This window comes from Psychrobacter sp. SZ93C1 (assembly GCF_015864635.1).
Taxonomy (GTDB): domain Bacteria; phylum Pseudomonadota; class Gammaproteobacteria; order Pseudomonadales; family Moraxellaceae; genus Psychrobacter; species Psychrobacter fozii.
Window position 1 is genome coordinate 1 of sequence record NZ_JADYWY010000006.1, and the last position, 227038, is coordinate 227038.

The window sequence follows — 227038 nt, forward strand, 5'->3', positions numbered from 1 at the left end:
CTCAGTAGAATCGGATCCTGCGAGTGCCCCTGACAGCACGGCACCAACGGCGCCGATTATCGCCCCTGTTATCACTGATAACGTCGCGAATGATGGCAGCGGTGATGAGCTTGCCCCTGCAGAAACTATTACTGATGGCAGCGTCACTAACGACAATACTCCAAGTGTGACGGTCCCTGCTGATCAAGTAACTAACGGCACCCCGCAATTGGTCATTGATGGAGCGGTTGTACCTTCAACTCCTGTGATCAACGGCGATGGTAGTGTGACCTTAACGCCAACCACGCCATTGACTGATGGTGAGCATGACCTAAGCTACAACCTCATAGATGCTGCAAATAACGTGAGTGCTGATGCGCCCGCTGTTAGCGTGACGGTTGATACCACCGTCATCATCGCTCAAGATGACTCCAATGATATCGATTTAGGTGAATTACAAGTAACTACTTATCCTTCAGTAAATAATGATAGCGTCACTGTACTTGGTGTCGCCGAAAGCGATAGCGGTGCAGATGGTACGCTTGACTTTACGGTAAGTGAAGGCGCTAGTGGTACTGTTAGTATTGAAGTTAGTCAGACAGCGCTAGTCGCAGTAGCGGATGCAGTCAATATCGAGGTCTACAATAGTAATGGCGACCGTGTTTATGTCGGTACTACTGGTGGTGATCCACTAGTGGGTGATGTAATAGGTCTAGAATTATTGGGATTGACTGGTAATGACACATTAACAGCAGTCGTATCTGGTTTAGAGCCAGGAGATTACACAGTGGTGGTGCGCAAAAGTGAGAGCGCATTAGCCACTTTAGTACAAGATGTTGAGTTGGCAGAGTTGGGTGACTCAGGCATTGTTTTAGGTCCAGATAACCAAGAGGCTGTCTTAAATGCAGTGGAAGCCTCACTCAATACTGATTATCCTATCTTGCAATTGGGTACTACTGTTAAAGGCATCCTCACAGTTGCATTGGGTGAAACAAATGAACTGGGTGTCGATGACTTGATTGATGTACTCCAACAAAATGCACTAGTAGGTGGTCTACTTGCAGGTTTGCTTGACCCAGTATTGGATGCGGTTGCAGAAGCATTGCTCAGCAATACCTTAACGCTGCTTGAAACCACCGATGTCACTGCCACACTAACGGAATATGATTTTGATTCAAGTATAGCCATCACAGGTAACGTGATTGACCCTGATGGGTTAGTAACAGGTGAGTTGGGTGAGGATACGGTTACGGTCAACACTAAGCTGACGGACGTAAGCAGTGATAATACGGTTTCAGAGCTAACATCTCAGCTTGTCGACGGTGTCAATGTATTTACCATACAGGGGCAATACGGTGTACTAGTGATTGACGAAAATGGTGACTATACTTACACGGCCAATGGTGATTATGCTTCGTCAGGTGAAACAGAGGTGTTTGAATACACCATCTCTAATGGTGCAGCAGGTAACAGCGATACCGCAAAACTTGTGATCAATCTCAGCTCTACGGCACCTGCTGCGCCAATCGCAGCGGCAACTATCACAGACAATGTAGCCAATGACGGCAGCGGTGGTGTACTAACACCTTCAGAAGTCATTGCAGATGATGGCACCACAAATGACAATACACCAAGTCTGGAAATTGCTGCCAATGTTATTAGTGACGGTGAAACACTGCAGTTAGTGGTAAATGGTATCGTAGTTGATTCAGTGATCACTGAAAACACTGATGGCAGCTATACTTTAACGCCGCAAACGCCTTTAGATGATGCTAAGTATGAGCTAAGCTACAACATCAAAGATGCTGTGGACAATGTGAGCGGTAACGCACCTGCTGTGACAGTCACAGTAGATACGACAATACCAGATGCTATTGATGATCAGGCCTCCGCTGGACTTGCTATAACACCTGTTATAGCAAGTACTACAGGCAGCGAGACTGGAACCGTTAGTAGCTTGGTTAGCCTTGGGGCCGTCGGTGACTTGGTTAATGTAGCGTTGCTTGGCTCAAGTACTGCTTTTACAGTAGATGTTGCAACCAATACCACACAAGACCTTACGATATCTGGTAGTGGAAGCCAAGCATTAGGATTATCACTTGGTAGCGATAAGGACTTTGATGTCCTAGTGTATCGTCAAGAAGTAGGTAGTACGCAAGCTGAATTGGTTCAATCCGTACCAAACTGGCTTGATTACACAGCTGGTATAGCTGGTGTTATCGGCGGCACTTGGAAAGGAGATGCTTTAGAACTGGATACTTTCTCTGGTGGTGCGAAATATTATATTGTGGTTGCCAATGGAAGCGGAGTATTGAATCTTGGTGTAGGAACATCTGTCACTGTCAAGACTGACTCAATTATAACCACAAATCTTAATATCGATTTAGTACCAGCTACTGGTAATGTGCTTGATAATGATACCGATACAGGGTTAGCGACAATCGTAACTAATATTAATGGTGATACGATCAGTGGACTCACCACCATCGTAGGTAACTATGGTAGTTTGGCAATTGACACTAACGGTGAATATACTTATACACCAAACGAAAATGTCAATGTGATTGGTCAAACAGATGAGTTTGAATATACGATCGATAACGGTAATGGCAATATTGATACGGCTATGCTGACCATCACCATCAATGGTGATGGGCAAGCTACAACTAGCGACTCAAGTGCAGCTGCAGGTCGTGTAAGTGCCAGTAGCTTCACACTTGCTGATGATGCAGCTTCTATTGATATTCCTGATACGTCATTGACTGTCTCAAGCGAAGGGCTTGATGTTCTAAGCTTTGAAAGCGAAGATCAAACCATCAGCTTATCTGATATCTTTGAAGTTGATGTGATAGATATAAGTGGCATTGGTGCGAATACGTTGACCGTACAAGCAGCAGATATTACAACCTCCGATCCTATCTATATCAAAGGCGATAGCGATGATACCGTAGACTTAGGTAATATTGGCGCTGATCTCAGTGATACAGATGGATCTGGTAATGCGGCAACGTGGGTAAATACCCAAACCATGACGTCAGATGCTGATGGGCAACAATATAATGTGTGGGCGCTGAGCACTGACTCGGCTACACAGGTCAATATTGATGTTGATATCACCAATGTTATTTAATTGATATCAGGTGTCTGAGTTATTTAAGCCATATAAGTTATTTATTATCGGCTAATCGTAATGTAAACGTTAAAACGCTCCCAAACTGGGGGCGTTTTTTACAGGGTATACATAACCGTTTTGAGCTATAGTTAATAAGCCTTAAGGGTCTATAGGATAGTGCCCAAAATACTAAAAATAGTGAATAATAAAGGACAATAAAACATGAGTGAAAATACAACCATTGATGGCTTGATTGCTCACTTAAAAAATAACTTACCAGCCATCTATGAACACTGGGTACAAACACATATTACCCAAATAAATAATGAAAATAGTACTGGGAATTTTCAAGATGCTGCAGTAGATACACTGCCTACTACCTTCATCTTGTCAGTCTCTGATGGCCAGAAAAAAGCCAAAGTAATCACTTTTATTATTAATGATTTATTGAAACTAAAGGAAGCAGATAACACTAGTAACGTCTCTAATTTTGAAAAAATATTGCCAGTGATAATGGCAAAGGTCGATAAGTTATCAGAAAAATTTGATGCTCCTATTGCTTGGTTAAGGCTTGAGTGGCTCAATCAAGCCTCACTCACTACTTGGTCAAATTTTCAGCAAAGCCTAAAGGGCTTTAAGCGTAATTATTACCGATCAGGCATTGCATTTGAAGGTGTGCGAGAGCCATGGTTATTGCTCACCGAAATGGAGTTGAATGCTAATGCCTGCCTCTATATGGGTAACACGGTCTCTCATGCAGGGGTTAATGATAATAACCTGAATGTGTATCTAAAAGCGCGCCATGGCAGTAGCCAAATCCCAGATTTTAGCGATGACTTGCCCATTATTAGTTTTAATACGGCGGGTATGTTTATTGATGAGCATACAGGTGAGTGTCATACCCTTGATACACAGCCACGCTTTAAGGGTCACCGCAAGTTGTTGCCACTATCGGCAAATACGACTCAGCCTATCATTGAGATGTCTACAAATTACTTAGCCAGACAGGTACAGCCTTTTGGCCAGTATATCTATGGGTATTTTCCTTGTTTTGGCCGCACGATAAATACTTATAATAGCTTGCGTCATGCCAGTAGTGCCTATGCACTGATAGAAGGCTATGAAGCTTGTCATAGTTTTGACGCCTACCGTAACGATGAGGCTAAGCTTGCTTTGGCTAATATGAAAGTTAGTATTGATAATGCCATGAGCTACCTAATTGAGGAACTTATTCAGCTCTATGATGACAAAGCATATGTGATTGATACTGGCGGAGAGATCAAGCTGGGCGCAAATGCTGTTGCGATATTAGCAATCGTTAAATATTTGCAAGTCTTTAGAGACACACCAAAAGCAGATGATTATCATGCGTTGGCAGAGCAATTAGCGCTAGGCATCATCGCGATGCAACAAGATGATGGTAGCTTTGTACATGTCCTACATAGCAAAGACTTAACGCTAAAGGCCAAAAACCGAATCATTTATTATGATGGTGAGGCAGCATTTGCAATGATGCGTTTATATGGCTTGACCAAAGATGCACGTTGGCTTGACTGTGTCACTCGTGCTTTTGACTATTTCATTGAAGCCAAGCATCATCAAGCACATGACCATTGGTTGTCTTATTGCTCAAACGAGCTGATCATTTATAAACCTGAAAAAAAGTATTTTCAGTTTGCGGTCAATAATATTGCAGGCTATACCGATTTTATCAAAAACCGTATCACTACTTTTCCGACATTGCTTGAGCTATCCATGGCATTTCATAAAATGCTATTAAAACTAGATGAACATCCGGAGTTTCATGATGTGTTAGCAGGTTTTGATGTTCAAGGGTTTTATCAGGCATTGCATGCACGTGCTAATCATCTTATAAATGGTTTTTTCTTTCCAGAAATGGCCATGTTTTACAAATCCCCGCAAACTATTTTGCATGGGTTTTTTATTCGCCATCACTCGTTCAGAGTACGGATTGATGATGTAGAGCACTATCTATCAGGGCTTATTGGTTACTTTGATTTTTTAAAAATAGCCAATTACCCCAAGCTCGCTGCAAAGAAGTATCAACTAACTCATAATGTAATCCATACAGGTAACGAAGACAAAAACCAGCCAGTAGCATCCGATAGTCAAGATATGAAATCTGTCTTAACAGCCAATTCGCTGGTCCTTGCCACTAAGGGGAGGTGGCTAGTCACACCGCCAGTAGATTGGTCTGCAACAGGATTATGCATTTGGCCACCCAGTTTTGAGTCAGGTCAGTTAATCGTGGCTCGAAGAAAAAATATGGCGGTAGGCTACTTATCTGAAAAGTCGATTGAGTCTTTAGTGAAAAAAGGCGCTTCTGCCATCATCACCGATGATGTTATAGCATACGAAAACTCAAGTATTCCTGTGCTGTACGTGCACGATATACGTCAAGCGACTATTGCGATTGGACGATATGCTCGTCAAGTCTTTGATGGTCAGGTTATCGGTATTACCGGTAGCGCTGGGAAGACTACAACAGTACATATGCTGGCACATGTACTGAATGGTTTCGGCGGTGCGAGCTACACTCAATCTAGTGCAAATCTACCAGTGGGTATTGCATGGAATTTGGCTTCTATGCCTTATTCTATAAACTATTGGGTATTAGAGATGGCGATTGGCTCTATGTCTGCCAATACCAATTTAGTCCGCCCTGATATAGCGCTCATTACCAATATTGCTCCCGCACATCTTGAGTATCATCATAATGTTGAGACTATTGCTCTCAAAAAATCACGTATTTTTGAAGGTATGGCACCAGGTTCTCTTGCCATTGTTTGCCGAGATATCGAGCAGTATGATTTGATTGAGCGTTTAGCAACCACATGGGGTATTCACGTTGTCAGCTATGGTAAACATGACGATGCGACAATTAAGCTACTTAGTTATAATCAGAAAGAGGCACAAGCACAGATAGCAGTTGATGGTCAGACTTATCTGCTGAATTTACAGGCCCGTGGTCAGCACATGGTGCTAAATGCGATGGCTATTTTGGCCGTGGTCAACCATAATAATTTACCTATCCGTGCGGCCATTACTCGATTAGAGAGTTTTAAAGCCGTGACTGGGCGAGGGCAAGTACTTGAAACGACTTATCAAAACCGACCAATTACGCTTTATGATGAAGCTTACAATGCCAACCCATTATCCATGCAGGCAGCACTCGAAACCTTTGAACAGTTACAGGCATCTACCCATAAAAAAGTATTAATTTTGGGTGATATGTTAGAGCTAGGTGGTGACAGTAGTAGGTACCATTTACAGTTGGCTCCTATCATTGAGAATATGAATTTCAGAGCTTTGATTTTAGTCGGTAGTCAAAGCAAAGTATTGCTTGATAAGCTCAAAAGTCTAGATATAACACTTTATCACTTTGAAGACGTACAAGCCGTAAGCTTGAAACTACATGAGTTCCTTAAAGATTATGACCATGTTTTTATTAAAGCCTCTAATGGTATTGGGCTCAACAAGCTATTTATAGAGGGTTAAAATATTCTGAATATAATTAGAAGTCAGAGCTAACAATATAGGAGGCACTGCCATGGAAAACTTTGAGACGGACGCCGCTATATTGGTTGAGAGTTTTAAACTAAACGATAATGAGATAACCGATCAGCCTCTTATCATAGAAAACAAGTCAGCAGTACCAAAAATGATGGCATCATTGGCTAAATTAATGACGGTTATGTTGGTCTGGGATAAAGTGATGCAGGATAAAACCGATCCTGTTACAACTACGGTAGAGATACCGGTTAGTTTGTTAAGGGGTAGTAGTGAGTACTATCAGTTTTATAGAAAGGGCGAACAGATACCGTTAATAGTACTTATTGAGTCTGCTTTAGTCGCTAGCTCTAATGAAGCAGCATTTGCCTTAGCCTGTTGGCACTCTGGTACTGAACAGACTTTCGTAACACAAATGGTTCGTCAGTCATATTTTCTTGGTTTAAGAGGCAGTCATTGGACCAGTTGTTCAGGTCTTGAGAAAAGTGCTTATACAACGGCTCAAGACATGAGTAAGCTTGCCAAAGTGTTTATCAGTCAGTATCGGGCAATAGCTGCTTTTTGTTCTCTAAAATATTTTGAATTTAATGGAAAAAGAGTTTTTAATACCAATAAGCTTATGCGTTCTTATCCTCATATTCTAGGATTGAAGACAGGTAACTTGGTCGGTATAGGCTCTAATCTAATCAACTATTGGATAGCTGGTAATGTGCATTATCTAAGTATTGTGCTAGAGGCTGAGAGTCGAGAGGTATGCTATGAGCTGTCTGAGAAAATCATGAATCAATGTGTGCAATCTACGTTATAAACGCTAAATTAATAAAGGTTAATTAATAAAATTGTTATGATTTCTCTAGCATAATATTTCACCTTGTACTCGAGGAAGTGTCTTTCGGACACTTCTTCTTCCTCATATTTATTATGCCTATACAGTGTCAATAGGATATTAAGCTCACTTGTTCATAAGCTTATTTATAATCCTGATTAAAAGTCACGGCTAGCTCCAAAGCGGCCTCACGCATCAGAGGTACGTACTCCAGCAATTCTTCCAAAGTTTTTCTCACGGTCGGGCCGTGGGTAAACACTGTCGCAAACGCTTTATTTTCATCATTAGGAATGAGTACAGCACAGGCGACCATGCCTGGAATAAACTCTTCATTATCTATGCCTATTCTAGTATCTCGAGTCTCAGCGATGGTCTGCATCAAACGCTTTTTATCCGTCTGAGTATTGGTGGTTAATGCATGTATAGATATTTTATCGATGATACGTTCGCATTTTGCATTGGATAGTTGTGATAAGAATAATTTACCGCTGGCACTTGCCCAGATGGGCACATGAGTCCCAACGGGTAGGTATATTTGAAGCGGCCAATCAGACAAAACCCTATCGATATAGACGATGTCTAGGTCTTGCATAATGGCAATACCGACAGTTTCCCCTATTTGTGATGATAGTTGCTGCAATATCGCAAGTCTTTCGATCTTGAAATGATTATTCTGCAACAAATCCATCGCGAGCTTATAGGTTCTTTTTCCAGACGTTACCTTTCCGGGTAAGTCGAGTTGTACGAACCCAATATTTTGTAGTTGATCTAATAATCTATACATACTAGGTATAGGCACATCCAATGTGTCCGCTAAGTCGCTCACACTCATCGGTCTTTGCGATCTTGCTAGAATTTCTACAATCTGCAAAACCCGCTCAACACTAGAGCCCTTCTTTTTAGTATTAACCATGGCTCTGTAGCCTCCTAACCAGATGACATCAAATCTTTCTAGACATTATAACGATAATATTTGTCCGTTTGAGGCTTGTTATTATAAAAATATTCTGTTATTTTTATAAAACGATAAATATTCTATCGTTATGTGATTTTTTAACAAATGGATTTGATGTAGTTATCGCACAAGGAGTGCACATGATAAGTTTATTCCCCATTTTGCTGTCGCTAGGGTTGCTGATGTATTTGGCTTACCGTGGTCATAGCGTCATTTTGTTAGCCCCGTTATTAGCAATGCTAGCTGTGCTGTTGAGTGGTGAGGCCAGTACGATGCTAGGCGTCTATACCCAAGTATTTATGAAAGGGTTGGGCGGATATATCATCAGTTTTTTCCCGCTTTTTCTATTAGGGGCTATATTCGGTAAATTGATGGATGATTCAGGATCGGCATTGAGCATATCCGAATCATTGGTCGCCAAACTTGGCAAAAAACAAGCGGTTCTGTCTATTGTCATGGCTTGTGCCATTTTGACGTACGGTGGGGTATCGTTGTTTGTAGTAGGTTTTGCGGTATACCCAATCGCTGCTGCTCTATTTCGTGAATTAAATATTCCAAAAAGACTGATTCCTGGTGCAATTGCGCTAGGTGCTTTGACTTTTACGATGACGGCGTTACCAGGCACGCCTGCCATTCAAAACGCTATTCCCATGCCATTTTTCAAAACGAATTCTTTTGCAGCCCCTGGTCTTGGTGCTATCGCTGGCTTGATTATGCTAGTAGGTGGCATGGTTTGGCTTAACTATCGTGCTAAAAAAGCTTTCAATGCAGGGGAGGGTTATGGTGAGCACCATAACGATAAGTTAGTTGTCACCGATAGTAGCGCTAAGCCTTCATTACTGGTGGCATTATTACCCATTATCTTGGTCATATTGATTAACTTTATTTGTACGAAATGGCTATTACCTAGCATGGATAACAGCTATTTGGCGAGTGAAGCGTTCGGTGCTGTGCCACTGGCTAAAGTACTCGGTATTTGGGCTATCGTCATTGCTTTAGTTGTATCTTGTGGGTCAATGATTTTGCTGAATTGGAAACGTTGGAAAAACTTAAAAGAATCCCTTAGCGAAGGTGCGCTTGGTTCACTACTGCCTATCTTTAATACAGCCTCTGAAGTTGGTTATGGATCAGTAATCGCTACTTTGACAGGGTTTATCATTGTAAAAGAATTTTTATTAGGCTTATCTCCAGGCAATCCACTGATTTCAGAAGCTGTGTTCGTCAATGTGATGGCAGGTATTACTGGCTCTGCATCAGGTGGACTAAGTATCGCCCTCAATACTATGGGAGACAATTATCTTCAATTGGCCTCTCAATTTGGCATCAATCCTGAGTTAATGCATCGTGTAGCGTCTATCGCATCAGGTGGTTTGGATGCGCTTCCTCATAATGGCGCAGTGATAACGCTATTGGTGATTTGTCAGCTTACGCACAAAGAATCTTATAAAGATATTTTTGTGGTGGCTGTTGCCGTACCTGTGCTGGCACTTATAGCTGTCATAACTTTAGGCACGTTAATGGGTTCGTTTTAGCACAGTATTCAACACAAAATATTAAACACACAGTATGAAAAATATCGTGATCAACACAAGGATAGGTAAATATGTCACATAGTATTCTTCTCCCAAGAATAATGGAGGTCGGGCGTAATGCATGTCAAAAGCTACCGACAATATTAGATAGCTTGGGTATAAAAAAGCCACTCATTATCACAGATGAAATGATGGTGAAACTCGGCTATGTAGAGAAACTACAAGCCATTTTAAAAGAGGTTGATATCACGGCTGATGTATTCTCGGATACTATGCCAGAACCAACTGAAAGCTCTATTGAATCAGGTGTGCAGCAAGTACGACATCAAGAATATGATGGGTTAATTGCTTTGGGCGGCGGCAGTCCTATAGATAGTGCAAAAGCCATTTCAATTTTGGGTAAATTCGGTGGTGTCATTAATGACTATAAATTTCCTCGTCAAGTGAATGAAGCTGGCTTGCCTATTGTTGCCATTCCTACTACCGCAGGAACAGGGTCAGAGGTTACCAAGTTTACTATCATCACTGATGAGGCCAATAACGAAAAGTTATTGTGTGTCGGTATGGGGTTCATGCCAGTCGCAGCGATTATTGACTATAGTCTCACGATGACCGTCCCCCCTCGCACGACTGCCGATACGGGCATTGATGCAATGACACATGCTATCGAGGCTTACGTTAGTCAAAAACGTAATGCTTATAGTGACCAGCAAGCTTTAGCGGCATTACGTTTGATTGGACCCAATCTACAAAAAGCCTATCACGATGGTAAGGACGAAACGGCACGTGAAGCGATGATGTTGGGCTCTACGTTAGCGGGCATTGCATTTAACAACTCATCAGTGGCCTTAGTACATGGTATGAGTCGGCCAATTGGGGCGTTCTTTCATGTACCACACGGTTTATCAAATGCGATGTTATTACCAACGATTACCGAGTTTGGTATATCAAGTACTCCGGATCGCTATGCAGACTGTGCCCGTGCACTAGGTATTGCTGAACTCAACGATACAGACGACCAAGCAAATATAAAGCTGATTGCTTACTTAAAAGATTTGAATACGGAGCTTAAGGTGCCTACATTAGCGCAATTTGGGGTTCAAAAAACAGAGTTTGATGAGCTGGTCAATACGATGTGTGACCAAGCGTTTGGCTCAGGCTCGCCTAACAACAATCCTCGGATACCTAATTTAGAAGAAATGCTGCAACTTTATGCGTTGCTATGGACAGAAAGCGCCTCAGATGGTGTTTTACCAAGCTAATAAACGGAAATTTTACTTTTAATCCAATTACCAACTCAATGCTATAAAAGGAATATATTATGCAAACTATCGGACATTTTATTAACGGTCATACGATTACTGAAGACGGTCAAACTCAGCCTATTTATAACCCTTCTACGGGTGAAGTCAGCAAGCAGGTTGCGTTAGGTGGTGCTAAAACGATTGATGAAGCCGTCGTTGCAGCAAAGGCCGCTTTTCCGGCATGGCGTAAAACTCCGCCGATGAAACGCGCTAGAGTGATGTTCAAATTCAAAGAATTACTAGAAAAAAATGCTGATGAAATCTGTCGACTAATTGGGGAAGAGCATGGAAAAATTTCACATGATGCCGCTGGTGAACTACAGCGCGGTATCGAAAATGTTGAATATGCTTGCGGTGCACCAGAGTTATTAAAAGGTGAGCACAGTCGTAATGCTGGCCCAGATATTGACTCTTGGAGTGAGTTCCATCCTCTTGGAGTCGTGGCTGGGATTACCCCGTTTAACTTTCCTGTGATGGTGCCTCTTTGGATGTTCCCTATGGCTATCGTCTGCGGAAACACGTTTATTCTAAAGCCATCTGAACGTGATCCTAGTGCCGCCATGTTTATTGCAAAATTGATGAAAGAAGCAGGATTGCCTGATGGTGTGTTGAACGTCGTCAATGGTGGCAAAGAGGCCGTTGATGCGCTTTTGCATCATTCAGATGTTGAAGCCATAAGTTTCGTGGGCTCTACACCAATTGCAGAGTATATTTATACGACAGCCACCGCTCAAGGTAAAAGGTGTCAAGCATTAGGCGGCGCAAAAAACCATGCAATCGTGATGCCAGATGCAGACTTAGACAATGTGGTTATTTCGCTACTAGGCGCGGCATTTGGTTCGTCAGGTGAGCGCTGTATGGCGCTATCTGTTGCGGTCGCAGTCGGTGATGATATAGCTGATAAAATGGTTGAAGCATTACAGCCTGCCATACAGCAGTTGAAATTAGGTGCTTATTCTGACAAAGAAAATGATTTTGGTCCTGTCATTACTGGTGCGCACAAAGCTAAAATTTTAGAGCATATCAAAAGTGCTACTGACCAAGGAGCCAACGTCATCATTGATGGCTCTTGTGCAGCACCGACAGGTCATGAGCAAGGTTTCTTTGTGGGTCCAACTCTAATAGATAATGTGACAAAAGAGATGGACAGTTACGAAGCAGAGATTTTTGGACCAGTGCTTCAGGTGATGCGTGTGCAGACAATGGAAGAGGCGATACAGCTCATAAATCAACATGAATACGGCAATGGCACGTGTATCTATACCCGAGATGGGGAGGCGGCACGTTACTTCGTTGATAATATTCAGGTGGGTATGGTTGGCGTTAATATTCCATTACCAGTGCCTGTCGCTTCTCAAAGCTTTGGTGGTTGGAAGCGCTCATTATTTGGAGATTTATTTATGTACGGACCAGATGGCGTTAGATTTTTTACTCGCCGAAAAACGATTACTCAACGCTGGCCTAGCGCAGCAATACGAGAAGATAAGCAGTTTTCGATGCCAACTTTAGGTTAGCGTCTATAGCTTGTCTGCAGTACAAATAACACTCTCAACAAAAAAGCCACTTAGCTACTAAGTGGCTTTTTTGTGGTTTTTGGGCCATATGGGTCATGGTAAAGATAGAGCTCTAGTCTCTCGAAATAGATGTCACTCTATAATTTTCCTAAGACAGTTGCGTGAAAGTTATGATGATTATGTAGGTATAGCACTAAACCCTAAAGAAAGAATACGCCTAGTCGCTGACCTTGGAGATGCCAGTTTTATGATACTGCAGGGCAGTAGCGATAGTTTAAACGTATCGACATATAAGTAATGCTTTAATTTATCTTTGCTGATACACATGAAAAACAGGCTTATTACTTAGCAGTAGTAAGCCTGTTTTTCATGTAATGACTCTCGTAGATGCTCAACAAGCAGTTTCAACTTTTGATCCGGTTGCTTTGCTTTAGGATAAACCGCATACATTCCCATTCTTTTTCGTGTAAAGCGTTGCAAAATCTGTGTGAGCGTATTTTGCTGCAGCTCCTTATAAACAAGTGCTTGTGGTAAAAAAGCGATGCCTAAATCGCTAAGGGTCGCTTGTTTAATCGCATCAAGATGGTTGCTATAAAACCGGCCTTCTATAGGAAGCAATTGCTCTGTGCCATCTATATATAGTGGCCATATATCGTTAGCCGCATTATCAAACTTATAGACCAAGCATTTATGATCCTGTAATTGTTCAGGTGTCTGAGGTATACCATATTTCCCTAAATAGTCCGGTGTTGCACATATCACCCACTGGCTATCTATAAGACGCCTCGCAATGAGAGATGAGTCTTCAAGCTCTGCGGTTCTTATGGCCAGATCAAACCCTTCTTCTATCAAATCAACCAATCGATTGGTAATTTGCAAATCCACCGATATTTCAGGGTGTTGTTTGCAAAATTCAGCAATCGATTCGCTCAATACTAGATTGGCAGAGACCACTGGCATGGTGATACGTATGTTGCCTTTCATATCCTCACCGTAACCCGTCACTGCATTTTCGGCTTCTTGAAAGGCAAATTTAGCAATTTTTGCTTTGTTATAAAGGGTCTTTCCTGCATCAGTTAAGCTCAACTTTCGGGTGGTTCTATAAAGTAGCTGTGCATTTAGGTTTTCTTCTAATCTTGCAATGCGTTTGCTTACGACTGAATTCGTTAATGACAGTTTTTCAGCGACCCTAGAAAATGAACCTTCATCAACCACTTGAACGAATAAAACCATATCATCAGCTTTGGCCATACTTGTTCTCCAATTGCTTTAATTCGTCTTGGATTATAGCAAAAAAAGAAAATAATATTGTCCTTTGATGCAATATATCAATGTATGGACAAGGCGTAGAATATTTTAGGGCGTTTTGAGCATTTGGTCATGGCACTGATAGAGATTGTTTTCGGTGTCATCTGACAGACGTCTTTAACAAATCAACTGTGATTAGCAGTACCTATTTATAAATGCTCAATACCTCAGTCGTCACTAAGTTATGAAAAATTAAGTCATAAAAATAAATACTGACATGGCTTTACTCAAGGAAGGTCACACAATCAAAAGGATATGATTTTGAATCAGACAATATATGGACTCCTGGCACTATTGCCAATTGTTCTCTGTGGTATTTTGCTTATTGGCTTACAGTGGTCAGCCAAAAAAACCATGCCAATTATTTTAGCCGTTACTGCTGGGCTTGCGCTTTTCATCTGGGATATGACGCTTAATCGCGTGTCCTCATCGATCATTCAAGGAATGGTCATTACCGTCTCAGTATTGTGGATCGTCTTTGGTGCTATTTTCTTACTGAATACGTTAAAACACACTGGTGCCATCGCCGTTATCCGTGCTGGGTTTACCAATGTATCGCCAGATAGACGTGTTCAAGCCATTATTATTGCCTGGTGCTTTGGGACATTTCTTGAGGGTGCCGCTGGTTTCGGTACTCCTGCAGCTATTGCCGCACCTTTACTGGTAGCGATAGGATTTCCAGCACTGGGCGCAGTTTTAATGGGAATGATGATACAAAGTACGCCTGTATCATTTGGTGCGGTCGGTACACCTATTGTTATTGGGGTAAATAAAGGATTAGATACAGCGGCCATTAGCGCTCAACTGGCACAAGAAGGACTAGAGTGGGCTGACTTTTTACAACTGATTACCAGTCAAGTGGCTATTATTCATGGTGTCATTGGTACGTTCATGCCACTTATCATGGTGATGATGCTTACTCGCTTCTTTGGTAAAAACAAAAGCTGGAAAGAAGGCTTTGCGATTTGGCCATTTGCTATATTCGCAGGCTTGGCATTTACGATTCCTTATACCCTAACAGGTGTCTTTTTAGGGCCAGAGTTTCCGTCATTGGTCGGTGGTTTGGTCAGTGTCGCCATTGTGGTTAACGCGGCAAAACGTGGATTTTTAGTGCCAAAAACCACATGGGATTTTGAGCCGCAAAAGAACTGGCCAAGCGAATGGATGGGCAAGTTAGTAGTCAGCAAGGATGATTTGACGCCGAATTTAGATGGCAAAAACATGTCTACTGTCATGGCATGGTTCCCTTATTTGCTGGTTGCCCTTTTACTGGTTTGTTCAAGAGTGTTTGAGGGGTTTAAATCTTTTCTCAATGGTGCGACGTTAGACTTTGCCTCCTTATTAGGCGAGGCAGATATCAGTGCCAGCTTTAGTCCTTTATACTTACCAGGTGGACTATTATTAATCAGTGCCTTGGTTGCCGCCGCTTTTCAAACCAAAAAATCAGGCAGTGCACTAAACAGTGCATTCAAAGAGTCGGGAAAGACTGTATTAGGGGCTGGATTCGTCCTTATTTTTACGATTCCAATGGTTAGGATTTTTATCAATTCAGGCATAAACTTATCAGATGTGTCAAGTATGCCAGTCGCCAGTGCAGAGTTATTTGCGGGTACTTTTGGCAGTGCTTTTCCATTGATTAGTGCAACCATTGGGGCATTAGGTGCCTTTATCGCCGGCTCTAACACCGTATCTAACATGATGTTCAGTCAGTTTCAATTTGAAGCCGCCATGAGTTTACATATTTCACCTTCTTTAGTCATCGCAGCTCAAGCAGTTGGTGCTGCAGCTGGTAATATGATTGCCATACATAACGTGGTGGCTGCATCAGCAACGGTGGGTCTACTCGGTATGGAGGGTGCCACACTTAGGCGTACTATTTTACCTACCCTCTATTATGTGCTGTTCTGTGGCATCATCGTCATGGCTGCCATTTACCTCTTTGGTTTTCAAGGGCCTTTAGCATAATGAGTGACACACAATCACAAGTTAAGGAGCATTATATGGCTTCATCAAACCTTTTCTCATCAAACATAACGTATCCGGACACACTCCGTCCTGATCTAGTGTTAGAGAAGCTAACGCATTTACTGGGAGCCAGTAATGTACAGGCTGATCCAGAGAAAAACGAGCACTATAGAATGGGGTGGCGCTCTGGTGGCGGCAATGCTTTGGCTGTTTTGTTTCCGCAAACACTGCTGGAGATTTGGCGCAGCTTAGAAGTGTGTGTAGAAGGCGACTGCATCATTATCATGCAAGCGGCAAAAACAGGACTGACTGAAGGTTCAACCCCGAGCGGTAATGACTACGATAGACCAGTTGTTGTGATTAACACGCTTGCAATGAACCAGTTGTATTTGGTGAATGACAATGAGCAAGTGATTAGCTTGCCTGGGGCGACATTACATCAGTTGCAAAGTGAGCTTAATACCGTAAATAGGGCGCCTCACTCCGTCATCGGGTCCTCGACATTAGGTGCGTCTATTATTGGTGGTATTTCTAACAACTCCGGCGGCGCGCTGGTTAAAAGAGGCCCTGCCTATACCGAGCTTGCACTGTTTGCCCAAATAAACCAACACGGTCAACTGGTGCTAGTCAATCATCTAGACGTAGAATTGGGCGACACTCCGGAAGAAATACTCACTAATTTACAAACAGGTAATTTTGATAAAAGAGAACTGCCTGACACTGGCAAGCTAGCATCTGACAAAGAGTACATCGCTAGAGTAAAAGATGTTGATGCAAGCACACCAAGCCGCTTTAATGCGGATAAGCGAAGACTGTATGAAGCCAGTGGCTGCGCTGGCAAGCTTGCCGTGTTTGCAGTACGTCTTGACACTTATCCAATAGCGGCAAAAGAGAAAACCTTTTATATAGGCACCAACAGTGTGGGTGAGCTTGCACAGTTGCGACGGCAGATACTATCAAACTTCAAAAATATTCCTGAAGTTGGTGAGTATATGCACCGTGATATATTTGATGTATCTGCTAAGTATGGCAAGGACACATTCCTGAGTATTAAGCATCTCGGTACAAATGCCTTACCTAGATTGTTTTCTATCAAAGGCGCTATGGATGCAAAGTTCCATAAATGGTCATGGATGCCAAAGCATTTTACTGACAAAGTCATGCAGTTCATCGCCAATATATTTCCAAAGCATCTACCGAAGCGCATGATTGAGTATCGCGATCAATATGAACATCATCTCATCATAAAAATGAGTGATGAGGGTATAGCAGAGGCTCAAGACTTTCTGAAGACGTTCTTTGCTGCGTCAGACACAGGTAACTATTTTGAATGTAGTCAGGAAGAGTCAGAAAGCGCGCTTTTAAATCGTTTTGCCGCAGCTGGTGCCGCATTACGCTATGAAGTCATGCATGAAAAAGAAGTCGGCGATATATTGGCATTGGATATTGCCATACCACGTAACGAATTAGAATGGCTTGAAACCCTACCTGAAGAAATTGAAAAGCACTTAGAGATGAAGCTGTATTACGGGCACTTCTTTTGTTATGTGTTTCATCAAGACTATATTTTGAAGAAGGGCAGTGATGCACACCTTGTTAAAAAGATGATGTTAGCTCTATTGAGCGCCCGCGGGGCAAAATATCCTGCTGAGCATAATGTAGGGCATCTATACGAAGCAGAACCTGATTTGCAAAACTTCTATAAAAGTCTAGACCCAACCAATACCTTTAATCCGGGTATTGGCAAAATGTCGAAAACCAAACGTAACTGCTCGTGTTGTTTATAAGCGACACCTAGAACTGGTATTGGCCTGATTATTTATGAGTGGTTAAGTAGTTAAGCCACTAAGTGGCTAAATAGTTCAGTGTTTGTCTATTATAAATGTTCAATACGCACTAGGAAGCACTGCCGATGGGTAGTGCTTTTTAATGTCTAAAATCAGAAAATTCCATCATTCTTAACAAATGATGGAATTTTCTAACTGTATTGGCATAATCAAATTGGAAAGCTACCAAGAGCGTATAACCACTGCTTCATGTATCTTAGCCGCCCTCGCCATTTTTACTGGCAGGGTTTGACGCTATTTCAACTGTTTTAATAAGTTCTCTAAAAACAAGTCACACTTATTCATTTCAGAGATTTCTACATACTCATTAGGTTTATGACCTTGCTCCATGGAACCTGGCCCACAAACAAAAATAGGGCTATCAAAGGTCTGAGAAAACAAACCACCTTCTGTCCCAAAGGATATCTTCCCAACGGTAGTGTCATCTGAAAGTAAGGATTTCAAAAACTGTAATTCAGGATGCTCATGGCTGGTACTTAACCCTGGATAAGCATTCATAAAGTGGATATCAGCATATTGACTGTGAGAGTGTTTTTGCAGGTTTGCATTGATGATATCGGTAATCGTGTCAATACTGTCTTCTGCTATGTGCCGTATCTCATAATCTATAGTACAGCTGTCTGAAACCACGTTTAACGCGGTGCCACCTTGAATTTTCCCAACATGAATAGTGGTGTAAGGAATATCATACTCTTCATCACGTTGTCCGCTTTGAGCCAATTCATTCTGACTGTCTACCAATGACGTCACTACTTGTGTGGCAACATGAATCGCATTGCGGTAATTGGGCGCCATAGAAGAATGCCCATTCTCTCCACTACAACGCGCCTGATAAACTGCTTTACCTTTATGCCCTAACGCTATTTGCATCGAGGTAGGCTCACCAATCACGCAAAACCGTGGCGCCTTAATCAACGTTGGCAATTGAGGCAAGATATTTCTAACACCCAAGCAACCAATCTCTTCATCAAAAGATAGGCATACATGCAGCGGGATAGCCAGTTTCTGCTGGCTGGCCTGGCACATTATTCTAATCACACAAGCGATAAAGCCTTTCATATCCGTCGAACCGCGCCCGTAAATTTTATCATCACGTTCATCAGCAATGAAAGGATCACTCTCCCAGTGGTCTTTATTAGCAGGAACCACATCGGTATGTCCTGATAATAAGACACCGTGTTCCTCTACTGGACCAGTTGTAGCAAATAAGTTGGCTTTGTTGCCTTCTTCGTTATAATCGACAACCACAGAAATGCCATAGCTGTCGAATAGGGATTTGATGGCTTCGATTAAAGATAGGTTGCTTTTATAAGAAGTCGTGTCAAAACCAATCAGTGTTTTTAATATTTCTATGCTGCTGTCTTTCTTTATTAATGACATAAATAACCTCTTAAATTTGAATGTTATTGGTCGTTGTTATAAGGCGCTCATTCCGGGGATATTGCCATCTGCAAAGCAACGCTGACAGTGTTGAATAAAGGATTTAACCAATAGTGTGTTGTGTGCATTAATTGGCGTCATGATACCTATTTTCATTGGTCTCAGATTTCCTTGGATTGGTATGCGTACTAACTCTTTGCCATCCATAGCAGTATTGACCCTAGGTCTTGTATTAAAAATACTGTATCCCAATTCATTGGCGACCATTGTTTTGACAATCTCAACATAGTGACTTTGGGTATGAATATTCGGTGTTAGTCCTTGCTGCTCAAAAAGCGATAAAAAGTACTCGTAACTGTAGGGGATATCCAACAGAACCATGGGCAGTTTGGATAAGGTTTTTAGAGAAACGGATTTTTCTGATGCTAAAGGGTGGTTGGCAGCCACTAAAGCATAAGGTGGTAAGCTCGCTAGTGGTTGAAAGTTAACTTGCTTCTCATCAATTTGTAAATCGAAGGTCAGTGCCAAATCCAACTTATTAGAGAGTAGAGACATCATCAGCATACGAGGCGTATCTAAGTTTAAATCGATCTCGACTTGTTCAAAGGTTTGCGAATAATGTTGAATCACTTCGGAGTACAACGTTGGTGCAGCACCAATATAACAACCCAGCTTTAGCTTACCTTTTACCTCACTAGAGATCTCAGCAGCCCAAGCATATAAATCTGACGTTTCATCTAGAATTCTTTGGCACTTCTTTTTGAGCAACTCGCCTACTGGGGTTAGCTGTAGACCTTTTGCGTGTTGCCGAATAAAAAGCTGCACCTCTAATTCTTTTTCAATATGAGCAATAGCAGCCGAAATCGATGGCGACGAGATATGCACTTCTTCTGAAGCGGCTAGGATGCTGCCATGTTTGGCAGCACCAACGAAATATTCCATCTGACGTAAAGAGATTCGGCGGTTCATGTATATACTCATATATTTAATAAAAGGGTACTGTCACTGTACCCTCAATTATTAAACATAATGCGTCGTATTACACTATTTTATTCACAAATCGCCAGGCACGCCGTAACTTGGTGCAGTCGTTGGATCAACAGCTCTTGCTATATAGTCATTCATTTGTGGCTCATAAACTTGCCAAGCAGTCGCTAAATCATCAATTGGGTTCTCTGACCAGTCTAACCGTAAGTCGACGATAGGCCACTGTATGTCTTTAGCCATAACCATCAAGCCAACTGAATGAACAGGTCCAGCTTCACCGCCAGCAGACAAACCTGCTTTCATAGCAACCAACAGTCGCTCTGCTAGGGATCCATCAGTCTGCTCAAATGCCTCAACAATCGCTTGTGGCACCGCATCGTTATCGAGCAAGTTTCCGGCACTAACCACATCTGTTCTGATGAAATGTCCATGAACGCCTAACGTCTGCTCGCCACTGAATACCGCGCCTTCGTCTTCATTATTCAAAGCAACCAATTGGCGATATTGTATAAAGTCTTCAGTTTCAACCAAACGTTTAATAGCGTTCTCTGGCGTGTCGCCTTGCTCTAAAGCGTCGAGAATTTTGGTACCCAGCATAGGATCAGTAATGTTTTGACTCATTACCATGCCAACCCCAGCACGACCATGCAAACATCGTGACGCAACTGCAGGTGAAGAAGATGACACGGCACCTCCAATTTGTCCTGTTTTTTTACAGCGAGCAATAATAGAAAAGGTCATGTTAATCTCCAAATGCAATAGTGTTTACCTGATGGTTTAGATCTAGGTCTGCGTTAGTCAGGAATGACAGCAGTGGCGTCTACTTCTACTAGCCACTCAGGTCTGGCTAATGCCGTGACTACAATACCGGTAGAGACCGGATATACGCCTTTCAGCCACTTGCCGACGACACGGTAAACGTCTTCACGATAGCGTGGATCAACGATATAAATCGTGATTTTGCAGATATCTTCTAATTCACCACCTGCTTCTTTTAATAGCATATCAATGTTGTACATCGCTCTTTCCGTCTGTCCTGCCACATCGGCAAGGCAAACACTTTCTGTGGTTTCGAGATTCTGTCCAATTTGACCTCGAAGAAAAACAGTACGCCCTCTAGCAACGACTGCCTGACACAGATCATTGTCTATACTTTGTTCGGGGTAAGTTTCTTTGGTATTGAAGCAGCGAATCCTTTCATGTTTCATGTTCTGTACCCTTTAGTTAAATAAATGAAGAAAATTTAGTATAGGTAAACTCTGAAACCTTATCTATTCTGATTTTTTGTACTTCTGATTCAGAAATAGTAAACCAGAGAAGCGAGATGATTTTAAGCATCATTACTTACTTGTGAGTTTTCTATTGATTTTGTTTTTCTGAAGCAATAGTTATTAAAAGAGTTATTTAAATTGTTGTTGTTTCACATAGGATGTAGATAGACATTAATTTACTGGAGAAAATAATGCAGACGACGGATACGTTAGTAATTGGCGGTGGACAAGCTGGTATTGCAATGAGTGAGCACCTGTCCAAGGAAGGCATTGAGCACATTGTCTTAGAAAAGAATCGTATTGCAGAAGCATGGCGTACTCGCCGCTGGGACTCTTTAGTTGCCAACGGACCTTGCTGGCATGATCGCTTTCCTAGCATGCTGTTTGAGGATGACCAAGAAGGGTTTATTCATCATGACAAGGTTGCAGATTACTTCCAAAAATATGCCGAACACATCAATGCCCCTGTTCAAATAGGTGTTGCGGTTACTAAGGTTACGCCTTTAAAGGGCAGACAAGGCTATCACGTCACTACCTCAGAGGGCGAGTTAGAAGTCAAACGAATCGTGGTAGCAACTGGGGCGTTCCAAGTACCTTCTATTCCACCGATTATTGCTTCAACCGCCAACGTGCAACAAATCCACTCGGATAGTTATAAGAATCCTGAACAGTTACCAGAGGGTGCTGTATTAGTGATTGGTAGTGGCTCATCAGGCGTACAGATTGCTAAAGAATTAAACGCCGCTGGCAAAAAAGTTTATTTGTCTGTTGGTGCGCATGAACGTCCACCAAGACGCTATAGAGGTCGTGACAATGTCTGGTGGTTAGGCGTATTAGGCGGTTGGGACAGAGAAAAACCAAATGATGGACCATTAAAAGGCTTTGCTGTTAGCGGTATGAATGGCGGAGAAACAGTTGATTTCCGTAAGCTGGCTCATGATGGTATTCATTTATTAGGCTTAACGAAATCATTTTCAGGCGACACGCTAACATTCAATGATGATTTATTCGAAAACGTCAATGAAGCAGAGCAAAACTATTTGGCGCTTTTAGATGTGGCAGATAAATATGTTGAAGACAACGGTTTAGATCTACCTGAAGAGCCAGAAGCCCGTGAGTTCTTAGCGTTACCTGAATCTATCAGCAATCCGAGTTTATCGATAAATTTCAGTGAAAGTAACATCACTACCGTGATTTGGGCAACTGGTTTTAAATATGACTACAGTTGGTTAGAAGTTGATGTGTTGGATGAAGTCGGTCGCCCGCTACATAATCGCGGTGTCACTTCAGCAACTGGTATTTATTTTGTCGGCTTGCCTTTCTTGTCAGGGCAGGGGTCATCCTTTATTTGGGGTGTTTGGCATGATGCTGGGCGTATCGCTGAACATATCGCTATTAAGAAAAAATATCACGAGTATAGTTAAGGACGCTAAATACGCCAACAAACCAAATTTCTATAGGAATAATTGATGAACACATACAACGAACTCTATATTGACGGCAAATGGGTGACACCATCAACCGGAGCCACTATCGCTAATATCGACCCTAGTAATGAAAGTGTGATTACTGACATTGCTAACGCGTCTGTCGAAGATGCAGAAGCAGCTATTAAAGCCGCTAGAGAAGCATTCGATAACGGTAGTTGGTCTGGACTCACAGGCTCACAGCGTGCGAAGTATCTGCGCGCTATTGCCAAAGAGATCAGAGATAATTTGGATTTTTTGGCGCAGTTAGAAGTACAAGACAACGGCAAGCCTTTTACAGAAGCTCAGTTGGATATGAACGGTGTAATCGATTGTTTTGAGTTTTATGCCAACCTAGCAGAAGATTTTGATAACAATCAAGAGTCTGAAATAGAGATTCATAGTGAGGGTTATAGTTGCCTAGTTCGTAAAGAGCCATTAGGGGTAGTCAGTGCCATTATTCCATGGAATTTTCCACTAGATATGGCAGCGTGGAAAGTCGCTCCTGCTTTAGCAGCGGGTTGTACGATGGTATTAAAACCTGCAGAAGTTACCTCCATGACTGCCATAGAGCTGGGTCGTATCTGTCAAAAAGTTGGGTTACCTAATGGCGTATTAAACATCGTCACGGGTCATGGCTCAAAAATAGGGCCGATCTTATGCGAGCATCCTGCTGTGGACAAAGTTGCCTTTACTGGTAGTGGCCCAGTCGGCAAGCAGATCATGCGATCAGCTGCAAATACGGTGAAGAAAATCAGCCTTGAGCTTGGCGGAAAATCACCACTCATTATTTTTGATGATGTCGATATTGAGACAGCAGTCGAATGGATTATGTTTGGTATTTTTTGGAACCAAGGCCAAGTCTGTTCTGCAACCTCAAGAGTATTAGTTCAAGACGGCATCTATGATGAATTGACAGCGCGCTTAGTACAAGAAGCTGAAAAAATCGTCATTGGTAATGGTATGGATAAAGGGGTTCAGTTGGGGCCTGTCGTCAATAAAAAACAGTATGACGCTGTTATGACGACGCTTGAAAAAGGTAAGTCTGATGGTGTTAATGTCTTAACTGGTGGCAAACGAGCCAGCGGATTTGATAAAGGCTATTTTATTGAGCCGACCGTTTTTGGCGATGTTCCTGAAGACCATCCTATCTGGACAGATGAGATTTTTGGGCCTGTCGTTGCTCTTCGTCGTTTTACAGATGAAGCAGAAGCAGTTGCAAGTGCCAATAACTCAGAGCTGGGTCTGGCCGCTGGCGTTATTTCTAAAGACATTGACAGAGCCAATCGTGTCGCTCGAAATCTACAAGCAGGTATTATCTGGGTCAATTGCTCACAGCCGCTATTTTTACAAGCGCCTTGGGGTGGTTACAAACAGAGTGGTATAGGACGAGAGTTGGGCACTTGGGGTCTTGATAATTATTTAGAAACCAAACAAATCACGACATACCATAGTGAAGCGCCTTTGGGCTGGTACTTGAAATAAAGGTCAATGGTTATTTTTATTTGGCATAGCAGTCATATTCAGAAAAATTTACGTTGATTGATGGCATGGATGTTATCAATCAATAAAAGTTGCTAATAATTTATTCGCTCTGATTCATAACGTAGAGCGAATAAATTACTTTTAAATTTTAATACTACTTATCTTATATTTCACATTGGCTATTAATCATATTAAGGGATTTTATGAATATGACTCTAAACCCACCCACGCCAAATTTTCTATTAAAACGGGCTCTGCCCACACTCGTTATTATAGTAGCGCTCTATCTTTTATCGCTATTACTTGGTATTCACATTAATGCCGTCGCCCTGACCATTATATTAATGGTTACGTTTTGTTTAATAAAAATGCCAGTCCCCATTGCCCTTATTATGGCTGCTTTATTAGGTGGTTTACAATCGGGGCTTTCTTTTGGGGATTCATTAGCCGCTTTTAATGAAAATTTGCTTTCAGGTGCTCAAATTGGTATTACCTATATCATGATTGGTGCCTTTGCAGTAGCGTTGGCTCGTAGCGGATTACTAGAGCTATTGGCAGCTAAAATCACCAAAAAAATGGATAGTAATACGGTTACGGCACATAAAAGTATTAAGTGGACACTGTTTATTATATTTGCGGTCGCCGCTTTGATGTCACAAAACTTGGTTCCTGTACATATCGCTTTTATTCCTATTCTCATACCACCACTGATTCATATTATGAATGAGTTGAAAATGGATCGCCGTGCCGTTGCTTGTATTTTAGCCTCTTGTATCAGTGTCGCTTACTTACTGATACCGTATGGCTTTGGTGACGTGTATCTCAAACAAATATTATTGGCAAGTGCCAATGACGTTGGTGCAAGCTTAGGCTTTGTTGCGACATCCAGTATGGCACCCAAAGCGATGTTTTTTCCAGTGATGGGTATTATTGCCGGCATGTTGTTTGCGGTATTTATCACTTATCGCAAACAACGTGAGTATAAAGACCTTCCTGTATTAACCTCTAAAGTTAAATCAGACAAACCCATCAATAAATTTCAGATTGCTATTACGCTTATCTCGATTGGTGTCGCTTTAACCTTACAGATTATGTATGACTCATTATTAGTAGGAGCTTTAATCGGTTTTGTCATCCTATCGTTTTCTCGTATTTTCCGTTGGAATGAGCAAGATGGTGTCTTTACTCAAGGTGTTGCATTGATGGCAGAAATCAGTGTCGTCATTACACTGGCGACTGGTTTTGCAGGTGTGATTACTGCGACTGGTGAAGTAAACTCATTGATTGAGATTTTTATGAGTTACATTGGCGACAATAGAGTGATGGGTGCCACTGTCATGATATTGATGGGTCTCTTTATCACCATCGGCTTTGGGGATTCATTTGCCTCAGTTGCAATTCTTGCGCCTATCTATTTGCCTTTAGCGTTATTACTCGGTTTTTCGCCATTAGCCAGTTTGGCAATATTGGGGGCATCAGCAGCGTTAGGTGATGCAGGCTCGCCTGCGTCTAGTATTACACTGGGCGTCACAGCAGGTTTGAATGCGGATGGACAGCATGATCATATGATAGACAGTGTGATTCCTACCTTTACACACATTAATATAGGAATGGTGCTATTCACTTGGGTTGCTGTAGTGTATATACTTTAATGACTCATAGAATGGTGACTAACAGCTATTTTGGTCGCCATTCCCAGCCTTTTATACCTATTACTATTCGTCAGGGAGGCTCATGAACACTCAATTAATCAGTCCAATTCAGCCGTATTTTATATTGGATGCGCAAAACAGCTACCAAAAAAAAGAGATCAATCGTGATGGTATTGCCCACTTTTATTGCTTTACTTTAGACAAAGAAGGGGATGCAGTCAGTGTGGTGCCCGATGCCAGTATCGATATTATTTTTAAATTGCACAAAGACAAACCTGAAGCATGGGCTTGCGGCAGTTGGCGAAAGCTTGGAAAAACGGTATTTGAGCACGGCTGCTCATACTTTGGCATACGCTATCAAATTGGTATAGTGCCGAGTTTTTTGTCCATCAAACCAGGAGATATTATTGATCAAAGCATTCCTTTACAGGATATTTCTGTATTAGGCGCTTCTTTGGTCGATAGGCTATCTGACTGTCAAAGCTTTGAACAACAAATCAGCGTCTTCCAACAAACTTGTAGTCAAAAAACAGATTTGTTAGAGTCCTCCAAGCTATACCATGTACTGATTAAGCTTATGTTAAAACATCACGGTAATATCAGTATCACCGAGCTATGTCATCAAAGCGGCTATTCTGCCCGAACCATCGGTAACTCTTTTAACGATTATTATGGTTTTTCTCCGAAAGCCTGCAATCTAATTTTGAGATATCAGCACGTATTAGATAGGTTGATGCAAAATGACTGCAAGCGCCTAACCGATCTTGCAATCGACACTGGTTACTCAGATCAAGCACATTTCTTTCGACAATTTAAACAATACAATGGACAAGGTCCAAGAGAGTTCCAGCATATGCTGAATAAGTATATTCACAGGACTTAATTCTAGGGCTTCGCTCTATAGATCCGTTATCGTTATAAAATCGAAATTTTATGGCATCTGTATTTTAATTATCTGCTATTTTTAAGCGTTCTATTCTCATGGAACGGCATCAAGCTATTGATGACCGCATATTTCTGCATTATCTCTCCTAAAGTAATCTATCTCCTTAGCTTTGATCGCTTCTTTGATATCGCTTGATTCATTTCAATTCATCAATTCCAACACCTCATAATTTTATTATTAACTTGCTTATAAAAAGTCAGGTTTTAGGTTTTCTATTGCCGATTTATTCTATTTATAGGATTTGTAGTGTGTGACTATTAAGTGACAGCAAGCAACGTAAACCAATAAGGAAGTGAGAATAAAATGACAACGGAATATGCCAATACGAAGATTGATTTTATTTATTTATCAGAGCCAGACATGATTGCGGCTGGCGTGACTGACATGGCGCAGTGCGTAGATACCATGGACGATATGTTCAAACTGCTATACAGCGGTGACTATCGTATGGCTGGACCTAATAATGATTCTCATGGCGCCATGATGATGTTCCCTGACGAATCTCCATTTCCTAATATGCCAAAAAATACGGCTGATCGACGGTTTATGGCGATGCCTGCTTACTTAGGCGGTAGCTTTCAAACAACGGGTGTCAAATGGTACGGCTCAAACACAGAAAATAGAGGTAAAGGTCTGCCACGCTCTATTCTCACCTTTATGCTAAATGATACTGACACTGGCGCGCCTTTGGCTTTGATGTCAGCAAACTTATTATCAGCGCATCGTACAGGGGCTATCTCTGGTGTAGGTGCGAGATACTTAGCTAAGAAAGACAGCAAAGTGGTCGGAATCTTAGGACCTGGAGTCATGGCTAGAACGGCACTAAGTGCGTTGGTTGTGACGTGTCCTCAAATTGACACCTTAAAAATTAAGGGCCGAGGCCAAAAAAGTTTAAACAAGTTTATAGACTGGGTGACTGCAGCGCATCCACAGATCGACGTGCAAATCGTCGATGAATTAGAGGACTTAGTTCGTGGCTCGGATATCGTGACTTATTGTGCTTCAAGTGTCGTTGGTGATGCGGCAACTTATCCCATTATTAAAAAGGAATGGTTAAAGCCTGGCGCATTCATGGCGATGCCAGCGGCTTGTAATATTGATGATGCGCTTGCTACCTCTGATGTCAGAAAAGTTTTAGATTGTACTGGATTATACGAAGCTTGGTTTGAGGAGTCAGACCATAAGCCTGCTCATAATTATGTGCCAATCATTGGCGTAAAGTTCATGGATATGGTTGATGAAGGTGCTCTAAAAAAAGAAGACATCGAAGATTTAGCCAAAATCATCAGTGGTGATGCACCTGCACGCCAAAATGACGATGAGATTATTATCTTGTCTGTTGGTGGCTTGCCTATCGAAGATGTGGCGTGGGCGACCGTCGTATATCGCAACGCGATTGAAAAAGGTATTGGTGTGAAGCTTAACTTATGGGACACCCCAGTTCTATGTTAAGTAGTGCTATCTAGCCCAGCTTATTTATTTCAGGCTATTAACTTATTTACGTAGCCTGACAGCGTTATAACTTTTGATAAGTTATAAATTGTGTTTTAACTACATTCAACTGAGAGAATGACAATGACGAAAATTACTAAATTAAAGACAGGTTCAGCGCTAGAAGAGCACAGCAGTTATTCACGCCTAGTATGTGTAGATAATTGGATTTTTGTTTCTAACACAGCGGGACGTTGTCCTGAGACCAAAGAAATTCCAGACGATTTGAAGGAACAAACTCTGCAAGTATTTGCCAATATTGAACGGGCGCTAAAAGCAGTGGATGCGTCATTGGCAGATGTGGTGATGTCTCGTGTTTTCATTCAAGATCCAAAAAATACGATGGACATTATGGAAATAGTCGGCGAGAAGTTTAGAGGTGTTGATCCTGCTACTACCGTTAGCTGCCCACCGCTGGGTTCTGATATCTACAAAGTAGAGATAGAAGTGACTGCGTTTAAAGGCGCCTCAAGTGCAGAAACAGTTACCATCAATATTGGCCAATCATAAGCCATAAGGAGTACGGTTCCAATGGCACCTATCATAAAACCGATTATCAATCCTGCGACCAATTTACCGCATGCTACTACTGTGGTCATCATTGGTGGCGGTATTGTTGGATTAACCGCCGCCTTAACACTTGCTGAACGCAATGTACCTGTCGTGGTACTAGAAAAAGGAAGAATCGCGGGTGAGCAGTCCTCTCGTAATTTGGGATGGATTCGAAAAACCAATCGTCTTTCTGATGATGTGCCTTTGGCGCTAGCCTCTGACAAGTTGTGGGCAGAGATGTCCAAAAGAGTAGGCGCTGATGTGGGATATAGTCAGTCTGGTATCTTGTTTATTGGCAGAACACCTGCCGAAATAGCAGGGTATGAGAGTTGGCATAACTCTACACAGTCATTAAATCTTGATTCGCGTATGGTCACGGCCAAGCAGATTGACCAGCTCGTGCCAAACGGTCGCGGCAAATGGGCGGGCGGGATTTATACGGCATCTGATGGGCGTGCAGAGCCGACATTGGCATCGAGTGCTATTGCCAATGCCGCCATTGCCAAAGGCGCTGTCATTATCGAAAACTGTGCTGTCAGAACGCTGGCCACCAAAGGCGGGCGTGTGTCTGGCGTCATTACTGAACAAGGTGAGATTCTTTGCCAAGAAGTGTTGTTGGCGGGCGGGATTTGGTCGCGTAGATTCTTAGGAAATTTGGGCGTCAATTTGCCGACATTACCAACGATATGCTCGGTGTTGAAAACCAAGCCAATGGATATTAAATTTGACCCCTCTGTAGGCGCCCCAGATTTTTCATTCAGAAAGCATAGAGATGGTGGTTATATTATTTCGCAAAGAGGGAAGTTAGATGCGCCATTAACCATAGACCATTTGTTGCTAGGGTTAAAGTTTTTACCTGCGCTCAAGGGACAGCATAAATTCTTAAAAATTGGCTTAGGTAAATACTTTTGGGATGATTTACGTCTAGCACGAAAATGGAAAGAGGACAGTGTATCGCCCTTTGAAAAAGTTCGAGCCATGAATCCATTGTCAAATGAAGTACTGACGGGCAATGCCTTAGAAAATCTACGTGCATCTTGGTCAGGTTTTGAGCATGCAGAGATTGAAACACAATGGGCTGGTGTGATTGATATAACGCCAGATTCTAACCCTGTGATAGATCGTATTGATAAAATACCAGGTTTGACTATTGCGACTGGATTTTCAGGTCATGGGTTTGGTACTTCGCCTGCTGCAGGTCAACTTGCTGCCGATATGGTCATGCAAAGTGACACACCTTTAATTGACCCAACACCTTACCGATTTTCACGTTTTTAAAGTATTTTTATTTATGTCACACATGGATGAGACATAAGCAACATAGATTGATTTGCCGCAGGGCTCGTTATGCTGATAGCAGTATAAAAAGCAATATCGTCTCTGCCGCAACGATTTCTTTAACCAAGTAACGCTATCAATTGCCATTCCAACAGGAATGACAACATAAGCACATTATCATTAATCAGGGTTCTATAAAAAGGAGTTTTACCCGATGAATACTGCTACTCGCCAAGAGCATGATCTAATTGGCTATCGTGACGTTCCAGCCGATGCCTACTATGGTATCCAAACTTTACGTGCTTTCGAAAACTTCACCGTTAGTGGTGTACGCTTGCATCAGTTTTCTACGTTTGTTAGAGCGCTGGCTACCGTAAAAAAAGCCGCGGCAATCGCTAATAATAAAGTTGATGTGCTCGATGAACGTATCAAAGACGCTATCGTCGCTGCCTGTGATGATGTGATCGATAACAAATATCATGACCAGTTTATCGTCGATATGTTTCAAGGCGGTGCAGGTACTTCAACCAATATGAATGCCAATGAAGTCATCGCCAATAGAGCGTTGGAAATCTTAGGCTATCAGAAAGGCGACTATCAGCACGTCCACCCAAATAATAATGTCAATCTTTCACAATCGACTAACGATGTCTATCCTACGGCGATGAAAGTCGCTTTGGATGATTACTGTACGCGCTTGTTACAAAAAATGAAGGTGCTACACGACAGCTTCATAAATAAAAGTATTGAGCTTGCTGATGAATTAAAAATGGGTCGGACACATCTACAAGATGCAGTGCCTATGACTGCCGGTCAAGAATTCAATGCTTTTGCAACGATGATCAAAAAAGAGATGGCTCGTATAGAATCTAGTCGTGTGTTATTTCACGAAATTAATATGGGTGGTACAGCGATTGGTACAGGATTAAACGCACCCGTTGGCTATTCAGAGCTCTGTGCACAAACACTAGAAGAGCTTACAGGCAGACCTTATTACATCGCCGAAGATTTGATTGAAGCCACGCAAGACACAAGTCCTTATGTGGCGTTGTCCGGCAACTTACGCTTACTCGCTGCACGCTTATCGAAAATCGCCAATGATTTGCGCTTACAGACGTCTGGCCCGCGGGCAGGTCTGGCTCAATACCGTCTGCCAGAAATGCAGCCTGGTAGCTCGATTATGCCGGGTAAGGTAAATCCAGTAATCCCAGAAGTTGTGAATCAAGCTTGCTTTCATGTGATGGGGGTAGACAATGCTATCGCTATGGCCTCTGAAAGTGGTCAGTTACAGCTGAACGTATTCGAACCCGTTATGGCATTCAATTTATTTACGGGCATGAGCATGTTGTCAAATGTCTGTGAGGTTTTTGCGACTCGTTGTATTGATGGTCTTATGATGAATAATGAGGCTTGCCGTGTTGAGGTATTTAATAATATAGGCTTGGTCACCGCACTGAATCCACACCTAGGTTATGAGTCTTCTTCTTATGTGGCTAAAAAAGCACAAGAAACGGGCGGCAGTGTTTACGACATTGTTTTAGGTGAAAAGCTAATGAATAAAGAGACTTTGGACTTTGTCTTATCTCCTGCCAATATGGTTTATCCAAAAGTGAAGCTGATGCCTTAGTGTCAGTTTTACTTTGAGTTAACAGAAAGGTCGTATTCGCATTTGCTAATACGGCTTTTCGTTGTCTGATGATCGAGTCGTTAGAGTAGGTCGAAAGTTACTACATCTTTTACGCTCAAAGTGATTTAAATAGAGGTTAGACACCAAAGAGAATCTATCAGTCTAGTTTAATTTTTTAGAGCTGAGGTCGTTTTGTTCAATCAGTTATCAACATCAATTACAAATATTAAGGATTAGACTTATGCGCCAGTTAAGTACCCAAGACACAGATTTTGAGCAGCAGCTAGCTACTTTGCTTGCCTTCGAAACTGTCAACGATGCCAACTTACTAAAGACAGTAGATGACATCATTGCTCAAGTTAGACTCGATGGTGATAGCATCGTACTGGCACTAACTCAGAAGTTCGATCAACATCCAACCACATCAATCCATGAGCTTGAGTTGTCTAAAGAATCTTTGGCTGAAGCGTTTGCTACATTAGACGATGAAGCAAAGACTGCATTGACCACGGCGACAACAAGAGTAAAAGACTTTCATCAACGCCAAGTACAAGAAACGTGGCAATATGAGGATGAGCTGGGCAATCGACTAGGGCAAAAGGTCACACCACTTGATCGAGTTGGTATTTACGTACCGGGTGGTCTGGCTTCTTATCCCTCATCAGTCTTGATGAATGCTATACCTGCGAAGGTAGCTGGTGTCAAAGAAGTGATTATGGTGGTACCAGCACCCAAGGGTGTACTCAATCAACTGGTTTTAGCAGCGGCTCATTTAGCAGAAGTCGATCGAGTATTTACGATAGGCGGAGCGCAAGCAGTTGCAGCATTGGCGTATGGTACAGAGACTATCCCGCAAGTAGATAAAATTACGGGTCCTGGGAATAAGTTTGTGGCCGCTGCAAAGCGTGCAGTATTCGGGCAAGTTGGTATCGATATGATTGCTGGGCCATCAGAAGTGCTCGTGTATGCGGAAGGTGAAGCAGATGACTGTGCTGATTGGTTAGCGATGGATTTATTGTCGCAAGCGGAGCATGACCGTGTGGCTCAAGCTATCTTTGTGACAACCTGCCCTAAGCAGCTTGCAGCAGTGGCAATCGAGATTGAAAAAGCGTTAAATAATCTGCCAAAAGCCGATATTGCCCGAGACTCTCTAAAACATCGTGGCGCACTAGTGTTAGTGAAAGACCGTAGTGAGGGCATGGCTGTTATCAATCGTGTGGCACCTGAGCATTTAGAGTTGTCTGTTAATGATCCAGATGCACTACTCAATGACATTCGTCATGCGGGTGCTATCTTTATGGGTCGTCATACACCTGAGGCTATTGGTGACTACTGTGCAGGTCCTAACCATGTGTTGCCAACATCAGGAACGGCAAGATTTTCTTCACCGCTTGGTGTCTACGACTTCCAGAAGAAATCATCTATTATTTACTGTAGTGAAAGTGGTAGTAAGCCGTTAGCTAAAACTGCTGATATATTAGCTCAACGAGAGGATTTAGATGCGCATGCGCGTTCTGCACGCTATCGGTATCAGTAGGGTTTTTAAAAGGTTAAGAGTGCATGAGCAATATCTATCAATAGTTAGCAATAATAGATAAATGTTCAGTTCAAAGCATCAAGAAAGCCAGCCGCTCGCTGGCTTTCTTTTTTATGTGGTTTAAATTAAGTCTGTCTTAGATAGTTAAGCTTATATAAGGCGCGACCTACATATAGAAACCATTACCATGCCATATGCTCTGTTTAGATGGAATTTTTTTTCATATGCTTTGTTATTGTTGACTTGGCATTTGACTTCTTTCATGCAAATCCATAGAAAACGATATTATTTCTCGGTAAATGTATCAGTGTTATCAAGCTTAGAGCCACACTTATTCAAAATGATTTTGTTATCTATTGTTAAATACCAGTCGATGCTATGTATAATGCAGCACTAGCATAGCTTTCACTTAGTATGGCTTTCACTCATATGCCTTTAATAAGAAGATTACATTATGTCAAACAAGCGTCCTTTATATATTCCCGTTGCTGGCCCTGCTCTTTTAGAAACTCCTTTACTGAATAAAGGGAGTGCTTTTTCATCAGAAGAACGTAGTAGCTTTAATTTAACTGGATTATTACCTCATAATATTGAAACGATTGAGGAGCAATCATTACGTGCTTATCATCAACTGAGCTCATTCACTGACGCTATGGATAAGCATATTTACTTGCGTAATATACAAGATACCAATGAAACCTTATTTCATCATCTCATTGAGCAGCATATCGAGGAAGTCATGCCGCTCATTTATACCCCAACCGTTGGTCAGGCGTGTGAAAAATTCTCGCAAATTTATCGTCGTAAACGTGGTTTGTTTATCTCATATCCTGAGCGTCACAAAATCGATGATATGCTACAAAACGCCACCAAACAAAATGTCAAAGTGATCGTTGTTACTGACGGTGAACGTATATTGGGCCTAGGGGATCAGGGTATTGGCGGTATGGGCATTCCAATCGGTAAGTTGTCTTTATACACGGCTTGTGGTGGTATTAGCCCAGCTTACTGTCTACCTATTTTGCTGGATGTCGGTACCAATAACCAACAGTTGCTTGACGATCCTATGTATATGGGCTGGAGAAATCCGCGCATTTCTGGCGATGAATATAATGAATTTGTGGACTTATTTATTCAAGCCGTTAAGCGCCGTTGGCCAGAAGTGTTATTGCAATTTGAAGATTTTGCTCAGGAAAACGCGACCCCATTATTGAATAAATATCGTGATCAGCTATGCTGCTTTAATGATGATATTCAAGGGACTGCTGCGGTATCAGTTGGTACTTTGATTGCAGCGTGTCTAAATAAAGGTCAAAAACTTAGCCAACAGAATATCGCATTTTTAGGCGCAGGATCTGCTGGTTGTGGTATTGCTGAGCATATTATTCGCCAAATGCAGCGTGAAGGATTGACTGAAGAGCAAGCTCGTAGTCAAGTATTTATGGTTGATCGCTATGGTTTATTGACAGATGGTATGACAGAGCTACAAAAATTCCAAGAACCGTTAGTACAAAAAGAATCAGCTGTTGCAAGCTGGGATAAAAGTAAGAAACTCGGCTTAGCGCAAGTGGTTAAACAAGCAAAAATCACCGTATTATTCGGTGTTAGCGGACAAAAAGGTCTGTTCACCCAAGAGGTAATCGAATCGCTATGTGCTAATACTGAACACCCAATTGTACTACCACTTTCAAATCCAACTTCTCGTGTTGAAGCGACGCCGCAAGAAGTCATGAATTGGAGTAAAGGTAAGGCAATTGTTGCAACGGGTAGTCCGTTTCCTCATACCACTTATAACGGTCAGTCTTTTGAGGTTTCTCAGTGTAATAACAGCTATATTTTCCCCGGTATTGGTCTAGGTGTTTTGGCAGCACGTGCGACAGGTATCAGCGATAATATGCTAACGGCGGCAAGCCAAGCCCTTGCAGATATATCTATGGAATACGAAAAAGCACCTGGTGCGATCCTACCTCCGATTAGAGTTATTAGAGAGATCAGTGAAAAAATAGCGTATGCAGTGGCATTGCAGGCGGCTCAAGATAAGCTGGCACTACCTATCACATCGGAGAACTTACAACGCCGGTTAAAAGCGAATTTTTGGTTACCTGAATACCGTAACTATCGTCGTACTTCTTTCTAGTGTTATAAATTAGATATAACAAACCCTAATATCAGGCATATTATCTAAGTACAATACTGAATAAAAAAGGGAGTTGATGAGCCTGTTATGCCGGAGAAGGTAGCTGGCTTTGCAAAACAATTCTTGTCAGTAGCCTGATGTTAATAGCAAAAAACCACCTTAATAGGTGGTTTTTTTTGCTGATTTTTTTCAGGATTGGTGAGTCTGGCTTTCAGAAAACCCTCTTGCAAAGCAAAAATTGCAATTTAATATTATTAAAAAATCATGTGCGCACATAATGCAATAATCGGTAATGAGATGATGGTTCTTAATAGAAAGATTATCAATAACTGAAAAAAGCTCACTGGAATTTTGGTTCCTAGAATCAATCCACCCACTTCCGACATATAGATCAATTGAGAGACTGACAAGCAAGCGATGACAAACCGAGTTAACTCTGATTCTATTGAAGATCCGATAATCGCAGGCAAAAACATATCGGCAAAACCTACCATAATGGTTTTTGACATTTCTGCTGCAAAAGGTATATTTAATAACTCTAAGAACGGGATAAACGGCATACCTAAATAATCAAATACAGGGGTTTCTTCTGCAACGATTAAGCCCATCGTCCCGATTGCCATAACGACGGGTAATATTCCGATCCACATATCTAAAATATTCTTTAACCCATCATTTAAGAAAGTAGAAAAGCTTGGACTCTTTTCTGCTTTGTGAACCGCTTTATGTAAGCTGTGGGTAAATAACGTTTTCCCTTCAGGGATGGTTTCATGATCTCTATCACTATTTTCTACTACATACGTATCTTCAATTCTAGATAAAGGTAATAGTCTTGGTACGATTAAAGCACAAACAATCCCGCATAAAGCAACCACCCCAATCATATTAAGAAAATAGCTTTCTAGTTTAACTTGAGAGATGACAACCAAACAGAATGTAATCGAGACTGCTGAAAAGCTTGTCGCAATAACGGCTGCTTCTTTTTTGGTATAAAATCCGCCTTCCAATTGTTTATCAGTTAATAATACGCCAATAGTGCCATCACCCAACCATGATGTCAGACAATCTACAGAGGACCTACCGGGCAAACCAAATAAAGGTCTCATCACTTTACTTAATAAAACACCAAAGAACTCTAATAAGCCAAAATCAAGCAGTAGTGGTAGCAATAATCCAGCTAAGAAAAACACGATAAAAAGTATTGGCATTAACTCATATAATATCAATCCCCCGATACTATCTGAATATATTGCCTCAAACCCAAATTTAAAATAAGTAACGACAACAAAAAATGCACCAAGCATTCTAATAATAAGCCAAGGTGTTGTGACGTTCAGTAAGTTGTTTAAAAATGCATTGTTTAGAATCAATGAAGGCTTCATGACCTTAGTATATAGCGTACAGCACAGTGTAATCATAATAGAGATTACAACAAACAGTGGCAAAAGGCTGCCCATATAACCCTGTATATAATCCTTTAACACAGAGATAGGAATGGTAAATCCTTCTGCATATGACACAAATTTACCATCTACATAGGGAATTGGAAATACGAATAGCAACAGACCTATTATAGAGGGTATAAAGAATTTTAAAAACTGTCTGATACTAATATTGCTAACATCTTGACTTGAAGAACTAGATTTAATAATGTCCATATTATTGTTACTCGCAGTCCATTTTATAACTAACCTAAAAAATATTTTCAATAAATATATTTAGGCTAGATGCTTTAACTCATTTTAAATATTTAATATTAGTAATTCTTTAAAAGAGACTGCGTCACTTTTTCTAAAATTTTAAATATTCTAGTTGAGTCATCTTTTGAATTGTTGTACAAAGGATTGATTTCTGCCATCTCCCAACAGCATACTTTCTTATTCTTGATTAACTCTATGTTAAGTTGCATTGCTTGTTCGTATGACAGACCATTCATTGCAGGCGTACCGGTTCCTGGTACATACAAAGGGTCAACGCTATCAACATCAAATGAGACATAAATATGATCACAATATTCTAGCTTCTTAAAGATTTCCTCTACTGTGGAACTGATACCTTTTTGAGTTATCTCAGCAACGCTATATAAAGGGATTTTATGTCTTCTAATTAAATCCATCTCTTCTTCTTGATAATCTCTGACAGCACAAAAGACCACATTTTCTGGTTTGATTGAGGGTTCATCAGATGCCATAAATTTCAATTTTTCCCAATACTCTTTTTCTTTTTCAGAGAGCTCATTGCGCTGGCATTCTAGATTGTCAATGGCACACGCCATGGCCAAAGGCATGCCATGCATATTGCCTGATCCACTGGTATAGGGTGAATGAAAATCAGCATGTGCATCTATATAGACCACACCAATTTCAGCATCAGGATGCGCCATTTTTAGGCCATGCATCGTTCCTGCACAGCTAGAATGATCTCCAGCTAAGACAATGGGGAATTTATTCTCATTTCTTATATCTTTTATTTTATGTGCTAACTTAGAGATAATCGGTTCAATCACATCAGCGTATTTTGCATGCGCAAATTGTGATTCCCCCTCACTGTTGCTATCATCCTCAATACTATCGAATTGCAATTTTTCAAAATAATCTGCATTGAGTTCTTTTGATGACGCTTTTAATGCATCAATGCCTAGAGAAGCCCCTTTTTTATAGCCTGCAATATCTGAATAAACTTCTACTATTCTTATGTTTTTCATCATATCAGTCATGATTTTGTCTCTATTAGATAAAATAATTTTTACATCATTTAAATTAAATTCATTTTTATATAGTAAAGCTCTTGAAAATTAGCAGGTACATTTAAAAAATAAACATATCCATAACTGTTCAAGAGCCATACTAAATATAGAAAAAACTTAAAAAATAATGTTAGTTTTAAACACTACACAAAATGAGAGATACTTATCGTTTTGTAGTATCAATTACTTACGACATAGCCACAGGTTCGGCTTCATTCGTCACTAGGCTATGATCTTTGCTATGGTCCTTCACTACCGAATATAAGTTTTTAGGGTCAGCTTGCTGAGGTATCAGATCTAAAATCTCATACCCGCCCTGCTTTTTGATCAAGTCGCGTAAAAAGACCAATGCCGTAAAGTCTTCTGATGCAAAACCAACGCCATCAAATACGATGAGATCATCCGCTGAGGTTCGAGCCTGCACTTCACCTTTCAGGATGCGATGAAACTCAGTAACAGGGAAGTCGCTTGATAGATTTTGAATCTCTCCCTCAACGCGTGTCTGAGGCTCAAACTCTACAATCACATGATCTGCTCGCATCAATATATTGCTATCCAGTTCTGTTTTACCAGGACAATCACCGCCTATCGCATTGATATAAACACCTTTTGTGATTATATCGTCCCGTAAAATAGTGGCATTGGTTTTGTCAGCCGTACAGGTGGTAATGATCTCTGCACCTAAAACAGCTTCTTCTAACGTGCGACAAACAATGATTTTCAAACCTGAGTCTGCAAGATTATCAGCCGTTTTCTGTGATGCCGCTGGATCAATATCATACAAACGAACTTCTGAGATACCCATGATGGCTTTCATACCCAAGGCTTGAAACTCAGACTGAGCACCGTTTCCTATTAGCGCCAGTTTTGTAACGCCTTTTGGCGCACAATGTTTGGCCAACATAGCTGATGTGGCAGCCGTACGTAATGCCGTCAGGATACACATCTCTGTCAGTAAAATAGGATAGCCATTTTCGACATCAGACAAGATACCCATCGCCGCTACGGTCTGTAGATTTCGTGTGGTATTAATCGGATGACCATTGACATATTTGCAAGCAAACATCTCTCCATCGCTGACTGGCATCAACTCGATGACACCGTCTTTTGAATGCGAAGCAAAGCGAGAAGATTTTTCAAATTGATCCCAACGAAGATAATCTTGCTCTAAAGCATCCACTAGATCTGTAATGCATTGCTCAACGCCATAATCATGAATCATTTTAGCCATCGCTTGTACACTAACGAATGGCACGCCTTCCTTGGGTGATACGATAAATTTAGACATTAATGCTGTTCCTTTTCATGAATATTGTTTGTTGAACCGACAATTAATATGCTACCAATTATAATTGTCAGTTAAAATGTCAATAACTTACTAAATATGGACGTATTTTTGACATATTGTTAAGTGTTACTTAGCATAATGTCAAAATTCAATGAAGGAAGCATTTTTATGGCGTATTACACTTATGACTCTTTAGATAGCGAACTGATATCTGAACTGCGACAAGATGGTCGAGCAACCATCTCAAACCTTGCCAAAAAACTCAAAGTCTCTCGTGCCACTGTCCAAAACAGATTGGACAGACTGATGCATAACGGCGCTATTTTAGGATTTACGATTCGAGTGCATGAAGCACTAGATAAAGAAACCGTCAAAGCGATGATGATGATTGAAGTGACCGGAAAATCTACGTCACAAGTGATTAGGAAGTTACGAGGTATACCGCAACTGATTAAGCTACATACGACCAATGGGGCGTGGGATTTGGTTGGAGAGATACACACGACGAGCTTAAGAGAATTTGATGAAGTACTGCGTGAAGTCAGAGAGATTGACGGCATTCTTAATAGCGAAACAAGTGTTCTGCTTTCGAGTTTGTAAGGTAATTATATTCAGAAAAATATATTCAGCACTATTTAGAAAAATACGTTCAGCACTGTCGAAGAGGCCAAGCCAGAGACATGTGCGTAAATATAATGACATGCTAAAAGAGCATTTCCATCTATTTTTAAAGGAATGTGAATGGCGTTTTAACGACAGTAATCCAAAACGTCAATTACATCAGCCAAAACGGTGGGTTAAAAAGGAACTGAACAGTTTATCTAGGATAGTCCATAGATAAATAGCCCCTAGATAAATTGTTATCTGACATGAGCTGTATCGATTTTATATTTTTATGAATTCTAGACAATAAAAAACCCTCACAAGTCAATGACTGTAAGGGTTTGAATTTGGTGGGCCCAGTAGGACTTGAACCTACGACCAAAGGATTATGAGTCCTCTGCTCTAACCAACTGAGCTATGGGCCCTAACGCTAGACGGACAATGATACCTGATTTTTTGAATTTTTCAAGCAAAAAATAGGCCATTATCAAGATATTTTTCATGAAGTGCCATTTTCTATTAAACTTGACCACCAGCTAGGGTTAGACTGCGACCACCATCAACAGTAATAATCTCACCAGTGAGGTAATGAGCCTGCACAAGATATAGCACGCTATGGGCAATTTCATCAGGTCGACCTATGCGCTGCATAGGGATTGAGCCGATGATACTTCGTTGCTGATCATGATCCAATGCTTGGTCGCTATTAGCGTCAGGTAAGATATTGACGCCAGGTGCGACGCCATTGACCCGTACCTCTGGTGCCATCTCAAGTGCTAAAGACTGTACCATCATACGATGAGCCGCTTTTGCCATATTGTAGACAGTATAATTGCTAAACGGTTTATCATGCGCGTGAATATCCAGAAGGCTGATAATACAACCTTGCTGATTTTTAAGATAAGGAAATAGTGCTTGGCTCAATAATAAAGGCGCTTTGGCATTGGTCAAAAATAGCTCGTCCCACTGTGCGTGATTAATACTGCCAAGTGGGCTAGGGTAAAAGCGTGAAGCATTGTGTACCAATACATCGAGCTGGCCAAAGGTCTCTACAATATTTTTGACGAGTGTACTCAAAGCGTTGTTATCATCGACGACGGCTAAATCGGCGATGATAAGCGCTGCGCTATCCGCACGCAGACTATTCAGCTGTGTGGCCAATATTTGGGCTTCTGATTCACTATGATGACAATGAATAATGACTCGGTAGCCTTGGCTGTGAGCGGCTTTAATAATCGCTGCGCCAATACGCTTAGCACTTCCTGTGACGAGCATCACTGGCGCTTTGGCATTGATATTTTCTGATTGGAGGGCGTTGATGGTTTGATTCATAGTGAAGATACTATCTGCTCTCTAATGTTTTTTATGTGAGTTCTGTACTTGCAAGTGCTCAATTCTGGCTTGTCGCAATGCCGCACCAATAGCTGGGCCTTTGAGGTCTGGTGCTATATCTGTCATGCCGATAGCATGAAAGCTATTTAACGCTATCATCATCTGACGGTGTTGCGCTGCCAGTTGTAGGACATGACTGCATACGAGTAATTGCGAGAGTTTATCAGGCTCTTTATGAGCACCGCAAGTTTGTATGAGGTCGATTTTTTCAGCAGCACTAAGACTATTTATAGCACTTATTTTCTCTGCTTGTTGCACGAATAAGTTGGCAAATTGGGTATGTGCTTTTGGTACTTTAGCGATATTACCTATGTTATTAATTTCTTTTAGATTAGCTGCTGCGTTAGCGTTTTCATCTGTAGGCTCTGAGGTAAATAGAGATGGATTAAGGCTGCTCATTAGCAGTGCCCAACGCTGTGACAAATTAAGCTGCATTTGCCCTGCGAAATATAGCGCCGTCTGCACCGTTTCTCGTATATGAGCATTGTCCCAAGCATGATGCAAAGGCGCAAAATACTCTGTGAGTGCGCCGATTTCGAATAGCTGCTGCCAGTAGACTTGAGGCGATAGCTGCATAGTCGCACGGCTGGACTCTTGCCAAATGCGTTCGCTACTTAGATGACTGAGCTCTCCAGAGCCAACCAATTGGCGCATTAAGTTCAAGGTATCCTCTGCGATACTGAACCCTAAATCATAGTAACGACTATAGAAACGAGCCGTTCGCAGCACCCGTAGTGGGTCTTCACTGAATGCACCTGATACATGGCGCAAGGTCTTGCTTTTTATATCAGCCAGTCCACCATAATAGTCAATGACGTTACCATTGATAGGGGTGTCATCATTTAGACTGGTAACCTCTATCGCCATGGCATTGATTGTCAAATCACGACGTTGCAAATCGTCTTCTAAGCTCACATCAGGAGTGGCATGTACGCTGAAGCCTTGATAGCCTAATCCTTGCTTTCGTTCCGTACGTGCCAGTGCGTACTCTTCATGACTGCTAGGATGCAAAAACACAGGGAAATCAGCGCCTACTTGTTGAAACCCTGCATCGATCATCTCTGCAACGGTTGCACCAACGACCACAAAGTCTTTGTCTTTGATAGGACGCTTTAGGAGTCGATCGCGAACCGCTCCGCCCACAAGGTATATTTGCATAAAAGCCTCTGTTTATTTAGCAAAATGTCATTGTACTTATCATCGCTGTATTGATTAAAGCACCATCAGCTCAGTTTTTATTGATCAAAAAAAACAGCCAATGCTTTATAAGTCGCATTGACTGGTTTTAGTATAGCAGACGGGTTCTGTCAGTGGATGATAGAACCCGTCTTAATCATATTGCATATCATATATGACTATTTTTCGCTTTCTAAGTCTTGAGCTTCAGTCACTGTCAGTGCAGTCATGTTGACGATACCACGTGCAGTCGCTGATGGTGTCATGATGTGTACTGGCTTATTGGTACCTAATAAAATAGGGCCAATAGAAGCACTGCCAGTTGCTGTTTTGAGCAGGTTGAAGGCAATATTCGACGCATCAAGTGTTGGTAAGATGAGCAAGTTCGCTGCACCTTTTAACGGACTTGATGGCATATCGTTTAGACGAATATGCTCATTTAGAGCCGCATCACCTTGCATCTCGCCATCAAACTCAAAGTCTACATTCATATCTGTCAGTATCTGGTATACCTTACGCATTTTGACAGCGCTGGTACGGTTTGATGCACCAAAGTTAGAATGAGACACTAGCGCGACACGTGGTGTAATACCAAAACGACGTAATTGGTCAACTGCCAAGACAGTCATTTCAGCCAACTGTTCAGCCGTTGGATCTTCGTGGATATAGGTATCCGCGATGAAAATATTACGATCTTGCATGAGTACCGCATTCATAGCATAGAAATCGTTCATGCCTTCTTTTTTGCCAATGACGCTTTCAACGTATTTTAGATGCAACTGGTAATGGCCAAACGTACCGCATACCATGCCATCTGCCGCACCGTTTTCAACCAATAATGAGCCAATCAATGTGGTCTTGCGACGAACGTCACGGCGCGCAAGCTCAATACTGACACCGCGACGTTTGTTTTGCTCGTAGTAGCCCTGCCAGTAGTCTTTGTAGCGAGGATCATCATCAACGTTGACGATCGTAATGTTCTCGCCATCTTTTAGACGCAAGCCCAGTTTTTCGATATTGGCTGCAATGACTGAAGGACGACCAACCAAAATAGGCTTGGCCAGTTTCTCATCAACAACCACTTGCACAGCGAGCAAGATATTGTTGTCTTCACCTTCACAGTAAACAATACGTTTTGGATCAGATTTGGCACGAGCAAAGATTGGCTTCATCACGAATGCAGAGTTATAGACAAACTCAGACAGACGCTGACGATAGGCTTGCATGTCATCGATAGGTAGCGTGGCAACGCCTGAATCCATCGCAGCTTGAGCAACCGCAGAAGCAATTTCAATGATTAGATTTGGCTCTAGAGGTCCTGGAATTAAGTAATCGCGACCAAAGCTTTGCATTTTTTCGATGTTTCTAACGCTTGCAGTTGGCGTTGCTTCAACGTGTGCCATCGCAGCGATTGCTTTTACGCAAGCCACTTTCATCTCTTCGTTGACAGTGGTCGCACCAACATCTAGTGCACCACGGAAGATATACGGGAAGCATAGCGCGTTGTTTACTTGGTTTGGATAGTCTGAACGACCAGTTGCCATGATGACGTCTGGACGTACCGCATGTGCCAATTCTGGCATGATTTCAGGTGTTGGGTTGGCAAGTGCAAAGACGATAGGGTCTTTGGCCATACGGCGAACCATATCTTCAGACAATGTACCAGGCATAGATAAGCCCAAGAACATATCGACATCGTCCATGACTTCTTCGATAGTGGTCGCAGTCGTCTCACGTGCATAGCGCTGTTTGGTTTCGTCAAGATTTTCACGAATGGTGGTGATGATACCGCGTGAATCTGAAACAAAGATATTGTTTTTATTCACACCAAGTGCGCAAATGATGTCTAAACAAGAAATAGCAGCAGCACCGGCACCCGAACAAACCACTTTAATTTCTTCGATTTTTTTGCCAGTAATCAACAATGCGTTGAGCATCGCTGCAGCAACAATGATTGATGTACCATGTTGGTCATCATGGAATACCGGAATGTTCATGCGCTTACGCAATTCACGCTCAATTTTGAAACATTCTGGTGCTTTGATGTCTTCTAGGTTAATACCACCAAAAGTAGGCTCAAGAGAGGCGACTGCTTCGATGAATTTATCTGGATCGTTTTGTGCAATTTCGAGATCAAAAACATCGATACCTGCGAATTTTTTGAATAAAACGCCTTTACCTTCCATAACAGGTTTTGATGCCAATGGACCAATATTACCTAGACCCAGTACCGCAGTACCGTTAGTGATGACACCGACCAAGTTGCTACGAGCCGTATATTTAGCTGCTAGCGTCGGGTCTCTTTCAATTTCAAGACAAGGAACCGCTACACCAGGTGAGTAGGCAAGCGCTAAATCACGCTGGTTAGCCAGCTGCTTAATAGGCGTAACTGAGATTTTACCCGGGCGTGGGAATTCATGGTAATGCAAGGCAGCTTGTTCAAACTGCTCTTTTTCTGTCGTAAGGTGATCCGTATTCAAATGGGTATCGTCATTCATAATAATTGCCATGGTTGGAATAAATTGGAATAAAGTAAATGGAGATAAAAAATAACGTTTTACCCTCAAAAAATCATGGAATGATCATAATCTAAGGGTACATTGACATTAAAAACTAATGATTACAGACATAGTAACCAACGATTAAAGACAAGCTTAAAAATGTAATTTAGTAAAACCATCATTCTAGCACTATTGACAATTCACGCCTAGTCAACAGCCGTGAATTGTCGGAACAATATAATAAAATGATATTCATTATTTATCTCATTGATGATGCCAAAAAACAGAGCCAAATACCAACCTTAATCCCATAATGTTTCAAAATATTACAGAATGATAGACCATGTTAAGATGAGCAACTAATCGGCTCTTGCGGGGTATGAGGAAGAGGGGGTGCAATATCCAAATCGGTGGCGATATCTTGTACATGATAAGGCTTGGCCAATAACTCAAACACTCGATTGACTTCTTCAAACTGACCTTGCTCTGCCGCTGTGATGGCACGCTGCGCCATACTATTACGCAATATATAAACAGGATTATTGGTTGTCATCTCGTTGATGACTTGCTCAAGTGGCAGTTGCTGTATTTGAGCCACATAACGTGTCGACCACGCTTGCCATACTTGTGTTGCCTCATCGTTAAGCTCAGCAGTCATGGTCGCCAGTAGCTGCTGCTCATATGGATGAGCGCTTGGCGCGACTAATCCCAGTAGCGCGCGAAAGCTATTGGTATAATCGAGCAAGTTATCTTCTAATAACGTTAACCACTCAAAAGCCAACCTCAGACTGTCAGACTCGTGCGGCAACCCAAGTTTACGGCACAGTCCTTGCTGATAATGCTGCATAAAGGTTGCTTCATAAGGCGCTAAACAATCGGCTAATGCTTCGCGAGTGACGCCTTCTAAGCGCATAAAGTGTGGTAACCAAGCATTGAGATTCCAATGACCGATAGCAGGCTGATTTTGATAAGCGTATCGACCTGTGTGGTCAGAGTGGTTATTGATCCAAGCAGGGTTGAATCGTTCCATAAAGCCAAACGGCCCAAAGTCTAAGGTGCTACCCGTAATAGATAAGTTGTCTGTATTCATAACACCATGAGCAAAGCCAATCAATTGCCAGTCAGCGATCATCTGTGCGGTACGCTCAACCACAGCGGTCAAAAATGCCAATACAGGTTTTTCACTATCGCGGCACTCTGGATAATAAGTGTCAATCATATAATCGGTAAATTCAGCAAGTAAGTCAGGGGCAAAACTGGCGATCCATTCGATATGACCGAGTCGAATATGACTATCAGCCACACGCATCAATGCCGCACCAGCTTCTATGCGCTCACGGCGTACTCTCGTATCGGAGACCACAAATCCTAAAGCGTTAGAGGAGGGAATACCCAATTGCGTAAGCGCATGACCACATAAATATTCACGAATGGTACTGCGCAGTACAGCGCGTCCATCGCCCATTCGTGAGTAAGGCGTGAGACCAGCGCCTTTTAGATGCAAATCTTGCGGTTGATTATTACTATCGAGTACTTGCGCCATCAATAGGCCACGTCCATCACCCAATTGTCCTGCCCACTGTCCAAACTGGTGACCGGCATACGCCATAGCCAATGGTTGAAACTCAGCTGGCACGTATTGACCACCGAGTATTTCAACCCAGCGTACCATCAAGTCGTCATCTTCTGACCAGCCCAATTGCTGTGCAACTTGTGTGTTGAAATGACCCGCACGTGGATTGTCTAATGCCGTTGGCAGTTGCTCATGATAGAGGCGTGTGTCTAGGTTGACATAGGTGTTTTGATAACGCATATGAGCCGTTCCCATTTGAATTTAGAGTAAAGAGATTACTATAACATAGCCGTCATATGACATCGTGTCGCTCTGTCCATCTCTTGTAATACTAAAGAAAAAAATCCCCCTATCCATGACGGATAGAGGGAAGGAGAAGCTTTACAGTCATAAGGATAAACTAGCGCTTTGTTATAAGTAATTAAGCCGCTTTTTTGTTTAACCCAATAGAGCGAAACGCCGTTTTTAGATTGCTATTATGCTCAAGTATTTTTTGCTCAATCTTGGCATAGTCATGCTTTAGCTTATCATCAACTTCATGCAATCGATCAGCATATTCTGTCTTTTTCAACTCAATGGTTTGAGCTTTCAGTGCTTGCCATTCTTCGACAGTCTGTATAAATGCATCGTATTCAAACTTAATACGATCTTGGAAGCTCTTCATCGCATGAGGAAGGTCAAGACCAGTACTGGCTGCCGTATCAATCTGCTGTTGGGCTGCTTTAAACTGCATTTGCACTTCAGCATGCTTGATAGTGGTGTCATCAACAGTACGTAGCTCACTGGTTAAGCCCAGCTTTGATAGGCCAGCAATCAACCATTTAGTTGGATCATACTGCCACCATTTTACGCCATTACGATAATCGTATTGGAAGAAGTGATGGTAGTTATGATAACCCTCACCCCACGTAAAGATAGCTAAGAAGAAGTTATCACGAGCAGTATTGGTATCAGTATAAGGACGGCTACCAAACATATGACATAACGAGTTGATGAAGAAGGTAAAGTGGTGCGTCAGTACCAGACGTAGTAAGCCTACGATGACCAAAGTACCCCAAACATCACCCAATAACCAACCGATCGCGGCGACTGCACCGATGTTCAATGCCGCAACCCATAAACCGTAATATTTATGCTGAATTTGCAGCGTTCTATCTTTGGTTAGGTCAGGGATATTTTTATAGTCAAATTTACCACTAGGATAATTGCGTAGCATCCAGCCCATGTGGCTAAAGAAAAAGCCACGCTTTGCTGAGTACGGGTCTTCTAAGCGATCATCGACATGACGATGATGCGTACGGTGACCAGAAACCCAATCAAACGCTGAACCTTGTACGGCAAAGGTAGAACCTAGCAATAAAAAGTTTTTGACAATCGGGTGTGCTTTATAAGCACGATGCGACAATAGGCGATGATAACCAGCAGTAATACTGATACCTGTCCATACCATAAAGGCACCAAATACACCCCAAACTGGCGCGCTAACTTCATGAGTCAACAGATACCATGGCGTAATGATAGCAGCAGCAATAGGCGTGGCTACCAATATAGACGCTGGAATCCAATTGATTGGCGCTTTTGTAAACTCAAACTCACGCATATCGATGCTGCTATCTTCAGGAGCATCAATTTGAACGGCAGTGTCAGCATAGTTGCGCTTTGCAACTGGCTGCTCATTAAGCGAGTTACTCTCATCAAAACGCGTTTTAAAACGTGTGACTTGAGTGCTGGCAGCTTTTACAAGCGTATCACCAGATTTGATAGCGAAACGTAAGCCTTTCAGCGGTAAGCCAAGTGCTTTTTTTGCAATCATATAATATCCCTAACGGTATTAATTTAAGTCTCTATAGTACCTTAAAAACCTAACAAAGTGAACACTTATACACTATAAAAATATTGCTAAATAACAACAACTTGTATGGATTATGGAATGTATTGGTAGAAATAACCTGTGACTTATCAGGCATTAAGGAGAAGTGTAAGCAACACTAAAAATATGTAGGTTTTTTGGATGAACGAAATAAGAAATAGATTTATGAGTTTAGTAATAAATGGCTTGGAAAATCAGTAATAATGACATCGGTTTGCCATTTTATCAGCTGTTCAATCATATCCGTGTCATTGACCGTCCAAGCGCTTACGGGTAGGCCGTAACGGTGGCTACGTTCAATGACAGATTGGTTAATTAGAGGATAGTAAATACCTAACTGGCCACAGCCAAGTTGTAGCGCAGTATTGGTTGCGGTTGTCAGCGCTTTAGGTGTGTCAATTAACAGGCCGCGCGGTATATGCATTAATAGCTTGCTGCGTTGCAGTCGAGCATGCAATTCCATATCAAAACTGGTTAGTGCAATAGGGAGATTGGCAAATGGGCTATCGATTAAATTGTGTGTCAAAGCCCTCATTAATTTGGTGTAATCAGTGCGGCTATGGGTCTTAATCTCAAGCTCAATGTGCGTAAAGCTACTCAGCAAAGGCGCCATACTGACTAATGGGATGATTTGATGTTCAAACTGTCGTTGGCGTTGAATCTCTACCATACTTAACTGATCAATACGTGACTGCTGACGACACATCCGTGCCAAGTCATCATCGTGAAACACGACTAAATGACCATCAGCGCTCAGTTGCACATCAAACTCGACCCCTGTTAAACCATGAGCATTTAGACGTTGAGCATGCTGAAATCCCATAAAGGTGTTTTCTAATGCTTCGCCACGAGCGCCTCGATGACCGAGTAAGCGGGTGTTCTTTATATTTATCATTATTTATATGATCAGCTGTTTTTATGAGCAATCATATAGCCTCATATAAGCAGCGTCTAATAAAATTTGTAAAACAGACAATTGGTAGAATTTTTTCTCTTTTGTTTGCCAGTGATAATAATTTAAAAAAGGACTTACATTGAGTTCATGGGCATGTATTTGTTATGTTTTTGCAACCAAGTGTAGGTTTTACCCATTATGAAGGACGTTATTTGTATATCCATGGGCTACACTAATGACCATTTCATCCAAACACCGTATAATAATCTGGTTTTCAGACCTATGGCAGCTAGAGTTGCGGTTTGAACATCAATCACTGTCCTTCAGTGGCGGTACGAATTAGTAAATTGGGAGCAGAATCAATATGAGCGTAGCAAATAAGAGTTTAAGCAAGTGGCAGAAAGTCGCTGGAATCGGTATCGTATGTAGTTTGGCGCTTGCAGGCTGTGATCGCTCAGAGAAAGAAGACAGCACTGAGGCAGCAGAGCTCACAGAACAGGATTCGACCGCTACTGAAAACACATCAGCCGCTGCCGTTAGCTGTGATGATCCAATGGTACAAGATCGTCTTAAATCGGCTCTAAAAAATACGCTCAATCAGCAAGCGCAAACGCTGGCTGCCAACTACGCAAACGATGCTCAGATCAATCTTGCTAGCGGTGCTATCACGGATAAAATGAGCGGTATTGTGATTGATGTACAGAATACAGCGGTATTGCAACAAGCAAATGCAAATGGTATGACGACTTGTCAGGCAAGCGTTAGCATGACGCTACCAAGTGCAGATTTGTATCAGGCTAGTCAAGTACAAGCGGCCAATAATCAGCCAAGCTTGCAGTCACGTTTAGCACAAAACAACATTCGTATTAATAACAACATGCTCGTTGATGACGCTTTCACTTATGTCGTAGGCACTCAAGGTGGCCAGGTACGTACACGTATCGCCGGACAACCAGCATTAATGACCATCGTTGCTGATGTAATGGCAGGCTCTGTGTTCCAGTCAGCAGTGGAAAGCCAACGCGCCCAACGTGCTGCTACTCAGGAAAATAACAGTCAGCCAGCACAGATTCGTGAGCCTAGAGCAGTCACGCCTGTTGAGCCGACTCGTCCTGCTGAGCCTGCGACGCCGCCAACCATCAATAAGCCAGCAGAAAGTCAGCCTAGCCCAGCAGCGAACAATCAAACGGCGTCGTCTGAGCCTAAAACGCCAGCAAAACCAAAAGAAGTACCTAAAGATGAATCTATTGATATGATAATCATCGAAGACAGCACTGCTACTTACTAAGCTATTTACTAATTAGTCAGCTAGCCTAAATAAATGATTAGATGATAAGCACAAAGAAAAGCCCGCAGCGTTAACGTTGCGGGCTTTTCTTTATATTTTAATAATCACGTACCGCTATTTTTTCTCAGCGAAATCTTTTAATACCTGACTGTCCCATAGTACTTCAGAGACTTGCTTAGGATCGGTGCAAAAACGAGCAGCGACAAACAGCCAGTCAGACAAGCGATTGATAAAGCTTACTGCGGTGCGGCGAATGGCTTCTGGACGTTGTTGCTGTAATAGTACAGCTTGACGCTCAGCACGGCGACACACACTACGCGCGACATGTAATTGGCTAACCAATACGGAACCTGTCGGTAAGATAAAATCTTTTAGCGGTGGCAAGGTGGTATTCATGGCATCGATCTGTTGCTCTAACCATTCAATATGAGTGGCATTGACCCCTTCATATTCTGGCATGGCAAGTTCACCACCGATATTGAATAGTAAGTGCTGAATAATGATTAAGCCTTCAGAAAATTCCTTTGCGATAGATTGGCCTTTATTGCGTTGTAACTGGGCGCGCACCAGACCAATGTGTGAGTTAAGCTCGTCAATATCACCCATGACGTTGAATATGTCGTCAGCTTTACTGAGACGGCTACCATCTGCCATACCTGTGCTGCCGTCATCTCCAGTACGTGTGTATATTTTACTCAAGCGATTGCCCATATCTAAATCCTTAATCATTTTTGTGATGGAATAGTGTTAGTTGCGCGCTCATTGTAGTATTTTATGGCTGTTTTCGCTAAGATAATGGGTTAAGTTTTATATCACGGTCGTTATATTTATGACGACAGTAGTTTATATTGCTTGTTAATCAAAAGCAGGCAATGTTTTTACTTTTTATTTAGGGCATGTTGAACATTCAACCATGGCACTGACAGAGACTATTTTTTAGACAGTTCGACGTTAAAAATAGTAAGTTTAGTTATTCTAAGCGTCTATTTTTAACTATGAAATGGCAAAAAAGAGTCATGTCTCTTCGAGCTGATGCTAAAACGGCTCCATACTGTGTTATAAATCTTGTTAAGGCACGAGCATTACCGTCGTTTTATGCCTTGTCTGGAACCGTTTTATTAATCAGCAGTGCCTATTTGTGAATATTCAACACGCCCTAATCAATTTTATTTATATTAAAAGGCTTTTTTACTATGACCACACCACTTGCCGATGCGATGTCTCAGCTTGCGATTTATGACTCATTGACTGGCGGAAAACGCCAGTTCGTACCACTCAAAGCAGGGCAAGTAGGCATGTATGTGTGCGGTATGACCGTTTATGATTATTGTCACATTGGTCATGCGCGGGTGATGGTTGGCTTTGATATGGCTGTCCGCTGGCTAGCACAGTTGGGTTATAACGTTAATTATGTGCGTAACATTACAGATATCGATGACAAAATTATCGCGCGTGCGAGCGAAAATGGTGAAGAAATTGGCACGTTGACGCAGCGTTTTATCGAAGCCATGCATGAAGATGCGACTGCGCTTGGTTGCCAGATGCCAGATGCTGAACCGCGTGCGACGGATCATATCGATGAGATGCAGCAAATGATCGAGACGTTGGTCACAGGCAACTATGCCTATGCGGGCGACAATGGTGATGTTTACTATGCCGTCGATAATTTTGCAGACTATGGCAAACTGTCTAAGCGTAATCTCGACGATATGCAGGCAGGCTCGCGAGTTGATGTCGAAAATGACAAGCGCAATCCATTTGATTTTGTACTATGGAAATCCGCAAAGCCTAATGAGCCGCAGTGGGCGTCACCATGGGGACAAGGACGACCAGGCTGGCATATTGAATGCTCTGCGATGTCGACTAAATGCCTAGGTAGCACCTTTGATATTCATGGCGGTGGTCACGACTTACAGTTCCCGCATCACGAAAACGAAATCGCTCAGTCTGAAGCTGCGACTGGCTGCGAGTATGCACGCAACTGGATGCATGTTGGATTTATTAACGTCGATGGCGAAAAAATGTCCAAATCATTGGGCAACTTTTTTACCATTCGTGATGTGATGGCAAAATACCTTCCGGAAACAGTGCGGTTTTTCTTATTATCAAGTCATTATCGCAGCCAAGTCAATTTCTCAGATAGTGCCTTAGATGAGGCACATAATAGCCTAAGCAGGCTCTATAACGTTCTAAAATTGGCAGAACAGTTAAAGGGTGAGACGCTCATAATTGATGAAGCGTTGACTACTGAAGCCTACAGCAGCGCCGCTGGACAAGATTTTATCAAAGCGATGAATGATGATTTTAATAGCTCAACCGCAATCAGTGTCTTGTTTGGGCTGGCACGTGACATCACCAAAGCCATTAAAGCTGAAGAGATAGACACCGCATGGCAGTCAGCTCAGCAATTAAAGGCATTGGCGCAAGTGCTTAATATCTTGCAGCAGCCAGTACAGCAATTTTTACAAGCTGTGATTGGTGAACAGGCAGATGATGGTTTAACGGATACGGCTATCGATGGTTTAATTATTGAACGTGCAGAGTCTAAAGCCAACAAAAAATTTGCCCGTGCTGATGAGATACGTGAACAGTTAAAAAACGCTGGTATTGAGCTCGAAGACAGCCGTGCTGGTACGACATGGCGTCGCGCTTGAGGTAATTCTGTTACAGAATACCCATACAGATAGTCATAAACTAAGTCAGCTTTACGCTGGCTTTTTTTGTAGACTTAATAAAATATAAGAATCATCTTCATGAAGGACAGCCTTTGTATGCGACTCACACATAAATTACTGGCCGTTAATCTATGAATACCCTCAAAAATCGAGCTGCTAGTAGCCATAGTATAGCCACTGATGTGTTTGCCAATGTCGATGCCAGTATGGATGGTAATGAACATCCTATCACCATGTCTGACCTGTCGTTTTATAACCTGTGGTCATTGCTACTCGCTTTTTTTATTCTTGTGATTAGCGCTGTTTGCCTACCTGTTAAGGCAGCAATTAATGACAATGGGCAGGCTGCAAGCGAACAAGGCGCAAGTAAGCAAGATAGCGCCCAGTCATCTAGCACACCTGACAATTTTGCTGAATATGCTGCTCAAAAAGTCAGTGACATGAGAGAGGATAGTATTGGTCTCTCTGGTGTAGTAGAAGAGATATTTGATCCTACTGAGCGTAGCGCCGTCGAGCAGGCAGGTAGATTGCAAGGGGACTCAGCACTGACAGGAGAGTATAGTGAGAGCTACTACATACTCGATAAGCTCAATGCCGGACTGCCACCATTGTCTGAGCCGCCCAATTTAGAAACGCCGCTTGCAGCCTTAGAGTTTTTTCAATCAGCAGTAATGAAGCAGCAATATGACTTGGCCGCTTATGCACTAAATATGAACCTGATTGATGAGAAAAGCCAACGTGGCCGTGCGCTTGATCTGACAAAGCGACTGGATTTTTTATTATCTGAAAAAGAGCTGTATGTATTCGACGACATGCCAGATCGCCCCGACGGTCTGATTGAGCCACCACTTGGTAATGCTAGCAGTGTCATGGGCATTGCTAGACGCTCTCTTCAGCTTGGATACATTGATTATCGAGAGCGCCGTGTTCCTATCTATTTGCAGCGAGTGCGAGTAGGTGAAGGAGCCCCTGTTTGGGTATTTTCTGCGCAGACCGTTGGCAATATTGATAATCTCTATGAGCAATATCATCCTGCTGAGTTTGAACGTTATTTACCCACTTGGTTAAAAATAAAGATATTCGGGATTGCGCTATGGGAGTTTTCAGCGCTCATACTGTTTTTCTTATTAACCATGGGTGTGGGCTGGCTACTCAGTAAAGGCACTGAAAAAATTATCAATCATTATATCGATGATGAAAAGTACAGCATGTATGTTGGTAGCACCAATGGCGTAGCAGATTTGGTTAGTAAGCTGACGGTACCTTTGACTTTTACGATCAGTTTTTCGCTTGTTTTCACCTTAGTTTCTGGCGGTTTTCCTTACTTGGATGCAGTTGCTTCATCCACTCGTCCCCTTATTTGGATTGGACTGGTATTCAGTACCATGTGGTTAGGTATTCGCATCATTAACTTCTTTGCCAACCGTTATCAAGACATGCAGATTGAGAATTTGGCTGAAGAGCATTTCGATAAGGAGCGTCGCCGCCGTACTTATGTCTCGATATTCCGCCGTGTCTTTATCTTTGTTATGATTTTGGGGAGCTTTTGGATAGGACTTAGTGAGTTTGCCAATATGGAAGGCCTTGGTAAGACCTTATTGACTTCAGCAGGCATCGCAGGTGTGGTCATTGGTATCGCCGCCCAGCCAATATTGGGTAATATTATCGCAGGGGTACAAGTGGCAGTAACTCAGCCAGTACGGATTGGCGATAGTGTGATAATGGATGGCAATTTTAGCACCGTTGAAGACTTGCGTTACACTTATGCGGTACTAAAAACATGGGATGAGCGTCGATTAATTGTGCCAATGCGTGAATTGATCACTGATAGGGTGGAGAACTGGTCACATACAGAAGTACATCAGACCTGTCCTGTTTTCTTATATATTGATTATGGTGCAGATATTGACGCTATTCGTCAGCAGTTTATCTCGATGGTCAAAGACAACAAGCTTTGGGATAACAAAACGGAGCCTGAAATATTTGTCGTGGAGGTGACAGAAAACACCATTCAACTGCGCGGTGCTGTTTCAGCGGTAGGTCCTATAGAAGCATGGACGTTAGCCTGTGAGATACGTGAGCAGATGCTAGGTTACTTGTATAAGCAGCAAAATAAGTATCTACCGACAGAGCGTTTTACTTTAACAGAAAGCCAATCTAGTCAATCCTCTGTAAAAGAGTGACCACGTTAACCTTGTTTGAAGTATCACATATATATCTTCACTGGGTTTCCTTGATTCTCTTTTGAACTAAATCAATTATAGTTACAAAAGAGAGCTATAAGCCGTAAAAGAAAGTTATTGGTATCAAAATAGAGCCACTAACCATGCAAAGCATGACCGTCATCGACATAGACTTACTTGTGTAAAACAAACTGACAAATATAGCATGCGATTTGTCTCATTATTTGTTATAATATGGCGTTATTTTTAAGGGATAAATAAGTGGTTAAGCGTAAGACTGCACTATATTTGTGCAAACTTATGATCCGTCAATCACTTGCAGTTTTCGAGCGTTTTGTTTCGCTGGTTTATTGCTAAAATCCCACCCATCAAAATAACCACCACTAGGGGTCTGTATGTTGCGAATTGTCGATGAAGCCTTAACCTTTGATGACGTTTTATTGTTGCCAGCCTATTCTGAAGTCTTGCCAAAAACTGCCGATCTTTCTACCCGTTTGACCAAAAACATTACGCTAAATCTACCGCTAATCTCTGCGGCTATGGATACGGTCACTGAGTCTGAAATGGCCATCACTATGGCACAGCTTGGTGGCATGGGTATCTTGCACAAGAGCATGGATATCGCCAAGCAAGCCACACAAGTACGCCGCGTCAAAAAGTTTGAAGCGGGTACAGTCGTTGATCCTATCACTGTGCATCCAGAGATGACCATCGGTGAATTACTACGCTTGACTCAAGACAATAATATCTCAGGTGTACCTGTCGTAGAGAAAGGTACGGATAAAGTTGTTGGTATTGTCACGCATCGTGACTGGCGTTTTGAAACAAATCTGTCACTGCCAGTTAGCCAAATCATGACACCAAAAGGTCAGCTAGTCACGGTACATGAAGGTGAGAGCAACGAAAATATCAAACGTTTGCTACATGAACACCGTATCGAAAAAGTGATCGTTATTGATGATGATTTCCGCCTAAAAGGTCTTATCACCGTTAATGATTTTGCAAAAGCTGAAAACAATCCAAATGCTTGTAAAGATGAGCAAGGCCGTCTTCGTGTTGGCGCTGCTGTTGGTACTGGTGCAGATACTCAAGCGCGTGTTGAAGCATTGGTTGCAGCAGACGTCGATATTATCGTTGTTGATACCGCACATGGTCACTCAAAAGGCGTGATTGATAAAGTTGCTTGGATCAAAAAGCACTATCCAAATGTACAAGTCATCGGTGGCAATATTGCAACAGGCGATGCAGCACTTGCGTTACGTGACGCAGGCGCCGATGCCGTGAAAGTAGGTATTGGCCCTGGTTCTATCTGTACCACGCGTATCATTGCAGGTATTGGTGTGCCACAAATCTCAGCGATTGATAACGTCGCTAGTGCATTAAAAGACAGCATTCCATTGATTGCTGATGGTGGTATTCGCTATTCAGGTGATATGGCCAAAGCCATCGCCGCTGGTGCCTCGTGTATCATGGTAGGCTCGTTGATGGCTGGTACAGAAGAAGCGCCAGGTGAAGTTGAACTGTTCCAAGGTCGCTACTACAAAGCCTACCGCGGTATGGGTAGTCTTGGGGCGATGTCAGGGTCAAATGGCTCATCAGACCGTTACTTCCAAGATGCTAAAGATGGTGTGGAAAAACTGGTACCAGAAGGTATCGAAGGCCGTGTTCCTTATAAAGGTCCAGTCGCTGGTATCGTTAATCAGTTGGTTGGCGGTTTGCGCTCATCAATGGGTTACACGGGCTCTGCAACTATCGAAGATATGCGTACCAATCCACAGTTCATTAAAGTGACGTCGGCAGGTATGAAAGAATCGCACGTTCATGATGTTCAAATCACTAAAGAAGCACCAAACTATCGAGTAAGTTAGAAGGTTTTTGACAGTTTTGTGTTACGTTAGCGAAAGCTGGTTTGCAGAGCTGCCTTGACTTTGAGATTGAAACAGCCAACAATACCTTGTTATTGTTGGCTGTTTTTTTTGTAAAATACATAAACAGATTATTATAATAGTATTATCGCCTGCGTATACGTTGGGCCTTTAATTTTTAGACTTGGAGAGCATATATAATGAGCTACTTTGGCACCGATGGTATCCGTGGAAAGTTTGGTGAGTTGCCGATTACGCCTGATTTTATTTTGAAGTTAGGCTATGTCACTGGTCAGGTATTGATAGAGAACAATGACAATCCTGCGCGTAGACCTAGTGTGGTCATCGGTAAAGATACTCGTCTTTCAGGCTACGTTATCGAAGGGGCGTTGCAAGCAGGATTTAACGCCGCTGGTGTCGATGTTCATATGCTTGGCCCATTACCAACGCCTGCCATTGCTCATTTAACTCGTAGTTTTAACGCTGATGCGGGCGTAGTGATTTCTGCATCACACAATCCTTATTATGATAACGGTATCAAACTGTTTTCAGGGGATGGCAAAAAGCTGACTGATGAGATGCAAAATGCTATTAACGATAAGCTAAAAATTATTATGAGTATCGGTGGCAATGTTAGTGATAATAACAATGATTTGGTCATGCCTATTCTTGATCCAGCACAGTTGGGTAAAAATAATCGAATCAACGATGCCAAAGGTCGCTATATCGAATTCTGTAAAGGCAGCTTTCCTTATCAGTATGATTTGAGCCATCTGACAGTTGTCGTAGATTGTGCCAATGGTGCAGGCTACAGTGTGGCACCAAGAGTTATGCGTGAATTGGGCGCTAACGTGATTGCCATCAACAATACACCAGACGGACTCAACATCAATGCTGATTGTGGTTCTACTCATCCTGAGGGCTTACAAAAAGCAGTAGTTGAGCACGAGGCAGATGTTGGTATCGCATTAGACGGTGATGGTGATCGTATTGTGATGGTCGATGAGGCTGGTAATCTGGTCGACGGTGATGGCATCTTATATGTGCTTGCTACCCAAGGTCAGTCCAAGGCTAAAGGCGTGGTTGGTACACTCATGAGTAACATGGGCTTAGAGCTAGCACTAAAAGCAGATGGCATTGCATTTACGCGTGCCAAAGTGGGCGATCGCTACGTGATGCATGAGCTTGAAGCGAATGGTTGGATATTGGGTGGTGAGCCATCTGGCCACATTTTATGCTTAGATAAGAGCCGTACTGGCGATGCTATCATTGCAGGCTTACAAGTACTGGCTGTGATGCAAGCACGTGGGCGCGCGCTCAGTGATCTCGTCGAGGGGTTTGAAGTGTTGCCACAAAAACTGGTCAACGTGCGTCTGTCGCAAATGCAAGATCCGTTTGAGCATGAGGAGTTGGTTACCGCTTTTGAGAAAGCGCAGGCTACTTTAGAAGGTAGAGGCCGTCTACTGATTCGTCAGTCAGGAACTGAGCCTATGATTCGAGTGATGGTCGAATCAGATGATGAAATAGAATGTGATGTGCTCGCAAATGACTTGGCTGATCATATCAAAGCCGTATTGGGCTAAGATCAGTTCATATAATAAGGCAACAATATTAAAATAAGGAATGACCATGAGTATGGATTTTACCGATCAACGTCTGTCATATGAAAAGGGCGCGCTTGATCAACAGTCAGTACCTACATCACCATTTGAGTTGTTAAATACTTGGATGAATGAAGCGATAGAGCAGAAAGTGCAAGAGCCGTATGCGATGAGTTTGGCTACTTGCGGTGCTGATAATAAACCTAGTGTACGTATCGTGCTCATGCGTGAAATTACAGATACTGGTATTGTCTTTTATACCAATTACGAAAGTGCTAAGGGACAAGATATTGCCGAGAATCCTAATGCTGAGGTGCTGTTTTTTTGGCATGAGCTTGAGCGTCAAATCCGTATCAGTGGCAGCATTGCTAAGATAGATGCTCAAAAATCTGCAGCATATTTCCAAAAGCGTCCACACGATAGTCAGGTGGGTGCATGGGTTAGCCAGCCACAGAGTGGTGAAGTTGCTGATCGTGCCGTTATGGAGCAAACGTTTGAGCAGCTACAAGCAGATTATCCAGAAGACACTCAAGTGCCAACGCCAGTCTTTTGGGGTGGCTATGAGATTACGGTCAATGAGATTGAGTTTTGGCAAGGTCGCGCCAATCGTATGCATGACCGCATTGTATATACTCAAGAAAATGGCGATAGTTGGAATACCAAACGCTTATTACCATAAGTAATTTGACGATAATAAAAAGCCCCGCTAGCAGTTGTTATAAACAATTTGCTAGCGGGGCTTTTTCGCACTTATAGTAAGTGTCGAATAGTAAATGCGGGAATTTATTTTGCTTCAGTATCCACGTCGACAGAAACTGACATACCAGGTCGCAGTTTGGCCAGTTCCGGTTGGTTTTCATCTAAATCGATACGTACCGGAATCCGCTGAGCAATTTTAATATAGTTGCCAGTAGTCGGGTTTGCTGCTGATGAACTAAACTCACTGCCCGTTGCTGGCGAGATATTATTGATACGTCCATAAAACTTAGCACCACCCAGTGCATCCACATGGATGGTCGCAGGTTCGTCTATTGTCATATTCGCGATTTGTGTTTCTTTGAAGTTGGCAATAATCCACACGCCCTTCGGTACGATATACATGAGCTGTGTACCAGCACTAACGTATTGTCCTGATTTTACACTGACTTGGCTTAACTGACCTGACTCGGGAGCTGTGATAATAGTATTGTCCAAATTGATTTTGGCTTGCTTGGCACCGGCCTCAGCATTTTGGATATTGGCATCAAGTGATGAACGGCTACCGCTGGTTTTTTTGCTAGCTTGCTGTGCAGCTTGTAGATTGGCTTCAGCCTGTTGTACGCCTGCCTGCGCTTGGGCAAGTTCTGCTTTGGTATGTGCCACCTCCGCTTTTGACACTGCACCAATCGCATCCAGTCCTTGATAGCGTTTGACATCTTCGCGTGCACTATCAACACTGACTTTTGCACTGTATAAATCGGCTTCACGCGCTTCTATCTGAGCTTGGCTAGACTGGGTGTCTTGCGCATTACTGGATCGATTGGTTAACGCCACTTCGATATTGGCCTGCGCTTGTTCAAGCTGCTGCTGAAAAGTGCGATCGTCTATTTTTACCAGTAAGTCACCAGCTTTCACATTAGCAAAATCCTCTACGGCGACATCGGTCACGTAGCCAGATACTTGTGAGCTGATAATGGTTGTTTGACCTTTTACAAAGGCATTGTTGGTTTGCTGCACCGTTGGGGTAAAGGGTGGCAGTTTCCAAGCATAAAGAATCAGAAATACACCAATTATGATGAGGATAATAAAAAGCCCTATATTAAAGAACGTTTTTTTCTTAGGGTTCCATCCTGAAGCGGAAGGAATAGGTTCGGTTGGTGGCATGGGTGTTTCATTATCAGCGTCACTCTCCATTACCTTTTCTGCAACTTGGGTCTCATTGTCTTCAGCACTTGCTATCTCAACGGTATTAGAAGACAAGTCATTAGAAGATAGGTTGTTAGAAGACAGGATGTCGGCTGGCGTCTGAGTTTTTTGGTCAGGGTCATTGGATTTTTCTTGGCTCATGACGCGCTCCTAAAGGGTTAGATCAATATAATAGATAATTTGATATGGGTACAAAAACGTGTTGTTTATATTTTAGCGATGTTAAAAATATCTTATTTTGGTTCACGCATTTTGGCGATAACGGCCAGCTCTTTAGCCAATGGGTTACGTTTATGATAACGATAGTAGAAATAATTGAGCAGTAAAATAACGGTAGCACCAGTCGATAGAAGAGCCATGATGAAAAACAAATCACCATAAGCAGACACAGTGGCTTGGCGCTGAATACCTTGCAGTACTTGCAACACAGCAGCCGTATTGGTTTGAGTGGCATCCGTCATTTGTGTAGATATAGTACTGCGTGCAGCAGCTATCTGTCCGACTAGCTCAGGATCACCAAAATTGAGTGAGCTGACCATATCTGCATAATAAACCTGCGTACGAACCGTGGTAAATGCTTGAATAGCGGCTGCACCCGCCAATCCGCCTACCGTTTGTGAAATGCCAAAAATAACGGAAAAACTAATAATATAGGCAGGGCCGCTGGCAATAGCACGCAAAAACCCTTCAAAAACCAAAGGCCCCATGAAATACACGGCGGCAAATGCAATCAAAAACTGGCTGATATAAAACATATAAGGTGCTGAATTAATAGACACGCTAGTGTCCATCCAAGAACCTAAGGCAATCAACGCCACCGCAAAAATAACGGGTCGGCGTAAATCTATCGGATTGGTACTAAAAATACTAATGACCAAGGCCAATACACTGGCGGCTAATATGACAGCATAAAAAGTAATCAGCTGATCGCCACCATAGCCTAAGTTGGCAAGTAATCCTGCCGCACCGACATTTTGCTCAGATAGCAAAATTCGCATGATAGCGCCGGTAATCATAAAGGCAATAATATTGCGGCTACGCATCCAGCGCACTTGTAGCATTGGATTTTTGCGATGGGTTTCAATCCATAGCGCGATGCTAATCCCGACGATAGCAATCATGAGTGGATAGATAAGCCAAGGTGTCGTCCACCATAAAATCCTACCTTGTACTAAAACGACAGACAATGCAGCCAGACCACTTGCAAAAAATCCAAAGCTTAAAAAATCCAGTTTTTCAAATACTTTCTCTGTATTACCTGGTGGTAGCTCTAATATATTAATCAATCCAAAACAAATCAGTGCCAAACCAAATTGAAATAGAAATAAGCTTTCAAGCTGACCATCGATGGTGAGGTAGGGCGAGATGATTCGTGACAATGGAATACCAAACTGCACCAAGCCAAACCCCAAAATTAGACCGCTAGTACGCTTGACGGTTGGCATGCCTTGTAAACAATAGAACAATCCTAAGATGGTCATACCGCTGGCCACCATACCGCTTAAACCACGCGCTATAATCTCTAAATAATACGGGTCAAGCCACATACCATCAGCAGCCGTCATCAAGCCACTGCTTACAAACCATTGCATGCTGGTTGCTAGTAGCAAAAAAAACAGGGTAATTTTACTGAATAATGCCATGCCAAATTGCTGACGAATCTTATATAACAATACGGTGATACAAGCATTGGTCATATTGTAGGCAACCGATATCCATCCGCCTTCCATAGGCGTTAGGCTAAGGTCACCTTGAATTTGAGTCAGGTTCGCGACCAGCAAACCATTTTGAAAACTGGCAGTCACCCCAATAATAATACCAATAATCAGGTAAAAAACCTTGCGGCGTGCAGGATGATCAGGATTGGCTGGAGAGCCCACCATCATTGGCTGTTCGTGGGGCTTGAATTGATACTCAGTACTCATGGATGAATGACTGTCTTTGAGGGTGGACGGTTGATTGTATAGGCTGCTTAGATTAACAAAGCCTGTCAACGGTATAGTCGTACAATAGAATATGTTTTATAGGTATAGTCATTCCACTACCAAAGTATGACAGCGTTAACCTCGCTTGAAGTATCACATATACATCTATACTCGGTTGCCTTGTACTACTTTTAAATTGAATCGACTATAGTAACAAACAACAAAAATAGCCCAAGATAGACTTGAGCTATTTTATCATGTTTTTTATAAAATATTTACTATGGCGTGCGTTTAGGCTTGTTTTGATTCGTCATATTCAGCTTCAAGGCGCATGGCACGCTGATAGCTATCAAGGCTCGCCAACTGCTCTGCATATTGCTTAATATGCGGATAATCGTCTAGTTTCTGACGTTGAGCAAGAATAATTAAATCGAACGATAGCATAAAGTCTGCACCACTGAGTTGGTCACCCACGATGAACGACTTACCCTCGACCGACGTATCTAGATACTTAAACAATCTGGTCTTTTCTATCTCGATATAACCGTTCAAAAACTCGTTATCCTCGATGCCTGCTTTTTTGGTAAACAATTCAAGCATAAGTGGCAACATGAGCGAGCTTTCAGCAAAGTCGATCCACTGCAAGTAATGACCATAGTCAGTACTGTCGGGTGCAGGACGCAAGCGATCTGGCGCAAAGCGTTCGATCAATAGCTCAGTAATGGCACCGGACTCTGAGTATGTCTGACCATCCATTTCGATGACCGGTGACTTACCAAGAGGGTGTACCGCTTTTAAGCTATCAGGCGCCAAATGCGTCTTAGCATCACGTTGATGACTCACGATCTCATAAGGTTCGCCTAATTCTTCTAGGAGCCATAAAATACGCAATGAACGTGATTGGTTAAGATGATGCAAACGAATCATAGTATTAACCTTTAACCTTTAAGCTTAGCGAGTAAGCGTTTAGCGGCTTCTTCTGAAGAGGCTGGGTTTTGACCGGTGATTAATAGACCATCTTCTACCACAAATGATTCCCAATCAGCTGCTTTCTCATAATGTCCGCCATTGGCGATCATTGCATCTTCTACTAAGAATGGCACGACATCGGTAAGACCAACAGCGTCTTCTTCTGAGTTGGTAAAACCAGTCACTTTTTTGCCTTTAACCAAGTATTCGCCATCAATTTTCACGTTTTTGAGCGCTGCTGGAGAATGACAAACAAACGCAACAGGTTTGTCTTGTTTAACAAATGTCTCAATAAGATTGATAGAGTTTTCATCTACTGCCAAATCCCATAATGGGCCGTGACCACCAGGATAGAATACTGAATCAAAGTCTTCTGCTTTCATGTCAGCGAGCTTTTTAGTAGTAGCAAGATGCTCTTGAGCATCAGTATCATCTTTGAAACGCAATGTGTCTTTGGTTTGCGTGTCTTCATTGTCACTACTAGGATCGAGTGGTGGCTGACCGCCAGCAGGAGAGGCTAGCGTGACATTCACACCTGCATCAATAAATGCATAGTAAGGTGCTGCGAATTCTTCTAGCCAAAAACCTGTTTTTTTACCAGTGTCACCTAGACGGTCATGTGACGTTAGTACCATTAAAATATTCATAGTTATCCTTATTTATTATTCATTAGTGTTAAAAATTAGTGTGGATAGAGAAAAAATTCTGTTATCAGATAAGTAGCAACCATCTTAAAATTGTAATAGCAAATGATGACTGCTAACAGTATCTATGTTTGAGACTTAATAGTCAGTTGTTAAAGTCAGTATTTATGTTGTTAAGTAGTTATAGCGATTATGATTCACCATAAACTATTTAACGTCAGCAACCTTAACGACTGTTTTACCAAAGTTCTTGCCTTCTAGCATATCAAAGAACGCTTGCGGTGCTTGTGCTAAGCCATCTGCTTGATGCTCTTTGGTTTTGATATCGCCTGACTCAACCCATTGACCCATGGTTTTTAAGAATTCAGGGTAGTGGTCGCCATACTCTTCAAAGATAATGAAACCTTTAACCGTCAGACGGTTGGCCAATACTTGACCCATTAGCATACCTAAACGGTCTTTGCCGTCAGGTAAGTCAGTGGCGTTGTATTGTGATACTAGACCACATACTGGGATACGGGCATGCGCGTTCAATAGAGGTAATACTGCATCGAACACTTTACCGCCAACGTTTTCGTAATAGATATCGATACCATCTGGACATGCATTGCTTAGTTGTTCGGCGAAGTCTTCGGCATGATGATCGATACAAGCATCAAAACCCAATTCATTGACGGCATAAGCACATTTCTCAGCACCACCTGCTACGCCAACTGCGCGTACACCAAGTTTTTTACCCACTTGTCCGACTGTTGCACCGACAGGACCAGTTGCTGCGGCTACTACTAAAGTTTCGCCTTCTTGTGGTTTACCGATATCAGTTAGGCCCATGTAGCCAGTAAAACCAGGCATACCAAGTACACCAAGACCATAAGAAGGATGTGGCATATCTTTATCTAGTTTTAGGACACCCTCGCCATCGCTGACGCTATAGTCCTGCCAGCCAGAATTTGATACAACCAAGTCACCTTCAGCAAAGCCATCGACATTAGATTCGACCACTTGTGCCACTGTACCGCCCGTCATGACGTCACCAATTTGTAGTGGATCGGTGTAGCTCTTTGCATCACTCATGCGGCCACGCATGTAAGGGTCAAGTGATAGGTAAACGGTACGTAGGAGCATTTGCTTGTCGTTAGGGGTAGGGGTATCGCTAGTAGCAAGCTCAAAGTTGTCGCTGGTTGGTGTGCCATGAGGACGACTTGCCAGTTTGATTTGACGATTTTGTTGTTGGTTTTGAGTATTATCAAAGCTCATATTATTATCCTTTTTAATTATTAATTTTAAATGTCTATCTTTATACTCTTTGCACCTTTCGATGAAAGGTTTTTCTTGTACAAAATTCTTTGTTTAAAGATTTTTATCTTTGATGTGATGTCTAATCTGATATTGAATCTGATGTTGAATGTAGTAACTACCCATTGCTGAGTAGCTACTATAAATAGCATAACTATATGTATTTCTTATTACGGCGATGTTACTTATTAAGACGCTTTGCTAGTAACGGCACGTTGTAGGATACGACGTGATACTTCTAAGTCGTTTGTGCCGTGCTCACCAAGTTTGACCATACCATGCACTTCAAGCTGCTTGATGATTGGATCAATCGCTGCTTCAGTCAAATCGGCATCTTCTAGGCTAACAGGCAAGCCCAAGTCGCGGAAGAAGTTTTCAGTGTAAACAATCGCGGTCTCAATGATGGCGTCGTCGTCTTGATCAGTATCAGTGATATTCCATACGTTACGTGCATACTGGAGCAATTTTTCTTTTTTGCTTTCTTTTAGCTCACGCATCACTGATGGCAATAAGATAGTTAAGGTACGTGCATGATCGATCGCGTGTAGCGATGTCAGCTCATGACCAACCATATGAGTTGTCCAGTCTTGTGGTACACCAGTACCGATCAGACCATTCAATGCCATTGTCGCCGTCCACATAATGTTTTTACGGGTTTCTAGGTTCTCTGGATCTTGCTTAACAACCAAGCCTTCATCGATAAGGATTTTGAGCAGGCTTTCAGCAAAAGCGTCTTGGACTTTAGCATTCACAGGATAGGTTAGATACTGTTCTATCACATGAACGAATGCATCAGCCACACCATTCATTACTTGACGTTCAGGCAATGTAAGTGTTTTGATTGGGTCTAGAATTGAGAATTTAGGGAAGGCAAGTGCATTACCAAACGGTAGTTTTGCTTGACGTTCACTATAGTTAATAACGCCGCCCGAGTTCATCTCAGAACCAGTTGCTGGAATGGTTAGTACCGCACCCAAATCAACCGCAGAATCGATGTCTCTACAATAGCTAGTCAATGCATCCCACGCTTGTTCACGTGACACAGTGCCATCTTCTTCAGTCAGTGACGATACCAATGCAACAAATTTGCTGCCATCAATCACTGAACCACCGCCAACAGCTAGTAAGAAGTCGATGTTGTGCTCATTTACCATGTCGGCTGCTTTTAGCAACGTGGTAAATTCTGGATTGGCTTCAATACCACCGAATTCAAATACGGTACGATTACCGTTTGCTGCCAAGGCGTTTTTTACTTCGTCCAATGTACCATTACGTTGCGCTGAGCCACCACCATAGGTGATAAGGACGCGGGCATCAGTAGGGACTAGATCTGATAATTGCTCGATTTGACCTTCACCGAAAACGATACGTACTGGGTTGTAATATTGGAAGTTGTTCATAATATTCCTAAACTTTGTTAAATATTGATTGGGTGTGCGAGCTGCAAATTTATTTATTGGCGAGTTCGTTTATTACATTTGCGTGCATTGTACATCAATTAGACCAGTCGTCTAGTGTTTTTTACAAAAGTCTCTCATAACTTGATTATTAAGTAGGGGTTTAAGAGTTATGAGGATTGTGTATTAGAACGTGAATCGTTCTTAGACCCTTGATAGCTTGAGGCAGTCAAGAAACCAGTCAAAAGACTAGAATGACAAGAGACTAAGAGTGATTCATTGCTGGCGATTATCATTGGTGTGCTTTTTAAGACACCAATGATTTATCTAACGTAGAGTTTTAATGCAGTAATAACCATTTAAGAATGGAGAATACGCGTCTAGAGCATTAGCGTCCGAGTTGTGACGTCGTCATCTGCCAAACTTCTGCGAGTGGGGTATTGGTTTGGCTGATTTTGGCAATTAAACTGGCACCCAACCAAGCAAAGTACCAGCGTTTTGCGATGCTCTCAGCAGCGATGTTATCAGGCTGTGGTACAGAGCCATCTATCCAACCAGCTTTGATTTGATCACCAAGCCAGTTGACGGTTTGTTGGTAGCCTGCATTTAGCGCGATGCGCATAGGCTCTGACATATCCGCTACTTCAGCACTGAGCTTAACCACCAAGCATTTTTCATGATCGCAGCCGTTTTGCTGAGTGTCGTACCAGTTTTGAAAATAGTTATATAGCTTTTGCTGTGCACTAACATTCTGCGCACCGATGATGTCTAGGCGTGTCTTATATAGGCTGAAGTAATGATGAATAATCGCTTCACCAAACGCTTCTTTGGACGCAAAGTAATGGTAAAAAGAGCCTTTAGGTACACCTGCTGTGTCTAGTATTTGCTTAAGACCAACGGCAGTAAAGCCTTTTTTAGCGATGAGTTGATAGCCAGTTTCGAGCAAGTGAGCTCTAGTATCTGATGTAGCAATAGGTACGGGTGGTGCATTTGTAATAGTAGACATAGAGGTGATGTTCTCCTTGGAACTTCATAGTAATAGAGTGATTAATATTCATTTAAGCGTCATATTGAGGACGTATTCTAATAGTATTTATTTATATGCGTTACGTTTCATCAACAATATTTACGGGTAAAGTAGTCTTGTTTTATTAATAGCTATGGTAGCATTAGACCAGTCGTCTATCAAGGTACGTTTTAGGCTCGCTAGTCATTAGGACGTTTATTAGTCAAATCGTTAGACTGATATATCGCTTAACAATGAGTTTAGAGGCACTTCTTGCAAGAGACTGTTTACAAGAAGCTGTTTATAAGCGATTTTTTATAAATAAGCTTTTATAAGTAAGTTTCTCATTCAATATTTCGATAATAATTTTAAAACTATCTTTAAAACCAAATTTTAAACATAACTAAGTAAAAATAAGGATCATTATGTCAGCGAATAATACCAACACCAGTGCTTACAGTGACTTTCATTTGCAATATATCGCAGGTGAATGGCAAAAAGGTAAAGACGATAGCGTCAATACCAATACAAACCCATACAACGGCGACGAGCTTGTAAAAATTCAACAAGCGACGGAAGAGCAGCTCAATGAAGCCTATGAAGCTGCTAGTCAGGCGCAGCAAGAGTGGGCCAAGCAAACACCAGCGGCACGTGCTGCTGTACTGTACAACGCTGTTAACATATTAGACCAGCGTCAAGAAGAAATTGTTAATTGGCTAATCAAAGAGTCGGGCAGCACCCGTATCAAAGCCATGGTCGAGTTTGGTGCAACGCGGGCGATTACCCTTGAAGCTGCGACTTTCCCTAACCGTGTGCATGGTGAGATTCGTCCATCTAATACCCCTGATAAAGAAAACTTCATTTACCGTGAGCCAATTGGTGTTGTTGCAGTCATCAGCCCGTGGAACTTCCCATTGCATTTGACCCAGCGCTCTATTGCGCCTGCATTAGCACTTGGTAATGCAGTGGTGCTCAAACCTGCTAGCGACACGCCTGTGACAGGTGGTTTGCTACTGGCAAAAGTATTTGAAGAAGCAGGTCTGCCAAAAGGTCTGCTCAACGTAGTCGTCGGTTCAGGTAGCGAGATAGGTGATGCGATTGTTGAACACAAAACGCCAAGCCTAGTATCATTCACTGGGTCAACCTCAGTCGGTAAGCACATCGGCGAGCTGGCCAATGGCGGCGATTATATCAAAAAAGTTGCCCTTGAATTGGGTGGTAATAGCCCATTTGTCGTACTAAAAGATGCTGATATCGATCAAGCAGTAAAAGCAGCTGCCTTTGGTAAGTTTCTGCACCAAGGTCAGATCTGTATTGCGATTAACCGCATTATTGTCGAAGACGCACTATATGATGACTTCGTGACGCGTTTCCTTGAGCATGTCAAAACCTTGCAAGTCGGCGACCCTGACAAAATGGAAACAGCAGTCGGTCCAATCATTAACGAAAAACAAGTCAAGTCACTAAAAGATAAAATCGCCAAAGCGCAAGAAGAAGGCGCAAAAATGATCTTAAGTGGTGAGATAGACGGTCAAGTAGTGCCACCACATATCTTCACCGACGTCACGCGTGAGATGGATTTGTCACGTAACGAAGTATTTGGCCCGTTGGTTGGTATCATTCGTGCCAAAGATGAAGACGATGCGTTGTCTATTGCTAATGATTCTATGTATGGCCTATCGAGTGCGGTATTTACGCAAGATTTAGCTAAAGGCATGCGTTTCGCTCGCGGTATCAAAGCAGGTATGACGCATATCAACGATATCTCAGTGAATGATGACAGTAATGCGCCGTTCGGTGGTGAGAAAAACTCAGGTATCGGTCGTTTCAATGGCGAGTGGGTACTAGAAGAGTTCACCAGATTGCATTGGATATCTGTACAGCATCAGCCACGCGAATATCCATTCTAAAAGCTTAACTTTTAAATGTTGTAAACTGATATTTGAACCATAAAAAAACCGCTTATATAGCGGTCTTTTTTATGGGTGTACTGTCTAAAAATTAGCAGGTATTAATGTTTATGTTATTGAGACACCACGCGTTTCTTTAAATTTTCTGTTTATGATGAAAACCAAGTAGGGCCTCAATCTCTTCAATCGTGATGCGTCTGACAAGTGCTTGCTCTTCTACAGATAGGCGATTGGTATGCTCTTTTATCATGGTATGTATGCTGCGAGAGATTTCGGATGTCGTGGCGTAATACATCTGTGGTTGATCTTTCGTTAGTCTCATCAAAAACTTGTTGATGAGCTTACGTTTTTCTTCTGGTGCGTTTTCTTCAGTCATATTATTCTCCTAGGAATAAATCATGTAGGCAGTCAGGCTTATGGTTAGAATAACGCAGATAAGTATCGTCAATCTACAGTGATATTGATACGTTAATATAGCTGGCGCGGTCAACGATATAGCGGACTTATATGAATTTGACTATAACAAACATTTAAGTGAGATATTTAACATACCTTGTACCGTATATCATATTCTAAAATATTATAGTTCAGACTGAGCTAATAAGTGTATGAGTACAATTAGGGAGTCGTAAACATGTTAAATCCGCAATTAGATAGTTTAACAAAGATGCCAATAGATAAAGAAGCGGTGTTGGTACTATTTTATAATGATTTGCGTATAGATGATAATGCAACATTGGCAAAAGCAGCAATGCTGGCCCAAGAAAACCATAGGCAGTTGTTACTTGTTTATGCGGATGCTTTAGCAGATGGCATCGGTCAGGCACACAAAGATCAAGCTTACGACTTCGATCGAATAGGCGATGCTCGTCAGCAGTTCTTATCTGAGAGTCTGTTTGATTTGAATGAATCGCTACAACGTCTTGGCAATAGATTATTGCATCTAACGCCGCATACATCATCGGCTCCATTGGATACCTTTACGCAGCTGTGTCAGCTTATCGAGCAGCAACAGGTCACTGATATCTGTGTCAGTCAAACGGCAGATTATAACCAAAACCAAGCTTATGGTTTCTTGCAACGTAAGTACCCACAGGTACGCTGGCATGAGCAAGTAACCAATACGTTGTTTGCGTCTTTACCGATGGAAGAATTGCCTAAAAGTTTCACGCAGTTTCGTAAACAAGTCGAATCAGATCATGATTTACTAAATGCCGAAACAGACGTAGTTATTAGTCCAGCGCCAAAATCTCTGCCACCCATGCCAGACAATTTGATAAATGGTACAGCAGATAACCATTCGTTATTCTTCAACGAACATCATCTTGATGTGCAACTACCCTCTGAGTTTAAAGGTGGAGAGACTAATGCTATCAGCCATTTGAACAATTATTTCAATTCTGATGCGCCTAGTACGTATAAAACCACGCGCAATGCTTTGGATGACTGGACACACTCTACTAAATTTTCAGCGTGGCTCGCAAATGGCACACTCTCGGTCAAGGTGCTGTTGAACCGCTTGCGTCATTATGAGCGTGAAGTGGTGGCCAATGAGTCTACTTACTGGATATGGTTTGAGCTACTGTGGCGTGAGTATTTTTATTGGTATGCCATGACCCATCAGCAAAAGCTGTTTTGGTTCAAAGGCATTGCTGAACAATCACCAACGACAGAGTTTGATAAAGAGCGTCTGGAGCAGTGGAAAGAGGGTACTACGCCATATCCTATCATCAATGCCTGCATGAATCAGCTAAAGCAAACGGGCTATATGTCCAATCGTGGCAGACAAATAGTTGCCAGCTGTTTCATCCATGAGTTGGGTTTGGACTGGCGTTATGGGGCGACTCATTTCGAGCAGCACCTTATCGATTATGATGTCGCTAGCAATTGGGGTAATTGGCAGTATCTGGCGGGAGTGGGTGCTGATCCAAGAGGCTGCCGACAGTTTAATTTGGCCAAACAAACCCAGCAATATGATCCGAGTGGTAGCTTTATTCATAAATGGCAAGGTGATAATACTGATGATTATGTACTGAGCTCACCTTAAATTCACTGATGAATTTGAGTCATTTTGTCATAGCCTTTCTCGCTCAGTATATCCTAAGTATTCCAAAAATAAGAAGCGACCATATGGGTGGCTTTTTTATTTCTGAAAACTATTTTTCAACAGACCCTAGTCAAAGAACTCTAACATGGGTACAAGGCAGCCGACTGCAGAGTGTACAAGTAGTACATCTAAGAAGGGTAACGCCGTAGCGGTTTAGTAGTTCGCCGACTATAGCTGGCTAAGTACGTTGCTTAACACATAACATTCATATAAAATGAATCTTTAAGGTCGGTTTTATTAATATTCTCTAAGAAGATCACTATGCAATCTATTAACCTACCCAGTCAGCCGCCAAGCTCGCCACACCCAATTCTTAATTTGAGCTTCCGTCTGTTTTTCAGTGCTGCTGCATTATTCGCGGTAGTCACGATGGTGTTATGGGCCTTTGTGTTCACTGGGCATACAGATATAGACGCGCAGGTATTAAATCCCTTGTATTGGCACGGCCATGAGATGATTTATGGTTATGCATTGGCAGTGGTCGCAGGGTTTTTACTGACAGCGGTCAAGACTTGGACAGGGGTGATGATGCCGCACGGCTACAAACTGTTAGGTATCTTTGTCTGTTGGTTGTTAGCACGTCTCAGCTGGATTGCTTTTGGGATGGGCATAGTGGTGGCGGGCAATAGCACATTGTTGTTATACGTCGCCGCAGTGTTTGATTTTTTGTTTATTGCATCGATGGCCTTCGCTATTTTCCGAGCAGTATGGCAAGTAAAGCAATATAAGCAGATGGGCATCTTAGCAAAGTTGGTGTTATTAATGCTAGGTAATGGACTGTGCTATTGGGGCATTATCAATGCAGACATGAGCATCATGAAGATAGGCATGTATCTGGGATTTTATTTAATCATTGGCTTAGTATTGACCATTGGTCGCCGCGTGGTACCATTCTTTATTGAGCGAGGTCTTAGTACGACTAACGCTAAAGGCGTTGCGGAAACCATTACCTTGTATAATAGTAAAGTACAAGATATCGCAAGCTTATTATTATTTTTAGCCTTTTTTATCGTTGATCTGCTTTATCCTCATCCATATTTACTGACTATAACGGCGCTCGGTGTGGCAATCGTTAACATCATTCGTCTAGTCGGTTGGTATCATCGTGGCATTTGGCAAAAGCCGTTGCTTTGGTCATTGTATATTGCGTTTTTAGGCATGTGTTTGAGTTTTATGCTGTACGCATTGCAACCGTGGTTGGGTTATTCTCATAGTTTGGCGGTACATGGGCTCGCGATTTCGGGTATTGGCATGATGACGGTAGCGATGATGACACGGGTATCGCTTGGGCATACTGGCCGCAGTATTCATAGTCCGCCTAAAACGACAACTTTGATGTATGGTTTGATGGTGCTAGTGTTTGCCAGTCGCGTGCTATTGCCTTTGGTAGATATGAGCCATTACTTATTATGGATTATGATTGCTCAAGGTGCATGGATTGCCTGCTTTATGTTATTTTGCATCAGCTACGTACCGATGCTGGCACGCCCTAGACCGGATGGCCTGTTTGGTTAAGTAAATAGTGGTTAAGCAGCTAGTGGTTAAATGATTAATAATGAGAATTAGAATGGGAGTGTTCGTAAATGCGATTGACCAATTATAGTGATTATGCACTGCGCTCATTGATTTATCTGGCGGTCAAACCGGAGCCGCACACGCTCGCTAATATCAGTGACATTGCCAATAGCTATGACATTTCCAAAAGCCATTTGACCAAAGTTATTCATCAGCTGGGTCAGTTAGGATATATAGAAAGTGTGCGTGGCAAAAATGGAGGCATACGACTGGCACGTGCACCTAAAGAGATTAATTTGGGTGTATTGATTAAACAAATAGAGCCTGATTTTGATTTGGTAGAGTGCTTTGCCGTACCAGTGAGTAAGGATAAAGGCTCTCAATCAAAAGATTTGCCAGTTACCTTTATCGAAGAAAAGACAGATAAACCGATAGGCTGCGTGATTACGCCAGTATGCCAACTAAAAAGTGTATTCTCTGAAGCATTAAGGGCTTTTATTACCGTCCTTGAGCGCTATACATTGGCAGATATCATTAATAATGAAGACGAGCTGAAAGATTTGTTGTTTAGATAATCGTTTCGATAGTGCTGTTAATAACAGTGTCAGGTCAAAATAAAAGAGGGCTACTATTACGGTAGTCCTCTTTTGTGTTTTTACTTTCTTAAAGTATGTGGTCGACTAAGCATTTTCTAACTTAGGACGTGCTTTATTAATCGCTTTTAGTAGTGCTTTTTCAAACTGGCCTTCTTTGAATTGGACCAAATATGAATGCGCCGCGCAAAAGTTCTGAGTGTCACGCCATTCATGGGCGAGATTGGTAGCCCAGTCACAATATTCCTTGCCAGCACTGGGTTCGTTTTTCAATGCTTTTTTGGTCGTAGGATGTAGTATCAGCTCAGGCAATATCGCCTCTAGTAATTTAGTTGGTGGACTCATAAAGGTATCATCGACGTGCAAGCTCTTGCTGGCAGGATGGTAGGCCAATAATGAACCGGCATGAATCATCTCATTAGGCGAGATATAGTAGACGCCTTCTGACATAGAGAACTCAAGCTCAGGATAGCGTTCAGCGACCGCATCACTCTCGACCAAGTCATCTGCCCATTGTACTTCTGATATTTTTTTATGATGTCGGCTACTGCCGTAAAAAGTTGCTTTTGGGAAGTCTTTTGCCATCTGTGCACAATGTACCGTGTGGAATGGGTGTACGTTCAGTACAGCCTCGACATTTTCCCCATTATTGGTCAATGCCATCACTTCGTCTCGAACGTCACCTGTTAAGGCATAACTGTCCAAAAAGATAAAGCGTCCTGATGCTAGCTTTATTAGTGAGCATTGCGTACCGATATTTAGTACACCACCAATGCGAAATGATCCGCGTATGTTCCAAAAACCCGACCCTAAATCATGAATTTTATCGCTCATCGATATACTTCCTTAAATGATTAGTTTTTAAATTTATAAGATTATTGTTATACAGCTACTTTATATAGCGCTTTATGATTATGGCAATTTGCTCACTCAAAGTCTGTTACAAAGGTGAAACTTTGATTAGGGTGTGTCCTGATTTCAAAAATGGAGATAAAAATGAGATAAATTGCCGTCAAACGAGAAAAATAGTGTAGATAATATCGAGATATTGACTAACTATTTGACGATGTTTGGCAAAATTTAGACATTTTTAGCCCAGTTAGATGAATGTCGTTTGAATTGAGGACATGCCCTAACGTTGTTATTAATGGCGTTTTTTGTTTGTATTAGGTTTTGATATCAGCACGCGTGATTGGCTGTGATACCATAACGTGCTTGCCGTTACAAACCTAAAGCAATTATCATTGCTGACGTTTATATGGTTAATTCAATTTAACAGTGGTACAAGGCAACCGAGCGCAGAGGTAGTTTTCATACATCAAGCTAAGTTGACGCTGTAACCTGTTTATAATGAATTGACTCTATTTTAATTCTATCACTCACGTCAGCCATATGACGCCTAATATAGTCAGCATCCTTGTGAACAATACTGTCAGTCAGACTCAAAATAACGCCCCATTGCTATCTCCTCAAACCAATTCGCCATCGTGGGTGCTAAAGCTCACAATTGGCCTAATTGGTATGTTTGCTTTTCTGCAGGTGTACTCTATTCAAGCCGTGCTACCTGTGCTAATGGTGGACTTTTCGGCGACCGAAGTGCAAGCAGGTATGATCGTTGGCGCGACGATAATGGCGATTGCTATTATGTCACCGTTTTTAGGCATGCTCTCTGATGCAGTGGGGCGTAAGCCATTTATCGTTGGGGCGCTGTTGTTTTTGGCGATACCTACGGCGTTAATCGCGCAGAGTCCGAGTATTGGTTGGCTAGGGCTCTGGCGATTCATGCAAGGATTGTCAGTGCCAGGTATTACAGTCGTGACGATTGCTTATATCGGTGAGGAGTTTGAAGGGCGAGCAGTGACGGACCTGATGTCATTCTATGTGTCAGGCTGTGTATTAGGCGGGTTCCTTGGTCGGTTTTTGCTCGGGCATTTACACGAGCTCATTGGCTGGCGTGCTGGGTATTATGTGATGGCAGCGATGACGCTAGTCGGCGCGATGTGGGTTGGAAAAATGCTACCGTCCTCACGGCAATTTGTGGCCAATCCCAATTTTCGAGCAGCGATACAGACGCTTGGAGAGCATTTGACTAACCGCTATGTCGTGACGGCCTGTCTGCTTGGGGCGTGTGTGTTGTTCTCGCTAGTGGGCTGTTTTACCTTTATTAATCTACATCTGGCCAATACACCTTATGAGCTGAGTACGGGGGCACTGGCCAATATTTTTGCAGTCTATCTGATAGGGGTCGTTATTACACCGTTATCGACCAACCTGTTACGCCGATTCGGGTCAGCACGTACCGTTCGAGTCGCTATTTTCATCTCTATGATAGGCGTGTTGTTGACACTCGTGACACCATTATGGGGGGTGGTGGTAGGGCTTGCTATTATGTCCTCCGGTGTATTCGTTACCCAAGCGGCTACTATTAGCTATATTGCGGTCAATGTGAAGAAAGGTCGCTCACTCGCATCGGGTTTGTATTATCTAGGCTATTATACGGGTGGGACTTTAGGGGCATGGCTATGCGGCATCGTCTATGCGCGTGGGCAGTGGTCGCTAACGGTATGGCTGCTAGTGTTTGTACAGATTTTAGCCTTGCTCGTTGCCAGTTTTGGTATGGTAAAGACCAAATCACGTGTCGCTTAATATAAAGGCTGATAATCTAAGGGCTACTAACCTAAAGGCTCGCTAACATAACGTGATAAGGCGTGAAACCAGAATAAACGAACGCTCAATGTCATGGTGTTTATGCGTGTATACTTTACATGGTGTGGGTTTTTTCTTACTATCGATGATGGCATTTTTTAAATACTATTAGTAATAGTAATGGAGCAACAGTAATGGCTGCTCATAAAAATATAATTTGTTAGAAGATTTTAACAACGAGAGTCGTTAACGCTTTATCTCTGATCAACAAGGAAGTCAATTTTATGTCAAATATCTATAATAGTGCACCGTCCGCTTACGATTATCCACTATTGGTAAAGCAACTATTAAACCGTGCGAAGACGGTATCGCTAGATCAAGAAATCGTTTATGCAGATAAAAAACGCTTCACTTATAAAGAGCTGTTTAGCCGTATCAATCGCTTAGCCAACGTTTTAGCTGATTTAAAGCTTGACGCTGGTGATGTGGTGGCAGTGATGGATTGGGACAGTCATCGTTATCTGGAGTCGTACTTTGCGGTACCGATGTCAGAGTATATTTTGCAAACCGTTAATATTCGCCTTTCACCAGATAAAATCCTTTACACCATCAATCATGCCAAGCCTAAAGTACTGATGCTGAACTCTGAGTTTGCGCCGTTGGTTAAAGACTATCAGTTTGAGAACTCTAGCATCGAGCACATCATTTGGCTCGATGATGATGGGGTATCGTATGAAGGTGTTTTTGGTGGTAGTCAAAATCGTGTAAAAGGTGAGTATGAGACATTATTAGAAGCCGCCAATAGTGAGTTTGAGTTTCCTGACTTTGATGAAAATACTATTGCGACGACTTTTTATACGTCAGGGACGACAGGCGATCCAAAGGGCGTGTTCTTTAGCCATCGTCAATTGGTATTGCACAGTTTGGCAGAAGCCGCAACCTTAGGTATGCTTCCTGATAAGCAGGGCGTTAGCTATGGTGATGTCTATATGCCTATGACGCCGATGTTCCATGTCCATGCGTGGGGTTTTCCGTTCACCGCAACGATGGTAGGTCTAAAACAAGTGTATCCAGGACGTTATGCCCCTGATAGTTTGCTCGATTTGATTATTAATGAAAAAGTCAGTATCACCCACTGCGTACCAACAATTTTACAAATGGTGCTTAAAGAAGCACAGGATCGTGGTGCGAGCTTTAACGGTTTAAAGATGATCATTGGTGGTTCACGATTGACAGAAGGTTTGGCAAAAGTAGCCATGGATCAAGGTATCGAAGTTTATACTGGTTATGGCATGTCAGAGACCGCGCCGCTTATTAGCTTGACCGAATTTAGTCTTAATGAGCCTGAAATGTCTGATGATGAAGATATCGCGCGCCGTTGTATGACTGGTAAGCCTGTGCTGATGGTCGATGCCCAAGTTTGGGGCACAGACAATAAATCAGTTGGCACCGGTAAAGAAAATACAGGCGAGTTGGTATTGCGGGCACCTTGGCTGACCCAAAGCTACTTGAAAAATGAGGATGCGGGTAAGGAGCTATGGGAAAATGGCTACATGCATACCCAAGATATCGCTTACATACGCCCTGATGGTTGCATTGGTATTACCGATCGCCTAAAAGATGTGATCAAATCAGGTGGTGAATGGATATCATCATTAGAGATTGAGACCATTTTATCACTGCATCCAGCCGTGGCGGATGTATCAGTCATTGGTGTTCGTGATAAACAGTGGGGCGAGCGCCCATTGGCCTTGATTGTCTTAAAACCTGATGCGCAAGACACGAATGTTGATGATATCAAAGCCATTGCTGAAAAAGCGGTTGAGCGAGGTATGATTCCTAAGTATGGCGTGCCCAGTCAGTTTAAGTTTGTGGATGACCTGCCCAAAACCTCTGTCGGTAAACATGATAAAAAAGTCATGCGTAAGATGTATGCTGATCAGACTGAAGTATAATTTTATGTAGTTGACCTTTATCATTAGCTCTGATACATTTTAAACCGATACGTAATGTATCGGTTTTTTAGTTTTGGCAAGGACAGCCAGTATTGTATTATGAGAATATGCAATATAAGAGCTTATACTAATTCCAAAAACTGCGATTCAAAAAAGCAGAATTAGCGGTGTCAAACTGGTTTAGTCTACGACAGGTAGTACTTGCACTCGTTTTTCTTACTACTCTAATTTTTGTGAATGGTATTATATTATAAAGCAGTATCTTATTACTCATCGTTTACGCTAAGGACAGCCATTATGAGCGAGCAAGCCACCAATAAAAATACTAATCAAAGCAGCAATCACGTCTCTATTCAAAACTCTCAAGCGCCATCTGATACCACTCAGAATTTTGCTGATATCTATCACGACTCCATTAATAATCGTGAGCAGTTTTGGGCTGAGCAAGCCAAGCGTATCTACTGGCATAAAGAGCCTGAGCAAATCCTCGATGACAGTAATCTGCCATTCGCTAAGTGGTTCGTCGGCGGTGAGACCAATCTTTGTTATAACTGTGTAGATCGCCACCTCGAAGAGCGCGCAGAGCAGGACGCATTCATTTGGTTGTCATCAGAGATTAATCAAGAGTTGATCGAAACCTTTCCCGCCGTCGTTGATTCGTTTAAAGATCTGGGCAACAACGTCGAGTTTTATACAGACTATACCAAGCGCCGTTTGACGTACAATGACTTATATAAAGAAGTCAATTATTTTGCGGATGTATTGCAACGTCATGGTATCGGCAAGGGCGATCGCGTCATTATTTATATGCCGATGATTCTGGAAGCGGCTTACGCCATGTTGGCCTGTGCTCGTATCGGTGCGGTGCATTCGGTCGTGTTTGGTGGGTTTGCGGCACATAACTTGGCGATCCGTATGGATGATGCCGAAGCTAAAATGGTCATCACGGTGGATGCAGGTTTGCGCGGTGGTAAGGTCATTAACTATAAAAGCCTCGTCAATCAAGGGGTTGAGCAAGCAACAACAAAGCCGGAGCATGTGTTGGTCGTCAACCGAGGCGTATTGCCATTTGCACCACAGGATATCGATGTGGACTATGCAACCGAGCGCCGTGTCAGTTGTGAAGCCAATGCGATTGTTGAGCCTGTTTGGCTTGAGTCCAATACGCCATCGTATCTTCTCTATACTTCTGGAACGACGGGTACGCCAAAAGGTGTGCAACGTGATACAGGCGGTCATGCCGTAGCACTGACGACATCGATGGATTATATTTATGACGGTAAGGCAGGTGAAACGTTTTGGGCGATATCTGATATTGGCTGGGCCGTTGGACACTCTTATACGATCTATGCGCCATTGCTAGCTGGCATGACCAGTGTCATGTATGAAGGATTACCACATCGACCAAATCCAGGTATCTGGTGGCGGATTGTCGAAGCCAATAAGGTCAATATTTTGTTCACCGCACCGACGGGTGTGCGCATGCTCAAAAAACAAGATGAAGCTTGGATGACACGCTACGATGTCTCAAGCGTTAAGTCGTTCTTTTTGGCAGGTGAGCCACTCGATGAATCAACAGCCAATTGGCTAACTAAGCATCTGGGTGTCCCTATTTTAGATCACTATTGGCAGACAGAATCTGGCTGGCCTATTCTAAGTAATACGCCAAAGTTCAATCATAAACCGCATAAGCAAGGCTCGCCTGGTTATCCAATGTATGGCTATGATGCGCAAGTTATCAATGAAGAAACGGGCCAGCCTTGTGCTGCGGGCGAAAAAGGCCTGCTTGCAATCAAGGCGCCTCTACCACCGGGTTGTCTCACTACCGTATGGCGCAATGACGAGCGCTTCATCAGTAGTTATTTTGGCTTGTTTGATGGACAACAATACTCAACGTCCGACTATGCGGTGACTGATAAGGAGGGGTATTTTTATATCTTAGGGCGCACAGATGATGTGATTAACGTCGCTGGTCATCGCATTGGTACGCAAGAGATTGAAGAGGCGATCAGCATGCATCCAGAGATGGCAGAATGTGCGGTGGTGGGTATTCAGGATGAGTTAAAAGGAGAGTTGCCCATTGCATTCTGTGTGCTGAGAGATCATGAACAGGTGGCAACAACTGAAAATCGGTTCCGTATTGAGCAGCAAATCATCGGTGCCGTGGTCAAGTCCCTTGGCGGTATTGCAAGACCGGCGGCCATTTATTTCCCGCAAGCGTTGCCAAAGACCCGCTCTGGAAAAATATTACGCCGTGCCATTCGTGCATTAGCAGAAGGCAAGGAAACAGGGGATATGTCGACACTCGATAATCCACCCGCGATTGATGCGATCAAGCAGTCTATGAAAGATTATTAATCAATGCGGAATGTGACTTTATTGATTGCTGACCAATAACGACACTCGATTTTGTAAAAAGCTCATGAATCATCATGGGCTTTTTTAGTTTTAAATTTTTATAATATTTACTGGTGAATTTAACCTAACATAAAAGTTTAATAAAGCGCTTGACCCTAAAATTGATTTATTGTTATAGTCAATAACGATACATAATAAATCATTTTAAAATTATCCATGTTTGGTAGTTATTGATGAATATTTAATTTTTTATCAATACAAAATATAGTTTATTCAATATAATTTGGATACAAGGAAGCCGAGTGAAAGTACTACAAATAGTAGACTAAGCGAGGCTGACACCGTATCTAATTTATAGAGGATTAACTATACCGATATATGGTAGTTTTGCAAAAAAGATAAGGATATCTTATGCACCACGTTCAGCAGCTCATCAATGGTCAATTCGTCGATTCAAATACCAGCGAATGGATTGATATCACGGATCCCGCCACGCAAGAAGTTATCGCAAAAGTCCCGCAAACGACCGATGATGAAATTAACCAAGCAGTGGCCGCTGCCCAGACCGCCTTTCAAACATGGCGCAAAACACCCATCACCACACGTGCCCGTATCTTTTTAAAGTATCAAGCATTGATACGCGAGCATATGGACGAGCTGGCAGGGATTTTGACCGCTGAACAAGGCAAAACCATTGCAGATGCTCGCGGTGACGTATTCCGTGGTCTAGAAGTGGTCGAGCATGCAGCAGGCATTGCAAATTTGCAGATTGGTGACTTCGTTGAAAACGTCGCATCAGGCGTTGATACCTATAGTATCTGGCAGCCGCTAGGGGTTTGTGCAGGTATCACACCGTTCAACTTCCCAGCAATGATTCCACTATGGATGTTCCCAATGGCGATTGCTACGGGTAACACCTTTATTCTTAAGCCGTCGGAGCAAGACCCGATGGTCACCATGCGTTTGGTTGAACTAGCGATTGAAGCGGGTGTACCTGAAGGCGTGCTAAACGTTGTACATGGCGGAAAAGCTACCGTCGATGCTATTTGTGATCACCCTGATATCAAAGCCGTTTCTTTCGTAGGTTCTACCGCTGTTGGCAAACACGTCTATGAGCGTGCCAGTCAATCTGGTAAGCGTGCCCAGTGCATGATGGGTGCAAAAAATCACGGTGTTATCTTGCCGGATGCTAACAAAGAACAAACGCTTAATCAGCTAGCAGGCGCAGCCTTTGGTGCTGCCGGTCAGCGTTGTATGGCGCTGTCAGTGGTGGTATTGGTCGGTGCTGCAGGTGAGTGGATTGATGACATTAAAGCCAAAGCAGAAAAATTGGTCGTATCAGCAGGTAAGCATGATAAAGATCTAGGCCCACTGATTTCTCCTGCCGCAAAAGCCCGTGTCGAGCACTTGATTGGTACTGGGGTAGAAGAGGGCGCCAGTTTAATTCTAGATGGTCGCGGCATTACTGTTGAAGGGTATGAGAAAGGTAACTTTGTCGGCCCGACTATCTTTGATAATGTCACAAGCGATATGCAGATTTACCAACAAGAAATCTTTGGTCCAGTACTGTGTATCATGCGTGCCGCCGACCTTGATGAAGCGATTGAGATGCTCAATGCCAATCCACATGGTAATGGCACGGCGATTTTTACTCAGTCAGGCGCCGCCGCACATAAATTCCAACAAGATATTCAAGTTGGTCAGATTGGCATTAACTTACCGATTCCTGTGCCACTACCAATGTTCTCATTCTCAGGTTCACGTGCCAGTAAGCTTGGTGATCTTGGTCCTTATGGTAAGCAAGCCGTGCAGTTCTATACTCAGACGAAGACAGTGACGGCACGTTGGTTTGATGATGAGGCGAGCCGCGGCGTCAATACCACCATTTCAATTTAATCGTTCGTTCGACATGTTTGCGGTATAGCGATAATTCTGTTTAGGGCATATTTCAACAAAGCCTGATCTTATGATTGTCGTTATGCCGCTGCTATACTGTATAGCCAATACTATATGAACAATATTAGACTGACGATTTATAAAATTTTCTACACCATATTTGCTATGCACGCATAAGGATGACCTCATGGATTTTTCACTGACCGAAGACCAAATTGCCTTCCGCCAAACTGCTCGGCAGTTTGCCCAAAAAGAGCTAAAGCCACACGCAGCAGAATGGGATCGCACCTCGCATTTTCCAGTCGATGTCATCAAAAAATCAGGCGAGCTCGGATTTTTAGGGTTGTATACCAATCCAGAATATGATGGCTTGGGATTACCACGCTTAGACTCTGCCATGGTGTTTGAAGAGCTTGCATGGGGTGATACTGCCGTTGCTGCTTATATGAGTATTCATAACATGACTGCTTGGATGATCGGTGAGTATGGTAGCGATGCTTTGTGCAAAAAGTATCTACCCAATATGGTGAGTGGAGAGTGGTTGGGTAGTTATTGCTTAACTGAACCCAATGCTGGCTCTGATGCAGCTTCTCTGCGTACCAAAGCGGATAAGCAAGGCGAGCATTATTTGCTAACTGGAGAGAAAACATTCATCTCAGGCGCGGGGTCTACCGATGTCTTAGTCGTCATGGCGCGTACAGGCGGCGCAGGCGCAAAGGGCGTTTCGGCTTTTGTGGTAGATGCGAATAGTGCTGGTATCGAATATGGTAAAAACGAGCATAAAATGGGCTGGAAAGCGCAGCCAACACGCACGATTAGCTTTAAAGATGTGAAAGTTCCAGTAGAGAATTTGATAGGTGATGAAGGTCAAGGCTTTCGCATTGCGATGAAGGGTTTAGATGGCGGGCGTATCAACATCGGTATCTGTGCGGTTGGTACGGCGCAGTCAGCACTAGAGACAGCGACTAATTACGTGCAAGAGCGTAGCCAATTCGGCAGCCAGATTGCTAATTTACAATCAGTACAGTTTAAACTTGCCGATATGCTGACCCAAACCATTAGCGCGCGACAAATGCTTTATTTAGCAGCGAGCAAAGTCGATAACAATGACGGTCAAGCGTCTACCTATTGCGCAATGGCAAAGCGTCTCTCCACTGACCTGTGCTTCGATGTCGCCAATGAAGCCTTACAGCTACACGGTGGTTATGGCTACCTAAATGAGTATCCACTTGAGCGTCATGTACGAGATTTGCGTGTGCATCAGATTTTGGAAGGCACCAATGAGATTATGCGAGTGATCGTCTCGCGTCAGCTATTACAGGACGATGCGTTGGATCAATTACGTTAATTGTATTAGGATATTTCTCAATCTAATTGAAGACATGCCCTAACGGCTAACCATTTAACCATACCCAATTCAGATAAAATAAAGGATTATTTATGACGGATTATACCAATCTTAAGTTATCGATTGATGGCCATACCGCTACCGTGACATTGAATAACCCACCAGCCCATACATGGACGATGGAGAGTCTACCTGCACTCAAACAGCTGGTGACTGACCTCAATGCCAATGATGATATTTATGCTTTGATTATTCATGGTGATGGCGAGAAGTTCTTTTCAGCGGGTGCTGATTTAAACAATTTTTCAGATGGTGATAAAGGTCGTGCAATCAGCATGGCGATTGCTTTTGGCGAAGCGTTTGAGGCGCTATCAGCGTATCGTGGTGTCAGTATTGCTGTCATCAACGGCTATGCGATGGGCGGCGGACTTGAGTGTGCGTTGGCCTGTGACATTCGTATCGCAGAAGCGCATGCACAGATGGCATTGCCGGAGACTGGTGTGGGGTTACTGCCATGCGCGGGTGGTACACAGAATTTACCTTGGCTCGTTGGCGAAGGCTGGGCAAAGCGTATGATTTTATGCGGTGAGCGCGTTGATGCAGAGACAGCGTTACGTATTGGTCTGGTCGAAGAAGTTGCTGCCAAAGGAGAAGGGTTAAAAGTGGCGCAAGCACTAGCGCAAAAAGTTGCTAAACAGTCTCCTGTTGCTGTCAGCTATTCTAAAACGCTTATCCAAGCTGCGAGAAATACCCCGCCTGCACAAAACCTTATCCATGAGCGCGAAGCGTTTGTGAAGTTGTTCGATACCAACGATCAGCGCGAAGGCGTGCAAGCATTTTTAGAGAAGCGCAAACCGAATTGGCAAAATAAATAGGCCGTAGGTAGGATGTCCTAACAGTCACTTTATTCATTTTAATTTTTGCAGGTACCTTTTATGACAGCAGCTATAACAGCAACGGATAATAATCAAAAAGTTACAGAAAGCACAGAGCAAGAAGCGCCAGTATTGTTCAACACTGAACCGACAAATTGTGGTCATCTGATTGGCGTCATGACGCTCAATACGCCCAAATCTCTCAATGCGCTGAGTGTTGATATGTGCAAACTATTAGCACAGCAGTTAGATGCGTGGGCAAGTGATGCACAGATAGTCGCTTTGGTGTTGAAAGGCGCAGGCGACAAGGCTTTTTGTGCGGGTGGTGATATTCGTAAGCTGTATGACAGTATGTTGACCAGTGCACCGTTACCGAACCCTTATGCGACAGAGTTCTTCAGTCATGAATATAGCCTCTATCGGCAGATGCATTTTTACGCTAAGCCGCTAATACTTTGGGGTGACGGTATCATCATGGGCGGAGGTATGGGATTGATGGCAGGTTGTAGCCATCGTTTGGTCACTGAGCGTACCCGCTTTGCAATGCCAGAAGTGACTATCGGGCTATTCCCTGATGCCTCTGGCAGTTGGTTTTTGCAAAATATGCCTGCCAAAACAGGTTTGTTCTTAGGGCTAACCGGTGCTATGTGCAATGGTAGTGATGCGCTATTGGCCAATCTAGCAGAGTATGCCGTCGCCAGTAGTGACTATGATGCTGTCATACAAAGTTTAAAACAGAGCGATTGGCAACCAGCTGCCAGCAGTAAGGATAAATGCGATAACAATAGTGCGCATAGTATCGTTAGCCGTGCACTCGCCGCGCAATCAGTTGCTGAGTTGTCTGCCAGCAATTTAGCAAAATATTGGCAACCTATCCAGCAGTTGATGAATAGTGGTGGCTTGGGTGATATCGATGCCATATTGCAAAATGATGAGTCATTAGCAACCTTACATTCAGACTTTGCAGCAGACAGTTGGACGCAGCGAGCAGTCGCCACTTATCGACATGGTTGTCCCGTTACCGTCGCTTTGACCTATGCGCTTTATCACAAAGTTGCTGACCTGTCGCTAGAGCAAGTTTTATATCTAGAAACCAATGTGGCGGTACATTGTGCAGCCAACCCCGACTTTAAAGAAGGCGTACGCGCGCTGTTGATTGATAAAGATAGAAATCCTCAGTGGTCGCGTTCATTAGCCGATTGTCTCAATACAGAGGGGCAGGCATATATCCAACAGCATTTTGTGAACCCTTATGCGACAGGCGAGCACCCATTAGATGATTGGTTGGGTACTGAAGCAGCAGGCAACCAGTTTGTGCGCTAACAATTTGAATTATCCATTTGATTAGTATTTGAACTAGACATACCACACTGAACGACATAATGGCATAACGTACACAAAACACAAGCGTGCGTCATGCTGACTATATAACCATCAAGGAATGATGAGATGAATACAAAGGATGTAAATACTGCGGATAATGGCAGTGCGAAGCCAAACATTGCTTTTATCGGGCTGGGTAATATGGGCGCGCCAATGGCGGAGAACTTGTTAAAAGCAGGTTATGCATTGTCTGTCTATGATTTGTCTGAGGATGCGACCCAGCGTCTACAGCAAGCAGGTGCTAGGGTGGCAGACAGTCCTAAAGCTGCTGCAAGCAATGCACAAGTCGTCATCAGCATGCTGCCTGCTGGCAAGCACGTTCACTCTGTCTATTTGGGTGAAGATGGAACTAATGGTCTACTGGCAGAGTTACCACAGGGCACATTGGTGATTGACAGCAGTACCATCGCTGCTGCTGATGCAAGAACCGTGGCAGAGGCAGCAAGCAAGCTGGGTATAGAATTCTTAGATGCGCCAGTCTCCGGTGGTACGGGCGGTGCTATCGCAGGCAGTTTGACTTTCATCGTGGGTGGCAGTGCTGATGCATTTGCAACAGCGGAGCCAATACTAGCGGTCATGGGCAAAAACATCTTTCATGCTGGCGAGCATGGTGCCGGACAAGTCGCAAAAATCTGCAATAATATGCTGTTAGGTATTCTCATGGCTGGGACAGCAGAGGCGATTAATTTGGGCGTCAAAAATGGCTTAGATCCTAAAGTACTATCAGATATTATGCTACAAAGCTCAGGCCGTAACTGGACATTAGAAGTGTACAATCCTTACCCGCAAGTAATGGAGAACGTACCATCGAGCAATGGTTATCAAGGTGGCTTTATGAGTAAGCTGATGCAAAAAGACCTCAATCTGGCCTTGCAAACCGCTCAGAATACAAATGTCGATACGCCGATGGGTGCTAAAGCTGCGGAGTTATATGAAGCGCATACAGTTGAAAATGGCGATAGAGATTTTTCTAGTATCATGGCGCGTCATGACAGTTCGGTACTCTCTTAGCTCCAAAATAGTATGTTTAATATAGAGTCAAAGAACTACTAAACGGCTATACATTATAAGAGATGTGTTCAACTATATAAAAAGGCCTGCGCTAATATCTTAGCGCAGGCCTTTTTATAGTTATTCGATTATAGCCATTTAATGATAGTCATTTAACGGTCAATGTTGTTAGCTTTGTAGCTCATATACCAGCGATTGAATATCTTGTGCCGCTGCTTGTAGTCGTGGCACATGTGTCAATAGCTCATCCAAAGATAGACGTACGGTTGGCGCATGAATATATAGTGAGGCCAGATAGCGCGACTTTTTATCTAGTATAGGTACAGACACAGCTACCATTTCAGAGATAAACTCTTCATTGTCGATACCAACACCAGTCTCAGCAATATGATCTAGCTCTTTATTTAACGCATCGATATCGGTGATGGTGTTTTTCGTGAACTTATCTAGTGGCAGACTTTGCAGTATCTTGTTGCGACTGGTGGCAGATAACTGACTCAAATACAGCTTACCTGTAGCGGTACACCACATTGGTGACTTGGCACCTACGGGCAGATAAATCTGTAGCGGTAGAGCGGTCTGTGCACGGTTGGTATAGAGCATGTCCATATAATAGGGAATAGCAATCCCGCACGTTTCTTTTACTTCCTCTACTAATTTGTGCAAAACCATTTGTCGTTCATTAAAGAACTGGCGCTGCTGCCACAGCTCAACACTTAAGTTGCGTACTCGTTTTCCAGGAATGATGCCACCTCCAATATCGACGGTCACAAAACCCTCATCAACCAAATTCTGGATCAATCTATGCATGGTTGGTTTAGGAATGTCTAATTCCTGTGATAGCTCAAGTGGAGAGAGAGGCTTAGAAGCATAAGACACCGCCTCGATAATCTCTAACACACGGGTAATCGACGATACTTTAGGCATATGGATGGCTCAATAATAAAAATAATACAGTAGGAAATATCACAATGTTTTAATCAATCAGATAGGTAGCCGTGAATACGCAGACTTGTCACACATTCTTAACTACTTCTAATTTAGCACAATATCAAGCTTAGACAAGTCTTAGGCACGCTATCTGCTCATACTATATAGAAACAATTGTATGATAAACACATGTGTCTAAAAACCTATTTAAAGCAACAGTGGCTACAACAACTCACAAAGTACAACAAACCGTAGTAATAAGCTATATAACCGCCACTGAGTTTAATGGAAAGGTCGTTCACTATAATGACATATTTTGTAATACCCTTACATAAACATTAAGCTGTCCAATATCAATGTTTGCGCTATTCAGTAGCTGTAAGAGTGTTGTGTAACAGAAACTCGGAGTTTTACGGATTGGTGTAGTAATTATTACAATATCTATGCAATCTTTACATAATGGCAAATAAAAAGCGCATCTATAGGGATGACTTTTAAAGCCAAAATTGTTTTAATCTCCTCAACAAAAATGATAGATATCAAAATCTGAATTATCATTTTTTTACGGGCGAGTTATCCCATTCTTTAGGAGAATATTGATGAAATTTATTAAATTAACGGCTATCTCTGCTGCTGTCATGGCATCAACTGCTGCTTTCGCTGCTGAACCAGTTATCGTTGTTGATGAAGCTGATGCAATGGTATATGAAGCAGAGCCAGCTGCTGTTGCTTATGAAGCTGAGCCAGTTGCTGTCGCCTATGAAGCAGAACCTACTAACACTGGTGTTATCGGTAAAACTGCTGGTGCTGTCCGTAATACTACTGGCGCTGTCGTTGGTGGCACTAAAACGCTATTCAACACCGCTATTAACCCAGCATCTGTAAGTGCTGAAGCTGGTACTTTAGGTTATGGTGCTAACATCGGTTGGTCACTAAATGAGAACACTGAATTGCAAGCTGGTTGGGCAGGTGGCGATGTCGCTGACCTATTCGGCGGTGATTTCGATGCTGGCGATGTTAACTATGATGTTGACGCAGACTTCAGCAACCCTTACCTAGGCGTACAATTACGTCCTACTGGTAACTGGTTCACAGTTGGTGCTGGTATCATCGTACCTGATAACGATATTGATGTAACTGCTAATGCAGATGGTGGTTTCTTTAAAGTTGACGGCCAGCAATACAATGCTGCTCAAACTGGTACTCTTGAAGGTACTATCGAGCACCGTAACAAGCTAGCGCCTTATGGTACTATCGGTTTCCGTCCTAACATCACAAATAACTTCGGTCTATTTGGTGAAATCGGCGCAGCTTACATGGGTAAAACTGACGCAACTGTTCGAGCTGTGAATGCAGACAGTGTAGTTAGCTATACAGATTCAAATGGTGATACTCAAACAACTACTGCAGGCGATGTTGCTAAAAAAGCTGAGCAAGAGCTTGAAGATAAAGATTGGTTAGAGTGGTTACCAATTGTTAAAGTTGGTGCAACTTACCGTTTCTAATCTAATCACAGTTTAAATACTGTCATTAGAAGAAAAGTAAGCACAAAAAAACGACCCTTTTTAGGGTCGTTTTTTTGTCTAAAATAAAGTAGCAGTCGTTGTTTAAAACAGTAATCGCCATCTAAATTAATATAATTATCACTTATCTAAAAAATAACGACCGTCTGTTGTATAGATAAAATGGCAATTTGATAAGGTGACTTATGGTCAGTTATGACGGTTAAAGCTGACGGCTCTCTACTGGCATCTATTAAGTCATCAATAAGATAGGAATAATCTATTCCTAGACCTTGAGCCAGTTTGTATTGATGGATTTTAATAAAACTTTCTTTTATCTGCCATAGCAACTTGGTGATCGTGTCACGTTGAATCACGGGTAATGATTGCAAGATCATAATCTCATTGTCTGAGTAAAATCGCTTTGCCACATGCCATGCAACATTATTGACCTCTACGTCCACACCTATAGGGCGATGAGGACTAATCACCACGGTGACGATACTGCTTAACAGTTTATTGACTGCCTTGCTTTTGCCACCTGTATGACTGAAGCATACGTAATGTCCACTTTTGACAAGGCGATACGGGAATGCGGATTCATCTAACGTATCGCTGAGCGCTAGCTTATCCAGAAACTGCTGTAACAACAGACGCACGCCTTGACGCTGTCGCTGACGTTGGGCACGAGCGATATCACGCACTGATAAATCATCTGGTGGTATGCGGTATTGCCAACTACGTTTGTACCATTCATCAGTACCTATACATGTAGCGTGATCAATGGGTCTCCCCAACGACTTGCCCCATAAATCTTGATGTTTGAGGCGTGGATACTCACTCACCTGTGCGGTGGCACACCACGTCATAGGCTGTAGCTGAGTAAATTGAATATGCGTCAGGCGTAAGGTTGGCATCATGAGTTATATCGATTGATGTGAGTTTTTTGGTTTAGTAATACGTAAAAAGCCCAGCAATATCAATATTACTGGGCTTTTATGAATCAAGTTAAGCTTGTCTGATTCTGATTGGTTGTACGACTTTTAGTAAGACAGCTCAGCACGACGGTTTTGTGCATAATCAGCTTCAGTGTTACCAGCAGCAGCAGCGCGTTCTTCGCCATAGCTGATGACACGGATGTTATTTGTAGACACACCTTGGGCCGCAAGATAGTTACGCGCTGCTTGAGCACGGCGCTCACCCAATGCGATGTTGTATTCACGGCTACCGCGTTCATCAGTGTGACCAGCGATAACAACACCCGCTGATGGGTTTGAGCTAAGTAGGCTTGCATGCTGATTCAAAACACTGGCTGATTGTGCAGTGATTTCGCTGCTATCATAGCCGAAGTATACAACGGCTTGTAGGTTCTCAGCACCAGCAATAACTGCGCTAGAGTTATTCATAGAAACAGAGCCATTATATCCAGCTTGACCACCTGGGATACCTAGTGGGGCAACCACAACTTCAGAGTTTGTGCGTTTGGTAGCACAACCTGTAGTAATGGCGATTGCGCTTGCTAATACAGTTAGAACGGCGATCTTAGAAAAGTTAGTTGACATGCTGAGCTCCTAAAATTTTAATTAAATTGTTTTTTTAAACTGCTTAGGATAAAACTTGGGCAATTGCTATCTATAATATACTAAATGTTACTTTATGTAATTAGTTTTACTGTAAATAATTCTAGAATTTACATATAGATATGAGGCTTACTACCACCGATGCTTACCCCAGTTTTCAGGGTTAGCCCAGTAGTCAGCATTGAGCCAATTCGGTAGCTGTTTATAGTCATATAAATTAAACTGCCAGAGAGTGGCGGCTGTTGATACGAGCGAGTTTTTTTGATTCATTAAGCCAATCTCTAAAGATTGCTCATTCAAAATATCAAATGGCGTAAAGCCATAAGCTTGCAAGCTTATGCTGCTCTCAAGTGCGATGAGCAGATGCGCAGCATACAGATCACGATAGCGCATCAGTAGTGGAGTATATTGCTGTAGTAGCTCGGATGACAATGCAGGTAACCAAAAACAGGCGAGCTCATACCGTTCAGGCAGTTGCTGCTGTGTAAGCTCTGATAACGTTACTATCTGTAGCGCTTCAACCTGTTCCATTTCATTATTGCTGTCTTTATTACTGAGATATTCTTTTAGTTCTGTCTTTAATGCCATGCGTGCATTTTTGTCTTGTACCACCCATAATAACTCAGTGATATCATTGAGCTGTTCAATCATTTCCGGTGTGTCTTCTTGCGTCACTAACGATGGTAGTAGGGCATCAACGTAATCTATAAGTAATGGTAAAGTAATGTCTGAACGACGGGCAGTATGCTTTGTCATATAATAGGCCGTTAATTAAATAGTGATCAGTAGTGAATCTATTAAATCATTTTAAGCATTATTATCCAATGATTGATTAACACAAGTTGTCTTAACCTAGCTTGAAGTACCACATATACATCTGCATTTCTTCTGGATGCTATAATCTTTAGACCTGCACTTGAAATTTGGTCGTTCAGGTCAATTTAGTTATAAGTCTAACAAGCTCTTGTACCAACATCATATTTATATCATAAAAAATAATAGGAATTTATATGTCTACTGCTGAAACTGATGCTCAAATCATCAATGCTGATATGCCAGACGTGCCACCGCAAGCACCGAGTAAAATTAACTTGAAGGACTATAAAAAACCAAGCTTTGATGTCGAAACGGTTGATTTGAATATAAAGTTGTTTGAAGAGTTTGCGCAGGTAGACAGTACGCTAAAAATGGTACGTCAAACGGCAGGAGATATCGTATTATTTGGTGAAGCGTTAGAGCTGCTTGCTATTAGTATGAATGGCGAGACACTAACTGCTGAGCATTATCAGCAAGACGCTGACAAACTGACAATATCGAATGCACCTGATGAAGTTGTTTTAGAGATTCAAGTACGTATCTGCCCGCAGACCAATACTGCCCTTGAAGGTCTATATATGGCAGGTAGTGGTGACGATACGATGTTTGTCACCCAATGTGAGCCTGAAGGCTTCCGCAAAATTACCTTTTATCCAGACCGTCCCGATGTACTAGCGATATTTACCACGCGTCTGGAAGCAGATAAGCGCTACCCAACGCTATTGGCCAATGGTAATTTGGTGGAGTCTGGTGAATTGGTAGATGCGCCAGACCGCCACTATGCGATCTGGCATGATCCGACTAATAAACCAAGCTATCTGTTTGCCTGTGTCGTCGCCGATTTAGATGTATTGACAGACTCTTATACGACGAGCGAAGGCCGAGATGTCAAGCTTGAAGTGTATGCTAAGTCTGCTGATATCGATAAATGCGATGTCGGTATGCAAGCGCTAAAAGATGCCATGAAGTGGGATGAGGTCAATTATGGCCGACCATACGATTTAGACCGTTATATGATCGTTGCTGTCAGCCAATTTAATATGGGCGCGATGGAAAACAAAGGTCTAAATATTTTTAATACGTCCTGCGTATTGTCTAGCCCAGAGACAACGACTGACTCACGTAGCTTCAGTGTGAAAGCCATCATCGCTCATGAGTATTTTCATAACTGGACAGGAAATCGCATCACCTGCCGTGACTGGTTCCAGCTGTGTCTAAAAGAAGGCTTTACCGTTTACCGTGACCAATCGTTCTCAGCGGATCAGCAGTCGCGCGCTGTACAGCGTATCGACGATGTCGCGACATTGCGCGCGCATCAGTTTGCAGAAGATGCAGGGCCGCTTGCACATCCTGTGCGCCCTGAGAGTTTCGTTGAGATCAATAACTTTTATACGACGACTGTCTATGAAAAAGGCGCTGAAATTGTCCGTATGATTGCGAATACGTTAGGGCCTGATGATTTCCGCAAGGGCACTGATGAGTATTTCCGCCGTTATGATGGGCAAGCTGTGACCGTTGAAGACTTCTTGTCTGCGCTGAGTATCACTGATAGTAAGATTGAAAACTTCATAGATTGGTATCGTCAGCCAGGCACGCCAGTGGTCTCTGGCCATCAAAGCTATGACAGCGCTGCGCAGACATTAACCATTACGCTTAGTCAGCAAACTCGCCATGTCAGTGGTTTTTCTGCACCAAAACCATTGCCTATTCCGGTAGCGACTGCACTGTTTGATCAAGACTCCGGTGATATCATCGCTGAGCGTATGTTATTGCTCGATCAAGCAACACAGTCATTTACCTTTGAAAATGTGACTAGTGAGCCAGTCGTCTCGTTGCTGCGTGATTTCAGTGCGCCAGTACAGCTTAATTATGATTATCAAGATGAAGACTTGGCATTTTTGCTCAAACATGAAACCAATGGTTTTAATCGCTGGCAAGTAACACAGATGCTCGTCAATCGTATCCTGCTACAAGGCCAAGTGTCAAAAAGCAGTCCTGACGTCTATCTAAGCGCACTGGCTCAGACATTGCCTGAGTTGGCAGCTGAAGATGCGATGTTGGCAGTACGTTTGCTCGATATTCCATCAGCACAAGAGTTGGCGTCTGCGATTCACAAAGATTACGATCCAGCGTTGGTGAAAGCGCAGCATGAAGGCTTGTACCAACTGGTAGCAGATACCTTAAAAGATCAGTGGGCAGTGCTTTATAAACAGCTACCGATGCAGTCTTATGAAGATAGCCCTGAGGCACGTGGTACTCGTGCGCTACGTAATGTGGTGTTAGACATGGCATTAACGGCCAAAATTGAAGATGCAGCAGTATGGGCGCAGCAGCAGTATGACAATGCCAGCTGTATGACCGAGCGTTTCGGTGCGCTAAAAGTGATGGTCAATCATCAAGTGGCAAGTGCTGATGCTTATTTAGCCGATTTTTATGAGCGCTTTAACAGCAATGATTTGGTTATCGACTTATGGTTTAGTGTGCAAGCGTCCGCTGATACGGTCACGGCTGATACTATCAAGTCGTTGATTGCTCATACTGATTTTGATTGGAATACGCCCAATCGCGTACGCTCAGTTATTAGCGCCTTTACGTCACAGCCAACAGCGTTGTGGACAGCAGAAGGGCTGAGCCTTTATACAGGCGTGATCAAAAAGCTAGATGATGCCAATCCTGTTTTGGCCTCGCGTTTGCTGCAAGTGCTGGCACGTTGGAATACGTTGGCTGAATCACATCGCCAGATGGCGCATGATCAGTTGCTTGAGTTGCAGCAGCAAGTTTCATCTAAGCATGTGCTTGAGAGTTTAAATAGTGTGTTAGGTGCAGCAAGCGAGTAGGGTAAATGACCTTGTGATTGAATTGAAAGCATAAAAAAATCCCGTCCAACATTACTATGTCGGACGGGATTTTTTATGCTTGGCTTATAGCAATTGACTATAAGACAATGACGACTAGCGGTTAGGCAATACGTCTTTTACCATGTCACGTAAGTTGTGTAGCGCAACGACGGTACTGTCCCAATCTAAACAACCATCAGTAATAGATTTGCCATATTCAAGCTGGCTCAAATCAGCAGTCAGTTTTTGATTGCCGCCTTTTAGGTGACTCTCAATCATCATACCGATGATAGATTTGTTGCCGTTCTGAATTTGTTCAGCGACGTTTTTGATGACCATCGGCTGTAGATATGGGTCTTTACCTGAGTTGGCATGACTTGAGTCAATCATAATCTTGCTACTGGTTTTGCCTGCCGCCAGCGCATCTTCAACTTCAGAGACAGCTGTTTGATCATAGTTAGGTTTGCCATTACCGCCACGCAATACCACGTGCGCGTAAGGGTTGCCCTTAGATTTGATGATGGAGACTTTGCCATCTGATGATAGACCTAAGAAGCTATGACCTGCTTTTACTGCTTGCATAGCGTTGACTGCGACGGTCATACCGCCATCGGTACCATTTTTAAAACCAACTGGGCATGATAGACCAGAGCTCATCTCGCGGTGAGTTTGGCTCTCAGTGGTACGTGCGCCAATCGCTGACCAGCTAATCAAATCCTGCATGTACTGCGGCGTGTTTGGATCCAATGCTTCAGTGGCACAAGGTAAGCCTTTTTCGTTCAGATCAATCAGTAGTTTACGGGCCGTACGTAGACCTTTTTCAATATCGAAGCTGTCGTTCATATCAGGGTCATTAATCATACCTTTCCAGCCGACAGTGGTACGCGGCTTTTCAAAATACACGCGCATCACAACGAAAACGCTGTCTTCGATTTCTTTTGCCAATATGGCTAAGCGATCGGCATATTCGTGAGCGGCTTTGATATCATGGATAGAGCAAGGGCCGATGACCACAAATAAGCGTTTGTCTTTACCATCCAAGATGTCTTGGATAGTATTACGGCCTTTTAAAACCGTGTCATACGCTTTCTCTGACAAAGGCAGCTCAGTTTTGAGCTCGTTTGGAGTGATTAGGGGGATGAATTGTTCAATGTTCACGTCATCAATATCTGCATTATGGGTAGCTGGTGTCGTCATGATTATATCGTCTAGCTAATTTATAGGAATAATCATTATGCGGACAAAACGGGCTGTTGACAAGGGTAGTCGGCGAGTTTATTGACTCATAACTGGAATGATAAAAACAAAACTTAGTTATACTTGTTTATTATCAGTCTTGTGTTGAGTGTAATAGACGTAAGATTTCTGCTTAATATTCTTATCCATAATGAAAAATTGACCGAAATTTTAAGTCATTTTTCATAGGTATATCACGCTACTTTTATCAGCTAACTTAGCTATTTATATCATCGTCACGTATGATGACAACATAAACGATAGGACGCTAAAATAGTGCGTGTTGAGAATACTCATTAATCATCGTATTTTAGTGTAGATTTCCCAAGTATTATTTCATAATAATTATTTTTTATTCTTTATAACATTGTGTTTTTTAATATCGAGAGCTTGTCATGACAGATTTTTCTACGCCTGATAAACATACTGAACTCACAGAGCAGACGCCTGAGTTAAAATCGACGCCATTAGTGATAGGTATCGTCGCAGGTGAAGTATCAGGTGACAGTTTGGGTGCAGATTTTATGCAACAAATGAACAACTTGCGTGATGATATTGTTTGGGTAGGTGTGGGCGGTAGCATGATGGAGGCGCAGGGGCTACAAAGTATTTTTCCTTTGTCGCGTCTGGCAGTCATGGGGTTGGTAGAGGTGATGGGCCAACTGCCTGATTTACTCAAAGCCCGTCGTGAGCTGTTGAGCGCATTCAAAGCCGCTAATATTGATTGGTTCATCGGTATTGATGCCCCTGATTTCAACCTTAGAGTCTCTAAAAAGCTAAAGCCAAAAGGCGTGTTTTGTGTACAGTATGTCAGTCCGTCTATTTGGGCATGGCGTGAGTCACGGATTCATAATATTAAAGCGGCGACCAATCTGGTGCTGTGCTTATTTCCTTTTGAGCTACCTGTTTATGAACGCCATAATCACCCGGCGATATGTGTCGGTCATCCGCTCTTACGCACCATTGATCAGACATTACTAGAGACACCGATTAATCAGCGCCGCAGCGAATTAGTTTGGCACAACGATGGTTTGCAGCAGTTCTTTATTGAGCGATTTGATGACGTCAGCCAACTTATTTGTGTGATGCCAGGTTCTAGACGCGGAGAGATAACCGCTATTTTACCGTTGATGCTAGACGGTATTCAAAGGCTAATACTATTAGATCCAAAGCTGTGTTTTATCATTCCAACAGTAGATCAGAATCATCAATATATCGTGCAAGATGTGATTGATCAACGCTCAGAGCAGCTGCGCGCCGCGATAGTCGTGGTATATGATGACAGCCAACCGACATTTAGCCAGCAGGCCATGGCTGCATCTGACATCGTTATGTTAGCATCGGGTACGGCAACGTTAGAGGCGATGCTACTAGAGCGCCCGATGGTCGTGGTTTATCAATTAAACAAGCTCACCTATCAGATAGCCAAACGCTTGGTAAAAGTGCCGTATGTGGCGCTGCCTAATATTTTGGCGGGTACGGCCATCGTCCCTGAGCTGATTCAAGAGCAGGCAAGCGGGGATAATATTTGCCGTACGCTCATGCGATTACTGCAACCGCGGGCCTATGCTGAGCAGTTAAAAGACCTCGTCGCCACCAAACGGTCATTAGAACAGCAAAGTAACCATGACCCAGCCAATAGTGTGGTTGAGCAATGGTTTATTCAAAAAGACCATAAAGCATAATACTGCGGATTAACGCACGCTACATTTCCACTATTTTGATAAAAAGACACCGCATCGCTATGAGTAAACAGCACAGTACCGACAGCTCAATGACACCAATTAAAGTGAGTATCGAGAGCATTGATATTAAAGGTCAATATATCCAATTGGCAGCCCCCATTCATTTGTCCGGGCGACTCAATGTCTCTGAGCTTCTCACTCAATATTCAGTAGATAGACAGCAAGATTTAACACAGCCAATGCTACAGATTGGCATCGATGAAGCAGGGCGTGGGCCTTTGCTCGGTAGCGTCAATGTTGCCGCTGCGATATTGCCTGCCGCTTGGTCAGGACTGATTGAGGAACAACCACTCACAGGTACGCCGCTATCTATATTGACAGACTCTAAGCAGTTGAGTGAAAAAAAACGCGACATTCTTTATCCGTTAGTGAAGCAATATGCAATCGGCTATGTCATCGCTGACATACCCGCAGCAGTGATTGATCAGGTCAATATATTGCAAGCGACCATGCTAGGGATGCGCCTATGTACCGAAACATTGATAGAAGTAGTTGCTCAACAGTTTGCCATGGCCTGTGAAATGACAGCAGATGCTGTTAAACCGTTACAAGTTGAAGTATTGTTCGATGGCAATCGTTGTCCAGAGTTGGACTTTGCTAAGCTTGCTAAATGTGGGGTCGAACAGGCTAATATCGACTGCCAAGCATGGGTGAAGGGCGACGCTCGTCATACTAGTATTGCCGCGGGCAGTATCTTAGCAAAAGTAAGCCGTGATGAAGCCATGTATGCGCTTGATACACAGCACCCAGAATACGGAATTGCCAAACATAAAGGCTATCCAACGCGTGCACATATGGAAGCGATTGACACCTATGGCGTATTATCTGAGCACAGGCGTAGCTTTGCACCTGTTAGAAAGGCGCTAGAAAGCTAAAACATGTCCCTAATGAGGTTGAAAAAATCTAATAACTAATTTGTAAAAAAGTAATTTAAACTAAACATTTGTTATATTGACATAATGCTTTATAGTTGAAAGTTTTACATTTTAGGTGGTGATAATGAATGATTTAAAATCAAAGATACTGTCAGTGTGTGCTTGGTTTTTTGGAATTTTCTTTATAGCAACGGCACTAGGAATGATGGCACAAGGAGCTATTGTCACTAGTGTATTAATGCTAATCGGATCGGTTCTGTTGTTACCACCTATCAAGCGTTTAATCTTAGATAAGAAACCTAAAATAGGTAGGGGTAAAGTAACATTAGCAGGCTCTACTCTAATATTTATATCAATGTTATTTATCCCAACAGATGACCAGACAGCAACCAATGAACCAGTAACTACAGAAACAGAGGTCGATACTGCAAAGTCTGAACCCACTCCAGAACCTGAAGTTGAGAAACTGCCTGAATATAAAATTGTAGAAGATACAGTTAAGGGCGATATTAAACGTACTGTAGAAGTGGAGCTATCGTCACGGATGGATGAGGAATCTCTTATTGCTTTAGCAGAAAAGATTTATGCTCTGTCAGATGCAAAAGTTGAGCGCACTTTTATCACGTATCGGCTTGCTAGTGGAGGTGATGGGAGTGCTTGGGCAACGACTCACTATAATCCTGAGTTTGAGGTAAATATAGTTGGGGCAACCGCATCGGATTACGAAAGAATAAAAAACACCAATATATCTAAAGGTGAATTAATAGGGAGCTGGATGGCCAGTCGTGGAATGGACTCAAAGGTGACTGCATATAAGAAAGATGGTCAGATTTATATTCAAGAATTATATGATTTCGGTCCACTCTCAAAAGAAGACACAGTCTATGAGTCAACTCAATTAGATAAGGGATTAAGGCTTCAAGATGAGAGCGGAAAAGATCACAATGAATACTTCATTATTAATAAAAATGGTGATCTAGAGTTTTGGAGTGAAAACGGTAATTACTATACGGCTCCGAAAGTCTCCGATGCCAAACTTGAACAAACACAAGTAAAAAGTGAAAAAGTCACACTAGAAAAGCCAAAAGGCCTATCTCAGCCACAAAAGAATGCTGTTAGATCAGCAAAACAGTATATTGGTATGACGGGCTTCTCACGAGATGGACTTATCAATCAGCTTTCATCAGAATATGGTGATGGCTATGAAGTAGCTGATGCTACCGTTGCTGTAGACAGCTTAAATATCAATTGGAATGAGCAAGCCGTGAGATCGGCAAACCAGTATCTTGATATGACAGGTTTCTCTTGTAATGGATTAATCGAACAACTTTCATCGAGTGCAGGTGACAAGTACACTGCAAATGAAGCAGCTTATGGAGCACAACAAGCAGGTGCTTGTTCATAATTATCCATAAAATTTGAAGAAATTTATCCTACAACTTATCAGTACGTTAATATTTTTTAGGTTCTATAGAAAGGGCAGTAGATTTGACCGACATACTGTCCTTATAAAATAGCCTAAGCATAAAATATATTACCGTTGGAATGCAAAAAGCCACCTACTTATTTACAAGCAGGTGGCTTTTTGCTTTTATAATTTAACCACTATAAAGTTTAAATGGTCAAAAATACTTAGAACGATGAATTCGGCTGCTGCAGAAATACTTCTTCCTCGTAAGTTGACTCACGATCTAACGTGTTATTGCGATGAGGGTAGCGGCCAAACTGCTCAATAATGTTTTTATGGCGATATTCAAAGTCTAAAGTATAGGTATCATCCAGTTGTTCAAATAATGGCAGATAGCGCTCGTGGATGACTGCCGATTCAGAGTGCATAAACGGCATGATAATGAACTTACGCCATGCCATTGGTAGCGTATCAAAATACGGTTGCTGGCTGGCTTCTTGTGCTAAAGCGACTGCCATACCATCTTGAGAAAAAGCGCCGACTTGCCCGCGGCATAAGTTACGTGAGAATTGATCCAATACGATAATTTCTGCCAAGCGTCCAGCCAAAGCCGTGATTGAGCTATTACTGTCTAATGATGACTCTGAAAGTCGCCAAGTCGCACATTCACCCTGTTTAGCTGCTTGCCAGATATCGCCAAATTTATTTTTTATTTGTCTATCAAAGTTATCATTTTGTGCAAACCAATATTGCTCATTGTTTGGGTCAAACCAAAAGTCCAATACAGCACGTGCATTAGGATTTAGATGGGCCAAATCAATGTTTTTTGGATCCAATTGAGCCGAGTTGGCTTGACTGGACGAGGTTGAGTAGTCGGTTGAAAGTGCCATAAGCTATTCTAATAATGATAAATTTAGTCTACTATATCGAAAAATATTATTCGCTACTGTTATCAAATGCTATCGGGTGCACCATTATGAATACATCGTCTACCAATCCAACTTTTACCAAATCTACTAGCCAGTCTATCACCGTACCAACGCCATACTATTTGCTTGATGAAGCGGCGATAGTGAACAACATGAAAATCATTGCACGACTGTGTGAGCTGTCAGGTGCAAAGGCATTATTAGCACTGAAATGCTTTGCGACATGGGGCGTGTTTGACATTATGCAGCCTTATTTGCATGGTACTACCTCATCATCACTCAACGAAGTCAGACTGGGCTATGAGACTTTTGGTAACAACGATGATGCTAATAGCAACGATGCGGGCAGCAAAGACAAAAAAGAAACGCATGCCTACTGCGTGGCCTATAGTGCAGATGAAATCCCTGAGGTATTAAAATACGCGGATAAAATCATCTTTAACTCTATCTCGCAGCTCAATACTTTTGGCGAGCAGGCACGTGCGCAAGACATTCCTGTCGGGCTGCGTCTAAACCCAAAAACCAGTAATTCGTCGTTTATTATCGCCGATCCAGCTCGTCCTTTTAGCCGTTTGGGTGAGCATGATAAAGCTAAGATTGCGGCAGTATTGGGTGATATTACAGGCGTCATGATTCATAACAACTGTGAAAACGATAGCTTTGAAGCGTTTAGTGAAAGTCTGGCGGATATTGAAAACAGGTTTGGAGATATTCTGGCGCAATTAGAATGGGTAAGCTTGGGCGGTGGTATTCATTTTATCGCGCCTGATTATCCACTGGAAAATCTCGCTACTCGTTTAAAAGTATTTAGCGAACAATATGGTGTACAAGTCTATCTTGAGCCAGGTGAAGCGAGTATCCATGGCGCTGGCTCGTTAGTCACGACTGTACTAGACACCATGCATAATGAAAAGCATCTTGCCGTGGTTGATTCGTCTATCGAAGCACACATGCTTGATCTACTGATTTATCGCGAGTCAGCACCCATTGCCGCTATCAATAATACAGTAATGGATGTCGCTCCTATCGGTCATTCAGTGATTGAGACGTCAGAACCTATTCTCGACAGTGAGGTAGACAGTACGCTCATTTATGGTCGTTCTTGTTTGGCAGGGGATATTTTTGGTGAGTATGACTTGCCAAGTAATTTACAGATAGGCGATCAGATTACTTTTGGCAATGCCGCAGGTTATACCATGGTTAAGAAAAATTGGTTCAATGGTGTCAACATGCCAGCTATCGTCATTCGCCGTCTTGATGGCTCGATTGATGTACAGCGTGAGTTTGATTATCAGGAATATAAGGCGAGCTTGTCTTAACATTCAGAACTGATTGTTAGCCAGCGTTATGCTTACATTGTTAATAAGATTCATATTTATTCATGAATTTTTGTCAAAAAGAGCGTAAAAAATTGCTATAATCGCCTCGGGCAAACAGTCATTGGCAGAAAATGATGCTTGCCCGACGGGTGCGTGGGTTTTCCTCGGTCTTCCTTTTTAATTCACGCATATCATTCACTCGTTTCTGTTTTGCATAGCCGCTATCAATGGTATCGACAGGGACACAAAGGAGGATTGTTCATTGAACACAAACCAACAAGCTACAACCAACAAAAAAGACGTGCTCATCATTGGAGCAGGCGGTGTCGCTCAAGTGGTTGCGCATAAATGTGCAATGCATAATGACGTGCTTGGCAATATTCATATTGCGTCGCGCACGGTAGATAAATGTGATGCCATCGCCCAAAGTGTGCAAGAGAAAGGCAGCTTTAAGCAGCCAGCGACTTTGCATACGCACCAAATCGATGCCATGGATATCCCTGCGCTGATACAGCTGATAAAAGACACAGGCATCCAAATCGTCATCAACGTTGGCTCACCTTTTTTGAATATGAGTGTGCTAGAAGCTTGTATCGAAACGGAAGTTGCTTATATTGATACGGCTATTCACGAAGATCCTCGTAAGATCTGTGAGACGCCGCCATGGTATAGCAACTATGAGTGGCAGCGTAAGCAGCGCTGTGCCGACAATAAGATCACAGCTATCTTAGGTGCAGGATTCGATCCCGGTATGGTCAACGCTTATGCGCGTCTTGGCTATGACATGATGGATGCAGGCTCAGTCACAGACATCGATATTATCGATATCAATGCTGGTAGCCATGGCAAGTATTTTGCCACTAATTTTGACCCTGAGATTAACTTCCGCGAATTTACGGGTACGGTTTACTCTTGGCAAGATCGTAAGTGGCAGTCAAACAAAATGTTTGAAGTAAAGCGTACGGATGATCTGCCTGTCGTAGGGATGCAAAACAGCTATCTGAGCGGCCATGATGAGATTCATTCGTTATCAGCTAACTTGGATGTGCCAAACATTCGCTTTTGGATGGGTTTTGGTGAGCATTATATCAATGTCTTTACCGTGCTTCAGAGCTTAGGTCTATTGTCTGAGCAGCCTGTCATGACCGCTGAAGGGCAAGAAGTTATCCCTCTAAAAGTGGTGAAAGCTGTACTACCAGATCCAAGTTCTTTAGCAGCAGAATATACTGGCAAGACTTGTATCGGTGACAAGGTTAAAGGCAAGATAGATGGCGTGGATAGCGAAGTATTTATCTACAACGTCTCTGACCATAAAGACGCATATGAGGCCATGGGTAGCCAAGGTATTTCTTATACTGCGGGCGTCCCACCTGTCGCGGCTGCTATGCTTATTGCTACCGGTGAATGGGATGCAGGCAAGATGGTCAACGTCGAAGAGCTTGATGCCAAGCCACTTATCAATCTATTGAATAAGATTGGTTTGCCAACTCGTATCAAAGACGAGAATGGTGATAGAGCGCTTGAGTTTGATATCTAGTTAGTCGTAATTTGTATCACCAAGCCCCTTTGACTCAATAGTGAGTCAGAGGGGCTTTTTTTTGTTTTTACAAAATTTTAGGTTCAAGAGTTTGCAAAAATATTAAGCCGTTATAGGCATTCAATTTACAAAACTTAAATGATAATGATTTTTAATATCATTAATAATGAAAATAAGGTAGTATTTCAGCTTTGTATCATTTGCTAGGGTGTGTCTTCATTTTAAAAATGATGATCAAAATAAGATAAATTGCAGTCAAACGAGGAAAATAGCACAGATAATATCGGGATATTAACCAGATATTTGACGATGTTTGGCAAAATTTAGCTATTTTTAGCCCATTTAGAGGGCACTCGTTTGAATTGATGACACGCCCTAACATCTTGTAACGGCGGAGGTTAGATGTTTGTCAGTGAATAGAATAAGGAGCAATGAATGACATACACACGTTTTTTCTCTAATAAATGGGCTATAGCAGGATTTACTTGTTTGTTATATTCGAAATCATTTTCGGCATTTGGTTCGGAGATACCAGTGTTAAAAGTGGGAAATCCTTTGAAGGGTGAGCTAAGCCATCTCAACAGTGAAAATAGTAATGCTAAGTCACAGTCACAGCATAAGTCATTGGATATCCGTATTCCCTGTGAAAAAGGCGATTATCTAACTGGGTATGTGGAAAGTGGTAAAAATATGGTGACGATGGATATCATCGATGCCACAGGAAAATTATCGCGCCGTTTGATTGACCATAAAACTGGCAAACAAAAATTCTATTCAGTAGCCGAAAACTGCCCAGAGACGTGGCGACTGTCTGGCACAGGTGCATATCAGATAGTGCTCGAACAACGTATCAGTCTGGCTGAGCAAGATTTAGAAGGTTCTTTAGAAAGTAATTCAGAAAGTTCTGATACGTTACTCAGCCCAAAAGTATCGGCATTACGTGAATCACTGCAAAAGGGTGAGAGTACTGACAGTTTTTGGGCAGATGTAGAAGCATTAGGCACGCCGCTGCTCGAAGAGACGCCTTCGGGCACCTTGATGACGTTTTTAGCGCGAGGCGACTATCGTAATATCAAGCTAATGGGTGGCCCGTCCAATAATCATGATGCATTGCAACGATTGGCGGACTCTGATACGTGGTACAAAAGTTTTATTGTGCCAAACAACACGCATTTATCTTATCAAATCGCTCCAAATGTACCTCAACCACCATTGTCTGGGCGTGCCCGTAGAATTGCCATAAAATCTGTGGCTCAGGCCGATCCTTATAACCATCATCCATGGCCTGATTCAGCAATCGACAAGTACACAACCAAATCTACTGTTACGTTAAAAGATGCGCCAAAAAGGCCTTGGGTAGATGTGCAAAAAGAAACCCCCAAAGGCGAGCTTTCTACTTTTAAATTTACCAGCAGTACGTTAGACAATACCCGTGACATTACTATCTATTCTCCTGCTATTGATGACAGCCAGAATAATAGAGACGATGGGGTGTTGTTGTATATCTTTGATGCGGAAGCCTATATCGATACGGTTGGATTGCCAACGATATTAGATAATTTAATCGCAGAAGGTGAGATTCCACCGGTGACGGCAGTGTTTATCAGTAATCCTGATGGGGATGCCCGTGCGCGCGAATTGCCTGCCAATCCTGTATTTGCAGATGTATTGGCCAATGAGCTGGTGCCGCAAGTAAATAAACGGTTGCCAGTAGCGATATCAAAGGATAGAACGGTCATTGCAGGGTCGAGCTATGGCGGATTGGCTGCCATGACGATCGCACTACGTCATCCTGATATATTTGGCAATGTTATCTCTATGTCTGGTTCTTTTTGGTGGAAGCCAGAAGATCAGACAGCAGATGATAAGCATTTTGTAGCGTCTGAAGTCATAAGAATGGATAAGGCACCCGTTCGTTTCTTTATGAGTGCTGGCGTGTTTGAAACAGCTCGTGGGGAAAGTAGTAGCAATGGTATATTGGGAACCAATCGTCATCTGCGTGATGTGTTATTGGCAAAAGGGTATGACACTCGTTATGAAGAGTATGGTGCAGGGCATGACTATTTTTCTTGGCGAGGAATAATAGGGGATGGTTTGATATCGCTTTTTCCGTCTAAGTAAAAGAAATAACTAAAGCGTGTTTTCAAATAACCAAATCCTCATGCATGATTAGGGTCGTAGATACGCAAAATTTCAATAATATAGTCATCAAGCATCGATTATGATGAATGAGGTTTGATCTTATATTTGAATAATGGGAATAAGTATGGATATGGATGAGGTGTTTGCTGCTATAGCAGGTGAAACATTAGAAGTTCATCAGGAAAAATATAAGTTAAGCTCAAGAATATCAAGTGAAGCAAGTCAGTATATGGAAACAGATTCTTCAGATTGGCCACCCATTACCTTTAATTGGGATTTATCAGAAAAAGGTCAACGTTTCTCTTTAGATGGTGACAATGAATTAAGTTTTAAAACTCAATATCCAGAAGGTTTTATATTGGGAACAGTGGAATTAGATGCTCTAGATAAAAAACTATGCCATTTTAGCCGTAGAGATAAAGGCGAGCTGTGGTCAGTAGGACATAAAAGTAGTTTGGCATATTTGATTGTTTATTTATCTGAAAAAAGACCTATATCACCGCCACTGGTAAAACCTCACCTTATCGGCGAGGTTATGTTGAAGGGTGGCCATCACCGGTATGCTATCGCAAAAGAAATAGGGGAGAAATATATTCCTATTTATGTCGAGCCAAAATATAGAAAAGAAATCGATAAACTTATGGAAATAGATTGGCTTAGCTAGAGTAGTGAAATACGCACTGTACGCTATATAAGCGTTTTGATGACAGCGTCATTATGTTTTCTTCATCACCCCTCACTAGGATTATATTCTCTCAACGCCGCAATACGGTCATCAAGCGTTGGGTGTGAGCGGAATAGATTTGCAATACTAAAACCTTGAGTTTGCCCAGACGAGATTGCAAACGCTTTCATACTCTCTGGCATTTGGTCGGGACGCTGTGCAGAAGGACGCAACGCATCAAGCGCACTGATCATTTTTTCACGGCTGGCAAGTTTTGCACCCATTTGATCCGCACGGAATTCACGTAATCGTGAAAACCACATGACGATGGCAGACGCCAAAAACCCAAGCAGAATATCCATCACGATACTGGTAATGAAATAACCAACACCTGGGCGGCCACTGGTATTTTTAAACACAGTGCGGTCAACGAAACTGCCGATAATACGTGCAAAGAACATCACAAAAGCGTTCACCACGCCTTGAATGAGAGCAAGCGTGATCATATCGCCATTGGCCACATGACCAATCTCATGCGCCAATACCGCTTCGACTTCATCTTGATTCATATTCTGTAGTAGACCAGATGACACTGCCACCAGCGCCTTGTTTTTATTCCAGCCAGTCGCAAACGCATTTGGTTGCGAATTATTAAAAATACCGACCTCAGGCATACCGATTTTTACTGCTTTGGCTTGTTTGGCGACCGTATCGACTAGCCATTGCTCGGTAGCATTGCGTGGAGATTCTATCACCACCGTACCCGTTGATCTTTTGGCCATCCACTTTGATATAAACAGGGATACCATCGAGCCAACCATACCGTAGATACCACACATAATGGCAAGGCTAACATAATTAAGACCGCCTGCGCCGTGGACACCGCCAATCCCAAAAAACCTCGACAATATACCAAACACAATGCTAAATACCACAATCACTGCTAAGTTGGTCAATAAGAATAATCCAATGCGCATCATGATGCTAACTTCCTATGTAAAGTGTCGGTACGACCTCGATAGAGCGCTCTCTAAGAGGTTTGTCTGCTATAGTCAAGTCCATATAAATCCGCTACATCGTCATCCTCGCTAAGCATACTAATGTATCACTTGCACTCGGCTTCCTTGTATCGAAATTATTTGAATTCAACTATATGATGGATTTTACGGTAATTCTGACTGTCATGTCATTTTAATCAGGGTATATTGGATAATGACAATGGTGCTCACATCGACTATCGAATAGGTGGTCTTACATACTATTGTAAACAAAAGCATGTATGGCGATTGATTTAATTATTATAAATTGGAGTGATTATTATGGCGAACCGTAGTTATCTGTATTCGACCAACACTATCCCCGAACCAAATCAAGATGATAGCAGCCGTGTGCTAACTGGTATTTCAGAATATAATTATGATATTCCAATCGTCTTTAAAATTTTACTCTCTGGTAATCCGCAAGCCTGTCTATCAGTAATTTGGGACAACCCTGAAAAGATTGCTCTCATTGGGGATTATGCAAGCGGTGTGCAAAACCTTGAAGCATTCTTAGCAGGTATCACGTTACCTGCTGCTCAAGCTCCAATTGCAGAGGCGCTTGAATTTTTAAAAATGCCTAAGAACCAAAGTCAGTATTTTATTTTGGAGTGTGGCGAGATTTTTGAGATGAGTGAGACGCCAGTAGAAGCGCAAAATCTGGCACTTCTCAATCAAGTGCAGAACCTTCAGCCTGAGATAGAGGCCGCATATCAGTCACTGTTATTGCCTGCGCCAGTAGTGAGCGACCAGCCTAAACCTATTGGCTTCTGGGCAAAACTGTTCGGTCGTCGTCCAACACGGCCAAAAGCATTGTCCTCGAATAACTCAGAACAAGCTATCTACGATCTCGGCCTTGGACTTTGGTCAAATATTCTGTATTTTGACTTCTCTGGAGAGGATGAAGGCAAAGATTAATCTTTAAACACTTATAAAATTGAGAATATAACATGCAGCTAGAAATAAATGTCATCGATGCTTTCACTGATAGCGTTTTTAAGGGTAATTCCGCAGCGGTTATTATCACAGAAAATTGGTTGTCCGATGCGCTGATGCAATCTATTGCGATGGAAAACAACTTATCCGAGACCGCATTTTTAGTTTTAGATAAAACGGATGATGCAGGTATCTACCATATCCGTTGGTTTTCACCATTTACTGAGATTGCTTTTTGCGGGCATGCAACCTTGGCATCTGCCTTTGTGTTATTTAAGAAAAATCCTACTCTAACGTCTATCAAACTCTCAGCCAAAGCCGTTGGTATTTTGACCGTTGTGCAAACAGACACTGGTAAAATACAAATGGACTTCCCAAACAGAAAGCCTGAAAAGATTACCGACATTCCTCAGGAGTTGTTGGCAGGTCTTTCAGTCGTTCCTGTTGACGTTTATCGTAATGAGCAAGCGTATTTCGTGATTTATAATTCTGAAGCTGATGTGCTAAATGTAGAACGTGATAATGAAAAGTTAAAGCAGCTAGCGCCTTTAGATGTGGTGGTGACATGTCAATCTGAATCAGACGACTATAAAAATTACGATTTTATTTCGAGATATTTTTGGCCTGCCAATGGTGGCGATGAAGACCCTGTGACAGGATCGGTGCATACAGGTTTAGCGCCATTATGGGCTGAGCGTTTGGAGAAAAATGAATTGGTTGCTTATCAAGCCTCCAGTCGCGGTGGGGTACTCGATTGCATGGTTGTCGAGGATAGGGTGCTAGTCTCTGGCAATGCTGTACAGTATCTGACTGGTTTTATTACCATTGAGTAGTAATGGGTGAGGAGTAGTAAGTTTTGACAGAATTAAAGACCGTTGGGCTATTTGGGCTTACTGCATTAGCAGAAATTATCGGTTGCTACCTGCCTTATCTATGGCTGCGAGAAGGTAAGTCAATCTGGCTTTTGATTCCTGCTGTACTGAGTTTAGCAGCCTTTGTTTGGTTGCTGACATTGCATCCAACAGCAGTAGGCAGAGTCTATGCCGCTTACGGTGGGGTATATGTTGTGATGGCCATTTTGTGGTTGTGGACAGTGAATGGTATACGACCAACCACTTGGGATGTTGTAGGTTCTATTGTCGCGCTATTAGGAATGGCGATTATTATGTTTGCACCGCGCAGTGGCTAGGGCGTGTCCTCAATTCAATCGATAGTTATCTAAATGGGTTAAAAGTGGCTAAATCTTGTCAAATAGCTGACTAATATCTCGATATTATCTGCGCTATTTTCCTTGTTTGACTGCGATTTATCTCATTTTTATCATCATTTTTAAAATGAGGACACGCCCTAATTAAAAATTAGTAGCTCACTCAAAAAAAATGCCAATCAAACCGTTAAGTTTGATTGGCATATTGAGACACTTACTATTAATGCTTACCTAAGATACTGCCGCTGTCTTCTTTCTTAGCTTGTTTTGCCGCTTTCTTTTCTTTTGCCGTCAAAAGCGGCTTCTTTTTTACATTCTTTTTACTGTCTTGACCTTTGCTCATGGTAGTTTCCTTTTTAGATAACACATGCCATTCTCTAAGCCAAAGTGAGCTGGTTTGAGGCAGTGCCGTTATAATGACGGCCAACATAGCCGTTTACTGGGTTGAGTATAGGCTTAAGCACTAGTAATAGATAGTATTCGCACAATTCGTCTACGATTAAATGGATTGCTCCTATTAACTAAAATTGCGTCATGTCAATTCGTATAATAAATATGAGTATTCATAAGTGCTTACTTACGGATACATGGCGATTTGCTATAATGAGCGACAAGCCGATGAATAGACGCGGCAAACTCTTATTTATTAACATTTAGCACCATCGTGCTTACTGTTTTGGTCAAATTATTATGCGTATTCGTAAACTTTTTAAATTTGAAAATGCTCATATCGTTCGTAATTGTAGTTCTGAACGTTGCAAGCATTCTATCCATGGTCACAGCTATCAGATTGAGCTGATTCTAGAAGCCAAGCGCTTAGATCACGGTCAGATGGTCTATGATTTTGGTCTGTTAAAGTCTTCGATCAAAGACATCATCGACAGCTTTGATCATGCTATCTGTTTTTGGAATAAAGACGATCCTGAGTATATCGATGCCTGTAAGAAGTTCAGTGCGCGCTGGATAAGCTTGCCAGTATCACCGTCAGCAGAGCAATTCTCACGCGTTATCTTCTTTTGGGCACAAGAGATTTTGCGCCAGACTCAAATGCAAAATGGCGAGTCAGATGTCAGTGTTTATTCAGTGATTGCCCACGAAACAGCAACGGGTTATGCGCAGTGTTTCGCTGATGATGTGGCCAATGATCAAATGGGCAAACTGGTTTTGGAAGAATTTGCATTTAGTGACCAAGTTTCTAAAGAATGGCATGACCCTGAACTGTATGCCAAACTGATTCGCGGTGAGAGTTTTATCAACCCATCAGTGACCATGCAAGTACAGACAGAGCAGGTACAAACAGAGCAAGTACAGGCAGGTTCAGACTGATGCACACTGATGAATCTATAAAAGACGACACATACTCTCAAACATTGATACTGAACTCTGAGCAAGATACTCAATCATTGGCGCAGCAGTTAGCTGATTTGCCATTGACAGGCAGTGTGTGGCTGGCAGGTGACTTGGGTGCAGGTAAAACCACGTTGACTCGTTATTGGCTGCAAGCGCTTGGTCATGCAGGCGCAGTCAAAAGCCCAACGTATACCTTGGTTGAGCCTTACAGTATTCAGAAAAGTGATGGCTCGATTAAGCCAGTTTATCATGCAGATTTATATCGTCTGCAAGATCCAGAAGAACTGTCTTTCATTGGGTTTGATGAGTATCTCGATGAGCCTGAAGCATTAGTTATCATCGAATGGGCTAGCCGTGCGGATGGCTATTTACCACCGCCGACTTTGTTTATTGATATGACCCAAGGTGATGGTGATCATCATGGTAAAGAATCTCGTTTGGTGGAGTTGCGACTATCGAAAGCAGGACAAGCGCTAGATTTAGATCTATCAACGCTCAAAATTGAATGTTGTACCAAACGCCTGTAGCCCAAAATATATGATGCTTATTCATGTCTGATAATTACGCTAATACACGTATCAAAAAACTGTCGCCATTGTTAATCAATCAATTAGCAGCGGGTGAGGTAGTGACGCGTCCGGCAGCTGTGGTCAAAGAGCTGCTGGAAAATGCCATCGATGCAGGCGCGACCAATATTGAGGTTCGCATCACTCAAGGCGGTATGGGCTTGATTGAAGTGGTCGATAATGGCGTTGGTATCCATCCCGATGATATGGTCATGGCCATTACCCGTCACGCAACCAGTAAGGTTGCTGATGTCGCTAATCTACACGGAATTACTACTTTGGGGTTTCGCGGTGAGGCATTAGCAGCAACGGCTGCAGTGTCCCGTTTGACTCTGACGAGTAGCCATGATGATAGCGGTGTTGGTCGTCAGTTACAGGTCGCTGGTGTCTTGGCTGATACACCAAAATTAATACCTGTCGTACACAATTGTGGAACGACGATTACCGTCAAAGATTTATATTTTAATGTACCAGCCCGTCGCGGTAATTTGAAATCTATTGCGACTGAGTTTGGGCATATTGAGACTATCGTGCGAGAAGTTGCTTTGGCACGAGCAGATGTGTCGCTGACGCTGTTTCACGACAATAAAAAACGGCTGTCATTATCCGCAAGTACTACGGGTATGAATAATCACGATGACAGTCGTTTGCCATTGCCGCGTCTAGAACAAGCGACTGGCATGGCATTGACGGATAATGCGTTAGCAATATCGATAGATTTAACGAATCTTATACAGCCGTCTGTAGAGTACGGTAATAGCAATATTAGTCAGGCAGCGATTAGTGGCTGGCTATGGCCGCTGCATCATGAAAAATCTGACTTGCCAAAGCTAATCTATGTGAATGGTCGACTGGTCAAAGAAGCATTGATTAGTAATCAGATGCGTCAATTGGCTCAGAGTGCGCAATTAAATGGTATGGGTTACGCACTTTATTTTGACCTACCAACCCAATGGCTCAATATCAATGTGCATCCATCGAAGCAGCGCATTAAGATTAGCCCACTAAATAATATCATGGCGCACTTAAATCACACGATTCAGTCTCAACTGAAAACAATCAGTGTGCCCACCTCTGTACCAACGTCAAAGGTTACTAGCTCGAAAATATCGGATTTATCAGACAGTGATATTTCAAACAGTGATATGTCTAAAGGCAATCTATCAGAGCTGTCTGTGTCAAATGCTCTGTCTACAAATGGCTCAAGCTACAACGGGCAAGTACAAGCGCCTAGGCAGCCTTATCAACCCGATTCAAGTCAATCGTTTTCAGCCAAACCATCGTCTTCAAGCAATGCATCTTTAAGCAATATATTTCCAAGCAAGCCGTTATCTCAAGAGTCAACGCACGCTTATATTGATGAGCGATCAGGCCAAGCTAGCAGTAGCTCTTCACTTTGTTCCGCTGGAATGCTTGCATCTGTATCCTTACCAGTTTGCTTAGATATTATTGACGATGTAGAGGCTATTGGTATTGACTCAAACGCAGAGGACAAACAGCTACCTTGGCTGTTATTTTATCACCAAGAGCAGTGTGTATTGATAAACGCTAAAGGTTGGCAGTTTAAAGTAAGTCAGTTATTTGAGTCACTTGCATCTGGTCATCAAATATTCAAAAAAGCTAGATTGCCAGACAGTGCGAATGAGCTTAATCAGCAACTTATTGAAATAAATATGCAAATGTCTGCACAGGATTCAATGGTTTTTGCGAACGATCTTACTGAAATAATTATGAACAATGCTATTAAAGCAATAGATAGCCACTACTTAGTAAGGCTAATGCTATCCTGAATACTTAAAAATAACCGTTATCCATACATTATGAAAGGCCACCTTATGCAACATTCGTCTGATAGCCTCCCTCACAAGCTAGCGGATAATAGCGTAGTCTGTCTTATGGCGCCAACCGCAAGTGGCAAAACTGCATTGGCATATGAGCTATATGATACAGGGCGCTACGAGCTAATTTCAGTAGATTCAGCATTGATATACTGTGATATGACTATCGGTACAGCAAAGCCGTCAGCTGATGAGCTGGCACGTTATCCACATCATCTGGTTGATATCATTGATCCGACACAGAGCTATAGTGTTGCTGAGTTTGTTGCAGATGTTGCTAATTTGATTGATAACTGTCATAAGAATGGCAAGATACCATTGCTAGTGGGTGGTACCATGATGTATTACATGGCGCTACTTGATGGACTATCACCTGTGCCTGATAGTGATGATAGCGTGCGCGCTCGTGTGGATCAGTGGCGGCAAGAGGAAGGTATTGAAGCACTGCATGATTACCTTGGTCAAGTTGACCCGATAAGTCATGAGCGTCTTAATGCAACTGATACTCAGCGCATTACCCGAGCGATTGAAGTTTATCTGCAAACAAACATCCCAATTAGTGACTGGCAACGTCAACCTAAACAAGCACTGGCACATAATCCAAAGCAGCAATGGCATGCACTATCAGTGATGCCAAATCGTCCATGGCTGCATGCGCGTATTGCTCAGCGTTTAGATATAATGTGGGATGAAGGGCTGGTAGCTGAAGTGATTGGCTTACTTGAGCAATATACATTAACACCTAATTTGCCTGCTATGCGCTGTGTTGGCTATCGACAGGTATTAGAGTATTTGGTACATATTGATCATCCAATATTTGAGTTACCGCATTTGGACAAAGCGCAGTTTTATGCTGCTTTTGGAGAATATTCAGAATCAGTAGATGGACAAGCAACATCAAATAATACCGCTGAGCTGTCAGCGCAATCATTGCTATCCAGTGCAGAGACCGAGTCACTTGCTTGTCAGCAAATGCAAAATAAGGCATTATATGCTACAAGACAACTGGCAAAACGGCAGTACACTTGGTTGCGTAAAGTAATGCAATTGCCTCATGCCACGACAGATGTGGTAAAGATGCCTGATTTATCTAACGATGAGAATAGCTCTATAAACACGGGTATGATTATAAAGTCATTTACAACGATGGTGCAGGCAAGAGAGTATCTATACTAAAAATTGCTCGTATGAGTAGACTATCAGCTCAAGGGTAAGTTGCGCGTAAAGCGTAATGTACTGAAAATTTGGTATAGAAACAGACGCTACACAGCCATCAGAAAGTAGTGACAATTAGTTTCAAATTATAACGTAGATAACTGCTATAATTTAAATCTATGAAAGTAACGGCTTTAACACTACTTTCCTAATTGCTAGTTACTGATGCTTGTTGAAAATAATCATCAATGATACAAGTAGTTACTTAATTATTTACAATAATAATGTATTCACGATAAAGTGGAATCACTTGACAACAATTAGGGTTTATTTAGATACGTTTTATAAAGATAGCTTATTATTGTATCTACCTTCAGCCATTATAATTAAATCAACACTTAAAATAATTGGCGCTCAAAACATAACTATATAATATTTAGGAGAGATTTCATGTCAAAAGGACAAACTTTACAAGATCCGTTCTTGAATTCGCTGCGCAAAGACCGCATTCCTGTTTCTATTTTTTTGGTCAACGGCATCAAACTGCAAGGCCAAATTGAGTCATTTGATCAATATGTTGTTTTGCTTAAGAATACTGTGAGTCAAATGGTGTACAAACATGCTATCTCGACCGTAGTACCAGCTCGAAATCCTCGTAGTAGTACGACGACTGGCACTAGTACCCAACAACCTCAAAGCGCAGCGCCAACGGCCTATCAAGGTGGCGGTTTCGAGCGTGGCAGTAACCCTGCTAGCACGGGTGGTTTTGAAGAGCGTGGTTTTGCTTCTAACCGTAGTGGTTTTAATCGTGGCGGATTTAGCCAAGGCCAAGAGCGCGGATTTGAACGCGGTAGCTTTGGTCAAGGTCAAGAGCGCGGTTTTGAGCGTGGTGGATTTGGTCAGGACCGTGGTTTTGAGAATCCAGCAGACAACGCAGGCTTTGAAGATAAGCCAAATGATGGATCTAATGATAACAACGGTTAAATATCTCAGTGCATTGCCTCAACTGTATCGTTAAGATATGACTTATTCGATTAAGACCTGCTACTATAGTGGGTTTTTTTTGTATAAACAAACACACAATAATGATTCAATAGATAGTTCGTAATGGCTATCGATAGGTTTTGCCTGATGCTATTAACAGCCTAATATTATTAATATTAGTCATAGTGTAGTAAAATACCTGATTGATTCATTATAAAAATAGAGCGTTTTTATGGATAATACCCAAGCCAATTTGACCCATAATCAGTTTATCAATAGAGCTATTGAGGCGATTAATACCGAAATATCTGCGCTAACATTATTGACAGAACAGATAGATGATAGATTTGCACAAGCTTGCGATACTATCTTGGCCTGTCAGGGTCGAGTGGTAGTGACCGGTATGGGTAAGTCAGGATTGATTGGCCGTAAAATCGCGGCAACATTTGCCTCTACTGGTACTCCATCATTTTTTATGCATCCTGGTGAAGCGGGACATGGTGACTTGGGTATGTTAGTAAAGGGTGATGTGCTACTGGCTATCTCTAACTCGGGTGAGTCTGATGAAATCAAGATGCTACTGCCTGTTGTTAAACGTTTAAATATTCCATTGATTAGCATTAGCCGTGATAAGCGTGGCATGCTGCCTCGTGCCGCTGATATTGTCTTGACACTTGGTCAGTTTCAGGAAGCTTGTCCTCTTAATCTGGCACCTACCTCGAGCACCACGGCCACGTTGGCCCTTGGCGATGCACTGGCAGTTGCTTTAGTACATGCTCGCAATTTTACCTCAGAAGATTTTGCATTGTCGCATCCAGCCGGTGCATTAGGTCGTCAGCTGCTAACGCGAGTTGAAGATTTGATGCATACTCAGTCTGAAAGTTTGCCACTTATTCATCAGAACGCTCCACTGCAAGAAGCTTTGTTTACGATGTCTGCTGGGCGTTTGGGTATGACAGTGGTGACTGATGAGAGTGATAAAGTCATTGGTGTGTTTACAGATGGTGACCTGCGCCGTGGCCTAGAAAAAGGCATTGATCTACAAACGCCAATGGGTGAATTGATGATTAGTAATCCACGCCGTATTAGTAAATCTATGCGTGCCTCAGATGCACTTAGCGTGATGAATGAAAACAGTATCAGTCAGTTATTAATTATTGATGACGAAGATCGTTTAGAAGCGATTATTACGGTACATGACTTGTTGCAAGCGGGTGTAAAGTAAGTAGACTGGTGGTATCGGCGTATCATAATAAAATCTAATAAACGGCTTTAAGCAAGAGGTAGATGATGCAGGACTTAATCAAAAAAGCTGGACAAGTAAAATTACTGGTAATGGATGTTGATGGTATATTATCAAATGGTCAAATCATCTATGACGCCAATGGTATCGAGACCAAAACATTTTCAGTTCATGATGGCGTTGGTGTTAAGTCTTTAGCGCGTTATGGTATCTTAACGGCTATTATTACTGGCCGTAGCAGTGCTATGGTTGATAAACGTGCCCTCGAGATGGGTGTTGGCTATGTGGTACAAGGACGTGATGATAAGCTCATTGCGCTAAATGAGCTGCTATCAACCCTTGATCCAGCACTCAATATTACGGCCGCTGATTGTGCTTATATGGGTGATGATTTACCAGATATTAAAGCGATGCAAACAGTCGGGTTTGCTGCAACAGTCCCTAATGCGCATGCGGAAGTAATCAATCGAAGCGATATGGTCACAACTCGTGCAGGTGGCACTGGTGCTGTACGCGAAATATGTGATCTCATCTTAAAGGGTCATGGACACTATCAAGACTTTATTGCGCACTATACGCTTGATGAAGTAAAAACTCAGGATGATTTGTCGTGAATACTCGTGTTTTAGTAATTATTGCATTAATTATTGCTGGTATTGCAGGTTGGTTTTTTCAGCAGCAGGGTGATATTGCGCCACCAGTTAGTATGGCGCCCACTGATGTCGATTATGAGGCATCAGAAATTAAGGCGGTACAGACTAACGATGAAGGTGAGACTGAGTATGAGCTGACGGCTGAGTCCTTGACGCATAATCCAGAGACCAATCTGGACGAAATGTCAGGTATCACTATGAATTGGGAGCCGTCCGCTGAACAGCGCTATCGTATTGAAGCGGGTACGGCTGCTATCAGTCAAGAGACAGGTGAGCTTAGTTTGTCAGGTGGCTTCTCACTTGTTAGCGAAGGCAAAAAAGGTACGTCTGAGGTTGAGCCGATAAAAGTGACAGGTAGTATCCTTAAAGGTAATACTAAGTCAGGCAAAGTATATAGTGACGAGCCTGTTCAGGTCGAGCAAGGAATGAACCGGTTTGAAGCCTCTAGTATGACTGCCAATCTTGAAACAGGTGAGTATGAGTTTGGCCACGTCGCTGTTGCTTTTACCCCTTCTGAACGTCAAGATAAAGCATTGTTCTAATGATAACGGTGCTTATTGCTTATATAAAAAGACAGCAGCTAGCATAAAGTTTGCAAATTCTACTACCCATTATAAAACGAGTGATTTTATGAAATCTAAATTTTTGCCTACTTTGCGCTCAAATGCAAAAACACATAGCTTGCGTCAACTGCGCAAGTTACCAATGGTCATGCTGCTAGCATTACCACTTTATAGCCATGCGCTACCATCAGATTCCAATCAAGAAATAAAACTGCTGGCTGACAAAGCGACTTATAGTGAGCGTACAGGCGTGACCAGTTACTCAGGCAATGTTAGTATTACCCAAGGTACATTTAAGATGACAGCGGACAATATCACTGTCAATTTATCGCAACAGCGTAGTATTAACTCCGCCGTAGCGACTGGGCGTCCAGCGACTATGCAGCAGGTAGTGACTCAAGAAAAAGGCTTAGCAAAAGGCCAAGCCAGCAAGATCGATTATAATGCAGTCACTGGCATCATCACTCTAACGGGTAATGCCAAGTTGGTTCAGAATGGTGCAAGTTTTGCTGGTAATGTCATTCGTTATAGCTTAAAAGCAGGTGATGTTGAGGCAACTGCTGGTGGTAATCAACGAGTAGAGTTGGTGTTTCCACCCAGTAATAGCAGCAGCCAAAGTGGCGTACGCTAAGACGTTAAATCGTCTATGTATCAATATTCAAACCAGCCTGCACCAGTGCTTAGATTTTTCAACAGTATGAGTAAGTTATGAGTGATAGTAAAAATATAGACTCTCCAGCCACAGGTAATAGTACAGTACCTGCTGAGCGATTATCGATGCAAAATCTAGGTAAGCGCTATGGTAAACGCTGGGTCGTAAAAGATGTCTCGTTCTCTGTTGAACAAGGACAAGTCGTTGGGTTGTTAGGACCCAATGGTGCGGGTAAGACGACCAGTTTTTATATGGTGGTGGGTCTGGTTAACATGGATAAAGGCCGTGTGACGTTAGGAAAAATGGACCTATCTAAATATGCAATGCATGAGCGTGCTCGTGCAGGTATTGGGTATTTACCGCAAGAAGCTTCTATTTTCCGTAAGTTGTCTATCGAAGACAACATTCTGGCTATTTTGCAAACTCATAAAGAGTTAAGTAAAAGTGAGCAAAAGCAAGAGCTTGAAAAATTAATTGGTGAATTCCATTTAGAGCATGTACGAAAATCTTTGGGGATGAGTGTGTCAGGTGGTGAGCGTCGTCGCTGTGAGATTGCGCGCGCATTAGCAGCCGACCCAAAATTCATCTTATTAGATGAGCCTTTTGCAGGTGTTGATCCTATCTCTGTAGGCGATATTAAAGACGTTATTCTGTCTCTAAAGAATCGTGGCATCGGGGTTTTAATTACGGATCATAATGTACGCGATACATTGGCCATTTGTGAAAAAGCTTATATCGTTTCAGAGGGCGCCATCATTGCGGAAGGTACTTCGGCTGAAGTTTTAGATAATGAATTGGTGAAGTCTGTCTATTTAGGTAAGGATTTTCAGGTATAAACCGATACTTTTTCATATATACCACGCTAATATTTAAGCTGGTTGCTAGAGTCAAAAGGTTTAACTGATGCCTTCAGCCAGCTACTGCTATCGCTACTTTTCTTATTTTTAGAACGTCACCTCATTTGATACCGTCCCTTCTATCGGTCACAGCCTATTATGGCTATGGCTGATTAATCTCTAAGTCATTCTTAAACTTAAACTTATAGTTACACTAGCACTCATACAAGTGTCACGATATTTTCTCAGTTATTTTTGATTGAACACCTGAATAAGGCTCATAAATTATGGCAAAAAATAAGAGCAGTTATGTCTGTCAGCATTGTGGTGCACATTTTGGCAAGTGGGCAGGTCAGTGTACCGATTGTGGCGAATGGAATAGCTTGGTCGAAGCGCCTAATGTCAGCATGCCACATCATAATAAAAACACAGCCAAACCTAATGCCAGTCGTGCCGCTTCTCGTAGTACTGGTGCACCTGCGGGTAATTATTCAGGTACGCATAGCGCGGTCATGCCACTCAATGCAGTCAGCGTAACATTAGACACGCGCCTACCAACGGGCATTGGTGAGTTTGATCGAGTGCTTGGTGGTGGATTGGTTGCTGGTTCTGTGGTGCTCATAGGTGGTGATCCTGGTATTGGTAAGTCGACTATCTTGTTGCAAACAGCGACTAATATGGCACGTGCTGACTCACTCGCAGGTAGTGCACTGTATGTGACGGGTGAAGAATCACTTGCGCAGGTAGCCATGCGCGCCAAACGTTTAGACTTGCCCGCAGATAGGCTTCGCGTACTCGCTGAAACCAATGTGGAAACAATTTGTGCAGCTTTGACACAAGAGCAGCCAGCGATTGCTATTATTGACTCTATTCAGACGATTTATACAGATGCGATTAACTCTGCACCGGGCGGTGTCAGTCAGATTCGAGAGTCTGCGGCGATTTTGACCCGCTATGCTAAGCAAACGGGCACCGCACTATTCTTAGTGGGTCATGTGACGAAAGAGGGCACGCTAGCAGGACCTCGTGTACTCGAGCATATGGTAGATACAGTGTTGTACTTCGAAGGTCAGTCAGACTCCAAGTTTCGCATGATTCGTGCCGTCAAAAACCGTTTCGGTGCGGTTAATGAGTTGGGTATCTTTGGTATGACTGACATGGGTCTTAAAGAAGTCGCCAATCCATCAGCGATATTTTTGAGTCGTTATGACAAACCTGTGGCTGGGTCTGTTGTTATGGTCAGCCGCGAAGGCACAAGACCTCTATTGGTAGAAGTACAGGCCTTAGTTGATGATTCGCAAGGTTCACCTAGGCGGATGGCATTGGGGTTAGATTTTCAGCGTCTATCTATGTTGCTAGCTGTCATGCACCGTCATGGTGGCATTCATACCAGTGGGCAAGATGTATATGTCAATGTGGTCGGCGGTGTCAAAGTCATCGAGACAGGTTCTGATTTAGCAGTGCTATTGGCCTGTGCCTCAAGTATTAAGGAACGGGCATTACCATCGTCATTAGCAGTTTTTGGCGAAGTAGGACTCTCTGGTGAAATTCGCCCTGTACCTAATGGGCAAGAGCGTCTCAAAGAAGCGATGAAGCATGGATTCAAGCATGCCATTATTCCGAAGGCCAATGCGCCTGCTAAGAATGCACCTCAGTTTAAAGGTATTAATGTCATTGCGGTAGAGCGGCTTGATGATGCGATTGAGAGCGCATTTGAATTGTAAGGTCTTATGTCTTTGATTCTGATATAGTCAATTTAAGCTAAATAAAAAAGCGCCTAACTCATCATGGTTAGGCGCTTTTTATTGTTTGATATAGCTATCAGATAAAGGTTGCGGCAGAACTATGGTCCTGAAACACGCTCAATAGAAACGTTGCCGACCCCTTTGTTCGTAATACCTAGGCGTTTAGCAGCGCCATAAGATAGATCTAATACGCGGTTGCCATGGAATGGACCACGGTCATTCACTTTTACCACGACGCTTTTACCGTTTGTCTTATTGGTAACTTTAACATAACAGTTCAATGGTAATGAGCGATGTGCCGCCGTCAATGCGTTCATGTCAAAGGTTTCGCCACTGGCTGTTTTACGGCCATGAAATTTACGACCATACCAAGACGCTAGGCCAGTCTGCTTAAATTTGCTGACTGAATTAGAGGCAACGGCTGTCAGACGCTCTAGTACGTCTTCATCATTGCTTACTTGGGTTGAGTCATTAGCCAACAGTGAACTGCTAAGTGCTAAAGAAGTAGGTTGACGTGCTGACTTAACCAAACTTGATGCACCATCATGTTGACGGCTAAGCTCACCAAGCACACGATCGATATGGGAGGCGTTATCTTGTGAAATCATCGCAAGGGAGGTTTTGGAGTCTGCAGCATTGGCATTAGTAACGGCTGTAGAGCCAGCAAACAATACTGCTGATACGGTAAGTAAACCAGATAAACGCTTATTCATAGATACCTCTATAACATGTACATTAAAACCTAACTCTAATCATGTTAGATAGAGTGTCACAGTATCCGTTCGAATTAACTGTGTCATACACTCTAAAGCCGCATTATTAATCTAGTTTTATATAATAATTGATACTAGATAGGACTTTTATAGATTTTAATATAGGGTAATTTTTCATCATCATAAGTCGGTTACAGTCACTTAACTGAAGGTACTTATGACACGCTCAAATGATAGTCAACGATATTCATAAAGCACATTACTTAAATAGGAAAGTTAAGTACTAAACCTATTATCTAATAAATGACTTTACGTATAACTTTGTGGCTAAACCGTTAATTAAGTAGTGTATTTGAAAGCTCAAAATCTACAAGCTGCTTACTATACGGCTGGGCTACAACTAGAATATAATTGAATGAAAACTTTTTTAGTAGCTCTGTACGGGTTATGTATCAAAGTACATTTGAACGAGGTTAACGCAATTATTTGTAAAAAACAAGGATTAAAATCTATCAGTACTATTTGTGGAGGTGTATTCTTTGAGGAAGAAACGAAAGGCAGGATTGATGTTTATATGATATATATCAACTATTTATAATTGTTTTTTATAGCGTGTATGAGTGATTTTTTGACGGCCATTATATTTTCTATTGAAATAGTCAGATACTAAAAATCATTAGTTGGGTCTAATATTTGATTGCTTAATATTCATGCTCAGCTGTTTTTAAATTTACTGCTGTCTAAACCCACTACTTTAATCCGTTAATTTAATGGTTAAAAGATTGGCTAGGAGGAGTGACATTCTATTTTACTCATCCCAGTTATCTTTAAGTATTTTTTGACAAATCAGCGTTAACCTGATTTATGGGTGTGAATAGACATTAGCAGCCCAAAGCCTGCCATTAGCGTTACGATAGCAGTACCACCATAGCTGATAAAAGGTAGAGGGACACCAACCACAGGTAAAATACCACCAACCATACCGACATTGACGAATACATAAACAAAGAAGGACATGGCAATAGCACCTGCTAACAATCTGCTATAGGCATCAGGATGGGTAAAGGCAATGTACAAGGCGCGCATGAGGATACAAGAGTAAATAAACATCAATAGCAATACACCTAGCAAGCCAAATTCTTCAGAAAAAGCGGCAATAATAAAATCCGTATGACCCTCTGGTAAGAAGTGTAGGTGCGACTGCGTACCCTCTAAGTAGCCCTTTCCTGTGAGGCCACCAGACCCAATAGCGGTTTTGGATTGAATAATATTCCAACCAGCCCCTTGAACATCGGCTTCAGGGTTTAGCAATGTCATGACGCGTGTTCGCTGATAGTCGTGTAATAGAAAGTTCCAAGCGAAGGCGATAAGAGGTACGGCTAGAATGGCTGCTGCTGAAATCAGTCGCCAAGATAGCCCTGCTAAAAACAACACAAAAATACCGCTGGCTGCTACCAATATCGAGGTGCCAAGGTCAGGCTCTTTGGCAATCAATAAGACAGGTACTATGATTAATCCCAACGTGATAGCGATACTAGAGGCAGACGGTGGTAACTCACGTTTGGACAGAAACCAAGCACACATCATCGGCATGCCCAGTCTCATAAATTCTGATGGCTGGACACTACCAAACCCAGGTAGGTTAATCCACCGCTGAGCACCCATACGTACTTCGCCGATGATATCAACTAGCACCAACAGTATCAGCCCAAGCACATAAAATATGGGCGTAAAGGTACGATAAATACTAGGAGGTATCTGCGCCATAATAACCATGACCGTAAACGCCACACCATAGCTGATCATCTGGCGTATGACCATATTGACGTCTTGGGCTGCAGCACTGTATAAAATCGTCAAACCAATGCAGCAAACCGTTAATAAAAGCAGTGTTAGCCATGGGTCGATATGAATACGCTGCCATAGCGTTGGTGCATGACCTTGGCCGAAGTGATGGCTCTGACGTGAAAAACGATATTGCGGATTAGAAGACATAGGCAAAGTGAGTCTGGCAATTGGTGTAAAAGAAAAGTTTTATCTAATGATATAGATTCAGAGAGAACAGGATGTTATTTACTAGGGCGTGTCTTCAATTCACCCGATAGTCATCTAAATGGGCTAAAAATGGCTAAATCTTGCCAAACATCGTCAAATAGCTGGTTAATATCCCGATATTATCTGCGCTATTTTTCTTATTTGACGGCAATTTATCTCGTTTTTATCACCATTTTTGAAATGAAGACACGTCCTAATGCAATGTTGTGTAAAAAGTAACACCTAAGCAATAAAGTCACATAATTATAAAAATCATGAGGATAAGTGTTAATTACGAATATCACACCTCTGATTAGAAGCGATAGTTTAGCCTGCTTGCTGAAAATTTGATAGTATCGATAAAACGTTTTTAGCGGTAGTCTCTTGCGATGATCAATATAACAGCCCGAAACTATAGGCATATTCAGCAGCCTATGATTGCATTACTTGTGTGTGCCAGCAGTATTTCTGCCCATGCTGCGCTTACCAGTGACAATAGTGAACGTCGAATACAAGTACGTCAAGGTAGTAATGTCTACATTGAACCTTCCACAAATGGCTCAATTCACAGCCCTGGTGTTACGATACTGAGTGGCGGCAATGCTACCAATGGCGATAGCATGCAGGGATTGATTGCTCAAAAACAGCGTGATTTTAATTTGGATGCCCGTCTATCTATCGAAGAAAACAAACGTGTCAATATCAACCGGCGTCCGACCACTTATGGTACAGAACACAATCATGATGGCCATGACACAGGGAGCAATGATGACAATGACGCTGTCAGTGTTGACTTTAATGTCTGGCTGAATAACAACAGTTACCGTGCCAAACAAGTGGCAGAGTATCAACGCTATCTCAGCTCGCAAGTGGGCGCAAAAAACGTACCACCACTATCACAGCTATTGACTACTGCTCGCAGCTGGAGTAAATGTGGCTATGAGCCTTATCAGTTGCCACCGCAAGAATTATGGGCAAACATTGTACCGACGTTACGTCTGTATAGTGAGCTCAAGCAGCAGGGCATCTTGCCTGCAAGTAGTGAAATACGTTCGGTATATCGTAGTCCCGGCCTCAATGATTGTGCAGGCGGTGCTGACAGCAGCAAGCACATGAATGCTAGCGCTATGGACATCTGGGTGCCAGAATATGAATATAACCCATGGCAGCGTAGTACAATGCAGGATGGATTGTGTCAATTTTGGCAATATCAGGGAAGCGGGCATAATTTTGGTTTAGGGTTATATGCGACAGGCGCTATTCATTTAGATACTGATGGCTATCGTAAGTGGGGGTTCAACCATGCGAGTAGTGGCTCGCCCTGTCGCTATTAAGATTGCTCATCAGTGATTAGATTATCAACTGTGAGATGGTTCAAAAGTAAGAAATAAACGCATGAGTCATAAATTTTTTTGGTATTAACGAATATGTTGATAGACTATATTCGCATAACTAAAAGTAACACTTATTTGATCTCTTGATTGAGTCGCTAGATAGCTTGTAAAGCTTGCCTGTCAATCTTGGTAATTCCATAATTTTGCAAGAAATTTATTATAAGTAGAATTTATGAAAAAGCAGTACTCAGCAAAAAATAATAATATCTGTAAGCCCGCAAAAACATTTTTGAAGTTAAATAACAAGCGCATTGTTTTATTTGGTTCAGCCATTTTCTCAATTTTATTTATCAGTGCTTGCAGTCCAGATTCTATTTTTGAAGACAGTATGCCAATGACAGAGGCGACTGCTAACAATGCTGATAAAACCTTACAAGAGGCGCAAGAGATTGAAGACAATATTCGAAACTCTTACGCTCGATTGGCTTCACAACGTTCAGATGTCTGTCCAAAACTGATACAAGAAGATGTCGGCAGTCAGGTCGTTGAGCGTACTGCAGAAGTCATGGTAGATGATTATTGTGATTATTTTCTATATCCACAAGAAGGTCAAAATATTTCTGTTAAAGTTAATAATCGTCAAATCGAAGCATTATTAATAGTACCTACGTTGCATAACTTTGCCAATGGTGACTATCAAGTAAGCTCTTACGACAAGCACGTGATTCGACTGGCTTACAATGGGGCAGACTATAAGCCTGAAAATTTTATTTATGACGTTGCCGTAACCATTGCCAATTAAATATATCCTCAACTGTCTTTATCACTAAAGATAAACGTCAAGAGCGATGCTATTTCTGGCATCGCTCTTAAATTAAATAATTACTTTTTAGACTTCTTATCTTTCCAAGGGTCATCCTGGCCGACAGTGACAATTAAAAAATCATCAGGCTTTAGCGTGTCACGCATTGTTTGATTGACCTCCGATAGCTTTACTTGGTCAATACGATTGACGTAATTAGTCAGATAATTGTCTTGTAACTGATAAAAATTCATCATGCCAAGTAAACCATTAATCCCCGCATTACTCGCAAATCCCATTGGAAAGCTGTTCTTAAGACCATCTGTTGTCAGCTGCATCTCGCTACTGGTAATACCCTCATCTAAAGTATCATTGATAACCTCTAAACTGGCATCAATGGCAGCACGAGCTTTATCATTACGAGTCGAAAACCCAATTTGATAAGGACCTTTTGCAAGCATTGGGTTCATAGATCCTGATATGCCATAGGTGTAGCCAAGATTTTGTCGGATTTCAGTCATCAGCCGTGCATTAAAATCTCCGCCCGCCATAACTTCATTGCCGACAGCAAAGTTTGTTTGCTGCTGCTGATCTTTTATATTAGTAGCGCGTTTACTGCCTAACTGGCCCATCAGTACGGTGGTTTGAGTACTCGGAAATGGAATATGAATGTGCTTTGCTTGGCTTAGTGATTTCGGCTCAGGTAACTCCGTTGCCATTTGACCTATTGGTAGCTCGGTGGTGATATCTTCAGCCAGTTTTTTTGCTTGTGCTAAGGTTAAATTCCCCGTCATAGCAAGCGAAGCATTAGCCGCGACTAAATAACGGTTTTTAAAATCTATCAGCTGTTGTTTGCCGATACTAGGGACGCTTTCAAGCGTACCAGCGGATGGATGAGCATAGGGATGCTCCCCGTATAGTGCCTGATCAAAAGCAATGCTGGCAAGGCTGTTTGGATCTTGTTTTTGTTGCTGCAAACCGACCAATAATCGTGCTTTGTTGCGCGCTAAAATATCATCGTCAAAAGCAGGTTCGCTGAGCATTTGAGTCATTAAATCGATGGCAGGCAGCAGATGTTTATCATCAGATAAGCTCCGCAATGAGACGATAAACATGTCTTTATAGGCACTGCTGTCTAGGTTTATACCCAATGTTTCAACTGCTTGTGTGAATTTATTTTCATCCAAGCTTTTAGAGCCTTGCGTCAGCATGGTCGCTGTCATACTAGCAATACCAAAGCCATCTTTTTGGATGCTGCCATCACGTGCGCTACCTGCATTAAAGCGCAAGTCGATATCGACAATTGGCAATGTTGTGGTTTGTACAAAGCGTACAGGTACACCCGATTTGGTTTTGAATTGCTGAATTGTCGGTACGGTGACGGTCAAAGGTTTGGCGTCATTTAAGCTCGTCAATTTCGATAATGCTGCAATGGGTGCGCTCGTATCTACGGCAGCCGCTGAGCCGCGGTATTCTTCCGTAGCCGCCGAGTCCGCCTGTGCTGGTATCGTCAATATCGTCATACCGAATAATATACCCATGCTCAGTTGAGAGAGTTTTTTAGAGGCGGTGTTTAAGCGTTGCATTGGCATTCGTGCATGATTTAGAGGGTTTTTTCGTATCTGTAATAAGTCATTATTTTGAGTCATGGTTTTCTTCTTATTAATAGTAACGTCTTTATGCTCGGCATAATCACCACACCATTATTTTTTTGTGTTGGCTTGGTCTTTAGGCGGGATGACATGCATGACCGTTAAATTGTCTTTTACTAAATATTTTTTACTGGCCGTTTGTATGTCAGCGATCGAGATGCCATCAAGTTTGGCTGGTAGCTCCGCAAGCAGTCTGTCATCCAGTCCAATGGACTGTAATGAGCCAATCATACGTGCCTGACCTTCCATGCTGTCTTGTGCGTAGACAAGCCCTGTCACCGTGTTGGTTTTGGCGCGACTGATTTCGTCGGCAGCAATTGGATCGGTTTTTAGCTTCTCTATCTCAGTCATAATGGCTTGCTGTGCTTGTTCTAAGCTCACGCCTTCACGTGGAGTGGCTTGAATCAGGAACAAACCATCGCCGCGATCGAGCAAATCATAAGACGTTCCTACTGTGGTCAGTAGCCCTTGCTCACGTATCAGTCGACTCTCAAGGCGAGCAGACAAGCCACCATCTAATACATCTTGGGCCAGTGAGAGCGCATACGCTTGTTTTTCATTATTTTCACCTGCTGTGACGAGGCTAGGTACGTTATAGCCCATTAATAAAACCGGTACTTGTACGGCTTGCTCGGAGTCGACTTTCTGATAGCCACGGAAGCCTTTTTGGCTGACAGTAGGGCGTTTCGGTAAAGCGCTCGGCGTTAGCTCACCGAAGTATCGTTTGGCCTGAGCCAACACGTCTTGAGGGTCGACATCACCCACGATGACTAAGGTTGCATTGTTTGGTGCGTACCATTTTTGATACCAGTCTTTGAGTTCCGGTAGTGTGATTGATTCAAGCTCGCTCATGGGGCCGATGACGGATTCACCTTTTGGACTATCAGGCAATGCGAGTAAACGAAATGACTCGTATGCTTTTGCCAGTGGATTGTCATCGGTACGCTGACGGCGCTCTTCCATGACAACTTGGTGCTCTTTGACAAACTCTTTTTCATTGAACAGTAGATTTTTCATGCGATCTGCTTCTAGCTCAAGCGCTAGTGGGAATCGGTTGGCAGGGAACAGCTCGTAATAACCCGTATAGTCGTAGCTCGTAAAGGCATTGTTGACGCCGCCAAACTTGGCAATTAAGCGCTCATAGTCATCACTTGACACGTCAGTAGTGCCTTTAAACATCATATGCTCAAGTAAGTGAGAGATACCACCCTTGTTAATGGGTTCATCAGTTGAACCTACTCGATACCAAATCTGAGACATGACCACTGGTGCACGATGGTCTTCTTTTATCACTATTTTCAGACCGTTCTCTAACTGATACTCATGTCGACCTGACATATCCATGGATAATGATGATGACTGGCTATCATTGGTCGTTTGGTTTTGACCCGCTTTATCTTGGTTCAATGTGCTCGGAGTTGCTGGAATTTGAGCGGTAGACAATAGCTTCGGATCGATAGCATTGGTCTGGCACGCGGCAAGGGTCGTCATCATTGCGATGGAACAAGCAATGCGTAAAGCGGTTTTAGGTAGTGGTAAAGACAATATCATGATGTGTTCTACTCATATAAAATGATAGCTTGTAAACTGATGATTGATAAATCAAACAATATATTAGGACAGGTTCACTATGCAGCTATGGTATAGACAGACAGTGGCTATTGTTTAGACGATTGAACTTTTCAGATGACTTAACGTTAGAAAAGCACTGATAATTTGTGAATGTCTAATAGGCCTTAGTTGTCGTGATAAAGTGCTATAGAGAAGTGTGTGCACCGACCATAACAGTAGCAGTTGGCTTAATATCATGTGTGGTGTTACAGCCTGTTGTTGCTAGTGTGGCGGTCGCTATCAGCATTACGGTACTGATACTGATTATTTTCTGTGCATGTTTTTTATAAGTGTTAGATAGTGATGACATAGGTAACTCCTAAAAGGTGATAACCAAAGTGGTTTCTAGGTATAGAATGAAAAGCTAGAACAAGGAAGTAAGACTGGTAGAGTAGGTGAAGTTTAACATGTGTAAAGTCAGATTTTTGTGTCCAAACCTTAAGCAAAACTTTCTCAGTCGGTTATATGATCTCTTAAACTTATAAATTTTGACGATAGTCTATGATGGTAAGGGCTGAGCATAACCTGAATTATGCTAAACTAGGGCAAAATTATTTGTCATGTCGATGGTCAAAACATCATGACCGATAAATCCATTTAAAATAAACAAATAACTGATTGTGATAACTTTTAGGGCAAGCTTATGAATAACCCAAATAATAATAGCCGTGTGGTCATTAACCTCGATGGAGATCTTGATGACTTGGATGACGACGATATTACTTTACCCAGTCTATCGGCACAATCCGTACCCATTATCGATGAGACTGTCGATGTTGCAGCAGTGAAAAAAGACAGCACGGTAAATAAAGAAGTACCAAGTATCAATGCTGTCGCCAATGCAGCAGACAATATCGCTCTGGGCTCGCCAATCGAAAGTGATACAGTTAATAAAGATAACGCCGCAACACCTAGTAGCATTTCTACTGCGCCAACCATGCCATTGCAGGACCAGTTAGGCGATACATCAGCTGTTAGCGCTGCAAGTAGCAATTCGCAAGCGGTAACTCAGACGGTGCCAGAATCAGTAGAGAGCCAAGAAAACAATAAAAAAGGCAGTTGGTTTAATCGTATGAAAACGGGGCTGAGTAAGTCACGTAAAAACCTAGCCGAAGGTATGGTCAGTATCTTGATCGGTGGCAAAGAGATCGATGATGAGCTATTAGAAGAAGTTGAAGATCAGCTGCTTGTTGCCGATATTGGGGTGAATGCAACCAATCGTATTATCAAAAGTCTCACTGAACAGACCGCCCGTGGTGATTTGATTTATGCACACTCATTATATAAAGCACTGCAAAGTGAGCTGGTCGATATTTTAACCCCGAAAGTCGCACCTTTAGTGATTGATAGCACCAAAAAGCCATTTGTCATCCTAGTCGTTGGTGTCAATGGTGTGGGTAAAACAACAACGATTGGTAAGCTTGCCAAGCGCCTGCAAGGTGAAGGTAAATCAGTCATGTTAGCGGCGGGCGATACGTTCCGTGCTGCTGCGACAGAGCAACTACAGATATGGGGTGAGCGTAATAACATACCAGTAGTAGCGCAAGGTCATGGTTCTGATAGCGCGTCTGTCATCTTCGATGCCATGCAGTCTGCCAAAGCCAAAAATATCGATGTGTTAATCGCGGATACTGCTGGTCGCTTGCAAAACAAAACTCACTTGATGGCCGAACTAGAGAAAGTCGTACGTGTCATGCGTAAAGCCGATCCAAGTGCACCGCATGAAGGCATGATTGTGCTTGATGCTGGTACAGGACAAAATGCGATTAACCAAGTAGAGTTATTTAATAAAATCGTACCATTGACCGGTATTACCATTACCAAGTTAGATGGTACGGCGAAAGGTGGCGTAGTCTTTAATATTGCTGAGACAACGGACGTGCCTATTCGCTATATTGGGGTGGGTGAGTCGATTGATGATTTACGTGCCTTTAGTCCAAAACAGTTTGTTGCCGCGTTATTTGAGACTGATGATAAAGAATAAAATAGCCATTTTTAACCCATTTAGATGACTATCGATTGAATTGAAGACATGCCCTAGCAAATTATTTTTAAGACAATTGGGAAGTAGAAGCCATGATAGTTACCACAGCAGCCTTTGGATCACATCGATTAACGCTAATCGCCCGTGTCAATGAGCATGGTCACCCTATGCTCGTTGAGGCCAATTGGTTGCTGGCAGGTAACTCTTGGCAGCACTCAAAATCTATTCCCAAACTCAAAAAGCATTATAAGCTTACAGAGCAAGACTTTACCTTTATAGATACTAATAGCCTAAGCGAGAATGAGCCTTCTCAAGCGTTATTGATAGAAGCCATCGCGCAATTAACGGCGTATTTTAAAGGTGAGCTTCAGGCGTTTGATTTGCCGATAGATATGAGCTTGGGCACTAAGTTTCAGCAACAAGTATGGTGTGCACTACAAGGTATCAATCATGGCGAAACGATCAGCTATGCCACATTAGGAAAGCGTGTTGATAGTCCTAAAGGGTTTCGTGCCGTTGCTAATGCCAATAGCAAAAACCCTTTTAGTATTATCGTGCCTTGTCATCGAGTGATTGCTAGTGATGGTAAGCTTGGCGGTTATACAGGTGGGCTAGATAAAAAAGAATATCTGTTAGCGCTTGAAGGGGTCAAATGTAAACCATAAGCGTAAATCTACTTTTTACGAATTGATTGAGCACCAAACCTGTCATGAGGTTTGGTGCTTTTTTTATTTGGCGCATTTATTACAGCCAGAGCAGCCTTGTGACTTCTTAAATATAACCTTTGTCCATACATAGTAAATAGAGATGGCAACGATTATAAAGACGATAAAATATTCTAACCATATACTCATTATTAACTCCTTAGAATCCAAAAATTTGGCCTGTTATTCGATAGACTACCCAAGCCATGACATAAGCCAATACAAACAAATAGCCAGTGATGGCCAACGTCTGCTTTAACGATTTGGTCTCACGGCGGATAACCGTCAGCGTGGCTAAACACATAGGCGCATATACGTAAAATGCTAAAAATGAAAATGCAGTCGCAAGTCCCCACTGGGCATGAATGATTGGAATAAGCGTTTGATTGATAGCTTCATCACCGACACTGCCCACGGCATATACTGTACCCAAAGCTGCCACCACGACTTCTCTTGCTGCAAGTCCTGGAATCAAAGAAATACACATCTGCCATGTAAAGCCAATAGGCGCAAAAATAGGCTCAATTAAATGCCCAAGCATACCAGCAAAGCTGTAATCAATAGCGGGTCCAGCGGTGCCAGTAGGGGCTTCTGGAAAGGTAACCAACACCCATAGTACAACAGATAAGGTGAAAATAACGGTACCGGCTTTCATTAGGAACGCACTTACTTTGTCCCAAAGCTCACCCGCTATATGCCTAACATTGGGCATACGATACGTGGGTAGCTCCATTAATAAAGGAAAAGCCGAAGACTCTGACTTTGTGTTATGAAAATGTTTGAACAGCCAAGAGATTAGCGCCGCTGAAAACGTGCCAGCCACATATAATACAAATAACGTAATACCCTGCAAATTAAATATGCCAAGCACCGCATGATTGGGTATCACAGCGGCAATAATGAGCGCATAGATAGGTAAGCGAGCCGAACAGGTTAGCATGGGTAAAACAGCAATCGCTACCAATCGTTCTGTATGACTAGGAATAGTACGGGTCGACATGACCGCTGGTACGGCGCAAGCAAACCCTGATAGTAGGGGGATAAACGAGCGTCCAGACAGACCTATCTTGGCCAATAGGTTGTCTAATAAAAAAGCGGCCCGAGGCAGATACCCTGAATCTTCAAGTATTAACAAAAATAAAAACAGTAATGCAATCTGTGGCACAAACACCACGACGCTGCCCACACCAGCCACAATACCATCTACAATGAGACTTTGTAATATTCCATCCGGTAGCCATTGTGATAACAGAGTTCCCACGCTGCCTACTAGCCACTCAATGCTGTCCATCAGCGGTGTGGCCCATGCATATACTGCTTGAAATATGACAAATAAAATCATTAATAAGATGACAACACCTATCACGGGGTGAAGTGTCAATTGGTCCAAACGTTCATGCCATCTGGGCAAACGCTGTGCTGCCGTCACGGCTCGGCTGAGAATATCGTCAGCCTGTTGGTACATCGTATGGGTATCAGTATCAGTCTCAAAAAAATGTATGGGCTGCTCGCTATAACCAATATAATCAATCAGTTCATCGGCTAAAGTGAGTAATTTCGCACAACCTTTACGTTTAATGGCGACTGTCTGGACAAAAGGAACGCCAAGCTCATTTGCTAGTATCGACTCATCGACGACCAGACCACGGCTTTGTGCCACATCACTTAGATTGAGTGCCACGATGATGGGTAAGCCTAAGTTTTTTAGCTCTAGCAACATACGTAATGACATACGTAGATTGGTTGCATCAGCCACAAATATAATCCCATCAGGGACAGATTCGCCAGGCATCTGACCAAACAGTACTTTACGAGTGACTTCTTCATCGAGACTGGCTGTTTTTAAACTATAAGTGCCCGGTAGATCTAAAATATTGACATTAGAGTGCCCAAGTAGGCTAGCACTGCGTTTATCAACCGTGACGCCAGAGTAGTTTGCCACTTTAGCTTTAGAGCCTGTAAGCACATTGAAGGTAGCTGTTTTGCCGCAATTGGGTGCGCCGACCAAAGCCAGTGTGATAGGGGCAGTGCTGGCTTTTATTTGATTGGCTGGTACTGAAAGGGTTGCTGAAGAGGTCATAAGCTTATGAATCGCTGTTAAAGGGCTGGTATCGTCATTCCACTAAAAAAGCGTTACTGCGTTAACCTCGCTTGACGTATTTAATATACGTATACACTCGGTTGCCTTGTACTACTTTTAAATGGAATCGACTATATGAAAAAAGCGTTTGGATAGAGCACGTGGGCATCCAACAATTAGTGCCTTTTATCATTTGCCTTTATGTGACAGCGCGGCATTGTATTTTTATCAGTTCATCGGCACGTAAGCTAAATTGTGCGCCTGTGCTCAGCTGCACTGCATAAGGTGGTTTACCAAACAATCCTTTGGCTACAATGTGAATTAACGTATTGGGTAAAAACCCTAAGTCTTTTAGTCGTTGACTGATAGCCCCATCGATCTCACCAAACCGACTATTGGCGACAATCTCATCAATGATGGCAGGTTGACGCTTATCGAAATCCAGTAATGAACACACAGGAGATGATGTGGTTTTGTTATCAGAAAGAGTAGACGTATCGGTAGTGGGGCGTTGAGAAGGGAGGATCGTAACACTCATAGAGAGTCCTTAATTATTCGCATTATTGCAAATAATAACTATTACTGTTTTTGTGCGATTATATTCCTCAACTTTCACAAAAACAATATCCATAAGGTGGCTTGTGACAACAAAAAACCAGACAGTAAGAAACTGTCTGGCTCTAAAGTTTAAATGATTAATACTAAAGGTTATTTCTAATATTTAGGTCTCAAAGTTCAGCAACATAGGCCAGATTTGAGACTATATTAATTATCCTTCAAGCTGTGCCATTACGTCAGCAGAGAAGTTCACATTGCTATAAACCTCTTGTACATCATCGATATCTTCTAGCATATCAATCATTTTCATGACTTTTTCGGCATCTTCAACATTGTCTATTTCGGCAATGGTTGATGGTGACATGGTTACTTCCGCATTGTCAGAAACAAGACCCGCTGCATTAAGCGCGTCTTGAACTTGACCGAAGCTTTCCCATTCAGTGATGACAAGTAAGCTTTCACCATCATTTTCGATATCGAGTGCGCCAGCATCTAGTGCCGCCAGCATGACTTCATCCTCTAAGCTTACATCGTTAAAGGTGATTTCGCCGCGTTTGGTAAACAGATAAGCCACTGAACCTGTAGTGCCAAGATTACCATCGTTCTTCGTAAAAGCATGACGTACTTCACTGACCGTACGATTTAGGTTGTCAGTCATGGTCTCGACCAGTACGGCCACACCGCCCACGCCATAGCCTTCATAGCTGACATCTTCCATGTTTTCATTATCGCCACCGCCTGTACCACGATCGACCGCACGGTTAATCGTGTCACGGGTCATGTTGACCGATAGTGCTTTTTCGATCACGGCACGTAAGCGCGGGTTTTTATCAGGGTCGGGGTCACCTTGCTTGGCAGCAGAAACAATTTCACGGATAATCTTGGTAAATACTTTACCTTTTACCGCATCCTGACGAGCTTTGCGGTGTTTGATATTTGCCCACTTTGAATGGCCTGCCATATAACATCCTTAAGTTCTGCGTACTATTTATTGTGCTTAAAAAAAGTGTTTAGTAATCATCTTTCATACTAAGTCATGTGTCTTATCAGATAGATACTCTATCTCTTTTACGTAATAGAGCTACTGACACGTTAACGATTTGTATGTTGTTGAGAGTGCTTTTTTGCTACACTGTGGCAACTTATAGATTGTATTCACTGTGATAAGTGAGCAATATTATAAACCAGTTTTGTGTATTTTGACTAACTTGGCCTTATCCATCACATTTTAAGTCATTGGATGCTATCAAGCCATTGATTTTATGAAGTTACTGACTCTATGAAGCAACTCACTGCCGAAGCCATTACACACTTGCGTAACCGTATCCATGTCATTATTGAAGGCACGGACACTCGTTTAGGCAAGCTTTTTGATATTGTATTATTGATTGCAATCTTGGCCAGTGTGGCTGTGGTGATGCTTGATAGCGTGTTATATATGCGCCTGCAGTATGGCACCATATTCTTTTACGCAGAATGGTTTTTTACCATTTTATTTACGATGGAATATGCCTTACGATTATTTTCCGCCCCCAATCGCTTGCGTTACGTTTTTAGTTTCTTTGGGGTTGTGGATTTATTGTCCGTATTACCAAGTTACTTAAGCCTGATGTTCGTAGGTGTGCAGTATCTACTCGTCATACGTGTTTTGCGCATTTTGCGTATCTTTCGCGTACTCAAGCTCAAAGCTTATATGCAACAAGCGGGTTTTTTGGCCTCGGCGCTCAAGACCAGTCAACAAAAAATCACGGTATTCTTCTTATCTCTCGTACTACTAGTCACGATTTTTGGTTCGATTATTTACGTAGTAGAAGGGCCAGAGAACGGTTTTACCAGTATTCCATTGTCTATCTATTGGGCGGTCGTTACGATGACTACAGTTGGTTATGGTGATATGTCACCCAAGACCCCGCTTGGTCAAGCGATTGCGAGTATGGTCATGATTACGGGTTATTCTATCATTGCCGTACCCACAGGTATTTTCACTTCTGAGCTAGCACGTAATATGCGTCCTCAACTAAATCCTGTTACTTGTCCCAACTGTGGTAAGTTTGGTCATGCCATCGCAGCAGAGTTTTGTGATCGCTGTGGACATGCGCTGCATGTTTAGTATGGCCTAGCTGCTTTGAAATGAGTTTTCACGTCGTGTCATGCTATATATCGATGTACTCACTGATAAGTGGTGATAAGTCAATATCTACACCCAGATTGACCAAATTCCAATATTGCCCTGACACGGTTCGGTCGAGCATCATGGTCGTTGCAGAAGGCTGAAATTGACCAAAATACTTCAAAGATGTCCGCATTTGTGCAATGGCTTCGTGGTGTATTTGACTGCTACCAAAATCGAAAGTGCCTGTTTGATAAGGTTCAATAGAGAAGGGCTTTAAGCCAATGGATAGCCATTTTTCATAGAATTCACCAGGGATGTTTTTATCATCATCACGGCGAATATCTAACGCCACCAAATCTTGCTCAAGGGCAGTTACATCACTTTTGATCGCATGTTTGGCGAAACGTCGGAACAGTTGAACCTCGTTGTCACTATAACTGCGAATACCGCCGAAATCATAAGCCACGACGCTACCATCTTTGCGAAAGGCAAAGTTGCCAGGATGGGGGTCACAGTGCATACGATACAGTCCAAATAGCTGCCCTGCAGTAAAATGAAACAGGCGTTTGGCTATTTCTTGTTTGATGTCATTATCCCAACTCGCTGCGACGGTGAGAGTTTCTCCCATCTCTTCAGTCAGTGTCAAAATCCGTTTAGAAGAGTGGCTACTAATAACTTTCGGAATAATAAGACCTTCGTCCTCTGCATGAAATGCACCAAATACGCGTAAGTTATGCGCTTCTTTAATATAGTCCAACTCATCATGCAAACTTTGGCGAATCTCATGAAACAACTGCTCTTGTAATTGCTTGCTCATATTGAGCACACCAGCAATTTTCAAAGCCATGCGTACTTGTTTAAGATCACTATCACAGTTTTCATCCACATCGGGATATTGAACTTTGACGACGACTCTTTGACCAGAGGGCAATACTGCCTTGTGCACTTGTCCAATAGAGGCAGCGGCAAATGGTGTCTCTTCGAATTCGTTGAATAATTCTCCCACAGGCGCTTTGAGCTCACGTTCTATTTGTGCCTGTATCTGTGCATATGGCATGGGTGGCGCATCTTTTTGCAGCTTTTCTAAAGCTGTGGCAACCTCAGGTGGAAACACATCTTTATATTGTGACGCGATTTGCCCCACTTTCATGACGGCGCCTTTCATTTCACCAAGCGTCTCAGCTATCTGAATCCCCACATCATGCATGAGCTCCGAGCGTGCTTGCAGACGTTTCTCTTCATCGCTTGATAGGTGCTTAAATGAGTTTTTAGCTGCTTTTCCGGCAATACTTGCAGTCATGCCAGCGAGTTTCATAAAGCGCTTTCCAGACGATTTTGCCATTCATATCACCGTATATTGGGTTGTTTATTCAGCCATAATGCTAGGGCGTGTCCTCAATTCAATCGATAGTCATCTAAATGGGTTGAAAATGGCTAAATCTTGCCAAACGGCGTCAAATAGCTGACTAATATCTCGATATTATCTGCGCTATTTTCCTTGTTTGACTGCAATTTATCTCATTTTTATCACCATTTCTAAAATGAGGACACGCCCTAGTATTTTAATCAAACTATTTTAAATTGAATCAACTATATTACCGTTTAACTGAGCTATCTTTAGTACATATAAGCAATCATTGCTAGCACTTAAAACCATCACTTCAAAAAACCGATAAATGTTAGTCGGTAAGGTTGATAGAGTAGAGGTTGTTGAGCCAATAATCTAGTGCCATTTGATATCCTATCTGTCCCAAACCACAAATCACACCGACTGCGACATCGCTCAAATAAGAATGATGGCGAAAAGACTCACGTGCATGAACGTTAGATAAGTGTACTTCTATAAATGGCTTTTGTGTGGCTAGCAATGCGTCACGTAGAGCAACTGAAGTATGCGTAAATGCAGCAGGGTTAATGATAATAGCATCTACTTGTGCTGTTGCATCTGCTAACAGTCCATGATGTTGGATGTCATCTACTAGCTGGCCTTCATGGTTTGATTGTATGCAAAGCAATTCGATATCATACTGAGCAGCACGCGCAATCAAACGTTTTTCGATATCAGCAAGCGTCGCATGACCATAAATATCAGGTTCACGCTTACCCAATAAATTTAGATTGACCCCGTTAACCAGCAGCAGCTTATGAGTGAGTGTATTGCTGTTGCTCTGACTAGAAGGCTTTGATGCTGCGGTAGATTGTGAAGAGGTCGTCATACTGGTCTCTATAGCGATTAGGTAAGGTTAGTGGTTTATCCTTTATTGTAAGGCATAAGGGTCGTAGAAAAAGCGAATTATGTCACCCAATGGTACTTATTTGTTTATGATAGCAGCTTGCTAGTAGTGGTTATAAAAAAATTACATGAAAAATCAACCTGAAAGTAAAAAAGCATGCTAAAAGTCTTTATGTTGCTAAAAACCCGTGCTATGATATTTTTTATGCAATAATTATTGCAAGTTTGTTGCTATAGCTAAAATAAGGCTAATATGAAAGCCACTTATCGTCTCTATAAGCGTAAAGAATGTCTATAGAGATAATTGTCTATTGTAAAAGCTATATGTTAGTAATAGTGGTTAGTGTAGGACTCTTAAGTTTTTTGATTTCATAATTTTAGATCCCGTTTGTATGCAATGTTGCAAAGGAATTTGGGGCTAAGCGGACTTTTTTAGGAAGTAATATTATGTCAGCTCGTGAGCAAGGTACTGTTAAGTGGTTTAATGACTCAAAAGGTTTTGGTTTCATTCAACGTGATAGCGGAGAAGATATTTTTGTCCATTTCCGCGCGATTCAAGGTGATGGCTATCGCTCTTTAACAGATGGCGCAAAGGTTGAATTCAGTGTAGTAGAAGGCGAAAAAGGCCTTCAAGCTGAAGAAGTCAGAAAAGTAGACGAGTAATCTATCCGGTCATTAGAGCGGTTTAGCTATAATGTCTGTACAAACTACTGATATACTACTGAGTCAAGCCCGTCTTATCTTACCTATGTTGAGTGAATCTCCGCATATTAGGTCAGAGTAAGTATCGGGCTTGGCTTTTTTATGTCTGCATGACTATCCGCTATCTATAGATTTGATGTGGCAATGATTATTGGTGACGCTATATAGTATTATAACGTTTGATAATGCGTTTGCTTACGATGGACAACATACAAGTGATTAATACAAAAAGGATATTTTTTTGAGTAATTTTACGACATTTACTGATTTGCCGCTTTCAGCACCGACATTACGTGCTGTCAGTGATTTAGGGTTTACTGCATTGACGCCTATCCAAGCACAAATACTACCACATACGTTGGCAAATCAAGACGCTATTGGACAGGCTCAAACAGGTACTGGTAAGACGGCAACTTTCCTATTAACGATCATGGAGGCATTGCTTAAGCGTCCTTTTGCCAATGATGAAGAGCGCTATCTAGGTGAGCCGCGTGCAGTTGTAATGGCACCCACCCGTGAGCTTGCCCAGCAAATATTTGATGATTGTATCGCGTTGACTAAATATACGGCGCTACATAGCGTGTGTATCATGGGTGGTACTAATTATGAAACCCAGCAGCATGAGCTTGAGCGTCAATATGTTGATATTTTGGTTGCGACGCCTGGACGTTTGATTGACCTTGCGAATAAAGGCATGGTCTACTTAGATCGCGTTGAAGTATTGGTGTTGGATGAAGCAGATCGCATGTTAGATATGGGGTTTATTCCTGATATCAAGCGTCTGGTAGGCCGGATGCCAGCCAATACAGACCGTCAGAGCTTATTATTCTCTGCCACTTTTAACCAAGATGTTATGAATTTGGCTTATCGCTGGTTACATGAGCCGCAGTTTGTTGAAATTGAGCCTGAGCACAAAACCAGTGAGTTGGTCGATCAGCACTTTTACTTATTGACAGAAGATCAGAAATTAGAAGCCTTACAGCGTATTATTAGTGATCCTGCAGTGGACAAAGTCATTGTATTTGCCAACCGTAAAGACCAAGTCAAGCGCCTATATCATAAGTTGCGTGCAGACCACAAAATTGTGATGCTGTCAGGTGATGTTATTCAGCAAAAACGTGAAAAATACCTACAGCGCTTTAAAGATGGCCATGCTTCTATCTTGGTAGCAACAGATGTCGCCGGGCGCGGTATCCATGTCGATGATATCAGTCATGTGGTTAACTATACCTTGCCTGATCAGCCAGACGATTACGTGCACCGTATTGGTCGTACGGGGCGTGCTGGACAAACAGGTATCAGCATTAGCTTCGTGAGTGAGGATGACGCGTTTAATGTACCCGCCTTAGAAAAGCATTTGGATACTAAGTTTTCGCTTGAGCAATGGCAAGAGTAGTACTTTTAAAGCTGCTAGTTTTTCTATGTAGTCAATCCCCTATAAAAGAGTGACAGCGTTAACCTTGCTGGAAGTATTACATATACATCTGCACTCGGTTGCCTTGACTCTCTTTTAAACTGAATTGACTATAGTGTGCAGCGAATAAAATGATAAAAGCCCTTAACATTCATATTGATGTTAAGGGCTTTTTCATACGGCAAGCTTTGATAGCACGCAATGTTATATTTTAATAATATAGTCAAAGAACTCTAAAATGGGTACAAGGCAGCAGACTGCAGATTGTACAAGTATTACATCTAAGGAGGATAACGCCGTAGCGGTTTAGTAGTTCACTGACTATATCTGTGGTCGACGACTCTATTGAGCGTGTTCCATCGTTTCAGAGTGCTCATTATGATTCATGTCCATCGACGCATCACTCATATCATGCATACTATGATCCATGCCTTGGTGAGATGTATTATCATCAGCTGGCATCATATGATGACTGCTGTGATCCATGTCTGCATCCATAGGCATGTCCATCATTTCTGAATCACTCATTTGCATATGATCGCCATGCATATTAGACATATCATGCCCACCATGCATACTTGACATGACCATCGGCACGACCGCAACGGCTAAACCTGATATGACCATAACAGCGCCATTTAGCTGTCTTAAGCGAAAGCGTCCAATTTTGTCACGTAACCAGCCAACCGTTTCGTGAGTGGCGACCAACATCGGTATTGTCCCTAAGCCAAAGACAAACATGAGTGCCGCACCATTCAATGGATTATGAGCAACTACGGCGATGAGTAAGGCACCATACACCAATCCACAAGGTAAGAAACCCCAAAGTAAGCCAGCAGTTAGTGCACGTGGAAACGTGTTGAGCGGAAATACTTTTTGACGAAGTGGGCTTAAATACTGCCAAAACCGCATACCAAAACGTTCAAGTTTGTTTAAAAATGGTGCGCCAAGCATAGTGACCCCAACAAACACCAATACTAAGCCTAATAAAATACGTGGCATACTATTGCCCATCATTAATGGCGCTAGTACGGTGGTTCCAATCAATCCTGCTATCAAACCTAATAATGCATAACTGCTCAAACGGCCTAGATGGTAAGTGGCGACAAGAGCGCGGCGTTTAGCAGGACTGGCATCTTTCATCGATAGGCCAAACGCTGTCACAAGACCACCACACATACCCAAACAATGTGGTGAACCAAAAAATCCCATTAGTAATGCCGCAACGAGTAAAGCTGTGGTCATGGGGTGATTCTCCTAAAAACAGTGAAAGATTGAATCTACTTAAATAGATGGTATTGGACGAAACATAATCGTGAGTCACGTATAGTCAAGATATGGTCAATTCTATATTGATTAGACAAGGTGCTAGGCTTGTTCAGTCTATTATGTGTAACACTTGAATTTGTCTTACTTGCCTCTTGATGATCTCGAACCAACTATCTCTCGAAGCTATATTTTTGGATTGCTATCAATATTAGAAGGGTTGACGGACTCTGTGTCAGCAAGGTTTGTTTGATCATTTGCTTGCTTAGTAGATGTAGCATTCTCATGAGCTTGCATGGTTTGTCTGCGCTCTTGACGATCATCTAGTATAATGCGCTGTGATGCATTGTCTAAGTCTTCAAATTGGTTTGATTTTACCGCATAACGTACTGCCCAAATGGCAACCACAAATAACATGAGACTTAACGGAATTAATAAAAATATACTGAGCATGGAGAGTCTCTTAGATAGCAATTTCTGGTGGCATTATACACCTATTATAAATGTGGTGATTGCTTGTGAACATAAAAGTGAAATAGCTGCTAATTCTGCTCATCATTAAATAAAATCTAGCTCAAATATAAATCCAGTTCTATTCTGTAGGTGACTTTGCTGCATTGCCTCTAGGCGTTAATAGCTGCTGTGATGTCACGTCTTTAGCATGACGACAATCCATCTGCGGACGTATTACATCACGTAAATAAGCGGCGACTTCATAAACGGCGCGCCGTGAATGAGTGAGATTCTGTGCAGGTTTTTCCCAGTCTCGACCAACTGGTAGAGGAGCGCTGAGAGGTGTGGTATTGATACCATTTAGCGCAAACTGTCTACGGGCGCGTGCCATATGGTAGCTATCAGTGATGAGGTAGACGTGACGTAGTGGAATACGCTTTGCGGTAAAGCGTGCATTTTCGCAAGTATTCATACTGGCGTTTTCGCTTATCAGTCCATCAATATCATGCTCGATGAGCCATTGACCAAGCCAAGGCGCTTCAGCACCACTGAGTACAATAGGTAAGGGTAGGTCGTGATAAGCGCCCGCAGCAGTACGAGCACGATTGAGACTATAGCTGTTTAGAATGATTTGATTGTTCTGGTCGTTGGTCAGTCCGCCGCCTAATACTACATAGGCTGTCGGTGGAGAGCTCGCCGCTCCAGAAGGTATCTTTGGCAAGGGAAGTAGCGTAAATAGATAAACAATCGATTGCGAGAATAAAGGTGTGAATAAACTAATGAGGACTAAAATAACAGTTGTGGAGCCAAGCAAAAAGGTAATGTTAATGATACGAAACAGCGTTATCATACGTTCAGCTGAACGTAAGTAATAATGCCATAATCGTTTAGATAACAGCCGCTTAGACCGTGATTTTTTAGGCCACATGCTCATCATGCCCAATAGAGCTGTCAGTATTTACCCAAACTGGCTCACGCGACAACTGAATCGCAAATTTCTCATAGATCGTATCAGTGATATAACGCTGTGCTATCGCGACATCTTCTTGAGTTGCTTGATAAGGAGCATGGTTAGTGAGTACCAGTGCTTGCTGCTGATGGGTGACAATGGGTTCAATACCACCACCTTTTAACCCTGCCTGTTCGATGAGCCAACCGGCTGCAACTTTTATTTTATCATCAGGCATTGGATAACCAACGATAGCTGGATAAGTGGCTTGTAACGCAATGAATTGCTCTTGGGGAATAATCGGATTTTGAAAAAAACTACCGCAATTGGGTAGCTGCTTGGGGTCTGGTAGTTTTTGTTGACGAATATCTATAATAGCGTGCATCACATCAGCAGGGGTAGCCTTGTTTCGGTTTTGCTGTTCAGCATAACGTTGTGCTACTGTCTGTACATCACCGTAACTGGCTAACACTTTGCTTATATTTGTATGTAATCTGAACCCCACACGACTGATTAGCCATGTATTGGGAGTACGTTTAAAGATGCTGTCGCGATAGCCAAACTCACAGTCTGCTATTGATAGTTGATGCCATGTCTGGGTAGGGATGTGGTAAGCACGGACATACTGTAAGTGGTCTTCTAACTGGACACCATAAGCCCCAATGTTTTGTATCGGTGCAGCGCCAGTGAGACCAGGTATCAGCGCAAGATTTTCTAATCCATACCAACCTTGACTGACCGTATGGACAACCAAATCATGCCAGTTTTCGCCTGCCATCACTTCAATATCGACGTAACGATCCGTCTGGGCGGTCAAGCTTATGCCGCGCATTTTCGGCTGTAACACGATTGCATTTAGTTGTGTTGGCAGTAATACGTTGCTACCACCAGACAGCACAAACAATGGCTTTTGTTGCTCTGTGTTTTTTGCATAGTCTGCCATAAAGGTGTCAAGTTGAGCCTCATCTGTCAACGTCACAAAATAGTCAGCGATACAGGTCAGTGCCATAGTATTGCTGTGTGACAGATCAACGGACTCGCTAGGCAATAAGTTTGCTACTGAATCCGTTGTCGTGGCAAGTTGAGCACTAGAATTAAGGCATGAAGCTGAGGTCATAACGTAGCTCATATGGCAAATAGATAAAAAATTACATAGTAATCATTATAGAGGATGCGAGACGTAAAAGGCATGTAAATCTAGCTTTTATCGCTAGCAAGCTTTCCAGCTTTCAATCCAAGCTTGTGCGCTTGATTCTATACGCTCAATGACTTCTTCAAAGGCATCAGCATCACCTTTATAAGGGTCAGGTACATCATCACCGCCATACGTTGGGTCTTCTTCACTGAATAATGCCAGCTTGGCCATACTGTTTTCAGTATCTGCTAGATTGTTTTTGAGCGCTTGCAAGTCGGCTAAGTTCTGCGCATCCATTGCCAAAATCAAATCAAAATTGCGGAAGTCATCGTTATTTACTTGGCGTGCGATGAGTTTATTGATTTTATAACCATGCGCTTTGGCATGACGCTGTGCTCGCTCATCGGGTTTATGACCGATATGCCAATCCCCTGTGCCTGCAGAGTCCACTTTGATTGATAATCCAGCAATCGCTGCTTGCTGACGAAACACTTCTTCAGCAGTTGGTGAACGGCAAATATTTCCTAAACAAACCAATAATACAGACGATGGCGTACAGGTTTTCATCAGCATAATATGACCTTGTATAACAAAAAAAACATGCCATAAGAGACCAGCATTATTAGTGCGGCTTTTATCAGCATGCAATTGATTGATTGAATCGGCTGTCAGCGTAACGTTTAATGCCGTAAATGGCAAGAGTATAGGCTGAACAATATGGTCATATGACACAATATTGATGGCGATATTGTCTATAATTCAGTGTGGTACGGGCAGTATTTTAGTCTTGCTTGCTTTTAAAGCGCTGAATGTCACGACGCTCTTTTTTGTTTGGTTTGTTATCAGGGCGAGCAAGATTGGCAAGCTTGCGTTGCTCTGCATGATAGGCGCGGCGATTTTCGCTCTCGTCAGTTTCTGAATACAATACTTCAGCTGCGCTCGCATTACCGCGTTGAGTGGTTAGCGCTTCCACGATGACTGTTTTTTCAGTCATGGCAGTGGCTGAGCCTTGGCGGATGGTTAATTCATCTCCGACCGCAATCTCTTTGCTGGTTTTTACACGGCTACCAGCGTAGTGAACTCGTCCACCTTCGATGGCTTGTTTGGCAAGTGTACGTGTTCGATAAAAACGTGCTGCCCAAAGCCACTTATCAAGGCGAATTTTGGCTAAGCCTTGGGTTTTGCTATTTGTATTATTCTGCATAACAGCTACTCTATATGGATGTCTGTATTTATTTAAAATAAGCTAATCTTAATGAGATTAGGGCATACTTTATATTTGCAAATAAGTTTTTGTGATTGATGTGCTGGATAGGGAATATATTATATTTATAGTTTATAGAAATCAGTTACACCATTGTTGTTCACAAGGTATGCCATCATGATTGCCGTCCATTTTTGTATTAGGACAGTGTTGTGTAAAGTAAGTTGCCTCCTCGCACGAAGTCATCTGAGAGCAGTGTTGTCTACCATCACATGAAAAGCTTGACGTTGTTGGTTGTGAATTTATTGTCGGCTTTTAATTTGTGGATGACTCTGCTTCTGAACCTGTATCTATATAAGTAGGTTGTATTTCATCTGAATCAGCAGAGGTTAGCGCAGCACCTACTGGAGGTGTGTTGGATGAATCCGTGATAGAGCTACTCGGTGCTCTCTCAGGTTGAAAAAGTTTATAACCCACAACTACCAAAACCAGTAGTATTAGGATCATTAATATATTTTTCATCATTGCTTCACACTCATTAATAACTGTTAAAAACTAACTGTTGCTACCATCCGCTCGCTATTGTCAGCCTTTTAATGGATTAAAAAACTGACAGAGTAGAGAGTGATTGATACCTGCTTTATTATTTCAAAAACAATTGATAGCCGATATTGTCATTGAGCATCGTACAGTCGTAACCAATATCAAGCAGCGCGTCTTGTAGCTGGCGAGAGTTGCTCTCTGAGGCTTGTAGGCCTACCAGTACGCGACCTTCAGCGGCACCGTGATTGCGATAATGAAACAAGGTAATATTAAAATCGTCACCAAGCTTCTCTAAGAAAGTAAGCAATGCGCCTGGACGTTCTGGGAACACCACACTTAATAACTGCTCGTTTTCGACGTGCGCATGACCACCGATCAAGTGACGGATATGAGATTTAGCAATGTCATCATCGGTTAAATCATGGGCAGTGTAGCCATCAGCAGCCAATTGATTGCTGATAGTTTGACGCTCTTTATCCCCTTCTTTTAAGGCGATACCGACGAATATCGAGGCAGGCTCCATAGAGTCTGGTGATTTTTTGCTATCAGCACGGTAGTTAAATTCAGTGATATTACGTCCATGCAGGCTACGACAGAAGTTTAAGAAAGCGCCCGTTTGCTCAGGGATAGTCACGCCAAAGATGGCTTCTTTTTTCTCACCGATTTCGGTACGCTCAGCGATATAACGCAGACGGTCAAAATTCATATTGGCACCGCAGATAATACCGACACAGTTTTTGCCTTGCAGGTTATTGGCTGCGATATATTTTTTCATGCCTGCAACAGACAAGGCGCCAGCAGGCTCGACGATGCTACGGTTTTCTTCAAAGATATCTTTGACGGCGGCGCAGACTTCATCATTGGTGCAGGTAATCACATCAGATTCGACGATAGGGCCTGAATTATCACTTTTTTGTGTACGGACGACTTCAAAAGGCAGCTCGCCAATTTGAGCAACCGCCACACCATCGACGAATAAGCCAACTTGTTCTAACTTAACGCGCTCACCTGTTTCCAGTGCTGCCTTTAAACAAGCAGATTGTTCAGCCTCTACAGCGATAACTTTGACATGTGGAGCCACTGCGCCTAAAAAGGCCGCGACACCAGAGATGAGACCACCGCCGCCAACCGCAACGAAAACGTAGTCCATGTTGCGCCACTGCTGGGTCAGCTCCAGACCAATAGTGCCTTGTCCAGCAATAACCAATTCATCATCGTAAGGCGGGATAAAGGTTAAGCCTTCGGTCTCAGCACGATTGATTGCATAACGGTTGGCTTCATCGAAGCTGTCGCCATGCAAATCAACATTGCCACCCAGTGCTCTCACGGCATCTACTTTGATGTCAGGCGTGGTGGTCGGCATAACAATGATGTTGTTAAGATCAAGTTTGCGAGCAGAATAGGCCACGCCTTGTGCGTGATTGCCCGCCGATGCGCAAATGACACCGCGCGCTTTTTGCTCATCGTTCAATTGGCTAATACGGTTGTAGGCACCGCGCAATTTAAAGGACTTGACGGGTTGTAAATCTTCGCGTTTAAAACGAATGTCATTAGCAAAACGTTGGGTCAGCTTGGGTGCCGCTTCAAGTGGTGTTTGAATCGCAACGTCATAGACGGTGGCTTGTAAGATGGCTCGTACCCAGTTTGACAGCATAATGATCCCTAATACAGGTTGTATATGAATATAAAAACGAAATAGATTAGCCTATGCCGATTTTGATTATCTTGCAAGACCCTATTGCAGTTTTTGCAATGATTTCAAGTTTTGATGATAGATAAGGTCAGTTTTGTACAAATATTTTATTAAAAAATATTGAATAATTTTAATATGTCTATATTATTGGACATATGGAAATAAATAATGCTATCGCAAGCTTTGCTGCGCTCTCTCAAGAGACTCGTTTAAAAGCCTTTAGGTTGCTTGTTAGTCAAGAGCCTGAAGGACTGCCTGCGGGTGAAATTGCCCGTCAATTATCCGTACCACATAACACCATGTCAGCGCATCTATCAGTGCTGGCACGAGCAGGGTGGGTGGTTTCACAACGCCACAGCCGACAGATTATCTATCGTGCTTCGCTATCGCACATGGAAGCTGTCGTTCAGTTTCTATTGCAAGACTGCTGCGCGGGCCATCCAGAATTGTGTGCGTCCCTTATGGACAGTCTAAGTGGATGTGGGGTCGTTAATACTAATGACTCAAACAGCAAGTAAGATAACTCTTAAGACTATATTTGAGATAAAGCTTAAGACAGTATCTAATGCCATTATTGAGCGAATCTGTAAGACAAACATAACGTCAAAATCAATTTTATTGATTATATTCAAATAATATATTCAGAATTCAAACAACATATTCAGACAATAAGTGAAATCACTATGACATCATTAATTTTTCATAATCCCAAATGCGGAACCTCTCGTAATACCTTAGCCATTATGCATGCGTCAGGTGAGCATCCTGAAGTGGTCGAGTATCTCAAAACCCCACCAGCCCGTGAATACTTGGTAGAGCTATTGGCAAAAATGAATATCATGCCAAGAGAGCTATTACGAAGCAAAGAGTCTATTAACGATGAATTAGGATTAGATAATCCTGAATTATCTGATGATCAGATCATCGATGCGATGATTGCGCATCCTATTTTAATCAACCGTCCTATAGTGCTCACAAATAAAGGTGCTGCGTTATGCCGTCCGTCAGAGCGAGTGTTTGAGTTGCTAGAGCACCCAGTGAGTCGTTTTACGAAAGAAGATGGGGAAGTCATTCATCATGGCAAAGGATAAAATGGATTTGAACATGACTGGTTTTGATGATTTGCCTAATATTGCTGCAGACAGTATACAGCCTATCGATATTGAAGCGTTGATTGGCTCAAATGATCCACGTCATCCACCCAAGATATTGGTGCTATATGGCTCTTTGCGTGCCCGCTCATTTTCTAGGCTGGCAAGCGAGGAGGCAAGTCGATTATTGCGTTGGTATGGTTGTGAGGTTCGGAAATTTGACCCGACGGGCTTGCCACTGCCTGATGCTGCCGATGCAGATCATCCCAAAGTGCAAGAGCTACGAGAGCTGGCACAGTGGTCAGAGGGTATGCTCTGGGTAAGTCCAGAACGGCATGGCAGCATGACCAGTATCATGAAAGCACAAATCGATTGGATTCCACTATCATTGGGAGGCGTGCGTCCGACCCAAGGTAAAACATTGGCAGTGATGCAAGTGAGTGGCGGTAGTCAAAGCTTCAATACGGTCAATCAGCTACGTATCCTTGGTCGTTGGATGCGCATGATTACTATCCCCAATCAATCCTCTATTCCCAAGGCATTTTTGGAATTTAATGACGACGATCGTATGGATAAGTCACCTTTATATCTGCGTCTCGTTGATGTCTGTGAGGAGTTAGTGAAATTTACTTGGTTGACTCGTGGGCGCTCAGCCTATCTGACTGACCGCTACTCTGAACGGGTAGAAAGCACTGAAGAACTATCAAAACGCGTCAATCAAAAATCACTCTAATTTACTCTCTTATCATGTATTTTTTAATATGGCTTCTTATAATAATTGAGCGTAGACAGGTTACTCGATGATCGCATTGACTATATTTATCGTTACTTTAATTTTAGTGATTTGGCAACCTAAAGGACTGGGTATCGGCTGGAGTGCGATGGGTGGCGCATTGATCGCCTTAGCGTTTGGTGTGGTACAGCTCTCCGATATCGGGGTTGTGTGGGATATTGTTTGGGATGCAACTTTTACCTTTGTCGCACTCATTATTATCTCTCTTATCTTAGACAAAGCTGGATTCTTTGGTTGGGCGGCGCTGCACGTCGCTAGACTGGGCAATGGGCAAGGGCGTTTATTATTTCCTATGATTGTGATACTAGGCGCATTCATTTCAGCGTTCTTTGCCAACGACGGGGCAGCATTACTATTAACACCGATTGTCATCGCTATCTTGCTGCGTCTTAAGTTTTCACCGCCATCAGCTTTGGCTTTTATTATCGCGACAGGCTTTATTGCTGATACCGCGAGCTTACCGTTAGTGACGTCCAATCTTGTTAATATCGTCAGTGCCAATTACTTTGATATTGGCTTTGGACGTTATGCGGCGGTCATGGTGCCAGTCAACATCGTCTCTGTGTTAGCGACACTCGCCGTGTTATGGGTCGTCTATACGCGGCATATTCCCAAACACTACTCTATTACTGAGTTGAGTGCACCCGAGTCCGCGATTGAAGATCCGCTCGTTTTTAAGGCGGCTTTTCCGCTTTTAGCATTACTACTTGTTGCTTACTTTACGACGGAATCATTAGGCATTGCTATCTCGTTTGTGACAGGCGTCGCTGCGCTGGTGCTAATGGCAATTGCAGGTCGCTGGTGGCAAGGTGGACGCGGTGCAGTGGTTTCAGTATCCGATGTTTTACGAAAGGCTCCTTGGCAAATTGTATTGTTTTCAATTGGTATGTACTTGGTGGTTTATGGTTTGGGCAATGCAGGCTTAACTGCCTATGGTGCTCAGATTCTGAATTGGCTAGGGCAGCAGGGTGCGGTCATCGCAACATTAGGAACGGGATTCCTCTCTGCTATTGTAGCGTCTATCATGAACAATATGCCGTCTACCTTAGTAGGTGCATTGGCTATCGATAGTGCGCAAGTACCAGAGGCCACTCGTGAGCTCATGATTTATGCCAATGTGATTGGTAATGATTTGGGGCCGAAATTCACGCCTATCGGTAGTCTTGCAACTTTATTATGGCTCCATGTATTGGCAGAAAAAGACTATAAAATCAGTTGGGGACAGTACATGAAAATCGGGCTGATTATTACGCCGCCCGTATTATTGGTCACGCTATTGGCCTTAGTCTTGTGGTTGCCTTACCTGTCTACATTTTAAAGGTTGAGTAAATCTCTTGTGATTAGCGTGGTTATTACGCTGACATCGATCAAACTCATCGGGTATAATAGCGGCGCATTTTACCTCTTTTATAATGATACGTTTATTTTCCAAGGATTTATGATGAGTGATCAGCAAGCACAAAAGCAAGCCGCAGCCAAAGCTGCTCTAAACTATGTCGAAGATGGCATGATACTGGGCGTAGGCACAGGTAGTACAGTTAATTGCTTGATTGAATTATTGCCGACAGTAAAGCTTGCTGGCGCAGTTGCTAGCTCACAGGTCACTGAAGACAAACTTCGTGCCCTTGGTATTGAGATCGTTGATTTAAACTTTGCTGGTACGCTTGATATTTATATCGATGGTGCGGACGAAGTAAATGAGCATTTGCAGCTCATTAAAGGTGGTGGCGGCGCGCTTACTCGTGAAAAAATCGTGGCAGCAGCTTCTAATAAATTTATATGCATGGTTGATGAGAGTAAAAGTGTCGAGATACTTGGACGTGAGTTCCCAGTACCGATTGAAGTATTACCACAAGCACGCTCTTATGTTGCACGCCAATTGGTTAGTCTAGGCGGTGAGCCAGTTTACCGTGAAGATTTCGTGACCGATTATGGAAACGTGATTTTAGATACCTATGATTTGGATGTGAGCAATCCAATAGAGCTTGAGCAAACGCTAAATAATATCGTAGGTGTGGTATGCAATGGTATATTTGCTGCCAATCAAGCTGATGTATTGCTAAAAGCTGGTAGCAATGGGGTGACAACACTGACTCGTTAAAAATTTTTGCTCGTTACAAGACACTCATCCGTTAAAAACGCTATAGTAGCTTGTTATGTAGTAGCAATAAAAAGGCAGACCACAATCAATGTGGTCTGCCTTTTGTTTATTTACTCTTCGATAAATAACTTATAGCTATATTTTTTAGATTTTGATTTTGTCTTTTAACAAAAATTCCATTAATGCTTTTTGTGCATGCAAGCGGTTTTCTGCTTCATCCCATACCACTGAGCGTGGATCATCTAGCATATCATGAGAAATTTCCTCACCACGATGAGCAGGCAAGCAATGCATAAACACGACTTCGGGATCAGCTTTGTCTAGCAGTGATGGTGTTACCTGATAAGGTGCAAAACGACGGGCGCGGGTGTTTTGCTCTGACTCTTGTCCCATACTTGCCCATACATCGGTGACGATTAGGTTTGAGTCTTTTGCCGCATCTTGTACATTTTCGACGAGGCTGACGCAATGAGAGAAGCGTTCCATCAATTTAGGGTCTGGCTCAAAGCCATAAGGCGCTGCCACACGTAGCTCAAAACCAAACTGATTGGCCGCTTGCATAAATGATGAACACATATTATTGCCATCACCGACCCACGTCACGATTTTGTTTTCGATACTGCCGCGATGCTCATAATAGGTCTGCATATCAGCAAGCAACTGGCAAGGGTGGTACTCATCAGTTAGAGCGTTAATGATTGGAGCGCTTGAGTATTCAGCAAACGTCTCAACATTTTCGTGACCAAAGGTACGAATCATGATGATATCAACCATACTAGAGATCACACGAGCAGAGTCCTCTAGCGGCTCACCACGTCCAAGCTGCGTATCATTTGGCGACAAGAAGATAGCACTACCACCAAACTGGCCCATACCTGTTTCAAAAGAAATACGCGTGCGGGTTGAGGATTTTTCAAAAATCATACCCAGCGTACGACCAACAAAAGGCTGATATATCTCGCCAGCATGTTGCATCTTACGTAATTCGCTTGCGCGTTTGATAAGGGTTTCTAGTTCTTGTTTGGTTAAATCAGATAGGGTCAAAAAATGGCGCAAACTCATAGTAATCCTAGCAGTCGATCGCAGTCAGTGAAACGTTATCAGTCTTCAATAGCATCGCATCAGTGCGCATACTGGGGTGACAACAAACTTTTAGTATAGCGCAATTACTTCTAATGTAAACGCCCAATTTAGTCTGATTGTTCAGTCACTCCAGTACTCGGCAATTTCACCGTCGTATTATGATTATTAGGCTTGGACGCGCTTTGGACGTATGCTCAGGCGGCATAGCAGCTCATAGCTAATCGTACCCGCATGTGCAGCGACCTCATCAACGTGCGGTGCATCGCCCCATAACATTACCTTACTGTCTAAAGCAATGTCTTCTGGCGCAGTACTGACATCAATGACAATCATGTCCATTGCCACACGACCAATGACCGAGCATCGATAGCTTTGATTATTGCTCGTATCAATGACAGAGACATAAGCGTCATCGTTGACGACACGAGGGTAGCCATCTCCGTAACCAATACTGACTAGAGCTGTTCTGGTGTCTTTTTGTGCTATCCAACGACTGCCATAACCAATAGCATGGTCTGCATTGACTGTTTGCAGGGCGATAATTTGCGCGCTAAAATCCATCGCTGGCTGTAAATCTAATGCTTGTGCGCTTTGATCAACGACAGGTGAGCTACCATATAAAATAATACCTGGACGTATCCAATCATAATGATGCTCTGAAAAATTGACGATACCAGCTGAATTACACAATGAACCTTTAATCTCAGCGCTAACTGTCTCTTGTAAAGTATTTAAAACATCTGAATAACGCTGTATTTGCATCGCATTTAATGGATGAGTGCTGTTGTCTGCATTGGCAAAATGTGTGGTGAGGATCAGTTGGTATCCAGCATCATGAAGCTGTTTAGCGGCAGCAATCACACCCTCGGCATCGAAACCAAGGCGATTCATACCTGTATTGTATTTAATCCACACCACTCTAGTAGCGCTACTAGCTGGTGGGATATTTTCCAATGCCCATTGCAGTTGCGGTGCATGATGAATGACGCAGCTAATATCACTATCAATGGCTTGCTGCCACTCATCAGCGGTAAACGCACCTTCGATCAAACCAATCGTTTTATTCCAACCCAATTGTCGTGCTTCTAGTGCTTCAGTTAAGGTAGCGACTCCAATACCATCTGCTTGCTGTAATGCTGGCAAAACTGCCGCTATCCCGTGTCCGTAAGCGTTGGACTTCACCATGGCTAGAACTTTAGAGTGTGGCGCCATTTTTTTAACTTGGTTTAGGTTATGAGTAATGGCTTTTGGTTTGATAGTGATAGTACGCATAATTGGCTTCTTTATTAGCAAAGTTATGAAGTGATAAAGCCAATGCTGCATCAATTGGATTGATGTGGCACTGGCTATGGTTACTGAGAGCTGTTTGTATTAAGTGTCTAAGGTTGAGTAAGCATAATATTTAAAGCTATGACTATTCATCATTCTCGAAACTGACGTTTTGATAGTATTCTGGCGTCAGATTGATAAAGCGAGTAAATTGTCCTTCAAAACCCAAACGTATGGTACCGATAGGGCCGTTACGCTGTTTACCAATGATGATTTCAGCCACGCCTTTGTGATCTGAGTTCTCATTATAAACCTCATCACGGTAGATGAACATAATCAAATCGGCATCCTGCTCAATCGCACCTGATTCACGCAAATCTGACATAATCGGACGTTTATTCGGACGGTTTTCTAGACTACGGTTGAGCTGCGATAGCGCAATTACTGGGCACTCAAGTTCGCGTGCTAAGGCTTTTAGACTACGAGAAATCTCAGAGATTTCCCCAACACGGTTGCCATCTAGGTTTGGCACTTTCATCAACTGAAGATAATCGACTACGATAGCGCCAAGCTTGCCATCGTGATTTTTGGCGATACGGCGACAGCGTGAACGCATCTCAGATGGTGGCAGGGCAGTACTATCATCGATATACAGGTGCTTAGATTGCAAATGCTGAATGGCATTCATCATTTTTGCCCATTCATCTTCATTCATTTGTCCAGAACGCAGATGCGTCTGATTAATCGCGCCCCACGATGACAGCAAACGCATGACGATAGACTCTGCGGGCATCTCCATCGAAAATACCACGACTGGCAGGTCTTCGTTAAATAAAATACCTTCTGCTAAGTTCATCGCAAAGGTTGTTTTACCCATCGAAGGACGTGCGGCGACAATAATTAAATCGCCTGCCTGCAAACCTTGTGTTTTATTATTCAGTTCAGCGAACGGCGTTTGCAAACCAATCATGCCATCTGGATTGGATTTAAGCTCTTGAATTTTATCGATGACGTTGGTCAACACCGAGGTAATGCCGACAGGGCCACGCTGTTCAGCGCGTTTGTTGTGTTGCTCATTAATACTAAATATCTTGCCTTCGACACTGTCTAAGATGTCGCTAACGCTTTGGTCTTTCGGGTTATAAGCCAAAGTCAACATGTCATTGCCAGTGGTAATCAGCTGACGTAACGTTGATAGTTCACGTACACGCTGCGCGTAGGCCGTGAGGTTGAATAAGGTAGCAGGGCTTTGGCTCAAAATATCTGCCAAGTAACTGTCACCACCTGCACCTTTGAGTAGTTTCTGTGCTTCCAACCAGTCATGCACCATGACCGTGTCATAAGGCTCATTGACCGCTGCCAAATGGGCAATCGCATCAAAGATGTATTGATGTCGTCCAGCATAAAAATCATCTTTGGTAACGATATCGGCAATCTTGTCATACGCCTCTTCGATGCTCATCAAAGAGGCAAGCAACGCCTTTTCAATATCGATATTGTGCGGCGGTGTTTGATTGAGCAAGTCGTCGTTTTTTTCGGTATCTGCCATGAGTGCCTAATGTATCAAGAGTCGGTATGAAAGAGGGTATAAATAGATATTTAATATAAGTGTTTGATGATTGGCAATAATACAGCAAAGCAAATGCGGTGTGCTGCTACGATAGAACACAAAACGCAGTCTCACGCTTGCCAGTAAATGCTACAATCAGATGCGAAAGTTTAACACATTATGGGCTTTTTTTAGACGGGTACGGCAACTAAATCTGAAGCTATTAGGGTTGATAGGTGAAGAGATGAATTGCGGTTTTTAGATATAAAAACCAGTGTATTTAACTATAAAAATAATAAAATCAGATGTTTAATTAAGATATGGGACTATTTTTATGATACAAAATAAATTACCGCTATTAATCACGACAGGCGAACCTGCTGGCATTGGTATGGACGTCGTACTGCTACTAGCGGCAGAAAATAAGTTGCAAGACTTTTCGCGGCCGATTTGGGTAACTGCGGATGCAGACGCAATGACAGAGCGCGCAAAGGAGCTTACCACTGCTGGGGTCTTAAAAGTTTGCCCATCTTGGCAGACTGTAGACGCACATATAGATGCCGATGATTTCTCAGAGCAAATGTCAACGAATACGTCTCATAGTGATGATGCTTTTATCCTACTTAACACACCTTGCGCAGTACCAGTCATTTCTGGACAAATTAATACGAGCAATTCAGCCATGGTTGCCCACCAATTAGATATTGCGCATAAGCTAGCATTCAATAAAACAGTCGCAGCCATCGTTACCGGCCCACTGCAAAAGTCCGCACTCATTGATGCAGGTATTAAGTTATTAGATGGCACTATGTTTAGCGGCCACACTGAGTTTTTTATGCAGCAAAGTGGCTGTGAAAAAGTCGTGATGATGCTCGCCAATCAAGCAATGAAAGTCGCGCTTGTCACCACACATTTACCACTAAAAGATATCCCAGCTGCGATCACTTCTGACAATGTACGCCAGACCGTCCAAATTGTCATTGATGAGATGAAAGAAAAATTTGGCTTAACGCAACCACGTATATTAGTTTGTGGACTGAATCCGCATGCGGGCGAGGGCGGCCATTTAGGTGTTGAGGAGATTGAGATTATCAATCCAGTGTTGCAAGCGTTCATCGATGCAGGCGTAGACATATCAGAGGCGATGCCAGCGGATACGTTATTTACCCCAAGGCATTTAGCAAACTGTGATGCAGTGATTGCTATGTATCATGACCAAGGTTTGCCAGTGCTCAAATCACACGGGTTTGGTGATACGGTTAATCTGACCTTAGGATTGCCTTATATTCGCACCTCGGTTGATCATGGTACGGCGCTGGATTTGGCAGGGCGTGGCGGGGCAAGTGCCACCAGTTTATATCAAGCGTTAAATATGGCCAATGAGATGGCTAATAAATCGCTTATTGAAAAACCTCTTGCATAAGTCGGTGCCTTAACAAGATTTTTTACGCAGTATTGGATAAAATTACCGTCAATAGGTCCTATTTATGAACCATTAAATAGGACCTATTTTAAGTGGTCTATTCATAGGTTTAAAGGGTAAGATAACTGGTTCCCTTGGGGTATACCTTTAACAGTTTGTATGAGTTCTTAACTAAACACAGTAACGAAGGATTTATGATAAATTTATAATTTGGAAAGAGCTACAGAAGGTAAGTTTTAATGATTACATCAGCTGAAGAGTTTCTCTTACTCAGAACAAGTGACCACACCCAAGATTATGGAAGAGCGATTAACGAGTGTGCAGCATTGGAAACGTGGTTTGAAATAATACGTCACTACCCAACTATGCGCGAGTGGGTAGCTCTAAATAAAACAGTTCCAATAGAAGTTCTTGAAACGTTGACGTATGATGACAGTCCTACCGTTAGAAGGAATGTTGCTATGAAAAACAAAATAACTAGAGAAATATTTGAGGTATTGGCAGATGATAAAGACGCCTCTGTCAGAAATAGACTCGTCTATAATAAAAACATACCAAAAGACTTGCTATTGAAGTTAACCAATGATGACGAATCGTTCATCAGAAAAAACGCTATAAATAAGATTAGTGAAAAATTTTGAGTAAGCAAAGCTAAACAGTTCGACTCCTATATACCTATATAGTCAATCCACAATAAAACCCATATCATAGAACAGTTTAGGTAGATTATTCTCCATCCAGCCTTGCCGCAGAAACTTAGCCTGTGCCCATTTTTTCTCAATAGGATTTAAATCAGGACTATAAGGCGGTAGAAACAACAAGCGATGACCATGTCTATTCAACAGTCTTTGCACTCGTTTGTGAAAGCTAGTCACTCAAGCACAGCTCTCGTCTTGCACTCAGGCAAAGCAGTGCTTTGCTTTATCCTCGCTCATATCCATCACAATCACGCATTTGGTCTTAAGGCTTGGAATAAGGGTATATTTGCACCAGTCATAGAATACATCTCCGTTGATGTTTTTCTCAAAGTAATCCAGGGCAAACAGCATTTTTTCATAGAGAGCACCGATGACATTGGTTCGTTTTCTACCTTGCCAATTGTAGCTATCGATACAGGGTTTACCTATCGGTGCATAGCCAGAGGGACGCAGGGTTTCAGACTCAAAGCCGCTTTCATCCATGTATACAATGGGGTAGCCTTGCCGCGTAAAGCTATTAAGCTTACTCTGATATATTGTTCTTTTTATCGGACACGCTTTTGGATGTTCCAAGGTCTTTTTTTTGACTGATACCAAGGCGTTTTAAGGCATGATAAATGCCTGTTTTACTACAGTTTAAACGACGTGCTCGCTCATACTGGTAATCATCAGGATGTTCTTTGACATCATTAAGTAATACGTCATCTGGTATTTTATAGGGTTTGGTTTGCCTTGTTGTTTTGCTATGAACACGTCTCTTCCAGTTTTGTATCGTGGTTGGGCTGAGATTATAGAAAATAGCGGCTTCAGCAAAGGTCATACCGTCATCTATACTTTTAAGAACTTGTTTACGGAAATCTAATGAGTAAGTCATGGTCTTTATAATAACAATTAAGTTTGATAATTAGTTTATAACACTTTTAAGTAGGCTTGACTATAGAATCAAACTGTGTGACATTTTTTCCCTTTGCTTTGCATTACTATGTTCTAAAACACCTAACCATTCAGACATTGATCTCAAACCAACCTCATTTGCATCTTGATATTTCTTCAGGGCAAATATTATATAAACAACAGCACCACCAGCTATCATCCAAATGATCGCCATTTTTACATCCTCCAATTAAATTTATCTTACAATAATAGAGCTCTAAGATAAACTAAGTACTACTTAAATTTTTTCAGGAATCTAATTGGTAGATTGCCTTTCATCCTCTACGCGCTTTCTATCATGAGTAACTAGACAATTTAGAGTGCTATCGTGTTGACTGGATTAACTTATCGGGTAATTCAGATAACGAGCGTTATAGCAAGTGATGTTGGGTAGAAGGCGTCACGGTATCTGTTGCGATAAAGTATGGGTAGCTTATCGATAATAATGTTTCAACAATACAGCCTAATTCTGAGCTGTGGTATAATTCATCATTATATAATTGGCATATTGCTGCCATTATCGCCCATTTATCTTTTATACATTAAGACTCTTCTATGTCCAAAACTCCGTTTGATGCTCAATCTATTTCCAACAGCCTACGTGCTGTCAAACACCAACCGCGTAAGCGCTTTGGTCAAAACTTCTTGCATGATGGCAGCGTCATTCGCGAAATCGTTGAAAGTATTCGTCTAGAGCGCGATGACAATCTAATTGAGATTGGGCCGGGAATGGGAGCGTTGACTGAGCCACTATTGGCAGAAGTCGATGCGATGACCGTAGTAGAGTTGGATCGTGATTTGGCAGACAGTTTGCGTATCCGTATTGGTGCGAACAGTCATCCGAATTTTGAGATTATCAAAGATAACGCGATGCATGTGGACTATCGCGAGCTGTATAGTCCTGAGCGCGGCAAACTACGAGTGGTAGGTAACCTGCCATATAACATCTCTACCCCGATATTGTTTCATCTACTCAGTTATGCCGATGTGATTCAAGACATGCACTTTATGTTGCAAAAGGAAGTGGTTGAGCGTATCACTGCTGATGTTGGTAGTAAAACTTATGGCCGCTTATCAGTCATTATGCAATATCACTGTGGTACAGATTATCTATTGACCGTGCCACGCGGTGCTTTTAATCCGCCACCAAAAGTAACCAGTGCTGTATTTCGTCTGACTCCGCATATTACTAAACCAGTCGTGGCAGAAGATGAAGAGTATTTTGCGATTGTCGTACGCGAAACCTTTAACCATCGTCGTAAGACACTACGTGCGATTTTTAAGAAATCTACGCTATTGCCAACGTTGAGCGAAGAAGATTTCGCGGCTTGCGCCATCGACCCACAAGCGCGTCCTGAAGTCTTAAGTGTGAAAGATTTTGTCAATTTGAGCAATCAGGCACGCAAAGTAGAAGGTTAATTCAATCTATTATTGAACATCTCTCAAAATATGCGTATAAAATTATTCACCTAAAACTATTGATATAAGAGTACTCACTTAAGAGTGCTCTTATATAAATTCATATCTAAAAAGCATAGAGGTACTATGAGTTTTCGCCACCAGTATGTCATTGGAGACCTGCAAGGTTGCTATGCTGCTTATATTAAATTACTTGAAGTATTAAATTTTGATCCAGCCCAAGACAAGCTATGGTTTGCCGGTGACTTGGTAGCACGTGGTGAAGACTCATTGAGTACGTTGCGTCATATCAAGGCGCTATGTGAGCAAGGAGCGGCAGAAACAGTCCTTGGCAATCATGATATCAATTTGATTGCTGTCTGGCGCGGCGCGGCGAAGCTCAAAAAAAAGGATAAGACAGCGCCGATTTTTGCCGCTGATGATTGTGATGAGTTGCTTGAATGGTTACGTCATCAGCCGCTATTGGCTTACCCTGATGAACAGACCGTACTGGTGCATGCTGGTATTCCACCGCATTGGAGTATCGATGAAGCCGCAAGCTATGCACAACAAGTAGAAGCGCAATTACAAAGCAGCTTATGGCAACTCGATCGCTTATTACCGAATTTGTATAGCAAGTCAGTTGATGATTGGCAGTCAGATATCAATGGCTTTACTAAAATGCGTGCTATCACTAACTATTTTACGCGTATGCGTCTATGTAAACAGGATGGCACGCTTGAGTTTGGTTTTTCAGCAGGTTTGGATGAATTGATGCCGGAAGGTTTTTTACCATGGTTTGAATGGCAAGTACCACGCTCGCGCAAGATACTATTTGGTCATTGGGCAGCATTAAAAGGCGAGGTTGATTTGCCACATGCGCGTGCACTCGACGGTGGCTGCGTGTGGGGAAATTGTCTATTGGCTTATCGTCTCAGTGACGGTCAAGTAATAACGTCAAGCGAGCAATGCCCGAGTTCATAATGAGGGCTATAGCTGAGCTTGATATGCAAGGCTAGATAAGTGGTCTGTTATAAATGGTTCCATTATAACGGTCTATTTTAAGTAGTCTGTCAATAGGTTTGAGGGGTGAAATAGCTAGTTTCCTTGGGGTATACCCTAAAAGCCTTCCTCTTGAAATTCATGATATTTAGAAGAAAATTTATGCAAATTACTTTTGGATTCTTCGTTTAAAGAATCATACAGGTCATTATTCAAGACATCATAAGCGCATATAAAAGCACTTTTGTTTTTTTGAGTGTAGTCTTGCATCATGTCTATACAAGAAAATGAATTGAGTACGTTGAATAGAATACTAGTATTATAAGGGGCGTATTCCAAAGCTTTTTGGAAAAAAATTAGTCCAGAGTAGTTTTCTTTATCTTCCGAAAGATATGGAGCAAGATCTACAGTTATTCCTTTTAGGTTTAAAGCCTCCGCTATTTCACTATCTGTTGAATTACTATCAGAAATTACTTCATTTAAGATATCAAGAGCTAGCTCTGGTTCATAGTTTTGGTAAAAAATCTCTGCTTGGTTCAGCTTTTTTTCTATAGTAGGCATTAGTTTTTTATCCATTCATCTTTGGTTATACGGTAAGCAGATCGATGCCTGTATAGCGCACCGAACACGATTTTATGAGATAAGCGCAAGATTGAGCGCATCTATCCACTACCTAAAGTTGGACGTGAAGAACAACACACCCTCGCCATGATATTGAACGTCGAAACAGATATAAAAAGCCTTAGCTAGGCTTTGAGAGATAAAAATGAAAAAAAGTAGCAAGATAATCCTATTTTCCTTGATAGCTATACTATTTTTAGCTCTTGGTGTTGGGCTATATGTTTTTTATCAAGGCTATCTAGTGATTTTACATTCTGTCTAGTAAGTAGCTTTAAGGATAATAAAAGAATGAATCAAGTCAAAAAAACCTTTGAGTTAATCACATTAATTACACTCACAAGTACATTGACAGCGACCATCAATATAAAAAATTTTAATATCAATAACTTAGGTTCTGTGTTCAAGTCCTCACTAGGGTACCAAAATACTTAGTAATCATATCTGCTTTATCTATATATCTACTTTTCTATCATCGTTGGTGGTTGTGTTTTGATGATTTTTAATTGGTTAGTCACTGCTTCTACTGCTATTGGACAAATGCGTTGCCATTCTTCTTGCCAATTAATTTGATTGTCACCCTTGTACTCTATGCGAGTTAATGTAGCAAATAAGATACCGTTCCAGATAAATGCGCCTGCTTCATCTGGTTCTGTTTTTGACTTCTCACAGACTTCATCATAATTAGACGTTATCGCTATTCCACTTTGATAAGCTAAATTATTGACTGAATACATATCGAAATACACACCACTGCGAGCATCAGGCGGTGCCAAATAGTATTCTCTAGTTTCGATGTCGTATTCGATATAGCTGTGCTTCCATTTATATTCAACAGCAAATGCATTGACCCCAACTTTTAGATGATTCGCTGGTCCTTTGATGACTTGATTTCCAAGTTTGACATAATGATACTGTTTTCCATTCAGCCAATTATTTTCTCGTTGTTCGTTAGGGAGCCACTTATCTTTAATCATCGCGCGGCAACGTTCCCATTTAGCATTAAATTCAACTTCCTCGCTTCGCTCTGTTAAAGGTAGATGATCAGTTGGCATAGGGCGTGTCGTATTGAGCATCTCTTGACATGCCGCAATGCGCCGCGCCTGACGCTCCTCTGGTGTACCAGTGTCAGCACAGCCAGTAAGCTTATATAAGAGTAGAGATAAAAATAGAGAAAAAAGTACCCAGAGAGTAAGTTTGATTTTAGTTTTGATAGTCCTATTCCTTTACCGATACTAATTAGCACTTATTAAGCATAGGCTTGATAAGTCTTTATCATCTTTTACTTCATATCATTGGTAGGCTATGCGCAAACAACACTAAAACCTCGATTTTCCCCATAACGGAAGTTATGACAAATAAGGCTTAGCGGTATGTTAAACATAAAAAAGTTTATATCGATTGGAATAACGTGGGCTACAGCCAAAAGTTAAAATCCTCATTAGCGGACAGAACCAGTAAAGGCATCTGAGATTGGTTCGCCATAGGTATAAACCAGTCATAGAGATAATTAAGATAATATTTTAAGTTATTCAAAACTTTTAAGTAGATCTAACCACTCACTTATTATATTAGTGGGTTGATAAATTTCGACTTTCTCTTTACCTCTTAAGCTGATAGTTTTTCTCTGCTCATCATTCTTCATCAAACCAATCAACGCTGAAGCAAGTTCGCTAACATCATTTTTAGGAACTAAAATAGAGCCTGTACCTTTTAAAACTTCTGCGGGGCCCGGTCCACAATCAAAACTAACAATAGGTAGGCCAAAAGCTAAAGCCTCAGTTAAAACCATACCAAACCCTTCTGCGCGAGAGCTCAGGCAAAATATTTCTGCCTCCCTATAATAGTGACCCACATTATCAGTCGCACCGACCAGTTCCACACTCTCAGTTATTTGGTTTTCTTCAATAAACTCAGTTAGTTTTGCTCTCTCTTCACCCTCACCAACTATTTTTAATCTCCACTCTGGCATCATTGCAGTTACCTGAAGCCAAGCTTCAAGCAATAAGTCAAACCCTTTTTCTCTATGTAGACGACCAACCGCCAATACTATTTTTTTATTTTCCTCAATATATTCTTGAATAGGAAACGGACAAGGATTGGCGATAGCGATTATTTGTGATTTATGACGAGTATTTTTTAACCAATATTCCTTATCTCTTTCGGTTAAAGTAACCACTGAGTCACAATATCGTGCCGCTAAATGTCTGACGACAGAGCTTCTGCTGATACCTTCACTAGGATCAAAGTTGAAATGCTCCCAGCCTATATGCTTTACTTTCAAGCCTAAAGTCGCGGGTAAAGTATATGGAATAGACTTTGTGTCTACTGCCATTATTATGTCAGCACGCTCTGTTTTTAACAGCTTTCTTATTTTATAAATAGCATTAGGCGTATGACCTAATTTGACGCGCGGAGAACCCGATAGTGAAATTATTTTAATATCTTCATTTAGAGGAAAGAAAGGTGTATCACAAGGTCCAATACTAGCTAATATTATTTCATGGCCCACCTCAGATAGACCGTTAGCAATCATAGAACCTACTCGTTCAACACCAGCACCCTTATTAAGGCCATAAAACAACACCATTAAAATTTTCAAATCGATTGCCTTGCTTGTTAGGGTCTGTTGAACATGTACATATTAGGGCTACTGATGGTTCAGGTTCGGCTGACTCATGTTGTCAAAGTCGACAGAGATATGCCATCATTTCATACAAAGTGGCTAACTCTAGTGACTTGATAAGATTTAGGTGGTGAGAGCAATGACGTATCAAATAACATGGTTAGCCATCTCATTAGCCATAAGATCAGTAGTTAACCAAGTATAAAGCCACCTAAAACATCCTATTAATTAGGCAGTTTTGGCGGCTTTTTTGGTTTTGGCAGAGGTGTCTTTGCATCGCCCGTTGCTTTACTATCAGGATCTACATGATGTGGTTCTTTGCTGATATTGCTGTTAGCATCATAATCATGGTTGTTCGGCGTTTTGTCCGTTTGATTATACTGAATATCATTGGTGTAGGGCATGCTATTGAGCTCTTCATCCATTAAGCCATCGTCAAGGTCTACAGTTTGGTGAGAAGGGGCATGAGCTTGCGTATGATCGCCCTCAGGTTGATTGTCATAATATATATCAGTGTTTGTTTGAGGATACTGAGCATTACCTTGTTTAGACTCAGGTAAAATTCTGACATCCGACAAACGTCGTACGACATAATTACTTGGTAAGTGTTTACCATTTTTTTGCGCTGAGGTATCGTCAAATATCATATGCCCTTGGCTGTCGATACGTGCGTATTTCATTGGCTTATCACGTGGCCAGAAAAAGTCAGAAGGATGGCTAATAATGTGACCAAACACCAGCTTGGTTAGGCGACTCCATTCGAAGAAACGCACCTCTTTTGAGCGTAATGCGACAAACAGTGCCAGTGAAAAACTGACCAATAAGTTGACGATACCAATAAGCGCCACGCCAAGAATTGAGACTAAAATAACGCTCCAGCTTATCTCATCGGCAGATATGTTAAATAAACCATGTGCCAAGTTTGCCGAGGCAAATGCAATATGGCGAATATCAATTGGCAAGCCAAGTATAAAGCCAATCGTCGCAGTACTACCTAAGAACACACCGAATAAAAAGTTACCCATGATGGCACCCAAATTGGCTTCTATAAAGCCACCAAGGCGCTGAAGCCATGATTTCGGTAGTATGTACATGAGTAGTTTATGGCGTTGGATACGGGCACCTATATTATTGTACACCGCTAAATTGTCATAATAACCAGCAATCAAACCCGATAAAAATAAGTACACACCAGCAATCGCTGCATGGGGCAGTGCCAGCGAATGAAAGGGATCTAGATCATGGAGTAGGTGCCCCGCTTTTTCGGAGTCAATCATAGGTGTACCCGTATATTGCAGCCATGCAAAAGAGATAATGAGAGCCACGGGTATCGCCAGCATCACATTACCCATGATGGCAACGAACTGAGTACGTAAAATATCGACGACCAATTCTGATAATTTGGTCAGCTGATGGGATTTTTTACCAGAGCTTTCAGATATGGTAGAGGCAATAGCGGCCGCGGTCATGGCTGGCTGTTTAGTAGCAACGGTACCACGGATGACATGAATGAAGACAAAGCCTAAACCATAAATCATACTGTTAACGAACGCTCGACCTATCGGAGCCAGTGCCAATTGATAAGCCAGTATTTTGATCGTGGCCATAAACGCAATAATAAAGCCACCAATAGAGGCTTTTTTGAACATCTTTCGATAGCCAGACTTATCGGTGCTGATGTAATGCTCACCGACGCGACTCGCATTTTCTGTGACTTTGCGAGAGAGTAGCTTGGTATTGTTATCGATTAAATAACCAATACTATAGCGACGATTGGCAGTCGTAATTAGCGTTTGAATCAGATCAATCACCGCACGATCGCGCTTGTGATCGTCATCAGTGACCAGCTCTGTCAAGATGCGCATGCGTTGTAGGCTTTGATCCAAACGCAGCATCATATTCGTCAGTCGAATAGAGATACCAGTTTTGTAAATACGTTTGCGTACAGTAGCAACGATATCCTCACACTGCTCAATCATCACGAGTAAAGGCGCTGGATCAACCGCTTGTTCAGGGGTGATGTCCGTTAACGTGTCAAGTTCATGCGCTTTTCTGTATTCATTGACAAACAGGACCGCTTCTTGGTTTTGAGCCACAAAAGACGCTGAGTAATTCAACATCTGCGGATAAGAGTCCATCAAATCAGGATGCAAGCCGATGCCACTGATGCGATAAGACAAGATAATAATCGCGTTCAAAATACTGTTTTTTACGGTGGCGACTAAGTCCAGATGCTTCTCTTCTACTTTAAGCAGCTCTATTAACGTATCCCATTTGTCTTTTTCGATATTGGCAAGCCAACGTTCATCAGACTTTTTATCGAACAAGTAGCCAACCAGCTCAACGACAGAGTCTTCTTGCGGTAGTATCGGCAAAAAACGATGGCCAACCAAACGGCGTAAGCTGTTAAAGAATCCTTGGTCTGACATGATGCCAGTATCAGTATACAAAGCGATTTGACGGTATTGAATGATTATCTTTAGGACGAAGCTAGAGAGTCCATCAGCATATTCTGGATGCTGACGAAGAATGTCAATAAGCGATTGAATATTTGCGTTGGCGAGGGCGGGCTCTTTATCATTTACCCGTAGCTCGTCTATTAAACGCTTTAGTACCGCGTTATCGGGTACATCACTTAAGGCAGTAATCTGCTGTAAAATGTGTTTCATTTCTGACACGTCATACCCTTTGTTATGATTATTTTGGTAGTTTTTATTATGTAATGGGTCACAGTAAGCGTTTTTCTAAAAATATGGCAACCTCTTTATTTGGTTAAAATAACGCTTTATTGTACGTCATTTTAATCTGAACCATTCATTGATAGTCACTTATTTTGTTAGCAATTATGATGAGAATCATTTTGGCACAAAAAAGGACAGCTCAATGTGGCTGTCCTTTTTTAAGAGTGTTTTATATGATAATTACTTAGCTAGCAGGTACATTAAAGTAATCAAGATCAAAGTTCATCATCGGATCACTACCAGCTTGTACCATCTGTGCATGTGACTCGATACGTGGCAATATACGACCGACAAAGTAATCAGCAAGCTTGGCTTTATTGGTATAAAAATCACCTTCTTTGCCATTGGCCGCTTCGACCATCAGTGCAAACATGTACGAATATGCTAGGTAGCCAAAGGCATGCATATAATCAACGGCACAGCCATTGACTTCATTTTTACGCTCGCCAATATTACCAAGCACAGTCTGAGTCAATGCTTCGATCGTATCTGCAGCATCTAACGTGGCTTGTTTAATGCCATGATCTGCTTGCATGTTACCGATAAAGTCACGGATTTCACCCAAGAAATTTGTGACATATTTGCCGTTATTACGAGCAACTTTACGGCCTAATAAATCAAGCGCTTGAATACCGTTGGTGCCTTCATAAATCTGTGCAATACGAGTATCACGTACAATTTGCTCCATACCCCATTCGCGGATATAGCCATGACCACCAAATACTTGCTGGCAATCAACGGTGGCTTCTAACGCTTTATCGGTCAAAAATGCTTTAGCCACTGGCGTGAGTAGGGCAACACGGGCAGCAGCCGCTTTTGCCAACTCAGGATCTGTACTAAATTTTTCTTCATCGAGGTTTTTCGCAACGTACATGGCAAAACAACGAGAAGCTTCGGTATTCGCTTTAGCGTTCAGTAGCATACGGCGTACGTCAGCATGATGAATGATAGCATCAGCAGGTTTTTCTGGGCTTTGTAGTTGCGTATCGCTACGACCTTGACCACGATCATTGGCGTATAAAGCAGCATTTTGATAGGCAAGCTCAGAACCGCCAAGGCCTTGTAGACCCATCGTGACACGCTCATAGTTCATCATAATGAACATTGAAGATAGGCCAGTGTTTTCTGCGCCAACCATCCAACCTTTAGCATTGTCAAAGTTCATCACACAAGTGGCTGATGCTTTGATGCCCATTTTATGTTCGATAGAACCCACTGCCAATGTGTTGCGCTCGCCTAAGCTGCCATCTTCGTTGACCAAGAATTTTGGTACCACAAACAATGAGATGCCTTTTGAGCCTTCTGGCGCATTCGGTGTTTTTGCCAATACTAAATGAATGATATTGTCGGTCAGATCATGCTCACCACCAGTGATAAAGATTTTGGTACCAGAGATATCAAAGCTACCATCATCATTAGGTACTGCTTTGGTTTTGATAATACCTAAGTCAGTACCGGCATGTGGCTCGGTCAAGCACATGGTACCTGACCATTCACCGTTATACATTTTTTCTAAGTAGGTTTGTTTTTGCTCTTCAGAGCCAGCAGCGTTCAAGCAAAGCGTCGCACCGACTGTCAGATTTGGATACAGTGCAAACGATTGGTTTGCAGTGAAAACCATTTCTTCAGTCAACATAGTGACCATTTTTGGAAAGCCTTGACCGCCGTACTCAGCGTTACCGCTTAGACCAACCCAGCCTGATTCAGCAAATTGCTTATAAGCTTCTTTGAATCCAGTTGGGGTAGTAACGACGCCGTCACCATGAAAGGTTGCGCCTTCTTCATCACCACTGCGGTTGATAGGCAATAGAATATTTTTTGACAGTTTTGCCATTTCTTCCAAAATCATATCGACAGTTTCTATATCAACATGAGCTAAGTTTTCGTTATTTTGCCAAAATTTAGGCGCATTAAACACATCATTTAAGATAAAGCGCATGTCGTTAAGAGGGGCATTATAGACAGCCATAAACATTCCTTTGGTTCAAATGAGTAGAGTTAAGAGTATTAAAGTTATAGGTTGTTTTTCTAATGTAACCTGAGCGATTAATAATTAAAGTTTAACAAATAAGCTTGCGCGCGGGTGTATTTCTTCGTGAATCGTGCGTGCACCAAAAGTTAGTAGCGACTATTGTGATGCTGAACTACCTCTCAAGGGCTAAGACCATCGTTGATATAAGATACTAAAGCGATTAACAGGGGCACAAAATAAATCGGCAACATACTGTAGTATGTTGCCGACCATGTATCTTAGCTAATTTATAAAGTCTTCAATTAAAAAGCAAATTGATCGACGTCCATGCTCATGTATGGCTCAACACCAGTGCTGATACGCTGTACGTGAGTGGTGGTACGTGGCAATAATTTAGCAAAGTAGAATTGTGCGGTTTTTACTTTGGCATCATAGAATGCGGCTTCACTAGTACCGTCTGCAATAGCAGTTTGTGCAACTAGTGCCATACGAGCCCATAAGTAAGCTAGTGTGACATAGCCACTGAAGTACATGTAATCAACCGCTGCACCGCCTACTGCTTCAGGGTTTTCAGTCGCTTGCATGCCGATACGTGCCGTTAGATCGCCCCATTCTTTAAGGTGCTTGACAAGTGGACGAACAAATTGTCCCATCTCGTCATTTTCTTTGTTATCTTCACAGAACTGTTGAATTATATTGACAAAGTTACCAAGTAGTTTGCCTTGTGAGCCCAATACTTTACGACCTAATAAATCAAGTGCTTGGATCTCGGTCGTCCCTTCGTATAGACAAGCGATACGAGTATCACGGACGTTTTGCTCCATACCCCATTCGCTCACAAAGCCGTGACCACCATAAATCTGTATACCATGATTGGCGGCTTCTAAACCAGTTTCGGTCAAGAATGCTTTGGCAATTGGTGTCAATAGCGACAACATTTGATCAGCAAATTTAAGCTCTTCGCCTTCGCCTTTTGCGACGATATCCGCAAAATGTGAGAGGTAATAAACCAATGCACGACCGCCTTCAGCAAAGGCTTTTTCAGTCAATAGCATGTTGCGAACCGCTGGATGCACAATGATCGGATCAGCTACTTTTTCTGGTGCTTTAGTGCCTGAAAGCGAGCGCATGGCCAGACGATCTTTTGCATAGGTTAGTGAACCTTGGAACGCATACTCAGCAGCTGTTAAACCTTGAACAGCAGTACCGATACGGGCAACGTTCATAAAGGTGAACATGCACTGTAGGCCGCGGTTTTCTGGGCCAATTAGGTAACCTGTTGCACCATCGAAGTTGATGACACAAGTGGCAGAGGCTTTAATGCCCATTTTATGCTCGATAGAACCACAAACGACATTGTTGCTTTCACCAACGCTACCATCTTCGTTGACCGTCATTTTAGGGACGATAAACAATGAGATGCCTTTTGTGCCAGCAGGTGCGCCTGGTAGACGCGCTAATACAATGTGAATAATGTTGTCAGTTAAATCATGCTCGCCGGCAGAGATAAAGATTTTTTGACCAGTAATGCTATAGCTGCCATCTTCTTTAGGCTCAGCTTTAGTACGGATGATACCTAAATCAGAACCCGCATGCGCTTCAGTCAGACACATCGTACCTGACCATTCGCCACTGATCATTTTTTCGAGATAGGTTTGTTTCTGTGCATCAGTACCATGGTGCTCGATGGTTTGAATAGCACCATGTGATAGGCCAGGGTACATAGAGAATGACCAGTTGGCCGTACCAACCATTTCATTGATAACCGTTGATAATGAAAAAGGCATGTTTTGACCACCGAACTCTTCTTCAGCAGACAAAGCAGGGAAGCCAAGCTCACAGAACGCTTTGTACGCTTCTTTAAAACCTTTTGGCGTGGTAACAACACCATTATCAAAATGACAGCCTTCAGCATCACCGCTTTGATTCAATGGTGATAGCTCATTTTCAGCGAAGCTTGCCGCCATTTCGAACAGGCTGTCCATCAATTCACGGTCAGCTTCCTGAAATGCAGGTAAAGTTTTATAGTGGCTTTCGCTATCAAGTAACTCATGCATTACGAATTGAATATCACGTAAGGGCGCTTTATATTGCATAACTTCCTGTCCTTTTTGGAATATAATCAATAATCGTCAAGAGTAGGCACATCGCTGCACTATTAGATAGCGCAAAAGTCCTGATCACTTTAATCTGAACAGCCTAAATAAATGTTAGGCAGTAATGCAGATTGACTAAGTTATCGATTATATAGAATCGTATTGAAAAGAATGGTGATTGTTAGAGTCGGCTTGAGGCTGAATATGACCTAACAAATTCACTATAAAAGATAGGCTTTCAGAGGTGATTATACAAGTTTGGTGACAGGACTGATAAGTCATGAACCTATCTTGCATCCGTTATGCAATCAACGTTAGACGCTAAGGAGAAATGCGAATAACTATATGAAAGTATTAGCGATACTGGGCAAATAGATCCCAATCAGGTTGGGTTATGTCACACTGTGCTGCTGAATCAACATGTTGGTTGCAGCCTCAGCTGGCACGGGTCTGCTCAGCCAATAGCCTTGACCTTGCTTGCATCCCATTGCAAATAGCACGTCTCGTTGCTGCTCGGTTTCGATACCTTCAGCGATGACCTGCATATTAAGGGCATTGCCCAAATCTAAAATAGCCTTGACAATCGCATGTTGGGTAGGATTATTTTCAATATTAGAGATAAAGCTTTTGTCGATTTTAATAAAATCAAACGGATATTCTTGTAAGTAACTTAACGAGGCATAACCGGTGCCAAAATCATCTAAGGCCAGACAGATTCCTAACTCTTTGAGCAACTCCAGTTGTTTTTTAACATTGCTATGGCGCTGAATGAGAGAAGATTCTGTCACTTCAATATGCAATTGATGCGTAGAAATCTCATGCTGTGTAAGGAGGCTGCTCACCATCTCCGAAAAATTAGGATGGCTAAATTCCGCGGCGTCCGCATTGATACAGATATGCTGAAGAAAGCCTTGCTTTTGCCAAATCGACAGCTGCTTGGCAATTTGAATGGCCATTTGTGAGAATAGCTCAAATGATAGCTTATGAGCGATAATGGCATCGATAAAGTGTACTGGGCTCAACAGTCCACGAGTCGGATGTTGCCAGCGTACCAATGCCTCAAAACCAGTAATAGCGCCTGTCGCTAATTCAAATTTTGGCTGATAGTAAGGAATAAACTGACCTTCAGAGGCGGCGACTCTGAGTTCAGCCTCTAACTGCCAACTATCAGTGGTGGCTTCATCAATAGCGGTGTCATACCAGCAGATATCGTCACCACCCTGATTCTTGACATAATGCAGCGCTTTTTCGGCTTTGGTCAACAGCCCTGTCAATCCTTCACCATCTTTAGGAAAGTAACTAACACCAATGGATACGTGACAATATATCTTTGCTTCTGATTTATCTGGAGAAAAGGGCCGTTCACACATTTGCATTAAACTGTCTAGCTGGTGACGAATGATATTAGCATTAGGGCATTCGAATAATAAGGCAAAATCATCACCACCAAAATGGGAAAAACAATGCAAATTATCGAGTTTGAGTTTTTTGACGCGTTTGACAAAACTGTTAATCAAAGCATTTATGCCATCAGGGCCTAGTAAGCTTGCAAGGCTGCGATAACGGTCGATATTCAAACGTACAATAACAACTTCTTGATAACTGTCTAATAGCAAGTCACTGACTTGACTCAAAAATACTTTACGGTTTGGCAAGCCTGTCACTTGGTCATAATTGAGCAAATGCACCAATTGTTTTTTGTCTTTGATGGCAGAAGAGGTATCACGCAGCATACCAACATAGTAAACAGTCTGTTCGACATAGAGTTTGCGATAAGTGATATGACAATCAACGATCTCTCCATAGCGATTGGCCATCGAAAAGTCATTTTCATAAAAACCATTAGTATCTAAGTGGCTAGTGATATCCGCTAAGATATCTCGTTCTTCTTTTGATAAAAATTCTGCCGCGTAGATACCAAGCGGTCGCCCAAGTAAAAATGACTCGGTATAACCAATAGTCATCTCATAACAAGCATTAACTGATAAATAGCGCAAATTGGCATCTAAGATGAATATAGAGTCATCAAGTTGTTCGCATAACTGAGCCAGCAACTGTTGCTTGTCTGCGATTGGCATAGTGGCGGCATTAGTCATAATTGGACCCATAACATTAAAGTTGAAGAATAAATAAGGTTACATACATGGCCTTTTGATAACTAATGACTCAAAGCATGTAAGGTCGCCAATGCAACTACCGGGGCAGTTTCGGTACGTAATACTCTCGGGCCAATTTGCCAAGGATGAAAGCCGAGCTCTGATGCTTGCTGACATTCATCGTCGCTGAGCCCGCCCTCAGGGCCAATTAATAGTTCAATATAAGGTGTCGAATGTTTTAGGGTGACTGGTAACAATTCAGGCATCGCGGGCTGTCCTAATGCTGGCACGCTCAACTGCATACGTAAATCAGCTGGCTGCTGTAGCCTTTGATAGTAGGCGTCTTGACTGAGCGTGGTTACTATAGGGCTGACTACTGTCTCTTGATTGTTATCTGCTACTTTGGCTAACCAGTCATGGATAGAGATAGGTGCGAGAATGAGCGGTGGACGATTGAGGCCGCATTGCTCGCAGGCTGCGATAGCTACTTGCTGCCAATGTGCCAGTTTTTTCTCAACTTGTGCGGGTTTTAGGTTGACCTCACCATGATGACTACTTAGTAACTGAATAGCTGTTACACCTAGCTCGGTTGACTTCTGAATCGCATAGTCCATACGTTCAGCGCGACTCATTACCAGACCAATTTTAGTGAGTACTGATGCGCTACGATCATCCTCTATATGAGCCAATAGAGTGACAGTGGCATGCTTTTTACTAATGGTCTGTAACTGTACTTGATACTCACCGCCAAACCCATCGAATAAAACACCTTGATCGCCAATGTTTGCGCGTAGCACACGGCACCAGTGATGAACAATACTGTCTGGCAATTCAATATCACTACCTAACGGTAAGGTAGCCAGTTGAGTTGAGAGTAAGCTATGATCATCATTACTGTCACTACTATAAAAAAAACGTCGCACGTATTCTTATTCCTATTATTTGATTGGTCGTACTTATTATTAGTTCAATAGAATATCACTTGAGACAATTAAAGACATTTCTTTTATGAGAATTTTTCTTAATAAAAGCGATTGTTATAAAATAGCAGTATTACACAGTAAAGAAATTTTTAAAAATTAAATAAGATAAGCTGTATTATGACAGCTATAGATGGTTGTTTATTAGAATTTTGACAAAAAAAACTGGCACTCCGAAGAATGCCAGTCATTAAATAAGGGATCTGATGGTCGTTTAAGCAGTCAAACCTAAGGCCTCGACTAAGCGTTTATTAGGCTCAACCTTGTTCATGCTATAAAAATGCATGGCAGGTACACCTTCGCTAATGAGACGCTCACATAAGCGATACACCACATCAAAGCCAAATTCACGGATGGCCTTGCGGTCATCACCAAAATCTGCCAATTGCTTACGTACATAACGTGGAATGTCAGCGCCACAGCTATCAGCAAAACGCATCAAATTGCTAGAATTAGTAATTGGCATGATGCCAGCGACCAATGGCTTAGCAACCGTATCAACACCGCGCTTTTCTAAGGTGTCACGCAAGTATAGATAGCTATCAGCATTGTAGAAGAACTGTGTAATCGCTGCATCCGCACCCGCTTGAAACTTATTGACCAAGTTGTCGATATCAGAATCGAAGCTACGGGCTTGTGGATGCATCTCAGGATAAGCGGCTACTTCGATACGAAAGTGATCACCTGAATGTTCACGGATAAACTTGACTAAGTCTAAAGCAAACGGCAGCTCACCCATACCAACTTGACCTGACGGTAAGTCACCACGAAGCGCGACAATACGATTGATGCCTAAACTCTTATAATGTGTCAATAGTTCAGCGATTTCGCTTTTATCATCGCCAATACAGGACATATGCGGAGCAACGCCAGTATCACCACGTGTGCATAATGCTTGCACAATATCTAAGGTGCGACTGCGGGTGGAACCACCAGCGCCATAGGTCACCGAAAAATAACTCGGTGACAGCTTGTTTAGCTCATCATAAGTACTCAGTAGCTTTTCGTGTCCCTGCTCAGTTTTTGCAGGGAAGAACTCAAAAGAGAACGCAGGCTTACTCACAGTCTGGCTCCTTTTAGTATTTATAAGCGTCAGGCTTGAATGGGCCTTCGACTGATACACCTAAGTATTCAGCTTGCTTTTCAGTCAGCTTGGTTAAAGTACCGTTAAAGCCTGCAACCATCGCAGCGGCTACTTCTTCGTCTAACTTCTTAGGCAATACTTTTACGTATAAGTTATCAGTACGCTTGTCTGCTGGTAGCTCAGCGAATTTTTCTTCGAACAAATACATTTGAGCCAATACTTGGTTAGCAAATGAGCCGTCCATCACGCGTGATGGGTGACCAGTCGCATTACCTAGGTTCACTAGACGACCTTCAGCAAGCAAAATCAAATAATCGTTCTCATCGTCTGAGCGGAAGATTTGATGCACTTGTGGTTTGATCTCAACCCAGCGCCAGTTATCACGCATGAATTGGGTGTCGATTTCGGTATCGAAGTGACCAATGTTACAAACAACTGCACCAGGTTTTAGTGCTGCTAGCATATGACGATCACAAACATGGTAGTTACCAGTCGTGGTCACAATCATGTCGGTATCTTCTAGCAGACGCGTGTTGATATTTTCTGCGCCGCCAGTGTTGTCACCATTAATGTAAGGTGACAATACTTCAAAGCCATCCATACAAGCCTGCATAGCACATATAGGATCGACTTCTGATACACGTACGATCATGCCTTCTTGACGTAAGCTTTGCGTAGAGCCTTTGCCCACATCGCCATAACCGATAACCAAAGCGCGGCGACCAGCAAGGAACATGTCGGTAGCGCGTTTGATAGCATCATTCAAGCTATGACGGCAGCCGTATTTGTTGTCGTTTTTAGACTTGGTAACGGCGTCGTTGACGTTGATTGCTGGTACTTTAAGTGTACCTTTGGCAAGCATCTCAACCAGACGATGTACACCAGTAGTCGTCTCTTCTGAGATACCATGAATGCTATCAAGCAGCTCAGCATAATCATTATGAATCAAAGCAGTTAAGTCACCGCCGTCATCCAAAATTAGGTTGGCATCCCAAAGTTGGCCAGACGCTTCGCCGCCAACGTGAACTTGCTGACGTAAGCACCACTCGTACTCTTCTTCTGTTTCGCCTTTCCAAGCATAAACAGAGATACCAGCAGCAGCAATCGCAGCAGCAGCATGGTCTTGAGTTGAGAAGATATTACATGATGTCCAGCGTACTTCAGCACCTAGCGCGACTAGTGTCTCGATAAGTACGGCAGTTTGGATGGTCATGTGGATACAGCCAGCGATTTTAGCGCCTTTAAGCAGCTGATCTGCTTCGTAGCGACGACGCAAACCCATTAGGGCAGGCATTTCAGCTTCGGCAAGGGTGATTTCACGACGGCCGTAATCAGCAAGGCTAATGTCAGCGACTTTATAGTCAGTGAAAGAGGGGTCGATCGTATGGGCAGATGGGGTGTTAGACACTGCGTCCATAATATGCTCCTATCAGTGGTTAATTTATGATAAAAAGAATAAAAACGCAGGTGCCGTTGTTTGCGCTGTGAGCGACCAAAATAGGCCGCTCGACAGTTAACCGAGCCTAACATAATGATTGATTAACATGGCTTTGAAGCCTAAATGCAATAATTAATTATTATGGCGCAACACCTCTCGGAGGGTGTCATTGTAATAGATGACAGGTAAAATGTCACCTACTGGCTAATAGAAATAATAGACAGCAGGGTTATGTTTGATTTCAGGTTTTTATAGTCATAAAAAAGGCCATCGATTGATGACCTTTCTATTACTTGCAATAAATACGATCTCAATTTTCGATGAGTTTAGTACCAATCATAGGTCAAAGAGCCAAAATAGCTAGTGCCTTCGGTAGCGTATTCTGTACCGAATTGATTAGATAGTGTGTAATCTTCATCAGTGATATTGTCAACGCGTAAATTAGCACGAAGATTGGTCGTCAGATAGATAACGCCGCTTAAGTTTAGTAGAGTGTAGTCATCCAACTTAGTAGTATTTGCAGCATCAGAGAATCTTTCATCAGTATATTTAGCTTCTAAACGCACATCAAAAGCAGGTTGCTGATAACCAAGATAAATCAAACTGCTATTTTGAGGGCGATATACAAGGTCGTTATTATAGTTAGCACTATTGGTGGTTTTGTCTTTAGCTTCTAGATAGTCATAACCCAAACCAAATACAAACGAACTAACGCTCCAGTCTGAAGTCAAACTTAGGCCTTTAATTTGTGCCTCACTCGTATTGGTATTACCACCAATCAAGTCATCAACGTCAGTATGATAGCCAGTCAGACGGGAAATTTGATTGCCTTTATTGTACTCTACAAACACTTCCGTATTTTTACTGGTTTCAGGCTTTAAGTCTGGGTTACTGTACCCAGGGTAGTACAAATCGTTGAAGGTTGGTGCCCGAAATCCTGTCGCATAGCTTGCACCGATACGCAAGCCATCTAATGGACGTATAGCTGCACCTATGTTGTATGTGTTCTCATTGCCATATTGCGAATTATCATCGACACGATAATTGGCTTGTAGGTCATAATTATCTTCTGATAATTGATAGCCAACGAAACCACTTTTAACGGTTCTATCTTCAGGATCGTAAGCAGTTTGAGTGGCAGGGGCAGGATAACCTGAAAAATCTAAAACATCAGATGCATCTAATTTCTGTGATAACCATTCTGCGCCAATAATCACGGTGCCAGGTTGTGCATTAATACTTGTTTCTGAACGTGCCTGCTGTTGAATGGTATTGAATTGACTGCCATCTTGATAATCAATAGAGTTAGCATCATGAGTAGTGGATTTATCGATACTTTGGCCATAGCTAAATTTAGTGACAGCTAATGGTGTTTGATGTTGAATAAAAACATTGGCGCTACCATTTTTTTGATCTGAATAAGCATTTGGAAAAGCATTGCCTGCAGAGTCAATATCCGTTGTAGAGTCAGAATATAATGCACTGATTCCAGCACTTAGAGAGTCTGAGATCTTATGTTGTAATGCTAGACTGGCATTGGTAGATTTAAAACCATCATCATCAGCATTGTAATCATAAGAACTAGGACTAGCAATCGCGTTAAAACCGTCTGTTTCGTTGCGGCTGACACCTAAACTCAATGAAGAAGTCTCATTTTTAAGCTGACCTGTTATGCCTACTTGGTAATGGTTATTGCTACCATAACCAACGGTCGTTGAAACGTTAGATTGTTCTACGTTATTGCCTTTAGTGAATATTTGAATCACACCGCCCATTGCATCAGAGCCGTAAATACTAGAACCTGATGCACCATATAAAATTTCGATACGGTCGATTTGATCGGCAGATAATAGATTTAGTGCAGGCGCGCCTGTAGAAATAGAGCTGTAGCGAATACCATCAATGATTACAAGAACTTGCTTACTATCATAGCCACGCATATAAAAGTTACTGACGGTTCCTGTACCACCACTTTGAGCAATATTCATACCGGATTGATTTTTTAGTACATCAATTACGGTTTGACCTTGATAACGCTGTAATTCTTCGCTATCAATAACCTTTGTCTGAGCAATGATGTTACTGGTCTTAGTCGGTGTGCGGGTAGCTGTTACAACGATTTCATCGAGTTCAACTTCTGGTACTTCGTTGTTACTTACGACAGTAGAATCGGTTGCTGCTGTTGCATTCAAAGAAAATACGCCAAGTGCGCTCAGAATACATAAGCGAAGATAGGCAGTCGAAGAAGAACGTGGTAAAAACATAGTCAATTCCAAAGTAATCATATTAAGAAGTACAGAAATAAAAAATAACCATTTTGACGCTACTATGGTTAAAAATTACAAAAAGCAATAAGTGAGCAAAACTATGCTCATTATCTATAAAAATCACTACTTTATAAACCACTTTAACCTAATGTTTCTTCACGCTAACATGAGTAACTTTCATGGTTAGTTGCTAATTATTCATTTGATAATCATTTCGGCTTTCAAATGGGCTGATATTTATGAGAGATTTAAGCTAAATTAGTAAGCAATATCGTTAGACAGTCATTGATATAGATAGCTACAAAAATGCGTAATCAAAAGCACTGCTGTGATAAATAATTGCTATCATAGTCAGGATTTCATTGTTCTCTGTTGTACTATCCATAAGCTAAGAGGTTTGTTTTGTCTACTAAGTATCGTCTGATTCCCAGCACCGAGTTATCTTCATCACACTCAATCATTAAAGTACCATTACTCATGATGGGGTTTTTACTTGTGTTACTGTTGAGTTTGTTATGGCCAACTCATACTTTTGCGGCAGAAGCCAGTTCATTGGGTATTAGTGATAGTAGCAGTGAAGAGTCAGAAAAATCACCGCGACCGGATTCATTCGGGCGAGATACACCAAGGAATACGGTGCAAGGGTTTATCAGCGCCCTGGGTGAAAATGACTACCTGCTGGCGAGTAACTATCTAAATTTATCGAAGTCTGATAATCCAACGACTATTGTACGGCAATTTAAGCAAGCACTAGATGCAGGTGGACGTTTTCAGCCGGATTTGCAGCTGAGCAATACGCCTGAGGGTAACCTCACTGATCAGCTACCACCAAATCAAGAAAATGTGGGTGCGATTAATATTGGTGAGAAAAGTGTGTCACTGATACTCGAAAAAGTTACGTCTGAGAGAAACGAAAAGTATTGGCAGTTTTCAAGCGATACGCTCAGCTCGATACCGGAAGTAATAGAGAACACTGAACCAACTTTGGTATCTCGCTATACCATTGATTCATTGGACGGCAAAAAGCTTTTCGGTTATCAGTTGGCTGATTTGGTTGCGGCGCTTGCCATGATCGTCAGTAGCTTTATATTGACTTACATCATGGTTTGGCTGTTGTATCATCTATTGAGAATCACTTATCCGCGTGTTCGCGGTGTGACATTGCCATTACCAGATAAGGTGATACTGCCGCTTTCCGTGGTAATCATGGCACTGATACTATCTGAAGTGATGGTATACGCTGGCGTATCAGTGACGCTACGCGAGCCAGTCAACCGATTTACAGAAATAGCTTCGTGGGTAGCGATAACATGGCTACTACTACGAGTCGTCGATGCCATATTTACTCGTGCGGTAAATTTGAGCTATAAGAAAAACTATACTGAGCGGGTTTCAATCTTAGGGCTGATGCGCAAAGTGGTTAAAGCGCTGCTGCTGATATTTGCTGTGATTGTCATCTTTGGTAATTTGGGTTTTGATTTGACCACAGGTATTGCTGCATTGGGTGTGGGTGGTTTGGCATTGGCATTGGGTGCACAAAAGACCATCGAAAACTTAGTCGGTAGTGTCGTCGTCGTAGCAGATTCGCCAGTGCGAATCGGTGACTATTGTAAATTTGGCACTTATGAAGGTACGGTGATTGATATTGGTATTCGCTCATCGCGTGTGCGGACATTGACGCGTACGATCGTGACGGTACCGAACGGTGACTTTTCATCGATGCAGATTGAAAACTTTACTTCTCGTGATATGTTTCGTTTTTTCCATCATTTATATCTGAAGCGTACCGCTGATCTTGATGTGATTTTCAAAATGGTAAACGACTTGGATGAATTCATAAAAGAGCATGATTTAACCAACCCAGAGTGGAATCAGGTCAATATCTTAGAGCTGCGTCAAGATTGCTATGTCATTCAGTTGCAGGCTTATGTCAATGCTACTGGAATCATTGAATTCTATGACAAGCAAAATACGTTATTTATCGATGTATTAAAGAAAGTCGCGAAATATAAAGTAGAACATGCATTGCCGACTCAGCAGCTTATCGTCAATCAAGCCGAGCTAGAAGATCACATTGATAATGAGGATCAAAACCATAATCAAGAAAGCAATAATCAAGCAAACAACAGCATTGAATCGGTAAAAGATGTATCAATTAGCAAGGATACTGATGCTGGCAATGACAGTTCTAATGACCATACTGCTGTGGGTTTAAATAAAGATAAAGGCAATGACAGTACTAATAGCGATGAAGCCCTCAATGAAAAAAAGAAGGCAACATTGAAAAGCAAGAAAGGCCACACGCTCAAAGGACTCATACATAAAAGCCATGTATTAAAGAAAAGCAAGTTTAAGCATGTCAAAAAAAGACCGAGTTTTTCTATATGGAACCAATTTTAGAGTAAAGATTAAAGAGACCTTTATAACGACTGCAAATACAGAGGTCGCTATCAATATAAGACTCAAATGATTGCCTTACTCACTTTTTTTAATACTAGGTCTTTATAAAGGCACTGCAGTTTTATTGCGTAATGCACCATAATACGACCATAGCAACAGGCTGGCAGCGCTACGGTGCGGTGACCAGTCTTGGGTCAGATTCTTTAATTGCTTTGGTGTAGGTCGCTCTGCTAAACCTAGCAACTCCATGGCCGCCACTTTGATGGCTAAGTCATCGACAGCGAATACGTCTGCGCGTTTTAAAGAAAATAACAAGTACATCTCAGCCGTCCAGCGACCAATGCCAATGACGGCAGTTAGCGTAAGTATGACATCTTCATCTAGCATAGTTTCTAGTGCATTGAAGTCTATATCGTGCTCAACCAATGAGCGAATATAACGAGTTTTTTGTTTAGACAGTCCTTGTGCTCGCAAAGTCTCATCTGTTGCCTCAACGATTGCATTCGGTGCCGTCAATCCTGCATCAACCAACCGTTGCCAAATGCTGGCTGCGGCCGCGACAGACAACTGCTGCCCGACCATTGCTCTCATCAGCTGCTCAAATCCACCTGTATTGTGTCTAAGACTTGGCGTGCCAACTTGCACATGGACAGGCTCAAATCGTGGCTCGATAGCAATTAAAGCAGTGATATGCTCATTTAGTGTTTCAATACTTTCAATTGTTTGTATGCTCATGATAGATTCACTCTAATAAAAATTGTGCATGAAAGTCATATGGCTGTGTGCTTACAGCTTGCTACTATAGAAATAGACGATTTATTTATATAAAAAAGGACTGCTATTTGCAGTCCTTTTTATTTCTAATACTGAGCTAACAATAATAATTATTCGCCATCAGCTTTAGGCTTTTTGAGCAATACCAATACTGCACCATTACCGCCATCTTTAGGCGGGGCAGAGCAGAAAGCTAAGACTTCTGGTAATTGACGTAACCAACCGTTCACACACGTCTTTAGAATGGCCTCAGAGCCTTTACCATGGACTATTTTTACCATCGTCTCATTTTTCTGCTTCGCTTGACTCAGCAATTGAGTCATAGCGTCACGAGCTTCTTCTATCGTGCAACCATGAATATCTACAGCATCATACCAACGTAGCTTGCCTTTCTTAAGTTGATCAAAGATCTTGTTTTGCAAGGTTGGCTGTTTGTACGATAAAAATGCTTCAGCAGCGACAGGGTTGAGCAGTGCTTGCATATCCGACAAGCCTGCGCCCAAGTCACTGGCTTCACTACCTTGAGCAGCTGCACGTTTAGACAGTGTGGTTGCATCAGGTTTGCCCGCTTTTGCTGCATTGGCAGGTGAGCGGACGTTTTTATCGTCAAGCTGATTGACACCATGCATGGCTTGCATAAACAGCACTTTATCATCATCAACATGTTCGCTGTTCATTTGCTTAACAGTCTTATTGACTTGCTTTTGCGTGGGTAATGATACAGGTTCTGTTGGCTTTTGATCCTCACCTTCAGGTGACGTGGTATCACGACCTTTGCTTAGTTGGCCTTTTAGCTCTTTAAGTTGGTCTTGCATTTCTTTTGAAAACAGAGAATTTGACATAAAAGTTAATGTATCGTTGGTTGATGAATGAATGACTTAATAGTCTATATCGTCGCTGGTTTTATACTAATATACGCTTACGAGTCGTATTGCAGCCTAAGCTATTTTAGTTACTTTACTCGTCTGCTGCGACGCCCGCAAGTAAGGATTGTAACGCTTGTCCAGGATGATCGGTTTTCATAAACTGCTCACCGATTAAAAAGTGCTGAATATCATGACTTAACATCAGACGAATATCATCACTGCTATGAATGCCACTTTCGGTAACGACAAGTGGTTTAAGGGTTGTATCATCTGCTGCTAATGCTTCGATCAAAATATTTTTTAGATCTAATGTGGTTTGCAGATCGACGTCAAAAGTATTTAAGTCGCGATTGTTAATCCCATAAATATTGTGCGCTGAGCGTGGCAATGTTAGTGCACGATCAAGCTCAGATTTGGTATGTATTTCTATCAACACATCCATACCTAACTCGATACTCAGTGCATGCAGCTCTTGTACTTGCGTGTCATCAAGGCAAGCCATGATGAGCAGTATACAGTCTGCACCCATCAGATAAGATTGATATATTTGGTATACATCTACCATAAAGTCTTTGCGCAATATTGGTAGGCTTGCAGCATTAGACGCTTGAAGAAGATAGCTGTCATCGCCTTGAAAATAATCACGATCAGTCAATACTGATAAACAGCTGGCACCAGCTTGCTCATATTGCTGGGCAAATAACGCTGGTGCAAAGTTATGATTGATGATGCCTTTAGACGGTGATGCTTTTTTGATTTCAGCAATGATACCGACACTGTTTTTGTTCGTACTGGCCGCTCGTAAAGCGGCAGCAAAACCTCGGCGTGGTTTATTATCAGCTGCGACTTGCGCTTGTAAATCCTCAAGAGAAAGACTCTCACGCGCGGCTTTCACTTCTTCTATTTTGGTTGCAACAATGCGCTGCAATACTGAAGGTATGTCTGAGTGAGTTGTGGTCATACGGGTATCCGAATATTGTTAAATGTAAATATAGTCAAAGAACGACTAAACGGCTACGGGGTTACCCTTCCTAGATGTACGACTTGTACAATCTGCAGTCAGCTACCTTGTATCCGTTTTAGACTTCTTTGTCTATAGACAGTGGTGGCAAATTTTGCACCATATGAGTGCTTATAAGTTAACCCTGAGCCACTAATTGCTGTGTGTAGTTGGCCAGAGACTCAAGCTTGAGCAACGCATCACCATTTTGGATGGCTTTTTGCGCTCGACTCACACCATTAGCGTAGTTGCTGGCAAGTCCTGCCGTATATATTGCCGCACCTGCATTTAGTGCAATCATATCACGAGCCTTAAGTACAGAGCGGTCATGAGTGTCGGCTCCAGATAGTGCAGCGCGAATCAGCTCCAGACTTTGCGCTGGAGAGTCGACATCGAGACCGATCAGGGTCTGCGATTCAATGCCTGCATCTTCTGGCATCATCTCATAAACAGATATCTCGCCATCTTTTAATTCAGCGACAGTAGTTGAAGTAGCAAGGCTAATCTCATCCAAGCCGTCTTTTGCACCCACGACCATCACATGACGGGCGCCCAAGTTTTTCATGACGTTGGCGATAGGCTCACACAATTGGGCGGTAAAAACACCAATGACCAGATTGGGCGTGCCAGCAGGATTGGTCAATGGCCCTAAAATATTGAAAATCGTACGCGCTTTGAGCTCGCGGCGGACGGGTATGGCGTAGCGCATGGCACTGTGATGATTGGGTGCAAACAGAAAGCCGATACCTTGGTTTTCGATACAGTCTTTTGCTTGTGCAGGTGTGAGCGCAAGACTAATGCCCGCTTGTTCGAGTAAGTCTGAGCTACCTGACTTGCTAGACACGCCGCGGTTGCCGTGTTTGGCAACTTGCGCGCCAGCCGCTGCTGCCACAAGAGCAGAGGCGGTAGACACGTTGAATAAATTAGCGCCATCGCCACCAGTGCCAACGATGTCTACTAAGTGATCACAGTTCTTCGGTTCGATATTAGAAGCCAGGGCACGCATGGCACTGGCCGATGCAGTAATCTCATCGATTGATTCACCTTTCATACGCAAGCCAGTCAAAATAGCGCCCATCATGGCGTCGCTACATCTGCCTTGCATGATGATCAGAATCACTTGATACATCTCATCAAAGGTCAAATCAATGTGCTGAAAAATTCTTTCTAACGATGCCGTCAATAACTTATGAATATCTGCATCAGACAATTGAGCAATACTATCTGGAGTGTGATTACCCTCTATTTTTGTTGTACTCATTATATTCTCGCTTACTATTTTTATAAGTTTGTTTTAGATTAAGTTGGTTTCAAATTTAATATTATAGATATTTTAGATTTATTTTTTAACGATACTTAGCCGACTTGTGGTAATTCGTTTGAGGCCAGTACTGCCAAATTATGTGTTTGCAAAAAGTTATTGAGCAACTGATAACCGGCCTCGCTCAAAATAGACTCAGGATGGAATTGCACCCCTTCGATGGCCAAAGTTTTATGTCGGATGCCCATAATTTCCTCAATGTTGCCATCGGCATACTGTGTCCATGCGGTCAGCTCAAGACAATCGGGCAGGCTGTGTTTGTCAACGACGAGAGAGTGGTAACGGGTGACCTGTGATGGGTTAGGCAATTCAGCAAACACACCTTGATCGTTATGGTACACGGCCGATAGCCGACCATGCATGACTTCACCAGCTTTGACCACTTGACCACCAAATGCTTGTCCAATGGCCTGATGACCCAAGCAAATGCCCAATATCGGTATGATACCTTTGAATGTTTCAATCACTGCTAAAGAGATGCCAGCTCGATCAGGATCACATGGGCCAGGACCAATGACAATTACGTCTGGTGCAAGGGTTTGAATCTGTTCAATGGTAGCCTGATCATTACGCCAGACGGTGATGTCCTGCTGTAATTCACCGAAGTACTGTACGATATTGTACGTAAAGCTGTCGTAATTATCGATCATCAAAATCATTGGGTTTTCAACTTGTGGATGTGATTGTGTTTTTTAGACTTATATTTATCTATAGTGGTTCTTGATTCAAGTGATTTTTGACGCAAGTGCTTCTGCATTCATACGTTTGTCAGGCGCGGTTATCTTACCATTATTTTGTGGTCTATCAAATGTAGGGTACAAGCTATCTAAGTAAGTCATGCGTAAAAATTATCTTACCTCACAATACTTTTAACGAAATATTTGTGACGAATCTTTGGTTTTGGCTTGTTTGATGTTTTTTAATTGTCAGATATGCACTAAAAAAGAACATTGTTCGTTAATGGTGCGATTTTTTAGCACCGAAAAAGTGCAAAAATATGATGTTTTAAGTCTGTAAATGAGAAATAAGAGGTGAGTGGGTCGTTGATAGACCATGCTTGATAAAGAATAAATCATGTTATAGGTAATTGTAATAATTGCGAATTAAGTTGATGGGTATTGTCTCAAATATTGTTATTTTTATAAGTTGGCACAGTGTTTGCATCACTACTTTTATGATTATTTATGGCTGAAAATTGATTCAAAAATAATTATTAATAAGTGCCGGAAGAATTTACTATTGTGAGTTATATGTTGTTAGAATGAAAAATAAGCATTAAAAGGATGTCTTGACTAAAGACATTGACAGTGCTGATAATAAGCATAATATTGAAGGCGCTATTTAGTATTAAGAACACAGCTGATATTCTTGAACCAGTAAATTGCATCAGTCACTTTAAATCGCAATAACGTGATCAACACAACGGAGATTATTTATGTCGAACAAATTACTAGACCTTATCAAATCAACAAATGCTAAATGGGTTGACTTTCGTTTTACCGATACCCGTGGTAAAGAACAACATATCAGCTTTCCTTCACATACCATTGACGAAGAAGTAATGGAAGACGGCAAGATGTTTGATGGTTCATCTATTGCTGGCTGGAAAGGTATTGAAGCCTCAGATATGATCTTGCGCCCAGATCCAGAAACCGCTTTTGTTGACCCGTTCTTTGATTCAGTTACCGTTGTCGTTACTTGCGATATTATCGAGCCATCAACGCTACAAGGCTATGATCGTGACCCACGCTCTATCGCACGCCGTGCTGAAGAGTACTTAAAGTCTACTGGCATTGGTGATACTGCTTATTTTGGTCCTGAGCCTGAATTCTTCATCTTTGATGATGTGAAGTGGTCAATTGATATGTCTGGTGTTAGCCATAAAATCACTGCTGAAGAAGCAGCATGGTCAACAGGCGAGACGTATGAGTGGGGCAACATGGCGCATCGTCCACGTGTTAAAGGCGGCTATTTCCCAGTACCACCTATCGATAGCTCACAAGACATGCGTTCAATCATGTGTGAGCGTATCGAAGACATCGTTGGTGCAGGTAGCGTTGAAGTACATCATCACGAAGTAGCATCTTGCCAGTCTGAAATTGGCGTTGCATTCAACACGATGGTACGTAAGGCAGATGAAGTTCAACAGCTAAAATATGTTGTTCATAACGTTGCGCATCAGTTTGGTAAAACAGCGACCTTTATGCCTAAGCCAATCGTTGGTGACAACGGTTCAGGTATGCATGTGCATATGTCTATCGCTAAAGATGGCGTAAACACTTTCGCTGGTGATGAATACGCTGGTTTGTCTGAAACAGCTTTGTTCTTCGTTGGTGGTATCATCAAGCATGCTCGTGCTTTGAATGCGATTACCAACCCATCGACCAACAGCTATAAGCGCCTAGTACCACATTATGAAGCGCCTATTAAACTTGCTTATTCAGCATCTAACCGTTCAGCATCTATACGTATTCCACACGTGAGCAGCCCTAAAGCGGTACGTGTAGAAGCCCGTTTCCCTGATCCAACAGCGAACCCATACTTAGCATTTGCTGCATTGTTGATGGCTGGCCTTGACGGTATCCAAAACAAAATGCATCCAGGTGAAGCTGCTGACAAAAACTTGTATGACTTGCCACCAGAAGAAGAAGCACAAATCCCAACGGTTGCAGAGAGCTTAGATGTTGCATTGCAAGCATTGCGTGACGATCATGACTTCTTATTAAAAGGCGATGTGTTCACTGAAGACATGCTAGAAGCGTTTATCGCTTTGAAAGAAGAAGAAGTACAACGTCTGAATGTAACTGTACACCCTGTCGAATTTGACATGTACTACAGCTGCTAATTAGTCGCTAAAGCACTCAGTTATTTTGAGTCAAAAAAACCAGCTAAGGTTAACTTAGCTGGTTTTTTTATGCGCGAAATAATTGGTCAGATGCCATAACTAACTTTCCTTGAAATCATTGCTGATTTAACACCAAAAATATCGCATAATGGTTGTCATAATATTATATTAATAGTGAACACTATAACTGGGTTAACTGATTATGATCTCATTATCAAAACTGATTTTTTCAAAAGGCAACGTAGGGCTGTTGACGGCTATGATTGTGAGTGCCGCCAGCCTCTACGCCCCTTTAGCAAATGCCTCTGCTATTTACAAAGTCGTTGATGAAAAGACGGGTCAAGTCACCTTTACCGATCGTCCACAGAATTATGAGCAGCAAGCGGATAAGCAAGTCACTCAGACCAGCGTGATGACTAGAAATGATACGCTTAACTCAAGTAACAATAGCAATACGAGTGGTCAGTCTAGCAGTACTGCTCAAGCTGCCAGCACAGAGACGACGATTACACCTGATGCTGATAGTTCAACCGTCAAAACCGCGGTCAATTATCAGCTTACGATCACTGAGCCTAGCGAAGAGCGTGCTTATCGTCGTCCTGCCCAAAATATCGCTGTAAATGTACAAGTAAAGCCATCTTTACAAGCAGGCGATAACGTGAGTATTTACTTGGATGGTAATGAGGTGGCGCAGGGTCTCAGTGCTTCCATCCCAACGGTAGATATTTTACCGGGATCGCACAGTATCACGGCAGCTGTGACCAATGAGAAAGGTAAAACCCTACAACAAGTAGCACGAACCATTTATGTCATCCAAAACAATACAACCTTGCAAGATAATAAAAGAAAGGCAGAGCAGCTGTTGGCTTATCAGAACCTGTCGTTGTATCAAAAATTATTGCTAAAGTTACGTCAAAGTGATTAAAGCTTGTCTTATTGATGAATAACGACAGCATAAATAACAGCTTAAGAAAAAAGGCAAGCACCATTAGGGTGCTTGCCTTTTTAGTATGAATAGTTCAATTTACGAACGAACCAACTGCTGATATAAGTTGATTTATTTAGTCAGCTCAATCGTACCATTTGCAGTCACTGAGATCGTACTGTTGCCAGACTCAAAGCTTTGGCTTGGTACTGACTCAAGTGAGTCTGATTTCATGCTCATGGCGCTATACATTGGACGCGGGTAGTTGCTACCTGTATTTAGGTTGACGTTCACCACACGATAGCCGCGAGCACTCCATGCGCTAGTTAGGTTTTTAGCTTGTTGTTGAAACGCGCGAGAGGCATCTGTCATTAGCTTCTGTTCTAGCGCATCTTTTTTGGTGTCTGACACACCAAAGCTGAGGTTTTCCATGACAAGCGTTTCTTGTAGATCAGCGATGAGCTGACTGGTCGCGGCAAAATCAGTACTCTTCAAATCTATATTGGCTTGTCCTGTCCAGCCTATGATTTTGTTGTTTTTATCATAACTAGGGTAAGTGCGCTGCTGTCCTGTGCTGACAGTGACGCTAGGGTAGCGTTTGGCGATTTTCATGGCATTATTGATAGAGGTGTTGAGCGTAGTGGCCAATGCTTTTGAGTCAGTTGCCTGTGCTTTTTTGTATAAGCTGGCTCGTACTTCATCATTTTGCACTTCTTCTTTTACTTCTGTTTGAAAAGTAAGCTGGTCGTAGCCAGTTGGTTCTGCATGCGCGCTGCCCATCATAGCGGTTAATAGAAGTGCAGAGCCAGTCGTTAGGGCTGCTTTGTTTAGTAAAGTGGTTTTCATCACTATCTCCTCAGTAAGTTATATCAATGATAAAGAGAGAAGCCATCATTAAACGCTGTCTCTCTCTATTAAAAGCGGTGCATTTTATTTGTTAGTTGCTATCCATCATGCTCAGCTTTATAGGCTAACATAGCAAAATTTAGACGCGATGCTGTGATAATTTTGTCACCTAAGTTACTGATTTTTTTGCCTTACAAAAACAGTTTTACGATAGGGGTTGTAAAATTAAAAAATTCTTGTATAATTTGCAACTGGTGGCTCCATTGGTAGCCTCGCAACATTGTTCTATGAATCCCGCCAGGACCGGAAGGTAGCAACGGTAATAGTCACAGTGTGTGCCGAGGATGTGCTTTTGGAGTCGCTTTTTTTTGCCTAAAATTTGATAATTGGTTTTATAATCAGTCAGAAACACTCGTATTATGTATTAAGCCCTTCATTGTAAAGGGCTTTTTTTTGCGTTAATTTTATCTATTTTATATTTTAATTTCTTATTCAATTTCGAAGCTTCATTGATTAATATGAGTTAAAATACAATGTATTAACTTTTTAGTAACATTAGAGTGTGTTGAGTATTCACCAATAGTCGCTGTCAGTGTGATGGTGGAGTATGCAACAGGCCTTAATATCAATACGAAACGTTTTAGGATTTGATTATGAAGATGTTTGTCTGGCTGTTTATTGCCTTTGTGGTGTTGGTAGTTGTATTTGGGGTATCCATATTTAATAAATTGGTACGCGCCCGTAACCAAGCAAAAAATGGTTTTGCTCAGATCGATGTGCAGCTGAAACGCCGTCATGATTTGATTCCAAATCTTGTTGAGACGGCCAAGCGTTATTTGACGCATGAAGAAGAAACGCTTACTCGTGTCATCAGCGCGCGTAATCATGCCCAAAGCTTGCAAGACTCTAGTAAACATCAGCCAGACTCACTGGAACATATGGCATTATTTGCCAAAGCAGAGAGCATGCTGTCCAAAGCATTGGGACAATTCTCCGCTGTCGTGGAAGCATATCCTGAGCTAAAAGCAGACAGTATGATTAAAGAATTGATGGATGAGCTGACCAATACGGAGAATCGGATTGGTTTTGCGCGTCAACACTATAATGATAGTGTGATGTTCTATAATAATGATCGCGAAGTATTCCCAAACAATCTGGTGAGCACTACTTTTGGCTTTCGCCCATTGAGTCAGTTGGTGTTTGAAGACAGAAAGGCAATTGCTCAAGCCCCTGTTGTCAATATGGGCTGATATTCACATGCGTTCGGCTATGTTTAGATAATATAAAATTTAGACAAAATAAAGTTTAGGTAAGACAAGCAGATGGATTTTTTTGGTGAACAGCGCACACGTACTCAGCGCAGTCTATTGCTCTATGGGCTATTTTTTCTCATTGTATTTGCGCATATGGCAGTGGCGCTCGGTGTCATGGCACTGTTGCTCACATTATTTACGGATGGCATTTATTATTGGGCATTAGTACTGGTCCTTATCTGGACATTAGGTAGCTTCGCTGGTGGTAGTTTTTTAGAGTATCGTCGTCTAAAGGCGGGCGGTCGTGCCATTGCTCAGCGCGTAGGTGCTGTTAGATTGTTTATTGATCATAGCCAAGACGCTTGGGAGCACAGTCAGGGCATTGCTCATCAGCATGAGCCTGTACAAAAGGTTCGCTATAGTGCACATCATATTGCGGTGCGTGATGAGCGTGATTTTCCACCAGTCTACCGCCGCTATTATGAAATTGCGCAGCAGTTGGCCATTGCTTCAGGCTTAAGTACGCCTATCTTGTATGTGTTGCCTGATGAGCAAGGCATCAATGGTTTCGTGGCTGGTCGGCACAGTCAGGATATGGTGCTGGTCGTGACGCAAGGTGCGTTGGATAAGTTGTCTGATGAGGCTTTGTACGGGCTCATCGGCCACGAGTATGGTCATATCCTACATGGCGATGCCACCTTCAATCTGCAGTTGATGGTGGTGTTGGCAGGCTTGCAGATACTATATGACTGGAGCGATCCTATCGGTAATGGCAATTATTTTGATAATGCCGTTAATCAAAACCTCGATCTATCACAAAAGTCCATCGATAATCATGCTCGTAGTACTGAAGCGAAAACCGCAAGTTTTACCACTCACAGTGAGTGGGTGGCGTACTGGCAGAGTCAGTCGCAAAATCAACAGTCAACCGCAAAAAGTCAGTCAAGATGGCTACAAAACAAACCGGTAGTAGATCGCCAAGCGCCTCGTAGCGTTTGGACATTGTTGTTACATGGGTTGAGTTTTTCGAGTATGGCCAGTGCTCAACTCATCAAACATAGCTTCAACCGTGAGCGCGAACTGCTTGCCGACGCGACCAGTGTGCAGCTGACGCGCTCTCCTGCGATTATGGAGACACTAAAAGCCATCCACCAAGATTCACTTGGTTCACGCTTGACACGTATCACTGATATCAATGGACTCAGTCATTTTTTCTTTGCCAGTAGTGGCACAGACCTAGGGGATGTCTCTTGGTTTGCGACTCATCCCAGTTTGTCCGAGCGTATGGGTGCTATCAATGCCAATGCTTACCATAAGTTTGCCGTACAAGTTGCTAAAGAGAAGCGCATCAATCAGCAAAAAATAAAAGAAATATATGAGCAGCGTCGACTTGGGGACGTGGGTAAAATAAAAACAAATAGCCTAAGTAGCAATAAAAAAGAAAATACTGACAAACAATTACCCCACGCAGAGCTACTTTCTACTCAAGCATTGAATAATGGAGTAGAGAAAGAAGAAGAAAAAGGGCTAGATTTCGTTGTAGCGCAAGATGTCGTCATTGATGGGCGATTGCAGGTGCAGTCGCAAGATATGGATATCCATGAAGGGTTAGAACCTTGGCAGGCCAAACCTGATAGTGATTTACCATCGGCAGCACTGATTAGTATTGATGATATTGAAAAAGTCTCGCTACCACAGTATGTTCTCAATCACAGTCACCACCCGTTAGGTGCGCAAGCCTTAATTGAAGCGGTGATGTTATGCCATCAGGGTCAAGCCCTAGCAACGACGAGTACTTATGATTTGGCTGACATTTGGTACGAAGTTACTACCAATAAAACCGATGATCATCGCCAAGCGCAAATCCTACCGCATGCCATCGACCATAAATTGATAGAAACCGTGGCGAGTATCGATCGACGATTGGACAGTGCGCTAATCACAACTGCCATAAAAAATCTGAGTCAGCATAATTTATCCGAAAGCGTGATTGCAGAGCTACGTCTGAAGCATGAGAGTAGCCATAGCAATGAAAGCTATCAGCATTATAGTCAGCAAAAAAAATGTCGTATGATGCTCATGCGCTATCAACAAGGTATCACTGAACTTTTTAACGGCCAGCTAACTGTTGATCTGAGTATAGACTTAGCAGATAAGATGACGGATCAAGGTTTTCTTACGTATAGTATTCAGTCAGAATCAGTTGCCGCCAAAAGTGGTACATCTTGGACGCCTTCTATTTTGTCACTATGGCAAGCGCTGCATTTACAACAGCTGCTGCCAGTACTGTCTACGGTGCTAAGTGATGAGCAGTCACAGATACGAAAATATGAGTCATGGCAGCACACATTGCGAGTTGGCACAAAGGGTATATATGCCCAGCTTGATCCTTCAGGTCAAGTGTTTACTCGACTGAACGATGTTAAGAGAACGATGCTAATTTTACTAGCATATCGTTTGTCAAAAGATGTCAAAGGCCAAATGACATCAGCGTTATATAGTTCGATGCTTGACTACAACGATGCTAGTGTGGCCCACTATATCGTGGATTTACGCCGCCATGCACGTTTGATTGATATTGATTTAGCAGCCATTAGCGATGCCAATCTACAGTGGTTGCTGCTGATTTCTCAAAACCTCAATAGTATTCAGCTATTGGCATTAATAGAGACTGTGCCTGTGTTCATAGCATCCACCGTTGGGTCGTCTGTAATAGATGCCAAACGCCGTGATAATTATCAAGAGAGACAACAGAGCCTCAATCAAATAGATTATAATGATACGGATAGTGAGAGTTACACCTATAATAATTATCAGCAATGGCTGAGTACATTGCATACAGTGATGTTACACGATACGATAGTCAGCCAAGATGAGTATGATTGCCTAATACTGCTTTCAGAGCGCTGGTTAGGCGTTCGAAAGCTCTTTTGAATGCTCTGGCTGAGTGAAGTGCGTAAGCATTGTTTGACACGTATTGGGCTGACTAGAAGTTGCATGATTCAAGTTGTTATTTGACATTTTTTAATACAGATATTCTGTAAACCCATCTTAGATGAGTAGGATAGTAAAGACGTATGAGTGACATTGCAGACCCGCTAATTGTATTGCAACATCGTATGCAGCAGCGTCAAATTTTAGCGATGATGGGTATCAATCAGTGGGTACAGCCAAGCTCCGCCACCATCAATATGGCAGATATCTCTGCGCCTACTATTCCTGATTCTACAATTGATACGCCTACTCAGGCTGTGTCGTCTGTTACTAACATTGAACAACCAAGTATAGAACAGAAAAGTAATGATACCGCGAGCATCGAGATGTCAAATATAGCATTTGCTGATTCTGTATCAGCGGCCATCGACGATGACGCCACTCGTAATTATTACCATGATACTAGTGATGTAGGGTTAGAATCACCTAACGAACAAAGCCCTGTCACTTATAGTTTTGATACTAGCGTCAAAGCTGTAGGTGATGTACCTGTTAAATCTCTCGTAAATGAGATAGTTCAGCAAACCACGGCGGCTATCGGGCAGAGTCCTATTGCGCATATAAATAATGATGATAGCTTTAAAAAAGTATCACCATTTGATTTGCAAGGCGGTCGCTATGGCGATTGGGTGGTTTTGGTTGATATCCAAGCACTCAATAACGACAGTCAAAAGCTATGGCAGAATATCACCCAAGCGTTATCAATCACTTGTGAGACCACCTCTTTTCCTATTTGTGAAGGTATGGATACCGCAGAGCTTGCCAATGCCAGTCTTGCTGGGTATGTCTTTAAAATTGGCCGCAGTGAAGAGATACAAGTGGTAGCATTAACTGAGTTGCCTGAAGGGCTTGAGCATCCGACACTTACGGCTATGCCCACGTTAGATGAAATGCTTACTGATAGCAGCTTAAAGCGTCAGCTTTGGGAGAAATTATCTGGTTAAGCCAGCTGACCATTGGTGTGGTCATAAATTACTTGTATAAACTATCGGCATAAAAAAACAGACATTAGCAAATAAAAACAACGAAAGTCACTTTTACAGTGATTTTGATCGATAACTTTTACGCTCCAACAAACAACGATGATTTCATCATATTTAGGATAATGACTATGACTATGACCACCACATCAACTATCAATACCGTCGCTCCTAACCGTGTGCCTAACTTTTCAGCGGGGCCTGCTACGATACCAACTGCTGTATTATCACGCGCTCAAGACGAGTTGCTTGATTGGCAGGGAAGCGGTATGTCGGTCATGGAAGTAAGTCACCGTAGTAAAGAATACATTGCTATTACGGAAAAAGCTGAAGCGAAATTGCGTTCGTTGATGGACATTCCAGATAATTATAAAGTGCTATTTTTACAAGGCGGCGCTAGCTTACAGTTTTCAGCGATTCCATTAAACCTATTAAATGGTGGGCGCGCAGATTATCTAACGACAGGTGCTTGGTCAGGCAAGGCCATCAAAGAAGCCGATCGCTATGCCAAACTGGGTCTGGGCGAGACTAACGTGGTCGCAACGGGCAAAGAAAGTAACTTTACCGATGTGCCTGACCAAAGTGAGTGGCAGTTAAGTGAAAATGCGGCATATTTCCATTATTGCGCTAACGAAACCATTCATGGCTTGCAAATATTTGAGCCGCCAGCCGTTGATGCGCCGATTATCGTTGATATGTCTTCTTGCATTTTGTCACAGCCAATTGACGTCTCTAAATTTGGGATGATTTATGCGGGTGCACAAAAGAACATTGGTCCAGCAGGACTGATTATTGTGATTATTCGTGAGGATCTATTAGGGCAGGCGAGTGAGTGGTGTCCGCTGCTAATGAACTACGAGCATCAGGCTGAAAAAGAGTCTATGTCAAACACGCCAGCGACGTATTCTTGGTACTTGGCAGGACTGGTCTTTGATTGGTTAGAAGAGCAAGGCGGCGTGGCTGCTATCGGCAAGATTAATCAGCAAAAAGCAGACTTACTCTATAAAACGATTGATGACAGCGATTTTTATAACAATCCAGTAGCTATTAAACATCGTTCTATTATGAATGTGCCATTTACCTTGGCAGACAGCAGTCTTGATAAAGTGTTTTTAGAAGAGTCAGCCGCGGCAGGCTTGATGAACTTAAAAGGTCACCGTGATGTGGGCGGTATGCGTGCCAGCATCTACAATGCCGTATCACTAGACTGGGTACAGCAACTGGTTGATTTTATGATTGCCTTTGAAAAAAAGCACGCTTAAATCAGCACCAGTTTTAGAAAAAAAGACGCAACTTTATGAGCTGCGTCTTTTTTTGTCTAAAATCAGCATGTTTGCTTGGTGGATAGACGAATGGTTTGTAATACCACACATTTTGCATGGCAAACCATTAGGATGAACTACCCACTACCTTAGAGGTAGGGGTTTCTTAGGTAATGCCCATACTTGATACAATGTATTGTATCAGCGGTTAGGCAAATTTACTAAGCTAACCCTGTCGCACCGACAGTTTTTAATCGTTTAGCCAGTAGTAATCCTTGATTTAAGATATTGATACTGGCGTTAAGGTCGCGGTCATTTTCTTGCAAACAACTTGGACAATTCCAAGATCGCACCGACAGCGGTAATTCAGCTTTCGTTAGCAAGTGACCACAGTTTGAGCAGGTCTTAGAGGATGGATACCACCGGTCTATTTTGACAAGCGTTTTACCGTACCACTCTGCTTTATAGGTCAGCATAGTGGTGAATGTTGACCACGAGCTGTCTGATATGGCTTTAGCCAGTTTGCGGTTCTTAACCATGCCCTTGACGTTCAAGTCCTCTATCGCAATCACATCGTGGTTTTTGATGATATTGAATGAGAGCTTATGTAGAAAGTCTTTGCGGGTACTGGTTATTTTCTCATAAACTTTAGCGACTTTAAGTTTTTGCTTTTGATAATTACGGCTCTCTGACAGTTTGCGCTGATCCGCTTTAGCAATCGCTCTGCGTTTGGCTAAAATCTTTTGTGCGCGAGCCAGTTTGTCTTGCAGTTTCGATAGAAACTTAGGATTGGCAACTTTTGTACCGTCTGATAAGACGATAAAGTCTGTCAATCCTAAATCAATGCCGATGTTTGATTGGGTTTTTGGTAATGCGTTAACGATGGTTTTAACCAATAGGCTGACGTAGTATCTACCTGATGGGGTGCGGCTAATGGTGGCGCTCTTAATCAGACCATTTATTTTGTCGGGGAACTTGGCGTTGATATGGCCTATTTTGGGTAGTTTAACGGTGCTGTCTGTGATCGCTACCGTTCCTTTCTGATTGTTGGTGGTATAGCTGTCCTTAATACCTTTTTTCTTGAACTTAGGGAAACCTGTGCCTTGCTTGAAAAACTTGTTGTAAGCACCTCTTAGCTGCTGCTGCACATTAGCCAACGCTAAGCTATCCACTTCCTTTAGCCACTCAAACTCTTTTTTATACTGAGCAGGTGTGTTGTTTAAGGTGGTTTTTGTGGCCTCGTAGTGGTCTGTTTTATCGCCAAGCATCTTATTCCAAATAAAACGACTACAGCCAAACGACTTGGCAAAAAATATCTGCTGATCCTCGTTTGGGTATAGTCTAACTTTATGGGCTTTTAGAATTTGCGTGGGCATAGAGGCTTATTATGAATAAGTGGTATAATTATTAATTATAATACCACAAGCACTAAGGGTAGTGATTAATAACGCATTCATCCCACTACTTTAGAAGTAGGGGAATTCTGCGCTAAGATGTTAAAAAACTGAAGTTTGTTATGATAAATTTTGTGCAACTTATCATGCTTAGCGAGTTTTCAATTAGCATGCAGTCACTAGATAAACTCTAAATATATTCATCAGTTTGGCAAAAGGGCTTGTTATAACTTTATTATGATAAAAAACACTATGCTAAAAGCCATAATGCTAATTGCCGCAATGAGCTGTATACCTGTCAGTATCGCAGCGCCAATCACCACGACTGCGCTTGGTCATAACAGTCCTACTCACTATATTGACGCACCATTCATGCCTTATGCCAATCCAAATGCACCAACAGGCGGTACGCTCTCGCTCGATGCGCGTGGCACTTTTAATGCTGCCAATAAATGGATGACCACTGGTGTGGCAATGGCTGGTACCGACTATCTGTATGATACCCTGATGACTGGCTCATTAAATGAAGCCTTTACGATGTATCCGCAGTTGGCAAGTAAGGTGACGTATGACCCTGATGATACCAGCTGGATTGTTTATCATATCAATCCTGCTGCACGTTTTTGGGATGGGTCGCCAGTTACTAGCGATGATGTCAAAGCCACTTTTGACGCGATATTGAACAAAGGGCCGATGTATATTCGCAGCTATTTAGGTGATATTAAGGACGTTCAAGTTCTGGATAAGCAACGAGTGAGGTTTGTCTTTGCGTCTGATGAGAATAAAGAAATTTTGTTAACGGTTGGACAGTTTCCTATTTTTGCCAAGACCTCTATCGATGCTGATTTTGAGAAGATTAGTCTAACGCCATTGATGGGCAGTGGTCCTTATAAGCTTGGACGTGTAGATGCAGGGCGAGCGGTCAGCTATATACGCGATGCCAACTATTGGGGGCGTGATTTGATGGTCAATCGTGGTCGTTATAACTTTGATATGATTAAGTTTGTGTATTATCAAAGTGATGAGATTGCGTTTGAAGGTTTTAAATCTGGTCAGTATCGCTTTCGTCCTGAGAATAAAGCGTCCAATTGGGCAACGGGTTATAATTTCCTCGCAGTAAAAGCAGGGCTGATTAACAAAGAGACGATAAGCAGTCAAAATCCAGTACCGATGCAAGGTCTGGTGATGAATATGCGTCGGCCAATCTTTCAAGATATTCGTGTTCGTCAGGCATTGACGGCGGCTTATGACTTTGAATGGATGAATAAAACCTTATTTCATGGGCAATATGAGCGCTTACAGAGCTTCTTTCATGGCTCTGAGCTTGCTGCCACGAATACGCCATCTACTGCTGAGATGCAAGTGCTAACCCCTTTGTTATCTAAGCTTGAACCCATACAACGTCAGGCTGTATTGGCAGAATGGCAGTTGCCTACTACTGATGGTAGCGGTTTTAATCGTCAAGGGCTATTAGAGGCACGTCAGCTATTGCTAGATGCGGGTTTCTATTATGAGGATATGAAGCTGTATCAGCCTGATGGACAGCTTGCTCAAATTGAGATTTTGATGACAGGCGAAACCATGGGACGAGTGCTGTTGCCATACATTCGCAACTTGAAGCGTTTAGGGTTTGATACGACCTTGCGTCAAGTCGATGGCCCGCAATATTATGAGCGTATGCGCAATTTTGATTATGATATGGTGGTGGATGTATTTGCGCAGAGCTTATCTCCTGGCGCTGAACAGGCCAGCTTTTGGGGTGGCGCGGCAGCTGACCAAGCAGGTAATAGAAATACAGCGGGTATTAAAAACGTGGCAATCGACGATGTCATAGACAAGTTGGGTCGTGCTAAGAATCGTGAAGAGATTGTGCTATATACCCAAGTGCTAGACCGCTTATTACGTGCTGGTCATTATTTAGTGCCACTATATGGAAAGTCAGGCACCAATGTCGCCTACTGGAATCAATACCGCCATACAGAAAAACTGCCTACCAATGCTGTCGGCATCGACTACTGGTGGACGGATAAAGCAGCAGAAGCTCGTATTAATACCTATTTAAAAAAGTAAAAATCAACAATTTTGAATGTTAAAGCGTTTCACAAAAACGTTTGATAAAAATTAAGCAACAGAGATAACTATTCGTAAGGATTTACCATGAGTATTCGTATTCACCCGATTAAAGCGTTCAATGACAATTATATCTGGACATTGATTAATGAAAACAATAAGCAAGCGATTGTCATTGATCCAGGTCAGGCTGAACCTGTCATTGCTTATTTAGAAGAAAACAATCTAGAGCTAACGTCTATTTGGACCACGCATCATCATCATGATCACATCGGCGGCGTCGCAGCGCTACAAGAGTCTTATCCGATGACGCACCTAGTGGCGCATACTGAGCATAATGTCGATGAAGACCAAACTATTAAAGATGGCAGTACGGTAAGTGCATGGGGTTGCTCCGCGCAAGTTTGGGATGTGTCTGGTCATACGGCCAGTCATGTGGCTTATATCTTGGATATCGATGGGCGCAAGCATTGCTTCTGTGGTGACACGCTATTTAGTGCAGGGTGCGGACGTGTATTTACGGGTACGATTGAGCAGTTGCATGACAGCTTTAAGCGTTTGAATGGTCTAGCAGCTGAGACGCTACTGTATCCCGCACATGAATATACGGCCAGCAACTTACATTTTGGGCTATCGATTGAGCCTGCCAATGAGGCAATGCAGCAAGCATTGGCACAAGCAGAAGCGCAAACCGCACAAGGTATGCCGACATTACCTGTGACCCTAGAGCATGAGCGTATGGTAAATGTATTCTTACGTACACAAGAGCCCAGTGTGATAGCAGGTGTGAAGGCTAAAATGAGCATCAACGATGATAAGTCTTTGACCGTATTTGCTGCTTTACGTGAGTTAAAAAATAACTTCTAACTGCGTTCACCGCTCGTTTTCTCTATCGTCATGTTTGTTATGTTAGGAAGCTGCTGTTATGGGTCGTTATATCTTAAAAAGATTACTGTTGATATTACCGACGCTATTTTTGATATTACTCGCAAACTTTGTCATTGTGCAAGCAGCCCCCGGCGGCCCTGTTGAGCAGCAGCTGGCGCTTATTGAACAAGGCGCAAAAGACAATGCGTTAGCTGGTAATATTGGCGCGGGCAGTGCAGGCAGCAATAACAGCACGTATCAGGGTACGCGTGGTCTATCTGAAGAGATGGTGGCAGCGATTAATGCGCAATACGGTTTTGATAAATCGGCCCCCGAGCGCTTTTGGCTGATGCTAAAGAACTATGCCCAGCTAGATTTTGGTGAGTCGTTTTTTAAAGGTCAGACAGTAACCGACCTCATTGTAGAAAAGCTGCCAGTATCAATCTCGCTTGGGCTATGGAGTACGTTGCTGATTTATATGATCGCGATTCCACTCGGGGTCTACAAAGCCATGCATCATGGCTCTGGGATTGATAAAGCAACGGCTATGCTGCTTGCTATCGGTCATGCGATACCTGTCTTTGTATTCGCCGTCATACTACTGGTGTTCTTTGCGGGTGGCAGTTATTGGAATATCTTTCCACTACAAGGGCTAACCTCTGAGAACTTTGACCAATTGAGTGCCCTTGGCAAAGTGAAAGATTACTTTTGGCATTTGGCATTGCCTTTATTGGCAAGTACGGTTGGCGGGTTTGCTGGCTTGACCTATTTGACCAAATTTAGCTTTTTAGAAGAGTTAGGTAAGCAGTATGTACTTACCGCTCGTGCCAAAGGTTTAGGAGAGCGGCAAGTCTTATACGGGCATGTTTTCCGTAATGCTATGTTAATCATTATCGCTGGTATTCCAGCCGCTATCGTTGGTATTTTCTTTGCCGGTAACTTTCTGATTGAGATTATCTTCAAATTAGATGGTTTAGGCTTGCTCGGCTTTGAAGCCATTCAACAGCGTGATTACCCCGTAATATTTGGTACGTTATTTATCTTTACCTTAGTGGGATTGTTATTACAATTAATCAGCGATTTAAGTTATCACCTAATTGATCCCCGTATTGATTTTGAGGGGCGCTAATGTCAAGTCATCCATCACCTTCTACGCCCTCATCTGAATCTCCTGTTTCCATGCCAAAAAAACGTCGGCTAAATCCTATCTGGCAGGCACGCCTAAACCGTTTTCGCCAGAATCGTCTTGGCGTCATCTCGCTATTTATATTTGCGCTGATATTTACTATTTGTATGGCAGCCAATGTGATTGCGAATGACAAGCCGCTACTGGTGCAGTATCAAGGTGATTATTACTTTCCTGTTATAAAGGCTTATCCTGAAACGACTTTTGGTGGTGTGTTTGAAACCGAAACCAATTACAAAGATCCTGCGGTGCAAGCATTGATTGATGAGCAGGGCTTTTATATTATGCCGCTCATTCCCTTTGCCGATCAGACACCCAACGTAGAGCTAGGCATTCCTTATCCAGCGGCACCTAACGCCCAAAACTGGCTTGGTACGGATGACTTAGGCCGTGACGTACTGGCACGCATACTTTATGGATTGCGAGTGTCTTTACTATTTGGCTTGGCATTGACACTTGCAGGCGCATTGATAGGTATCATTGTCGGTGCTATCCAAGGCTATTACGGTGGCTGGGTTGATTTAATCGGGCAGCGTTTTATGGAAGTGTGGGGCGGGATGCCTCAGCTGTTTATGATTATTATTCTGGTCAGTTTATTCAGTCCGAGTATCACTATGCTGTTTGCCTTGATGTTATTGTTTGGCTGGATGGGTCTGGTGGGTTTGGTACGGGCAGAGTTTTTGCGCGCGCGTAACTTTGACTATGTTCGAGCTGCTCGCAATCTTGGTGTGTCGGACAGCCAGATTATGCTGAGACACATTTTGCCGAATGCTTTGGCCTCAAGTTTATCGCAATTGCCCTTTATTTTAACGGCGAATATCATTGCCTTAACGGCACTAGATTTTTTAGGATATGGTTTACCACCGGGTTCACCATCACTTGGTGAGCTGATGGTACAAGGTAAAAATAATCTGGATGCACCTTGGCTGGCCTTATCTGGGTTCTTCAGTTTGACCTTTATTTTATCGCTACTCATCTTCGTTGGCGAAGCGCTACGTGATGCATTTGATCCGAGGCGCTCTTAATATGACAATGACGACTGCTAAAAATAACCGATTAAATGAAAATAATGGTCAGGCAACAAACACAGTCATACTGTCGGTAGATAAGCTCAGTATTCATACTGGTGTGGGCGTGCTTTTGGTTGATGAATTATCTTATGAGCTGACGCAGGGGCAAACCTTGGCCATCGTTGGTGAGTCAGGTTCTGGTAAATCAATAGCTAGTCTCGCGCTGCTGGGATTATTACCAGATAGCTTAACCATTACGGGCAAGGTGCAGCTGGCAGATTCAGCAGGTATGACAACCTTACCTATAGCTAATGAGAAAGGGCGGAACACGGCATTATTACGTGCTGTGCGTGGGCAGCGCATTGGTATGGTATTTCAAGAGCCAATGACGGCGCTTAACCCTCTACATACGGTTGCTAAACAAATCGCTGAGTCACTGCGTTTAAGTGGCATTCCTAAAAAGCAATGGCGCGAACAAAGTATCGCCTTGCTAGACGATGTCAATATTACCGATTCTGCTGATAAGCTGAATCGCTATCCGCATGAGCTATCAGGTGGTCAGCGTCAGCGCGTCATGATTGCGATGGCACTGGCGCAGCAGCCTGATATTTTAATCGCTGATGAGCCGACGACGGCACTCGATGTGACGTTGCAACACGAAATCCTTGAGCTGTTAGATGATCTCAAGCGTCAGCATAATATGGCCATGGTGCTTATCAGCCATGACCTCAATTTGGTCAGACGTTATAGTGATGATGTCATTGTCATGCGCCAAGGAAAAACGATTGAACAAGGACAAACAGCCGCTGTATTTAATCAGCCCAAAGCAGAGTATACCCGCACGCTTATCCAGCAGGATTTTGGTCAAGCATTGACTATATTGGATGATAATAAAAGTGAGCAGTCAACGGTACTGCAAGTAAACGCGCTACAAGTACAGTTTCCAATGGAAAAAAGTCTATTTGGCGGTACCAAGCGTTGGTTTGATGCGGTTAAAAGTCTAGATATAACGCTGCATAAAGGACAGGCATTGGGTATCGTAGGTGAATCCGGCTCTGGAAAAACGACGACGGCGCTTGCTTTAAGTCAGTTACTTGGTAATACAGGGCGTGTTAGTGGACAGATAATAGTCAATGAGCAAGATATTTCGGCATTATCGAAACGTGATCTACGCATCTTTCGCTCGCAGATTCAGATGGTATTTCAAGACCCATTTGCCAGTATCAATCCTCGTATGACAGTGATGCAAATCGTTGAGGAAGGGTTGCTCGTCCAAGGTGTCGATAAGGCCACTCGTCAGCAGGCAGTCATTGATAGTTTGGCTACTGTACATCTACCAGCTGAGTTTGCGCAGCGCTATCCGCATGAATTGTCTGGTGGTCAGCGACAACGTGTGGCACTCGCACGCGCGCTTATCATGCAGCCAAGTCTATTAATATTAGATGAGCCGACTTCTGCGCTCGACAGTACCACGCAGGTGACAGTGGTTAACCTGCTACGTGAGATTCAACAAAAACTGCAAATCAGCTATGTATTTATCAGCCATGACCTAAAAGTCGTGCGGGCGCTATGTCAAAAAATCCTAGTGCTAAAAGACGGTACATGTGTAGAGTCAGGGAGTACTAAAGATATTTTTTATAACCCACAACATCCGTATGTCAGGCGTTTACTACAGGCGAGTAGCACTTAGTCGTGACATCAGACCTGACATAAATGGAATTGACTGTAGCAGTTCATATTAATAGCGATATCATATAGATGGCAGTGATAAACTAAGGATAGAGCGTCGTTTTTTCAGCGTAAATATTAAGGCTCACTTTGACACTATAGTTAGTTCAATATAATCTGGATACAAGGAAGCCGAGTGAAAGTACGACAAGTCGTAGACTAAGCGAGACTGACACCGTATCCAATTTATAGAGGATTGACTATATAGATGTGCTGTTACTTTACTAATGGCTTTTAGTCGCTGATTAAAATGATTGCTATTACTATTTTGGTATTATTAAAAGGACTGTTTACCCATGAAGAAGCAAAATAGCATTTCTAAATTAGTAGGCAGTAACGGATTGCAACATGCAGGGTATGTCGCCGTTGCTAAGACTCGCGCCAAAGTGCTGAAGGCATTTTCTTACGTCATTCCTATCAGAAGACCAATGCTGTTCGTCGGTGAGTCTTCCTGTCATGAGCTGTGTGATATGCTCATCAATGAAGGCAGCACCAACGTATTTATTGTCACTGATGCGGTATTAAATAAACTTGGTATACCTGCGAAAATCACTGATTATCTAGACGCAAAAAATATCAGCTATCATGTCTACGATGGTGTTACACCAGATCCTACTTTTACGGTAATCGAAGAAGGTCTAAGCCAGTCTATAGCAGCAAAGTGCGATGCAATCATCGCCATCGGTGGCGGTTCGGTCATTGATGCTGCCAAAATGATGGCGATGTCGCAGGGTAATCGCTGCGAACCTAAGCAACTCATTGGTATTCTCAAAGCAAGAAAACCAGCCATCCCATTGTACTGTGTGCCTACGACGGCGGGCACTGGCTCAGAAGCCACACTCGGTGCGGTAGTGTCTGATGACAAGACGCATCAAAAGGCACTCTCTATTGATCCTAGAATGGTGCCATTAGCAGCCGCGATTGATCCGGTTATTATGAAAGGCATGCCAGCTCATATTACCGCTGATACGGGTATCGATGTACTGACACATGCGCTCGAAGCGTGGATGAGTGTGAACGCTAGTGTAGAGACCGACTATTATGCGGCTTCTGCGGTCAAGTCTGTTATGCATTACTTACCGATAGTCTATAAAGATGGTGGCGACCTACAAGCAAGAGAAGCGATGGGTGTAGCGGCTCACTATGGTGGTATCGCCTTTAATAAAGCTGGCCTCGGTTATGTGCATGCGATTGCTCATCAGTTAGGCGCGTATTATCGTATTCCTCATGGTCGTGCAAATGCTATTGTGTTGCCTTATGTTTTGGATGTGAACCGTCAAGCAAGCCAAAAAAGACTGGCAGCATTGGCTAGAAAAACAGGCATAGTAAACACAAATCAAGCAGCTGGAAGTGACAGTATTGACAGTGCGATAACCGATCATCTAATCGCTCAAGTACGTGAGCTGATTGCAGACTTAAATATTGATCCCACTGTTAACGGCTTACAAACCAGTGATTTTGATAATATTGCTAAAGCCGCTGCAAAAGAAGTCAGTGATACTTATGCAGTACCACTTTACCTCACAGCATCTGAAATAAAAGATATCTTGATAAAGATCAAGCAGGCAAGTGATCACTGTATGAATGACAAAACAGAAAGCACTAAAGTAGCCTAAGATATATAAATGCGGTATAAAAAGAGCATGCTACCACCAGTGTAGCGTGCTCTTTTTCCGTTATTACGCTGTATGGGTTTAGCTTATAAATATTCAAAAAACCGCTATTCGAAAAGTAAAAACCTAAAAAATAGCTTAAACCAAAAATATTAGACGATGATTGTTCAGTTTAAGTACAGAGTTTTTAATCTACGTTAAATTTTTATAACAAACTAGGTGTATTCCAGTGACACACAAGGGTTATGATAACTGTGTAGCTTCACTCCATAACATTATTTTTAGGATATTCTAATGAACCTCAAACTAAACGCCAAGGTCGCTGCTATGGTTGTTGCGGCGAGCAGTACTTTCTTTGTTGGCTGTGCTGCCACTGAAAATACTGCGAAGACCACGCCACCAACCACTGGTAACAACCCTTATGCGCCTACAGATCCTAATTTGGCTGTGGCGACAGTCGCTGGCGGCTGTTTTTGGTGTGTAGAGGCGGGTTATGAGAAGATACCTGGTGTTGTGGAAGTGGTATCAGGTTATACAGGCGGTGAGACTCAGAATCCAACTTATAAACAGGTATCAGCAGGTGGCACCGGCCATACTGAAGCGGCGCAAGTGTACTATGATCCGACGAAAATAACGTATAATGGCATAGTACAAGCATTATGGCGTATCGCTGATCCAACCGATGCTGATGGCCAGTATGTAGATCGTGGAACCCAGTATCGACCTGCTATTTTCTATAATAACCAACAAGAAAAGCAAACAGCAGAAGCGGCGAAAAAAGCGCTGCAAGACTCTGGCGTCTATGACAAGCCAGTGGTGATAGAAGTCGTTCCTGCCAGCACCTTCTACCCGGCAGAAGAGTATCATCAGGATTACTATAAAAAGAACCCACTTCGTTATAAAGCGTATACCTTCAACTCTGGTCGCTACCAGTTTATCGAGAGCGTATATGGTAAAAACTATGAGTTGGACTTTAGTCAGTTCAAACCAGCTGCTGGTAGTGTGACAGCAAATACATCAACCACACCTTCAAATACCGCAGTGGCTACTACTGGTTTTAATTCAAAGACCTTTGTAAAACCTGCCAAGAGTGAATTAAAGAAATCACTCAGTGATATTCAGTATAAGGTGACTCAGGAAGAGGGCACTGAGCGCGCTTTTGATAATGAATATTGGGATAATAAAGCGCCTGGTCTATATGTCGATGTCGTATCCGGTGAGCCGCTGTACTCTTCTCGTGATAAATACAAGTCTGGAACAGGCTGGCCAAGCTTTACTCGTCCATTAAGTACAGATATGGTCGTTGAAAAAGAAGATCGCGGTATCTTCTCCGTTCGTACCGAGATACGTAGTCGCTATGCTGACTCGCATGTCGGTCACGTGTTTGATGATGGCCCTGCACCCACAGGCAAGCGCTACTGTATGAACTCAGCAGCACTGCGTTTTGTACCATTAGCAGATATGGAAAAAGAAGGTTACGGTGATTGGATTGATGACGTACAACCAATTGCTTCTTAACTTTTGACAGAACTGAAATAAGAAAAGGACGCCTAGGCGTCCTTTTCTTATTTTTGAATATTTAATGACTCTATATTTAATGACTCTTTATGCTAATAACTAAAAAGCAGGTTGACGCTTAGGTATCGCGCTCAAAAATTCCGTACGTGCTTGGTTGTCATGGACAAACTCACCTAACATCGACATCGTACGTGTAGTGGAATGCTGTTTACCTACACCACGCATCATCATACACATATGTGCGGCATCCATCACGACAGCGACGCCGCGGCAACCAGTGACTTCCATAATAGTTTGTGCTATTTGTTCGCTTAAGTTCTCTTGAACTTGCAAACGACGGGAAAACATATCAACGATACGGGCAAATTTTGACAAGCCTAGTACTTGACCATTGGGTAAATAGCCGACATGTGCGATACCATGAAACGGCAACATATGATGCTCGCATAATGAGTAAAACTCAATATTTTGTACCAATACGAGTTCACGATTGCTTGATGGGAACAGCGCATCATTGACGACTTCATCTAAGTTCTGATGATAGCCTTGGGTTAAATGGGCAAAAGCTTTTGCGGCACGCATGGGTGTATCTTCAAGACCAGGGCGGTGTAAGTCTTCACCAGTTGAGCTGATCAATTGGCGATAAGACTCAGCGCTCTCTTGGTAATTTGATGTTATTGTTAGGGTGTTACTCATAAGTTTGGCAGCCATCCAAAATGTGGGTGTAGCTTAACGCTAAATCCTTGTTTACAAACAACGGTTGTAAAGGATTATTATAAAAATTGTGCAAGCTGGGAAGGGCTGTGATTATACTTGAAATCTGCTTAACTTCATACTGCTGTGGTTCGTAGTTCAATGTTTAATCAATATTAGGCACCATTGTAGGCAAATCTAGTTTACGACTGTTTACTTAAATTAATTCGTGTATAATAGTTCACCTATCATTTGTGTTTAATTATCACTGGCTATCTGTCATATATAACAACTCTAAATAATTTTTTAATATCAATAAATTTGATCGATTCAAAAGGAAACACTATGCTACTTCAAGGACAAAGATTTGTCGTAACGGGCATCGCAAGCAAGCTCTCTATCGCTTGGGCAATCGCAGAAGCGCTACACCGTGAAGGTGCTTCACTAATTTTGACGTATCCAAACGATAAGATCAAAAAACGTGTGGATATGGCTGCAGAAAAATTCGAAGCAGATTTGGTGCTAGAGTGCGACGTAGCATCTGACGAGTCTATTGCTGCTTGCTTTGAGCAAGTAACTGCTCATTGGGGTGATGGTATTGACGGTGTGGTACATGCAATTGGCTTTGCACCAATGGATCAGCTAGACGGCGATTTTGTCAACGCGACCACTCGTGAAGGCAGTCACATTGCGCACGATATCTCAAGCTATAGCTTTGTTGCATTGGCCAAAGAAGCTCGCGCATTGCTAGCCATGCGTCACGGCTCTATGCTGACACTAACTTATGAAGGTAGTATCTCAGTATTGCCGAACTACAATGTCATGGGCATGGCAAAAGCCAGTCTTGAAGCCAGTGTTCGCTATCTTGCGACCTCTATGGGTGGTGAAGGTATCCGTGTTAATGCGATTTCAGCAGGTCCTATCCGTACGCTTGCCGCTAGTGGTATCAAATCATTCCGTAAAATGCTCGATGTCAGCGAAAAAATAGCGCCACTACAGCGTAACATTACCCAGACAGAAGTAGGTAATGCTGCATTGTTCTTACTATCTCCGTGGGCATCCGGTATTACTGGAGAGATTATGTTTGTTGATGCGGGTTTTAATACCGTTGCCATTAGCGAGCAGTTGATGATGCTGGACGAACCAAAGTAACTGTCTTAGATAATTGAGAGCATTCTTAGGTAATTAATAGCATTGTTGAAAAAATAGCGTTTAAGAAATAAGGAAGGCAGCCAATTGGCTGCCTTTTTTGGTTATACTAGAGACCATTTTTAAGTTAGCCTTCAGGCAGTAGATATGATAACTAAACTACCAAAGTGGATATTGTGGGGTGGTGCAGTGCTTGCGTTTAGTGCGGGCTGTGTCAATACTGCTGCATTGATGGGCTTTGCTAATTTATCAGTCTCTCATGTTACTGGTAATGTGAGCTTATTTGCATCAGCGATTGCTTATTTAGATGTGCACAGTATTTTGTATATTGGTGCGCTGCTGCTGTCTTTTTTAGCGGGTGCGGTCTTGAGTGGTTTCGTGATTGGACAAGCGCCTTTAAAGCTAGGTAAACGTTATGGCCGTGCGTTATATCTCGAGGCGTCATTACTGTTGATTAGCTATTGGTTGTACCAACAGCACGATTATCTAGGACAGTTAGCCGCTGCGATGGCGTGTGGATTACAGAATGCCATGGTCGCAACTTATAGTGGTGCCGTCATTCGAACAACTCATTTAACGGGCTTAACGTCAGATATGGGTGCAGCGATTGGTAATTGGTTAGCAGGTCGCTCAATCAGCAAGCCGACACTAGGTTTTCAGGCTATTATTTGGTATTGCTTTTGCGGTGGCAGTGTCGTCGGGGCATTTTTGTATGCCAAAGTAGGCTATGGTGCGTTGCTAGTGCCCATCACCATCGTATTGACGGCGGCATTTATATATAACTATGCGTCAGATCACTTGCCAGAAAAAAGGCTACCGAGAGGAAAAAGGCACTCATCATAATGATAGGCGCCTATTCTCTTTTTCGTTAAACATAAAGCGGTAATTTATTTATCGCCTTCTTCGCTGTGGTTTTCATGTTCATGCATACCTTGCATCATATCTAATGCAGAGTCATCGGTACGTTGCTGGTCTTCTTTGGCTAGACCGTCTTGATTGATGTCTTTAGGTGCCATTTTCGTGGTTGAGTCAGTTTTATTTGCGTCTGTCATAAAGTGCTCCTGTTTATTTTTATGTATTTCCAGTATAAATCTCTAATAGAAATAGGCTTTGAGATGCCTACTATTATTTGGCTCGACTGTCAGTATGAGAGACGGCTATACTCTTGTATATATACAGTGTACACTTGTTTAGTGAATATATGTAACCAGATATCAGATAGGTTTTCAATGGTGTGCTTCTATTTCTAGTGCATAGATAAAATGCATAATTACGCCATAGTTAACATAGAACTCATTGCTAATAAATATGTGAGCATTAAGAATAGTTAAAAGAATGTTCTGGTATAAATTTATTAAGTAATTTGTCAATTAATTTTTCTGTCATATATCTGCTATGATAGCCACGTATTTTTTTGGGTTAATGACAAAGTGAATACTATAGTTGCCTTCATATGTAGGGCATTTTTACACTGTCTTTGAGGAAATAAGGACGTTTTATGTCAGAGCAAAAACTAGACAGCCATCTACCTAACGATGGTAATGAGTATTTATTTACCGATACCTTTCCAAAGGGTACTGGTAAAGGATTGATTGTTGTCGCTATTGCGGCGATTGTCGCTATGATTATCTATAATGTGTTGCCATTCGATATTAATGCCAATAAAGGGCTAGCCTTGTTGTTTTTCATTGGCGTGCTGTGGTTGACGGAAGCGGTACACGTTACCATTACTGCACTATTGGTCGTGGTCGTGGGTGCATTAATTGGTATACCAGACTTCGATGCCAAAATTGGTTTAGAGAGCTTTGCTAGTCCGACGATTTATTTGTTTTTTGGTGGTTTTGCTTTGGCAGCCGCCTTGCATGTACAGCAATTGGACAAAAAAATCGCATTAAAGATTTTATCGATGTCAGGTGGTAAGCTAAACACCGCTGTGTTTTTGATATTTGGCGTGACGGCATTTTTGTCGATGTGGATATCGAATACGGCCACTGCGGCGATGATGCTACCATTAGCGCTTGGTATATTGACACAGGTCGATCGTGAAAAAGATCGCGGTACGTTTGTATTTGTCCTACTAGGTATTGCTTACTCGGCAAGTCTGGGTGGTTTAGGTACTATCGTTGGTTCGCCACCTAATGCTATCGCAGCAAAGGCACTGGATATCGCCTTTATTGACTGGATGAAGTTTGGTATACCTATGATGTTGGTGTTATTGCCACTATTATTAGGTGCGATGTATGTGTTCCTCAAACCCAATCTAAATCGTAAAATTGTGATAGTAGAAGATGAGCCTATTGCTTGGAACAAACCGCGTGTAGTGACGATTATTGTCTTCATTGTTACTGCGTTGAGTTGGATATTTTCCAAACAAATTGGTGAAGCATTAGATATCACTGATACGGATGCCATTATCGCTTTATCAGCGGCAGCAGCAGTGGTGAGTTTAGGATTGGTATCGTGGAAGCAAGTCTCTGACAATACGGATTGGGGTGTACTCATGCTGTTTGGTGGCGGTATTGCGCTGTCGACAGTATTGAAAGTATCAGGTGCGTCTCTAGTATTGGGTGAAACGGTCGCAAATGCCTTGTCTTCGGCACCACTGGTTGTGGTGATGATTGCGGTATCTGCGTTCATTATCTTCTTAACTGAGTTTGCCTCTAATACGGCATCTGCCGCATTGTTGGTGCCAGTATTTGCTGCTATTGCAGAGCAGATGGGCTTGCCACATGAAGTGTTGGTATTGGTCATTGGTATTGGTGCATCATGTGCCTTTATGCTACCAGTTGCGACGCCACCGAATGCTATTGTGTTTGGTACAGGTCTCATCAAGCAAACAGAGATGATTCGTACCGGTATTATTCTTAATATTATCGCCACCTTTGTCGTGGGGCTGTGGGCATATTTTTTCTTAATATAGCTTAGAAAATAATATAGTAATGAAACCAAACCCGATGTTTTAAGTGATGCTTAAACATCGGGTTTTTTACTTTCTGAGGTTTTTAATATTTGCTTCTTAGTATTTTTATAAGACCTTATTGGTAAGAGGAGGTAAGTAATATGGTGAATCTTGATGATCAGCAGATAAGTACCATCGCTGCAATTTCTGACATTCATAGCAATGTCTTTGCTCTAGAGGCGGTTCTTGCAGACATAAAGCGTCGTAATGTAGAACAAATCGTCAATCTTGGTGATATTTTGTATGGCCCGATTGCGCCGAAAGCAACTTATGAGCTGCTGATGACCTATCGAGATGATATTATTACTATTTGTGGTAACCAAGATAGGCAGATATATGAGGCGACAGCGGCAGATATTGAGAATAATCCAACGCTAGATTTTATTATCGACAACTTGCCAGCCGCCGCAATGAAATGGATGCAAAACTTGCCTTTTGATTGCCATTTAAGCAAAGACGTTTATCTGTGTCATGGGTCGCCGACGGATGACATGGTATATCTGTTAGAAAATATAGAAACAGGTCAACCGAGAGTACGTAGTGACGCAGATATTCTGGCATTGCTCAATGGTATTGATAGTAAGGTTATCGTATGTGGTCACACCCATATCCCGCGTACGATAAAGCTATCGACCGATCAAATGGTTATCAATACTGGTAGCGTTGGTTATCCCGCCTATGAAGATGACTTACCTAATGTCCATAGAATGCAGACCTATTCTCCTCATGCAAGTTATGCAATCATTAGGTGTGTTGATACCGAGCAGGGGAAGCGCTGGCAAACCGAACATATTAAGGTGCCTTACGATTATGAGGCTGCTGCTCAATTAGCTTCAAAGAATGGTCGAGAAGATTGGGCATTTGCACTGAGAACGGGACGTGTGTTTTAAGCTTGGTATGACATTATTTATTTAATAATCTACCCCCTAACTTTACCTATAGTCGATTCAATTTAAAAGTAGTACAAGGCAACCGAGTGTAGATGTATATTTGATACTTCAAGCGAGGTTAACGCTGTCATACTTTTATAGTGGAATGACGATATAAGGCAATGATTTATGCCAATCCTATATATGATTCAACTGGGCGCTCGGCCCAAAGGTCGCTTGATTGAACAGCACGATATTTTCTTTGGTGTGGCCAATCAGGTGAGTGAATTAATTGCAGATATCAATGAGCATTGGCCAGAAGTAAAAAACAAATGGCATATTGACTCGTATCGTGCGGTTACCAACGTTGATGGTCATGCTATTAAATTGGTTGAGCACAGTAAGCAAGTTGATAATCAAACTGATCATAGTAAAGACTTAAAGCTGTTTTTCATTAATCTCGGTGGATACCAGCAGGGCAGTTTTGAAGAATTTCATTATAAGTTACTCATCGTTGCCCCCAATCAAGCAGGTGCTATCAAACAAGCAAAACAAAGTGCGTTTTATCAGCAGTTTACTTTTGAAGATAGCAACTCACCTTTTGATGCTGCTTCACATATTGATGATAAGTTTGAAGTAGATATAGACAATATATATAACGTGAATGATCTGATATCAAACTTTCAGTTAGTGATTGAACCCATCGATGTTGTCGATAAAGCAATAGATGAGGGTTTAGCAGATAAAGAATATGTCGGCTATTTGAGTATAAAGAATTTAAAAAAATTGGCGTTATGATTAATAAGTATAATTAACAAGATTATTGAATAAATAACTCATTCACAAAAATAAAATAGGGCGAGCAGATTTGCAAAATTTCATAAAAGGATTTTTTAAGTGGGTTATTGCAGGTATTGGCATTGGAATAGGAATGTTCACTGTTCTAGTGGCTGTAGAGTTCTGGAATAATAAGAATGAACCAGAAAAATCTGATGACACTACAGCAGTATCAAGTAACGAGGCTGAAAAGGCTATAGAAGATAACAGTGAGTTATCAAGCTCTCAATCTATGGTAAATGATCAAGATGTACCAATAGGTTATAAATTGATGGAAGAGGGAGGTGTCATGTTAGATGCACCTATTATGGGCATGGAATGGGAGAGTGTGAAAGATGAAAACACGACTACTAATCCACGTGTGTATGAACCCTTTGTAATATATCAATGTGTCACAGAAGACGGCGAGCATTTACGTTTGGATGTGATTAATAGCGATATTGGTTATATGCTCAAGTATTATTTCGCCACCCAAGGTAATCCTTTAAATTTAGAAGCACAGCAAGCTACTGAGGATGCCTATTATGTAAAATATCTTAATGCTACAAGTCTCATTATGCGAGATCCGAATAATTATTATAAGTTGTCACAGTACGAAGACGGCGATACCTCTTTTTATATCATTAATACCATCACTGGTCAGGAGATGAATCATTTTTCTTGTGAGAACAACTCGATTGAAAATGATCAGTATGCTTTGATTGCTCAAATGGAGCCAGAGCATTTTAAATTTAAACCTATGACTGACGAGCTTGAGTCTCTTTTGACTGAGCGCTTTGAAAATCAGTAAAGGTCTTTTTGGTTACCAACCAAACATCAGAACCAACTTGAATCACACTCAAATTACCCCCATAATCTAAACACTTTTAAATAATAAATAGCCTAAGTAAATATGTCCAATAATTCTGAGAATACCACACAAGCATCTAACGAAAATGCTACTCGTCAAACCAATAGCACCACTAATCCGAATGAAGAAAACGATAGCACAAGTCACGAAAATTTAAATATTACACCAAACAGTGCCGCACCACGCAGTGACAAAACAGCTGCTCAATCTCATATAGCCGCTGATTTGCCAGTACTCGCCAAAGACAGCTATTACTTAACGCGTCTAGAGCGAGAGCTGGCACGTGCCGTTGTGTCGAGCAAAAAAGAGAATAGCGAAAAAGCCAATGATGCGCTAACAAAAAAACGCGAGCAATACGACAAAATTAAAACTCGATCTCAAGAAGCGGTACAGGCGCGTATTGATAGCATTCCCGCAGACTTGCCAGCTAAGCTAAACCTTGATTTGCCCGTGAGTCAACGTGCAGATGATTTGATTCAAGCCATCATCGATAACCAAGTTATTATCGTCGCAGGTGAGACCGGTTCTGGTAAGACGACGCAGTTACCGAAGCTTGCGATGCTGGCAGGACGTGGCATCAAAGGGCAGATAGGGCATACGCAACCGAGGCGTCTAGCAGCGAGAAGTGTGGCAAACCGTATTGCAGAAGAATTGGGCGAACCCTTAGGGAATACCATAAGTTTTAAAATTCGTTTTAATGAACAAGGATCGGCGCAATCCGTTGTGAAGCTCATGACCGATGGTATCTTGTTGGCTGAACTGGGTCATGATCGGTTCTTGAGTAAGTACGATACGATTATTATTGATGAAGCACATGAGCGTAGCTTAAATATTGACTTTATTATGGGTTATCTGAAAAAGATGCTACCCAAGCGTCCTGATCTAAAAGTCATTATTACTTCAGCGACACTAGATACCAAGCGCTTTAGTGAGTATTTTAGTCACTATGATACCAAACTTAAACGTAAAGTGCCTGCGCCAATCTTTAATGTCGAGGGTCGAAGCTTTCCGGTAGAAGTTCGTTATCGCCCACTCACTGATGAGCCTGTGACGAGCTCCGATGATGACAGTTATGATGACTTTGAAGAAAATCTGCCACGTGCTATCGTTGCCGCAGTAGAAGAGTGCTTTAGTGATGCGCAAAGCAAAGGACATGCTGATCAGGCAGATATCTTGATATTTGCCGCGACGGAAGCCGAGATTCGTGAGACACAAGAAGTCCTAGAGCGTCATGGACCTAAGCACACCGAAGTATTACCCTTGTTTGCGCGGCAGACCTATGAAGAGCAGCAGCGTATTTTTCAGCCGTCCGGTCGTGGTCGACGTATCGTTATCGCGACCAACGTGGCTGAGACAGCGCTGACTGTACCCGGTATTCGCTATGTTATCGATTTGGGCTTTGCGAGAATCTCTCGTTATTCCTACCGCTCACGCGTACAGCGCTTACCTATTGAAGCGATCTCACAAGCAGCAGCCAATCAGCGTAAAGGTCGTTGTGGTCGAGTTGCGCCGGGTGTCTGTATTCGTCTATATAGTGAAGAAGACTTTAGCGGTCGTCCAGAGTTCACTGAACCTGAGATTCTACGAACCAACTTAGCGTCAGTCATCTTGCAGATGGCCAATCTGCGCTTAGGTAGTGTCGATGATTTTGCGTTTATCGAGCCACCTGACAGCCGCTTGGTCACGGACGGGCATAAATTGCTCGACGAGCTAGGAGCGATTACTTCTAAAACTGAAGCCACTTCTGCGAATAAAACCAATAAGTCAAAACCAAAAAAAGGTCTTGATCATCTCGCCTTGACGGCTACTGGTCAAAAGATGGCACGTATGCCAATCGATCCAAGGCTGGCACGTATGCTGGTTGCGGGCTCTGACTTTGACTGCATTCGTGAAATGCTCATCGTTGTCGCCGCACTTGCAGTTCAGGACCCACGCGAGCGTCCTGTTAATAAACGTCAGCAAGCGGATCAAAAGCATGCTGAGTTCCGCCAAGATGACTCTGATTTCCTATTCTATTTAAGTCTATGGAAAGCGTTGTTTGAAAAGGACGAAGACGGAAATAAGCTGTCTGGTAATCAGCGCAAGCAGTTTACTAAGAAAAATTATCTGAGCTTTCCACGTGTAAGAGAGTGGCATCAAACGCATCGCCAACTGGTGCAAATGGTCACTGATTTGAAGCTTACCGATGTCAATGATGCCAAAGCTGCTGCTAAGGGCAAGGCGCTAGAGGCCACTACTAGCGACCCTACGGCGATTGAAGATGAAGAGCTAAAGGCAGTTAAGTACGCGAACTTGCATCGTGCGTTGATGACAGGTCTGCTTTCTACTATCGCTCATAAGACCGAAAATCGTGGCGAATATCTCGCAGCCCGCCAACAAAAAGCCAAGATATTTCCAGCCAGTACGGTATTTAAACAGATACCACCATGGGTGATGGCATTTGAGGTCGTAGAAACTTCTCAGGTATTCATGCGTACGGTGGCCAAGATTGAGCCAGAATGGATTATCTCCGCTGCTGGTGACTTGTTGAAGTATCACTACTTTGAGCCGCATTGGTCGAAAAAGACAGGTCGTGTCAAAGCGTATGCACAGATTAGTTTATTTGGTCTGATTATTATCAGTAAGCAGCTGACCAATTATGAGCAAGTCAATCTAAGCGAGTCACGTGAAATCTTTATCCGTGATGGTCTGGTCACTGGTAATTTGGGTCGTCAAGCACCATTTTTACAGCACAATATGGATAAAATCGCAGACATCGAACGTATTGAAGATAAATTACGCCGCCGTGATTTGTTGGTCGATGAAGAGTCGCTATATCAGTTTTATGACAAAAAAATCCCTGAGCACATTGCCAGTCGTAAATCTTTTGAAGACTGGCGCGCTGAAGTCGAAAAAACTGATAGCAAGCATTTATTCTTTACTGATGATGACGTACTCAATAGCCAAGCACCGACCACGGGAGACTTCCCAGAAGTATGGAAGTTGGGTGACTTAAAACTACCGCTACGTTATATCTTTGACCCAGCAAGTGATGATGATGGTGTGACCATTCGCGTACCGCTTGTCGCGTTGCCGCAGCTTGATGCCATTGAGCTATTGTGGGGCGTACCTGGCTGGCGCTATGAGCTAGTGTTGCAATTACTTAAGTCATTACCCAAAGATATCCGTCGTCAGATAGTACCGATTCCTGATACGGCTGACGGCTTGTTTGACGAGTTGCAACCCGCTGGTGGACAAGGACTATTGAAGCAGCTCTGCCAAGCGCTCAATCGTCGCGGTATTATGTCAGTGACACCAGATAAATTTAATCCGTCTACGATTGACCGTTACTTGCAGCCACAAATCTGTGTGGTCGATGATAAAAACTGTATTATCGAAAAAGGTCGTGACCTGCAAACGTTGCAAGTTCGACATGCCAGTGAAACCCGTCAAGCCGTTAATGAGCAGCAAGGAGCACATACTGAGTTCCCTGAACATTTTGCCTTTAGCAAAAACCATCACAGTGCAGGCGTGGTGATGAAGCAGTTTGCGGCTTTGGTCGCTGATGAAGCAGGTGAAGCGGTATCGATTCATCAATATACGGATGTTAATGCGGCATTACAGGCGCATCGTATCGGAGTACTTGCCTTAATTAAGAGCAAGCTTGGCGCAAAGAAAAAGCAGCTCACCAGTCAAGTTGACAGTATCTTTAAATTGGCGTTTGCACCACTTGGTGATATGGGTAAGCTTAAGACTATCATCATCGATGCAGCATTAGACGCGGCGCTTGAAGAGCATTATATATTATTTGATCACAGTACAGACTTGCCTGAAAATGCAGATGATACTGCGGTGGCACTTGCTGAGGAGTTGCCGTTTACTTCAGCAGAGTATGAGAAAACCTTAGAAGTCGTGGCTGGCAATTTTTTATTGACTGGTCAAAGCGTGATCAAAACGCTTAAAAATGTCTATACCCGATGGCAGCGTATTCGCCAAGGATTATTGATGCTAGATCGGGAGATATTTGGTGAGTCTATCGAGGATATTGAAGACCAGTTAGAAGATTTACATCTGGCTGATTTTGTCTATCGTATGGACTATAGTCATTGGCAGCAGTATCCACGTTATCTAGAAGCATTAGAGGTTCGTCTTGAACGCCTTGAGCACAATCTGGATGCGGATCTGGATGGCGTCTATGCATTAGATTTACATATGGAGCGACTAGCAGGGCGTGCGGACAAAGACGCCATTAGTGACTACCGCTGGATGGTGGAGGAGTATCGTATTCAGCTATTCGCCCAACCTATGAAAACCCGTATGGCAGTATCGCCGAAGCGTCTAAGTAAGATGTGGGATAAGGTGAGTTAGTCAGAGAGTTATAGTGCTAAACAATCATAATTTTTTTAAAATTTGGTAGTGTGACGAATTTTAAACAACTGATTTCAGAGTGCCTATTTCACTAATGCTCTGTGCTTATCTTATGCAAGCTACCGTCAAAGTAAGAGATAATCTCAAACAAAAAGGATGATAAACATGTGGGACGAACGCTATAGCGGCACAGAATTTGCATTTGGTAAAGAGCCTAATGATTTTTTGAGAGAGACGTTTGAGCAGATTCCCACAGGTGGGCACGTATTATGTCTAGCAGAGGGCGAGGGTAGAAATGCCGTTTTCTTAGCGCAGCAAGGCTATAACGTTACTGCGATGGATATGTCCGAAGTGGGTCTGACAAAAGCGACACAGTTGGCAAAAGATAGAGGAGTGACAATTACAACTCAAGTGGCAGATTTGGCCGATTACCCCTTTGGTACCAATAAATGGGATGCTATTGTCTCTATCTGGGCACATGTACCTGACGCGTTACGTCAACATATACATGCGCAGATTGTCACTGCTCTAAAGCCAAATGGTGTGTTTATTGTTGAAGCCTATACCAAAGAGCAGCTAGAGACAGATGCTATCGGAGGACCACCTGCCAGTCAAATAGAGCGTTTTGGGTCGTTAGAGAACTTACAAAGTGAGCTTGTAGCGCTTAAGGAAATCATTGGTATTGAACGACTGCGTATGGTATCAGAGGGAAAACGTCATCAAGGACTTAGTGCTGTCGTGCAGTTTGTTGGAAAAAAAGAATAAATAGAATAATAAAAGTTAAGTAATTTATTTTTATAAAAATTATTAGATAATATTAAGGATTTTTTCTCGAGCCAAGCTATATATATCCTGAGTGAGTGAATATTTCATTTGAAAAATTAGACTAATGTTTGGCTTTTTTACATGACGAATTGTGAGTATTGATATATAATCAATACATCAGAGTTATGTGTAATTATACATTATTACTTTCTTACACATAAATTATGTGTATTTTTTTGCCAAATATAATACGGATATACTTATTTTGAATAAGTATGTTCATAAAAAAACTGTCTTAATGTAAGTTCATAGCTCAAATATAGCGTATTGTTAGAAAAACTCAGAAAAGTTACCCACAAATCATTGATGAATTAGGAATGAACCATGGAAAGAGTATTCAAGAATATGACAGCGGCTATCGTATTGCCAGCCCTTTTATTGAGTCTGTCAGCTTGCGCCATGACCGGTCACAGTAGTGTTGATAATGAAGGCGACAGCCGGCGAGTGGGTAACGTAACATGGAACAACCAAGTGGATACTGACTTCCAAAAAATCTTGGCTGCTAACGTTGATACTGATGAAACGAGACTGGTCTTTATCCGCAAAAATGATGATGACGTAGAACAAACCAGTGCCAACGTATCCATTAATAATAGATTCCAAGTCAGCTTGCATCCTGGTAACTATACTGTCGTCAATTCTTGTGTTGGTACCAATCAAGTTAGTGCACATGCTACTGGCTTTAAAGACAATGACTTACTAGCAGACAAACAAGACTATCAGCTGGTAGGCGGTCAAACCTATTTCTTTTATGTAGATATGGACGACACAGGCAAAAGTAAGCTTGATCAGATAACCGCTGAAAGTGCCTTACCATTACTAGATGCTAAACGCTATCAAACGCATCAAATCAGCCGAGTGGTACCTAACTGCCCAGCGCCTGTCGTAACACCGCCACCTATTGTGCAACCGACTGTACCTGTACTCGCCGAAAAAGTAACCATTGAACTTGAAGTCTTGTTTGAGACAGACAAATCCATAGTACGCCCTGAATATTATTCTAAAGTATCTGATTTGGCCGCGTTTATGGTGAAATATCCTAATACTGTCGTGACCATCGAAGGTCATACCGATAGCCGTGCCAGTGACAGCTACAACCAAGCTTTATCACAGCGCCGCGTAGATGCCGTCAAAGAAGTGTTGATAACACAGTTCTCGATTGCGCCTGAACGCTTAACTGCCATTGGCTATGGTGAGTCTCAGCCAAGAGCCAGTAACGATAACGCAGAAGGACGTCAGCTCAATCGTCGTGTGGTTGCAGTAGTTGAAGAACGCACAAGCAGCTAATAAAAAATGATGCATAGGCAACCACACTTGCCTAATTAGAAATACTAAGCGGTATCACTGAATTAAAAAAAGAAGGTAATAACATGAATACTATAATCGTAAAAACGAACGATGTGCATAAGACCATCAACCAAATAGAAGTGGTTACTCAAGATGGCATACCAACAGTCATCCAAGCGACAGATAAAGTCAATTACGAGTTTCATGATACCGCAATTAACCGTGCCCCTAATCACATCATTACCAAACGCATTAAGAATGATTTACATGTCTCATTTGAAGAAAATGGTGAAGATAGCGATCTCATCATAGAAGGTTTTTATGACAATCCAGACAGTGCTTTAGTCGGTATCGCTGAAGATGGAGAGTATTATTACTACATTCCAGATACTGGTGAAACGTATGACTATGTCACGCAGTTAGAAAATGGTGATGTAGAAGGACAAGCTTTGGGTGGAGAAGAATATATTGCTGCAGCCATACCTTGGTGGATTCCTGCAGCAGCAGGGATCGGTTTGGTAGGTTTGATTGCTAGCTATAATAGTAATGATGATAATGACGAGAATAGCGCACCATCAGCAATAGGTGAAACCCAAAGCGGTACGGTGGGACAACCTGTAGTCATAGATGTCTTGGCTAACGACACCGACCCTGATGGCGACATAGACCCAACCAGCGTCAAGCTTATTGATCCGAATGATGGCTCTGAAGTGACAACATTAACCGTACCAGGCGAAGGCGAATGGATGGTTGACCCAGACACAGGTGTGGTTACCTTTACGCCAGAAACAGGATTTACTGGCGATCCAACTCCCGTTAGCTATGTGGTTTCAGACAGTACTGGCTTGAAATCTAACCAAGCGACCATTACCGTTGACTATATACAGTCAGCCCCCGTCGCAGTAGATGACGTAGGATCAGGCCCATTAAACCAGCCCGTATTGATTGACGTATTGGGTAACGACACCGACCCTGATGGTGACATAGACCCAACCAGCGTCAAGCTCATTGATCCGGCTGATGGCTCTGAAGTGACAACATTAACCGTACCAGGCGAAGGCGAATGGGAAGTTGACCCAACCACTGGCGCCGTTACTTTCACCCCAGAGTCAGGCTTCACAGAAGATCCAACGCCAGTAGACTATGTAGTCTCTGACATCACAGGTGAGCCATCTAACCCAGCCACCATCGTTGTTGACTATCCACCAACCGTACCTGTGGCAGTAGATGACGCGTATACCGTAGAAGAAGACGGCACCGTAGTGCTTGACCCACTAAACGCTGACAGCGACTTCGATGGCGACACCCTCAGCATCACTGACATTAATGGCACCGCCTTAACCCCAGGTGTGGCTCAAAGCATTGACGTACCAAACGGCGTAGTGAACATAGATACCGCAGGTGTCATCAGCTTCACCCCTGATGCCAACTTTAATGGTGACGTTGAATTTGACTACATCATTACCGATGGCACGACAGAAGTGAGCGCTACAGAAACCATCACTGTCACGCCTATGAATGATGCCCCCGTCGCAGTAGATGACGTAGGATCAGGCCCATTAAACCAGCCCGTATTGATTGACGTATTGGGTAACGACACCGACCCTGATGGCGACATAGACCCAACCAGCGTCAAGCTCATTGATCCGGCTGATGGCTCTGAAGTGACAACATTAACCGTACCAGGCGAAGGCGAATGGGAAGTTGACCCAACCACTGGCGCCGTTACTTTCACCCCAGAGTCAGGCTTCACAGAAGATCCAACGCCAGTAGACTATGTAGTCTCTGACATCACAGGTGAGCCATCTAACCTAGCCACCATCGTTGTTGACTATCCACCAACCGTACCTGTGGCAGTAGATGACGCGTATACCGTAGAAGAAGACGGCACCGTAGTGCTTGACCCACTAAACGCTGACAGCGACTTCGATGGCGACACCCTCAGCATCACTGACATTAATGGCACCGCCTTAACCCCAGGTGTGGCTCAAAGCATTGACGTACCAAACGGCGTGGTGAACATAGATACCGCAGGTGTCATCAGCTTCACCCCTGATGCCAACTTTAATGGCGACGTCGAATTTGACTACACCATCACCGATGGCACGACAGCAGTGAGCGCCACAGAAACCATCACTGTAACGCCTGTGAATGATGCGCCCGTGGCAGTAGATGATGCATATACCGTAGAAGAAGACGGCACCGTAGTACTAGCCCCGCTTACTACTGGCATCGCTGATAGTGACTTGGATGGCGATACCCTCAGCATCACTGACATTAATGGCACCGCCTTAACCCCAGGTGTGGCTCAAAGCATTGACGTACCAAACGGCGTAGTGAACATAGACAACGCAGGTGTCATCAGCTTCACCCCTGATGCCAACTTTAATGGTGAAGTCGAGTTTGACTACACCATCACCGATGGCACGACATCGGTCAGCGCTACAGAAACCATCACTGTAACGCCTATGAATGATGCGCCCGTCGCAGTAGATGACGTAGGATCAGGCCCATTAAACCAGCCCGTATTGATTGACGTGTTGGGTAACGACACCGACCCTGATGGCGACATAGACCCAACCAGCGTCAAGCTCATTGATCCGGCTGATGGCTCTGAAGTGACAACATTAACCGTACCAGGCGAAGGCGAATGGGAAGTTGACCCAACCACTGGCGCCGTTACTTTCACCCCAGAGTCAGGCTTCACAGAAGATCCAACGCCAGTAGACTATGTAGTCTCTGACATCACAGGTGAGCCATCTAACCCAGCCACCATCGTTGTTGACTATCCACCAACCGTACCTGTGGCAGTAGATGACGCGTATACCGTAGAAGAAGATGGCACCGTAGTGCTTGACCCACTAAACGCTGACAGCGACTTCGATGGCGACACCCTCAGCATCACTGACATTAATGGCACCGCCTTAACCCCAGGTGTGGCTCAAAGCATTGACGTACCAAACGGCGTAGTAAACATAGATACCGCAGGTGTCATCAGCTTCACCCCTGATGCCAACTTTAATGGCGACGTCGAATTTGACTACACCATCACCGATGGCACGACAGAAGTGAGCGCCACAGAAACCATCACTGTAACACCTGTGAATGATGCGCCCGTGGCAGTAGATGACGCATATACCGTAGAAGAAGACGGCACCGTAGTACTAGCACCGCTTACTACTGGCATCGCTGATAGTGACTTGGATGGTGACACCCTCAGCATCACTGACATTAATGGCACCGCCTTAACTCCAGGTGTGGCTCAAAGCATTGACGTACCAAACGGCGTAGTGAACATAGATACCGCAGGTGTTATCAGCTTCACCCCTGATGCCAACTTTAATGGCGAAGTCGAATTTGACTACACCATCACCGATGGCACGACAGAAGTGAGCGCCACAGAAACCATCACCGTCACCCCTGTGAATGATGCGCCCGTTGCAGTAGATGATGCATATACCGTAGAAGAAGACGGCACCGTAGTACTAGCACCGCTTACTACTGGCATCGCTGATAGTGACTTGGATGGTGACACCCTCAGCATCACTGACATTAATGGCACCGCCTTAACTC

175 protein-coding genes, 1 tRNA gene, 1 other RNA gene and 3 pseudogenes are annotated in these 227038 nt (G+C 42.5%); 102 read left to right on the forward strand and 78 right to left on the reverse strand.

From position 1 onward, the window contains the following. The 3 genes from I6E83_RS08785 to I6E83_RS08795 all read left to right on the forward strand — a co-directional run. Positions 1-3109, forward strand: a 3109-nt coding sequence (locus I6E83_RS08785) for a beta strand repeat-containing protein (RefSeq protein WP_197101243.1), incomplete at its 5' end; no start/stop codon positions are given. Between the two features lie 204 nt (positions 3110-3313). Then, a complete protein-coding gene (locus I6E83_RS08790; RefSeq protein ID WP_197101245.1) occupies positions 3314-6610 on the forward strand; it encodes a UDP-N-acetylmuramoyl-tripeptide--D-alanyl-D-alanine ligase in 3297 nt (1098 codons plus the stop codon). Between the two features lie 52 nt (positions 6611-6662). Further along, positions 6663-7430 (forward strand): D-alanyl-D-alanine carboxypeptidase family protein, encoded by a 768-nt coding sequence (locus tag I6E83_RS08795; protein WP_197101247.1) that lies wholly within the window; start codon positions 6663-6665, stop codon positions 7428-7430. Positions 7431-7590: 160 nt separating this feature from the next. Here I6E83_RS08795 and I6E83_RS08800 read toward each other — a convergent pair whose 3' ends face one another. After that, positions 7591-8361, reverse strand: coding sequence for an IclR family transcriptional regulator (locus tag I6E83_RS08800; RefSeq protein ID WP_197101249.1), 771 nt, complete (start codon positions 8359-8361; stop codon positions 7591-7593). A gap of 182 nt (positions 8362-8543) precedes the next feature. Here I6E83_RS08800 and I6E83_RS08805 point away from each other — a divergent pair, with 182 nt between their 5' ends. From I6E83_RS08805 to I6E83_RS08815, 3 genes are all read left to right on the forward strand, one after another. Next, positions 8544-9935 (forward strand): GntP family permease, encoded by a 1392-nt coding sequence (locus tag I6E83_RS08805; protein WP_197101251.1) that lies wholly within the window; start codon positions 8544-8546, stop codon positions 9933-9935. A gap of 71 nt (positions 9936-10006) precedes the next feature. Beyond that, on the forward strand, positions 10007-11197 hold the full coding sequence (locus I6E83_RS08810) for an iron-containing alcohol dehydrogenase (RefSeq protein WP_110924349.1): 1191 nt from the start codon (positions 10007-10009) through the stop codon (positions 11195-11197). A gap of 59 nt (positions 11198-11256) precedes the next feature. Next, the gene (locus I6E83_RS08815) at positions 11257-12753 is read left to right on the forward strand and encodes a CoA-acylating methylmalonate-semialdehyde dehydrogenase (protein ID WP_197101253.1); all 1497 of its coding nucleotides are present in this window, start codon (positions 11257-11259) and stop codon (positions 12751-12753) included. A 345-nt stretch (positions 12754-13098) separates the two neighbouring features. On the opposite strand, the gene I6E83_RS08820 is transcribed toward I6E83_RS08815, so the two are convergent. Beyond that, entirely contained in the window at positions 13099-14004 is a 906-nt protein-coding gene (locus I6E83_RS08820) for a LysR family transcriptional regulator (RefSeq protein WP_110924351.1), read from the reverse strand. A gap of 318 nt (positions 14005-14322) precedes the next feature. Here I6E83_RS08820 and I6E83_RS08825 point away from each other — a divergent pair, with 318 nt between their 5' ends. Together I6E83_RS08825 and dld are read left to right on the forward strand one after the other, a co-directional pair. Continuing rightward, positions 14323-16026 carry an L-lactate permease gene (locus tag I6E83_RS08825; RefSeq protein WP_227680886.1) on the forward strand — a complete coding sequence of 568 codons (1704 nt, stop codon included), beginning with the start codon at positions 14323-14325 and terminating at the stop codon, positions 16024-16026. A gap of 35 nt (positions 16027-16061) precedes the next feature. Continuing rightward, complete coding sequence (dld, locus tag I6E83_RS08830) at positions 16062-17813, forward strand: D-lactate dehydrogenase (RefSeq protein ID WP_197101257.1); 1752 nt, start codon at positions 16062-16064, stop codon at positions 17811-17813. Between the two features lie 294 nt (positions 17814-18107). Here dld and argE read toward each other — a convergent pair whose 3' ends face one another. From argE to I6E83_RS08850, 4 genes are all read right to left on the reverse strand, one after another. Next, positions 18108-19253: an acetylornithine deacetylase gene (gene argE / locus I6E83_RS08835; RefSeq protein ID WP_227680887.1), complete on the reverse strand. Its 1146-nt coding sequence runs from the start codon at positions 19251-19253 to the stop codon at positions 18108-18110. A 36-nt stretch (positions 19254-19289) separates the two neighbouring features. Continuing rightward, positions 19290-20222, reverse strand: coding sequence for a LysR family transcriptional regulator (locus I6E83_RS08840; RefSeq protein ID WP_197101258.1), 933 nt, complete (start codon positions 20220-20222; stop codon positions 19290-19292). An 84-nt stretch (positions 20223-20306) separates the two neighbouring features. After that, positions 20307-20981 carry a DUF1028 domain-containing protein gene (locus I6E83_RS08845; RefSeq protein ID WP_197101260.1) on the reverse strand — a complete coding sequence of 225 codons (675 nt, stop codon included), beginning with the start codon at positions 20979-20981 and terminating at the stop codon, positions 20307-20309. Between the two features lie 53 nt (positions 20982-21034). Then, on the reverse strand, positions 21035-21448 hold the full coding sequence (locus tag I6E83_RS08850; RefSeq protein WP_110924355.1) for a RidA family protein: 414 nt from the start codon (positions 21446-21448) through the stop codon (positions 21035-21037). 254 nt (positions 21449-21702) lie between these two features. Between I6E83_RS08850 and I6E83_RS08855 the strand changes: the two genes are divergently transcribed. The 10 genes from I6E83_RS08855 to I6E83_RS08900 all read left to right on the forward strand — a co-directional run bounded on the left by I6E83_RS08855 (position 21703) and on the right by I6E83_RS08900 (position 35682). Then, positions 21703-22935, forward strand: coding sequence for a flavin-containing monooxygenase (locus tag I6E83_RS08855; protein ID WP_197101262.1), 1233 nt, complete (start codon positions 21703-21705; stop codon positions 22933-22935). A gap of 45 nt (positions 22936-22980) precedes the next feature. Beyond that, positions 22981-24462: an aldehyde dehydrogenase family protein gene (locus tag I6E83_RS08860; RefSeq protein WP_197101264.1), complete on the forward strand. Its 1482-nt coding sequence runs from the start codon at positions 22981-22983 to the stop codon at positions 24460-24462. Positions 24463-24671: 209 nt separating this feature from the next. Further along, positions 24672-26114 (forward strand): Na+/H+ antiporter NhaC family protein, encoded by a 1443-nt coding sequence (locus tag I6E83_RS08865; RefSeq protein WP_197101478.1) that lies wholly within the window; start codon positions 24672-24674, stop codon positions 26112-26114. 82 nt (positions 26115-26196) lie between these two features. Further along, complete coding sequence (locus I6E83_RS08870) at positions 26197-26997, forward strand: helix-turn-helix domain-containing protein (protein WP_197101266.1); 801 nt, start codon at positions 26197-26199, stop codon at positions 26995-26997. A 366-nt stretch (positions 26998-27363) separates the two neighbouring features. Next, complete coding sequence (locus I6E83_RS08875) at positions 27364-28512, forward strand: tyramine oxidase subunit B (protein ID WP_110924360.1); 1149 nt, start codon at positions 27364-27366, stop codon at positions 28510-28512. Between the two features lie 123 nt (positions 28513-28635). Then, positions 28636-29061 (forward strand): RidA family protein, encoded by a 426-nt coding sequence (locus I6E83_RS08880; protein WP_110924361.1) that lies wholly within the window; start codon positions 28636-28638, stop codon positions 29059-29061. Positions 29062-29082: 21 nt separating this feature from the next. After that, positions 29083-30381 (forward strand): NAD(P)/FAD-dependent oxidoreductase, encoded by a 1299-nt coding sequence (locus I6E83_RS08885; protein WP_197101268.1) that lies wholly within the window; start codon positions 29083-29085, stop codon positions 30379-30381. 214 nt (positions 30382-30595) lie between these two features. Then, positions 30596-32008, forward strand: coding sequence for an aspartate ammonia-lyase (locus I6E83_RS08890; RefSeq protein WP_110924363.1), 1413 nt, complete (start codon positions 30596-30598; stop codon positions 32006-32008). 241 nt (positions 32009-32249) lie between these two features. Then, a complete protein-coding gene (gene hisD / locus I6E83_RS08895) occupies positions 32250-33545 on the forward strand; it encodes a histidinol dehydrogenase (protein ID WP_197101270.1) in 1296 nt (431 codons plus the stop codon). 454 nt (positions 33546-33999) lie between these two features. Beyond that, on the forward strand, positions 34000-35682 hold the full coding sequence (locus I6E83_RS08900) for an NAD-dependent malic enzyme (protein WP_197101272.1): 1683 nt from the start codon (positions 34000-34002) through the stop codon (positions 35680-35682). Positions 35683-35936: 254 nt separating this feature from the next. On the opposite strand, the gene I6E83_RS08905 is transcribed toward I6E83_RS08900, so the two are convergent. From I6E83_RS08905 to I6E83_RS08915, 3 genes are all read right to left on the reverse strand, one after another. Beyond that, positions 35937-37340: a YjiH family protein gene (locus I6E83_RS08905; protein ID WP_197101274.1), complete on the reverse strand. Its 1404-nt coding sequence runs from the start codon at positions 37338-37340 to the stop codon at positions 35937-35939. Positions 37341-37438: 98 nt separating this feature from the next. Then, positions 37439-38398, reverse strand: a complete 960-nt coding sequence (locus tag I6E83_RS08910) for an arginase (protein ID WP_010199096.1) — start codon at positions 38396-38398, stop codon at positions 37439-37441. A 217-nt stretch (positions 38399-38615) separates the two neighbouring features. Then, positions 38616-39716, reverse strand: coding sequence for an ornithine cyclodeaminase (locus I6E83_RS08915; protein WP_197101276.1), 1101 nt, complete (start codon positions 39714-39716; stop codon positions 38616-38618). Between the two features lie 168 nt (positions 39717-39884). Here I6E83_RS08915 and I6E83_RS08920 point away from each other — a divergent pair, with 168 nt between their 5' ends. After that, positions 39885-40316 carry an Lrp/AsnC family transcriptional regulator gene (locus I6E83_RS08920; RefSeq protein WP_197101278.1) on the forward strand — a complete coding sequence of 144 codons (432 nt, stop codon included), beginning with the start codon at positions 39885-39887 and terminating at the stop codon, positions 40314-40316. A 70-nt stretch (positions 40317-40386) separates the two neighbouring features. Further along, positions 40387-40557 (forward strand): annotated as a pseudogene (locus I6E83_RS14745) (IS1595 family transposase); the annotation flags it as partial. A 110-nt stretch (positions 40558-40667) separates the two neighbouring features. On the opposite strand, the gene I6E83_RS08925 reads toward I6E83_RS14745, so the two are convergent. The 7 genes from I6E83_RS08925 to I6E83_RS08955 form a co-directional block, all read right to left on the reverse strand. Beyond that, a tRNA-Ile gene (locus I6E83_RS08925) sits at positions 40668-40744 on the reverse strand. Positions 40745-40838: 94 nt separating this feature from the next. Continuing rightward, positions 40839-41651: a pteridine reductase gene (locus I6E83_RS08930; RefSeq protein WP_197101280.1), complete on the reverse strand. Its 813-nt coding sequence runs from the start codon at positions 41649-41651 to the stop codon at positions 40839-40841. Between the two features lie 21 nt (positions 41652-41672). Continuing rightward, positions 41673-42869: a tRNA nucleotidyltransferase gene (locus tag I6E83_RS08935; protein WP_197101282.1), complete on the reverse strand. Its 1197-nt coding sequence runs from the start codon at positions 42867-42869 to the stop codon at positions 41673-41675. Between the two features lie 197 nt (positions 42870-43066). After that, complete coding sequence (locus I6E83_RS08940; RefSeq protein WP_197101284.1) at positions 43067-45385, reverse strand: NADP-dependent malic enzyme; 2319 nt, start codon at positions 45383-45385, stop codon at positions 43067-43069. Between the two features lie 349 nt (positions 45386-45734). Then, entirely contained in the window at positions 45735-47201 is a 1467-nt protein-coding gene (locus I6E83_RS08945) for a protein adenylyltransferase SelO (protein ID WP_197101286.1), read from the reverse strand. A 181-nt stretch (positions 47202-47382) separates the two neighbouring features. Further along, complete coding sequence (locus I6E83_RS08950; RefSeq protein ID WP_197101479.1) at positions 47383-48561, reverse strand: acyl-CoA desaturase; 1179 nt, start codon at positions 48559-48561, stop codon at positions 47383-47385. Between the two features lie 433 nt (positions 48562-48994). After that, positions 48995-49726, reverse strand: a complete 732-nt coding sequence (locus I6E83_RS08955) for a glycerophosphodiester phosphodiesterase (RefSeq protein WP_197101288.1) — start codon at positions 49724-49726, stop codon at positions 48995-48997. 364 nt (positions 49727-50090) lie between these two features. Here I6E83_RS08955 and I6E83_RS08960 point away from each other — a divergent pair, with 364 nt between their 5' ends. Continuing rightward, positions 50091-51014, forward strand: coding sequence for a hypothetical protein (locus tag I6E83_RS08960; RefSeq protein WP_197101290.1), 924 nt, complete (start codon positions 50091-50093; stop codon positions 51012-51014). A gap of 114 nt (positions 51015-51128) precedes the next feature. On the opposite strand, the gene I6E83_RS08965 is transcribed toward I6E83_RS08960, so the two are convergent. Then, complete coding sequence (locus tag I6E83_RS08965; protein WP_194196722.1) at positions 51129-51725, reverse strand: cob(I)yrinic acid a,c-diamide adenosyltransferase; 597 nt, start codon at positions 51723-51725, stop codon at positions 51129-51131. Between the two features lie 482 nt (positions 51726-52207). Here I6E83_RS08965 and cysS point away from each other — a divergent pair, with 482 nt between their 5' ends. From cysS to pdxH, 5 genes are all read left to right on the forward strand, one after another. Further along, on the forward strand, positions 52208-53668 hold the full coding sequence (gene cysS / locus I6E83_RS08970; RefSeq protein WP_197101292.1) for a cysteine--tRNA ligase: 1461 nt from the start codon (positions 52208-52210) through the stop codon (positions 53666-53668). Positions 53669-53820: 152 nt separating this feature from the next. Continuing rightward, positions 53821-55872, forward strand: a complete 2052-nt coding sequence (locus I6E83_RS08975; protein WP_227680888.1) for a mechanosensitive ion channel family protein — start codon at positions 53821-53823, stop codon at positions 55870-55872. Between the two features lie 395 nt (positions 55873-56267). After that, positions 56268-57740, forward strand: coding sequence for an IMP dehydrogenase (gene guaB / locus I6E83_RS08980; protein WP_110923730.1), 1473 nt, complete (start codon positions 56268-56270; stop codon positions 57738-57740). A 197-nt stretch (positions 57741-57937) separates the two neighbouring features. Next, entirely contained in the window at positions 57938-59320 is a 1383-nt protein-coding gene (gene glmM / locus I6E83_RS08985; RefSeq protein WP_110923731.1) for a phosphoglucosamine mutase, read from the forward strand. A 52-nt stretch (positions 59321-59372) separates the two neighbouring features. Beyond that, a complete protein-coding gene (gene pdxH / locus I6E83_RS08990) occupies positions 59373-60017 on the forward strand; it encodes a pyridoxamine 5'-phosphate oxidase (RefSeq protein ID WP_181416308.1) in 645 nt (214 codons plus the stop codon). A 104-nt stretch (positions 60018-60121) separates the two neighbouring features. Here pdxH and I6E83_RS08995 read toward each other — a convergent pair whose 3' ends face one another. The 7 genes from I6E83_RS08995 to I6E83_RS09025 all read right to left on the reverse strand — a co-directional run bounded on the left by I6E83_RS08995 (position 60122) and on the right by I6E83_RS09025 (position 68480). Beyond that, positions 60122-61384, reverse strand: coding sequence for an HlyD family secretion protein (locus tag I6E83_RS08995; RefSeq protein WP_110923733.1), 1263 nt, complete (start codon positions 61382-61384; stop codon positions 60122-60124). A 92-nt stretch (positions 61385-61476) separates the two neighbouring features. Beyond that, positions 61477-63168 carry an MFS transporter gene (locus tag I6E83_RS09000; protein ID WP_197101294.1) on the reverse strand — a complete coding sequence of 564 codons (1692 nt, stop codon included), beginning with the start codon at positions 63166-63168 and terminating at the stop codon, positions 61477-61479. Positions 63169-63459: 291 nt separating this feature from the next. After that, entirely contained in the window at positions 63460-64095 is a 636-nt protein-coding gene (locus I6E83_RS09005) for a glutathione S-transferase family protein (RefSeq protein ID WP_110923735.1), read from the reverse strand. 11 nt (positions 64096-64106) lie between these two features. Beyond that, positions 64107-64784, reverse strand: coding sequence for a type 1 glutamine amidotransferase domain-containing protein (locus tag I6E83_RS09010; RefSeq protein ID WP_110923736.1), 678 nt, complete (start codon positions 64782-64784; stop codon positions 64107-64109). Positions 64785-64988: 204 nt separating this feature from the next. Beyond that, a complete protein-coding gene (locus I6E83_RS09015; RefSeq protein WP_110923737.1) occupies positions 64989-66038 on the reverse strand; it encodes an NADP-dependent oxidoreductase in 1050 nt (349 codons plus the stop codon). Positions 66039-66265: 227 nt separating this feature from the next. Next, positions 66266-67477, reverse strand: coding sequence for an iron-containing alcohol dehydrogenase (locus I6E83_RS09020; RefSeq protein ID WP_110923738.1), 1212 nt, complete (start codon positions 67475-67477; stop codon positions 66266-66268). A gap of 385 nt (positions 67478-67862) precedes the next feature. After that, positions 67863-68480, reverse strand: a complete 618-nt coding sequence (locus I6E83_RS09025) for a TetR/AcrR family transcriptional regulator (protein ID WP_197101296.1) — start codon at positions 68478-68480, stop codon at positions 67863-67865. A 425-nt stretch (positions 68481-68905) separates the two neighbouring features. Between I6E83_RS09025 and I6E83_RS09030 the strand changes: the two genes are divergently transcribed. Further along, a complete protein-coding gene (locus I6E83_RS09030) occupies positions 68906-70390 on the forward strand; it encodes an aldehyde dehydrogenase family protein (RefSeq protein ID WP_181416301.1) in 1485 nt (494 codons plus the stop codon). Positions 70391-70526: 136 nt separating this feature from the next. Here I6E83_RS09030 and I6E83_RS09035 read toward each other — a convergent pair whose 3' ends face one another. After that, positions 70527-70766 (reverse strand): hypothetical protein, encoded by a 240-nt coding sequence (locus I6E83_RS09035; protein WP_110923741.1) that lies wholly within the window; start codon positions 70764-70766, stop codon positions 70527-70529. 258 nt (positions 70767-71024) lie between these two features. Between I6E83_RS09035 and I6E83_RS09040 the strand changes: the two genes are divergently transcribed. The 3 genes from I6E83_RS09040 to I6E83_RS09050 all read left to right on the forward strand — a co-directional run bounded on the left by I6E83_RS09040 (position 71025) and on the right by I6E83_RS09050 (position 74587). Next, positions 71025-72437: a DASH family cryptochrome gene (locus tag I6E83_RS09040; RefSeq protein ID WP_197101297.1), complete on the forward strand. Its 1413-nt coding sequence runs from the start codon at positions 71025-71027 to the stop codon at positions 72435-72437. A 321-nt stretch (positions 72438-72758) separates the two neighbouring features. Then, positions 72759-74012, forward strand: a complete 1254-nt coding sequence (locus tag I6E83_RS09045) for an NnrS family protein (protein WP_110923742.1) — start codon at positions 72759-72761, stop codon at positions 74010-74012. Positions 74013-74080: 68 nt separating this feature from the next. Beyond that, positions 74081-74587, forward strand: a complete 507-nt coding sequence (locus I6E83_RS09050; protein ID WP_110923743.1) for an Rrf2 family transcriptional regulator — start codon at positions 74081-74083, stop codon at positions 74585-74587. A 105-nt stretch (positions 74588-74692) separates the two neighbouring features. On the opposite strand, the gene I6E83_RS09055 is transcribed toward I6E83_RS09050, so the two are convergent. After that, entirely contained in the window at positions 74693-75439 is a 747-nt protein-coding gene (locus I6E83_RS09055; protein ID WP_110923744.1) for a hypothetical protein, read from the reverse strand. A gap of 558 nt (positions 75440-75997) precedes the next feature. On the opposite strand from I6E83_RS09055, the gene I6E83_RS09060 reads away from it, so the two are divergent. The 8 genes from I6E83_RS09060 to mmsB all read left to right on the forward strand — a co-directional run bounded on the left by I6E83_RS09060 (position 75998) and on the right by mmsB (position 88077). Next, positions 75998-77251, forward strand: coding sequence for an MFS transporter (locus tag I6E83_RS09060; RefSeq protein WP_181416302.1), 1254 nt, complete (start codon positions 75998-76000; stop codon positions 77249-77251). 284 nt (positions 77252-77535) lie between these two features. Continuing rightward, entirely contained in the window at positions 77536-79206 is a 1671-nt protein-coding gene (locus I6E83_RS09065) for a fatty acid--CoA ligase (protein WP_110923745.1), read from the forward strand. Positions 79207-79503: 297 nt separating this feature from the next. Then, a complete protein-coding gene (locus tag I6E83_RS09070) occupies positions 79504-81564 on the forward strand; it encodes a propionate--CoA ligase (RefSeq protein WP_227680889.1) in 2061 nt (686 codons plus the stop codon). A 411-nt stretch (positions 81565-81975) separates the two neighbouring features. Then, the gene (locus tag I6E83_RS09075; RefSeq protein ID WP_110923746.1) at positions 81976-83460 is read left to right on the forward strand and encodes a CoA-acylating methylmalonate-semialdehyde dehydrogenase; all 1485 of its coding nucleotides are present in this window, start codon (positions 81976-81978) and stop codon (positions 83458-83460) included. Positions 83461-83647: 187 nt separating this feature from the next. Beyond that, entirely contained in the window at positions 83648-84808 is a 1161-nt protein-coding gene (locus tag I6E83_RS09080) for an acyl-CoA dehydrogenase family protein (protein ID WP_197101299.1), read from the forward strand. A gap of 92 nt (positions 84809-84900) precedes the next feature. Further along, the gene (locus I6E83_RS09085; RefSeq protein ID WP_197101301.1) at positions 84901-85683 is read left to right on the forward strand and encodes an enoyl-CoA hydratase; all 783 of its coding nucleotides are present in this window, start codon (positions 84901-84903) and stop codon (positions 85681-85683) included. A gap of 60 nt (positions 85684-85743) precedes the next feature. After that, on the forward strand, positions 85744-87006 hold the full coding sequence (locus tag I6E83_RS09090) for an enoyl-CoA hydratase/isomerase family protein (protein ID WP_197101303.1): 1263 nt from the start codon (positions 85744-85746) through the stop codon (positions 87004-87006). Between the two features lie 126 nt (positions 87007-87132). Further along, on the forward strand, positions 87133-88077 hold the full coding sequence (mmsB, locus tag I6E83_RS09095; RefSeq protein WP_197101305.1) for a 3-hydroxyisobutyrate dehydrogenase: 945 nt from the start codon (positions 87133-87135) through the stop codon (positions 88075-88077). Positions 88078-88245: 168 nt separating this feature from the next. Here mmsB and I6E83_RS09100 read toward each other — a convergent pair whose 3' ends face one another. After that, a complete protein-coding gene (locus I6E83_RS09100) occupies positions 88246-89004 on the reverse strand; it encodes an IclR family transcriptional regulator (RefSeq protein ID WP_197101307.1) in 759 nt (252 codons plus the stop codon). Positions 89005-89606: 602 nt separating this feature from the next. Between I6E83_RS09100 and I6E83_RS09105 the strand changes: the two genes are divergently transcribed. Further along, on the forward strand, positions 89607-90512 hold the full coding sequence (locus I6E83_RS09105; protein ID WP_110923753.1) for a hypothetical protein: 906 nt from the start codon (positions 89607-89609) through the stop codon (positions 90510-90512). A 146-nt stretch (positions 90513-90658) separates the two neighbouring features. Here the strand turns inward: I6E83_RS09105 and I6E83_RS09110 are convergent, their stop codons facing one another. The 3 genes from I6E83_RS09110 to I6E83_RS09120 form a co-directional block, all read right to left on the reverse strand. Continuing rightward, a complete protein-coding gene (locus tag I6E83_RS09110) occupies positions 90659-91429 on the reverse strand; it encodes a 4'-phosphopantetheinyl transferase family protein (RefSeq protein WP_197101309.1) in 771 nt (256 codons plus the stop codon). 123 nt (positions 91430-91552) lie between these two features. Beyond that, positions 91553-92071, reverse strand: coding sequence for a peptidoglycan-associated lipoprotein Pal (gene pal / locus I6E83_RS09115; protein WP_110923755.1), 519 nt, complete (start codon positions 92069-92071; stop codon positions 91553-91555). Positions 92072-92221: 150 nt separating this feature from the next. Then, positions 92222-92845 (reverse strand): DUF6231 family protein, encoded by a 624-nt coding sequence (locus I6E83_RS09120; RefSeq protein ID WP_197101311.1) that lies wholly within the window; start codon positions 92843-92845, stop codon positions 92222-92224. Positions 92846-93099: 254 nt separating this feature from the next. Between I6E83_RS09120 and pepN the strand changes: the two genes are divergently transcribed. Continuing rightward, complete coding sequence (pepN, locus tag I6E83_RS09125) at positions 93100-95742, forward strand: aminopeptidase N (protein ID WP_197101313.1); 2643 nt, start codon at positions 93100-93102, stop codon at positions 95740-95742. A 114-nt stretch (positions 95743-95856) separates the two neighbouring features. On the opposite strand, the gene I6E83_RS09130 is transcribed toward pepN, so the two are convergent. After that, entirely contained in the window at positions 95857-96939 is a 1083-nt protein-coding gene (locus tag I6E83_RS09130; protein ID WP_110923758.1) for a 3-deoxy-7-phosphoheptulonate synthase, read from the reverse strand. Between the two features lie 434 nt (positions 96940-97373). Between I6E83_RS09130 and lpxB the strand changes: the two genes are divergently transcribed. The 3 genes from lpxB to I6E83_RS14840 all read left to right on the forward strand — a co-directional run bounded on the left by lpxB (position 97374) and on the right by I6E83_RS14840 (position 101003). Beyond that, entirely contained in the window at positions 97374-98663 is a 1290-nt protein-coding gene (gene lpxB / locus I6E83_RS09135) for a lipid-A-disaccharide synthase (protein WP_110923759.1), read from the forward strand. A 59-nt stretch (positions 98664-98722) separates the two neighbouring features. Further along, positions 98723-99598, forward strand: coding sequence for a ribonuclease HII (locus I6E83_RS09140; RefSeq protein ID WP_110923760.1), 876 nt, complete (start codon positions 98723-98725; stop codon positions 99596-99598). A gap of 124 nt (positions 99599-99722) precedes the next feature. Continuing rightward, positions 99723-101003, forward strand: coding sequence for an Ltp family lipoprotein (locus I6E83_RS14840; RefSeq protein ID WP_265091215.1), 1281 nt, complete (start codon positions 99723-99725; stop codon positions 101001-101003). 227 nt (positions 101004-101230) lie between these two features. Here I6E83_RS14840 and I6E83_RS09150 read toward each other — a convergent pair whose 3' ends face one another. Beyond that, positions 101231-101896 carry a DUF924 family protein gene (locus tag I6E83_RS09150; protein ID WP_197101315.1) on the reverse strand — a complete coding sequence of 222 codons (666 nt, stop codon included), beginning with the start codon at positions 101894-101896 and terminating at the stop codon, positions 101231-101233. A gap of 86 nt (positions 101897-101982) precedes the next feature. On the opposite strand from I6E83_RS09150, the gene I6E83_RS09155 reads away from it, so the two are divergent. The 4 genes from I6E83_RS09155 to I6E83_RS09170 all read left to right on the forward strand — a co-directional run bounded on the left by I6E83_RS09155 (position 101983) and on the right by I6E83_RS09170 (position 107597). Then, complete coding sequence (locus I6E83_RS09155) at positions 101983-103254, forward strand: carboxynorspermidine decarboxylase (protein ID WP_197101317.1); 1272 nt, start codon at positions 101983-101985, stop codon at positions 103252-103254. Between the two features lie 262 nt (positions 103255-103516). After that, positions 103517-104791: a saccharopine dehydrogenase family protein gene (locus I6E83_RS09160; protein ID WP_197101319.1), complete on the forward strand. Its 1275-nt coding sequence runs from the start codon at positions 103517-103519 to the stop codon at positions 104789-104791. A gap of 435 nt (positions 104792-105226) precedes the next feature. Continuing rightward, the gene (locus I6E83_RS09165) at positions 105227-106912 is read left to right on the forward strand and encodes an alpha/beta hydrolase-fold protein (protein WP_197101321.1); all 1686 of its coding nucleotides are present in this window, start codon (positions 105227-105229) and stop codon (positions 106910-106912) included. Positions 106913-107057: 145 nt separating this feature from the next. Further along, a complete protein-coding gene (locus I6E83_RS09170; protein WP_197101323.1) occupies positions 107058-107597 on the forward strand; it encodes a transcriptional regulator in 540 nt (179 codons plus the stop codon). Between the two features lie 65 nt (positions 107598-107662). Here the strand turns inward: I6E83_RS09170 and htpX are convergent, their stop codons facing one another. Further along, positions 107663-108577, reverse strand: a complete 915-nt coding sequence (gene htpX, locus I6E83_RS09175; protein WP_197101325.1) for a protease HtpX — start codon at positions 108575-108577, stop codon at positions 107663-107665. A 339-nt stretch (positions 108578-108916) separates the two neighbouring features. On the opposite strand from htpX, the gene I6E83_RS09180 reads away from it, so the two are divergent. From I6E83_RS09180 to I6E83_RS09190, 3 genes are read left to right on the forward strand one after another with little or no spacing between them, the layout of a single operon-like run. Next, positions 108917-109552, forward strand: a complete 636-nt coding sequence (locus I6E83_RS09180; RefSeq protein WP_197101327.1) for a hypothetical protein — start codon at positions 108917-108919, stop codon at positions 109550-109552. Between the two features lie 32 nt (positions 109553-109584). Continuing rightward, on the forward strand, positions 109585-110403 hold the full coding sequence (locus I6E83_RS09185; protein WP_197101329.1) for a PhzF family phenazine biosynthesis protein: 819 nt from the start codon (positions 109585-109587) through the stop codon (positions 110401-110403). A gap of 23 nt (positions 110404-110426) precedes the next feature. Continuing rightward, complete coding sequence (locus I6E83_RS09190) at positions 110427-110759, forward strand: YnfA family protein (protein WP_197101331.1); 333 nt, start codon at positions 110427-110429, stop codon at positions 110757-110759. A gap of 238 nt (positions 110760-110997) precedes the next feature. On the opposite strand, the gene I6E83_RS14845 is transcribed toward I6E83_RS09190, so the two are convergent. Further along, positions 110998-111120, reverse strand: coding sequence for a hypothetical protein (locus I6E83_RS14845; RefSeq protein ID WP_265090119.1), 123 nt, complete (start codon positions 111118-111120; stop codon positions 110998-111000). A 347-nt stretch (positions 111121-111467) separates the two neighbouring features. Between I6E83_RS14845 and I6E83_RS09195 the strand changes: the two genes are divergently transcribed. The 11 genes from I6E83_RS09195 to radA all read left to right on the forward strand — a co-directional run bounded on the left by I6E83_RS09195 (position 111468) and on the right by radA (position 122341). Further along, positions 111468-112103, forward strand: coding sequence for a 6-pyruvoyl trahydropterin synthase family protein (locus I6E83_RS09195; protein WP_197101333.1), 636 nt, complete (start codon positions 111468-111470; stop codon positions 112101-112103). Further along, positions 112103-112654 (forward strand): tRNA (adenosine(37)-N6)-threonylcarbamoyltransferase complex ATPase subunit type 1 TsaE, encoded by a 552-nt coding sequence (tsaE, locus tag I6E83_RS09200; RefSeq protein WP_197101341.1) that lies wholly within the window; start codon positions 112103-112105, stop codon positions 112652-112654. The genes I6E83_RS09195 and tsaE overlap by 1 nt, the downstream gene beginning before the upstream one ends. A 23-nt stretch (positions 112655-112677) precedes the next feature. Beyond that, positions 112678-114483, forward strand: coding sequence for a DNA mismatch repair endonuclease MutL (mutL, locus tag I6E83_RS09205; protein ID WP_197101343.1), 1806 nt, complete (start codon positions 112678-112680; stop codon positions 114481-114483). 45 nt (positions 114484-114528) lie between these two features. Continuing rightward, entirely contained in the window at positions 114529-115707 is a 1179-nt protein-coding gene (gene miaA / locus I6E83_RS09210) for a tRNA (adenosine(37)-N6)-dimethylallyltransferase MiaA (protein ID WP_197101344.1), read from the forward strand. A gap of 429 nt (positions 115708-116136) precedes the next feature. Continuing rightward, positions 116137-116670 (forward strand): RNA chaperone Hfq, encoded by a 534-nt coding sequence (gene hfq / locus I6E83_RS09215; RefSeq protein WP_110923773.1) that lies wholly within the window; start codon positions 116137-116139, stop codon positions 116668-116670. A gap of 232 nt (positions 116671-116902) precedes the next feature. Further along, entirely contained in the window at positions 116903-117895 is a 993-nt protein-coding gene (locus I6E83_RS09220; RefSeq protein WP_197101346.1) for a KpsF/GutQ family sugar-phosphate isomerase, read from the forward strand. Positions 117896-117960: 65 nt separating this feature from the next. Continuing rightward, positions 117961-118527 (forward strand): KdsC family phosphatase, encoded by a 567-nt coding sequence (locus I6E83_RS09225; RefSeq protein ID WP_197101495.1) that lies wholly within the window; start codon positions 117961-117963, stop codon positions 118525-118527. Continuing rightward, complete coding sequence (gene lptC, locus I6E83_RS09230) at positions 118524-119108, forward strand: LPS export ABC transporter periplasmic protein LptC (protein WP_197101348.1); 585 nt, start codon at positions 118524-118526, stop codon at positions 119106-119108. The genes I6E83_RS09225 and lptC overlap by 4 nt, the downstream gene beginning before the upstream one ends. Before the next feature lie 163 nt (positions 119109-119271). Next, positions 119272-119760, forward strand: a complete 489-nt coding sequence (lptA, locus tag I6E83_RS09235) for a lipopolysaccharide transport periplasmic protein LptA (protein WP_227680898.1) — start codon at positions 119272-119274, stop codon at positions 119758-119760. Between the two features lie 77 nt (positions 119761-119837). Beyond that, positions 119838-120617, forward strand: a complete 780-nt coding sequence (gene lptB / locus I6E83_RS09240; protein ID WP_413787058.1) for an LPS export ABC transporter ATP-binding protein — start codon at positions 119838-119840, stop codon at positions 120615-120617. 287 nt (positions 120618-120904) lie between these two features. Further along, the gene (radA, locus tag I6E83_RS09245) at positions 120905-122341 is read left to right on the forward strand and encodes a DNA repair protein RadA (protein ID WP_197101352.1); all 1437 of its coding nucleotides are present in this window, start codon (positions 120905-120907) and stop codon (positions 122339-122341) included. A 119-nt stretch (positions 122342-122460) separates the two neighbouring features. Here the strand turns inward: radA and I6E83_RS09250 are convergent, their stop codons facing one another. Both I6E83_RS09250 and rodA read right to left on the reverse strand, forming a co-directional pair. Beyond that, positions 122461-123075 carry a septal ring lytic transglycosylase RlpA family protein gene (locus tag I6E83_RS09250; RefSeq protein ID WP_197101354.1) on the reverse strand — a complete coding sequence of 205 codons (615 nt, stop codon included), beginning with the start codon at positions 123073-123075 and terminating at the stop codon, positions 122461-122463. Positions 123076-123927: 852 nt separating this feature from the next. Further along, complete coding sequence (gene rodA, locus I6E83_RS09255; RefSeq protein WP_197101499.1) at positions 123928-125070, reverse strand: rod shape-determining protein RodA; 1143 nt, start codon at positions 125068-125070, stop codon at positions 123928-123930. 473 nt (positions 125071-125543) lie between these two features. On the opposite strand from rodA, the gene I6E83_RS09260 reads away from it, so the two are divergent. After that, positions 125544-126443 carry a D-Ala-D-Ala carboxypeptidase family metallohydrolase gene (locus tag I6E83_RS09260; RefSeq protein WP_227680890.1) on the forward strand — a complete coding sequence of 300 codons (900 nt, stop codon included), beginning with the start codon at positions 125544-125546 and terminating at the stop codon, positions 126441-126443. 232 nt (positions 126444-126675) lie between these two features. Then, positions 126676-127245 (forward strand): hypothetical protein, encoded by a 570-nt coding sequence (locus I6E83_RS09265; protein ID WP_197101358.1) that lies wholly within the window; start codon positions 126676-126678, stop codon positions 127243-127245. A gap of 80 nt (positions 127246-127325) precedes the next feature. Here I6E83_RS09265 and I6E83_RS09270 read toward each other — a convergent pair whose 3' ends face one another. From I6E83_RS09270 to I6E83_RS09280, 3 genes are all read right to left on the reverse strand, one after another. Further along, positions 127326-128894, reverse strand: coding sequence for a M16 family metallopeptidase (locus tag I6E83_RS09270; protein WP_197101360.1), 1569 nt, complete (start codon positions 128892-128894; stop codon positions 127326-127328). Between the two features lie 54 nt (positions 128895-128948). Further along, the gene (locus tag I6E83_RS09275; protein ID WP_413787059.1) at positions 128949-130448 is read right to left on the reverse strand and encodes a M16 family metallopeptidase; all 1500 of its coding nucleotides are present in this window, start codon (positions 130446-130448) and stop codon (positions 128949-128951) included. 205 nt (positions 130449-130653) lie between these two features. After that, complete coding sequence (locus I6E83_RS09280; protein ID WP_197101362.1) at positions 130654-130818, reverse strand: hypothetical protein; 165 nt, start codon at positions 130816-130818, stop codon at positions 130654-130656. A 333-nt stretch (positions 130819-131151) separates the two neighbouring features. On the opposite strand from I6E83_RS09280, the gene ftsY reads away from it, so the two are divergent. Both ftsY and I6E83_RS09290 read left to right on the forward strand, forming a co-directional pair. Beyond that, positions 131152-132492: a signal recognition particle-docking protein FtsY gene (gene ftsY, locus I6E83_RS09285; protein ID WP_320158388.1), complete on the forward strand. Its 1341-nt coding sequence runs from the start codon at positions 131152-131154 to the stop codon at positions 132490-132492. Between the two features lie 92 nt (positions 132493-132584). Continuing rightward, positions 132585-133157 (forward strand): methylated-DNA--[protein]-cysteine S-methyltransferase, encoded by a 573-nt coding sequence (locus I6E83_RS09290; protein ID WP_197101364.1) that lies wholly within the window; start codon positions 132585-132587, stop codon positions 133155-133157. 199 nt (positions 133158-133356) lie between these two features. Here I6E83_RS09290 and feoB read toward each other — a convergent pair whose 3' ends face one another. The 3 genes from feoB to I6E83_RS09305 form a co-directional block, all read right to left on the reverse strand. Beyond that, a complete protein-coding gene (gene feoB, locus I6E83_RS09295; protein WP_197101366.1) occupies positions 133357-135276 on the reverse strand; it encodes a ferrous iron transport protein B in 1920 nt (639 codons plus the stop codon). 199 nt (positions 135277-135475) lie between these two features. Continuing rightward, on the reverse strand, positions 135476-135814 hold the full coding sequence (locus I6E83_RS09300) for a FeoA family protein (RefSeq protein WP_197101367.1): 339 nt from the start codon (positions 135812-135814) through the stop codon (positions 135476-135478). Positions 135815-136045: 231 nt separating this feature from the next. After that, positions 136046-136795: a YebC/PmpR family DNA-binding transcriptional regulator gene (locus tag I6E83_RS09305; RefSeq protein ID WP_197101368.1), complete on the reverse strand. Its 750-nt coding sequence runs from the start codon at positions 136793-136795 to the stop codon at positions 136046-136048. A gap of 318 nt (positions 136796-137113) precedes the next feature. Here I6E83_RS09305 and I6E83_RS09310 point away from each other — a divergent pair, with 318 nt between their 5' ends. Then, on the forward strand, positions 137114-137944 hold the full coding sequence (locus I6E83_RS09310; RefSeq protein WP_110923789.1) for an ion transporter: 831 nt from the start codon (positions 137114-137116) through the stop codon (positions 137942-137944). Between the two features lie 43 nt (positions 137945-137987). Here the strand turns inward: I6E83_RS09310 and I6E83_RS09315 are convergent, their stop codons facing one another. Then, on the reverse strand, positions 137988-139289 hold the full coding sequence (locus I6E83_RS09315; RefSeq protein WP_197101369.1) for an ABC1 kinase family protein: 1302 nt from the start codon (positions 139287-139289) through the stop codon (positions 137988-137990). A gap of 337 nt (positions 139290-139626) precedes the next feature. Then, the gene (aroQ, locus tag I6E83_RS09320) at positions 139627-140163 is read right to left on the reverse strand and encodes a type II 3-dehydroquinate dehydratase (RefSeq protein WP_197101370.1); all 537 of its coding nucleotides are present in this window, start codon (positions 140161-140163) and stop codon (positions 139627-139629) included. 464 nt (positions 140164-140627) lie between these two features. Here aroQ and I6E83_RS09325 point away from each other — a divergent pair, with 464 nt between their 5' ends. Together I6E83_RS09325 and I6E83_RS09330 are read left to right on the forward strand one after the other, a co-directional pair. Beyond that, the gene (locus I6E83_RS09325) at positions 140628-140843 is read left to right on the forward strand and encodes a cold-shock protein (protein WP_110923792.1); all 216 of its coding nucleotides are present in this window, start codon (positions 140628-140630) and stop codon (positions 140841-140843) included. A gap of 280 nt (positions 140844-141123) precedes the next feature. Continuing rightward, on the forward strand, positions 141124-142278 hold the full coding sequence (locus I6E83_RS09330) for a DEAD/DEAH box helicase (RefSeq protein ID WP_197101371.1): 1155 nt from the start codon (positions 141124-141126) through the stop codon (positions 142276-142278). A 360-nt stretch (positions 142279-142638) separates the two neighbouring features. Here the strand turns inward: I6E83_RS09330 and I6E83_RS09335 are convergent, their stop codons facing one another. The 8 genes and pseudogenes from I6E83_RS09335 to ilvA form a co-directional block, all read right to left on the reverse strand. Further along, complete coding sequence (locus I6E83_RS09335) at positions 142639-143541, reverse strand: sulfite exporter TauE/SafE family protein (protein ID WP_110923794.1); 903 nt, start codon at positions 143539-143541, stop codon at positions 142639-142641. Positions 143542-143748: 207 nt separating this feature from the next. Continuing rightward, positions 143749-144015, reverse strand: coding sequence for a cbb3-type cytochrome oxidase assembly protein CcoS (gene ccoS / locus I6E83_RS09340; protein WP_110923795.1), 267 nt, complete (start codon positions 144013-144015; stop codon positions 143749-143751). Between the two features lie 139 nt (positions 144016-144154). Further along, positions 144155-144943, reverse strand: coding sequence for a YdcF family protein (locus tag I6E83_RS09345; RefSeq protein WP_110923796.1), 789 nt, complete (start codon positions 144941-144943; stop codon positions 144155-144157). Next, positions 144933-146081 (reverse strand): UDP-N-acetylmuramate dehydrogenase, encoded by a 1149-nt coding sequence (gene murB, locus I6E83_RS09350; RefSeq protein ID WP_197101377.1) that lies wholly within the window; start codon positions 146079-146081, stop codon positions 144933-144935. The genes I6E83_RS09345 and murB overlap by 11 nt, the downstream gene beginning before the upstream one ends. 93 nt (positions 146082-146174) lie before the next feature. After that, positions 146175-146672: a low molecular weight protein-tyrosine-phosphatase gene (locus I6E83_RS09355; RefSeq protein ID WP_110923858.1), complete on the reverse strand. Its 498-nt coding sequence runs from the start codon at positions 146670-146672 to the stop codon at positions 146175-146177. A 208-nt stretch (positions 146673-146880) separates the two neighbouring features. After that, positions 146881-147303, reverse strand: coding sequence for an RNA-binding S4 domain-containing protein (locus tag I6E83_RS09360; protein ID WP_110923797.1), 423 nt, complete (start codon positions 147301-147303; stop codon positions 146881-146883). 141 nt (positions 147304-147444) lie between these two features. After that, a pseudogene (locus I6E83_RS09365) lies at positions 147445-147591 on the reverse strand (excalibur calcium-binding domain-containing protein); the annotation flags it as partial. Between the two features lie 355 nt (positions 147592-147946). Next, positions 147947-149500 (reverse strand): threonine ammonia-lyase, biosynthetic, encoded by a 1554-nt coding sequence (gene ilvA / locus I6E83_RS09370; RefSeq protein WP_197101379.1) that lies wholly within the window; start codon positions 149498-149500, stop codon positions 147947-147949. 194 nt (positions 149501-149694) lie between these two features. Here ilvA and I6E83_RS09375 point away from each other — a divergent pair, with 194 nt between their 5' ends. The 5 genes from I6E83_RS09375 to rpiA all read left to right on the forward strand — a co-directional run bounded on the left by I6E83_RS09375 (position 149695) and on the right by rpiA (position 153524). Further along, a complete protein-coding gene (locus I6E83_RS09375; protein WP_197101381.1) occupies positions 149695-150057 on the forward strand; it encodes an ArsR/SmtB family transcription factor in 363 nt (120 codons plus the stop codon). Between the two features lie 165 nt (positions 150058-150222). Then, positions 150223-150630: an arsenate reductase (glutaredoxin) gene (gene arsC / locus I6E83_RS09380; protein ID WP_197101382.1), complete on the forward strand. Its 408-nt coding sequence runs from the start codon at positions 150223-150225 to the stop codon at positions 150628-150630. Then, complete coding sequence (gene arsH / locus I6E83_RS09385) at positions 150617-151363, forward strand: arsenical resistance protein ArsH (RefSeq protein WP_227680891.1); 747 nt, start codon at positions 150617-150619, stop codon at positions 151361-151363. Before arsC ends, arsH begins: the two co-directional genes overlap by 14 nt. 67 nt (positions 151364-151430) lie before the next feature. Continuing rightward, on the forward strand, positions 151431-152741 hold the full coding sequence (locus I6E83_RS09390; protein WP_197101383.1) for an arsenic transporter: 1311 nt from the start codon (positions 151431-151433) through the stop codon (positions 152739-152741). A gap of 123 nt (positions 152742-152864) precedes the next feature. Next, positions 152865-153524 (forward strand): ribose-5-phosphate isomerase RpiA, encoded by a 660-nt coding sequence (gene rpiA / locus I6E83_RS09395; protein ID WP_197101384.1) that lies wholly within the window; start codon positions 152865-152867, stop codon positions 153522-153524. Between the two features lie 144 nt (positions 153525-153668). On the opposite strand, the gene argF is transcribed toward rpiA, so the two are convergent. The 3 genes from argF to dnaB all read right to left on the reverse strand — a co-directional run bounded on the left by argF (position 153669) and on the right by dnaB (position 157425). Next, complete coding sequence (gene argF, locus I6E83_RS09400) at positions 153669-154586, reverse strand: ornithine carbamoyltransferase (RefSeq protein WP_197101385.1); 918 nt, start codon at positions 154584-154586, stop codon at positions 153669-153671. Between the two features lie 186 nt (positions 154587-154772). Continuing rightward, positions 154773-155879: an alanine racemase gene (alr, locus tag I6E83_RS09405; RefSeq protein WP_197101386.1), complete on the reverse strand. Its 1107-nt coding sequence runs from the start codon at positions 155877-155879 to the stop codon at positions 154773-154775. Between the two features lie 142 nt (positions 155880-156021). Further along, positions 156022-157425, reverse strand: coding sequence for a replicative DNA helicase (dnaB, locus tag I6E83_RS09410; RefSeq protein ID WP_110923805.1), 1404 nt, complete (start codon positions 157423-157425; stop codon positions 156022-156024). Positions 157426-157759: 334 nt separating this feature from the next. Here dnaB and pdxA point away from each other — a divergent pair, with 334 nt between their 5' ends. Beyond that, complete coding sequence (gene pdxA, locus I6E83_RS09415; protein WP_197101387.1) at positions 157760-158848, forward strand: 4-hydroxythreonine-4-phosphate dehydrogenase PdxA; 1089 nt, start codon at positions 157760-157762, stop codon at positions 158846-158848. A gap of 239 nt (positions 158849-159087) precedes the next feature. After that, complete coding sequence (locus I6E83_RS09420) at positions 159088-159489, forward strand: hypothetical protein (protein ID WP_197101388.1); 402 nt, start codon at positions 159088-159090, stop codon at positions 159487-159489. A 42-nt stretch (positions 159490-159531) separates the two neighbouring features. Here the strand turns inward: I6E83_RS09420 and I6E83_RS14750 are convergent. The 3 genes and pseudogenes from I6E83_RS14750 to I6E83_RS09440 form a co-directional block, all read right to left on the reverse strand. Further along, positions 159532-160029 (reverse strand): annotated as a pseudogene (locus I6E83_RS14750) (transposase). Between the two features lie 40 nt (positions 160030-160069). Next, positions 160070-160420 carry an IS630 transposase-related protein gene (locus I6E83_RS09435; protein ID WP_197101393.1) on the reverse strand — a complete coding sequence of 117 codons (351 nt, stop codon included), beginning with the start codon at positions 160418-160420 and terminating at the stop codon, positions 160070-160072. 60 nt (positions 160421-160480) lie between these two features. Next, entirely contained in the window at positions 160481-160654 is a 174-nt protein-coding gene (locus tag I6E83_RS09440; RefSeq protein WP_197101395.1) for a hypothetical protein, read from the reverse strand. A 380-nt stretch (positions 160655-161034) separates the two neighbouring features. Between I6E83_RS09440 and rsmA the strand changes: the two genes are divergently transcribed. Next, entirely contained in the window at positions 161035-161898 is an 864-nt protein-coding gene (rsmA, locus tag I6E83_RS09445) for a 16S rRNA (adenine(1518)-N(6)/adenine(1519)-N(6))-dimethyltransferase RsmA (RefSeq protein WP_110923808.1), read from the forward strand. Positions 161899-162024: 126 nt separating this feature from the next. Further along, entirely contained in the window at positions 162025-162861 is an 837-nt protein-coding gene (locus I6E83_RS09450) for a symmetrical bis(5'-nucleosyl)-tetraphosphatase (RefSeq protein ID WP_197101397.1), read from the forward strand. Between the two features lie 135 nt (positions 162862-162996). Here the strand turns inward: I6E83_RS09450 and I6E83_RS09455 are convergent, their stop codons facing one another. The 11 genes from I6E83_RS09455 to I6E83_RS09505 form a co-directional block, all read right to left on the reverse strand. Further along, the gene (locus I6E83_RS09455; RefSeq protein ID WP_197101399.1) at positions 162997-163440 is read right to left on the reverse strand and encodes a hypothetical protein; all 444 of its coding nucleotides are present in this window, start codon (positions 163438-163440) and stop codon (positions 162997-162999) included. A 518-nt stretch (positions 163441-163958) separates the two neighbouring features. Then, complete coding sequence (locus I6E83_RS09460) at positions 163959-164552, reverse strand: hypothetical protein (protein WP_197101401.1); 594 nt, start codon at positions 164550-164552, stop codon at positions 163959-163961. A gap of 473 nt (positions 164553-165025) precedes the next feature. Next, on the reverse strand, positions 165026-166099 hold the full coding sequence (locus I6E83_RS09465) for a glycosyltransferase family 4 protein (protein ID WP_227680892.1): 1074 nt from the start codon (positions 166097-166099) through the stop codon (positions 165026-165028). A gap of 248 nt (positions 166100-166347) precedes the next feature. Next, complete coding sequence (locus I6E83_RS09470; protein ID WP_197101403.1) at positions 166348-168801, reverse strand: site-specific recombinase; 2454 nt, start codon at positions 168799-168801, stop codon at positions 166348-166350. A gap of 247 nt (positions 168802-169048) precedes the next feature. Continuing rightward, a complete protein-coding gene (locus I6E83_RS09475) occupies positions 169049-170833 on the reverse strand; it encodes an acyl-CoA dehydrogenase C-terminal domain-containing protein (RefSeq protein WP_110923813.1) in 1785 nt (594 codons plus the stop codon). Positions 170834-171138: 305 nt separating this feature from the next. After that, positions 171139-172932, reverse strand: a complete 1794-nt coding sequence (locus I6E83_RS09480) for an acyl-CoA dehydrogenase C-terminal domain-containing protein (RefSeq protein WP_110923814.1) — start codon at positions 172930-172932, stop codon at positions 171139-171141. Positions 172933-173324: 392 nt separating this feature from the next. Then, complete coding sequence (locus I6E83_RS09485) at positions 173325-175028, reverse strand: putative bifunctional diguanylate cyclase/phosphodiesterase (RefSeq protein ID WP_197101405.1); 1704 nt, start codon at positions 175026-175028, stop codon at positions 173325-173327. A gap of 62 nt (positions 175029-175090) precedes the next feature. Then, a complete protein-coding gene (locus I6E83_RS09490; protein ID WP_197101407.1) occupies positions 175091-175951 on the reverse strand; it encodes a 16S rRNA (uracil(1498)-N(3))-methyltransferase in 861 nt (286 codons plus the stop codon). 271 nt (positions 175952-176222) lie between these two features. Continuing rightward, positions 176223-177071 (reverse strand): methylenetetrahydrofolate reductase [NAD(P)H], encoded by an 849-nt coding sequence (gene metF / locus I6E83_RS09495; protein ID WP_194196630.1) that lies wholly within the window; start codon positions 177069-177071, stop codon positions 176223-176225. 13 nt (positions 177072-177084) lie between these two features. After that, positions 177085-178509: an adenosylhomocysteinase gene (gene ahcY, locus I6E83_RS09500; RefSeq protein WP_197101409.1), complete on the reverse strand. Its 1425-nt coding sequence runs from the start codon at positions 178507-178509 to the stop codon at positions 177085-177087. A gap of 347 nt (positions 178510-178856) precedes the next feature. Then, positions 178857-180794 carry a TonB-dependent receptor gene (locus I6E83_RS09505; RefSeq protein ID WP_197101410.1) on the reverse strand — a complete coding sequence of 646 codons (1938 nt, stop codon included), beginning with the start codon at positions 180792-180794 and terminating at the stop codon, positions 178857-178859. A 480-nt stretch (positions 180795-181274) separates the two neighbouring features. On the opposite strand from I6E83_RS09505, the gene I6E83_RS09510 reads away from it, so the two are divergent. Continuing rightward, a complete protein-coding gene (locus I6E83_RS09510; protein ID WP_197101507.1) occupies positions 181275-183197 on the forward strand; it encodes a mechanosensitive ion channel family protein in 1923 nt (640 codons plus the stop codon). 102 nt (positions 183198-183299) lie between these two features. On the opposite strand, the gene I6E83_RS09515 is transcribed toward I6E83_RS09510, so the two are convergent. The 5 genes from I6E83_RS09515 to I6E83_RS09535 all read right to left on the reverse strand — a co-directional run bounded on the left by I6E83_RS09515 (position 183300) and on the right by I6E83_RS09535 (position 187817). Further along, positions 183300-183932, reverse strand: coding sequence for a DNA-3-methyladenine glycosylase family protein (locus I6E83_RS09515; protein WP_197101413.1), 633 nt, complete (start codon positions 183930-183932; stop codon positions 183300-183302). Between the two features lie 149 nt (positions 183933-184081). Next, positions 184082-184813 carry a Smr/MutS family protein gene (locus I6E83_RS09520; RefSeq protein ID WP_197101415.1) on the reverse strand — a complete coding sequence of 244 codons (732 nt, stop codon included), beginning with the start codon at positions 184811-184813 and terminating at the stop codon, positions 184082-184084. Between the two features lie 115 nt (positions 184814-184928). Beyond that, the gene (trpC, locus tag I6E83_RS09525; RefSeq protein WP_197101417.1) at positions 184929-185798 is read right to left on the reverse strand and encodes an indole-3-glycerol phosphate synthase TrpC; all 870 of its coding nucleotides are present in this window, start codon (positions 185796-185798) and stop codon (positions 184929-184931) included. A gap of 178 nt (positions 185799-185976) precedes the next feature. Next, positions 185977-187098: an anthranilate phosphoribosyltransferase gene (trpD, locus tag I6E83_RS09530; RefSeq protein WP_197101419.1), complete on the reverse strand. Its 1122-nt coding sequence runs from the start codon at positions 187096-187098 to the stop codon at positions 185977-185979. A gap of 95 nt (positions 187099-187193) precedes the next feature. Continuing rightward, positions 187194-187817, reverse strand: coding sequence for an anthranilate synthase component II (locus I6E83_RS09535; RefSeq protein WP_197101420.1), 624 nt, complete (start codon positions 187815-187817; stop codon positions 187194-187196). 776 nt (positions 187818-188593) lie between these two features. On the opposite strand from I6E83_RS09535, the gene glnA reads away from it, so the two are divergent. Then, a complete protein-coding gene (gene glnA / locus I6E83_RS09540; RefSeq protein ID WP_110923825.1) occupies positions 188594-190003 on the forward strand; it encodes a type I glutamate--ammonia ligase in 1410 nt (469 codons plus the stop codon). Positions 190004-190205: 202 nt separating this feature from the next. Continuing rightward, positions 190206-190928, forward strand: a complete 723-nt coding sequence (locus I6E83_RS09545; protein ID WP_197101421.1) for a DUF4124 domain-containing protein — start codon at positions 190206-190208, stop codon at positions 190926-190928. A 132-nt stretch (positions 190929-191060) separates the two neighbouring features. Here I6E83_RS09545 and I6E83_RS09550 read toward each other — a convergent pair whose 3' ends face one another. Beyond that, positions 191061-191774, reverse strand: a complete 714-nt coding sequence (locus I6E83_RS09550) for an SIMPL domain-containing protein (protein WP_197101422.1) — start codon at positions 191772-191774, stop codon at positions 191061-191063. Positions 191775-192035: 261 nt separating this feature from the next. Here I6E83_RS09550 and ffs point away from each other — a divergent pair. The 5 genes from ffs to serC all read left to right on the forward strand — a co-directional run bounded on the left by ffs (position 192036) and on the right by serC (position 198263). Next, positions 192036-192132: signal recognition particle sRNA small type (ffs, locus tag I6E83_RS09555), an RNA gene on the forward strand. Between the two features lie 295 nt (positions 192133-192427). Continuing rightward, on the forward strand, positions 192428-193024 hold the full coding sequence (locus tag I6E83_RS09560) for a LemA family protein (RefSeq protein ID WP_110923829.1): 597 nt from the start codon (positions 192428-192430) through the stop codon (positions 193022-193024). A gap of 72 nt (positions 193025-193096) precedes the next feature. Further along, the gene (locus tag I6E83_RS09565; protein ID WP_197101423.1) at positions 193097-195961 is read left to right on the forward strand and encodes a M48 family metalloprotease; all 2865 of its coding nucleotides are present in this window, start codon (positions 193097-193099) and stop codon (positions 195959-195961) included. A 143-nt stretch (positions 195962-196104) separates the two neighbouring features. Further along, on the forward strand, positions 196105-196965 hold the full coding sequence (locus I6E83_RS09570; RefSeq protein WP_197101424.1) for a hypothetical protein: 861 nt from the start codon (positions 196105-196107) through the stop codon (positions 196963-196965). A 173-nt stretch (positions 196966-197138) separates the two neighbouring features. After that, positions 197139-198263: a 3-phosphoserine/phosphohydroxythreonine transaminase gene (serC, locus tag I6E83_RS09575; RefSeq protein WP_197101508.1), complete on the forward strand. Its 1125-nt coding sequence runs from the start codon at positions 197139-197141 to the stop codon at positions 198261-198263. A gap of 221 nt (positions 198264-198484) precedes the next feature. Here the strand turns inward: serC and tnpB are convergent, their stop codons facing one another. Further along, positions 198485-199639, reverse strand: a complete 1155-nt coding sequence (tnpB, locus tag I6E83_RS09580) for an IS200/IS605 family element RNA-guided endonuclease TnpB (protein ID WP_197101425.1) — start codon at positions 199637-199639, stop codon at positions 198485-198487. A gap of 255 nt (positions 199640-199894) precedes the next feature. Between tnpB and I6E83_RS09585 the strand changes: the two genes are divergently transcribed. From I6E83_RS09585 to msrB, 7 genes are all read left to right on the forward strand, one after another. Then, positions 199895-201727: an extracellular solute-binding protein gene (locus I6E83_RS09585; protein WP_197101427.1), complete on the forward strand. Its 1833-nt coding sequence runs from the start codon at positions 199895-199897 to the stop codon at positions 201725-201727. An 87-nt stretch (positions 201728-201814) separates the two neighbouring features. Beyond that, entirely contained in the window at positions 201815-202594 is a 780-nt protein-coding gene (gene gloB / locus I6E83_RS09590; protein WP_197101428.1) for a hydroxyacylglutathione hydrolase, read from the forward strand. Between the two features lie 58 nt (positions 202595-202652). After that, complete coding sequence (yejB, locus tag I6E83_RS09595) at positions 202653-203723, forward strand: microcin C ABC transporter permease YejB (RefSeq protein WP_110923836.1); 1071 nt, start codon at positions 202653-202655, stop codon at positions 203721-203723. Positions 203724-203773: 50 nt separating this feature from the next. Further along, the gene (locus tag I6E83_RS09600) at positions 203774-204805 is read left to right on the forward strand and encodes an ABC transporter permease (protein ID WP_197101509.1); all 1032 of its coding nucleotides are present in this window, start codon (positions 203774-203776) and stop codon (positions 204803-204805) included. A gap of 7 nt (positions 204806-204812) precedes the next feature. Continuing rightward, positions 204813-206480, forward strand: coding sequence for an ABC transporter ATP-binding protein (locus tag I6E83_RS09605; RefSeq protein ID WP_197101510.1), 1668 nt, complete (start codon positions 204813-204815; stop codon positions 206478-206480). Between the two features lie 334 nt (positions 206481-206814). Then, positions 206815-208134: an iron-containing alcohol dehydrogenase gene (locus tag I6E83_RS09610; protein WP_197101430.1), complete on the forward strand. Its 1320-nt coding sequence runs from the start codon at positions 206815-206817 to the stop codon at positions 208132-208134. 291 nt (positions 208135-208425) lie between these two features. Next, positions 208426-209649 (forward strand): peptide-methionine (R)-S-oxide reductase MsrB, encoded by a 1224-nt coding sequence (gene msrB / locus I6E83_RS09615; RefSeq protein WP_197101439.1) that lies wholly within the window; start codon positions 208426-208428, stop codon positions 209647-209649. Between the two features lie 99 nt (positions 209650-209748). On the opposite strand, the gene folE is transcribed toward msrB, so the two are convergent. Continuing rightward, positions 209749-210345, reverse strand: coding sequence for a GTP cyclohydrolase I FolE (gene folE, locus I6E83_RS09620; RefSeq protein ID WP_227680896.1), 597 nt, complete (start codon positions 210343-210345; stop codon positions 209749-209751). A gap of 342 nt (positions 210346-210687) precedes the next feature. Here folE and I6E83_RS09625 point away from each other — a divergent pair, with 342 nt between their 5' ends. Together I6E83_RS09625 and I6E83_RS09630 are read left to right on the forward strand one after the other, a co-directional pair. After that, positions 210688-211494: an enoyl-ACP reductase gene (locus I6E83_RS09625; protein WP_110923842.1), complete on the forward strand. Its 807-nt coding sequence runs from the start codon at positions 210688-210690 to the stop codon at positions 211492-211494. Positions 211495-211638: 144 nt separating this feature from the next. Beyond that, positions 211639-212334: a YoaK family protein gene (locus I6E83_RS09630; RefSeq protein ID WP_197101464.1), complete on the forward strand. Its 696-nt coding sequence runs from the start codon at positions 211639-211641 to the stop codon at positions 212332-212334. 44 nt (positions 212335-212378) lie between these two features. Here I6E83_RS09630 and I6E83_RS09635 read toward each other — a convergent pair whose 3' ends face one another. Next, positions 212379-212543 carry a hypothetical protein gene (locus I6E83_RS09635; RefSeq protein ID WP_197101466.1) on the reverse strand — a complete coding sequence of 55 codons (165 nt, stop codon included), beginning with the start codon at positions 212541-212543 and terminating at the stop codon, positions 212379-212381. Positions 212544-212989: 446 nt separating this feature from the next. Here I6E83_RS09635 and I6E83_RS09640 point away from each other — a divergent pair, with 446 nt between their 5' ends. The 8 genes from I6E83_RS09640 to I6E83_RS09675 form a co-directional block, all read left to right on the forward strand. Further along, the gene (locus I6E83_RS09640) at positions 212990-214411 is read left to right on the forward strand and encodes an SLC13 family permease (RefSeq protein WP_110923844.1); all 1422 of its coding nucleotides are present in this window, start codon (positions 212990-212992) and stop codon (positions 214409-214411) included. 140 nt (positions 214412-214551) lie between these two features. Then, on the forward strand, positions 214552-215340 hold the full coding sequence (locus I6E83_RS09645; RefSeq protein ID WP_197101468.1) for a metallophosphoesterase family protein: 789 nt from the start codon (positions 214552-214554) through the stop codon (positions 215338-215340). 168 nt (positions 215341-215508) lie between these two features. Continuing rightward, positions 215509-216117 carry a DUF1543 domain-containing protein gene (locus I6E83_RS09650; RefSeq protein WP_197101470.1) on the forward strand — a complete coding sequence of 203 codons (609 nt, stop codon included), beginning with the start codon at positions 215509-215511 and terminating at the stop codon, positions 216115-216117. A gap of 70 nt (positions 216118-216187) precedes the next feature. Continuing rightward, positions 216188-216946, forward strand: coding sequence for a hypothetical protein (locus I6E83_RS09655; protein WP_197101472.1), 759 nt, complete (start codon positions 216188-216190; stop codon positions 216944-216946). A gap of 102 nt (positions 216947-217048) precedes the next feature. Beyond that, a complete protein-coding gene (gene hrpA, locus I6E83_RS09660; protein ID WP_227680897.1) occupies positions 217049-221353 on the forward strand; it encodes an ATP-dependent RNA helicase HrpA in 4305 nt (1434 codons plus the stop codon). A 165-nt stretch (positions 221354-221518) separates the two neighbouring features. Beyond that, entirely contained in the window at positions 221519-222118 is a 600-nt protein-coding gene (locus tag I6E83_RS09665; RefSeq protein ID WP_197101474.1) for a class I SAM-dependent methyltransferase, read from the forward strand. Positions 222119-222502: 384 nt separating this feature from the next. Further along, the gene (locus I6E83_RS09670) at positions 222503-223465 is read left to right on the forward strand and encodes an OmpA family protein (RefSeq protein ID WP_197101475.1); all 963 of its coding nucleotides are present in this window, start codon (positions 222503-222505) and stop codon (positions 223463-223465) included. Between the two features lie 83 nt (positions 223466-223548). Continuing rightward, the coding region (locus tag I6E83_RS09675; RefSeq protein WP_197101476.1) for an Ig-like domain-containing protein at positions 223549-227038 on the forward strand (3490 nt) is incomplete at its 3' end.

Excerpts from the sequence above, each read along its gene's own strand:
- I6E83_RS09010 (WP_110923736.1), bottom strand. The coding sequence starts at position 64,784 with ATGAATATTTTAATGGTACTAACGTCACATGACCGTCTAGGTGACACT.
- folE (WP_227680896.1), bottom strand. The coding sequence starts at position 210,345 with ATGAGTAACACCCTAACAATAACATCAAATTACCAAGAGAGCGCTGAG.
- I6E83_RS14845 (WP_265090119.1), bottom strand. The coding sequence starts at position 111,120 with ATGAGCAAAGGTCAAGACAGTAAAAAGAATGTAAAAAAGAAGCCGCTT.
- I6E83_RS09005 (WP_110923735.1), bottom strand. The coding sequence starts at position 64,095 with ATGATTCGTTTGCATCATCTTAACCAATCACGTTCATTGCGTATTTTA.
- I6E83_RS09195 (WP_197101333.1), top strand. The coding sequence starts at position 111,468 with ATGCGTATTCGTAAACTTTTTAAATTTGAAAATGCTCATATCGTTCGT.
- miaA (WP_197101344.1), top strand. The coding sequence starts at position 114,529 with ATGCAACATTCGTCTGATAGCCTCCCTCACAAGCTAGCGGATAATAGC.
- I6E83_RS08950 (WP_197101479.1), bottom strand. The coding sequence starts at position 48,561 with ATGCGTGAGTTTGAGTTTACAAAAGCGCCAATCAATTGGATTCCAGCG.
- I6E83_RS09170 (WP_197101323.1), top strand. The coding sequence starts at position 107,058 with ATGGATATGGATGAGGTGTTTGCTGCTATAGCAGGTGAAACATTAGAA.
- I6E83_RS09630 (WP_197101464.1), top strand. The coding sequence starts at position 211,639 with ATGATAACTAAACTACCAAAGTGGATATTGTGGGGTGGTGCAGTGCTT.
- I6E83_RS08965 (WP_194196722.1), bottom strand. The coding sequence starts at position 51,725 with ATGGGCAATCGCTTGAGTAAAATATACACACGTACTGGAGATGACGGC.
- I6E83_RS09650 (WP_197101470.1), top strand. The coding sequence starts at position 215,509 with ATGCCAATCCTATATATGATTCAACTGGGCGCTCGGCCCAAAGGTCGC.
- I6E83_RS09250 (WP_197101354.1), bottom strand. The coding sequence starts at position 123,075 with ATGAATAAGCGTTTATCTGGTTTACTTACCGTATCAGCAGTATTGTTT.
- I6E83_RS09310 (WP_110923789.1), top strand. The coding sequence starts at position 137,114 with ATGAAGCAACTCACTGCCGAAGCCATTACACACTTGCGTAACCGTATC.
- I6E83_RS09520 (WP_197101415.1), bottom strand. The coding sequence starts at position 184,813 with ATGTCAAATTCTCTGTTTTCAAAAGAAATGCAAGACCAACTTAAAGAG.
- I6E83_RS09505 (WP_197101410.1), bottom strand. The coding sequence starts at position 180,794 with ATGTTTTTACCACGTTCTTCTTCGACTGCCTATCTTCGCTTATGTATT.
- I6E83_RS08930 (WP_197101280.1), bottom strand. The coding sequence starts at position 41,651 with ATGAATCAAACCATCAACGCCCTCCAATCAGAAAATATCAATGCCAAA.
- I6E83_RS09100 (WP_197101307.1), bottom strand. The coding sequence starts at position 89,004 with ATGCCTAAAGTATCGTCGATTACCCGTGTGTTAGAGATTATCGAGGCG.
- I6E83_RS09085 (WP_197101301.1), top strand. The coding sequence starts at position 84,901 with ATGACGGATTATACCAATCTTAAGTTATCGATTGATGGCCATACCGCT.
- ilvA (WP_197101379.1), bottom strand. The coding sequence starts at position 149,500 with ATGCTGTCAAACTGGGTACGAGCCATCTTACAAGCCACCGTCTATGAC.
- I6E83_RS09035 (WP_110923741.1), bottom strand. The coding sequence starts at position 70,766 with ATGACTGAAGAAAACGCACCAGAAGAAAAACGTAAGCTCATCAACAAG.
- guaB (WP_110923730.1), top strand. The coding sequence starts at position 56,268 with ATGTTGCGAATTGTCGATGAAGCCTTAACCTTTGATGACGTTTTATTG.
- I6E83_RS09360 (WP_110923797.1), bottom strand. The coding sequence starts at position 147,303 with ATGCAGAATAATACAAATAGCAAAACCCAAGGCTTAGCCAAAATTCGC.
- glnA (WP_110923825.1), top strand. The coding sequence starts at position 188,594 with ATGTCGAACAAATTACTAGACCTTATCAAATCAACAAATGCTAAATGG.
- pal (WP_110923755.1), bottom strand. The coding sequence starts at position 92,071 with ATGTCAACTAACTTTTCTAAGATCGCCGTTCTAACTGTATTAGCAAGC.
- I6E83_RS09270 (WP_197101360.1), bottom strand. The coding sequence starts at position 128,894 with ATGACTCAAAATAATGACTTATTACAGATACGAAAAAACCCTCTAAAT.
- I6E83_RS09545 (WP_197101421.1), top strand. The coding sequence starts at position 190,206 with ATGATCTCATTATCAAAACTGATTTTTTCAAAAGGCAACGTAGGGCTG.
- I6E83_RS09670 (WP_197101475.1), top strand. The coding sequence starts at position 222,503 with ATGGAAAGAGTATTCAAGAATATGACAGCGGCTATCGTATTGCCAGCC.
- cysS (WP_197101292.1), top strand. The coding sequence starts at position 52,208 with ATGACCACACCACTTGCCGATGCGATGTCTCAGCTTGCGATTTATGAC.
- I6E83_RS09460 (WP_197101401.1), bottom strand. The coding sequence starts at position 164,552 with ATGCCAACTGATCATCTACCTTTAACAGAGCGAAGCGAGGAAGTTGAA.
- I6E83_RS09315 (WP_197101369.1), bottom strand. The coding sequence starts at position 139,289 with ATGGCAAAATCGTCTGGAAAGCGCTTTATGAAACTCGCTGGCATGACT.
- I6E83_RS09480 (WP_110923814.1), bottom strand. The coding sequence starts at position 172,932 with ATGCAATATAAAGCGCCCTTACGTGATATTCAATTCGTAATGCATGAG.
- I6E83_RS09000 (WP_197101294.1), bottom strand. The coding sequence starts at position 63,168 with ATGAGTACTGAGTATCAATTCAAGCCCCACGAACAGCCAATGATGGTG.
- I6E83_RS09600 (WP_197101509.1), top strand. The coding sequence starts at position 203,774 with ATGCCAAAAAAACGTCGGCTAAATCCTATCTGGCAGGCACGCCTAAAC.
- tnpB (WP_197101425.1), bottom strand. The coding sequence starts at position 199,639 with ATGCCCACGCAAATTCTAAAAGCCCATAAAGTTAGACTATACCCAAAC.
- I6E83_RS09485 (WP_197101405.1), bottom strand. The coding sequence starts at position 175,028 with ATGACTAATGCCGCCACTATGCCAATCGCAGACAAGCAACAGTTGCTG.
- I6E83_RS08935 (WP_197101282.1), bottom strand. The coding sequence starts at position 42,869 with ATGCAAATATACCTTGTGGGCGGAGCGGTTCGCGATCGACTCCTAAAG.
- I6E83_RS08955 (WP_197101288.1), bottom strand. The coding sequence starts at position 49,726 with ATGATAAATATAAAGAACACCCGCTTACTCGGTCATCGAGGCGCTCGT.
- lptA (WP_227680898.1), top strand. The coding sequence starts at position 119,272 with ATGGTCATGCTGCTAGCATTACCACTTTATAGCCATGCGCTACCATCA.
- argF (WP_197101385.1), bottom strand. The coding sequence starts at position 154,586 with ATGAGTTTGCGCCATTTTTTGACCCTATCTGATTTAACCAAACAAGAA.
- I6E83_RS09450 (WP_197101397.1), top strand. The coding sequence starts at position 162,025 with ATGAGTTTTCGCCACCAGTATGTCATTGGAGACCTGCAAGGTTGCTAT.
- I6E83_RS09040 (WP_197101297.1), top strand. The coding sequence starts at position 71,025 with ATGTTAAATCCGCAATTAGATAGTTTAACAAAGATGCCAATAGATAAA.
- I6E83_RS08910 (WP_010199096.1), bottom strand. The coding sequence starts at position 38,398 with ATGACTGATATGATGAAAAACATAAGAATAGTAGAAGTTTATTCAGAT.
- I6E83_RS09550 (WP_197101422.1), bottom strand. The coding sequence starts at position 191,774 with ATGAAAACCACTTTACTAAACAAAGCAGCCCTAACGACTGGCTCTGCA.
- ftsY (WP_320158388.1), top strand. The coding sequence starts at position 131,152 with ATGAATAACCCAAATAATAATAGCCGTGTGGTCATTAACCTCGATGGA.
- I6E83_RS09260 (WP_227680890.1), top strand. The coding sequence starts at position 125,544 with ATGATTGCATTACTTGTGTGTGCCAGCAGTATTTCTGCCCATGCTGCG.
- argE (WP_227680887.1), bottom strand. The coding sequence starts at position 19,253 with ATGTCATTAATAAAGAAAGACAGCAGCATAGAAATATTAAAAACACTG.
- hfq (WP_110923773.1), top strand. The coding sequence starts at position 116,137 with ATGTCAAAAGGACAAACTTTACAAGATCCGTTCTTGAATTCGCTGCGC.
- dld (WP_197101257.1), top strand. The coding sequence starts at position 16,062 with ATGGCTTCATCAAACCTTTTCTCATCAAACATAACGTATCCGGACACA.
- I6E83_RS09070 (WP_227680889.1), top strand. The coding sequence starts at position 79,504 with ATGAGCGAGCAAGCCACCAATAAAAATACTAATCAAAGCAGCAATCAC.
- I6E83_RS09605 (WP_197101510.1), top strand. The coding sequence starts at position 204,813 with ATGACGACTGCTAAAAATAACCGATTAAATGAAAATAATGGTCAGGCA.
- I6E83_RS08800 (WP_197101249.1), bottom strand. The coding sequence starts at position 8,361 with ATGGTTAATACTAAAAAGAAGGGCTCTAGTGTTGAGCGGGTTTTGCAG.
- I6E83_RS09640 (WP_110923844.1), top strand. The coding sequence starts at position 212,990 with ATGTCAGAGCAAAAACTAGACAGCCATCTACCTAACGATGGTAATGAG.
- I6E83_RS09375 (WP_197101381.1), top strand. The coding sequence starts at position 149,695 with ATGGAAATAAATAATGCTATCGCAAGCTTTGCTGCGCTCTCTCAAGAG.
- rodA (WP_197101499.1), bottom strand. The coding sequence starts at position 125,070 with ATGTCTTCTAATCCGCAATATCGTTTTTCACGTCAGAGCCATCACTTC.
- I6E83_RS09635 (WP_197101466.1), bottom strand. The coding sequence starts at position 212,543 with ATGACAGACGCAAATAAAACTGACTCAACCACGAAAATGGCACCTAAA.
- pdxH (WP_181416308.1), top strand. The coding sequence starts at position 59,373 with ATGGATTTTACCGATCAACGTCTGTCATATGAAAAGGGCGCGCTTGAT.
- I6E83_RS14840 (WP_265091215.1), top strand. The coding sequence starts at position 99,723 with ATGAATGATTTAAAATCAAAGATACTGTCAGTGTGTGCTTGGTTTTTT.
- I6E83_RS09015 (WP_110923737.1), bottom strand. The coding sequence starts at position 66,038 with ATGAGCTTTGATAATACTCAAAACCAACAACAAAATCGTCAAATCAAA.
- I6E83_RS09150 (WP_197101315.1), bottom strand. The coding sequence starts at position 101,896 with ATGGCACTTTCAACCGACTACTCAACCTCGTCCAGTCAAGCCAACTCG.
- I6E83_RS09065 (WP_110923745.1), top strand. The coding sequence starts at position 77,536 with ATGTCAAATATCTATAATAGTGCACCGTCCGCTTACGATTATCCACTA.
- I6E83_RS09440 (WP_197101395.1), bottom strand. The coding sequence starts at position 160,654 with ATGGCGATCATTTGGATGATAGCTGGTGGTGCTGTTGTTTATATAATA.
- I6E83_RS09290 (WP_197101364.1), top strand. The coding sequence starts at position 132,585 with ATGATAGTTACCACAGCAGCCTTTGGATCACATCGATTAACGCTAATC.
- I6E83_RS09050 (WP_110923743.1), top strand. The coding sequence starts at position 74,081 with ATGCGATTGACCAATTATAGTGATTATGCACTGCGCTCATTGATTTAT.
- I6E83_RS08945 (WP_197101286.1), bottom strand. The coding sequence starts at position 47,201 with ATGCGTTATCAAAACACCTATGTCAACCTAGACACACGCCTCTATCAT.
- I6E83_RS09075 (WP_110923746.1), top strand. The coding sequence starts at position 81,976 with ATGCACCACGTTCAGCAGCTCATCAATGGTCAATTCGTCGATTCAAAT.
- I6E83_RS08940 (WP_197101284.1), bottom strand. The coding sequence starts at position 45,385 with ATGAATGACGATACCCATTTGAATACGGATCACCTTACGACAGAAAAA.
- I6E83_RS08870 (WP_197101266.1), top strand. The coding sequence starts at position 26,197 with ATGAACACTCAATTAATCAGTCCAATTCAGCCGTATTTTATATTGGAT.
- I6E83_RS09025 (WP_197101296.1), bottom strand. The coding sequence starts at position 68,480 with ATGTCTACTATTACAAATGCACCACCCGTACCTATTGCTACATCAGAT.
- I6E83_RS09335 (WP_110923794.1), bottom strand. The coding sequence starts at position 143,541 with ATGACCACAGCTTTACTCGTTGCGGCATTACTAATGGGATTTTTTGGT.
- I6E83_RS09510 (WP_197101507.1), top strand. The coding sequence starts at position 181,275 with ATGATGGGGTTTTTACTTGTGTTACTGTTGAGTTTGTTATGGCCAACT.
- I6E83_RS08890 (WP_110924363.1), top strand. The coding sequence starts at position 30,596 with ATGAATACTGCTACTCGCCAAGAGCATGATCTAATTGGCTATCGTGAC.
- feoB (WP_197101366.1), bottom strand. The coding sequence starts at position 135,276 with ATGACCTCTTCAGCAACCCTTTCAGTACCAGCCAATCAAATAAAAGCC.
- I6E83_RS08875 (WP_110924360.1), top strand. The coding sequence starts at position 27,364 with ATGACAACGGAATATGCCAATACGAAGATTGATTTTATTTATTTATCA.
- dnaB (WP_110923805.1), bottom strand. The coding sequence starts at position 157,425 with ATGGCAGATACCGAAAAAAACGACGACTTGCTCAATCAAACACCGCCG.
- I6E83_RS09185 (WP_197101329.1), top strand. The coding sequence starts at position 109,585 with ATGCAGCTAGAAATAAATGTCATCGATGCTTTCACTGATAGCGTTTTT.
- msrB (WP_197101439.1), top strand. The coding sequence starts at position 208,426 with ATGAACCTCAAACTAAACGCCAAGGTCGCTGCTATGGTTGTTGCGGCG.
- I6E83_RS09565 (WP_197101423.1), top strand. The coding sequence starts at position 193,097 with ATGGATTTTTTTGGTGAACAGCGCACACGTACTCAGCGCAGTCTATTG.
- I6E83_RS09455 (WP_197101399.1), bottom strand. The coding sequence starts at position 163,440 with ATGCCTACTATAGAAAAAAAGCTGAACCAAGCAGAGATTTTTTACCAA.
- I6E83_RS08805 (WP_197101251.1), top strand. The coding sequence starts at position 8,544 with ATGATAAGTTTATTCCCCATTTTGCTGTCGCTAGGGTTGCTGATGTAT.
- I6E83_RS09355 (WP_110923858.1), bottom strand. The coding sequence starts at position 146,672 with ATGCTGATGAAAACCTGTACGCCATCGTCTGTATTATTGGTTTGTTTA.
- I6E83_RS09060 (WP_181416302.1), top strand. The coding sequence starts at position 75,998 with ATGACGCCTAATATAGTCAGCATCCTTGTGAACAATACTGTCAGTCAG.
- I6E83_RS09105 (WP_110923753.1), top strand. The coding sequence starts at position 89,607 with ATGAAATTTATTAAATTAACGGCTATCTCTGCTGCTGTCATGGCATCA.
- I6E83_RS09570 (WP_197101424.1), top strand. The coding sequence starts at position 196,105 with ATGAGTGACATTGCAGACCCGCTAATTGTATTGCAACATCGTATGCAG.
- I6E83_RS09610 (WP_197101430.1), top strand. The coding sequence starts at position 206,815 with ATGAAGAAGCAAAATAGCATTTCTAAATTAGTAGGCAGTAACGGATTG.
- I6E83_RS09110 (WP_197101309.1), bottom strand. The coding sequence starts at position 91,429 with ATGATGCCAACCTTACGCCTGACGCATATTCAATTTACTCAGCTACAG.
- I6E83_RS08850 (WP_110924355.1), bottom strand. The coding sequence starts at position 21,448 with ATGAAACATGAAAGGATTCGCTGCTTCAATACCAAAGAAACTTACCCC.
- I6E83_RS08905 (WP_197101274.1), bottom strand. The coding sequence starts at position 37,340 with ATGGACATTATTAAATCTAGTTCTTCAAGTCAAGATGTTAGCAATATT.
- I6E83_RS09390 (WP_197101383.1), top strand. The coding sequence starts at position 151,431 with ATGATCGCATTGACTATATTTATCGTTACTTTAATTTTAGTGATTTGG.
- I6E83_RS08915 (WP_197101276.1), bottom strand. The coding sequence starts at position 39,716 with ATGTCTAAATTTATCGTATCACCCAAGGAAGGCGTGCCATTCGTTAGT.
- radA (WP_197101352.1), top strand. The coding sequence starts at position 120,905 with ATGGCAAAAAATAAGAGCAGTTATGTCTGTCAGCATTGTGGTGCACAT.
- gloB (WP_197101428.1), top strand. The coding sequence starts at position 201,815 with ATGAGTATTCGTATTCACCCGATTAAAGCGTTCAATGACAATTATATC.
- I6E83_RS09435 (WP_197101393.1), bottom strand. The coding sequence starts at position 160,420 with ATGACTTACTCATTAGATTTCCGTAAACAAGTTCTTAAAAGTATAGAT.
- I6E83_RS09220 (WP_197101346.1), top strand. The coding sequence starts at position 116,903 with ATGGATAATACCCAAGCCAATTTGACCCATAATCAGTTTATCAATAGA.
- I6E83_RS09665 (WP_197101474.1), top strand. The coding sequence starts at position 221,519 with ATGTGGGACGAACGCTATAGCGGCACAGAATTTGCATTTGGTAAAGAG.
- mmsB (WP_197101305.1), top strand. The coding sequence starts at position 87,133 with ATGAATACAAAGGATGTAAATACTGCGGATAATGGCAGTGCGAAGCCA.
- I6E83_RS09560 (WP_110923829.1), top strand. The coding sequence starts at position 192,428 with ATGAAGATGTTTGTCTGGCTGTTTATTGCCTTTGTGGTGTTGGTAGTT.
- hrpA (WP_227680897.1), top strand. The coding sequence starts at position 217,049 with ATGTCCAATAATTCTGAGAATACCACACAAGCATCTAACGAAAATGCT.
- I6E83_RS08820 (WP_110924351.1), bottom strand. The coding sequence starts at position 14,004 with ATGGCCAAAGCTGATGATATGGTTTTATTCGTTCAAGTGGTTGATGAA.
- I6E83_RS09325 (WP_110923792.1), top strand. The coding sequence starts at position 140,628 with ATGTCAGCTCGTGAGCAAGGTACTGTTAAGTGGTTTAATGACTCAAAA.
- I6E83_RS09055 (WP_110923744.1), bottom strand. The coding sequence starts at position 75,439 with ATGAGCGATAAAATTCATGATTTAGGGTCGGGTTTTTGGAACATACGC.
- htpX (WP_197101325.1), bottom strand. The coding sequence starts at position 108,577 with ATGATGCGCATTGGATTATTCTTATTGACCAACTTAGCAGTGATTGTG.
- I6E83_RS09225 (WP_197101495.1), top strand. The coding sequence starts at position 117,961 with ATGCAGGACTTAATCAAAAAAGCTGGACAAGTAAAATTACTGGTAATG.
- I6E83_RS09300 (WP_197101367.1), bottom strand. The coding sequence starts at position 135,814 with ATGAGTGTTACGATCCTCCCTTCTCAACGCCCCACTACCGATACGTCT.
- ahcY (WP_197101409.1), bottom strand. The coding sequence starts at position 178,509 with ATGGACGCAGTGTCTAACACCCCATCTGCCCATACGATCGACCCCTCT.
- trpC (WP_197101417.1), bottom strand. The coding sequence starts at position 185,798 with ATGACCACAACTCACTCAGACATACCTTCAGTATTGCAGCGCATTGTT.
- mutL (WP_197101343.1), top strand. The coding sequence starts at position 112,678 with ATGTCTGATAATTACGCTAATACACGTATCAAAAAACTGTCGCCATTG.
- I6E83_RS09345 (WP_110923796.1), bottom strand. The coding sequence starts at position 144,943 with ATGTGGCCTAAAAAATCACGGTCTAAGCGGCTGTTATCTAAACGATTA.
- I6E83_RS08900 (WP_197101272.1), top strand. The coding sequence starts at position 34,000 with ATGTCAAACAAGCGTCCTTTATATATTCCCGTTGCTGGCCCTGCTCTT.
- I6E83_RS09645 (WP_197101468.1), top strand. The coding sequence starts at position 214,552 with ATGGTGAATCTTGATGATCAGCAGATAAGTACCATCGCTGCAATTTCT.
- lptB (WP_413787058.1), top strand. The coding sequence starts at position 119,838 with ATGAGTGATAGTAAAAATATAGACTCTCCAGCCACAGGTAATAGTACA.
- pepN (WP_197101313.1), top strand. The coding sequence starts at position 93,100 with ATGTCTACTGCTGAAACTGATGCTCAAATCATCAATGCTGATATGCCA.
- I6E83_RS08815 (WP_197101253.1), top strand. The coding sequence starts at position 11,257 with ATGCAAACTATCGGACATTTTATTAACGGTCATACGATTACTGAAGAC.
- lpxB (WP_110923759.1), top strand. The coding sequence starts at position 97,374 with ATGACAGATTTTTCTACGCCTGATAAACATACTGAACTCACAGAGCAG.
- I6E83_RS09275 (WP_413787059.1), bottom strand. The coding sequence starts at position 130,448 with ATGATATTGTCTTTACCACTACCTAAAACCGCTTTACGCATTGCTTGT.
- I6E83_RS08995 (WP_110923733.1), bottom strand. The coding sequence starts at position 61,384 with ATGAGCCAAGAAAAATCCAATGACCCTGACCAAAAAACTCAGACGCCA.
- I6E83_RS09120 (WP_197101311.1), bottom strand. The coding sequence starts at position 92,845 with ATGACAAAGCATACTGCCCGTCGTTCAGACATTACTTTACCATTACTT.
- I6E83_RS08810 (WP_110924349.1), top strand. The coding sequence starts at position 10,007 with ATGTCACATAGTATTCTTCTCCCAAGAATAATGGAGGTCGGGCGTAAT.
- rpiA (WP_197101384.1), top strand. The coding sequence starts at position 152,865 with ATGAGTGATCAGCAAGCACAAAAGCAAGCCGCAGCCAAAGCTGCTCTA.
- I6E83_RS09515 (WP_197101413.1), bottom strand. The coding sequence starts at position 183,932 with ATGAGCATACAAACAATTGAAAGTATTGAAACACTAAATGAGCATATC.
- arsC (WP_197101382.1), top strand. The coding sequence starts at position 150,223 with ATGACATCATTAATTTTTCATAATCCCAAATGCGGAACCTCTCGTAAT.
- murB (WP_197101377.1), bottom strand. The coding sequence starts at position 146,081 with ATGACCTCAGCTTCATGCCTTAATTCTAGTGCTCAACTTGCCACGACA.
- I6E83_RS08855 (WP_197101262.1), top strand. The coding sequence starts at position 21,703 with ATGCAGACGACGGATACGTTAGTAATTGGCGGTGGACAAGCTGGTATT.
- trpD (WP_197101419.1), bottom strand. The coding sequence starts at position 187,098 with ATGAGTACAACAAAAATAGAGGGTAATCACACTCCAGATAGTATTGCT.
- I6E83_RS09535 (WP_197101420.1), bottom strand. The coding sequence starts at position 187,817 with ATGATTTTGATGATCGATAATTACGACAGCTTTACGTACAATATCGTA.
- I6E83_RS08880 (WP_110924361.1), top strand. The coding sequence starts at position 28,636 with ATGACGAAAATTACTAAATTAAAGACAGGTTCAGCGCTAGAAGAGCAC.
- I6E83_RS09625 (WP_110923842.1), top strand. The coding sequence starts at position 210,688 with ATGCTACTTCAAGGACAAAGATTTGTCGTAACGGGCATCGCAAGCAAG.
- aroQ (WP_197101370.1), bottom strand. The coding sequence starts at position 140,163 with ATGACGACCTCTTCACAATCTACCGCAGCATCAAAGCCTTCTAGTCAG.
- I6E83_RS09305 (WP_197101368.1), bottom strand. The coding sequence starts at position 136,795 with ATGGCAGGCCATTCAAAGTGGGCAAATATCAAACACCGCAAAGCTCGT.
- I6E83_RS08795 (WP_197101247.1), top strand. The coding sequence starts at position 6,663 with ATGGAAAACTTTGAGACGGACGCCGCTATATTGGTTGAGAGTTTTAAA.
- I6E83_RS09165 (WP_197101321.1), top strand. The coding sequence starts at position 105,227 with ATGACATACACACGTTTTTTCTCTAATAAATGGGCTATAGCAGGATTT.
- I6E83_RS09090 (WP_197101303.1), top strand. The coding sequence starts at position 85,744 with ATGACAGCAGCTATAACAGCAACGGATAATAATCAAAAAGTTACAGAA.
- I6E83_RS09045 (WP_110923742.1), top strand. The coding sequence starts at position 72,759 with ATGCAATCTATTAACCTACCCAGTCAGCCGCCAAGCTCGCCACACCCA.
- I6E83_RS09140 (WP_110923760.1), top strand. The coding sequence starts at position 98,723 with ATGAGTAAACAGCACAGTACCGACAGCTCAATGACACCAATTAAAGTG.
- alr (WP_197101386.1), bottom strand. The coding sequence starts at position 155,879 with ATGCGTACTATCACTATCAAACCAAAAGCCATTACTCATAACCTAAAC.
- I6E83_RS09130 (WP_110923758.1), bottom strand. The coding sequence starts at position 96,939 with ATGACGACACCAGCTACCCATAATGCAGATATTGATGACGTGAACATT.
- I6E83_RS09420 (WP_197101388.1), top strand. The coding sequence starts at position 159,088 with ATGATTACATCAGCTGAAGAGTTTCTCTTACTCAGAACAAGTGACCAC.
- yejB (WP_110923836.1), top strand. The coding sequence starts at position 202,653 with ATGGGTCGTTATATCTTAAAAAGATTACTGTTGATATTACCGACGCTA.
- serC (WP_197101508.1), top strand. The coding sequence starts at position 197,139 with ATGACCACCACATCAACTATCAATACCGTCGCTCCTAACCGTGTGCCT.
- I6E83_RS09265 (WP_197101358.1), top strand. The coding sequence starts at position 126,676 with ATGAAAAAGCAGTACTCAGCAAAAAATAATAATATCTGTAAGCCCGCA.
- I6E83_RS09280 (WP_197101362.1), bottom strand. The coding sequence starts at position 130,818 with ATGTCATCACTATCTAACACTTATAAAAAACATGCACAGAAAATAATC.
- ccoS (WP_110923795.1), bottom strand. The coding sequence starts at position 144,015 with ATGCTCAGTATATTTTTATTAATTCCGTTAAGTCTCATGTTATTTGTG.
- I6E83_RS08920 (WP_197101278.1), top strand. The coding sequence starts at position 39,885 with ATGGCGTATTACACTTATGACTCTTTAGATAGCGAACTGATATCTGAA.
- hisD (WP_197101270.1), top strand. The coding sequence starts at position 32,250 with ATGCGCCAGTTAAGTACCCAAGACACAGATTTTGAGCAGCAGCTAGCT.
- I6E83_RS08885 (WP_197101268.1), top strand. The coding sequence starts at position 29,083 with ATGGCACCTATCATAAAACCGATTATCAATCCTGCGACCAATTTACCG.
- I6E83_RS09180 (WP_197101327.1), top strand. The coding sequence starts at position 108,917 with ATGGCGAACCGTAGTTATCTGTATTCGACCAACACTATCCCCGAACCA.
- glmM (WP_110923731.1), top strand. The coding sequence starts at position 57,938 with ATGAGCTACTTTGGCACCGATGGTATCCGTGGAAAGTTTGGTGAGTTG.
- I6E83_RS08960 (WP_197101290.1), top strand. The coding sequence starts at position 50,091 with ATGAGCGTAGCAAATAAGAGTTTAAGCAAGTGGCAGAAAGTCGCTGGA.
- I6E83_RS08790 (WP_197101245.1), top strand. The coding sequence starts at position 3,314 with ATGAGTGAAAATACAACCATTGATGGCTTGATTGCTCACTTAAAAAAT.
- I6E83_RS08975 (WP_227680888.1), top strand. The coding sequence starts at position 53,821 with ATGAATACCCTCAAAAATCGAGCTGCTAGTAGCCATAGTATAGCCACT.
- tsaE (WP_197101341.1), top strand. The coding sequence starts at position 112,103 with ATGCACACTGATGAATCTATAAAAGACGACACATACTCTCAAACATTG.
- I6E83_RS09080 (WP_197101299.1), top strand. The coding sequence starts at position 83,648 with ATGGATTTTTCACTGACCGAAGACCAAATTGCCTTCCGCCAAACTGCT.
- I6E83_RS08860 (WP_197101264.1), top strand. The coding sequence starts at position 22,981 with ATGAACACATACAACGAACTCTATATTGACGGCAAATGGGTGACACCA.
- I6E83_RS09585 (WP_197101427.1), top strand. The coding sequence starts at position 199,895 with ATGATAAAAAACACTATGCTAAAAGCCATAATGCTAATTGCCGCAATG.
- I6E83_RS08845 (WP_197101260.1), bottom strand. The coding sequence starts at position 20,981 with ATGACCTTTTCTATTATTGCTCGCTGTAAAAAAACAGGACAAATTGGA.
- pdxA (WP_197101387.1), top strand. The coding sequence starts at position 157,760 with ATGATACAAAATAAATTACCGCTATTAATCACGACAGGCGAACCTGCT.
- I6E83_RS08840 (WP_197101258.1), bottom strand. The coding sequence starts at position 20,222 with ATGAACCGCCGAATCTCTTTACGTCAGATGGAATATTTCGTTGGTGCT.
- arsH (WP_227680891.1), top strand. The coding sequence starts at position 150,617 with ATGGCAAAGGATAAAATGGATTTGAACATGACTGGTTTTGATGATTTG.
- I6E83_RS08865 (WP_197101478.1), top strand. The coding sequence starts at position 24,672 with ATGACTCTAAACCCACCCACGCCAAATTTTCTATTAAAACGGGCTCTG.
- I6E83_RS09475 (WP_110923813.1), bottom strand. The coding sequence starts at position 170,833 with ATGGCTGTCTATAATGCCCCTCTTAACGACATGCGCTTTATCTTAAAT.
- rsmA (WP_110923808.1), top strand. The coding sequence starts at position 161,035 with ATGTCCAAAACTCCGTTTGATGCTCAATCTATTTCCAACAGCCTACGT.
- I6E83_RS09020 (WP_110923738.1), bottom strand. The coding sequence starts at position 67,477 with ATGAACAACTTCCAATATTACAACCCAGTACGTATCGTTTTCGGTGAA.
- I6E83_RS09030 (WP_181416301.1), top strand. The coding sequence starts at position 68,906 with ATGTCAGCGAATAATACCAACACCAGTGCTTACAGTGACTTTCATTTG.
- I6E83_RS09155 (WP_197101317.1), top strand. The coding sequence starts at position 101,983 with ATGAATACATCGTCTACCAATCCAACTTTTACCAAATCTACTAGCCAG.